The 230686-nt window shown below is 65.4% G+C and carries 193 protein-coding genes, 2 tRNA genes, 4 pseudogenes and 3 riboswitches (2 of these 202 cut by a window edge); of the genes and pseudogenes, 110 read left to right on the top strand and 89 right to left on the bottom strand.

Going from position 1 to position 230686, the window contains the following annotated elements; translation table 11 throughout:
- The 3 genes in view from ACP7BL_RS08030 to ACP7BL_RS08020 are tightly spaced (each overlapping or abutting the next) and all read right to left on the bottom strand, a layout consistent with a single transcriptional unit that may run on beyond the window.
- Positions 1-1316 carry the 5' portion of a xanthine dehydrogenase family protein molybdopterin-binding subunit gene (locus ACP7BL_RS08030; RefSeq protein ID WP_426258049.1) on the bottom strand. It extends 892 nt beyond the left edge of the window, so the window shows 1316 of its 2208 coding nt (coding positions 1-1316); the start codon lies at positions 1314-1316; the stop codon falls past the left edge of the window.
- Positions 1313-2287, bottom strand: a complete 975-nt coding sequence (locus ACP7BL_RS08025; protein ID WP_426258048.1) for an FAD binding domain-containing protein — start codon at positions 2285-2287, stop codon at positions 1313-1315. Before ACP7BL_RS08025 ends, ACP7BL_RS08030 begins: the two co-directional genes overlap by 4 nt.
- Entirely contained in the window at positions 2284-2784 is a 501-nt protein-coding gene (locus tag ACP7BL_RS08020) for a 2Fe-2S iron-sulfur cluster-binding protein (RefSeq protein WP_426258047.1), read from the bottom strand. The genes ACP7BL_RS08025 and ACP7BL_RS08020 overlap by 4 nt, the downstream gene beginning before the upstream one ends.
- A 111-nt stretch (positions 2785-2895) precedes the next feature.
- Here ACP7BL_RS08020 and ACP7BL_RS08015 point away from each other — a divergent pair, with 111 nt between their 5' ends.
- Positions 2896-3945 (top strand): glycerophosphodiester phosphodiesterase, encoded by a 1050-nt coding sequence (locus ACP7BL_RS08015; protein ID WP_126848143.1) that lies wholly within the window; start codon positions 2896-2898, stop codon positions 3943-3945.
- Positions 3945-4223, top strand: coding sequence for a hypothetical protein (locus ACP7BL_RS08010; protein WP_126848144.1), 279 nt, complete (start codon positions 3945-3947; stop codon positions 4221-4223). Before ACP7BL_RS08015 ends, ACP7BL_RS08010 begins: the two co-directional genes overlap by 1 nt.
- Before the next feature lie 22 nt (positions 4224-4245).
- Here the strand turns inward: ACP7BL_RS08010 and ACP7BL_RS08005 are convergent, their stop codons facing one another.
- Entirely contained in the window at positions 4246-4938 is a 693-nt protein-coding gene (locus ACP7BL_RS08005) for an esterase/lipase family protein (RefSeq protein WP_126848145.1), read from the bottom strand.
- An 87-nt stretch (positions 4939-5025) separates the two neighbouring features.
- On the opposite strand from ACP7BL_RS08005, the gene phhA reads away from it, so the two are divergent.
- The gene (gene phhA, locus ACP7BL_RS08000) at positions 5026-5892 is read left to right on the top strand and encodes a phenylalanine 4-monooxygenase (protein ID WP_426258046.1); all 867 of its coding nucleotides are present in this window, start codon (positions 5026-5028) and stop codon (positions 5890-5892) included.
- Here the strand turns inward: phhA and ACP7BL_RS07995 are convergent.
- Both ACP7BL_RS07995 and ACP7BL_RS07990 read right to left on the bottom strand, forming a co-directional pair.
- Positions 5889-6623, bottom strand: coding sequence for a UTRA domain-containing protein (locus ACP7BL_RS07995; RefSeq protein ID WP_426258045.1), 735 nt, complete (start codon positions 6621-6623; stop codon positions 5889-5891). The two genes, phhA and ACP7BL_RS07995, sit on opposite strands and share 4 nt — an antisense overlap.
- A gap of 28 nt (positions 6624-6651) precedes the next feature.
- Entirely contained in the window at positions 6652-7209 is a 558-nt protein-coding gene (locus ACP7BL_RS07990) for an HD domain-containing protein (protein ID WP_426258044.1), read from the bottom strand.
- 123 nt (positions 7210-7332) lie between these two features.
- Between ACP7BL_RS07990 and ACP7BL_RS07985 the strand changes: the two genes are divergently transcribed.
- Together ACP7BL_RS07985 and ACP7BL_RS07980 are read left to right on the top strand one after the other, a co-directional pair.
- The gene (locus ACP7BL_RS07985) at positions 7333-9471 is read left to right on the top strand and encodes a phosphocholine-specific phospholipase C (RefSeq protein WP_426258043.1); all 2139 of its coding nucleotides are present in this window, start codon (positions 7333-7335) and stop codon (positions 9469-9471) included.
- Positions 9464-10219, top strand: a complete 756-nt coding sequence (locus ACP7BL_RS07980; RefSeq protein ID WP_426258042.1) for an acid phosphatase — start codon at positions 9464-9466, stop codon at positions 10217-10219. The genes ACP7BL_RS07985 and ACP7BL_RS07980 overlap by 8 nt, the downstream gene beginning before the upstream one ends.
- 13 nt (positions 10220-10232) lie before the next feature.
- Here the strand turns inward: ACP7BL_RS07980 and ACP7BL_RS07975 are convergent, their stop codons facing one another.
- Together ACP7BL_RS07975 and ACP7BL_RS07970 are read right to left on the bottom strand one after the other, a co-directional pair.
- On the bottom strand, positions 10233-12347 hold the full coding sequence (locus ACP7BL_RS07975; protein WP_426258041.1) for a phosphocholine-specific phospholipase C: 2115 nt from the start codon (positions 12345-12347) through the stop codon (positions 10233-10235).
- Positions 12348-12413: 66 nt separating this feature from the next.
- A complete protein-coding gene (locus ACP7BL_RS07970; protein WP_426258040.1) occupies positions 12414-15125 on the bottom strand; it encodes a TonB-dependent receptor in 2712 nt (903 codons plus the stop codon).
- 166 nt (positions 15126-15291) lie between these two features.
- On the opposite strand from ACP7BL_RS07970, the gene ACP7BL_RS07965 reads away from it, so the two are divergent.
- On the top strand, positions 15292-16128 hold the full coding sequence (locus ACP7BL_RS07965; RefSeq protein ID WP_033966232.1) for a DeoR/GlpR family DNA-binding transcription regulator: 837 nt from the start codon (positions 15292-15294) through the stop codon (positions 16126-16128).
- 10 nt (positions 16129-16138) lie between these two features.
- Here ACP7BL_RS07965 and ACP7BL_RS07960 read toward each other — a convergent pair whose 3' ends face one another.
- Entirely contained in the window at positions 16139-16564 is a 426-nt protein-coding gene (locus ACP7BL_RS07960) for a flagellar basal body protein (protein WP_033966233.1), read from the bottom strand.
- 3 nt (positions 16565-16567) lie between these two features.
- Positions 16568-19432, bottom strand: coding sequence for a hypothetical protein (locus ACP7BL_RS07955; RefSeq protein ID WP_426258039.1), 2865 nt, complete (start codon positions 19430-19432; stop codon positions 16568-16570).
- 84 nt (positions 19433-19516) lie between these two features.
- Between ACP7BL_RS07955 and ACP7BL_RS07950 the strand changes: the two genes are divergently transcribed.
- The 8 genes from ACP7BL_RS07950 to ACP7BL_RS07915 all read left to right on the top strand — a co-directional run bounded on the left by ACP7BL_RS07950 (position 19517) and on the right by ACP7BL_RS07915 (position 30310).
- Positions 19517-20545 (top strand): flagellar motor switch protein FliG, encoded by a 1029-nt coding sequence (locus tag ACP7BL_RS07950; RefSeq protein ID WP_033966234.1) that lies wholly within the window; start codon positions 19517-19519, stop codon positions 20543-20545.
- A gap of 13 nt (positions 20546-20558) precedes the next feature.
- The gene (locus ACP7BL_RS07945; RefSeq protein WP_126848163.1) at positions 20559-21218 is read left to right on the top strand and encodes a FliH/SctL family protein; all 660 of its coding nucleotides are present in this window, start codon (positions 20559-20561) and stop codon (positions 21216-21218) included.
- 159 nt (positions 21219-21377) lie between these two features.
- Positions 21378-22931: a flagellar basal-body MS-ring/collar protein FliF gene (gene fliF / locus ACP7BL_RS07940; RefSeq protein WP_426258038.1), complete on the top strand. Its 1554-nt coding sequence runs from the start codon at positions 21378-21380 to the stop codon at positions 22929-22931.
- Positions 22932-22944: 13 nt separating this feature from the next.
- Entirely contained in the window at positions 22945-23298 is a 354-nt protein-coding gene (gene fliN, locus ACP7BL_RS07935; RefSeq protein WP_033966249.1) for a flagellar motor switch protein FliN, read from the top strand.
- Positions 23295-24638, top strand: coding sequence for a sigma-54-dependent transcriptional regulator (locus ACP7BL_RS07930; protein ID WP_426258037.1), 1344 nt, complete (start codon positions 23295-23297; stop codon positions 24636-24638). The genes fliN and ACP7BL_RS07930 overlap by 4 nt, the downstream gene beginning before the upstream one ends.
- Positions 24639-24643: 5 nt before the next feature.
- The gene (gene flhA / locus ACP7BL_RS07925; RefSeq protein ID WP_426258238.1) at positions 24644-26728 is read left to right on the top strand and encodes a flagellar biosynthesis protein FlhA; all 2085 of its coding nucleotides are present in this window, start codon (positions 24644-24646) and stop codon (positions 26726-26728) included.
- A gap of 60 nt (positions 26729-26788) precedes the next feature.
- Positions 26789-29620 (top strand): flagellar hook-length control protein FliK, encoded by a 2832-nt coding sequence (locus ACP7BL_RS07920; RefSeq protein WP_426258036.1) that lies wholly within the window; start codon positions 26789-26791, stop codon positions 29618-29620.
- 12 nt (positions 29621-29632) lie between these two features.
- Positions 29633-30310, top strand: coding sequence for a flagellar hook assembly protein FlgD (locus ACP7BL_RS07915; protein WP_426258035.1), 678 nt, complete (start codon positions 29633-29635; stop codon positions 30308-30310).
- A gap of 183 nt (positions 30311-30493) precedes the next feature.
- Here the strand turns inward: ACP7BL_RS07915 and ACP7BL_RS07910 are convergent, their stop codons facing one another.
- Complete coding sequence (locus tag ACP7BL_RS07910) at positions 30494-30835, bottom strand: hypothetical protein (protein WP_052192563.1); 342 nt, start codon at positions 30833-30835, stop codon at positions 30494-30496.
- Between the two features lie 220 nt (positions 30836-31055).
- Positions 31056-32381, bottom strand: coding sequence for an MFS transporter (locus ACP7BL_RS07905; protein WP_341203913.1), 1326 nt, complete (start codon positions 32379-32381; stop codon positions 31056-31058).
- Positions 32382-32499: 118 nt separating this feature from the next.
- Between ACP7BL_RS07905 and cyoA the strand changes: the two genes are divergently transcribed.
- The 7 genes from cyoA to ACP7BL_RS07870 are packed head-to-tail and all read left to right on the top strand — an operon-like array spanning position 32500 to position 39155.
- Complete coding sequence (gene cyoA, locus ACP7BL_RS07900) at positions 32500-33585, top strand: ubiquinol oxidase subunit II (RefSeq protein ID WP_426258034.1); 1086 nt, start codon at positions 32500-32502, stop codon at positions 33583-33585.
- A gap of 1 nt (position 33586) precedes the next feature.
- Positions 33587-35611, top strand: a complete 2025-nt coding sequence (gene cyoB / locus ACP7BL_RS07895) for a cytochrome o ubiquinol oxidase subunit I (protein ID WP_426258033.1) — start codon at positions 33587-33589, stop codon at positions 35609-35611.
- Positions 35608-36249, top strand: coding sequence for a cytochrome o ubiquinol oxidase subunit III (gene cyoC / locus ACP7BL_RS07890; protein WP_126848177.1), 642 nt, complete (start codon positions 35608-35610; stop codon positions 36247-36249). Before cyoB ends, cyoC begins: the two co-directional genes overlap by 4 nt.
- Positions 36246-36653: a cytochrome o ubiquinol oxidase subunit IV gene (cyoD, locus tag ACP7BL_RS07885; protein WP_033967352.1), complete on the top strand. Its 408-nt coding sequence runs from the start codon at positions 36246-36248 to the stop codon at positions 36651-36653. Before cyoC ends, cyoD begins: the two co-directional genes overlap by 4 nt.
- Positions 36650-37342: an SURF1 family protein gene (locus ACP7BL_RS07880; protein ID WP_137902833.1), complete on the top strand. Its 693-nt coding sequence runs from the start codon at positions 36650-36652 to the stop codon at positions 37340-37342. Before cyoD ends, ACP7BL_RS07880 begins: the two co-directional genes overlap by 4 nt.
- On the top strand, positions 37339-38619 hold the full coding sequence (locus tag ACP7BL_RS07875) for an ATP-binding protein (RefSeq protein ID WP_426258032.1): 1281 nt from the start codon (positions 37339-37341) through the stop codon (positions 38617-38619). Before ACP7BL_RS07880 ends, ACP7BL_RS07875 begins: the two co-directional genes overlap by 4 nt.
- Positions 38616-39155, top strand: coding sequence for a response regulator transcription factor (locus ACP7BL_RS07870; protein WP_033967350.1), 540 nt, complete (start codon positions 38616-38618; stop codon positions 39153-39155). Before ACP7BL_RS07875 ends, ACP7BL_RS07870 begins: the two co-directional genes overlap by 4 nt.
- 21 nt (positions 39156-39176) lie before the next feature.
- On the opposite strand, the gene ACP7BL_RS07865 is transcribed toward ACP7BL_RS07870, so the two are convergent.
- Positions 39177-39542, bottom strand: a complete 366-nt coding sequence (locus ACP7BL_RS07865) for a YciI family protein (protein ID WP_341203908.1) — start codon at positions 39540-39542, stop codon at positions 39177-39179.
- Between the two features lie 242 nt (positions 39543-39784).
- Here ACP7BL_RS07865 and ACP7BL_RS07860 point away from each other — a divergent pair, with 242 nt between their 5' ends.
- Positions 39785-41299, top strand: a complete 1515-nt coding sequence (locus tag ACP7BL_RS07860) for an acetyl-CoA hydrolase/transferase family protein (protein WP_426258031.1) — start codon at positions 39785-39787, stop codon at positions 41297-41299.
- Between the two features lie 156 nt (positions 41300-41455).
- On the opposite strand, the gene mmsB is transcribed toward ACP7BL_RS07860, so the two are convergent.
- The 7 genes from mmsB to ACP7BL_RS07825 all read right to left on the bottom strand — a co-directional run bounded on the left by mmsB (position 41456) and on the right by ACP7BL_RS07825 (position 48828).
- Positions 41456-42334 carry a 3-hydroxyisobutyrate dehydrogenase gene (gene mmsB, locus ACP7BL_RS07855; RefSeq protein ID WP_426258030.1) on the bottom strand — a complete coding sequence of 293 codons (879 nt, stop codon included), beginning with the start codon at positions 42332-42334 and terminating at the stop codon, positions 41456-41458.
- Positions 42335-42471: 137 nt separating this feature from the next.
- Entirely contained in the window at positions 42472-43245 is a 774-nt protein-coding gene (locus tag ACP7BL_RS07850) for an enoyl-CoA hydratase (RefSeq protein WP_033967346.1), read from the bottom strand.
- 112 nt (positions 43246-43357) lie between these two features.
- Positions 43358-44401: an enoyl-CoA hydratase/isomerase family protein gene (locus ACP7BL_RS07845; protein ID WP_426258029.1), complete on the bottom strand. Its 1044-nt coding sequence runs from the start codon at positions 44399-44401 to the stop codon at positions 43358-43360.
- 107 nt (positions 44402-44508) lie between these two features.
- Positions 44509-45654, bottom strand: coding sequence for an acyl-CoA dehydrogenase family protein (locus ACP7BL_RS07840; protein WP_137902831.1), 1146 nt, complete (start codon positions 45652-45654; stop codon positions 44509-44511).
- On the bottom strand, positions 45651-46742 hold the full coding sequence (locus ACP7BL_RS07835; protein ID WP_426258028.1) for a polysaccharide deacetylase family protein: 1092 nt from the start codon (positions 46740-46742) through the stop codon (positions 45651-45653). Before ACP7BL_RS07835 ends, ACP7BL_RS07840 begins: the two co-directional genes overlap by 4 nt.
- Positions 46743-46855: 113 nt before the next feature.
- Complete coding sequence (locus tag ACP7BL_RS07830; protein WP_426258027.1) at positions 46856-47323, bottom strand: hypothetical protein; 468 nt, start codon at positions 47321-47323, stop codon at positions 46856-46858.
- Positions 47324-47328: 5 nt separating this feature from the next.
- Entirely contained in the window at positions 47329-48828 is a 1500-nt protein-coding gene (locus ACP7BL_RS07825) for a CoA-acylating methylmalonate-semialdehyde dehydrogenase (protein ID WP_426258026.1), read from the bottom strand.
- A 99-nt stretch (positions 48829-48927) separates the two neighbouring features.
- On the opposite strand from ACP7BL_RS07825, the gene ACP7BL_RS07820 reads away from it, so the two are divergent.
- Positions 48928-49800, top strand: coding sequence for a LysR family transcriptional regulator (locus tag ACP7BL_RS07820; RefSeq protein WP_426258025.1), 873 nt, complete (start codon positions 48928-48930; stop codon positions 49798-49800).
- Between the two features lie 221 nt (positions 49801-50021).
- Here the strand turns inward: ACP7BL_RS07820 and ACP7BL_RS07815 are convergent, their stop codons facing one another.
- Positions 50022-50690 (bottom strand): NAD(P)H-dependent oxidoreductase, encoded by a 669-nt coding sequence (locus tag ACP7BL_RS07815; RefSeq protein WP_033967343.1) that lies wholly within the window; start codon positions 50688-50690, stop codon positions 50022-50024.
- A gap of 196 nt (positions 50691-50886) precedes the next feature.
- Complete coding sequence (locus tag ACP7BL_RS07810) at positions 50887-51996, bottom strand: Acg family FMN-binding oxidoreductase (RefSeq protein WP_426258024.1); 1110 nt, start codon at positions 51994-51996, stop codon at positions 50887-50889.
- A gap of 300 nt (positions 51997-52296) precedes the next feature.
- Here ACP7BL_RS07810 and ACP7BL_RS07805 point away from each other — a divergent pair, with 300 nt between their 5' ends.
- The 3 genes from ACP7BL_RS07805 (at position 52297) to ACP7BL_RS07795 (ending at position 56932) form a co-directional block, all read left to right on the top strand.
- Positions 52297-53274, top strand: a complete 978-nt coding sequence (locus ACP7BL_RS07805) for a hypothetical protein (protein ID WP_426258023.1) — start codon at positions 52297-52299, stop codon at positions 53272-53274.
- 245 nt (positions 53275-53519) lie between these two features.
- Positions 53520-55931, top strand: coding sequence for a phosphoketolase family protein (locus tag ACP7BL_RS07800; protein ID WP_426258022.1), 2412 nt, complete (start codon positions 53520-53522; stop codon positions 55929-55931).
- Positions 55919-56932, top strand: coding sequence for an acetate/propionate family kinase (locus ACP7BL_RS07795; RefSeq protein ID WP_426258021.1), 1014 nt, complete (start codon positions 55919-55921; stop codon positions 56930-56932). Before ACP7BL_RS07800 ends, ACP7BL_RS07795 begins: the two co-directional genes overlap by 13 nt.
- A gap of 30 nt (positions 56933-56962) precedes the next feature.
- Here the strand turns inward: ACP7BL_RS07795 and ACP7BL_RS07790 are convergent, their stop codons facing one another.
- The 3 genes from ACP7BL_RS07790 to ACP7BL_RS07780 form a co-directional block, all read right to left on the bottom strand.
- Positions 56963-57601: a response regulator transcription factor gene (locus ACP7BL_RS07790; RefSeq protein WP_341203894.1), complete on the bottom strand. Its 639-nt coding sequence runs from the start codon at positions 57599-57601 to the stop codon at positions 56963-56965.
- A complete protein-coding gene (locus ACP7BL_RS07785) occupies positions 57591-57875 on the bottom strand; it encodes an ATP-binding protein (protein ID WP_409574499.1) in 285 nt (94 codons plus the stop codon). The genes ACP7BL_RS07790 and ACP7BL_RS07785 overlap by 11 nt, the downstream gene beginning before the upstream one ends.
- 193 nt (positions 57876-58068) lie before the next feature.
- Positions 58069-58611, bottom strand: coding sequence for a GNAT family N-acetyltransferase (locus ACP7BL_RS07780; protein ID WP_033967340.1), 543 nt, complete (start codon positions 58609-58611; stop codon positions 58069-58071).
- Positions 58612-58790: 179 nt separating this feature from the next.
- Between ACP7BL_RS07780 and ACP7BL_RS07775 the strand changes: the two genes are divergently transcribed.
- The gene (locus tag ACP7BL_RS07775) at positions 58791-60035 is read left to right on the top strand and encodes an NAD(P)/FAD-dependent oxidoreductase (RefSeq protein WP_426258020.1); all 1245 of its coding nucleotides are present in this window, start codon (positions 58791-58793) and stop codon (positions 60033-60035) included.
- Positions 60036-60164: 129 nt separating this feature from the next.
- Here ACP7BL_RS07775 and hisC read toward each other — a convergent pair whose 3' ends face one another.
- From hisC to ACP7BL_RS07750, 5 genes are all read right to left on the bottom strand, one after another.
- Positions 60165-61259 carry a histidinol-phosphate transaminase gene (hisC, locus tag ACP7BL_RS07770; protein WP_426258019.1) on the bottom strand — a complete coding sequence of 365 codons (1095 nt, stop codon included), beginning with the start codon at positions 61257-61259 and terminating at the stop codon, positions 60165-60167.
- 64 nt (positions 61260-61323) lie between these two features.
- Positions 61324-63042 (bottom strand): DEAD/DEAH box helicase, encoded by a 1719-nt coding sequence (locus tag ACP7BL_RS07765; protein ID WP_126849524.1) that lies wholly within the window; start codon positions 63040-63042, stop codon positions 61324-61326.
- Between the two features lie 301 nt (positions 63043-63343).
- Positions 63344-64519, bottom strand: a complete 1176-nt coding sequence (locus ACP7BL_RS07760; protein ID WP_426258018.1) for an NAD(P)/FAD-dependent oxidoreductase — start codon at positions 64517-64519, stop codon at positions 63344-63346.
- A gap of 262 nt (positions 64520-64781) precedes the next feature.
- Entirely contained in the window at positions 64782-66347 is a 1566-nt protein-coding gene (locus ACP7BL_RS07755) for a HAMP domain-containing sensor histidine kinase (RefSeq protein ID WP_426258017.1), read from the bottom strand.
- Complete coding sequence (locus ACP7BL_RS07750; RefSeq protein ID WP_426258016.1) at positions 66344-67036, bottom strand: response regulator; 693 nt, start codon at positions 67034-67036, stop codon at positions 66344-66346. Before ACP7BL_RS07750 ends, ACP7BL_RS07755 begins: the two co-directional genes overlap by 4 nt.
- Positions 67037-67163: 127 nt before the next feature.
- On the opposite strand from ACP7BL_RS07750, the gene ACP7BL_RS07745 reads away from it, so the two are divergent.
- Positions 67164-68360 (top strand): acetyl-CoA C-acyltransferase, encoded by a 1197-nt coding sequence (locus ACP7BL_RS07745; protein ID WP_426258015.1) that lies wholly within the window; start codon positions 67164-67166, stop codon positions 68358-68360.
- 9 nt (positions 68361-68369) lie between these two features.
- On the opposite strand, the gene ACP7BL_RS07740 is transcribed toward ACP7BL_RS07745, so the two are convergent.
- The 7 genes from ACP7BL_RS07740 to ACP7BL_RS07710 form a co-directional block, all read right to left on the bottom strand.
- Positions 68370-68921 carry an rRNA large subunit pseudouridine synthase E gene (locus ACP7BL_RS07740; protein ID WP_126845526.1) on the bottom strand — a complete coding sequence of 184 codons (552 nt, stop codon included), beginning with the start codon at positions 68919-68921 and terminating at the stop codon, positions 68370-68372.
- A gap of 88 nt (positions 68922-69009) precedes the next feature.
- The gene (locus ACP7BL_RS07735) at positions 69010-70206 is read right to left on the bottom strand and encodes a bifunctional alpha/beta hydrolase/OsmC family protein (RefSeq protein WP_137903359.1); all 1197 of its coding nucleotides are present in this window, start codon (positions 70204-70206) and stop codon (positions 69010-69012) included.
- Positions 70207-70323: 117 nt separating this feature from the next.
- Positions 70324-71004, bottom strand: a complete 681-nt coding sequence (locus ACP7BL_RS07730; protein ID WP_310302040.1) for an EF-hand domain-containing protein — start codon at positions 71002-71004, stop codon at positions 70324-70326.
- 203 nt (positions 71005-71207) lie between these two features.
- A complete protein-coding gene (locus tag ACP7BL_RS07725; RefSeq protein WP_426258014.1) occupies positions 71208-72029 on the bottom strand; it encodes a hypothetical protein in 822 nt (273 codons plus the stop codon).
- Between the two features lie 32 nt (positions 72030-72061).
- Positions 72062-73411, bottom strand: a complete 1350-nt coding sequence (locus ACP7BL_RS07720; protein ID WP_426258013.1) for a dihydrolipoamide acetyltransferase family protein — start codon at positions 73409-73411, stop codon at positions 72062-72064.
- A 97-nt stretch (positions 73412-73508) separates the two neighbouring features.
- A complete protein-coding gene (locus ACP7BL_RS07715; RefSeq protein ID WP_426258237.1) occupies positions 73509-74516 on the bottom strand; it encodes an alpha-ketoacid dehydrogenase subunit beta in 1008 nt (335 codons plus the stop codon).
- Positions 74517-74724: 208 nt separating this feature from the next.
- Positions 74725-76023 carry a 3-methyl-2-oxobutanoate dehydrogenase (2-methylpropanoyl-transferring) subunit alpha gene (locus ACP7BL_RS07710; protein ID WP_126845521.1) on the bottom strand — a complete coding sequence of 433 codons (1299 nt, stop codon included), beginning with the start codon at positions 76021-76023 and terminating at the stop codon, positions 74725-74727.
- Between the two features lie 270 nt (positions 76024-76293).
- On the opposite strand from ACP7BL_RS07710, the gene ACP7BL_RS07705 reads away from it, so the two are divergent.
- Genes ACP7BL_RS07705 through ACP7BL_RS07695 form a run of 3 tightly spaced genes read left to right on the top strand, consistent with a single transcriptional unit; the run spans position 76294 to position 82110 of the window.
- Entirely contained in the window at positions 76294-77013 is a 720-nt protein-coding gene (locus ACP7BL_RS07705; protein ID WP_372889541.1) for an ImuA family protein, read from the top strand.
- A complete protein-coding gene (locus ACP7BL_RS07700; protein WP_426258012.1) occupies positions 76931-78826 on the top strand; it encodes a DNA polymerase Y family protein in 1896 nt (631 codons plus the stop codon). Before ACP7BL_RS07705 ends, ACP7BL_RS07700 begins: the two co-directional genes overlap by 83 nt.
- Positions 78823-82110 carry an error-prone DNA polymerase gene (locus ACP7BL_RS07695; RefSeq protein ID WP_426258011.1) on the top strand — a complete coding sequence of 1096 codons (3288 nt, stop codon included), beginning with the start codon at positions 78823-78825 and terminating at the stop codon, positions 82108-82110. The genes ACP7BL_RS07700 and ACP7BL_RS07695 overlap by 4 nt, the downstream gene beginning before the upstream one ends.
- Positions 82111-82120: 10 nt before the next feature.
- Here ACP7BL_RS07695 and ACP7BL_RS07690 read toward each other — a convergent pair whose 3' ends face one another.
- Positions 82121-83122 carry a fumarylacetoacetate hydrolase family protein gene (locus ACP7BL_RS07690; RefSeq protein ID WP_299106539.1) on the bottom strand — a complete coding sequence of 334 codons (1002 nt, stop codon included), beginning with the start codon at positions 83120-83122 and terminating at the stop codon, positions 82121-82123.
- Between the two features lie 133 nt (positions 83123-83255).
- On the opposite strand from ACP7BL_RS07690, the gene ACP7BL_RS07685 reads away from it, so the two are divergent.
- Together ACP7BL_RS07685 and ACP7BL_RS07680 are read left to right on the top strand one after the other, a co-directional pair.
- Positions 83256-84410 (top strand): acyl-CoA dehydrogenase family protein, encoded by a 1155-nt coding sequence (locus ACP7BL_RS07685; RefSeq protein WP_033967317.1) that lies wholly within the window; start codon positions 83256-83258, stop codon positions 84408-84410.
- A 200-nt stretch (positions 84411-84610) separates the two neighbouring features.
- The gene (locus ACP7BL_RS07680) at positions 84611-86062 is read left to right on the top strand and encodes an SEFIR domain-containing protein (RefSeq protein WP_299106544.1); all 1452 of its coding nucleotides are present in this window, start codon (positions 84611-84613) and stop codon (positions 86060-86062) included.
- 298 nt (positions 86063-86360) lie between these two features.
- Here ACP7BL_RS07680 and ACP7BL_RS07675 read toward each other — a convergent pair whose 3' ends face one another.
- Positions 86361-86585, bottom strand: coding sequence for a hypothetical protein (locus tag ACP7BL_RS07675; protein ID WP_010406861.1), 225 nt, complete (start codon positions 86583-86585; stop codon positions 86361-86363).
- Between the two features lie 246 nt (positions 86586-86831).
- Between ACP7BL_RS07675 and ACP7BL_RS07670 the strand changes: the two genes are divergently transcribed.
- From ACP7BL_RS07670 to ACP7BL_RS07660, 3 genes are all read left to right on the top strand, one after another.
- Positions 86832-88277, top strand: a complete 1446-nt coding sequence (locus ACP7BL_RS07670; RefSeq protein ID WP_299106557.1) for an amidohydrolase — start codon at positions 86832-86834, stop codon at positions 88275-88277.
- Positions 88274-89572, top strand: coding sequence for an amidohydrolase family protein (locus tag ACP7BL_RS07665; RefSeq protein ID WP_299106559.1), 1299 nt, complete (start codon positions 88274-88276; stop codon positions 89570-89572). The genes ACP7BL_RS07670 and ACP7BL_RS07665 overlap by 4 nt, the downstream gene beginning before the upstream one ends.
- A gap of 407 nt (positions 89573-89979) precedes the next feature.
- Positions 89980-91422: a DEAD/DEAH box helicase gene (locus tag ACP7BL_RS07660; protein WP_341203872.1), complete on the top strand. Its 1443-nt coding sequence runs from the start codon at positions 89980-89982 to the stop codon at positions 91420-91422.
- Positions 91423-91571: 149 nt separating this feature from the next.
- On the opposite strand, the gene ACP7BL_RS07655 is transcribed toward ACP7BL_RS07660, so the two are convergent.
- Positions 91572-92237, bottom strand: coding sequence for a nitroreductase (locus ACP7BL_RS07655; RefSeq protein WP_426258010.1), 666 nt, complete (start codon positions 92235-92237; stop codon positions 91572-91574).
- Between the two features lie 101 nt (positions 92238-92338).
- On the opposite strand from ACP7BL_RS07655, the gene ACP7BL_RS07650 reads away from it, so the two are divergent.
- From ACP7BL_RS07650 to ACP7BL_RS07640, 3 genes are all read left to right on the top strand, one after another.
- Positions 92339-93511, top strand: coding sequence for an acetyl-CoA C-acetyltransferase (locus ACP7BL_RS07650; RefSeq protein ID WP_426258009.1), 1173 nt, complete (start codon positions 92339-92341; stop codon positions 93509-93511).
- A 115-nt stretch (positions 93512-93626) separates the two neighbouring features.
- Entirely contained in the window at positions 93627-94409 is a 783-nt protein-coding gene (locus ACP7BL_RS07645) for an SDR family NAD(P)-dependent oxidoreductase (protein ID WP_426258008.1), read from the top strand.
- 114 nt (positions 94410-94523) lie between these two features.
- Positions 94524-94952: an acyl-CoA thioesterase gene (locus ACP7BL_RS07640; protein ID WP_426258007.1), complete on the top strand. Its 429-nt coding sequence runs from the start codon at positions 94524-94526 to the stop codon at positions 94950-94952.
- A gap of 179 nt (positions 94953-95131) precedes the next feature.
- On the opposite strand, the gene ACP7BL_RS07635 is transcribed toward ACP7BL_RS07640, so the two are convergent.
- The 6 genes from ACP7BL_RS07635 to ACP7BL_RS07610 are packed head-to-tail and all read right to left on the bottom strand — an operon-like array spanning position 95132 to position 100096.
- Entirely contained in the window at positions 95132-95920 is a 789-nt protein-coding gene (locus ACP7BL_RS07635; RefSeq protein ID WP_426258006.1) for a crotonase/enoyl-CoA hydratase family protein, read from the bottom strand.
- The gene (locus tag ACP7BL_RS07630; protein WP_426258005.1) at positions 95917-97452 is read right to left on the bottom strand and encodes an acyl-CoA synthetase; all 1536 of its coding nucleotides are present in this window, start codon (positions 97450-97452) and stop codon (positions 95917-95919) included. Before ACP7BL_RS07630 ends, ACP7BL_RS07635 begins: the two co-directional genes overlap by 4 nt.
- 47 nt (positions 97453-97499) lie before the next feature.
- Positions 97500-98093: a winged helix-turn-helix domain-containing protein gene (locus ACP7BL_RS07625; RefSeq protein WP_137902673.1), complete on the bottom strand. Its 594-nt coding sequence runs from the start codon at positions 98091-98093 to the stop codon at positions 97500-97502.
- Positions 98094-98134: 41 nt separating this feature from the next.
- Positions 98135-99037, bottom strand: a complete 903-nt coding sequence (locus ACP7BL_RS07620; RefSeq protein WP_126845504.1) for a transposase — start codon at positions 99035-99037, stop codon at positions 98135-98137.
- Positions 99037-99945, bottom strand: coding sequence for a hypothetical protein (locus ACP7BL_RS07615; RefSeq protein ID WP_126845503.1), 909 nt, complete (start codon positions 99943-99945; stop codon positions 99037-99039). Before ACP7BL_RS07615 ends, ACP7BL_RS07620 begins: the two co-directional genes overlap by 1 nt.
- Positions 99938-100096: a hypothetical protein gene (locus tag ACP7BL_RS07610; RefSeq protein ID WP_156142986.1), complete on the bottom strand. Its 159-nt coding sequence runs from the start codon at positions 100094-100096 to the stop codon at positions 99938-99940. The genes ACP7BL_RS07615 and ACP7BL_RS07610 overlap by 8 nt, the downstream gene beginning before the upstream one ends.
- A 184-nt stretch (positions 100097-100280) precedes the next feature.
- Here ACP7BL_RS07610 and ACP7BL_RS07605 point away from each other — a divergent pair, with 184 nt between their 5' ends.
- Both ACP7BL_RS07605 and ACP7BL_RS07600 read left to right on the top strand, forming a co-directional pair.
- Positions 100281-100730, top strand: a complete 450-nt coding sequence (locus tag ACP7BL_RS07605) for a PaaI family thioesterase (protein ID WP_126845502.1) — start codon at positions 100281-100283, stop codon at positions 100728-100730.
- A complete protein-coding gene (locus ACP7BL_RS07600) occupies positions 100730-101107 on the top strand; it encodes a PaaI family thioesterase (RefSeq protein WP_033964441.1) in 378 nt (125 codons plus the stop codon). Before ACP7BL_RS07605 ends, ACP7BL_RS07600 begins: the two co-directional genes overlap by 1 nt.
- A 17-nt stretch (positions 101108-101124) precedes the next feature.
- Here the strand turns inward: ACP7BL_RS07600 and ACP7BL_RS07595 are convergent, their stop codons facing one another.
- The gene (locus ACP7BL_RS07595) at positions 101125-102366 is read right to left on the bottom strand and encodes a PQQ-dependent sugar dehydrogenase (RefSeq protein WP_137902676.1); all 1242 of its coding nucleotides are present in this window, start codon (positions 102364-102366) and stop codon (positions 101125-101127) included.
- Between the two features lie 180 nt (positions 102367-102546).
- Between ACP7BL_RS07595 and rimP the strand changes: the two genes are divergently transcribed.
- The 17 genes from rimP (at position 102547) to ACP7BL_RS07510 (ending at position 119553) form a co-directional block, all read left to right on the top strand.
- Complete coding sequence (rimP, locus tag ACP7BL_RS07590) at positions 102547-103131, top strand: ribosome maturation protein RimP (protein WP_405052971.1); 585 nt, start codon at positions 102547-102549, stop codon at positions 103129-103131.
- A complete protein-coding gene (gene nusA, locus ACP7BL_RS07585) occupies positions 103131-104741 on the top strand; it encodes a transcription termination factor NusA (protein WP_033964442.1) in 1611 nt (536 codons plus the stop codon). Before rimP ends, nusA begins: the two co-directional genes overlap by 1 nt.
- On the top strand, positions 104741-104971 hold the full coding sequence (locus ACP7BL_RS07580; RefSeq protein ID WP_033964443.1) for a tautomerase family protein: 231 nt from the start codon (positions 104741-104743) through the stop codon (positions 104969-104971). Before nusA ends, ACP7BL_RS07580 begins: the two co-directional genes overlap by 1 nt.
- 69 nt (positions 104972-105040) lie before the next feature.
- Complete coding sequence (locus tag ACP7BL_RS07575; RefSeq protein ID WP_033964444.1) at positions 105041-105793, top strand: DUF448 domain-containing protein; 753 nt, start codon at positions 105041-105043, stop codon at positions 105791-105793.
- The gene (infB, locus tag ACP7BL_RS07570) at positions 105790-108573 is read left to right on the top strand and encodes a translation initiation factor IF-2 (RefSeq protein WP_137902677.1); all 2784 of its coding nucleotides are present in this window, start codon (positions 105790-105792) and stop codon (positions 108571-108573) included. Before ACP7BL_RS07575 ends, infB begins: the two co-directional genes overlap by 4 nt.
- Before the next feature lie 133 nt (positions 108574-108706).
- Positions 108707-109102, top strand: a complete 396-nt coding sequence (rbfA, locus tag ACP7BL_RS07565; protein ID WP_426258004.1) for a 30S ribosome-binding factor RbfA — start codon at positions 108707-108709, stop codon at positions 109100-109102.
- Positions 109103-109133: 31 nt separating this feature from the next.
- Positions 109134-109415: an AbrB/MazE/SpoVT family DNA-binding domain-containing protein gene (locus ACP7BL_RS07560; RefSeq protein WP_426258003.1), complete on the top strand. Its 282-nt coding sequence runs from the start codon at positions 109134-109136 to the stop codon at positions 109413-109415.
- Complete coding sequence (locus tag ACP7BL_RS07555) at positions 109397-109801, top strand: type II toxin-antitoxin system VapC family toxin (protein WP_426258236.1); 405 nt, start codon at positions 109397-109399, stop codon at positions 109799-109801. Before ACP7BL_RS07560 ends, ACP7BL_RS07555 begins: the two co-directional genes overlap by 19 nt.
- Positions 109801-110379, top strand: coding sequence for a thymidine kinase (locus ACP7BL_RS07550; RefSeq protein ID WP_033966353.1), 579 nt, complete (start codon positions 109801-109803; stop codon positions 110377-110379). The genes ACP7BL_RS07555 and ACP7BL_RS07550 overlap by 1 nt, the downstream gene beginning before the upstream one ends.
- Positions 110380-110395: 16 nt before the next feature.
- Positions 110396-111100 carry a site-2 protease family protein gene (locus ACP7BL_RS07545; RefSeq protein WP_033966351.1) on the top strand — a complete coding sequence of 235 codons (705 nt, stop codon included), beginning with the start codon at positions 110396-110398 and terminating at the stop codon, positions 111098-111100.
- Complete coding sequence (gene truB / locus ACP7BL_RS07540; RefSeq protein ID WP_426258002.1) at positions 111097-112080, top strand: tRNA pseudouridine(55) synthase TruB; 984 nt, start codon at positions 111097-111099, stop codon at positions 112078-112080. Before ACP7BL_RS07545 ends, truB begins: the two co-directional genes overlap by 4 nt.
- A 19-nt stretch (positions 112081-112099) precedes the next feature.
- Entirely contained in the window at positions 112100-112369 is a 270-nt protein-coding gene (rpsO, locus tag ACP7BL_RS07535; RefSeq protein WP_010406799.1) for a 30S ribosomal protein S15, read from the top strand.
- A 175-nt stretch (positions 112370-112544) separates the two neighbouring features.
- Positions 112545-114908 (top strand): polyribonucleotide nucleotidyltransferase, encoded by a 2364-nt coding sequence (pnp, locus tag ACP7BL_RS07530; RefSeq protein WP_426258001.1) that lies wholly within the window; start codon positions 112545-112547, stop codon positions 114906-114908.
- A gap of 139 nt (positions 114909-115047) precedes the next feature.
- Positions 115048-115267, top strand: a riboswitch (cobalamin riboswitch).
- Between the two features lie 179 nt (positions 115268-115446).
- On the top strand, positions 115447-117390 hold the full coding sequence (locus ACP7BL_RS07525) for a TonB-dependent receptor plug domain-containing protein (RefSeq protein WP_426258000.1): 1944 nt from the start codon (positions 115447-115449) through the stop codon (positions 117388-117390).
- A gap of 92 nt (positions 117391-117482) precedes the next feature.
- Positions 117483-117836 (top strand): ArsR/SmtB family transcription factor, encoded by a 354-nt coding sequence (locus ACP7BL_RS07520; RefSeq protein ID WP_426257999.1) that lies wholly within the window; start codon positions 117483-117485, stop codon positions 117834-117836.
- A complete protein-coding gene (arsC, locus tag ACP7BL_RS07515) occupies positions 117833-118273 on the top strand; it encodes an arsenate reductase (glutaredoxin) (protein ID WP_341203849.1) in 441 nt (146 codons plus the stop codon). Before ACP7BL_RS07520 ends, arsC begins: the two co-directional genes overlap by 4 nt.
- A complete protein-coding gene (locus ACP7BL_RS07510) occupies positions 118273-119553 on the top strand; it encodes an arsenic transporter (protein WP_426257998.1) in 1281 nt (426 codons plus the stop codon). The genes arsC and ACP7BL_RS07510 overlap by 1 nt, the downstream gene beginning before the upstream one ends.
- A 49-nt stretch (positions 119554-119602) precedes the next feature.
- Here ACP7BL_RS07510 and ACP7BL_RS07505 read toward each other — a convergent pair whose 3' ends face one another.
- Entirely contained in the window at positions 119603-122008 is a 2406-nt protein-coding gene (locus ACP7BL_RS07505; protein WP_426257997.1) for a TonB-dependent receptor domain-containing protein, read from the bottom strand.
- Between the two features lie 60 nt (positions 122009-122068).
- Positions 122069-122638 carry a TonB-dependent receptor plug domain-containing protein gene (locus ACP7BL_RS07500; protein WP_426257996.1) on the bottom strand — a complete coding sequence of 190 codons (570 nt, stop codon included), beginning with the start codon at positions 122636-122638 and terminating at the stop codon, positions 122069-122071.
- Positions 122639-122811: 173 nt separating this feature from the next.
- On the opposite strand from ACP7BL_RS07500, the gene ACP7BL_RS07495 reads away from it, so the two are divergent.
- The 6 genes from ACP7BL_RS07495 to nagE are packed head-to-tail and all read left to right on the top strand — an operon-like array spanning position 122812 to position 131106.
- The gene (locus ACP7BL_RS07495; protein ID WP_033966337.1) at positions 122812-123813 is read left to right on the top strand and encodes a N(4)-(beta-N-acetylglucosaminyl)-L-asparaginase; all 1002 of its coding nucleotides are present in this window, start codon (positions 122812-122814) and stop codon (positions 123811-123813) included.
- On the top strand, positions 123810-124568 hold the full coding sequence (locus ACP7BL_RS07490) for a copper homeostasis protein CutC (protein ID WP_426257995.1): 759 nt from the start codon (positions 123810-123812) through the stop codon (positions 124566-124568). Before ACP7BL_RS07495 ends, ACP7BL_RS07490 begins: the two co-directional genes overlap by 4 nt.
- A 50-nt stretch (positions 124569-124618) precedes the next feature.
- Positions 124619-125677 (top strand): SIS domain-containing protein, encoded by a 1059-nt coding sequence (locus tag ACP7BL_RS07485; protein ID WP_426257994.1) that lies wholly within the window; start codon positions 124619-124621, stop codon positions 125675-125677.
- Positions 125674-126831, top strand: coding sequence for an N-acetylglucosamine-6-phosphate deacetylase (gene nagA / locus ACP7BL_RS07480; protein ID WP_426257993.1), 1158 nt, complete (start codon positions 125674-125676; stop codon positions 126829-126831). The genes ACP7BL_RS07485 and nagA overlap by 4 nt, the downstream gene beginning before the upstream one ends.
- A 43-nt stretch (positions 126832-126874) precedes the next feature.
- Positions 126875-129385, top strand: coding sequence for a phosphoenolpyruvate--protein phosphotransferase (ptsP, locus tag ACP7BL_RS07475; protein WP_137902683.1), 2511 nt, complete (start codon positions 126875-126877; stop codon positions 129383-129385).
- Positions 129382-131106, top strand: a complete 1725-nt coding sequence (nagE, locus tag ACP7BL_RS07470) for an N-acetylglucosamine-specific PTS transporter subunit IIBC (protein ID WP_137902684.1) — start codon at positions 129382-129384, stop codon at positions 131104-131106. The genes ptsP and nagE overlap by 4 nt, the downstream gene beginning before the upstream one ends.
- Positions 131107-131217: 111 nt before the next feature.
- Here the strand turns inward: nagE and galA are convergent, their stop codons facing one another.
- Entirely contained in the window at positions 131218-134118 is a 2901-nt protein-coding gene (gene galA, locus ACP7BL_RS07465; RefSeq protein ID WP_426257992.1) for a beta-galactosidase GalA, read from the bottom strand.
- Between the two features lie 40 nt (positions 134119-134158).
- Positions 134159-134896 (bottom strand): GntR family transcriptional regulator, encoded by a 738-nt coding sequence (locus ACP7BL_RS07460; protein ID WP_426257991.1) that lies wholly within the window; start codon positions 134894-134896, stop codon positions 134159-134161.
- Positions 134897-135152: 256 nt separating this feature from the next.
- On the opposite strand from ACP7BL_RS07460, the gene ACP7BL_RS07455 reads away from it, so the two are divergent.
- The 6 genes from ACP7BL_RS07455 to ACP7BL_RS07430 are packed head-to-tail and all read left to right on the top strand — an operon-like array spanning position 135153 to position 148362.
- A complete protein-coding gene (locus tag ACP7BL_RS07455; protein ID WP_426257990.1) occupies positions 135153-137525 on the top strand; it encodes a beta-N-acetylhexosaminidase in 2373 nt (790 codons plus the stop codon).
- A complete protein-coding gene (locus ACP7BL_RS07450) occupies positions 137525-140128 on the top strand; it encodes a beta-mannosidase (RefSeq protein WP_426257989.1) in 2604 nt (867 codons plus the stop codon). The genes ACP7BL_RS07455 and ACP7BL_RS07450 overlap by 1 nt, the downstream gene beginning before the upstream one ends.
- The gene (locus ACP7BL_RS07445) at positions 140125-142674 is read left to right on the top strand and encodes a glycoside hydrolase family 3 C-terminal domain-containing protein (RefSeq protein ID WP_426257988.1); all 2550 of its coding nucleotides are present in this window, start codon (positions 140125-140127) and stop codon (positions 142672-142674) included. The genes ACP7BL_RS07450 and ACP7BL_RS07445 overlap by 4 nt, the downstream gene beginning before the upstream one ends.
- Positions 142671-144101 carry a glycoside hydrolase family 125 protein gene (locus ACP7BL_RS07440; protein ID WP_137902687.1) on the top strand — a complete coding sequence of 477 codons (1431 nt, stop codon included), beginning with the start codon at positions 142671-142673 and terminating at the stop codon, positions 144099-144101. The genes ACP7BL_RS07445 and ACP7BL_RS07440 overlap by 4 nt, the downstream gene beginning before the upstream one ends.
- Positions 144098-146416, top strand: coding sequence for a GH92 family glycosyl hydrolase (locus tag ACP7BL_RS07435; RefSeq protein ID WP_426257987.1), 2319 nt, complete (start codon positions 144098-144100; stop codon positions 146414-146416). The genes ACP7BL_RS07440 and ACP7BL_RS07435 overlap by 4 nt, the downstream gene beginning before the upstream one ends.
- Positions 146417-146430: 14 nt before the next feature.
- A complete protein-coding gene (locus tag ACP7BL_RS07430; protein ID WP_426257986.1) occupies positions 146431-148362 on the top strand; it encodes an alpha-L-fucosidase in 1932 nt (643 codons plus the stop codon).
- Between the two features lie 3 nt (positions 148363-148365).
- Here ACP7BL_RS07430 and ACP7BL_RS07425 read toward each other — a convergent pair whose 3' ends face one another.
- The 9 genes from ACP7BL_RS07425 to ACP7BL_RS07385 form a co-directional block, all read right to left on the bottom strand.
- Entirely contained in the window at positions 148366-149664 is a 1299-nt protein-coding gene (locus ACP7BL_RS07425) for an Hsp70 family protein (protein WP_426257985.1), read from the bottom strand.
- A gap of 112 nt (positions 149665-149776) precedes the next feature.
- On the bottom strand, positions 149777-150079 hold the full coding sequence (locus ACP7BL_RS07420) for a hypothetical protein (RefSeq protein WP_126845475.1): 303 nt from the start codon (positions 150077-150079) through the stop codon (positions 149777-149779).
- Positions 150080-150187: 108 nt separating this feature from the next.
- The gene (gene aroC / locus ACP7BL_RS07415; protein ID WP_426257984.1) at positions 150188-151255 is read right to left on the bottom strand and encodes a chorismate synthase; all 1068 of its coding nucleotides are present in this window, start codon (positions 151253-151255) and stop codon (positions 150188-150190) included.
- 31 nt (positions 151256-151286) lie between these two features.
- Entirely contained in the window at positions 151287-152078 is a 792-nt protein-coding gene (fabI, locus tag ACP7BL_RS07410; RefSeq protein ID WP_033966815.1) for an enoyl-ACP reductase FabI, read from the bottom strand.
- Positions 152079-152086: 8 nt separating this feature from the next.
- Entirely contained in the window at positions 152087-153052 is a 966-nt protein-coding gene (locus tag ACP7BL_RS07405) for a YihY/virulence factor BrkB family protein (RefSeq protein WP_299104174.1), read from the bottom strand.
- A gap of 22 nt (positions 153053-153074) precedes the next feature.
- On the bottom strand, positions 153075-154010 hold the full coding sequence (locus ACP7BL_RS07400; protein WP_299104172.1) for a J domain-containing protein: 936 nt from the start codon (positions 154008-154010) through the stop codon (positions 153075-153077).
- A 78-nt stretch (positions 154011-154088) separates the two neighbouring features.
- Positions 154089-154967 (bottom strand): transglutaminase family protein, encoded by an 879-nt coding sequence (locus ACP7BL_RS07395; protein WP_299104170.1) that lies wholly within the window; start codon positions 154965-154967, stop codon positions 154089-154091.
- A gap of 127 nt (positions 154968-155094) precedes the next feature.
- Positions 155095-157572 (bottom strand): circularly permuted type 2 ATP-grasp protein, encoded by a 2478-nt coding sequence (locus tag ACP7BL_RS07390; protein ID WP_299104168.1) that lies wholly within the window; start codon positions 157570-157572, stop codon positions 155095-155097.
- Positions 157573-157746: 174 nt separating this feature from the next.
- Positions 157747-158457 (bottom strand): YgfZ/GcvT domain-containing protein, encoded by a 711-nt coding sequence (locus ACP7BL_RS07385; protein ID WP_426257983.1) that lies wholly within the window; start codon positions 158455-158457, stop codon positions 157747-157749.
- A gap of 130 nt (positions 158458-158587) precedes the next feature.
- On the opposite strand from ACP7BL_RS07385, the gene ACP7BL_RS07380 reads away from it, so the two are divergent.
- From ACP7BL_RS07380 to ACP7BL_RS07370, 3 genes are read left to right on the top strand one after another with little or no spacing between them, the layout of a single operon-like run.
- Entirely contained in the window at positions 158588-159910 is a 1323-nt protein-coding gene (locus tag ACP7BL_RS07380) for a dihydroorotase (protein WP_137902693.1), read from the top strand.
- A 58-nt stretch (positions 159911-159968) separates the two neighbouring features.
- Complete coding sequence (locus ACP7BL_RS07375; protein WP_126845467.1) at positions 159969-160973, top strand: hypothetical protein; 1005 nt, start codon at positions 159969-159971, stop codon at positions 160971-160973.
- The gene (locus ACP7BL_RS07370) at positions 160970-161686 is read left to right on the top strand and encodes an ATP-binding cassette domain-containing protein (RefSeq protein WP_033963573.1); all 717 of its coding nucleotides are present in this window, start codon (positions 160970-160972) and stop codon (positions 161684-161686) included. The genes ACP7BL_RS07375 and ACP7BL_RS07370 overlap by 4 nt, the downstream gene beginning before the upstream one ends.
- A gap of 70 nt (positions 161687-161756) precedes the next feature.
- Here ACP7BL_RS07370 and ACP7BL_RS07365 read toward each other — a convergent pair whose 3' ends face one another.
- From ACP7BL_RS07365 to ACP7BL_RS07355, 3 genes are read right to left on the bottom strand one after another with little or no spacing between them, the layout of a single operon-like run.
- Positions 161757-161906 carry a hypothetical protein gene (locus ACP7BL_RS07365; RefSeq protein WP_169313335.1) on the bottom strand — a complete coding sequence of 50 codons (150 nt, stop codon included), beginning with the start codon at positions 161904-161906 and terminating at the stop codon, positions 161757-161759.
- A complete protein-coding gene (locus tag ACP7BL_RS07360; protein ID WP_126845466.1) occupies positions 161903-162346 on the bottom strand; it encodes a DoxX family protein in 444 nt (147 codons plus the stop codon). The genes ACP7BL_RS07365 and ACP7BL_RS07360 overlap by 4 nt, the downstream gene beginning before the upstream one ends.
- Entirely contained in the window at positions 162331-163179 is an 849-nt protein-coding gene (locus ACP7BL_RS07355) for an EipA family protein (protein WP_426257982.1), read from the bottom strand. The genes ACP7BL_RS07360 and ACP7BL_RS07355 overlap by 16 nt, the downstream gene beginning before the upstream one ends.
- 170 nt (positions 163180-163349) lie before the next feature.
- Here ACP7BL_RS07355 and ACP7BL_RS07350 point away from each other — a divergent pair.
- The 10 genes and pseudogenes from ACP7BL_RS07350 to ACP7BL_RS07305 all read left to right on the top strand — a co-directional run bounded on the left by ACP7BL_RS07350 (position 163350) and on the right by ACP7BL_RS07305 (position 173944).
- A tRNA-Ser gene (locus tag ACP7BL_RS07350) sits at positions 163350-163442 on the top strand.
- Positions 163443-163797: 355 nt separating this feature from the next.
- Positions 163798-164166 carry a DUF2946 family protein gene (locus ACP7BL_RS07345; RefSeq protein WP_426257981.1) on the top strand — a complete coding sequence of 123 codons (369 nt, stop codon included), beginning with the start codon at positions 163798-163800 and terminating at the stop codon, positions 164164-164166.
- 138 nt (positions 164167-164304) lie between these two features.
- A complete protein-coding gene (locus ACP7BL_RS07340) occupies positions 164305-166332 on the top strand; it encodes a TonB-dependent receptor family protein (RefSeq protein WP_299104147.1) in 2028 nt (675 codons plus the stop codon).
- Positions 166333-166337: 5 nt separating this feature from the next.
- Positions 166338-167681: a PepSY-associated TM helix domain-containing protein gene (locus tag ACP7BL_RS07335; RefSeq protein ID WP_426257980.1), complete on the top strand. Its 1344-nt coding sequence runs from the start codon at positions 166338-166340 to the stop codon at positions 167679-167681.
- Between the two features lie 62 nt (positions 167682-167743).
- Entirely contained in the window at positions 167744-169873 is a 2130-nt protein-coding gene (locus ACP7BL_RS07330; protein ID WP_299104143.1) for a TonB-dependent siderophore receptor, read from the top strand.
- Positions 169874-169889: 16 nt separating this feature from the next.
- A complete protein-coding gene (locus ACP7BL_RS07325) occupies positions 169890-170816 on the top strand; it encodes an alpha/beta hydrolase (RefSeq protein ID WP_299104141.1) in 927 nt (308 codons plus the stop codon).
- 81 nt (positions 170817-170897) lie between these two features.
- Positions 170898-170970: riboswitch (Fluoride riboswitch) on the top strand.
- A gap of 23 nt (positions 170971-170993) precedes the next feature.
- Positions 170994-172349: pseudogene (locus ACP7BL_RS07320) on the top strand (voltage-gated chloride channel family protein); the annotation flags it as partial.
- Between the two features lie 57 nt (positions 172350-172406).
- Positions 172407-172832, top strand: coding sequence for a DUF190 domain-containing protein (locus ACP7BL_RS07315; RefSeq protein ID WP_426258235.1), 426 nt, complete (start codon positions 172407-172409; stop codon positions 172830-172832).
- 81 nt (positions 172833-172913) lie between these two features.
- Positions 172914-173483 (top strand): fluoride efflux transporter CrcB, encoded by a 570-nt coding sequence (gene crcB, locus ACP7BL_RS07310; protein ID WP_299104137.1) that lies wholly within the window; start codon positions 172914-172916, stop codon positions 173481-173483.
- Positions 173480-173944: a CrcB family protein gene (locus ACP7BL_RS07305; protein ID WP_299104135.1), complete on the top strand. Its 465-nt coding sequence runs from the start codon at positions 173480-173482 to the stop codon at positions 173942-173944. The genes crcB (ACP7BL_RS07310) and ACP7BL_RS07305 overlap by 4 nt, the downstream gene beginning before the upstream one ends.
- Positions 173945-174065: 121 nt before the next feature.
- On the opposite strand, the gene eno is transcribed toward ACP7BL_RS07305, so the two are convergent.
- The 4 genes and pseudogenes from eno to ACP7BL_RS07285 all read right to left on the bottom strand — a co-directional run.
- The gene (gene eno / locus ACP7BL_RS07300) at positions 174066-175352 is read right to left on the bottom strand and encodes a phosphopyruvate hydratase (protein ID WP_299104133.1); all 1287 of its coding nucleotides are present in this window, start codon (positions 175350-175352) and stop codon (positions 174066-174068) included.
- A 64-nt stretch (positions 175353-175416) separates the two neighbouring features.
- The gene (locus ACP7BL_RS07295; protein ID WP_299104131.1) at positions 175417-176232 is read right to left on the bottom strand and encodes a universal stress protein; all 816 of its coding nucleotides are present in this window, start codon (positions 176230-176232) and stop codon (positions 175417-175419) included.
- 4 nt (positions 176233-176236) lie between these two features.
- Positions 176237-176635 (bottom strand): fluoride efflux transporter CrcB, encoded by a 399-nt coding sequence (gene crcB / locus ACP7BL_RS07290; RefSeq protein WP_299104129.1) that lies wholly within the window; start codon positions 176633-176635, stop codon positions 176237-176239.
- 89 nt (positions 176636-176724) lie between these two features.
- A riboswitch (Fluoride riboswitch) is annotated at positions 176725-176787 on the bottom strand.
- A 157-nt stretch (positions 176788-176944) separates the two neighbouring features.
- Positions 176945-177229: pseudogene (locus ACP7BL_RS07285) on the bottom strand (transposase); the annotation flags it as partial.
- A gap of 55 nt (positions 177230-177284) precedes the next feature.
- Between ACP7BL_RS07285 and ACP7BL_RS07280 the strand changes: the two are divergent.
- Positions 177285-177488, top strand: a pseudogene (locus ACP7BL_RS07280) (IS21 family transposase); the annotation flags it as partial.
- Positions 177478-178260, top strand: coding sequence for an IS21-like element helper ATPase IstB (gene istB / locus ACP7BL_RS07275; protein WP_299106032.1), 783 nt, complete (start codon positions 177478-177480; stop codon positions 178258-178260). The pseudogene ACP7BL_RS07280 and the gene istB, both read left to right, overlap by 11 nt.
- A gap of 293 nt (positions 178261-178553) precedes the next feature.
- On the opposite strand, the gene ACP7BL_RS07270 is transcribed toward istB, so the two are convergent.
- Positions 178554-179201 carry an NrsF family protein gene (locus ACP7BL_RS07270; protein ID WP_033963550.1) on the bottom strand — a complete coding sequence of 216 codons (648 nt, stop codon included), beginning with the start codon at positions 179199-179201 and terminating at the stop codon, positions 178554-178556.
- Between the two features lie 288 nt (positions 179202-179489).
- On the opposite strand from ACP7BL_RS07270, the gene ACP7BL_RS07265 reads away from it, so the two are divergent.
- Positions 179490-180176, top strand: a complete 687-nt coding sequence (locus tag ACP7BL_RS07265) for a hypothetical protein (RefSeq protein WP_299105965.1) — start codon at positions 179490-179492, stop codon at positions 180174-180176.
- Positions 180177-180394: 218 nt separating this feature from the next.
- On the opposite strand, the gene ACP7BL_RS07260 is transcribed toward ACP7BL_RS07265, so the two are convergent.
- Genes ACP7BL_RS07260 through ACP7BL_RS07245 form a run of 4 tightly spaced genes read right to left on the bottom strand, consistent with a single transcriptional unit; the run spans position 180395 to position 182706 of the window.
- A complete protein-coding gene (locus ACP7BL_RS07260; RefSeq protein WP_033963549.1) occupies positions 180395-180859 on the bottom strand; it encodes a DoxX family protein in 465 nt (154 codons plus the stop codon).
- A 2-nt stretch (positions 180860-180861) separates the two neighbouring features.
- Positions 180862-181590 carry a DNA-binding domain-containing protein gene (locus tag ACP7BL_RS07255; RefSeq protein WP_033963548.1) on the bottom strand — a complete coding sequence of 243 codons (729 nt, stop codon included), beginning with the start codon at positions 181588-181590 and terminating at the stop codon, positions 180862-180864.
- A complete protein-coding gene (locus ACP7BL_RS07250; RefSeq protein ID WP_126845460.1) occupies positions 181583-182416 on the bottom strand; it encodes a DUF692 domain-containing protein in 834 nt (277 codons plus the stop codon). The genes ACP7BL_RS07255 and ACP7BL_RS07250 overlap by 8 nt, the downstream gene beginning before the upstream one ends.
- Positions 182417-182427: 11 nt before the next feature.
- Positions 182428-182706: a BufA1 family periplasmic bufferin-type metallophore gene (locus ACP7BL_RS07245; RefSeq protein ID WP_033963547.1), complete on the bottom strand. Its 279-nt coding sequence runs from the start codon at positions 182704-182706 to the stop codon at positions 182428-182430.
- Positions 182707-182944: 238 nt separating this feature from the next.
- On the opposite strand from ACP7BL_RS07245, the gene ACP7BL_RS07240 reads away from it, so the two are divergent.
- Positions 182945-183223, top strand: coding sequence for a hypothetical protein (locus ACP7BL_RS07240; RefSeq protein WP_033963545.1), 279 nt, complete (start codon positions 182945-182947; stop codon positions 183221-183223).
- A 78-nt stretch (positions 183224-183301) separates the two neighbouring features.
- On the opposite strand, the gene ACP7BL_RS07235 is transcribed toward ACP7BL_RS07240, so the two are convergent.
- From ACP7BL_RS07235 to ACP7BL_RS07220, 4 genes are all read right to left on the bottom strand, one after another.
- A complete protein-coding gene (locus ACP7BL_RS07235; RefSeq protein ID WP_299105974.1) occupies positions 183302-183943 on the bottom strand; it encodes a DUF1109 domain-containing protein in 642 nt (213 codons plus the stop codon).
- Positions 183933-184469, bottom strand: coding sequence for a sigma-70 family RNA polymerase sigma factor (locus ACP7BL_RS07230; protein WP_033963570.1), 537 nt, complete (start codon positions 184467-184469; stop codon positions 183933-183935). The genes ACP7BL_RS07235 and ACP7BL_RS07230 overlap by 11 nt, the downstream gene beginning before the upstream one ends.
- Positions 184470-184658: 189 nt before the next feature.
- A complete protein-coding gene (locus ACP7BL_RS07225) occupies positions 184659-185609 on the bottom strand; it encodes a helix-turn-helix domain-containing protein (protein ID WP_249340829.1) in 951 nt (316 codons plus the stop codon).
- Positions 185610-185992: 383 nt separating this feature from the next.
- Positions 185993-186541, bottom strand: coding sequence for a rhodanese-like domain-containing protein (locus ACP7BL_RS07220; protein ID WP_299105981.1), 549 nt, complete (start codon positions 186539-186541; stop codon positions 185993-185995).
- A 93-nt stretch (positions 186542-186634) separates the two neighbouring features.
- Between ACP7BL_RS07220 and ACP7BL_RS07215 the strand changes: the two genes are divergently transcribed.
- On the top strand, positions 186635-187432 hold the full coding sequence (locus tag ACP7BL_RS07215) for a quinoprotein dehydrogenase-associated SoxYZ-like carrier (RefSeq protein WP_299105984.1): 798 nt from the start codon (positions 186635-186637) through the stop codon (positions 187430-187432).
- Positions 187433-188380, top strand: coding sequence for a quinoprotein relay system zinc metallohydrolase 1 (locus ACP7BL_RS07210; protein ID WP_299105987.1), 948 nt, complete (start codon positions 187433-187435; stop codon positions 188378-188380).
- A 68-nt stretch (positions 188381-188448) separates the two neighbouring features.
- Here ACP7BL_RS07210 and acs read toward each other — a convergent pair whose 3' ends face one another.
- From acs to ACP7BL_RS07190, 4 genes are all read right to left on the bottom strand, one after another.
- Positions 188449-190401 carry an acetate--CoA ligase gene (gene acs, locus ACP7BL_RS07205; protein WP_366944954.1) on the bottom strand — a complete coding sequence of 651 codons (1953 nt, stop codon included), beginning with the start codon at positions 190399-190401 and terminating at the stop codon, positions 188449-188451.
- Positions 190398-192410, bottom strand: a complete 2013-nt coding sequence (locus ACP7BL_RS07200) for a TonB-dependent receptor plug domain-containing protein (RefSeq protein ID WP_299105993.1) — start codon at positions 192408-192410, stop codon at positions 190398-190400. The genes acs and ACP7BL_RS07200 overlap by 4 nt, the downstream gene beginning before the upstream one ends.
- 80 nt (positions 192411-192490) lie before the next feature.
- Positions 192491-193918: a porin gene (locus ACP7BL_RS07195; protein ID WP_299105996.1), complete on the bottom strand. Its 1428-nt coding sequence runs from the start codon at positions 193916-193918 to the stop codon at positions 192491-192493.
- Positions 193919-194029: 111 nt separating this feature from the next.
- Entirely contained in the window at positions 194030-194995 is a 966-nt protein-coding gene (locus tag ACP7BL_RS07190) for a PQQ-dependent catabolism-associated beta-propeller protein (protein WP_033963533.1), read from the bottom strand.
- 147 nt (positions 194996-195142) lie between these two features.
- Here ACP7BL_RS07190 and pedF point away from each other — a divergent pair, with 147 nt between their 5' ends.
- The 4 genes from pedF to ACP7BL_RS07170 all read left to right on the top strand — a co-directional run bounded on the left by pedF (position 195143) and on the right by ACP7BL_RS07170 (position 199099).
- Positions 195143-195556: a cytochrome c-550 PedF gene (gene pedF / locus ACP7BL_RS07185; protein ID WP_052192066.1), complete on the top strand. Its 414-nt coding sequence runs from the start codon at positions 195143-195145 to the stop codon at positions 195554-195556.
- A 4-nt stretch (positions 195557-195560) separates the two neighbouring features.
- On the top strand, positions 195561-196415 hold the full coding sequence (locus tag ACP7BL_RS07180) for a substrate-binding periplasmic protein (protein ID WP_126845452.1): 855 nt from the start codon (positions 195561-195563) through the stop codon (positions 196413-196415).
- A gap of 123 nt (positions 196416-196538) precedes the next feature.
- The gene (locus tag ACP7BL_RS07175) at positions 196539-198326 is read left to right on the top strand and encodes a methanol/ethanol family PQQ-dependent dehydrogenase (RefSeq protein WP_171010502.1); all 1788 of its coding nucleotides are present in this window, start codon (positions 196539-196541) and stop codon (positions 198324-198326) included.
- A gap of 164 nt (positions 198327-198490) precedes the next feature.
- Positions 198491-199099, top strand: a complete 609-nt coding sequence (locus ACP7BL_RS07170; RefSeq protein WP_231564900.1) for a LuxR C-terminal-related transcriptional regulator — start codon at positions 198491-198493, stop codon at positions 199097-199099.
- Between the two features lie 2 nt (positions 199100-199101).
- On the opposite strand, the gene ACP7BL_RS07165 is transcribed toward ACP7BL_RS07170, so the two are convergent.
- The 4 genes from ACP7BL_RS07165 to adh form a co-directional block, all read right to left on the bottom strand.
- Positions 199102-201357: a hybrid sensor histidine kinase/response regulator gene (locus ACP7BL_RS07165; RefSeq protein ID WP_299106014.1), complete on the bottom strand. Its 2256-nt coding sequence runs from the start codon at positions 201355-201357 to the stop codon at positions 199102-199104.
- Positions 201357-202535 carry an FIST N-terminal domain-containing protein gene (locus ACP7BL_RS07160; protein WP_426257979.1) on the bottom strand — a complete coding sequence of 393 codons (1179 nt, stop codon included), beginning with the start codon at positions 202533-202535 and terminating at the stop codon, positions 201357-201359. The genes ACP7BL_RS07165 and ACP7BL_RS07160 overlap by 1 nt, the downstream gene beginning before the upstream one ends.
- A gap of 34 nt (positions 202536-202569) precedes the next feature.
- Entirely contained in the window at positions 202570-202962 is a 393-nt protein-coding gene (locus ACP7BL_RS07155; RefSeq protein ID WP_033963528.1) for a DUF779 domain-containing protein, read from the bottom strand.
- Between the two features lie 94 nt (positions 202963-203056).
- Positions 203057-204577, bottom strand: coding sequence for an aldehyde dehydrogenase (gene adh, locus ACP7BL_RS07150; RefSeq protein WP_033963527.1), 1521 nt, complete (start codon positions 204575-204577; stop codon positions 203057-203059).
- A gap of 196 nt (positions 204578-204773) precedes the next feature.
- On the opposite strand from adh, the gene ACP7BL_RS07145 reads away from it, so the two are divergent.
- The 3 genes from ACP7BL_RS07145 to ACP7BL_RS07135 are packed head-to-tail and all read left to right on the top strand — an operon-like array spanning position 204774 to position 208049.
- Positions 204774-205241 (top strand): pseudoazurin, encoded by a 468-nt coding sequence (locus ACP7BL_RS07145; protein ID WP_052192054.1) that lies wholly within the window; start codon positions 204774-204776, stop codon positions 205239-205241.
- Between the two features lies 1 nt (position 205242).
- Positions 205243-205542: an EthD family reductase gene (locus tag ACP7BL_RS07140; RefSeq protein WP_033963526.1), complete on the top strand. Its 300-nt coding sequence runs from the start codon at positions 205243-205245 to the stop codon at positions 205540-205542.
- Entirely contained in the window at positions 205542-208049 is a 2508-nt protein-coding gene (locus ACP7BL_RS07135; protein ID WP_426257978.1) for a TonB-dependent receptor, read from the top strand. Before ACP7BL_RS07140 ends, ACP7BL_RS07135 begins: the two co-directional genes overlap by 1 nt.
- Positions 208050-208173: 124 nt before the next feature.
- Here ACP7BL_RS07135 and ACP7BL_RS07130 read toward each other — a convergent pair whose 3' ends face one another.
- Positions 208174-209481: an MFS transporter gene (locus ACP7BL_RS07130; protein WP_426257977.1), complete on the bottom strand. Its 1308-nt coding sequence runs from the start codon at positions 209479-209481 to the stop codon at positions 208174-208176.
- A 73-nt stretch (positions 209482-209554) separates the two neighbouring features.
- On the opposite strand from ACP7BL_RS07130, the gene ACP7BL_RS07125 reads away from it, so the two are divergent.
- From ACP7BL_RS07125 to ACP7BL_RS07115, 3 genes are all read left to right on the top strand, one after another.
- On the top strand, positions 209555-210685 hold the full coding sequence (locus ACP7BL_RS07125; RefSeq protein WP_426257976.1) for an ROK family protein: 1131 nt from the start codon (positions 209555-209557) through the stop codon (positions 210683-210685).
- A gap of 97 nt (positions 210686-210782) precedes the next feature.
- Complete coding sequence (locus ACP7BL_RS07120; protein ID WP_426257975.1) at positions 210783-213293, top strand: TonB-dependent receptor; 2511 nt, start codon at positions 210783-210785, stop codon at positions 213291-213293.
- Between the two features lie 104 nt (positions 213294-213397).
- Positions 213398-214333 (top strand): glycerophosphodiester phosphodiesterase family protein, encoded by a 936-nt coding sequence (locus tag ACP7BL_RS07115; RefSeq protein WP_126845445.1) that lies wholly within the window; start codon positions 213398-213400, stop codon positions 214331-214333.
- A 611-nt stretch (positions 214334-214944) separates the two neighbouring features.
- Here the strand turns inward: ACP7BL_RS07115 and ACP7BL_RS07110 are convergent.
- Positions 214945-215715 carry an enoyl-CoA hydratase/isomerase family protein gene (locus ACP7BL_RS07110; RefSeq protein WP_033963523.1) on the bottom strand — a complete coding sequence of 257 codons (771 nt, stop codon included), beginning with the start codon at positions 215713-215715 and terminating at the stop codon, positions 214945-214947.
- A 99-nt stretch (positions 215716-215814) separates the two neighbouring features.
- Positions 215815-216693, bottom strand: a complete 879-nt coding sequence (locus tag ACP7BL_RS07105; protein ID WP_426257974.1) for a LysR substrate-binding domain-containing protein — start codon at positions 216691-216693, stop codon at positions 215815-215817.
- 88 nt (positions 216694-216781) lie between these two features.
- On the opposite strand from ACP7BL_RS07105, the gene ACP7BL_RS07100 reads away from it, so the two are divergent.
- From ACP7BL_RS07100 to ACP7BL_RS07090, 3 genes are read left to right on the top strand one after another with little or no spacing between them, the layout of a single operon-like run.
- Positions 216782-217465, top strand: coding sequence for a glutathione S-transferase family protein (locus ACP7BL_RS07100; protein WP_426257973.1), 684 nt, complete (start codon positions 216782-216784; stop codon positions 217463-217465).
- A gap of 36 nt (positions 217466-217501) precedes the next feature.
- Positions 217502-218176: a peroxiredoxin-like family protein gene (locus ACP7BL_RS07095; protein ID WP_426257972.1), complete on the top strand. Its 675-nt coding sequence runs from the start codon at positions 217502-217504 to the stop codon at positions 218174-218176.
- A gap of 56 nt (positions 218177-218232) precedes the next feature.
- A complete protein-coding gene (locus ACP7BL_RS07090; protein WP_426257971.1) occupies positions 218233-218949 on the top strand; it encodes an SDR family oxidoreductase in 717 nt (238 codons plus the stop codon).
- A 95-nt stretch (positions 218950-219044) separates the two neighbouring features.
- Here ACP7BL_RS07090 and ACP7BL_RS07085 read toward each other — a convergent pair.
- Positions 219045-220163: pseudogene (locus tag ACP7BL_RS07085) on the bottom strand (IS3 family transposase).
- Positions 220164-220380: 217 nt separating this feature from the next.
- Positions 220381-220467, bottom strand: a tRNA-Leu gene (locus ACP7BL_RS07080).
- 109 nt (positions 220468-220576) lie between these two features.
- Between ACP7BL_RS07080 and ACP7BL_RS07075 the strand changes: the two genes are divergently transcribed.
- From ACP7BL_RS07075 to ACP7BL_RS07040, 8 genes are all read left to right on the top strand, one after another.
- A complete protein-coding gene (locus ACP7BL_RS07075; RefSeq protein WP_426257970.1) occupies positions 220577-221509 on the top strand; it encodes a complex I NDUFA9 subunit family protein in 933 nt (310 codons plus the stop codon).
- Positions 221510-221532: 23 nt separating this feature from the next.
- On the top strand, positions 221533-222342 hold the full coding sequence (locus ACP7BL_RS07070) for an undecaprenyl-diphosphate phosphatase (protein ID WP_426257969.1): 810 nt from the start codon (positions 221533-221535) through the stop codon (positions 222340-222342).
- Between the two features lie 156 nt (positions 222343-222498).
- Complete coding sequence (locus ACP7BL_RS07065) at positions 222499-223941, top strand: NAD(P)-dependent oxidoreductase (protein ID WP_426257968.1); 1443 nt, start codon at positions 222499-222501, stop codon at positions 223939-223941.
- Positions 223938-224705 (top strand): DUF2059 domain-containing protein, encoded by a 768-nt coding sequence (locus ACP7BL_RS07060; protein ID WP_426257967.1) that lies wholly within the window; start codon positions 223938-223940, stop codon positions 224703-224705. Before ACP7BL_RS07065 ends, ACP7BL_RS07060 begins: the two co-directional genes overlap by 4 nt.
- Complete coding sequence (gltB, locus tag ACP7BL_RS07055) at positions 224702-229219, top strand: glutamate synthase large subunit (RefSeq protein WP_426257966.1); 4518 nt, start codon at positions 224702-224704, stop codon at positions 229217-229219. Before ACP7BL_RS07060 ends, gltB begins: the two co-directional genes overlap by 4 nt.
- 72 nt (positions 229220-229291) lie before the next feature.
- A complete protein-coding gene (locus ACP7BL_RS07050) occupies positions 229292-229726 on the top strand; it encodes a hypothetical protein (RefSeq protein WP_126845439.1) in 435 nt (144 codons plus the stop codon).
- 99 nt (positions 229727-229825) lie between these two features.
- A complete protein-coding gene (locus ACP7BL_RS07045; protein ID WP_033963514.1) occupies positions 229826-230497 on the top strand; it encodes a glutathione S-transferase family protein in 672 nt (223 codons plus the stop codon).
- A protein-coding gene (locus tag ACP7BL_RS07040) for a tRNA-binding protein (RefSeq protein ID WP_426257965.1) crosses the window boundary here: on the top strand, positions 230484-230686 show its 5' portion. The gene runs 145 nt beyond the window's last position; only the first 203 of its 348 coding nucleotides appear in the window; the start codon lies at positions 230484-230486; the stop codon falls past the right edge of the window. Before ACP7BL_RS07045 ends, ACP7BL_RS07040 begins: the two co-directional genes overlap by 14 nt.

Genomic DNA, 230686 nt, shown 5'->3' with positions numbered 1-230686 from the left:
ACGCCCATGCCGATCAGCCATTCGCCGTCGCGCACTTGCCCCGGTTGCGCCGAACGCTTGGCCCAGCCAAAGGCCTCCGCCCCGCGATCAAGACAGGCGACCAGCCCGCGCGTCGAAAAGGGCGCACCCGTCATCGGATCGACCTTCGGCTCATTCAGCTTGCGAAAGTCGATCGGATCGCGGCCCAGCGCCTCGGCCATCTCGTCCATCGCGGTTTCGAGCGCGAGCGTACCGACCGCCTCGCCTGGCGCGCGCACCGCACCGGCCATCACCATGTCGAGCGTGACCACCTTGTGGCTGAAATGCCGGACCGGTGCCTCGTAAAGCGAGATCGACCCCAGCGCGACCGGCTCCATGAAGCCGCCATCGGGACCCTGGCTGATGACGCTGTCATGCCCGACCGCCAGCAGCTTGCCCTCCTCGGTCGCGGCAAGGCGAATGCGCTGATGGGTATCGGTGCGCCGATACACGTTGTGGAACAATTGGCGGCGCGCCATCGCGATCTTGACCGGACGCCCCAGCTTCTGCGCGGCGATTGCCGCCAGCACCGCATCCGGCCCCAGCATCTTTCCGCCGAAGCCACCGCCAATATAGGGTGACAGGATTCGCACCTTTTCGTCGGCAACGCCGAGCGACTTAGCCAGCACTTGCCGCGCGACCTTGAGGATCTGCAGACTGGAATGCAGCGTCAGCGAATCGCCATTCCAGATCGCAACCGAAGCGTGCGGCTCCATCGCGGCATGGACGTGGTTGGGCGTGGTATAGATCTGGTCGATCGTCACCGCCGCCTGCGCCATGGCGGCTTCGATATCGCCCTTGGCAATGTCCTGCAGCCGCGAATCCTTGGGCGGGCCGCTCGCTTTGTCGATATCGGCCATCGTGTCGAAATGGCCGGGTTCGATGGCGACATGCACGCGCACCGCCTTCGCCGCCGCGCGCGCCGCCTCGAAACTGGTCGCCACCGCAACGCCGACGACCTGATCCCAATGGTCGATCTCGTCGTTCCCTGTATGAGCCGGGCCGAACGCCGCCGCTTGGCGCGGGATGCGCGGATCATCGACGATGATGTCGAGCACATCGGGTAGCGCGCGCGCGGCATCGGTATCGATGCCCGTCACCTTGCCCTTGGCGGCGGGCGCTGTGATCAGATAGCCGTACGCCACCTCGCCTTCGACCAGATGCTCATAACCATAATGTGCCGCGCCGCTGACCTTGAGCGCGCCTTCGCTGCGGTCAAGCGCGGCACCGAGCACGCCTTGCACGCCGCGATCCATTGCGAGGCCGGGATGATCGGCATCCATCGTAAAGTCGCTCATGCACCTGCTCCTGTCAGCGTGCGCAGCGTCGCGATCAGCGTCCGGCGCGCGAGCGGTATCTTGAAATCGTTCGCGCCGTGGCCCCTGGCGTCGGCCAGCAGCGCATCCGCCGCAGCCGCAAACACGGCGTCACTCGGCGCTTGCCCGACCAGCGCGGCCTCGACCGCCGAGTCGCGCCACGGCATCGGCGCAAGCCCGCCAAACGCCAGCGCGGCGGAGGCGATCTTCCCGTCCACAACCGCAACCACCCCCGCCACCGACACCAAGGCAAAGGCATAAGACGCGCGGTCGCGCACCTTGCGATAGGCCTGCGCACCGGCGGGCGGCGCGGGCAGTTCGACATGGGTGATGAGTTCGCCCGGCCGCAGCACCGTCTCGATTTCGGGCGTGTCACCCGGCAAACGATAGAAATCGCCGATCGCGATCCGGCGCTTGTCGCCGTCAGAGGTGAGCGTGACGATCGTCGCATCCAGCGCGCGCAGCGCCACCGCCATGTCGCTGGGGTTGGTGGCGATGCACTGCTCGCTGGTCCCGAGAATCGCGAGATTGCGGTTGAACCCGTCGATCGCCGAACACCCTGCACCGGGATCCCGCTTGTTGCACGCCATCGCGGTGTCGTAAAAATACGGGCAACGCGTGCGCTGGAGCAGATTGCCCCCGGTGGTCGCCTTGTTGCGCAATTGCCCGGAGGCCCCAGCGAGCAGCGCCCGGCTCAGCACCGGATAATCGGCGATCACCTGAGGATCGGCAGCAAGATTGCTATTGGGCACCAGCGCCCCGATCGTCAGGCCGCCATCGCCGCGCCGCTCGACCCGCGCGAGATCGAGCCGGCTGATGTCGACCAGTTTCTCGGGCGTCTCGATCTGCAGCTTCATCAGGTCGAGCAAATTGGTGCCGCCCGCGATGAAGCGCCCACCGGCGGCGACCGCAGCTTCGGGGCTTTCGGCACGGCTATAGGTGAAGGTCTTCATGCGCGCTCCGCCCCGGCAACTTCGGCAATGGCATCGACGATATTGGGGTAAGCCGAGCAGCGACACAGATTGCCGCTCATCCGCTCCGAAATCTCGTGCCCGTCGAGCGTGACCGTTTCCAGGTCGGCGCTGACATGGCTCGGCCAGCCCTTAGCCACCTCGTCGAGCATCCCGACCGCCGAACAGATCTGCCCAGGCGTGCAATATCCGCACTGATATCCGTCATGCTTGATGAAGGCGGCCTGCAATGGATGGAGCTGATCTGCGCTGCCAAGTCCTTCTATCGTCAGAATGTCATCATCCTGATGCATCACCGCCAATGTGAGGCATGCATTGATCCGTCGGCCGTTGACCAGCACCGTGCACGCACCGCACTGGCCATGGTCGCAGCCCTTCTTCGTTCCCGTCAGCCCGAGATGTTCGCGTAGCACATCGAGCAGTGAGGCACGGATATCGGGCTCGACCGAATGGGTCGCGCCATTGATGGTGAAATGCATTGAGGCTCGCCTCCCGTTGAGCTTGGGGTAACGATTATGAACGCTTTGGTTTCCGTATATCGGCGCGCACCTGTCCTTCTTAAAGGGATCGCGCGCGCTCGAACAGCCGGTATGGCGGCACTATTGCTGGTATCGCCCGGCGCGATGGCGCAGACTGTGCCGGTGAAGCCGCTTTCCTCCCCCATCGTCATCGCGCATCGCGGCGCGAGCGGGCTGCGGCCCGAACACACCATCGCCTCTTATACGCTGGCGATCGAACAGGGGGCCGATTTCATCGAGCCCGATCTGGTGCTGACCAAGGACGACGTGTTCGTCGCACGCCATGAGAATGATATTACCGGCACCACCGATGTGGCCAAGCACCCAGAATTCGCCGCGCGCCGCACCACCAAGGTGATCGACGGCGAAACCCACACCGGCTGGTTTACCGAGGATTTCACGCTCGCCGAGTTGAAGACGCTGCGCGCGATCGAGCGGCTGCCGAAGGTCCGGCCCGACAACGCCAAATATGACGGCCAGTTCGAAGTGCCGACGCTGGCCGAGGTGATCGCGCTGGCCAAGAAGCACTCGGTCGGTGGCCGCATCGTCGGCATCTATCCCGAGACCAAGCATCCGACCTATTTCGCCAGCATCGGCCATCCGATGGAGGCGCGCCTCGTCGCGCAGTTGCAGGCGGCGGGCTGGTCCAAGCCGAGCGACCCGGTGTTCATCCAGTCGTTCGAGGTCAACAACCTCAAGCAACTCCACACCATGACCGGCCTGCGCCTGATCCAGTTGATGGATGCCGCCGGTGCCCCCGCCGACAAGGCCGCGCCGAGCTACGCCGCGATGATCACGCCAGAAGGGCTCAAGGCCGTCGCCGCTTATGCGTACGGGATCGGCCCCAATAAAGACATGATCCAGCGCGGCGATGCTGCACCCTCCACGCTCGTCGCCGACGCGCATGCGGCAGGGCTGCGGCTCCATCCCTGGACCTTCCGCGCGGAAAACATGTTCCTGCCGCCATCGCTGCGTATCGGCACCGACCCCGCCGTGCACGGCAAGCTGGCCGAGGAAATCACGCGCTTCCTCAATCTCGGCATCGATGGCTTCTTTACCGATTTCGCCTATATTGGCGTCGACGCGCGCAACGCCCAGCGTGCCAAGGCGAAAGGCCAATAATGCGCAAATCCGTGATCGCCGTCGTCGCCTTGCTTCCGCTGCTTGTCGGCGGTTGCCTTGCCAAGACGGTGGTCAACGTCGCCACCCTGCCCGTGCGCGCGACCAGCAAGGCGGTCGACTGGACCACGACGAGTCAGTCCGAGGCCGACCGCAATTACGGCCGCAAGATGCGCAAGCAGGAAGCCCGCGAGGGGCGGGAGTTGAAACGGCAATATAAGGATTGTCGCGCGCAAAATCGCGACGATTGCGATCAATACCGGCCCCACGCCCAACGCTAAACCCGCGAAGGGCGGCGGTGCGTCAGGCCGCGTCGCCGCCCAGCACGCGTGCCACCGCCAGCAGCACCGCCGGGCGCACCTGCACCCCGACATGGCTGCTGCGCACCTCGATCGCGCGGCTGGCAGCGTCATGACAAATCATGCCGTTGACCAGCCCGTCGCTGCGGCTCCAGATCGCGGTGCTCGGCACGGGCAGCGGCTCCGCCACCAGTGCGCTTTGCGCGCGGACATGCGGGGCATCGACGCGCTCCCCGGTCAACAGCTCGAACGCGCGCCACACATTGGTCGCGCGCGGGTCCCCGGCGAAAGGCGAACTTATCGTCACCACCTCGCGCACCATGCCGGGCAGACGGTGTGTCGCGAAGCGCGCCATGATCCCGCCCAGGCTGACCCCGATCAGCGTCACCGGTGCGCCCGTTTCGTCATACAGCGCACGGATCCGTGCCAGCAGCCGCTCGCCCTCCGGCCCGATCGTGCGCGCGCCGAGATTGCGCCCGAGCCCCCAGCCTTCGGCCCGATAGCCAAGCCTATGCAGATAGCGTCGCAGGAACACCCCCGAAGCATCGCTGTTGAACAGCCCCGGCAGCAACATCACCGCTCGCCCGTCACCACGCGGAGCCTGCGCCAGCATCGTGCGCGCGCCCGCAAGCGAGGCAAGGCCCCAGGCACCCCGCGGCACCTCCAGCGCCCATAACAGCTTCGATGGTGGCTTCATCGCCGATTCCGGTCGCACAGCGCGCTGAAAAGTCGTTTCATCTGCAACCCGTTTCCTGCCCTGCTATGGCTGTGCTACCCTGAAGTCATGACCGAAGAAACGCATGTTCTCGACCGCCCGCCCGCCAATGCGGCGGACGATTGGACGATTCCGCAGGACTGGGCACACTTCACCCAGGAAGAGCACCGTGTGTGGGACACGCTGTTCGCCCGCCAGGCGAAGCTGCTGCCCGGCCGTGCCTCCGACGCTTATTTGCGCGGGCTGGATGTACTGAAGCTGTCCAAGCCCGGCATCCCGGATTTCGAGGAACTGTCGGAACGGCTGATGAAGCTCACCGGCTGGCAAGTCGTGGCGGTGCCGGGGCTGGTGCCCGACGACGTGTTCTTCGACCATATGGCCAATCGCCGCTTCGTCGCGGGCAATTTCATCCGCCGTCCCGACCAGCTCGATTATCTGCAGGAACCCGACGTGTTCCACGACGTGTTCGGCCATGTGCCGATGCTCGCCGACCCGGTCTTCGCCGATTATCTCGCAGCTTATGGTCGCGGCGGGCAGCGTGCGCAGGGGCTGGATGCGCTCAAATATCTCGGGCGGCTCTATTGGTACACGGTCGAATTCGGGTTGATCGCCGATCCCGAGGGCTTGCGCATCTATGGTGCCGGGATCGTCTCCAGCTTCGCCGAAAGCCGCTTCGCGCTCGACGATGCCAGCCCCAACCGCATCGCCTTCGACCTCAAGCGCGTGATGCGCACCGACTACCGGATTGACGATTTCCAGCAGAATTATTTCGTGATCCCGAGCTTCGACGAACTGCTGCGCGTGACGGTCGAGACCGATTTCGCGCCGCTTTACGAGGCGCTGGCCGGTACACCGGACATACCCGTGGCCACGCTTTTGCCGGAGGATCGCGTCCTCACCCACGGAACCCAGGCCTATGCGCTCGCCAAGCGCTAATCGCGCGTGCGCACCTCGACCAGGACGCGGATTGCGTCGTGCCGCCAATATTCGTGGTCATATTCCACGATGCGATCCGCCGCATCGTAACTGCGGCGCACCACCAGCAGCCCCGGCGTGCCCGACGCGACGCCCAGCGCCTGCGCGATGTCCTTGATCAGCGCACACGGTCGCATCTCGACATGGTTGCGCACCACCCGCACGCCATACCGCCCGGTCAGCACCGCCGTTAGCGACCCATCCAGATCGTGATCGATCAGGCCGGGCGCGATCGCAGGATCGACCAGGATCCGCTCGATCAGTACCGGCCGCCCGTCGATCGCGCGGCGGCGGGCGAGCGCGTACAGCGGCGCGCCAACCGCGCAGCCGAACACCGCCGCATCCACCGCCGCTGCCGCCACCGTATGCTTGTGCAGCGTTTCGGTCGTCGGCACGCGGCCTTGCTCGGCGACATAGGTCATGAAGCCCGCCCAGCGCGTCGGGTCATAGACCACAGGCGGCGGCGAGACATACCAGCCGCTGCGGTCGCGACGATAGATCAGCCCCTCCGCCTCCAGTTGGAACAGCGCTTCACGCACGGTGCCGCGCGCCGCGCCCGACCCAAGCTGAAGCCGCCGCTCGGACGGCAACCGCGCGCCCGCTCCCAGCGCGCCGCAGGCGATCTCCTCGACCAGACGATCGCGTAGCGCGAGATAATGCGGACCTGACCCCGCTTCTGCTGCCTTCTGCATAGGCCCGATCATGGCCGAAGCCGGAGGATCACGCCAGCGGACGCACCGCAAGCCGTTCGAGCAGCGGACGATAGCTGGCGAGATCGGGCACCTGCCAATCGGGCTGCTTGCCGATATCGTCATAGCGGCGCAGCGCCACCGCATCGGCGAAATACGGTTCCTGTTCAAACGCCGCGATGCCCGCCGCATCGAACGCCCCGCCCTGCAAGCGCAGACTGAGTGCGGAGGCGGCACTCAAGCCCGCCTCATAGCTGGGCTCGACCGCGCAGAGATAGCGCTTGGCGGCGACGTGCAGGCGCACCGGCTCATACACTGCGGGCGGAAAGGCCGTGGCGAGCAGCGCCGCACCCAACTCCTCGTGCCGCGCGTCCGCGCCGTGCAGATCGGCAGCGAGCCCGGCCCCGTCAACGAACTGACCAATGTCATGGAGCAGCGCCGCCGCGATCAGCGTGTCCGACGCCCCATCCTCGCGCGCCGCCTGCGCCGCTTGCAGCACGTGCTGCAGCTGATCGACCTCCTCGCCATAGCGATCGTCGCCATGCTCGGCGAACAGCGCGTAGATCCTGTCGATAAGGGCGGAGGGCATGGGCATTTTCCTTTGCAGAAGCGGCGATCCGAAGCGCGACTGTCGCACGATTGTCGTTTAACTGGACTATACCAGATTTATGACCTGGTGGCGACATTCGCCCCGGATCGACGGAGGATACCTGTGAGCGATGCGACCAGACGGCGGTTTCTGCAGATGGCGGCGGGGGCCGGTGCGGGCGCAGCCGGGATGCTGCCGGGCCTGATCGAGCGCGCCGCCGCGATCGCCGCCAACAGCCCGACCGGCACGATCCGCGATGTCGAGCATGTCGTGATCTTCATGCAGGAAAACCGCTCGTTCGATCATTATTTCGGCAGCTATAATGGCGTGCGCGGGCTGGGCGATCCGCGTCCGCTGCGCCTGCCCGGCGGGCGCAGCGTGTGGGCGCAACCAAGCGCGCAGCATCCCGATGGCTTCGTGCTGCCCTTCCACGGTGATTCGACCACAACGCAGTCCTTCCGCGTCGATGGCTCCGAACAGGGCCATCAGCACAATCTCACCATCTTCAACCGGGGTCGGTGTGATCGCTGGGGCGCGACGCGGCAATTGCACCAGCGGATGCTGCATTATGGCGCGGGCGACCTGCCTTTTTACTATGCGCTCGCCAACGCTTTCACGATTTGCGACGCCTATCACGCCTCGACGCTGACGCAGACCTATCCCAACCGGCTGCATTTGTTCACCGGCTGCAATGGCGGCGGCACCGTCGGTGGCGATCCCGAAATGGACAATTATGGCGAGGACGAAACGCCCAGCGCCGACATGGCGACCGACCAGCCGCTACGCCCCGATGCCTATCGCTGGACCACTTATGCCGAGCGGCTGGAACAAGCGGGCGTAAGCTGGAAGGTCTATCAGGAATATGACAATTTCGGCGACAACACGCTGTCGGTCTTTCCCGCCTTCCGTCCCTGCGCGCGCGATTCCGCTTTGTACCGGCGCGGTCGATCGTGGGTGAGCGAGCATAAGACCGGTGCCGACCGCACCCGCTCGGACGGGGAGCAACTGGTCGAGGGCTTCCGGCGCGATCTGGCGGCGGGGACCTTGCCGCAAGTGTCGTGGATCGTCACCGCCGCCGACCTGTCCGAACATCCGACCGCCGTGCCCGCGCGCGGCGAACATCTTTGCGCCGAGCTGATCGCCGCCTTGGTCGACCATCCCGAGGTCTTTGCCAAAACGGTGTTCATCGTCAATTATGACGAGAGCGGCGGCTTTTACGACCATATGCCCTCGCCCGTGCTGCCGGTGGGGGACGTGCCGGGCCACAGCACCGTCTCGATCGCCGGGGAAGCGAAGCATTATGCCAGCGGCGACAATCCGGGCGCACAACCGATCGGCCTGGGCATTCGCGTGCCCGCACTCCTCGTCTCGCCGTGGAGCCGCGGCGGCTTTGTCTGCTCCGAACTGTTCGACCATACATCGGTGCTGCGCTTTCTCGAGGCGCGCTTCGGCGTGGCAGAACCCAATATCGGGCCGTGGCGGCGCGCGGTGTGTGGCGACCTCATCTCCGCCTTCGATTTCGCGCAGCCCAATCGCGACTGGGCGAGCTTGACCTTGCCCGGCACCGCCGATTTCGAACAGCGCATCGCGCGCTCCCAGGCCGGACGCGCCACCGCGATTCCGGCGGTGCAACGTGCATCCCGGCAAATGTCCGGGCAACGCCCTGCCCGCGCCCTGCCCTATCGGCTCGACATCCTCGGCCGGATCGACGCGGATCGGCGCTTCCGGATCGACCTGATCAATCGCGGCACGACCGGCGCGGTGTTGACCGTCCACGACAATCTCGATCACGGCGGCCCATGGCACTATACGATCGGCGCGGGCGACCACTATGCCAGCACGCAATGGCATGACGACGGCACCGTCACCGACCGCTACGACCTGAGCGTGATCGGCCCTGACGGGCTGCTGCGCCGCTATGCCGGAACGCTGGCGGACACGGCAGAGGTCGGCGTGGTCGCGCTGCCCAGCCAGGATGCGGTCGAGCTCCTGCTCGCCAATCCCGGCACCGCGCCGCGCCGCTACACGATCACGCTCGATCCGGCCTATCCGACGGCGGCCGCGCGAACGCGCGACCTCACGGTGCCCGCCGGTGCAACGCTGCGCGACCGCTGGGATCTGGCCGCCAGCGACCGCTGGTATGATCTGACGATCCGTTCGCCCGACGACCCCACCTTTTTGCGTCGCTTCGCGGGCAAGGTCGAAAACGGGCGACCGGGCCGGACCGACCCCGCCATCGGGGAGATGCGTCTCAATGTCTAAGCGGCTTTTCCTCGCAGGCCTCGTCGCGGTTGCAGCAATGGGCAGCGCCGTCGCCGCGATCGGCGATCCGTGGATGCCGCCCGTGGATGGGGCGCACATCCTGTCCGCCCCGCCCGCCGCCGGATCGCCGCGCGATATTGCCGATCGCGCGATCTTTCAGGCCACGCGCGCGCTGGAGGGCAGCCCGCGCTGGCGGATCGCGCAGCGCGATGTCGAGAATGGCCCATTGTCGCGCTATGCCTGCGCGCTCGGCGTGACGTTGAAGGCCAGCGACGTGCCGACCCTCGCCAGCCTGTTCGACCGGGCTGGCGCGGGTTTCCTCGTCGAGCCCGTCAAAACCCATTACGCGCGGGCCCGCCCCTATGCCGACAATGATGCGCCCATGTGTCAGGCGCGCACCGCCGCGCTCGCCCGCAGCGGCGATTATCCCTCGGGCCATGCTGCCAATGGGTGGCTGGAGGCGTTGTTGCTCGCCGAACTCGCGCCCGACCGGGCGAGCGAGCTGCTCGCACGCGGCCGCCAGGCGGGCGAAAGCCGCGTGATTTGCGGCGCGCATTCGGCCAGCGCGGTTGAGGGCGGCTGGCAAGCGGGGGCCGCCGCCTCAGCGGTACTGCACGGCTCCGCATCGTTCCGCCAGCAGCTCGACCTGGCACGCGTCGAACTCGCCCGCGCCCGCATCACCGCCCCCAAGGTCGATCCCGCCGCCTGCGCGATCGAGGCGGAGGTGCTGGCGCGCGCTTATTATTGAAGCCCCGGTCGCGTCAAGCGACCGGGTTGGGCGACGCCATCACCAGCGGAGCCGCGCCATGCGCTACCGGATCGGTGAAGGATTCGCCGCCGCTCTCCTGATGCCCGGCAAGCCGCACTTGCTCGGTCGCGCTGGTGACGAGCAGATCGTACCAACCGTGGCTGCCCGACAGGTCGACCGGCACGACGCTTTCTGCGCGCGCTGCAATCTCCAACGTGCGCGGCGGCTGGCCATAAGCGAGATCGCGCACCGTCAGCTTCAGTGCGGTGTCACCATGGTTGCGTACCCGCACTCCCTCCGCCTCGAGCACCGGCGCAAAGCCCGCGCTGCGACCGGTGAAGCGCCGGTGAAACCCGGCGGGCCCGAGCAGGAACGCATCATACACCCCGTCCGCGCCCACCGGCAGTTCGGCGGAAAGCGATTGCCCTGCGCCTACGGTGTAGCGGCGCGGCCCGCCCGCAAGATCGGTCAACGGATAGAGGTGGAACACCGCCGCCCGCTCGCGCCCGGTGTTGGACAGCAGCAGCCCCGGCGCTTGCCCCGCCGCAACCACCAGCGTCGCATCGAGCCGATAGGGCGTCGCGCGGCGGCGGCGAATGCCCGCTTCCTGCACCGGCGCGGTCAGCGCGGCGGGTGGCAGCGGGCGCGTCTCCTTGAGCGTCGCCGCACGTTCGGACAGCGCCCGCGTTGGCGGCAAGGCTTCGGCAAACGCCCGGTCATCGGCGCGCGAGAAATCGAAGCAGGACGTCAGATCGCCGCACACCGCGCGCCGCCAGGCGCTGATATTGGGTTCGGCCACGCCGAAGCGCGTTTCGAGGAAGCGAATGACGCTGGTGTGATCGAACACTTCGGACGCGACATAGCCGCCGCGGCTCCACGGCGAGACGACATACATCGGCACGCGCGGCCCGAGCCCATAAGGGCGACCGAGATACGCCGCATCGGCCTCGCCTTGCGAATGGCGGTGATATTCGTCCTCGGCGGCAACCGTCGTGCCGCCCAGCAAGCGCGCCGGATCGCGCGGATCGTGCGCGGGCGGTGCGGGCGGCGGGACATGGTCGAACAGCCCGTCATTCTCGTCGAAATTGAGCAGCAGCACCGTCTTGGCCCACACCTCGGGATTGGCGGTCAGCGCATTGAGTAGCTGCGCGGTATAATCCGCACCCTGCAGCGGCGTGGAAACGCTTGGATGTTCCGATGCCGCCGTCGGCGCGATGATCCACGAGACCTGGGGAAGTTTGTCGGCCAGCACGTCGGCCTTGAGCAGATCGAGCCCACGCGTCGTCAGCGTGCGCCGGATCAAATCGGCGTCCGGCCCCGACGTCGCGGTGCGCGCATCGCGATAGCGGCGGAAACCGATCAGCGGGTTGTCGCTGAAATTGTCCTCCATCTGCTGATAGATTTGGAAGCCGATCCCCGCCGCCTGCAACCGCTCGGGATACGTCGTCCAGGCATAGCCGCCATGACCGCGCGGATCTTCCAACCCGTCATAGCCATTGTCGATCGCCGGGCCGTGCCCGCGCGCCTGCGGATCGTGCGTGCCGGTCCACACATAGAGCCGGTTGGGATTGGTGCTGAGGTGCAGCGCGCAATGATAGGCGTCGCACAGCGTGAAGGACTCGGCCAGCGCATATTGGAACGGAATATCCTCGCGCGTGAAATAGACCATCGCATGGTCGTGCTTGGCCTTGGGCCAGCCGCCCATCCGGCCATTGTCCCACGCCGCCTGGCTGTCGGGAAAACCGTGCGGCGTGCCGAGCGGCCGCATCAGCCGGAAATCGCGCTTGGTGTCGAGGTGGAAGGGCGCGATCCAGTCGGGCGGGCCGACGTGTTCGCTCGGCTGCACGAACACCGTCGCCCCGCGCCGTTCGCCCAGATCGGGCACCGGAATGGCAAAGCGATCGCCAAAACCGCGCACCCCCGGCATCGCGCCGAAATAATGGTCGAAGGCGCGGTTTTCCTGCGTGAGGATCACGACATGTTCGACATCCATCACCGTCCCCGTCCGGCGATTGGCGGGGATCGACAATGCGCGCGCGATCGACGGGAACATGCCGCCCGCCGCCGCGCCGCCGCCGGCCATCAGGGTCTTCAGGAAAGCGCGACGATCGGCGGGAGGCAGCGACATGGGCGTTCGTCCATTCACAAAAAGACGGCGCGCCGACAAGCCCGACGCGCCGCCCGGAGGGGGTCGTCAGAACTTCAGCGTGAAACCGGCAAAGACGGTACGGCCACTCTGAGTCTCGTTATGCAAGCGGTGATAGATGCTGTTATACTGCACCTCGGCGGTGTTGGCGATGTTGATTGCGTCCACCGTCAGCCGCAGCGTGCTGGTAAGGTTCACGAACGCCGCTGCGTCGACATAGACCGTGCCGTCGAACCCGTCCTCGCTCGCCGGGTTGGAGCCGTCATAGGCGCTGCGCAGATAGGACGACCGATAGTTGGCCGATCCGCGAATGCCCCAGCGCTTGGTTTCGTAATAGAGCGTGCCATTGGCGTTGGTCTTGGACAGGCCTGGGATCGGGGTCTTCACACCCTTCACCGGCGCGTTCGAATCGATCACCGTCACGTTCGCCGACATACCGAACTTGTCGAACGGGGCCGGAAGGAAAGTGAAGTTGGTTTGCGCCGCCGCTTCGAAGCCGGTGATATAGGCCTTGCTCAGGTTCACCGGCCGCGAAAATTCCGCGACGATGGTGGTCGGCGTTACGCCGGGTAGCGTCGAGACCGGCAGGCCCGTCGCGCTGAACGGCACATTGAACAGCGTTTCGCTCGAGATCAGGTTGCTGATATCCTTGTGGAACACGCCCACCGAAATCAGGCCGATCTTGCCGAAATACCATTCGGCCGACAGGTCGTAGGCATTGTCCTTATATGGTTTCAGGTTCGGGTTGCCGACGCTTGCCGTGATCTGGCCGCTATCGGCATTGGCACTGCCCGCCGCCGCCAGCGAACCGAGCGAGGGACGGTTGATGTTCTTGGCCGCAGCCACGCGGATCAGGAAGCTCGGCGTCACTTCCAAAATGGCGTTGAGTGCCGGGAGCACGCCCGAATAGCTCGATTTGGTAACGTTGCTGCCAATCGGCGTGTCATCGCTGTTGGTGATCAGGCCGTTGCTGTTGACGTCGGTAAAATACGCGCGAACGCCGAGATTGCCGCGCAGCCGCATCCCGCCGACATGGCCGTCCCAGTCGAGCTGGCCATAGGTCGCCTTGGTCGTTTCGGTGACGGTGTAGGTGTTTTCGATGTCGGTTGCGCCGGCGGTGGTGTGCGAGGCGTTATATTTGGCAAATGCTGCCGCATAATTGCCGGTGATCCAGCTTGCCGCCTCGTTCTGCGTGAAGACGTCGGCATAGGATGTCACGGGGCTGCCGGTGAATTGGTGGAACTGCCCGTCATTGTAGATTTCGGAGCCCGACGTGCTGTAGCGGCGATAGCTCGCCCCCGCGCGCAGCGTGAATATGTCACTCAGCTTTAGATGCCCGTTGCCGGTCGCTTCGCGCAGGCTGGTCTTGTTCCAGAATTCGCGGAAGTAGAATTCCTTGAACTCATATTTCGACGCATCGGTGGTGTTCCAACGATAGACGTTGGTCGCCGAGGTGCCGTCCGCCGCATAGGTCGTGGTCATGCCGCCATAAGCGCGCAGGTACAGCTTGTCATCATACGGGGTAGTGTATTTCGAATCCTCATAGCCGACATGGCCGTCGAAGCCGAGGCTGTCATTCACATCCCATTTTCCGGTCAGCGCGAGCTGGTTGAAGCGGTTCTTGTTGAGCGAACGGCGGTGTTCGCTGGCATAGGTGACGTTGTCGACGCTGATCGCATCGACAAAGTTGCTGCTGTCCCAATGGATCGAATTGATCTTCGAGGTCGTATCGAAGATCACCGAGCCCGACGTGTTGTTGGGCCGCGTCGCGAGGTGATATTCGTCGCGGTGCGTGGTGAATTCGCCATGCAGCGCATCGAGCGTCAACAGCACATTGTCCGCCGGACGCCACTGCGTGGCGAGCGTCAGGCCAAGCCGCTCCTGCTGCGCATCCCACACCGACAGGCGGTTGCCCGAGGCGAACACCAGATCGCCCGACTTGAACTTGGTCTGCTGGTCGGCCGAGAGCCCTGAGATATCGAGGCCCTTGCCGAGGTAGCTGGAGATCTGGCTCGCGCTCAACTGGGTCGGCGAATAGGTGTTGTAGCCCTGCTCCTCGGTCTTGCGCTTCGAATACGCTACCGAGACCAGCACGCCGAAGGTATCGCCCCAATTCTGGCCGATCATCGCGGCGATGCGCGGCTGCGCGTCCTTGGTGTAGCTGTTGGTGCCGAGCTTGGCCGAGATCGCGCCGGTAATGCCCTGCTTATATTCCAGCGGCTTGGCGGTGAACAGGCCGACCGTACCGGCCATGCCCCCTTCATTCTGCGCCGCCTGATAGGTCTTTTCGACCTCGATGCGCGAGAACAGTTCGGAGGCGAAAATATTGAAGTCGAACGCGCGGTCGCGCGACCGCTGGCCGCGGCTGTCCATCGCCGAATCGACGTTGCCGAGCACTTCCATGCCGTTGAGCTGGACGCGGGTATAGTCTGGCCCAAGGCCGCGCAGCGTGATGCGGCGGCCTTCGCCTGCCTCGCGGTTGATCGCCACGCCCGGCAGGCGCTGGATCGATTCGGCCAGGTTGAGTTCGGGGAACTTCGCCATGTCTTCCGCGACGATCACGTCTTTGACGATGGTGGCATCGCGCTTCAACGCGCGCGCTTTGGCAAGCGACTGGATATAGCCGTTGACGACAATATCGGCTGGGGCCGCGTCCGTGGCGGCGGCAGGGTCGGTCACGGTTTGCGCCATCGCGCTGGTTGCAAAGACGCCGCTCGTCGCGGTTGCGATCGCCAGAATCGCCGTACTCATTTTACGCATTTGTGGTGCCCTCCCTGCGCGGCTGGGAAAAGCCCCAAGTCGCGCTGCCCGACCCGGCGGGTAGAGCGCGGACATGACGAGTATGTGACATTTTGTGGTTTTGTGGCGGTTTTTATGTGGATAAATGTGAGTTTTCATTGTGTGACAGCCGCGATATGATCGCGCCATGCAGACACCGTTCTCACCACTCGACGATGCTCCGGGGCTGCGCGTCATCCAGAGTTCGCGGATCGCAGCGATCCTAAAATTGCTCGAGGCGCGCTCCAGCCTGTCGATCGCCGAGCTGGCCGCGCGCTTTGACTGTTCGGAAGAAACGATCCGCCGCGATATCCGCCAGTTGGAGCAAACCGGTCGCGTGCTGAAGGTGCATGGCGGCGTGCGCACACCGGATGCCGATTTCGAAGCGCCCTATCGCTTGCGCTTTCGCGAACAAGCCGAAGCCAAACAGCAGATCGGGCAGGCTGCGGCAGAACTGGTCGAACCCGGCATGACCCTCCTGGTCGATTCGGGCACTACCTGCTTCTGGCTGGTTCGCGCCCTGGCGCGGGTGCCGGACCTCACCATCATCACCAACAGTATCGACGTTGCGAGCGAAGTGCTCGGCCGTCCGAAACAGCGCCTGTTCGTCGCGGGCGGCGTCATCAATCACGATTATCGCGCCGCATTCGGGCCGGAGGCGATCGCTTATTGTGGCGGCTTCGTTCCCGATCTGACGATTTTTTCCATGGGCGCGATTGATGCGGAGCGCGGCTTCCTCGACTTCGAACCCGACGAGGCCACCTTCAAGCGCGCCTTGCTCGAGCGTGCGCGCCGGATCGTCGTTCTGGCGGATTCGACCAAATTCGGGCGCAAGGGGACGACGCGAGTGGCCGACTTTGCCGATGTTGCCGATCTGGTGACCGAGGCCCAGCCGCCCCACGCCTTTGTTGCAGCGGCCGCTGCCACCGGGATGGCGGTGCATGTGGCCCGCGCGGCTCCGGCTGCGGATTCACCGCCGCTATAAGGCCATCGCCTTACCCGCCATGGCCGATCGCCGTCTTCAGCATGGATAGCTGTTTGCGATAGATGTTGGTCATTGCCGCGAAATCGGCCTGGATCTGCCCCATCTTCAGCAATTGATCTTCCAGCGTGACGTTGTTGCCGTCGGGCTTGGTCTCGCTCACATCGGTATCGAGGATCGACGATGCGCCCATCGGCGCGCGCGCGCCGAGCGCCGCCATGCTCGGGGTCAATTGCACGGTGGGCACGGCGATACCCGGCGCACCGCCCGCGCCGCCGCCCTGCGCCGCCAGCAGCGCCGAAAAATTGGGTGCCGCGACATCGCGGGCCTTGAAGCCCGGCGTTTCGGAATTGGCGATATTTTGCGAAATGACCCGCTGGCGATCGGCCAGATGCTTCATTTCGGCGCGGATGCCCGACAGGATCGCGGGAACGGCCATGGCTTAGCCTCCGAACAGGGATACGAGGGAACCGCTATTGCTCGTGTCCGAAGTCGACGAGCTCAAACGCGCGAGGGCAGATTGGTAACCCGCCAGTTGCGCCTGTTGATAGGCACTCACCGTGCCACCGCCCGCCTTCTTCGTGTTGTCGACGATCGACGCCTTGGTATCGTCCCAATAGAGCGAGCGATACGCGGTTTGCGTCATCGACAATGCCGACTTGATCTTGCCCAATGCCGCCTTGGCGTCTGCGGGGGTCGCCAAGGTCAGCGATGTACTGAGATCCAGTCCATAGGCACCGCCCGGCCGCACGGTCGGCGCATTCGCCGCCACGGGCACCGGCGTCTCGATCCGCTGCGGTGCGATCCCGAGCTTGGACAGGGCATCGCGATCCCCGGTGCCAGGAATGAGTTCGATCGAATGACCGGCGGCGGCATCGATGCGCAGGCTCTTCATGCCGCTGATCCGCGGGGTGCTGGTGCTGCCCTTGCTGCCGGTCAGCTTGCCGATCCGGTCCGACAGCGTCTGCATCGTGTCGTCGGCGGTGATGGTGATCTTCTTGGCCGTGCCGCCATCGATACTGATCGAAAAACTGTCGCCCACGCGCAGCGCGGTCTGGGTCACCAATTTGGCCGAGACTTCGGGGTTGATCGTCCCCGTGCCGAAGCCGATCGCCCCCAGGCTATTGTCCCCGGTCGCCGCCACCGCCAGCCGCACCGGCTGCGTCGTCTGCCCGCTTTGACCGAATTGGGTGGTGCTGGCGATCGCACCCGTCGCGCCATCGATCCGGCTGACAAAACCATCAACCGTGCCCGAGCGCGCTGCGCCGATCGTGCCTGACGTCCGCCCGCCGGCATAAATCGCACCATCGAGAAAGGCGACACTGTCGATCTGATCGTCCTGCGCGCTGCCGACATAGGTGACCGCCGCACCGCCGAGGGCACCGTCGATGCGAGCGACAAAACCATCGCGTCCGCCCGATGTCGCATTGACCTGAGTGCCGGAAAGCGCGGCGCTCGCGGAACCGCCGACCGCGACCGTGCCGTCGCTTCCCACCGCCAGCGCGCGCGCATCCGCCGTGCCCAGATCAAGCGTCGCCAGATCGTTGGACAAGGCACCAGCGTCGAGTTTGCGCACTTGTGCGGTGCCATTGTTGTTCATCAGCGCCAGCACATTGCCGTCGCTGCCGATCGCCAGCGCCGTGATCGATTCGCTTCCACCCGAATCGATCGCGCGACGATCGGCAACGTGGCCCGTCGAGTCGATCCGCGCGACAAAGGCGTCGCCGCCCCCCGTCGCGCTCTTGCCCCCGACGAAGACCGAACCATCATTCCCGATGGCAAGCGCTTTGGCGACATCATTGCCAGTGCCCGCCACGACCGTCGTAAACGCTTCATCGCCCAGCGTGCTGTAGCGCGCGACGAACATGTCGCCATCATGCTTCACCCCGTCGAGGCTGCCCGTGACGGTGCCCGCCACCACGACATCGCCATTGGCAGCAACGCTGACCGCCGCCCCGGTGGAGGCCCCGGCCGCGCCAAGCCCCCGTTCCCACACGACCTTGCCCGCGCCGTCGAGCTTGGTCAGGAACAGCGTGTCCGAACCGTTGGAGCGTTCCGACCCCAGATCGCCCCGCGTCGTGCCGACCACATAGGTATTGCCCTGCGCATCGGTCGCCATCGCTGCGGCATCGGTATTGGCCTGTACGGCGGTGTTCTTGGTGGTGGTCGCCACCGCCTTGCCATTGTAATCGGTCTTGAAGGTTGTCGTCGAACTGGTCGTCTTGCCGGCGATCTTTGCTTGTTCGGTGGCAACACGGTCGAGCGCGCTCAGCGTCGCCACCGACTTTTGCGCCATCGCACCGGCAGGATCGGCGAAGCGGAAGATCTGCGTCGCGGTCGGTGTGGTGGCGGTCGGCTGACCGGCAACCGCCGTCTGCCCGGCGGCGAGCGGGACCGGCCCGCTCTCACCGGTCGCGACGAGCAGCGCGGGCTTGGCGTTGATCTGGTCGATCGTCACCCGGTCGGCCCCGTTGGGCGCGTTGAGCGTCAGGCCCCATTTTTCGGTCCCGCGTTCGGGCGTGAAGTGCGCCACCCACTTTTGCTGCTGCATCCCCTTGTCGTCCAGCTGCAGACTGCCATCGGAATTGAGGCGCGGCAGCGCGGAAATCGCGGCGTTGAGCGCATCCGAGACCGAATCCAGCGTCGGCGGTTGCGGCCCCTGCGACAAATCCACCGTCAGCGTGTCGCTCGCCCCCGGCTTGGACAGCGTGATCTTGAGTTGCTCCTGCCCGGTCATTCCCGGCAACGCGTCCGACCGGCTTGCCGCCACCTCCGGCCCCTTCACCGTGTACGCATCGGGGGACGGAATTCCGACGCTCGTCGCGCTGCGCGCAGGCTGAGCGAGCGAGAGGTCCAGGATCCCGTTGGGGGCGTGCGCCAAAAAGCTCTGCAAATCCGTCAGGCCTTTGGCGAAGGTCGTCTGCAACGTCGCGCGCTGCGCGGCGTTGCTGGTGGTCGCGGCCGCAGTTTCGGCGAGCAGACGCAAGCGATCGAGCGCCTTATAGGTCGTAAAGCTGGTTTGCACGTCGCTCGGCAGCGCAGACGGGCCCGTCGCGGGCTTGTCGATGATCGTCGTCATCGCCTTGATCGCGGACACTTGCGCCGACACCGGTAGCGTCGTCGGCGTTTCCTTCCACGGCGGCGTCGTTGGCGCAGTCGTAAACTGCGCCTTGGCGACGCGCACGGCTTTGGATTCGATCGTGGGGGCGCTGCTGTTGGAGGCGCTGAAATCCGCGAACGAATTGCTGCCCGTCATAAGGCTCAGCCCGATCAAGCTCCCCGATAAATCCGCCGACATCTCCGTCATCCCTATAAGACTCTTCCTATAATAGCAGGGAGAGACGCTCGAAGGCCGTGCTTTCGGCGAATTTTCTGGGGAAAATTGGTGAACATGATGGCGCAGATGGGCGAACCGCCTGAAATGAAGCGATTCACCGGTCAGCAGCGAGCTGCGGCCTTGATGCTCGCGCTCGGGAAAGAACACGGTGCGCCGATCTGGGAACAGCTTTCGGTCGACGAAATCAAGGAACTGTCGGCGACGATCGCGGGCCTCGGCCGCATCCCCGCCGTCGTGGTCGAATATCTGCTCGTGCATTTCAGCGGCGAGGTCGCCAGCATGGCCTCGCTGCACGGCTCCTACGAATCGACCGAGCGGCTGCTCTCGGGCATCCTGCCCGGCGAGCGCGTCAAGGACATCATGGAGGATATTCGCGGGCCCTCTGGCCGGACGATGTGGGACAAGCTGTCGAATGTCAGCGAAACCGTGCTCGCCCAGGGGCTACGACACGAATATCCGCAGACGGTCGCGGTGATCCTGTCGAAGCTGCGTTCCGAACATGCCGCGCGCGTGCTGTCCGAATTGCCCAGTGAATTCGCCGTCGATGTCATCATGCGCATGTTGCGGATGGAGACGGTGCAGAAGGAAGTCATCCTCGAAATCGAGCAGACGCTGCGCACCGAATTCATGGCCAATCTGTCGCGCTCCAACAAGCGCGATCCGCATGAGGCAATGGCCGACATGTTCAACGCGCTCGACCGCGCGACCGAAGAAAAGATGCTGGCGGCGCTCGACGAGCGCGTGCCCGAATCCGCCATCCGCATTCGCGCCCTGATGTTCACGTTCGAGGATCTGGGCAATCTGTTGCCCGCCGCGATCGGCGTGGTCGTGCGCAATGCCGACAAGCGCGAAATGGCACTGGCGCTGAAGGGTGCCCCGGAGGAAATGAAGAAGCTGTTCTTCAGCACCATGACCGAACGCGCCGCCAAGTTGCTGCGCGAGGACATGGCCGGCATGGGCCCGGTCCGCGCCCGCGATTGCGAGGAAGCCCAGTCGTCGCTCGTGCGGCTCGCAAAGACCCTGGCCGATGCCGGCGAAATCACGCTCGTCGATCCCAAGAGCGACGATATGATGATCGTGTGACGGAGACAGGCAAATGAGTTTTCAAACCGTCCAGCGCTTCGCCTTCGACCGCGTCTTTACCGAGATGGGCCCGACGCCGTTCGACATGCCCGATTCGATGCTCGATCAGGCGGCGCTGCGTGCCGAACTGGACGCGCGCAACGCCGATCACGAAAGCGCCTTGTCGATCGCGCGCGCGGATGCCTTCGAGGCGGGGCTTGCCCAGGCGCGCACCGAACGCGACGCTGCGTTGCTGTGCGCCATCGACGCGATGCACGGCGCGCTCGACGCGCTCGACGCGCGCTTTGCCGATACCACGCGCCGCATCGTTGCCGACGCGACCGAAGTTGCGCTGGCGGCTGCGGAGGCGATTGCGGGCCGCGCGCTCGCCTGCGATCCTGCGGGGCTGATCGACGAGGGAATCGGGCGCGTGCTGCAACAAGTCGCGCGCGGCACCGAGTTGCAGGTCCGCGTCCACCCCGATCTGGTCGAGGCGGTCGAGCAGCGCATCGCCCAGCGTCAGGCCGCCGACCGGCGCAAACTCCACGTCGGCGTCGTACCGGATGCCACGCTGGCACCCGGCGACGCCTTGATCGATTGGGAGCAAGGCGGCTTGCTGCTCGAAAAGGCCGCGCGACGGGCGGCCGTGGAGAGCGAACTCGCCCCGCTGCTGCCCCCACTACCCAGCGCCTGATCTCGCCACACGGCAATTTTTTCCGCCCGGCAGAAATTGCCGCCCGTCTCCATCCTATAAGATAGTCATGGGGGCTCGCCCCGACGGTCAGGATCGGGACACACTTTGGACGCAGCGCGCACTCTCTTTTCGCAATTGGGCGTAAGACGGCTTGCCGTAATGGCCGGTGTGGCGCTCGCGGTATTGGCGGCGCTCGCGTTCGTGGCGACACGAGGCGGGTCGACCTCCTCGATGGGCTTTTTGTTCACCGATCTCGATCCTGCCGCCGCGCAATCGATCACCGAGAAGCTGAAGGCAAAGGGCGTCGACTATCGGCTGTCTGCCGACGGCACCTCGATCCTCGCGCCGCAGGACAAGCTGGCGGAATTGCGCATGGCGATGGCGGGCGACCATCTTGGCGGCAAGATCGGCTATGACGTGCTCGACAACGAACAGAGCTTCGGCGTGTCCGCCTCGCGCGCAAAACTGAACGAGACACGCGCGATCGAAGGCGAATTGGGCAAGTCGATCGAAAGCCTCGACGGCGTGTCCAAGGCGCGCGTCCACATCGTCATGCCCGAGCGTGCGATGTTCGCGACCGAAACCCGCAAATCGACCGCCGCCGTCACGGTCAAGACCAAGGGACGCCTGTCCTCCGAAGCGGTCGCCTCGATCCGCTATCTGGTCGCCTCCTCGGTGCCCGAGCTCGCGCCCGAAGCGGTGTCGGTGGTCGACCAGACGGGAGCCCTGCTGGCCCGCGCCGGTGACGCCGGGTCGGCGGGCGGAGCCGAAGCCGATGAGCGCCAGACCGCCACCGAAGCGAAATTGCGCGACGAAATCGAATCGCTGCTCGCCCCGATCGTCGGCATGGGCAAGGTCCGCGCCGAGGTTTCCGCGCTGATCGACCGCGACCAGACGCGCGAGGAGACCACCGCCTTCGACCCCGACAAGCAGGTCATCGGCCATCAGACCACGGTCGAATCCGGCGACCAGAATGCCGAGAACAACGCAACGACGCCGCAAGCTTCGGTTGCGGGGCAATTGCCCGATGCGCAGGCCAGCCCGGCTACGGGAAGCGGCACCTCGCGCAAGACGGCCAGCACGCAAAATTCCGAAGACACCACCTATGAAAATAGCAGCACGCACACGGTGACGGTGCGCGTCCCCGGCCAGATCAAGCGCTTGTCGATCGCGGTCATGGTCGATGGCGGCCCCAAGGGCCTGCCCGCCGCGCAGATTCAGCGGCTGACCCGCATCGTCGAGAATGCGGCGGGAATCGACACCAAGCGCGGTGACAGCGTCGTCGTCGAGAGCATGCCCTTCACCGCCGGCGACGCACTGGCCGAAAACAAGAGCGGGTTGCTGTCGCTGCTGCCGATGGACAAGGTCTTCTCGCTGATCGAACTGCTGGTGATCGCGGTGGTCGGCATCATCGTCCTGCGCATGCTGCTCCCCAAACCGACACCTGAACCCGTCGCAATGGCCGAGCAGACGCCGCAACTCGGCAGCGATCCCGAGCGCCTGGCGCTCGCCGCGCGCGCCGCCGATGGCGACCCCGACGCGATGCAGCAAATCGCCGCGCTCGGCGGCGAGCAGCATCTGCTCGACCAGGAAATCGCGCTCGCCCAGGTCGATGGCCGCATCAAACTTTCGGCACTCAAGCGCATCGGCACGACGATCGCCGAAAGCCCGCCCGAATCCGCCTCCGTAATCCGGCAATGGATGAACTCATAAGATGGAACAGCCCATGGATTCCGAACCCTCGCTGGTTGCGATCGACTCGCCGGCGCAGACCGAACAACCTTTCATCGCCGATTTCGCCGACGAGCCCATTCGCCCTGCGGCTGGCGGCAGCCCCGCCGAAGGGCTGGAAGCGGTCTATGACGTTCCGGTCAAGGTGCAGGCCGTCCTCGGCCGGTCGCGCATGCCGGTGGGCAAATTGCTGCAACTCGTCGTCGGCACGGTGGTCGAACTGGACCGTCGCGTCGGGGAGCCGGTCGACATCTTCGTCAACAACCGTCTGATCGCGCGTGGCGAAGTCGTGCTGATCGACGGTTCGCTCGGCGTGACGCTGACCGAAATCGTGCGGGGCGAACGATGAAGGGTATGACACCGGCGGTACGATTGCTGCTCGTCGGGGCCCCCGGCTCGGAATTTCGCCTCGCCGCCGATCTGGCACGCGCGGCGGGGGCGGACGTGACGATGGCGGACGATGCCCCCCAGGCGATCGCGCTGTTGCGGATGAACGGCGGCGACCTGGTGATGATCGACGTCGATGCCGACGTTCGCGGTTTCTTGCAGCACCTGCGCGACGAACGCTTCGCCGTCCCCGTCATCGCGTGCGGCATTAATGCCTCGGCGCAGCAAGCGGTGGCGGCCATTCGCGCAGGCGCGCGCGACTATCTGCCTTTGCCGCCCGAACGCGCGCTGATCGCCGCGGCCATCGCCTCGGTCGTCACACGGGGGTCGATCGAAATCCTCGGCGACGCACCCGATCTTGCGCGGGCGCGCAACCTTGCGCTGGCGGTGGCGCGAAGCGCGTCGCCCGTACTGCTGGTCGGCGAAACCGGCACGGGCAAGGGCTTGATGGCCCGCGCCATCCATGAGGCATCGGGGCGGCTCGGCCCGATCCTGGTAGTGGAATGTGCAGGCGTCGCGCCCGAAATCGTCGATTCGGAACTGTTCGGGCATGAGGAAGGTGCCTTTGCCGGAGCGCTCGGGCTGCGCATCGGCCGCTTCGAAAAGGCCGGCAGCGGCACGATCCTGCTGCGCGAGGTTGGTGCCCTGTCGCCGGGAACGCAGGCGCGCTTGCTGTCGGCGCTGCAGGAACATCACATCCGGCGCGTCGGTGGCAACCACGCGGTGGCGGTGCAGGCGCGCGTTCTCGCGACCTCCACGATCGACCTGCAGCAACGCGTCGCGGCGGGGGCATTCCGCGCCGACCTGCTCGCGCGGCTCGGCCTCGCCCGGATCGAAATGCCGCCGCTGCGGGCGCGGCGTGGCGATATCGCGCTGCTCGCACGGCATTTTGCCCACCGCCTCGCGGACGCCGACGGCCTGTCCCCGCGCCCGCTCAGCGAAGCGGCGGAAGGGGTATTGCAGGCCTATGGCTGGCCCGGCAATGTCAGCGAACTCGAAGACGCCATCCACCGCGCCGTGCTGATCGCGCGCGGGCCCCGGATCGAGGCGCGCGACATCGTCCTGGTCGATGGGTCGCAGCTCGCGCAGGACCATGCCGCCAGCGAAGGCCGCCTCGAAATCGAAGGATTGGTCGGCCGCACGGTCGAAGAGGTCGAGCGCGAACTGATCCTGCAAACGCTGCAGCGCTGCCACGGCAACCGCACCTCGGCCTCGGGCATCCTCGGCATTTCGGTGCGGACGATGCGCAACAAGCTGAAGACCTTCATTGAGGCCGGTATCGCCGTGTCGCCCGCTCCGTGAACGCTGTGCTGCCCCTGCCCATTACCCGCCTGCTCGAACGGATCGGTGCCGGGCGCGATCTCGCGCTGGCATTCGGCGTCATCGCGATCATCGGCATGCTCATCCTGCCGATCCCGGCATGGCTGCTCGACATCGGTCTCGCTTTGTCGATCACCTTGTCGGTGATGATCCTGATGACTTCGCTGTTCATCGAAAAGCCGCTGCAACTCTCGGCTTTCCCGACGATCCTGCTGATCGCGACGATGCTGCGGCTCGGCCTCAACCTCGCCTCGACCCGATTGATCCTGGGGCACGGACATGAAGGGCCGCAGGCGGCGGGTGGCGTGATCGGCGCGTTCGGCGAATTCCTGATGGGCGGCGAAACGATCATCGGCCTGACCATCTTCGCGATCCTGATCGTCATCAATTTCGTCGTCATCACCAAGGGTGCGGGCCGCATCGCCGAAGTGGCGGCGCGCTTCAGCCTGGACGCCATGCCCGGCAAGCAGATGGCGATCGACGCCGATCTGTCGGCGGGCATGATTTCGGAAGAGCAAGCCAAGGAACGCCGCGCCGAAGTCGAAGCCGAAAGCGGCTTTTACGGCTCGATGGACGGTGCCTCGAAATTCGTGAAGGGCGATGCCGTCGCCAGCCTGCTGATCACCGGAATCAACATCATCGTCGGGCTCGGCATTGGCGTGTTCTCACACGGCGTGCCCGTTGCAGAGGCGTTCCGCACCTATACCGTGCTGACTGCGGGCGATGGCCTCGTCAGCCAGATTCCGGCGCTGATCGTGTCGGTTGCGGCGGGCATGCTGGTGTCCAAGGGCAGCGCGCGCGGCAAGACCGGCAATGCGCTGGGCGAACAGCTCGGCCGCTTCCCCAAGGCGTTTGGCATGGTCGCGTTCCTGATGGGCGCGCTGGCGCTGATGCCGGGCCTGCCCTTCGTGCCGTTCGCCGGTTTTGCCGGTCTGTCGGGCTGGCTTGCCTGGAGCATGAGCCGCAAGGCAATCGCCACCGCCAATGCCGAGCGACTGGCCGAAGCGACCGAGGCCGCGACGGTCAAGATCGTTGAGGAGCCGATCGCGCAGACGCTGGCGATCGATTCGCTGCGCATCGAAATCGGCTATGCATTGCTGCCGATCATCAACGATGCGACGCGCGAACCCCGCCTCGACGATCAGGTCCGCGCGCTGCGCCGTCAGATGGCGACCGATTACGGCTTTGTGCTGCCCGCCGTGCGCATCATCGACAATATGGCGCTCGGGGCGAGCGAATATGTCATCTACATCAAGGAGAGCGAAGCCGCGCGTGGCGAGGTACGGCTCGACAAATTGCTGCTGATCAACCCCGGCGGCGGCGCTCCCGGCCTGCCCGGCGAGCCAACGCGCGAGCCAGTGTTCAACCTGCCCGCTTTGTGGATCGACCGCGAGTTGCGCGAGGAAGCGGGCTTCCGCGGCCTGACCGTGGTTGATTGCGGCACGATCATCACCACGCACCTGACCGAGCTGGTGAAGGACAATATCGCCGACCTGCTGTCTTATACCGAAACGCAGAAGCTGCTGGGCGACATCCACAAGGACGCGGCCAAGCTGGTCGCCGACATCGTGCCGTCCAAGGTCTCGGTGTCGAGCGTGCAGCGCATCCTGCAGAATTTGCTGTCGGAAGGGATTTCGATCCGCGACATCCCGACCATTCTGGAAGGCATTGCCGAGGCATCCCCTTCGACCAGCAACCTGACGATGCTGACGGAACATGTCCGCTCGCGTCTCGCCCGCCAGATTTCGGTGGCGCAAACCCGCGACAACGCCATTCCGGTGGTGACCTTGTCGCCCGAATGGGACACCGCCTTTGCCGACAGCATCGTCGGCACCGGCGACGACCGCCAGCTCGCTATGGCCCCCTCAACGCTGCAGGGTTTCGTATCGGCCGTGCGCGAAACCTATGATCGCCTGGCCGAGAGCGGCGAGATTCCGTGTCTGCTCACCAACCCGAGCGTGCGCCCCTTCGTCCGCTCGATCATCGAGCGGGTGCGACCCTCCACTGTGGTGCTGTCGCAGAACGAAATTCATGCCCGCGCCCGTATTCGTGCGCTTGGCACGGTCAGTTGAGCACGGTCCGGCTGCGACCCGCCTATAATGGTAGGACGGGCTCGCCGTGAAAGGGACTGCATGCAGATCGTTGGAAGCGGAATGGCCGGGTTACCCGGCGCGATCGGTCGCCCCAACGTCGTAGCGCAGGGTTTTGCCGCAACGCTGGGCGATGTCATTTCGCTCGCCACGCCACCTGTCGCATCCGCCGTCCCAGCACTGCCGCTGGTCTCCACGACCGGCGATACCAACGCAATGGCGTTCGCTACGCTGGCCATGCTCGGTCGTGCTCCCGCAACGATACTGACCACTGGCGAGCCCACCGCAACTCAGGCGACTTCCGCGCTGTCGCTAACCGGCACGATCGGCAGCGCGCCAGCGCTAACCGCAGACGGTGCGCCAACCCCGGGCACCATCACCACCACCGCTCCGATCCTGCCGGTAGCAAAGGGGGAAGCGACCGTACCCCCCGCTCCTGCCGCGCTGGCTATCGGCGTGCCCACGCCCGACGCGGCACCGCCGGTGACGGCCGGTGTGTCTACAGCGCCCGCAGCGCCACCCTTCGGTGCGTCGGCATCCGATATTCTTGTCGCCGGGCCCGGACCCGACGCTTTGCCCGCTGTCCGGACAGGGACGACGGCCGCCCTTCCCTCTTCGCCGGGGAGCGCTGCCGATGGCGTCGTGGCCACCGCGCCGCTACCAGAACCGCCCCTGTCCATCCCGGACGCGCCAGACATCACCGCGGCGGTGCCGGCAAACACATCCAGTAATACGATCGCAGCGAATCCCGCTCCCTCGAACGTTGCGGCTGCCCCCGCCGCGACGAGCGTCGCCACATCCGCCGCGCCGGAAGTCAATCCGCCCGTCGTCACCGCTGCCGCCGGTCTTTCGGCCCCCGCAGCGGCTTCGCGCACGCTGCGCACCGCCCCGCCCGCACCGGCACCTGCCGTATCCAGCGGGGAAGTCCGTCTTCCCGACGCAACACCATCGTCGCCACCTGGGCCAACAATGGCCGAAGCGAGCCCCGCAATCGACCTCGCGCGCACCGCTACCCCCATGCCCTCAGCCGCCCCGAGCATGGTTGCGCAGGCGACACTCGCATTACAACCGGCACCGACAACAGCGCCGGGCGACGCGCGGACACCTTCCCCACCAGCGACCAACGCAACCGCTGCGCCCCCACGGGCAAGCAAAGCCAAGGGCAGCGTGGCGGACGATGCGGCGCTGGACCGGGAGATGGCAACGGCTCCCGCACCGGTGCCCCCAGCAGCGACAATCGTGCCTGCCATGCCCGCTTCACCCGACCCAATGCCGGTGCCAGCGGCCACCGTCGCAGGTGTGGAGGCATCCGCCGTACCGGTGGCACCCGTTGATGTGGCCGCGCAAGGCTCAATCCCGGCCGCCACCGCACCGGCGATGCTTGCATCGTCGACGGCTGCCAGTGCCGCACCGACCGTAACTGCCCCTCCCGCCGCCTCGGCCGCGTCCAGCGGGCAGACCGACGGAGCGCAGCGCCGGTTCACGCAGGACACGGACCTGAAATCGGCCATCGCTGCATCAGCGACATTGCCGAAAACGCAGGACACCGCACCGCCGTCAGCGCAACGTCCGATTGCCCCCGTTCCGGTCGAGGCGTCGCCAGCAGCGCCCGCAGCGCCACCATCCGGGCCCGTTGCCGAGACATCGCCACAGCCTGTCGCTGCGGTCGAGCCGCCCGCAGGACCTGCCGCGACACCAGCGGACGGCCCGCCGGTGCACGCGCGACGCGATCCCGCCGACGTCAACGCGGAGACGCTGCCTGCACGCGACGGCACCCTACTGTCCCCGGTACATCCACAAGCGATGGCGGCGGATAGTCTCAGCGGGATTGCGCCCCCGACAGCGCCGCAAGCCACTGTACAAGCCACCGCAGTCCCCGCTCCGGCAGCTACCGCCACCGCGCAGGACGGGAGTAATTCCGCGATCGTTCAGCCGCAGGCAATCGCTGCGACCGGGCTACCCGCAAGACGCCCCGTCGCACCAGCGGACCGCCCGACGGTGCACGCGCGACGTGATCCTGCCGACGCCGACGGGGAGACGCCGCCTGCGCGCGACGGCACCCTACTGTCCTCGGTCCATCCGCAAGCGATGGCGGCGGATAGTCTCAGCGGGCTTGCGCCCCCGGCAGCGCCGCAAGCCACCGTGCAAAACGCCACCGGGCCCGCTCCAACAGGGGTCGCCGCCGCCGCCGCGCCGGACGGGAACATTTCCGCGATCGTCCAGCCAAACGATGCCGGGCTCGGCGCGCCACAAAGCCCGGCGACCGCCAGCGCCCCGACCCCGACGCAGCCGACACCTCCGGCGCTCGCCCCCGATGCGCCGCAAACCGTGCGCAACGGCGACGCTCCGCAAGGCATGGCCCCCAGCGCGGCTGCGGCGGCGATGGTCACCGCTGCGCCCGGAGCCGCCCGCAACCCAATCGCCGCCCCCGGCCCCCGCACCCTGATATCCGCCCAACCGGGCCGGATCGGTCGCGAGACCGGCGTCGCAATCGCGCATCGCATCGGCGCGGGTGGGGACGAGATGACGCTGCACCTCAGCCCCGCCAGCCTCGGCCGGATCGAGGTCAAGATCGCGTTTGAGGACGGCAGCCTGCGCGCCACGCTGCGCGCCGACAATCCCGCCGCGCTCGACCTGCTCCGCCGGGACAGCACCGATCTGTCGCGCGCGCTCGATCAGGCGGGGGTCCGCTCGGACTCGGGCAGCCTTACCTTTCAGGGGCGCGGGGCCGATGGCCAACCGGCGGGGTCGCGCCAACAATCGCCCTTCGCCGCGTTCGCCCAGCGCGGACAACCGACCGATTCCCCGACCACTCCGATCCCCGATTCCTATCAGCCGCTGCGCACCAGCGGACGTGTCGACTTTCTAGCATAAGGCACCACAGCGATGACCACGACGACCGCCACTGGCACCACCACCCCGAGCGCCGCTACGACCGCGAGCACCGCCGCGCCGACGACGGGAATCAAAGCCGACTTCAACATGTTCCTGAAGCTGCTCACCACGCAGATGCAGAATCAGGACCCGCTGAGCCCGATGGACACCTCGCAATATACCCAGCAGCTCGTGCAATATTCGCAGGTCGAGCAATCGGTGCAGCAGAACACGACGCTGAACTCGATTCTCAGCAACCTGAGCAACCAGGGCCTGACCCAGGCATCCGGCATGATCGGACGCAGTGTGACCCTCAATTCGGATGTCGCCGGCCTGGCCGCCGGAACGCCCGCGGCGTGGAGCTATTCTGCGGCCCGTCCCGTTTCCACGCTGACGTCTTCGATCACCGATGCGTCGGGAAAGGTCGTCATGACCAGTACGATGACGCCCAACGCGCAAGGCACAATGGCGTGGGATGGCACCCTTCCCGATGGATCGACCGCCCCCGCAGGCAGCTACACCCTGGCGCTCACGGCAAGCGACGCGGCGGGCAATTCCGTGCCGGTTACCATTCATGCGCAAGGCACTGTACAGGAAGTTAGCTCAGCAAACGGCGCGTTGACGCTCAAGGTAAACGGCGCGGCCTACACCACGGATAAATTGATCGGCGTTGCGGCGACAACCAATTGAGTAAAATAAGCTGTAAATTATATTTGAAGAAGGTTGAATATATACTATATTAAAAGAGAGATCTGCCCGGTCAGCTCCCCAATGACTCCGGCAGATCTCACCCGTTCGGTACAGTTATCTGAAAAATTTTGTTGAAAATGAACAACGCGCTTATTCCTGAGCGCGTTTTTTGCTGTGTGAGATCTAGCGGGCTGCGGACAGCCCTGTCCAAGGAAGCGATGATTCGATCACGCCGCGCGGCAAGGCAGGATCGATCGCGAAATCTTCGACCGAGCAGCCCTTCAAATCGGCCGGCAAGGCGAGCATCGCCAGACAATCGGCGATCGCGGGATCGTCACAGGGGCCAATCGTATCGACCACGTCTTCGAACGTCGCGCCCGGAGCCATCAAGCCCCGGCTCAAGGCCGCGTTCCACAAAGCCCGGGCATTGATCACATCGACGGCAATGCTGATGCGGTATCGATGCCCCTGGCTGACACCGGCATTGCTATAGGTTGACATGGCTTGATGGTCGCTCAGATCCACGCGTACTTCTCCCCCCGAACGCGATCGCCACGAACCCGCAGCGAACGATCACGATCTAGCAAGGGCGAGCGATCGACCGAATTGAGGGCAACCCCTTAGGTTGGAAACCCGGTATTTCCCTCGAAGCGATTCTGTTCTATTATAGGACGGTTCGCGTTCCGGGTAACGGAAGTGGCGCTTAAGAATGTCGGGGTGCTCCGGGCGATGCCCGGACCGGAGCTCAGGCCCGACCCGCCAGTTCCTTGTTCAACCACAAGGCCGCCAGCGTCGCGAGTGCGCCCGACAGCAGATAGCCACCGGCTGCTGCCAGCCCGAAGTGCGACGACAGGAACAGGCCGACCAGCGGCGCAAAACCGGCACCGACCAGCCACGCCAGATCCGACGTCAACGCTGCGCCAGTGTACCTGAAATCGCCCGAGAAATTGGCTGCCACTGCGCCCGACGATTGGCCAAACGACACGCCGAGCAAGACAAAGCCGAGCGCCATGAACAGCACTTCGCCAATCTCGCCCGCGCCCAGCAATTGCGGCGCGAACCCGGAGAACACCGCGATCGCCACCGCCGATGCCCCAAGCAGCGAGCGCCGCCCGAACCGATCCGCCAGATAGCCTGAGGCGACGATCGCAAGCACGCCGATCACGCCGCCCAGCACTTCGATCACCAGGAAGCGCTCGGGGCCGCCGCTGGTGTAGAGAAACACCCAGGACAACGGGAATACCGAGACCATGTGGAACAGCGCGAAGCTCGCCAGCGGCGCGAACGCGCCGATCACGATCGTGCGCCCCTGCCCGCGCACCGTTTCCAGCACCGGAGCCGGTTGCAGCGCGCGGCTTTCGAACATTTCCTGATAGGCAGCGGTGCTGACGATACGCAGCCGCGCGAACAGCGCCACGACGTTGATCGCGAACGCGACGAAGAACGGATAACGCCAGCCCCAGTCGAGGAAGTCCGCCGCCGACAGGCTGCTTGTCAGATAGGCAAACAGCGCCGCCGCCACCATAAGGCCCAGCGGCGCGCCAAGCTGCGGGATCATCGCATACCAGCCACGCCGATTCTCTGGCACGTTGAGCGCCAGCAGCGAGGGCAAACCGTCCCACGCGCCGCCGAGCGCAACGCCCTGGCCGATGCGGAACAGGCCGAGCAGGATCGCAGCATAAACGCCGACCTGCGCGTAGCCGGGCAGGAAGCCGATCGCCACGGTCGACCCGCCGAGCAGGAACAAGGCGATGGTCAGCTTCGTGCCGCGCCCAAAGGCGCGGTCGATCGCGAGGAACAGGAACGACCCGATCGGGCGTGCCACAAAGGCGAGCGCGAACAGCGCGAAGGAATAGAGCGTCCCCGTCAGACGGTCGACATAGGGGAAGACCAGCGTCGGAAACACCAGCACCGAGGCGATCGCATAGACGAAGAAGTCGAAAAACTCCGACGTGCGGCCAATGACGACGCCAATCGCAATCTCGCCCGAGGTGATTTCGCCGTGCTCGGCATTGATTCGGCCGGCATCGGCTTCGATCGCGCGCGAGGTTGGCGTGGTGGCTGCAGTCATCGGTGTTCGAACTCCCGGCATGATCGCCGAACGCCCCCTCTAAGCGTGCTGCACTGCAGCGGGGATTGGACAAAGTGTCCAATGGGAGGCCCCCTGTCCCCCGCGTATCTGCGCCCGCATGACCCGAACCCCCTTACTCCGCCCCTTGGCGCTGCTCGCGCCTGCCTTGCTCGGTGGGTGCAGCGCCGTCGTGCTGGACCCGGCGGGCGATCTTGCAGTGCAGCAAGGCAACCTCGTGATTTTCTCGACGGTGCTGATGTTGCTCATCATCGTTCCGGTGATGGCGCTGATCGCGTTGTTCGCCTGGCGCTATCGCGCAACCAATAAGGACGCGCCCTATTCGCCGGAATGGCACCATTCCACCGCGCTGGAACTGGTGATCTGGGCGGCCCCGCTGCTGATCATCATCTGCCTGGGCGCGGTGACCTGGACCAGCACGCATCTGCTCGATCCCTATCGTCCGATCGGTCGCCTCGATGCGGGTCGCGCCGTCGCTGCCACGGCCAAGCCGGTGCGGGTTCAGGTTGTCGCGCTCGATTGGAAGTGGCTGTTCATCTACCCCGATTACGGCATCGCCACCGTCAACGAGCTGGCCGCACCGGTCGATCGGCCGCTCCAGTTCGATCTCACCGCCTCCAACGTGATGAACGCCTTCTATATTCCGGCGCTGGTCGGCCAGATCTACGCGATGCCCGGCATGACGACCAAGCTGAACGCGGTCATCAACCATCCCGGCAATTATACGGGCTTCTCGTCCAATTTCAGCGGCGACGGCTTTTCGGGCATGCATTTCCGCTTCCATGCGGTGTCGGAAGGTGCGTTTGACCAATGGGTCGCGCGCGTCCGTGCAGGCGGCGGCAAGCTCGACCGACAGGGGTATCTCGGTCTGGCCAAGCCCAGCGCCAATACGCCGGTCATGCGCTTCGCCAGCGTCACCCCGGGCCTGTTCGACGCCGCCGCCAATCGCTGCGTCGCGCCGGGCGAGACCTGCATGAGCGCGATGATGCAGGCCGATGCCGTTGAACATCACGCCCATGTCGCCGCTGGCCGCCCCACCCAGACGATGGCGATGCCAATGGCGGCATCGGCTCCGATCCCCGCCACCACGCAACCTGGCGCACGCCTGACCGGTGCAGGGCTGCCAATGCCCGGCACACGCGCAACAGACGTCCCGGCGACCGCCGGCGACCGAAGGACTTTCTGACATGACGTCCCCCCTTCCCCTTTCGTCGCCGTCGATCAGCCCGATCTTCGGCCGCCTGACGCTCGATGCGTTGCCGCTGCATGAAATCCCCGTGCTCGTCGCCTTTGCCGGCACCGCCGTTGGTGGCCTCGCGCTGCTCGCGGTCATCACCTATTACAAGGCATGGGGCATGTTGTGGCGCGACTGGTTCACCAGCGTCGACCACAAGAAGATCGGCATCATGTACATCATCCTCGGATTGGTGATGTTCGTGCGTGGCTTCTCCGATGCGCTGATGATGCGCGCGCAGCAGGCGATGGCCTTTAACGGCAACCCCGGCTACCTGCCGCCCGACCATTACAACCAGATCTTCACCGCGCACGGCGTGATCATGATCTTCTTCGTGGCGATGCCGCTGGTGGCGGGCCTGATGAACTTCGTCGTGCCGCTGCAGATCGGCGCGCGCGACGTGTCCTTCCCCTATCTCAACAATTTCAGCTTCTGGATGACGACGGCGGGCGCGGTGATCACCATGATCTCGCTGTTCGTCGGCAACTATGCGCGCACTGGCTGGCTCGCCATGCCGCCGCTGTCGGGCATCGCCGCCAGCCCGGACGTGGGGGTCGATTACTATATCTGGGGCTTGCAGATTGCCGGTGTCGGCACGCTGCTGTCGGGCGTCAACCTGATCGCGACCATCGTCAAGATGCGCGCGCCGGGCATGACGCTGATGAAGATGCCGGTGTTCGTGTGGACGTCGCTGTGCACCAACACCCTGATCGTCGCCGCTTTCCCGGTGCTGACCGCCGTGCTCGCACTGCTGTCGCTCGACCGCTATGTCGGCATGCAGTTCTTCACGAACGGCCTCGGCGGCAACCCGATGATGTACGTCAACCTCATCTGGATCTGGGGCCACCCGGAAGTGTACATCCTCATCCTGCCCGCTTTCGGCGTGTTCTCGGAAGTGGTCGCCACCTTCGCCAGCAAGCGCCTGTTCGGCTATACCTCGATGGTCTATGCGACGATCGTCATCACGATCCTCGCCTATCTCGTCTGGCTGCACCACTTCTTCACCATGGGTTCGGGCGCGAGCGTCAACTCATTCTTCGCGATCACCACGATGATCATCTCGATCCCGACGGGCGCGAAGATCTTCAACTGGCTGTTCACCATGTATCACGGCCGCATCCGCTATGAGCTGCCGATGATGTGGACGGTCGCGTTCATGCTCACCTTCGTCATCGGCGGCATGACCGGCGTTCTGCTCGCCGTGCCCCCGGCCGATTTCGTGCTGCACAACTCGCTGTTCCTCGTCGCCCACTTCCACAACGTCATCATCGGTGGCGTGGTGTTCGGGATGTTCGCAGGCATCAATTACTGGTGGCCCAAGGCGTTCGGTTTCAAGCTCGACCGCGTCTGGGGCAAGCGCCAGTTCTGGCTGTGGGTACTGGGCTTCTGGTTCGCCTTCGCGCCAGTCTATGCGCTCGGCCTGATGGGCGTGACGCGTCGCCTCAGCCAGTTCGACGATGCCTCGCTGCAGCCTTACTTCCTGGTCGCGGGCTTCGGCGCGCTGCTGATCCTGGCTGGCACGGGCGCGATGTTCGTCCAGTTCTACGTCAGCTTCCGCAACCGCGAGGCGCTGCGCGACGTGACCGGCGATCCCTGGGATGGCCGCACGCTCGAATGGTCGACCTCGTCGCCGCCGCCGGACTACAACTTCGCCTTCACGCCCGTCGTCTATGACAATGACGCGTGGTGGGACATGAAGCGGCGCGGCTATGTCCGCCCGACCACCGGCTTCCGCAAGATCCACATGCCCAAGAACACCGGCGCCGGCGTTATCCTGGCGGGTCTCAGCGTCGCCCTCGGCTTCGGCATGATCTGGTACATGTGGTGGCTTGCGGCCCTCTCGCTGGTCGGCATCTTCGCCGTCGCGATCGGCCACTCGTTCAACTACAAGCGCGACTTCTACATCCCGGTCGAGGATGTGGTCCGCACCGAGGATGAACGCACCCGCCTTCTCGCCGGCGAAGGAGTTTCGGCATGAGCGCGCAGACCTTCGAAGCGACCGCGAATGGCGAAACCCCGCTGTTCTACGAAGTCGAAGAGCATCATCATCCCGAGGGTGCCAGCACGATGCTGGGCTTCTGGATGTACCTGATGAGCGACTGCCTCATCTTCGCCATCCTGTTCGCCTGCTATGCCGTACTCGGCCATAGCTATGGCGGCGGCGAAGGCCCCAAGCAGCTGTTCGAGCTGCCGCTGGTCGCGCTCAACACCGCGATGCTGCTCTTCTCCTCGCTGACCTATGGCTTTGCCATGCTGACGATGGAGCGCCCCGGCGCCAGCGTCCGCGCGGTGCAGGGCTGGCTGATCGTTACCGGGCTGTTCGGCCTCGCCTTCCTGTGCATCGAGCTCTACGAATTCTCGAACCTGATCCATGAAGGTGCGGGTCCGTGGCGCAGCGCGTTCCTGTCGTCCTTCTTCACGCTGGTCGGCACGCACGGTCTGCACGTCACCGTCGGCCTGATCTGGCTGGTGACGCTGGTCGCGCAGATCGGCATGCACGGCCTCGGCCAGGCCAATCGCCGTCGCCTGATGTGCCTCAGCATGTTCTGGCACTTTCTCGACGTCATCTGGATCGGCGTCTTCACCATCGTCTATCTCATGGGAGTGCTCGGATGAGCGCCGATACGCTGCACAATTCGGCCCATGGCCACGATCATGGCCATGACGATCACGCACACGGCGAGGCCCCGCACGGTTCGCTGCGCGGCTATATGATCGGCTTCATCCTGTCGGTAATCCTGACCGCGATTCCCTTCGCGCTCGTCATGACCGGCACGCTCGATACCACCACCACGGCGGTCATCGTGCTGGCGATGGCGGCGATCCAGGTCGTCGTGCACATGGTGTTCTTCCTGCACATGACCACGACGGCAGAGGGCGGCTGGTCGTTCCTCGCCTTGCTGTTCACCGTCATCGTGATCGTCATCACGCTCGCCGGATCGATCTGGGTGATGTACCATATGAACGCCAACATGATGCCGGCCCCAGCCGCTGTTACCGAGACCATGAGCCAGCAATGAGACGTTCCCCTGCGACGATCGCGTTTCTGCTGATCGTCGCGGGGGCGCTCTGCGCTGCCCTGATCGCGCTCGGCATCTGGCAAATCGAGCGCCGCAGCTGGAAACTGGCGCTGATCGCGCGCGTCGAACAGCGCATCCATGCCCCCGCCGTCCCCGCCCCCGGCCCCAACCGCTGGCCCGGCATAACCGATGCGAGCGACGGCTACCGTCACGTCACCGTCACCGGCCGCTTCCGCGACGATCGCGCGACACTGGTGCAGGCCGTCACCGAACGCGGCCCCGGCTTCTGGGTGATGACCCCGCTCGTCACCGAGCGCGGCTTTACCGTTCTCGTCAATCGCGGCTTCGTGCCCTCGCGCGACCCGGTCCCGCCCGGCGGTGCCACCACCGTCACCGGGCTTTTGCGGCTGACGGAACCGAAGGGCGCGTTCCTGCGCTATAATGATGCTGCGACGAACCGCTGGTATTCGCGCGACGTCTCGGCCATTTCTGCGGCGCGCGGGCTCGACCATGTCGCGCCCTATTTCATCGATGCCGATGCCGGGCCGGCCGCCACAGCCCCGGTGGGAGGCCTGACGGTCGTGCATTTCACCAACAACCATCTGGTCTATGCGCTGACATGGTTCGCGCTCGCTGCGATGGTGGCGGGTGCGGCGGCGCTGCTGCTCCGTCCCGTCCGCCGCGGATGAGTATTCCCGCCCCTGTCGATACCACCGAACGCGACAATATGCGGCAGCTTGTCAACCTGCGCTGGCTCGCGGTGTGCGGGCAATGCGCCACGATCCTGATCGTGCGCTTTGGCATGGGCGTTCCGCTCCCGCTGCTGCCGATGCTGTCGGTGGTCGCGGCGCTGGTCGTGCTCAATCTCGTCAGCCTCGCGCAATTGTCGCGCCGCGTGACCAATTCCAACAGCGCGCTGTTCGCCAGCCTGCTGCTCGATGTCGCGGCCTTGACCGCGCTGCTGTACCAGAGCGGGGGTGCGACCAACCCGTTCATCTCGCTCTATCTACTGCAGGTGGTGATGGGCGCGGTGCTGCTGGAGGCCTGGTCGAGCTGGGTACTGGTGGCGATCACCAGCGCCGCCTTTGTCCTGCTGGCCGAAGTGCATGTCCCGCTGGCGCTGCCGCCGCGCTTCATAACCGACTGGGGCGATCTGTATATGATCGGCACGCTGATCTGCTTCGGGCTGGTCGCGGTGCTGCTGGTCGCCTTCGTCACGCGCATCAACAGCAATTTGCGCGCGCGCGACGCCCGCCTCGCGACGATGCGCCAGCAAGCGGCGGAGGAGGACCATATCGTGCGCATGGGCCTGCTCGCGACCGGTGCCGCGCATGAACTCGGAACTCCGCTCGCCTCGCTGTCGGTGATCGTCAACGACTGGCGTCACGCCCCGGCACTGATGGCGCAGGAAAGCTTCGCCGAGGAAATCGGCGAGATGCAGGTTGCGCTGGCGCGGTGCAAGGCGATCGTCACCGGCATCCTGCTGGCGGCGGGCGAAGCGCGCGGCGAGAACCCGACCATCACCAGCGTGAAGCGCTTTTTCGACGAAGTGGTCGCCGAATGGCGCGTGCAGCATTCGCCGGAAGCGATCGTCTATGACAATCGCTTCGGCGCGGACATGGCGATCGTCGCCGATACTGCGGTGAAACAGGTGATCTGGAACGTGCTCGACAATGCCGCCGAAGCGTCGGGCCAGCCCATCGCGCTCGACGTAAGCCGCGATGGAGCTTCGCTGGTGCTTTCGGTGCGCGATACCGGCCCTGGTTTCACCCCCGAAATGCTCGCCAATCTCGGCAAACCCTATCATTCCACGCGCGAACGGCTCGGCAGTGGACTCGGCCTGTTTCTCGTGGTCAACGCCATGCGCAAGCTCGGCGGCACGGTCGACGCCCGCAATCGGGCGGAGGGCGGTGCCACGGTGACGATCACGCTGCCGCTGTCGGCGCTGGAATGGGGCGAGCGATGACCGAGAAGCACCTGTTGATCGTCGAGGATGACGCGGCGCTCGCCAAGACGCTGGGGCGCTCGTTCGAACGGCGTGGCTACACCGTTGAATTGGCCTCCGATCAGGCCGGTGTCGAAGCGGTGCTCGCCAAGCGCACCCCCGATTATGCGGTGGTGGATCTGAAACTCGGTGCCACGTCGGGTCTGGTCTGCGTTCAGGCGATCCACGCGCAGGATGCACGCACCCGGATCGTGGTGCTGACCGGCTATGCCAGCATCGCCACCGCAGTGGAGGCGATCAAGCTCGGGGCCAGCAATTACCTGCCCAAGCCGTCCGACACCGACGACATCGAAGCCGCCTTCGCCAAGGCCGAGGGCGGTGGCGGTGACGTTGCCACGCCGCTCGGCAACCGCCCGACCTCGATCAAGACGCTCGAATGGGAGCGGATCAACCAGACGCTGGCGGAGAACAACTTCAACATTTCCGAAACCGCACGGCAATTGGGGATGCACCGCCGCACGCTGGCGCGGAAACTGGAAAAACAGCCGATCAAATAGTGGGGACGGCGCAATCGCGCGTTACACGAAATCCTCTTCCTCATAGAGCGGGCGAATTTCGATCTCGCTTGGCCCCGGCATCGGATTGGGGCAGCGCTTTACCCACGCCACCGCCTCCGCCATGTCCTTGACGGTCCACAGCCAGAAACCGGCGACCAGTTCCTCCGGCTGCGCAAATGGCCCGTCAATGACCGTGCGGCTGGCCCCATCGAAGGCGATGCGCTTTCCCTGCGCCGACGGCTTCAGGCCATAGCCACCGCCCGGCTGCAGGATTCCGGCCTCGACCAGAGCCTGGTTGAACCTGTCCATGTCCTCCATCGCCGCCCTGGTCGGCAGGAGGCCGGATTCGCTGTCTTCGGTCGCCTTGACCAACACCATCACGCGCATCGTCTCTCTCTCTCCTTGCCCGAGCCCCGCGCCCGGCTGCCCGGTGCAAGTGTCGCGCAACCGGGCGAACCGTTAAAGCCCCGGCGCGCGGACCGCTGTTCCATCGGCTGAAGCACGCGATGGCGCGGCCCTGATCGACAATTGCAAAAATTGCATGTGGGAGCCAATGCGAGGCGCTTGCGCTACCCCGACTTTACGCGTGTAGCCGACGGCGTAACAACAATCGTTGAAATGGGGATGGAATGACGACCAGCCGCATCGCCTGCGACTCGCTCCGCTCGCGCCTGATGAGCGCCGATCAGGCCGCCACCTTCATCACCTCCGGCAGCACTGTCGGGATGAGTGGCTTTACCGGCTCGGGCTATCCCAAGGCGGTCCCACTGGCACTCGCCGCGCGGATCGAGGCGGAACATGCAGCCGGCAACCCGTTCCGCGTGCGCATCTGGACGGGCGCCTCGACCGGCCCCGAACTCGACGGCGCACTGGCCAAGGCCGACGGCATCGAATTCCGCCTGCCCTATAATTCCGATCCGATCGCGCGCGAAAAGATCAACCGCGGCGAGATGGAATATTTCGACATGCATTTGAGCCAGGTCGCGCCGATGGCGTGGCAGGGTTTTCTGGGGCCACTCGATACCGCCGTGGTCGAAGTGTCGGGCATCCGCGCCGATGGATCGCTGATCCCCTCCTCCTCGATCGGCAACAACAAAACCTGGCTCGACCGCGCGAGCAAGGTGATCCTCGAGGTCAATAGCTGGCAGAACCCCGCTTTGGAGGGGATGCACGACATCTATTACGGCACCGCGCTACCCCCGCACCGCGTGCCGATCCCGCTGGTCCGCGCCGACGATCGCATTGGCGAGCCCTATTTCCGCTGCGACCCCGACAAGATCGTCGCGATCGTCGAGACCGAAGCGCCCGACCGCAATTTGCCCTTCGCCGCGCCCGATGCGGCGGCACATGCGATTGCCGGGCATCTGATCGAATTCTTCACCCATGAAGTGGCGCGCGGACGCTTGCCCGCGTCGCTGCTGCCGCTGCAATCGGGCGTCGGCAACATCGCCAATGCGGTGCTGACCGGCCTGGTCAACGGCCCGTTCGAGGACATGACCTCCTATACTGAGGTGATCCAGGACGGGATGCTCGACCTGCTTGATTCGGGCAAATTGCGCATGGCCTCGGCCACCGCTTTCTCGCTCAGCCCGGAGGCGGCGGCCCGGCTCAATGCCGATATGGGCCGCTATCGCGACAAGATGATCCTGCGTCCGCAGGAGATCAGCAACCACCCCGAATTGATCCGCCGGCTCGGCTGCCTCGCCATGAACGGGCTGATCGAGGCGGACATTTACGGCAACGTCAATTCCACCCACGTGATGGGCTCGCGCATCCAGAACGGCATTGGCGGATCGGGCGATTTCGCGCGCAACGCCTATGTCTCGATCTTCATGACGCCCTCAACCGCCAAGGGCGGCAAGATCTCGGCAATCGTGCCGCAAGCGAGCCATGTCGACCATATCAGCCAGGACGTGCAGGTGATCGTCACCGAACAGGGCCTCGCCGATCTGCGGGGCCTCAGCCCCAAGCAGCGCGCCGCGTTGATCATCGAGAAATGCGCGCATCCCGATTATCGGGCGATGCTGGCGGACTATTATGCGCGGGCGCGGGTGGGTTCTTACGGCCAGCAATCGCCGTCGCTGCCCGGCGAAGCGCTGTCCTGGCACCAGCGCTTCATGGACACGGGATCGATGCGGCTCTGAGCCTGGGGTGACTCTCTTTTCCGTTCGTTTCGAGCGAAGTCGAGAAACAGCCGCAAGCGCTGTGCCTGGTTTCTCGACTTCGCTCGAAACGAACGGGAGGGGGGATTTCAGGAGAGATCGCCCGGCTCTGGCAAACCTCTCCTGCGCGTCCTCAGCTCACCCCCGCAACGCGGTGATGATCGCCGAGAAATCGAGCCCGCCATGCCCGGCCTCGGCAAAGCGCTGGTAGAGTTCCGCCGCTTTCGCCCCCATCGGCGTGTCGGCACCCGTGTCGCTGGCGGCGGCAGCGGCGAGCTTCAAATCCTTCAGCATCAGCGCGGTCGCAAAACCGCCCTGATAGCCATGATCGGCGGGCGTATCCGGTCCGACCCCCGGCACCGGGCAGTAACTCGTCATCGACCAGCTCTGCCCTGACGACACGCTCGAAATATCGAAGAAGGTCTGGGGCGCGAGCCCCAATCTCTCCGCCAGCAGGAACGCCTCGCACGTCGCCACCATCGTCGCGCCGAGCAGCATGTTGTTGGCGATCTTGGCGGCCTGCCCCGTGCCATTCGCCCCGGCATGGATCACCGCCTTGCCCATCGCCGCCAAGATCGGCTGCGCGCGCGCGAACGCATCGTCGCTGCCGCCGACCATGAAGGTCAGCGTGCCGGCATTGGCCGCGCCGATCCCGCCCGACACCGGCGCATCGACCGCGGTGATGCCCTTGGCGCGCGCCGCCTCGGCCACGCGCTTGGCGGTGGCGACGTCGATCGTCGAGCAATCGATCAGGATCGCGGCAGGCGACAGGCTGGCGGCGAACAGATCGCCATAGACCGCCTCGACATGCGTGCCTGCCGGCAGCATCGTCACCACCGCCTCTGCCCCATCAGCCGCTTCCGCGACGCTCGCCATCGGCAGGCACCCAGCCGCCTTGGCGCGATCGAGCGCATCTGCCGACAGATCGAACGCGCGGACATCATGCCCCGCTTTGGCGAGGTTCGCAGCCATCCCGCCGCCCATATTGCCAAGCCCGATAAAGGCGATCCGAGTCATCTCTCTCTCCTATTTTTTCTCACTCCCCTCCCGCACAGCGGGAGGGGCTGGGGGAGGGCAGTCACGCCGCTAGCCGAGTGCTTATCACCCGGACCCCCCTCCCCTAACCCCTCCCGTAAACGGGAGGGGAATTGGTGCTACTTCCCCGTCCACACCCCCTGCCGCTTCTCGACAAAGGCGGTCATCCCCTCGCTCTGGTCGTCAGTGCCGAACAGCGCGTGGAACAGCCGCCGCTCGAATTGCACGCCCATCGCCAGCGTGGTGTCGAACGCGGCATTGACCATTTCCTTGTTCGCCTTGACCGCAAGCGGCGCCATCGATGCTATCGTCGCGGCGGTCTTGACCGCTTCCTCGACCAGATCGGCGGCCGGCACCACGCGGCTGACAAGCCCGGCACGCTCGGCCTCAGCCGCATCCATCATGCGGCCAGTCAGGCACATTTCCATCGCCTTGGCCTTGCCGACCGCGCGCGTCAGCCGCTGCGATCCACCCATGCCGGGCGACACCGCCAGCTTGATTTCGGGCTGGCCGAACTTGGCAGTGTCGGCGGCGAGGATGAAGTCGCACATCATCGCCAATTCGCACCCGCCGCCCAGCGCATAGCCCGCTACCGCCGCGATGATCGGCTTGCGCGTGCGCGTGAAGCGATCCCAGCCGGCGAAGAAATCATGCGCATACATGTCGGCAAAGCCCTGCGCCTGCATCTCCTTGATGTCGGCACCCGCCGCGAACGCCTTCTCGCTGCCGGTGATGACCGCGCAGCCCTGCGACGGATCGGCATCGAACGCCGCCATCGCCGCTAGCATATCGGCAAGGATCTGGCTGTTGAGCGCGTTCAGCGCCTGCGGGCGGTTGAGCGTAACGAGCGTAACGCCGCCGCGCTGTTCGACGAGGATGGTTTCGTAGGTCATAGGCACCTTCTTTCAATCGTCACCCCGGCCCTGTGCCGGGGTCCACCGTGCCGCAAACCGCCGGCCCGGTGGAGGGGTGGACCCCGGCACAGGGCCGGGGTGACGGAAAACTCTAGGCGGGCGTCCACGCCTCCGCATCGGGCAGCGGCGCGAAAATCTGGTCGAGCACGTGATCCGTCACGCCCGCGGGCGTCGCCGGGTCCCAGCGCGGCGCATTGTCCTTGTCGACGATCACCGCGCGCACGCCTTCCAGAAAATCATGCCGCTGCACCACGCGCGCGCCGACCGCATATTCCTGGCGCATTTCGTCCTCGAAGGTCGGCATCGTCGCGCCTTCGTGGAGCAGGCGCAGCGATACCTTCATCGTCTGCGGCGATTTGGTGTTGAGCGTGGCGAGCGTCTGCATGGCCCACTCCCCGCCATCGGCGGCGAGCGCGGCGAAAATGTCTTCCAGCACGTCCGACGCGAACAAACGGTCGATCGCCTCGCGCTGATCGAGCAACCGCGCGACCGGCGCTTCGACCGACCGATCCGCCAGAATCTCGGCAATCGCCTGCGGGTCCGCCGTGATCCGCGCCTTCGCTTCTTCCAGCGCGGCGCTCGGCAGATAATGCGTCGCCAGCCCCAAAGCATGGCATTCCGCACCATCGAGCCGGTGCCCGGTCAGCGCCAGATATTGCCCGATCCGCCCCGGCAGCCGCGACAGATACCAGCCGCCGCCAACATCGGGGAACAGGCCGATCCCGGTCTCGGGCATGGCGAATTTGGTGTTCTCGGTCGCGATACGGAAATCGCAGGGGCAGGCCAGGCCCACCCCGCCGCCCATCGTGATGCCGTCCATGAACGCGACCGTCGGCTTGGCATAGGCGAACAGCCGGTGGTTGAGCCGATATTCGGTGTGGAAAAACGCCCGCGCCTCGACCCCGTCCTTCGCCCCGCTTTCGGCGAGCATCCGAATGTCGCCGCCCGCGCAAAACCCACGGCCTTCGGCGTGGTCAATCAAGACCGCTTCAACAGCCGGATCGGTCCGCCACGCATCGAGCGCCGCCAGCATGGCGACGCACATATCGGTGGTCAGCGCATGCAGCGCCTTGGGCCGGTTCAGCCGAATCCGGCCGACAGGCCCTTCCCTCTCAATCACAACATCACTGGTCATGCGCACACGTCTTTCATGGTCGTCTTCGTGCCTTCGCGGCTTCGCGTGAAAACGGATTCACGCGAAGCCGCGAAGACACGAAGCAAAGGATAGTCCGCTGCGCGGGGTCATTGCCGCGTCAGCTCCCGGCCGATGATCATCCGCATCACCTGGTTGGTCCCCTCCAGGATCGAATGGACGCGCAAGTCACGCCAGAAGCGTTCGATCGGGTAATCCATCAGATAGCCGTAGCCGCCATGCAGTTGCAGCGCGCGGTCGGCCACGGCGGAACCCGTGTCGGTTGCCAGCCGCTTGGCCATTGCGGCGAATTTGGTCTTGTCGGGCGCGTTCGCCGTCACCTTGGCCGCCGCCATGTACAGCAGCGCGCGCGCCGCCTCGAGGTCGGTCGCCATATCGGCCAGCATGAACTGGGTGTTCTGGAAATCGGCGATGGCGGTGCCGAACTGCTTGCGGTCGCGCGTATAGCCGATCGCTTCGTCGAGGCAGCGCTGCGCGCCCCCCAGCGAACACGCCCCGATGTTCAGCCGCCCGCCATCCAGCCCCATCATCGCGATGCGGAAGCCCTCGCCCTCGCCGCCCACAAGGTTATCCACAGGGATACGCACATCCTCGAAGATCACTTGGCGCGTCGGCTGCGAATGCCAACCGAGCTTTCGCTCGTTCGCGCCGAAGCTGACGCCGGGCATATCCTTTTCGATCACCAGGCACGAAATGCCCTTGGGCCCCTCCGCCCCGGTGCGCACCATGGTGACATAGACCTCATTCTCGCCGCCGCCCGAGATGAACTGCTTGGTGCCGTTGACGATATAGTGATCGCCATCCCGCACCGCGCGCGTCTTCAGCGCCGCGGCATCCGAGCCCGAGCCCGGTTCGGTCAGGCAATAGCTGGCGATGCGGTCCATCGTGACGAGCGAGGGGAGATATCTGTCCTTCACCGCCTGCCCGCCGAAGCGATCGATCATCCAACTCGCCATATTGTGAATCGAGATGAACGCGCTGGTCGAGGGGCAGCCATAGGCCATCGCCTCCATGATCAGCGCCGCCTCGAGCCGCCCGAGGTTGATGCCGCCCGATTCCTCGCTGACATAGATCGACGCAAAGCCAAGCTCGGCCGCCGCCTTGATCGTGTCGCGCGGGAAGATGTGCTTCTCGTCCCATTCCGCCGCGAACGGCGTGATGCGGTCGGCGGTGAAGCGCCGCGCGAGCTCCTGAATCTCGCGCTGGTCGTCGGTAAGGTCGAACTGGTCGGTCATGCGGCAATCCCTAGGGGTAAAGGTCGGCGCGGCGCAAAGGCCGCCTGGGAACAGACGCGCCGCCACGGATGGCGTTTCACCTGGCAGCGCAGCGCGGCAACGGGCGTGCGGTGCAACACCCGCTCGGCGAACAAACGGTCGGCAACCGGCTTGTCGTTGCGCGCATAATAAAGCGGGCCGGGCAGGCGCTGCTGCCAGGCGATCGCCTCGGGCAAGGTGCCGTTGGCGCTGTCGAAATCGCCACTCTGGCGATAGACCGGGTCGGCATAGGCCGCATCCGCCGTCACGATCGTCCAGCCATCACGGCGCAAAGCCGCGACCAGATCGCCGATATAGCGCGCCGCGACATCGGTTTCGTGCAGCAACAGCATCTGCGGCGGGCTGCGTCCGGTCACGCGGCGCAACAGCGCATCGGAGAAATCGGCCGATTGCACCATCGTCTCGACATAGAGATCGCGCAAAGCGGCCTCATCGATCGCCTGACCCGCCCTGCGCGCAGCGATCGTCTGCCCCTCGATATTCCAGTCCGAGCCATCCGCCGTCACCCACGCGACGCTCAAACCCCGCGCGGCAAGGCCGTCGACCACCGCGCGCCGTTTGGCATGATCGCGTCCGCCCTGGTTGAGGCCCGGAAAGCGGAACCACGGGCGATAGCCGGGCTTGCCTTTCAACCAAACCTCGGCGCGGTCGACATCCGCCAGAAACGCCTGCGCCGAAACCGCGCGCAAATCGCGGTGCGCAAAGCTGTGGTCGCCCACCACATGCCCCGCCGCCGCATACGCCGCCAGCCGCGCAGCGCCATCATTGGACGCGCCGATCCGCCCGGGATTTGCAAAGAACGCCGCCTGCTCCACCCCGCTCGCTCGCAGCGCGGCGATCAGCCGCGCGGTGCGCTCGGACGGGGTGTAGAAAGCGCCGGGCCCGCGCGGGACATCATCGAAACTCAAGGCAATGCGCTTGCCAACCGGTGCCACAACCGGCTGCGCCACCGCCCCCGGCACCGTGCCCCGTGGCAAAAACGCCCAGGCCAGCGGCAACGCGACCAGCACGATCCCGCCCACCAACATGGCCTGGCGCAAGAGGTTCATCGGGCAGCGCTCATTGTGCGGCCGTACTACACCAATTGCTGACGCACGTCCGCATTCCACGAGGTACGCCAAGCGGCGCGCAGGAATTCCGGTGCAAGGTCATTCCCCCGCTTTCACTCCCAGGAAAACACGGTCCGAAGGTTGCATTTGCCAGGATCTTCTCCTTCCTGGAAAAGCGCAACGCGGTCGATTGCCGCCATTTGCACCGCCGTAAAGGGCGTTGGCGAAGAGAAATAGGCAGCGCCCTGCCTGCCGTTCCAGATCGCCGCCTGATAGAGCCCGTCAACTAGGCGCGGACGAAAAACCGTCGCCCCCGTACGAGAAGGATGGCGTAGCCTCGGCCCCTTGGGGCGAGCGGCCCATCCAATTCCACGCACTTCAAGCGTCCCGAAGCTGCCCTCCCAGCGAAAGCTGCCGCCGTGAATGCCGCCTTGCAGAGGCGTGATTCGCTCACCCTTTTCAAGGTCGATGATCGGAGAATAGCCGCAGAAGCGGCCCGGCCCCACCAATTCACTCGCGGATGCAGCACCCACGCCGTAGCACAGGGCGATCGACAGGAAGGGCAAGGCCGCAAGCCGCACCCGCCTCACCCCATCGTCGGAATGACGAAGGCGTTCGCCCCATCGCCAACGCCGCCATCGGGCCAGCGCTGCGTCACGGTCTTGACCTTGGTCCAGAACTTCACGCCTTCCATGCCGTGCTGGTTGGTATCGCCGAACGCCGAGCGCTTCCACCCGCCAAAGGTGTGATAGGCGACCGGCACCGGGATCGGCACGTTGATGCCGACCATGCCGACATTCACCCGCGCGGCGAATTCGCGTGCGGCGTGGCCGTTGCGGGTGAAGATCGCGACGCCATTGCCGTACTGATGCTCGCTCGGCAGCCGCAGCGCATGTTCGAAATCGTCGGCGCGGACGATTTGCAGCACGGGGCCGAAAATCTCTTCCTTATAGGCCGACATGTCGGGCGTGACATGGTCGAACAGCGACGGGCCAATGAAGAAGCCCTTTTCATGCCCCTGCAGCTCGAACCCGCGCCCGTCGACGACCAGCTCCGCGCCCTCGTCCACACCGGTCTGGATCCAGTTTTCGATGCGCGTGCGGTGCGCGGCGTTCACCACCGGGCCGTAATGCGCCTCGGCATCGGTCGACACGCCGACGCGCAAGGCGGCGATCGCCGGGATCAGCTTTTCGCGGAGCGCAACCGCGGTCTTCTCACCCACCGGCACCACCACCGGCAGCGCCATGCAGCGCTCGCCCGCCGAACCGAATGCCGCGCCCGACAGATCGGCGACGACCTGGTCGAGATCGGCATCGGGCATGACGATGCCGTGATTCTTGGCACCGCCCATCGCCTGCACGCGCTTGCCCGCCGCGACACCGCGCCGATACACATAATGCGCGATGTCGGATGATCCGACGAAGCTGACCGCGCTGATCGCGGGATGATCGAGGATCGCGTCGACCATGTCCTTGTCGCCGTGGACGACTTGCAAGATGCCCTCGGGCAGCCCCGCCTCGCGGAACAATTCGGCCAGCCGCACCGGCACCGACGGGTCGCGCTCGCTGGGCTTCAGGATGAAGGCATTGCCCGTGGCGATGGCGACGCCGCTCATCCACAAGGGGATCATCGCCGGGAAATTGAAGGGGGTGATACCCGCTCCAATGCCGAGCGGCTGGCGCATCGAATAGACATCGATCCCCGGCCCGGCGCCCTGGGTAAACTCACCCTTCAGCACATGCGGAATGCCGCAGCAAAATTCGATCACTTCCAGCCCGCGCTGAATGTCGCCCTTCGAATCGGCGATCACCTTGCCATGTTCGGACGACAGCAAGTGCGCGAGTTCATCCATATGCGCTTCGACTAGCGCCTTGAAATTGAACATCACCCGCGCGCGGCGCTGGGGGTTGGTTGCGGCCCAACCCGGCTGCGCCTTTTGCGCAGCGGCGACGGCGGCGTCGAGATCGGCCTGCGTGCCGAACTTGACCTGGGCCTGCACCGCACCGGTGTTGGGATCGAACACCTCGCCCGTCCGCGCGGCAGTGCCGCTCGCTAGACCCATGATATGGTGGTCGATGATCCGCATGGCGCTCTCCTAAAGCTTATACCCCCCTATCCCACCCAGCATTTTTGCATTCAACCCTCCATCTTTGCTGCTAGGCAGTGCATTTTTGCAGGGGCGACCGTGGAAAACTGGGATGATCTGCGTATTTTCCTCGCCGTCGCGCGCGCACAGCGCATGGCGGGCGCGGCGCGCGCGCTGGGGGTGGATGTCACCACCGTCGGCCGTCGCCTCGCCCGGCTGGAGCAGCGGCTCGGCACCGCGATCTTCGAGACGATCGGCGGCGAACGCCGCCTGACCGAGACCGGCCAGGCGCTGCTGGTCCATAGCGAAACGATCGAAGCCGCCGTGCTCGCCGCGACCGAGGTCGATCCCACCAGCGCCGCGCTCGCAGGCCAGGTGCGACTCAGCATCGCCGAGGGCCTTGCCACGCATGTCGTCGCGCCCGCTCTGCCCGCCTTCCGCCGCGACCAACCCAATTTGCGGATCGACCTGATCACCGCCTCGGGCTTCCTCAACCCCTCCAGGCGCGAGGCCGATATGGCGGTGATGCTGGCGCGCCCGCGCAACCGGCAATTGCGCGCGACCAAACTCTCCGATTACCGGCTGCGGCTCTATGCAACGCCCGGCTTCCTCGCCGATCACGCGCAGGTCGCCAGCGCCGCCGACCTGCACGGCCACGCGCTGATCAGCTATGTCCCCGAACACGTCCACGCGCCCGAGCTCAATTATCTGTCGGAAATCCACGACGGCCTCGTCGCGCGGGCGCGCAGCACCAGCATCACCGTGCAGCACGCCATGATCCGCGCAGGCGCGGGCATCGGCGTGCTGCCCGATTTCATCGCCGCGCGCGATGCAGCGCTGGTTCCCGTGCTCGGCGACAGCGTCCATCTCACGCGCACCTTCTGGCTGGTCACGCATCAGGACACCCATGCCACCCCGCGCATCCAGGCGGTCGGCGATTGGCTGCGCGGTTTGGCCGAAACGCTCGCTTAGAGTCCTGATGACGTTTGACGGACTCCCCCTCCCCTTCAGGGGAGGGGCTGGGGGTGGGGCGTATCCGTCTCACCGAGACCGACGCACGCGGGGAGAGGCCCCACCCCAACCCAGCATCAGGTCGGTCAGGCCCTCGGCCTGACCTAAACCGCGCGGGGCGCGGTTTGCCTGATGCTCCTAAAGGGGTGGGCTTGCCAGATCAACGTAACGTGATCCCGCTCTTAGTCGCCGGTGAACGCCGCGACCGCCTCATGCGCGTGCGCTGCATGGCGCGCCGCCGCCACCGCGCTGCAGATCTTGCGCGCCTGCGTTTCCACCTCGAGCAGGCATTCGGCGACGAAGCGCGGCTCCATATGCTCGACAATCGCGCCAAAATGGACGTGGCCCGCATCGCGCAACCCGAAAATGCCCATCAGATAGCGGTCGAACGCCTGGCGAATCGATTCCATCTGGCCCTGTTCGTCCAGCCAGATCCGCGTCGTCGCCGAGCTGGAAAAGGTCGCGAAGGATTTGCCGACCAGCACCGAATCCGGGCGATGGTCGCGGATCGAGGACGGCGTCTGCGCCACGCCCAGCACCCGGTCGACATAGCCCTTGATGATCGCGGGCGGCATCCCGAACCAGATCGGATAGACGAACACGATCACCTGCGCCTGCCGCAACAGGCCCAGCTCATGCGCGACATCGGCGGACATGCCGCTGGCATGGCCGGGCAGGCGGTCGGCGCGCAGGCACGGGTCGAAATCGAGCGCATAGAGATCGCGCACCACCGCTTCCTGCCCGTTTTCGTGGACCGTCGTGCAGTAACGCTGGACGACTTCGTGGTTGAAGCTGCCGGGCGACGGATGCCCGAGCACGACGACATGGCGGATCGGTTGGTTCGCAGGCATGATCGTTCTCCGGCTGACGATTTGGACACAAGGATACCATCCGTCGCCCGACCCCGGCAGAATCGGGAATTACCTACAAGCCACCGCTATCAACCACGCGCTCCCTCGCGAAAGCGGAGGCCCAGGGTTGCAGGCGCGCGCTGTGTCGCGCTGGGCTCCTGCTTCCGCAGGAGAAGCGGGGGCACATGCGGCCACCTCAGGCCAGCACCGCCTCCACCGGCCGCCGCGCCGAAAAGGGCAGCCCCGCGCCATAGCCAAAGCGCATCGCCAGATCGGGCCGCACGCCGGGCGTGCCGATCAGCCGTGCCAGTTCGGGCCGCAACCGCGCCACTTCGACCGGCTGGTTGATCATCGCATGGCGCAACCCCAGCGCCGTCGCCTGCAGCGCAAAACGCTGGCACGCCCGCCCGACGCGCACCCAATGCTCGGGATCGGCGCGGTCCCCGACAAACACCGCAACCCCCGCCGTCGATGCCATCTGCCGCGCATATTTGGCGTTTTCGGATTGGGCGGTGAAGAAACGGTCGAACAGCAAGGGGGCGATCCATTCGGGCAGCACCGGCGCGCCCGATGTCGCGCTGAACAGCCCGTCGCCGGTCGCCAGCGCCTGATGCGGGGTAAAGCGCATCCACTGCTTCAATTCGCGCACGAACGCGGCATCGGCCAGTTGCGCGCTGTTGCCCGCCACCACCAGATCGCGCATTTGGTTGAGGCGCGGGCGATCGGTCAGCAGCACCAGCGACACCCCCGGCTCCGCCGCCGCCTCAGCCAATTGCCGCAGCACCTCCGGCGCGACGCCACGCCCATCATACACCGCACGCGTCGATTGGCGGTGCGGGATCGCGGCGAACAGCGGCGACGCGACCGCCGCGCCGCGCTGCTGCCGCACCGACACCGCACCGCTCGCGGCATCGAAACCGATCGCGCACGGCAACCCCGCCGCCGCCGAAGCCAGCGCCAGATTTTCCGCCGCACAGCCAAGGCTCACGAACAGATGATGGTCGTCGGGGTCCACCACCGGCGTCCGGCGCGATCGATCGGGCAGGATGTCGATGCGGTTCTCGCCGATGCGGAACAGCCACGGCTGGGTGTTATGCCCATTGGCGGCGAGCGTCGCAAACCGCACCAAATCGCGCGCCGCAGGCTGCGCCGCCAGCGCAGCGCGGCTCTCCGCCACGGCGGCATCATAGCCCTCCAGCGACGCCAGTTCGCGATAGCCAAGCCCGGCCGCCCCCACCCCGGCGAGCACCACCGCCCCGCCCCCGATCAAGGTGGCCCGACGACTGAAGCGGCGTTCGACGGTCATCGGCTTGGCTCCCCGGTCTGCGCTTGCGGGAGATGCGACGGCACGGCGGCGGGGTCGAGGGGCGGGAAGTACGTAGGGGGTGTGGATTCCCCCACCCGACAACGTACCGCAGAACCTGATGCGCGGCAGATCGCATTTAAACAAACGATGTCGAATCAATTCGAATCAAATAGATCTAAGCGAATGATAAAAAATTTTATCCTCCAGGTAACATCTGCCTAGCCTTATCGCTTGCTCTTTGCAAAATAACGTTTTGAGCGATTTTCTTCTAAATCAAAACCGCAGGGGGAATGTAAAATCATGGATGACAACACAGAAAAATTTGACCAGCCGCCCAAGCGAGATGCTGCGGTTTTGCTGAATAAAATGGAACGTGCTTACTTGTCGGTGCTGCGTGCCGGTGCCCTCATCATCGCCTCTTTGCTGTTGCTATATGCCGCCTGGCTCTGTGTAAGCGGACTCTATCAGGTCTCGCGTGACGTAAAATCCGTCAAAGAGGCCCCCGCCATCGTGACCACAGACGAAGTCACTGCCGTGGATTTGAAGTCATCCGGAACAAATACAGACAAAGAAACTACGGATCCCTTTAAACGAGAACGGGCCTATTATCAACAATTCTCCAAAAGGTACTTCGCACTCTACAAAGCGAAATTTGATCCTTATCGCCAAGCAGATGACGCAAAAATCAGCGCCAACGATTTCAACGCGCAGTTTGTCCACCTCGATGACCGCTTGAAATCCATTAAAGACGGCGACTTAAACTTCGAAACAGATAGAGCAGATTTAGAATCACTCTTCAACGGAATGACGGACGTTTCGACAAACAGATTAACAAAAGATCGGCTTAATTCTTATAAAAATTCTAAGAAAATTCAAATTTCTCGAACAATTACAGAAATGAAACCTGAACGATATTGCAGTTATTATGGTTACTATATTGCTCAATGCATTACATGGGAAACACGCGAGGTTCCGGTCCAAAGGACCATTACGGAGACGAAACTCCCTGATGGTGTAGCAACCCCCGAAAATCTTTTTAACGCCTATCACAACAAATATATCTCGACTCTTATTGAGCACCGCACGACGAATGCGGCAAATGCTGAGAAGGAACGAGCCAAAATTGTCGAACAAAATGCGAATGGAGCGGAAAGTTTATGGACAGCAATCCGCGTGATCGGCTCTTTTGTTATTGTTATGTTTCTATTTCTGCTAATTGCTCTGGAACGTCATCAGCGGAAAATCGCGCAAGCACAGGATCTGTCCTTTAGACCGTAATCGATACCGGCGTGGCCCGGGTCAAGGGCCACGCCTATTTGCGTTGCAGTGGGCCTACTTGTCCGAACGGGCAATGCCTCGACCGAACTACGAGCCTCCCCTCAGAGGTAGGGCTCGAAAGGGCCCACGTTCTTGCCTAACCTCCGGGCCTCTCCGCCCCCCCACCCCCGTACTTCCCGAAGCTGCCGCCGCACGCCGCCCGCAGGCATAACCGTAGCCAGACCGCGCGCAGCACAGGAATTCCCATGACCGACCCGCTCCCCGCCACGCCCGGCCCCGGCGCGCCCGCTGGCGCTCCGCCCGTAACGGGCCCGCTCTCGCCCGATCTGCTGCGGCGGATGCATGGCTATTGGCGCGCCGCCAATTATCTGTCGGTCGGGCAAATCTATCTGCGCGCCAACCCGCTGCTCGATCGCCCGCTCGCGCTGGCCGACGTCAAGACACGGCTGCTCGGCCATTGGGGCACCACGCCGGGGCTCAACCTGCTCTATGTCCATCTCAACCGGCTGATCGTGGAGCAGGATCTCAACATGATCGCGGTGATCGGGCCGGGGCATGGCGGGCCGGGGCTGGTCGCCAACACCTATCTCGAAGGCTCCTATACCGAGCGCTATCCCGCGATCGAGCGCAGCCGTGGCGGCATGGACCGGCTGTTCCGCCAATTCTCCTGGCCGGGCGGCATCCCGAGCCATGTCGCGCCGGAGACGCCGGGGTCGATCCATGAAGGCGGCGAGCTCGGTTATTCGCTCGCCCATGCTTACGGCGCGGTGTTCGACAATCCCGATCTGATCGTCGCTTGCGTCGTCGGCGATGGCGAGGCCGAGACCGGCGCGCTGGCGACGAGCTGGCATTCCAACAAGTTCCTCAACCCCGCGCGCGATGGCGCGGTGCTGCCGATCCTGCACCTCAACGGCTTCAAGATCGCCAACCCGACGGTGCTGGCGCGGATCGGCCGCGCGGAGCTGACCGAGCTGCTGCGCGGCTATGGCTATGATCCGCATTTTGTGGTGGGCGACGATCCCGAGGCGGTTCACCAAGCGCTCGCCGCGACGCTCGACGCGGTGCTCGCGCAAATCCAGGATATTCAGGCGCAGGCGCGGTACGGTTCGCCGGGTGGCGAGCGCCCGCGCTGGCCGATGGTGGTGCTGCAAACGCCAAAAGGCTGGACCGGCCCCAAGACGGTGGACGGCAAACCGGTCGAAGGCACCTGGCGCGCGCACCAGGTGCCGATCGCCGATTTCAAGGACCCCGAGCACCTCCGCCAGCTCGAGGAATGGCTGCTGAGCTACCGCCCCGCCGAATTGTTCGACGAGACCGGCAAGTTTCTTGAGGACTATGCCTCGCTTGCGCCGACCGGGCACCGCCGCATGGGGGCCAACCCGCACGCGAATGGCGGGGAATTGCTCGTGCCGCTGATCCTCCCCGATTTCCGCGAACACGCCATCGCGCAAAGCGGGCATGGCACGGTCAAGGCGGCGGCGACTGCGGTGCTCGGCGGCTTCCTGCGCGATGTCATGGCGCTTAATTTGGACGCCGCCAATTTCCGCCTGTTCGGCCCGGACGAGACCGCCTCCAACCGGTTGCAGGCGGTGTATGACGTTACCGGCAAGGCATGGATGGGCGAGGTCGAGCCGGTCGACGAGCACCTCGCGCGCGACGGGCGCGTGATGGAAGTGCTGAGCGAGCATCTCTGCGAGGGCTGGCTCGAAGGCTATCTGCTCACCGGGCGGCACGGGCTGTTCTCATGCTACGAAGCCTTCATCCACATCGTGGATTCGATGTTCAACCAGCATGCCAAATGGCTGAAGGTCACGCGCGGCATCCCGTGGCGGCGGCCGATCGCCTCGCTCAATTACCTGCTGACCTCGCATGTCTGGCGGCAGGACCATAATGGCCTGTCGCATCAGGACCCCGGCTTCCTCGATCATGTCGCCAACAAACGCGCCGAGGTGGTGCGCATCTATCTGCCCGCCGATGCCAATTGCCTGTTGTCGGTCGCCGATCACTGCCTGCGCAGCCGCAATTATGTGAACGTCATCGTCGCGGGCAAGCAGCCCGAATGGCAATGGCTCGGCATAGAGGATGCCGTGCGCCACTGCACCACCGGTGCGGGCGTGTGGGAATGGGCGAGCGATTCCGGCGAGCCGGATGTGGTGATGGCCTGCGCCGGCGACGTACCGACGCTGGAGACGATGGCGGCGGTGCAGTTGCTGCGCCAGTTCGTGCCCGACATCCGCATCCGCGTCGTCAACGTCGTCGATCTGATGGTGCTGCAACCGCAATCGGAGCATCCCCACGGTCTCGACGAACGCGCCTTCGATGCGCTGTTCACCACCGACAAGCCGGTGATCTTCGCCTTTCACGGCTATCCGTCGCTGATCCACAAGCTCGCCTACCGCCGCACCAACCACCGCAATTTTCATGTGCGCGGCTATAAGGATGAAGGCACCACCACCACGCCGTTCGACATGGTCGTGCTCAACGATCTCGACCGCTATCGCCTGGCGCTCGACGCAATCGAACGCATCCCGCGCCTGCGGGAGCGCGTGCCGGCCGAGACCGAACGCTATTGGACGATGATCGAGCGCCACAAGCTCTACATCGCCGAACAGGGCGAGGATCTGCCCGAAGTGCGCGACTGGCAATGGGCGCGGTGAGCGGCAAGCGCGTCCTCACGCTCAACGGCGGCTCGTCCTCGGTCAAATACGGCCTTTATGCCGTCGGCGATGCGGTGGTCGAACTATCGGCGGGCGAGGTCGAACATGCCGATGTCGATGCCACCGTGTTCGCCGAGATCGGCGGCGGACAACCCGATGCGATCGGCCACCGCATCGTGCATGGCGGCATCGATCTGTTTGCGCCGGTGCGGATCGATGCGGGCGTGCTCGCGCGGTTGCAGGCGGCAACCGCCTTCGCGCCGCTGCACGGCCCGGCCTCGCTCCGCATGATCGCGCTGGCGCAGGCGCGCTATCCCGGCGTGCCGCAAATCGCGTGTTTCGACACCGGCTTTCACGCCCGCTTGCCCGCCATCGCCGCCACGCTGCCCATCCCCAAGGCGCTGCGCGACGCAGGCGTGCGGCGCTACGGTTTCCACGGCCTGTCGTGCGAATCGATCCTCGCGCAACTGGGCGATGCCGTGCCCAATCGCCTCATCATCGCGCATCTCGGCAATGGCGCGAGCGTGACGGCAGTGCTGGGCGGGCAATCGGTCGATACCAGCATGGGGCTCACCCCCTCGGGCGGCGTGGTAATGGGCACGCGCGCCGGCGATATCGATCCCGGCCTGTTGCTCTATCTGATGCGCGAGCGCGGCCTGGATGCGGCGGAAATCGAAACGCTGATCGACCGCCAGTCCGGCCTGCTCGGCCTGTCGGGGCGCTCGAGCGATCTGCGCGTGCTGCACGCAGCGGGCGATGCCGCCGCAACCCTCGCCCTCGCTATCTTCTGCCGCTCGGTCGCCAAGCAGATTGCGGGGATGCTGGTGGTGCTGGGCGGTGCCGACCTGATCATCTTCACCGGCGGCATTGGCGAACATGATGCCGCGGTGCGCGCCGCCATCTCCGCCGATCTCGCTTTTGCCGGGCCGATCGCGCAGCGCGTGCTGCCCTCGCAGGAAAATGCGCAGATCGCGCGGCATGTCGGCCGGCTTCTGGGCTGACGTGCGCGGCGGTCGCAGGAACGTCGGCTTTCATTCGCCCGATGATGTGTGGAGCCGTGCGGCAAAGGCCAGCCGCAGCACGTCGGACATCGAGCGCACGCCGAGCTTATGCGTCAGGTTGGCGCGGTGAGCCTCCACGGTACGCGTCGAAATGCCAAGCTTGTAAGCAGTGATCTTATTGGGTTGCCCGTTGACCAGGCCATCCAGCACATCGCGCTCACGCGGCGTCAGCGCGGCGAGGCGGACGCTCGCCTCGATCGCGCTCAATTGCTCGGCCTGCGTACTCGCCAGGCGATCAAAAGCTTCGTCGATCGCGTGCAGCAACGCAGTCTTCTCGAACGGCTTTTCCAGAAAATCGACCGCACCCGCCTTGATCGCCCGCACTGCCAGCGAAATATCGCCATGCCCGGTCAGCACAATCACCGGAAAAGCGATCCCGCGCTCGTTGAGCAGGCGCTGGACCTCAAGCCCGTCTACCCCCGGCATACGCACGTCCAGCAACACGCACCCCGGCAGGGCATGGCCTACCGCGGCGAGGAAAGCTGTGCCCGTCTCATAGGTTTGCACCTCGAATCCGGCTGTTCGCAGCAAAAACCCGGTGGAGCGCCGAATCGCGTCGTCATCGTCGACGAGGTGAATGATGCGCTTGTCCGGGAGCCTATCGGGCATGGGACACGCTCCGCATGAAGGTGGAATGAAACGCCGTACCGCCCCCCGCTAATGGATCCGTCTCACCAGGTTCGCCATGCGCCCCAACGATCGTCTGACAGATCGACCGACCCCGCCTCATACCATCCTGCTTGATCGAGGCGAAAGCCTTGAAGAGCCGACACATCCTTTCTGGGGAAAGCTCTACACCCGTATCGGCGACGGTCACTTCACGCAAATCATTCAAGGCCATCGCCGTCATGATGGCCGTTATGCGGGGCAGTAAATCTGCCATTGCCTGAAATGTATTGCTGACATCGTTGCCCACCCGCGCTGGATCCCGACGCACCCGCCAACCGTAGTCCGGGCACGGCCTGCCGGGGATCGCATGGTTCAGGCACGTCAAGGCGATTGCGGCTATGCCGTCGCGCCAAACCGTCACGCCTGCAGCGGCAGAGCACGGGACCCTTTGCGCCCTCGCCCATCCCTTACATCGGGCGGTTGGGCATCCCCGCCCGTGGCACGTCGTGCGCGAGCTTGCGGCTGACGAGCAACAGGCTCGAATCCCCGGGATAGGATTCGACGGTGAAGCCCATTTCGCGCTCCAGCTCGATCGCCGCGTGATTTTCGCGGCTTTCGATCGCCTCGAGCACTTTCACGCCCTTGGTCTCGGCAAACCGCGCGACATAAGCGAGCAATTCCCAGCCCACGCCCTTGTTCTTGAAGTCCTTGCGGATCGCGATCGCGACCTCGCCACGCTCGAAGGTCGCGTCGCACGCGAGCATCGCGGTCGCGATCATCATCGACCCGTCCTTGGTGAAGGCGAGAAAATTCTCCGACCAGCGATGGTCGATATGCGTCAACGCAGCGATCTGGTCGGGGCGCACTTCATTGAGACCGGTCAGGAACCGAAAGCGCAAATCCTCATGGGTTACGTGCGTGAAAAATTCCGCAACCGTGCCGTCATCCTCGGGCCGCGCGGGGCGAACGTGAAATTCAAAGCCCGTCCGGGTTGTGAGATGCTCAATCATCGGGCCACCTTTCGCAACAGCGGCGGTTGATCGACGCCGCATTTCGCTGGCTGGAAATAGGATTGCGAAGCCCGCCCGGGTAGCTGCGGAAACTACCTATTGGCGCGCGGGGGTTGATCCGCGCCAGTCGCGCTTTCATTAGGGCGCAAAGAACACTGCCCTGCCGGAGAGGATCTGCAATGACCGACACCAACCCGACGCCCTTCGATGTCCTGATCGTTGGGGCCGGGCATGGCGGCGCGCAGGCGGCGATTGCGCTGCGCCAGCGCAAGTTCGAGGGCACGATCGCCTTGCTCGGCGACGAACCCGAACTGCCCTATGAACGCCCGCCGCTGTCAAAGGAATATCTGGCCGGGGACAAGCCGTTCGAGCGCCTGCTGATCCGTCCGGCAGCTTTCTGGGTCGATCGCGACATCACACTCCTCCCCGGGCGGCTTGTCGTATCGGTCAATGCAGCCGCGCATCAGGTCACCACCGAGGATGGCAGCACGATCGGCTATCGCACGCTGATCTGGGCGACTGGTGGCGCGCCGCGCCGCCTGACCTGTGCGGGCCATGATCTGAGCGGCGTCCACGGCGTGCGCACCCGCGCCGATGTCGACCGGATGATCGCCGAACTGCCCGCCGTCACGCACGCGATCGTCATCGGTGGTGGCTATATCGGGCTGGAAGCCGCCGCCGTGCTGACCAAGCTCGGCAAACCCGTCACCGTGCTGGAGGCGGCCCCGCGCGTGCTGGCGCGCGTCGCGGGCGAACCGCTCTCGCATTTCTATGAGGCCGAGCACCGCGCGCACGGCGTCGATCTGCGCACCGGCGTGACCGTCGAGTCGATCGTCGGCGAGAACGGGGCTGCCAGCGGCGTGCGCCTGGCCGATGGGACGGTGCTGCCCGGCAACCTCGTCATCGTCGGCATCGGCATCATCCCCGCCGTCGCCCCGCTGCTCGCCGCGGGCGCGGACGGCGGCAATGGCGTGAGCGTCGATGCGCTGTGCCGCACCAGCCTGCCCGATATCTTCGCGATCGGCGACTGCGCCGCGCACCCCAACCCTTATGCCGATGGCGCGGTGATCCGGCTCGAATCGGTGCAGAACGCAAACGATCAGGCGACCACTGTCGCCAAGCTGCTGACCGGCGAGGAAACGCCGTATGACGCGGTGCCGTGGTTCTGGTCCAACCAATATGATTTGAAGCTGCAGACCGTCGGCCTGTCGATTGGTTATGATGCGGTGGTGCTGCGCGGCGATGTGGCCGCGCGCAGCTTCTCGGTCATCTACCTCAAGCAGGGCAAGGTCATCGCGCTCGACTGCGTCAACGCCACGCGCGATTATGTGCAGGGCCGCGCGCTGGTGGTGGCACGCGCGGTGGTAGACCCCGCGCGCCTGGCCGATGCAGCGGTGCCGCTGAAGGAGCTGCTGCCCGCTTGAGCGAGGGCGGCATCTCGCCCCCAAACCCGTTCGTTTCGAGCGTAGTCGAGAAACCTGGCACAGCGCGCGTGGCCGTTTCTCGACTGCGCTCGAAACGAACGGGGGTGAGGACTCGGGCGTGGCTCGCCCTTACGCGCCCACGATCTCGCGCAGCGCCGCCGCCAGCCCGCGCGTTTCCGCCTCGGTGCCGATCGTCATGCGCAGACCGTTCGCCAGCCCCTGCCCCGGCAGCCAGCGCACGATATAGCCGCGCTCGAGCAGCGCCTTATACGCCGTCTCGGCGGTGACTGCGCCTTCGAACAGGACGAGCAGGAAATTGGCCTCGCTCGGCACCGCGCGCAGGCCCACATTGCCGAGCTTGGCGATCTCGTCCTTGAACCAGGCGCGCCACACGCGGTTATGCTCGCGCGAGGCAGCGATGAAGTCGGCCGCGCCCAAAGCCGCAATCGCCGCTTCCTGGCCCGCCGTGGTGCAGCAGAACGGCGCGCGGATGCGGTGCATCGCGGCAATCGCCTCGGCCGAGCCATAGCCCCAGCCAATGCGTTCGGCGGCAAGCCCGTGGATCTTGGAGAAGGTGCGCGTGACGATCACATTGGGCGCAGTACGGGCGAGCTCCAGCCCGCCATCGTCATCCTCGGGCGTCAGATATTCGGCATAGGCCTGGTCGAGCACCAGCATCACCTGCGCTGGCAAGCCGGCGTGCAAACGGGCGATCTCGTCCCGCCGCGTAAAGGTCCCGGTCGGGTTGTTGGGGTTGGCGACGAACACCACCTTTGTCCGCTCGGTCACCGCCGCCAGGATCGCATCGACATCGGTCGCATAATCGCGGTCGTCGGCCACCACCAGCGTCGCTCCGACGCGGCGGGTGGCGATCTCATAGACCGCAAAACCATAGCGGACCTGCAGCACTTCATCGCCCGGCCCGGCATAGGCCCCGGCGATCAGGTGCAGGATCTCGTCCGAGCCCGTGCCATAGACCACCCGCGCCGGATCAAGGTCGTGATGCGCCGCAATCGCCTCGCGCAGCGCGCCCGCCCCGGCATCGGGATAGCGCGCCAGGTCGCCCGCGTGGCGTGCAAACGCTTCGACCGCCTGCGCGCTGGTGCCAAGCGGATTCTCGTTCGACGACAGCTTGATGACCGGCGTGTCGCCTTCGACCGTCGAGCGACCCGGAACATAAGGAGCGATAGCCATGACCCATGGCTTGGGCTGAGGTGCGTTCATGCCCCGCGCGTTAGCGGGGAACCAGCAGAACATCAAATCCTCCCCAGTACGGGGAGGATGAGAATTACCGCTGCGGGCGCTTGTTCGGGCCACCCGGGCGCAGCGTCGGGCGCGGATTGTGGCGCACCGGTGCCGGGCCGTTCGCGCGGCGCGGACCGCGCTCGGCTTCGACCGGGCCACCCTGCACCGCTTCGAACTGCACGCCGCCCTCGGCCTCTTCGCCCGCGGTGCGCTTCACCGCTGCCATGAACTTTGCCGCGATCGCGCTCGGCACCTGGAACATCGTCTCATTGGCGGCAATGCGGATCGCGCCGACTTCGTTCTTGGTGATGTGCCCGCGACGGCAGATCAGCGGCAGGATCCAGCGCGGATCGGCATTCTGCCGCCGACCGATGTCCATGCGGAACCATTTGACGTCGTCAAAGCCCTCGCGGTGATGCTCCTTGCCGGGTTCGCGCTGGTTCGCCCCGCTTTGTTCGATCATCTCCTCGGGCGCGGGCATCCGCGCGCGATAGCTGCGCACCAGCGCCGCCGCGATATCCTCGGGGCTCTTCTTTTCGAGCAACTGTGCGCCAAGCGCGCGATCGTCCTCGTCGACTTCGACGTCTTCCATCAGCATCGTCATCAGCCGCGACTTGTCGGCCTTGCGGATGTCGTCGACGGTCGGCGCGTTCATCCATTCGACCGCGATCCGCGCGCCGCGCAGCATCATCTCGACGCGGCGCTTGCGCTGATACGGCACGATCAGGATCGCCGTGCCCTTCTTGCCCGCGCGGCCGGTGCGGCCCGAGCGATGCTGCAGCGTCTCGGCATCGCGCGGCAGTTCAACGTGAATGACGAGGCTCAGCGACGGCAAATCGAGCCCGCGCGCCGCAACGTCGGTCGCCACGCACACCCGCGCGCGCTTGTCGCGCAGCGCCTGCATCGCGGCATTGCGCTCATTCTGGCTATGCTCGCCCGAAAGCGCGACGGCAGCAAAGCCGCGCTCGATCAAACCGGCGTGCAGATGCCGCACATTGTCGCGCGTCGCGCAGAACAGGATCGCGGTCTCGGCCTCATGCAGCCGCAGCAAATTGACCACGGCATTCTCGATATCGGCCGGCGCGACGGTCACCGCCTGATAGCTGATATCGCCATGACCGCGATCCTCGCCCACGGTCGAGATGCGCAACGCATCCTTCTGGTAGCGCTTGGCCAGCGCCACGATCGACTTGGGCATCGTTGCCGAGAACAGCAAAGTGCGGCGCTCGGACGGCGAAGCGTCGAGGATCAGCTCGAGATCCTCGCGGAAACCCATGTCGAGCATTTCGTCGGCTTCGTCGAGAATCACCGCCTTGAGGTTGGACAGATCGAGCGCACCGCGCTCGATATGGTCGCGCAGACGGCCCGGCGTGCCGACGACGATGTGCGCGCCGTGGCTGAGCGAACGGCGCTCGCGGCTGGCGTCCATCCCGCCGACACAGGTCGAAATGCGCGCACCGGCCTTGGCGTAGAGCCATTCGAGCTCGCGGCTCACCTGCAGCGCGAGTTCGCGCGTCGGCGCGATAGCCAGCGCCAGCGGCGCACGCGGCGGCGGCAGGCGGCCACCCTCTTCGGTCAAGAGTTGCGGGGCGATGGCAAGGCCGAACGCGACGGTCTTGCCCGAGCCGGTCTGCGCCGAAACGATGAGATCGCGGCCTTCGGCCTCGGGTTCGATAACCGAAGCCTGGACAGGCGTTGGGGCGGCATAGCCACGGGCGGAAAGCGCTTCGGCAAGAAGCGTGGGGAGGTGTGAAAAGGGCATGGTATTCCGGATATGGGGGCGGCGGGGGCGCGCGCCAAAGCGAGCGCTTAGCACAGGCCTGCAGGAAAAGCACGGGGGGGGTGTGCAATTGGTATCATGGGGGTGGGGTTTTGGAGGGCTGAGGTGCCGGGATACGGCGGGCCGACCCACCCCCGCCCCCTCCCTTCCAGGGAGGGGAGCCCCCCTATTCCTCCTCCACTCCCTGGAAAGGCGGGAGCCTACTTCTTCCTCCCCTCCCTGGAAGGGAGGGGCTGGGGGTCGGCCGGCCCACAGCGGAGCGCAAGGCCGATGAAACGCCCCCTTAAACCACCATCCCAGCCGCCCAGCCGCTCGCCCAGGCCCATTGGAAATTATACCCGCCAAGCCAGCCGGTCACATCGACCGCCTCGCCAATCGCATAGAGCCCCGGCACCTTGCGCGCTTCCATCGTCTGGGACGAAAGCTCGGCGGTCGAAATCCCGCCCGCCGTCACCTCAGCCTTGGCAAAGCCCTCGGTGCCATTGGGGGTGAACGCCCAGTCCGCCAAGTGCCGCGCCGCCGCCTCGACCGCTTTGTCGGTCGCCGCGCCCAATTCGCCCTCGATGCCGAGCCGGTCGGCCAGCGTCTCGGCGAGCCGTCCCGGCAAATGGTTGGACAGAGCCGAGGCCAGCGACACGCGCGGCCGCGCATGTTTGGCCGCCACCAGCCAGCCCGGTTTCAGCGCGGGCAGGAAATCGATCGCGACCGGCTCGCCATGCCGCCAGTAAGACGAGACTTGCAGGATCGCCGGGCCGCTCAGCCCCTTGTGGGTGAACAACGCCGCCTCGCGAAAGCGCGTCTTGCCAACGCGCGCGACCACCTCCGCCGCCACCCCCGACAGCGCGCGGAACAGCGTCTCCTCGCCCCCCAGCGTCAGCGGCACCAAAGCCGGGCGCGGTTCGACCACTTTCAGCCCGAAGCGCCGCGCCAGATCATAGGCAAAGCCCGTCGCGCCCATTTGCGGGATGGACGGGCCACCCGTCGCGATTACCAGAGCGGGCGCGCTGGCGGTACAGTTGCCGAAGGTGACGCGATGCTGCCCGTCGGCGTGTGCGACATCGCTGATCGGGGCTCCCAGCGCGATCTCCACGCCACCCCGATCGCATTCGTCCTGCAGCATCGCGACGATCTGCTTGGCCGAGCCGTCGCAGAACAATTGCCCCAGCGTCTTTTCGTGCCAGGCGATGCCGTGCTTATCGACCAGGGCGATGAAGTCGGCAGCGGTGTAGCGTCCCAGCGCCGATTTGGCGAAATGCGGGTTGGCCGAGAGATAGCGATCGGCGGCGGTATGCACGTTGGTGAAATTGCAGCGCCCGCCGCCCGAGATCAGGATCTTTTTGCCGATCGCCTCGGCATGATCGATCAGCAGCACGCGGCGTCCGCGTTGCCCGGCAGTGGCGGCGCACATCAGGCCCGCCGCGCCCGCGCCTAGGATGATGGTATCGTAAGAGGTCGTCATCGGGCGGCTCTACACGCTTTTGCGGAAATATCTCTGGGGAAGGCGAGGAATAGGGTTTCCACGCGAAGACACGAAGAAGAGGTTTTCGCGCAGAGGCGCAGAGGACGCGGAGGGGGTACGCTCGGGGCTGATGTCGGGAGACAAAAGGGGCGGTGAGGGAGCGCTGCGCGCTCGTTTGTGCTCTCTCTTTTCCTCTGCGCCTCTGCGCGAAAACATCTTCTTCGTGGCTTCGTGTCTTCGCGTGAAAACCCCTTGTCTCCAATCACCCCCGCAACAGGCAGATACGGAAGCACGCCCCCGCCGCCACCCGCTCTGCCACAATCGTGCCCCCGCTCGCCGCCAGCAAGGAGCGCGCAATGGCGAGCCCCAGCCCAGCCCCGCCCGCCTCGCGCCGTCCGGTGAAGAACGGCTCGAAAATGCGCTCCAGATCCGCCGCCGCCACCCCGGGGCCATCATCGACGATCGAAATCTCCACGCCGCCCTGCGCCACCACCGCAATCGTCACCCGCGCCGCACCCGCTTGCCGCGCATTTTCGACCACGGTTTCCAGGATCGTCTCGATCGCCGCACTCGTCACCCGCGCCAGCGGCACGGCGTCCGCCGCGATCACCACCGCAAAATGCTCCGAGCGCAGCGAATCCGCCACGCGCCGCGCCGCCGCGACGACATCGGCCTGTGCGCCCGCCTCGATCGTCGTCATGTCGGCACGCGCTAGATCGAGCAGCCGCTGCACCAACCGCGCCAGCCGGTCGGCATCGGCGGTGGCATTGCCAAGAAAGCGCTGCCGCTCCTCCGCGCGCATCGTCCCGCCATGCTCGTCGAGCAGTTCCAGCGCGCCGCGAATCCCAGCAATCGGCGTCTTGAACTCATGCGCCACCGCCGCCGCGACATCGCGCAGATAGCGTTGGCGCCGCTCGATCCGCTCGGCCATTGCGCGGAAATTGTCGTAGAGCTGCGCGATCTCGATCGCGGCGGTCACCGGCGTTTCGGGCACCACCGGCACACCGCGCGCCACCTCCTCGCTGGCGCGCGCCAGCGCCATGATCGGCCGCGCAATGCCGCGCGACAACAGACCCGCCAGCACCAGCAGCGTCAGGAAGATCAGCCCGGCGCCCAGCAGGATCGCGAAACGGTCCTGCCAGATGCCGATGAACAGCCCACGCGGCGAGCGCGTCACCATCACCACGCCGATCACCTTGCCATCGGCAATCACCGGGCGCGCATGGTGGACACGGATCGCGTAAGCGCGGCTGAGCGCGGCACGCCAATCAGCCATTTCGGCGGCGCTGCGTTCGCGCAACACGGTCGCGCTGTGCCCGGCGAGCGCCGCGCGGACTTCGGCCAACCCGGCAAGACTCTGTCCGGCATCGCCGCGCCCCAGCACGACAATGCCGTGCGCATCCAACAGCCGCGTTCCGGTCAGCGTCACCGCCACCGCATCGCCGACCATCGGTCGCAGCCGCGCTGCGACCTGCAGCGCGCGCGGATCGGCCGCGCCGGCCCGCACGCCAGCCGGCGCACGCGGCAGCACCGGCATGGTGCGCAAATCGATCGCGGGCGCTTCGGGCGCGAGCGGGCGGGCCGATGGATCGGGCTGCGGCGCGTGCGCGGCGTCATACCACGCCGCCTTATACGCCGCCGCCAGCACCACGCTTTGCGCGATCAGTTCGGACTCGGTCTGCTGAACAAGCGTATTTTCATAAACGCGCAGCGACAGCGCCGCGACGCCGGGCAGCGACGCCACGAACAGCAAGGTGCCGAACAGGATCGCGCTCAAATGCAGGCGCGGCCAATGCGCCTTGGCCAGCGCCTTCAGCCAGCCGATCACGCACAACGACCGATGCGATAGCCGATCCCGGCGCGCGTCTCGACCAGATCGACGCCGGGGAATTTGCCGCGCAAGTTGCGCACATGGCTGTCGATCGTGCGATCGGTAATGGCAAAGCCCGGCCCGTGCAGCCGGTCGATGATCGCATCGCGCGAGAACACCTTGGCCGGGCTGGTCGCGAACAACAAAAGCAACTGGAATTCGGTCGCGGTCAGCGGCACCGGCGTCTCGTCCCAGCGCGCTTCCCAGCCATCGGTGTCGAGCGTCAGCCGGTTGTGCGTGACCGTCGTCGCCCCCACCGCCGCGCGCGTACCGCGTTTCAAAATCGCGCCGACGCGCGCCACCACTTCGCGCGGCGAGAACGGCTTCACCACGTAATCGTCGCCGCCAATCTCGATCCCGACGATACGGTCGATCTCGTCGTCGCGCGAGGACAGGAACAGGATCGGCAGCGCCGCCGCCGCCCCGCCCTCGGCGCGGAGCGCACGGCACAGATCGAGCCCATTCAGCCGCGGCATGTTGATGTCGAGCACCATCAGATCGGGCATACGCCGCGCGATCGCGGCCTGCGCGTCCTCGCCATCGCTCGCCTCGGCCACGCTCATCCCGGCCTTGCCCAGCGCGAAGGCGAGCAAGTCGCGGATATGCGGGTCGTCATCGACGATCAGGATGTGGCTCATGCGGGTCATTGTGGCTTCCGGGCGGGACGGGTCAACCGTGTACTCCACGCCGCGTCCACGCATGATCCGGCGCTTGTGGAGAAAGCGTGCAGGCTCTACACCCGGATTCCATACCCAAAGCTCGAAAGTGTCTGCCATGCGTGAAGCCGCGATCGTCTCCACCGCCCGTACCCCGATCGGCAAGGCCTATCGCGGCGCGTTCAACGCAACCGAAGCGCCGGTGCTTGCCGCGCATGTGATGAACGCAGCGGTCCAACGCGCGGGGATCGATCCGGTGCGTATCGACGAGATCTTCTGGGGTATCGGCAATCAATGGGGTAGCCAGGGCGGCAATGCCGGGCGCATGGCGACCTTCGCGGCGGGCTTGCCCGAAACCGTCCCCGCTTTCACGCTCGATCGCAAATGCGGCTCGGGGTTGACCGCGATCGCACTCGCTGCCCGCAGCATTATTTGCAACGAGATCGACGTCGCTTTGGCGGGTGGCATGGAGTCGATCAGCCTCACCGTCACCAAGGATGCGCCGCGCTACATCAACCAGTCGGTCATCGCGCGCGAGCCCGCCGCCTATGTGCCGATGATCGAAACCGCCGAGATCGTCGCCGAGCGTTATGGCATCAGTCGCGCTGCACAGGATGCCTATGCCGCGCAAAGCCAGCAGCGCGCGGCGCGCGGGCTCGAAACCGGGGCGTTTCGCGAGGAAATCGCGCCCATCACCGTCGAAAAGGCGCTGTTCGACAAGGAGGGCAACCGCACCGGCAGCGAAACCGTGACGCTCGCACAGGACGAGGGCATTCGCGCGGGCACGACGGCGGAGGCGCTGGCAGGGTTGAAGACGGTGTGGCCCGGCGGCGATTTTTCCGGCCCCGGCCAGCATGTGACGGCGGGCAATGCCAGCCAATTGTCCGACGGTGCCTCCGCGCAGATCGTGATGGACCATGCGACGGCCCTCGCCGAAGGGCGCGAGGTGCTTGGCCTGTATCGCGGTTTCCAGGCGGCCGGCTGCGCGCCCGATGAAATGGGCATCGGCCCGGTCTTCGCCATTCCCAAATTGCTCGCCCGTGCCGGGCTGTCGGTCGACGACATCGGCCTTTGGGAACTCAACGAAGCCTTCGCCTCGCAATGCCTCTATTGCCGCGACATGCTCGGCATCGATCCCGATCGCTACAACGTCAATGGCGGCGCCATCGCGATCGGCCATCCCTTCGGCATGACCGGATCGCGCCTTGTCGGCCACGCGCTGATCGAAGGCCGCAAGCGCGGCGTGCGCTGGGTGGTGGTGTCGATGTGCACCGCAGGCGGCATGGGCGCGGCGGGCCTGTTCGAGATCGTGTAAGCGCCCGGCTTACCCCACCGGCGCTTCGCGCCACGTCCCCGGTGCCAAGCCGTCGAGCGTCCACGCGCCAATGCCCCAGCGCACCAGCCGCAAGGTGGGGAAGCCCACCGCCGCCGTCATCCGCCGCACCTGGCGGTTGCGCCCCTCGCGGATCGTCAGCCGGATCCAGCAATCGGGCACGCTCTTGCGGAACCGCACCGGCGGATCGCGCGGCCACAGTTCGGGCGGGTCGATCCGCTCGACCTCGGCCGGGCGGGTGATGCCATCCTTCAACTCCACCCCCTGCCGCAGGCGATCAAGGCTGGCGGCATCGGGTTCCCCTTCGACCTGGACGAGATAGGTCTTGGGCAGTTTGAAGCGCGGATCGGCGATGCGCGCTTGCAAGCGCCCGTCATCGGTCAGCAGCAACAGCCCCTCGCTATCGCGGTCGAGCCGCCCGGCCGGATAAACCCCCGGCACCGCGATGAAGTCCGACAGCGTCGCGCGCGCCGCGCCGATGCTGCTATCGGTGAATTGCGACAGCACGTCATACGGCTTGTTGAACAGGATCAGCCGCGCCATCGCCTCGTGTCTTTCCACCCCGGAGCCCAGATGCCCGCCCCCCCCGGCTTTGCGCAGCAGCACGCGCGCTGTCCAGCGGCGACGTCCGTCAGACCAGCCGCGTCTCGATCACCGGTGCGCTCTCCAGCGTGCGGTGCACCGGGCATTTGTCGGCGATGACCAGCATCCGCATCCGCTGTGCCTCGGTCAGATCGCCCTGCAAGGTGATGCGCCGCTCGATCACCTCGATCTGCGGTCGCCCACCGGCGGCGGCGGCGCAATCGTCGGCATGGCGGCGGCTGTGATGGAGCACGACCGAGACGCCCGTCAGCGGGATTCCCTCTTTCTCGGCGATCAGCTTGATCGTCATCGCGGTACAGGTGCCGAGCGCCGACAACAGCAGATCATAGGGCGTTGGCCCGTAATCGCTGCCGCCCATCGCCAATGGCTCGTCAGCGATAAAACTGTGGCCCGAGGATTCGACGATCTGGACGAACTTGGCATCGGTCGAACTCACCCGCACATGCCCCTCGGGCACCGCGTCGATCGCCATTGCCGGCCCCAGGAAAGGCTGCACCCAGGCGGCGATGATCTGTGCGACATATTGTGCCTGTTCGGCATCGGTCAGCAAATGGTCCGCCCCGTCGAGCGCGACGAAGCTCTTGGGGTGTTTCGCCGCCTCAAAAATCGCGCGGGCATTTTCGACACCGACGGTCGCGTCGGTGGCCGAATGCAGCACCAGCAGCGCGCGCTTCAATCGCGCCAGCCGCGCCGCCTGATCCTGCCCTTCAACCGACGTGAGGAACTCGCGCCCGATGCGAAACGGTCGCCCGCCGATCGACACATCGCGCGGCGTGTCGGCAATGTCGTGCGCGCCCTGGATCAAATGCAGCACATGGCGTGGATCGAACGGCGCGGCGATCGTCACCACCGCTTTGGCCGAGGGGATGCGTTCGGCGGCGGCGATCACCGCTGCCCCGCCTAGCGAATGGCCGATCAGGATCGCCGGCGCGCCCACATCCCCTGCCAGAAACGCCGCCGCCGCCACCAGATCATCGACATTCGCGCCGAAATGGCTGTCGGCGAACGCGCCCTCGCTTTGGCCGAGCCCGGTAAAATCGAAGCGCAGCGTGGCGATGCCCTGTTCGGCGAGCGCGAGACTGACACGCCGCGCCGCATGGCTTTGCGCGGTGCACGTGAAGCAATGCGCGAACAGCGCCACTGCGCGAATCCGCCCGGGCGGGACTTCCAGCGACCCGGCCAGCTGAACCCCGGCCGCATTGGGAAACCGTACGTCGCGCTTCATCACCCTCTCCTGCCCGGTCCGGCCGACCGGCCAAACCCGCGACGCGCTATAGCATCGCGCGATCGGGGACTGGCAAGCCGAACCTCGGCTGCCATCGCGGGAGCGGGGTTGACGAGATCATTGCTCGGGTGGGGCCTGCTCGATCGGCTCGGGGCCGCCGCCTGCGGTACGGCGCTTGCCGCCATACCAGCCCTGACGGCCGCCACGTCCCGGCGGTGGCGACAATTTGGGCAGCTCCTCACGCGTCAACCGCCCGTCGCCCTTCTTGTCCAGCATCGCGAAGCGCTCTGCCGCCGCCTTGCGGAACTCGGTGATGTCGACCCCGCGGTTCAGATTGGCGTCGGCCGCCGTGATCGGCTCGGGATAGGCAAAGAAACCAAAACGGGCCGCGCCGCGCGCAACGTCGTCATACGCCGGACCGGATTTGCCCGACTCGCCGCCACCCTCGGGCGCGCCGCCACCACGACGACCACCACGGCCCCCGCCGCCGCCGCCACCCGGGGGTGGGCCACCCTCGCCGCCTGGGCGCCCGCCATGGCCGCCGCCGCGACGCCCCCCGCCGCCGCCGCCCGGACCGCCCGGCTCGCCGCCGCCATAGCGGATTTCGGGGACAAGGACGGTTTCATAATAATCGATGTCCTGGGGATCGATCTCGCCATCATGCTCGCGATCGAGCAGCAGAAACACACGGTCGGCATCGGCAATGAATTCGGCCTCGGTCACCACGCCGTCATGATTGGCGTCGGCACCGGCGAACCAGGCACCAATCGGATCTTCGCCACGGAACGGTTCGCCCATCGGGCTGATGAACAAGCGACCGTGCGGGGGGCGGGGACCGCCCGGCGGCGGGGGCGGCGGGGGTCCGTCAGGACCGGGTCCCCCTTGCTGCACACCGGCCATCAGTGCCAGCCCAAGCCAAAAACCCACCATCTTGCCCTCCGGATGCGTCGAACCGGCGTGCTACGCGGGAAATGTCTCTCAAATGTGTCTGGCGACCGGGTTCAGGCGGCAATTCGCAGCCACACGGCGGTGGCGTCGTCCGATCCCTTGAAGCGCGGGAAGCGACCGAAATCGCCATCCTCCTGTTCGATCGCGCGCAATTGCAGCGCGAGCCCGGTCAAGCCGCTGGTGGCGAGTTCCCCGAACAGACCCGCCTCGTCGTGCTGGCCATAAACGTCGATCAGCGCCGCAAAGCCGTCGCTCATCAGCAGCAGTTCGTCCCCCACGCTGCACGGCAGTTCCGCGCCGCCGAGATGTGCCGCTGCCGCCGGATCGACCCCGAGGATATAACGGTCGGGACGTTCACGCGCAGCGCGCAGCACTTCGAGGATCGGCTGCGGTCGCTGCTTCAGGCCAAGCCCATGCTCGGCCAGCGCGGCCGCACTGGCATTTTCGTCGTCCTTGCTGGCGGGCGGCCCGATCCGCTCGACGGTATCGCCGCGCTTGAGCAACCCCGCACAATCGCCCAGCCAGCGGCACGCCAGCCCCTCCTTGCCGACGCGTGCCGCCAGGAAGGACGCGCTGGGCAATTCCCAGGCGGAGATGGGCGCGCGCGTCCGCTGCGCCGCAAACCGCCGCGCAAGCCGGGCGAACACACCCTTGCAGATCGCATCGATCGAGGCGTCGCCCGCTGCGGCAAAGGCAACATCCGCCTCCAGCGCCAGCCATGCCGCGCCACCGCGTGACCCGACCAGCCCCGGCTCGCCCAGATCGGTCGCGCCGTCGATCACCCAGGCGAGCGCATCGCTCGACCCGGCGCGATCGTCATTGGCGACCGCGATATCCCCGGCAAGACTGATCGACTGGAGCAAATCAAAGCGCATACAGGTGCCCTATCAGCCGATCATGACGGATTTCAGTCGGCGAACAACAATACCGGCGTTTCGAGATAGCGCTTGAGCGCCTGCACGAAGCTTGCCGCATCCCAGCCATCGACCACGCGGTGATCGCAACTGATCGACAGGTTCATCAGCTTGGCACGCACGATCTCGTCGCCGACAAAGACAGGCCGCTCGACGATCTTGTTGGGTCCGATGATCGCCACTTCGGGCCGGTTGATCACCGGCGTCGTCGCGATCCCGCCAAGCGGCCCGAGCGAGGTGACCGTCAGCGTGCCGCCGCCCATTTCATCGGGCTTCAGCTTATTGGCGCGCGCCGCCTCGGCCAGGCGCAGGATTTCGGCGGCCAATTGCCAGACATTGCGATCCTGCGCATCGCGGATCACGGGGACGGTCAGCCCGGCATCGGTCTGCGTCGCCATGCCGAGATGCACCGCGCCATGCCGCGTCACCACACCGGCTTCATCGTCATAGCGCGCGTTGATCATCGGGAAGGCGGGTACGGTCTTGCAGATCGCCGCGATCAGCAGCGGGAGCATCGTCAATTTGGGCCGCTGCCCACGCGCGCCATTCAAATCGGCGCGCATGGCCTCCAGTGCGGTGACGTCGATTTCCTCGACATAGGTGAAATGCGGGATCGCGCGCTTCGACGCCGCCATATTCTCGGCGATGCGGCGGCGCATGCCGATCACCTTGATCGCCTCATCGGCGCGGGCGTGGCTGACGTGCGGCGCGTGATAGCCCTGCCCCTGGCCATAGCGCAGGAACGCATCGAGATCGGCATGGCGCACGCGGTCGCCCTCGGTCTTCACTTGGGCGAGGTCGATGCCGAGATCGGCGGCGCGTGCGCGCACGGCGGGAGAGGCGAGGACCCCTTTCTCCCTCTCCCCTTCAGGGGAGAGGGGCGGGGAGAGGGGCTGTGCTGGATCGCTGGGGGCACCGCCCGTTGCGGACGTCCCCTCTCCCCGACCCTCTCCCCGGAGGGGAGAGGGAGAAGGTGTCTCCACCCCCGGGTTCTCCGCCTCATATTGCTCCGCCACCTCGACCTGATCGGTACTCAGCGGTGCAGCCTTCACTTCATCGGTCACCGGCTCCAGCGCAGGCGCTTCCGCTGCCGAGAAATCGCCCTCGGTCTCGATCACCACCAGCGCCGCGCCGATCGACACCTGGTCGCCGACCTCGCCCGCCAGTTCGATCACAATGCCGGACACGGGCGATTCCATCTCGACCGTCGCCTTGTCGGTCATCATGTCGGCGATCTGCTGGTCTTCCTCGATCCGGTCGCCGACCTTCACATGCCAGGCGACGATTTCGGCCTCGGAAATGCCTTCGCCGATATCGGGGAGTTTGAAGGTGAAGCGTGCCATTACACTAGATCCGTTCGTTTCGAGCGAAGTCGAGAAACTTGGTGCCGCGCAGGTGTCTCGACTTCGCTCGACACGAACGGGAGGGACAAAAGCCCCATTATGCGTCTTTCATGATTTTCTTGAGCGCCTCGCCGATACGGACGGGGCCCGGGAAATACGCCCATTCCAGGCTGTGCGGGTATGGCGTGTCGAAGCCGGTGACGCGCTCGATCGGGGCTTCGAGATGGTAGAAGCAGCGCTCCTGCACCAACGCCGACAGCTCCGCGCCAAAGCCGCCAGTGCGCGTCGCTTCGTGCACGATCATGCAGCGTCCGGTCTTCTTCACCGACGCCTCGATCGTCTCGATGTCGAGCGGCACCAGCGTGCGCAGATCGATCACCTCGGCATCGACGCCCGCTTCGACGATTACCGACAGCGCGACGTGGACCATAGTGCCGTAAGCCAGCACCGTCAGCGCTTCGCCCGGCCGCACCACCTTGGCCTTGCCCAGTTCGATCTTGTAATAGCCGGTCGGCACATCCCCCGCCGGATGCTGCGACCAGTTTTGCGTCGGGCGGTCCCAATGGCCGTCGAACGGGCCATTATAGATGCGCTTTGGCTCGAAGAAGAGCGTCGGATCATTATCCTCGATCGCCGCGATCAACAGGCCCTTGGCGTCATAGGGTGTCGAGGGGATCACCGTCTTGATGCCCGAGACATGGGTGAAGATGCCCTCGGGGCTCTGGCTGTGCGTCTGCCCGCCGAAGATGCCGCCGCCGAACGGGGAGCGCACCGTGATCGGCGCGGTGAATTCCCCGGCCGAGCGATAGCGCAAGCGCGCCGCCTCGCTCACCAACTGGTCGAGCGCAGGATAGATATAATCGGCGAACTGGATTTCGGGCACCGGCCGCAAGCCATAGGCCCCCATCCCCACCGCGACGCCGATGATGCCGCATTCGGTGATCGGCGTATCGAATACGCGGGTCTTGCCATATTTGGACTGCAAGCCCGCCGTCGCGCGGAACACGCCGCCGAAATAGCCGACATCCTCGCCCATCACGACGATATCGGGGTCACGGTCCATCATCACGTCCATGGCGGAGTTGATCGCCTGGATCATGTTCATGCGGGTGGAGGTCGGGGTTTCGGAAGCGGTTTCGGTTTCTGGCATGATGTCGCTCATAATCCCTCTCCCATCGGGAGAGGGAGGGAGGCGCGAAGCGCCGGAAGGGTGAGGGTGACCGGGCGCGGGGCATCGCCCTCACCCTTCCCATCGCTGACGCGATGGGCCCCTTCCCTCTCCCAATGGGAGAGGGAGATTTTGCGCGCACCCATCACTTGCGCGCCCATGGGCGGCCGCTGGCGGTTTCTTCGGCGATCATTTGCGCTTGCTGCTCGCGCAAATGCCACGGCATTTCCTCGAACACGCCATCGAACAGACTGTCGAGCGGCTGGTGCAGACCGTGGCCGAGCACGCCGTTGGCCTCGGCTTCCTTTTGCGCGGCCTTCACTTGCTCCGCCAACTCCTTGTCCTGCGCTGCATGGCGTTCCTCGTCCCATTCGCCGATCGCGATGAGATGATCCTTCAACCGCGCGATCGGATCGCCCAGCGGCCAGGCCGTCGGCTCACCCGCCGAGCGATATTGCCCCGGATCGTCCGAAGTCGAATGGCCTTCCGCGCGATAGGTGAAATGCTCGATCAGCGTCGGCCCCTGGTTGGTGCGCGCGCGCTCCGCCGCCCAGGCGGTGGCGGCATAGACCGCCAGCGCGTCATTGCCGTCGACGCGAAGCCCGGCGATCCCATAGCCGACCGCGCGCGCCGCGAAGGTCGTCGATTCCGCGCCCGCAAACCCCGAGAAGCTCGAAATCGCCCATTGATTGTTGACGACGTTGAAGATCACCGGCGCGCGGTAGACGCTGGCAAAGGTGCAGGCCGAATGGAAATCGCCCTCGGCGGTCGATCCCTCGCCGCACCAGGTCGCCGCGATGCGCGTATCGCCCTTGGCCGCGCTCGCCATCGCCCAGCCGACGGCTTGGGGATATTGCGTCGCCAGATTGCCCGAGATCGAGAAAAACCCGGCTTCCTTGACCGAATACATGATCGGCAATTGCTTGCCGTGCAGCCGGTCGGCGGTGTTCGAATAGATCTGGTTCATCATGTCGACCATCGACCAGCCGCGCGCGATCAGCAGGCCCTGTTGGCGATAGGAGGGGAAGCACATGTCCTCATAATCGAGCGCAAAGGCGGCGGCGACCGCGACCGCCTCCTCGCCGGTGCACTTCATGTAGAAGCTGGTCTTTCCCTGGCGCTGCGCGCGGAACATGCGCTCGTCGAACGCGCGCACCAGCGCCATGCTGCGCAACATGCCCCGCAGCATATCGGGCGACAGGCGCGGGTTCCACGGGCCGACCGCCTGGCCGTTCTCATCGAGCACGCGCACCAGTTGATAGGCGAGATCGGTGAAGCTCTCGGCATGGTCGGCAGTGTCGGGCCGCCGCGTTTCGCCTGCGGGTGGAATCGCCACCTGCGTAAAATCGACCGTGTCGCCGGGCCGGAATTTGGGTTCGGGCACATAGAGCGACAAAGGCGGCAAATTGGGCTTCAAATGCGCAGGAACGCGGTCGCTTGCCATGATCTCTCCAAACGGGGCGTGCGCTGTACCAACGCTCGGGCACGCAAAAACGCTCTTTCGAATCGTTGTTATAAAATTTCGTGGGCTTTGGCGAGAGGGGCGAACGCGGGGAAACGCCGGACCGTCCCAATTGCGATAAGAGGCCGCTTGACTCAGGAACGACAAACGGAACAAAATAGGAACGAACCTATTGTGCGAGTCGTGGCCGTGTCCTGTCCTGCCATCCCCTCCTCGGCGATCATAGCCGAGCTTCGCGAAAGCCTGAAGAAGGTGGAACGCGACGGGCTGCGCCGTCGCCCCGTGCTGCCCTTCGGGATCGGCGCGATCGACGAGAAGCTGGCGCCCGGCGGGCTCCGGCTCGATTCGCTGCATGAGATCGCCGCCGCCAGCGCCGCCCCGTCGGACGATGCCGCCGCCACGCTGTTCATGGCCGGAATCGCGGCGCGCGCCTGGGGTCCCGTGCTGTGGGTGGTGCGGCGGCGCGACCTGTTCGCGCCCGGACTCTACCAGGCCGGGCTTGCGCCCGAACGGCTGATCTATGCCGAGGCCGCCGACGATGCCGAACTGCTCGCCTTGATGGAGGAGGGGCTGCGCCACCGTGGCCTTGGCGCGGTGGTCGGCGAAGTGAAACGCGCGGCCATGCCCAATACGCGGCGGCTGCAACTGGCGGCGGAGGGCGGCAAGACCATCGCCTTGCTGCTCAAGCGCCATGCCCGCGCCGCGACCGATAAAGGCGGCGGCAACCCGCTCGCGGTGCCGTCCGCCGCCGTGACGCGCTGGCGTATTGCGGCGGCCCCCTCCGCCCCGCTGCCGGTCGGCGCGGCGGGAGTCGGGCGGGCGCGCTGGCGGGTGGAACTGGTCCGCCAACGCGGCGGCGAACCCGCCGACTGGACGATGGAGGCATGCGATGAAACGGGTCGCCTCGCTCTACCTGCCCGACTGGCCGATCGAACGGCTGGCGCAGGCCGAGCGTATCGCCACGCCGCCTGAGCGCGCGCCGGTCGATACCGTACCGCTGAACGCCATCGCCGCGCAGGAACAGGCCGTCGCCTGTTCGGTGCCGCGCGGTGGTGGCTGGCGTCCCGGCGCGCGCTGGGCGCGGACCGAAGAGCCACCCCGCGGCCGTCGCGCCGGGCGCGTGAGCGAGGCCGCACCGCATCCGTTCAAGGCGATGCCGCCCGATGAGGGCGGCGCGGTGGTGCGGGATCATCGTGTCGGCGGCGACCGTCACCCCGGCCTTGTGCCGGGGTCCACTCCTCTCCTCGAACGACGCAATGTGGTGATGGGTGGACCCCGGCACGGGGCCGGGGTGACGAACAAGGCTGTCATCACCAGCCTCCAATCGGGCAACGCGCTCCTCATCGCCGCCGCTTGCCCCGCCGCGCGTGCGCTCGGGCTCGCGCCCGGCATGGCGGTGACGCAGGCGCGGGCGCTGGTGCCCGGGCTCGACATCCGCCCCGCCGACCCGGAGGGCGACCGCGCCGCCTTGCTGCGCCTCGCCATGCTTGCAGCCAGGCGTTGGTGCCCGGTGGTGATGCCGTCGGGCGAAGACGGGCTGTTCCTCGATATCAGCGGCACCGCGCATCTGTTCGGCGGGGAGGCGCGGATGGCACGGCGGATCGTGGCGTTGCTAAAGCGGCACGGCTTCACCGCGCGCGTCGCCGTGGCGGATACGCCGGGCGCGGCCTGGGCGCTCGCCCGCTACGCCCCGCAAATCTGCCCGCCCGGCGCGCATCCCGACGCCCTCGCCCCGCTGCCAACCGCCGCGCTGCGGCTCGAACCGCGCGCGCGCGACCTGCTCAAGCGGCTGGGGATCGAGACGATCGGCCAGCTCGCCGCCCTGCCCCGCGCCCCGCTCGCGCGCCGTTTCGGCGGCACGCTCATCGCGCGGCTCGATCAGGCGTCGGGGCGGCTGGCGGAACCGCTCAACCCCGTCATCCCGCCCGAAGCGGTCGGCGTCGTGCAGCGCTTCGCCGAGCCGATCGCCACCGCCGAGGCGATCGCGCATTGGCTGGGCGTGCTGATGCCGCGCCTCGTCACCGCCCTGGCCGAAGCGGGGCTGGGTGCGCGGCTGGTCGATCTGGTTGCGGACCGCATCGACGGCGTGCCGCAGCGCCTGCGCATCGGCCTCGCCCGCCCGACGCGCGACGGCGCGCATCTGTTGCGGCTGATCGTGCGCCGGATCGAGGAAATCGCGCCGGGCTATGGCATTGACGCGCTCGCGCTCCACGTCCGCCGCGCCGATCCGCTCGGTGCCGAGCCCTTTGCCGAAACGCTCGAAGACCGCGCGCCCGATCTTGCGCCGCTAATCGACACGCTCGCCAACCGCATTGGCATAAGCGCGCTGTGGCGCAGCGTGCCGGTCGAAAGCGACGTGCCCGAACGCTCGGTCGCCGCCGCCCCGCCGCTCGATCTACCGCCCCGCGCCGCGCCCAAGAGCAAGCCCGACGATGTCCGCCAGCTCGATCGCTCGCGCGCACTCCATCCCTGGGATCCGCGTTGGCCGCGCCCGGTGCGGCTGTTGCGGCGGCCCGAACTGCTCGACCATGTCCTCGCCGAATTGCCCGATCAGCCGCCCAAGCGCTTCACCTGGCGCGGCATGGCGCACCGCGTGGTCCGCGCCGACGGCCCCGAACGCATTCTCGGCGAGTGGTGGAAGCGCGGCACCGAGCGGCACAGCGTGCGCGACTATTTCCAGGTCGAGGATGAGGCCGGACAGCGTTTCTGGCTGTTCCGCCGCGGCGATGGCGAACGCGGCGAGACGGGTGATCTCGCCTGGTTCATGCACGGATCGTTCGGGTGACGTGGTGCGAGCTCCAGGTGACGACGCATTACAGCTTCCTGCGCGGCGCGTCCTCGCCCGAGGATCTGTTTCAGGCCGCCGCCATTGCCGGGATGCCCGCGCTCGGCATCACCGATCGCAATTCGGTTGGCGGGGTGGTGCGTGGGCTAGTCGCCGCCGAACAAATGTCGACGATCCGCCCGATCCGGCTGGTCGCGGGCTGCCGGCTCGATCTGGTCGACGGCACGTCGGTGCTGGTCTGGCCCGAGGATCGCGCCGGCTGGAGCCGCCTCACCCGGCTGCTGACCCTCGGCAAGGGCCGCGCCGATCCGCAAAAGGGCGAGAAGGGCCACTGCTTCCTGCATTGGGAGGATGTCGCGGCGCATGCCGAGGGGCTGGTCGCAGCCCTCGTCCCACGCCTCACCGAAACCTTCGCCGAGAATGACCAGGCGTTGCGCTGGATGGCCGACGTGTTCGGCGCGCGCGGCCATCTCTGCCTGACGCAGCACCGCCGCCCCGGCGATGCGCAGCGGCTCCACACGCTCGACGCGCACGCCCGGCACTTCGGCCTGAGCCCGCTTGCCACTGGCGACGTGCTGTATGACGTGCCCGAGCGGCGGATGCTGCAGGATGTCGTCACCGCGATCCGCCACCGCTGCACGATCGACGCGCTCGGCCATGCCCGCGAACGCAGCGCCGACCGCCATCTCAAAGGCCCCGTGGAAATGGCGCGCCGCTTCAGGCCGCACCCGCGCGCGCTCGCCGCCGCCGCCGCGATCGTCGAGCGCTGCACCTTCAGCTTGCGCGAGTTGAAAGACCAGTATCGCTATCCCGACGAGATCGTGATCAGCCAGCGCACCCCGCAGGAGGCGCTGGCGGCGATGGCACGCACCGCGCTGGCCGATCGCTTCGACGGCACGCCCCCGCCCGCTTATACCAGCTTGCTCGAACACGAACTCGGCCTGGTCGCGCATATGGGCTATGCGCCCTATTTCCTGACGGTGAATTCGATCGTGCGCTATGCCCGCAGCCAGGGCATTTTGTGCCAGGGGCGCGGATCGGCGGCGAATTCGGTGATTTGCTTCGTGCTCGGCATCACCTCGATCGATCCGGTCAAGCACAAGCTGCTGTTCGAACGCTTCATCTCCACCGAACGCCACGAACCGCCCGACATCGACGTCGATTTCGAACACGAACGGCGCGAGGAAGTGATCCAGTGGATCTACGACACCTATGGGCAGAACCACGCCGCGCTCACCGCCGTCGTCAGCCGCTATCGCTCGCGCGGCGCAGTGCGCGAAGTCGGCAAGGCGCTGGGCCTGCCCGAGGACATGACCGCCGCGCTCGCCTCGCAAATCTGGGGCTGGTCGAATGACGGCGTGCCCGAGGAGCATGTCGCCGCGCTCAACCTCGATGCCAGCGAGCCGCGCCTCGCGCTGACGCTCGACCTCGCCACGCAATTGATCGGCACGCCGCGCCATTTGTCGCAGCATCCCGGCGGCTTCGTGCTCGCGCATGACCGGCTCGACGATCTGGTGCCGGTCGAACCCGCCGCGATGGTCGATCGCCGCGTGGTCGAATGGGAAAAGCTCGATGTCGAGGAAATCGGGCTGATGAAGGTCGATATTCTCGGGCTCGGCATGCTCGGCTGCCTGCGCCGCTGTTTCGATCTGCTGCGCAATCATAAAGGCATCGACCTGCGGCTCGACAGTGCCGAGTTGCAGGAGGACGACCCCGCCACTTTTGCGATGATTCAAGAGGCCGACACGCTGGGCACCTTCCAGATCGAAAGCCGCGCGCAAATGTCGATGCTGCCGCGGATGCGCCCCGAAAATTTCTACGACATCGCGATCCAGGTGGCGATCGTTCGTCCGGGGCCGATCCAGGGCGACATGGTCCACCCCTATCTCAAACGCCGCGAACAACGCCGCATCGGCAAGGTGGAGATCGACTATCCCAGCCCCAAATTGCGCGAGGTGCTGGAAAAGACGCTGGGCGTGCCGCTGTTCCAGGAACAGGCGATGCAGGTCGCCATCCTCGGCGCCGGGTTCAGCGCGGGCGAGGCCGACCGGCTGCGCCGCGCGATGGCAACCTTCAAGATGACCGGCGGCGTCGGCAAATTCCGCGATCCGCTGATCGAAGGGATGCGCGCCAACGGCATCAGCCAGGATTTCGCCGAGCGGCTGGTCAAGCAGATCGAGGGCTTTGGCAGCTATGGCTTCCCCGAAAGCCACGCGGCGAGCTTCGCAAAGATAGCCTACGCCTCGGCCTGGCTGAAATGCCACCACCCCGACATCTTCTGCGCGGCGCTGCTCAACGCCCAGCCCATGGGCTTTTACGCCCCCGCCCAAATCGTCCGCGACGCGCGCGAACATGGCGTGCGGGTGGTGCCGGTGTGCGTCAACCGGAGCGACTGGGACACAACCCTACTCCCTCTCCCCGCAAGCGGGGAGAGGGCCGGGGAGAGGGGCACTCAAGATCTCCTTCCCCTCCGCCTGGGCTTGCGCATCGTGCTCGGCCTGTCGGGCGAGGATGCCGGCCGCATCCTCATCGCCCGCGCAACGCGCCCGTTCAGCTCGATCGAGGATGTCTGGCGGCGCGCGGGCGTCTCGCTGCTGACGCTCGAAAAGCTCGCCCAGGCCGATGCGTTCCACGGCTTCGGCATCGACCGGCGCCAGGCCTTATGGGCGGTGAAGGCGTTGGGGCAAAAGCCGCTGCCTTTGTTCGCCGCGATCGAATCCCCCAGCGAACCGAGCGTCACGCTCGCCGCACTCACCGCCGGGCGGGAGGTGGTCGAGGATTACCGCGCGACGCAATTGTCGCTGCGCGCGCATCCGGTCAGCTTCCTGCGCGGCACCCTCGACCGCCGCCGCATCACCCGCTGCGGCGATCTCAAGCGGTTGAAGGACGGCACCCGCGTCGAAGTGGCGGGGCTCATTCTGGTGCGGCAACGCCCCGGCAGCGCCAAGGGCGTGGTGTTCGTCACGCTGGAAGACGAGACCGGCATCGCCAACGCGATCCTGTGGCCCGACCGCTTCGAGGCGCAGCGCCGCACGGTGATGGCGGCGGCGATGCTCAGCGTCAGCGGTCGCGTGCAAAGCGAAAGCGGCACGATCCACATCATCGCCGACCGCATCACCGATCTCACCGGGCTGCTGCGCCAGATCGGCGAGATCGACCTGCCGCGCCTGACCATGCCCGGCGACGGTGCCACGCATGGCGGCACGATCGACCCGCGCGAACGGCGCATGGTGGGGCGCGACCTCGAACCGGTCATCCCGATCCGCAGCCACGATTTCCACTGAGCCTATTTGTTCACCCCACCGTCTGTTCGATCACCCCGAAGATCGGGTGGTGCTTGTCGTCCTCCACCCAGATCCGCACGGTATCGCCCGCTTTCAGGAACGGCGTCTCCGCCGCGCCGCGCAGGATCGTCTCGACCGTGCGCACTTCGGCGAGGCACGCATAGCCGACGCCGCCCTCGGCGATCGGCTTGCCCGGGCCGCCATCCGCATCGCGGTTGGAAACGGTGCCCGACCCGACGATCGTCCCCGCGCCCAGCGCGCGCGTCTTGGCGGCATGGGCGATCAGCGTGCCGAAATCGAAGGTCATGTCGACCCCGCACGCGACCCGCCCGAACGGCTTGCCGTTGAGATCGACCATCAGCGTGCGGTGCAATTTGCCGTCCTGCCACCACTCGCCGAGCGTATCGGGCGTGACGAACACCGGCGAGAAAGCACTGGCGGGCTTGGACTGGAAGAAGCCGAAGCCCTTGGCGAGTTCGCCCGGAATCAGGTTGCGCAAGCTCACATCGTTGGTCAGCCCGACCAGCCGCACCGCCGCCAGCGCCGCTTCGCGACTCGCGCCCTGCGGCACGTCGCCGGTCACCACCACCACTTCGCCCTCGAAATCGCAGCCCCAGCTTTCGTCCGCCAACGGGATCGGCGCGCGTGGGCCGAGGAACCCGTCCGAACCACCCTGGTACATCAGCGGATCGTGCCAGAAGCTGTCGGGCAGCTCCCCCGCGCGCGCCTGCCGCACCAAAGCGACATGGTTCACATAAGCCGATCCGTCCGCCCATTGATACGCGCGCGGCAGCGGCGACGCCGCCTGATGCTCGTGAAAGCGCCGCATCGGGATCATTTCATGTTCCAGATCGGTGCTGAGATTCTGCAAATCGGGCAGCAGCCGGTCCCAATCGTCGAGGGCGGCCTGCAGCGTCGGCGCGATATGCGCGGCATCGGCATACCAGGCGAGATCGTTGGAAACCACGACGAGCTTGCCGTCGCGACCCGATGTGAGGCTGGCCAGTTTCATACACTCTCCTGTTTCGCCCAATCATAGCCCTCCCATAGGGCGTGTCGAGCGCAACCCGCTTGACGAAAGCGTCACCTCACCGCACACCTGCGAAAAGAGTTGCAGACGACAACTGTTATTGGAGAGACCTGACATGACGCTCGATTCCGTCGCCGGCCGCTTTGCCTATACCGAGGATCATGAGGCCTTCCGCCAGACCGTGCGCCAATTCCTGCAAAAGGAAGGCGTGCCGCACGTCGCCAAATGGGAGGAAGACAAGCTCGTCCCCAAGGATTTCTGGATCAAGGCCGGGGCGATCGGCATGCTCTGCCCGACCGCGCCCGAGGCTTACGGCGGGCTCGGCCTCGATTTCGGCTATAACGCGATCGTCGATGAGGAGATGGCCTATAACGGCGTGCCCGCCGGCTTCTCGCTCCAGTCGGATATCGTCGCGGGCTATATCGAAACCTATGGCTCGGAAGAGCAGAAGAAACAGTGGCTGCCCAAGATGGTGTCGGGCGAGGTCATCACCGCCATCGCCATGACCGAACCCGGCACCGGCAGCGACCTGCAGGCGATCCGCACCACGGCCAGGAAGGATGGCAATCACTATGTCATCAACGGTTCCAAAACCTATATTACCAACGGCCAGAATACCGATCTGACGCTGGTCGTCGCCAAGACCGATCCCGATGCCAAGCCCGCCTGGAAGGGCATGTCGATCATCCTGGTCGAGAGCGAGCGCGAAGGCTTCCAGAAAGGCCGCAAGCTCGACAAGATCGGGCAGGACGCCGCCGATACGTCGGAATTGTTCTTCAACGACGTGCGCGTGCCGATGACCAATTGCCTGGGCGAGGAAGGCAAGGGCTTCATTTACCTGATGAGCCAATTGCCGCAGGAACGCCTTTCGATCGCGGTCTCGGTCCAGGCCTCGGCGCAAAAGGCGTTCGACGAAACGGTCGAGTTCACCAAGACGCGCAAGGCCTTTGCCGGAATGGTGTTCGATTTCCAGAACACCCGCTTCGTCCTCGCTGACCTCAAGGCCAAATTGCAAGTCGGCTGGGCACATCTCGACTGGGCAATCGCCCGGCATTTGAAGGGCGAGCTGACCAACGAAGAAGGCGCCGCCGCCAAATTGTGGCACACCGATCTGCAATGGGAAGTGATGGACGCCTGCCTGCAACTCCATGGCGGGGCCGGCTATATGAACGAATACCCCATCGCCCGCGCCTGGCGCGCCGCCCGCGTAACGCGCATTTTCGGGGGGACGAACGAGATCATGAAGGAGCTGATCGGGCGGTCGCTGTAGGGGGGGTGCCCCCAGACCGTCACCCCGGCCTTGTGCCGGGGTCCACCGCGCGGCTGGGTGCCACTCTTGGAAGCAGGGAGAGAGCTACATCGTTGGCCAATCTCGGGAAAAGAATACTCGAGTAAAGCGTTACAACTTTTTTACTAAAGGATGTAATTCGGGCCGTTGCCAAGCGCTATCCACCATTGCACATATAAAATATGTCACAGCAAAATGCGACCAGCCCGCGCACCTTTATATCATACTCTTGGTCATCGCCGACGCATGAAGCATGGGTGCTCTCGCTGGCGTCGCGCCTGCGCGAGGACGGCGTAGATGTTATCCTCGACAAGTGGGACCTGAAACCCGGCCACGACTCGATTAAGTTCATGGAGGGTATGGTCACCGATCAGACGGTGACGAAAGTCATCATGGTTTGCGACCGAGTCTATGCCGAGAAGGCGGACGCGAGGGCCGGCGGGGTCGGTACCGAAAGCCAGATCATCTCACCTGAGATTTACGCCAGTAGCACGCAAGATAAATTCGCCGCAGTCCTCACCGAGGCCGACCAGAGCGGCAACGCTTACCTGCCCGCCTACTATCGGGGAAGAATCTACTTCGATTTCCGTTCAGGTGATGCCTTTGAGGACTCCTACGAGCAGTTACTGCGCTGGCTCGTTAACCGTCCCCAACACCTCAAGCCGAAGCTGGGCGCGATCCCGGAGGGAATTCTCTCCGCGACACCCACCGCCACCGGCACGCAGTCGAGGGCGAGGAGAGCCGAGGAGGCAATTCGCCAAGGCGCAGCTAACGCCGCAGCCTACGTCCGCGAGCATGCCGACGCCATGCTACCTGAGCTGAAAAATCTGGCACCAACGCTCACGAGCGGTGAACCCGCCGACGATAAGGTACTTCTAGCTGTCGAAGCGATGCGTCCATACGCCCGTCAGTTTGTCGAACTTGCGGCCGTCACGGCACGCTATAGTCAGGACGTCCGGGTTTGGGGTGCGATCTTGGCCGAGCTTGAGCGGGTCGGTCGGCTCATGTGGCGCGATCCGGAACTAGGGAGTTGGCACTCACACCAGTTCGATGCTTTCAAAATAGTCGCGCACGATCTCTTCGTCTCAACCGTCGCGGTTGCGTTAGACGAGGAGCGCTTCGATCTGGCATCAGCCACGTTGGCGCGACCATGGCTGGTCCGCGACAACGACGGCGCAAACCGCCAGTCAACATCAGACTTCACCGTCTTCAACCAAAACGTCGAGTCACTTGAGCACCGCAATCGGCGACTAAAGCTCAACCGCATCAGCCTTCACGCAGACATTGTACACGAGGCACACCGGACGGGCGCAGTGCCGAGCTTCGAGAATGTAATGCAGGCCGAATTCGTGATCTTCCTGCGCTCGGTCGGGGAGTCCACGCAGAGGCGCTGGTATCCATTCCCGCTCGTCTACGCAATCGATCGCTTCTCACCCTTTCCGGTTTTCGCCCGGTCGGAGTCTGCGGCCTACTTCGCGCGGCTAGTTTCGGTACTTGGCGTTCCCGATCTCGCCGAGTTTAAACGTCGGCTGGTAGATACGGACTTGAGCCGACGGACGTCGCAGATGTTTGACCACCAAGGCCTCCCGGTAAAGTTTCTAGCCAACGCCGACTTTTTGGGCAGTCGGGCTTAGGTTCCGGATTCGGCCTAGTTCCTTCCCAAACCGACGAGGCACACCCTGCTATGTCCTACACCCCGCCCCCACGCTATAATCCCGCCCGCTCTTTCTCACGGTCGGATCTTCGCACGTTGCGCTTTTACGATATGCGCGAACTTGGTGAAATTTGACGGCCCACACGCCGCGTCTCGCCTAACCTATCACACCCCCACCGCCCAAAAACAAAAAGCCCGGCGGTGGTGCCGCCGGGCCTGAGGTTGCGCCTAGGGAGCAAACCTGGCGTGTCTGAATCCACTATAGGACGAAAATCAGGTCAGAGCGCGTTGCCCGTCGCGGCAGCGGCATTGGTATCGGCTGCGTTGGTGTCGATCACCGTGTCATTGCCGATGGTGTCGTTGCCGAACGCGTCATTGCCGAGCGTGTCGTTGAGCGAGAGATCCTCGTTCGCCACCGCGCTGGTGTTGCTGCCACCGCCGCCGCACGCCGCCAGCGAAAGCGCCATCGCGGCCGTCAGCGTCAGGGCCAAAACCTTCTTCATCGTCGAATCTCCTTGAAATCTCGGCCCAGCCAGCGGCATCCGCACCACTGCCCCCCAGGCACCGCATCAATCTCTACTAAAACGATGTGCATTCAATTGCGTTGATCTTTAGTGCCCCCAAGTTTTTCTTTCAGCGTTTTCGCGTTTCTCCCCGAGCGGCACCCCGCGCCGCGCGCGGTTGACAGCCCCTGCCAATCCCGGAATGTTGCGCAAAACCAAGCCGATCGCGGCGCAAGGGGGACTTTCATGGCGGATCGAATTCTGCCCGCACGGCTGCGGGCGCTGCTGGGTGCCGCGGCCATCACGGCGCTGCTCGCGGGCTGCGTCAGCGACGGCGGGGCGAAGCCTGCGACCGCCTCGACTCCCGCCAAAGCCGGGCCCGGCGCGGGGAAGGGTTTTGCGCATGATCCCTACCCGTCGACCTACAAGCCCTATCCCGGCGTGCCGACGCTCGTCACCCATGTCACCATCTTCGACGGCGAGGGCGGGCGGATCGACGATGGCGCGGTGCTGTTCGCCGATGGCAAGATCGTGGCGCTTGGCCAGAGCGTCGCGGCCCCGGCGGGCGCGACCGTCATCGATGGCACCGGCAAGACGCTTACCCCCGGCATCATCGATATTCACAGCCATTTGGGCGATTACCCCTCGCCCGGCGTCCAGGCCAATTCGGACGGCAATGAAGCGACCGGCCCCGTCACCGCCGATGTCTGGGCCGAACATAGCGTGTGGCCGCAGGACCCGGGGTTCAGCCGCGCGCTGGTCAATGGCGGGGTTACCACGCTGCAGATCCTGCCTGGCTCCGCCAATTTGATGGGCGGCCGCTCGGTCGTGATCAAGAATGTCTATGCCCGCACCGAACAGGGCATGAAGTTCCCCGGCGCGCCTTATGGCCTCAAAATGGCGTGCGGCGAGAATCCCAAGCGCGTTTATGGCTCCAAGGGTCGCGAACCCTCGACCCGCATGGGCAATATCGCGGTCGACCGCCAGACCTGGGCGCGCGCGGCCGAATATAAGCGCAAATGGGATAAGTATGAAAAGGACGGCGGAGAAATCCCCGGCCGCGACATCGCCATGGACACGCTGGCGGGGGTGCTGTCGGGTGAAATCCTCGTCCAGAACCATTGCTACCGCGCCGATGAAATGGCCATCGTCATGGATATGGCCAAGGAGTTCGGCTACCACGTCGCCGCCTTCCACCACGCGGTGGAGGCCTATAAGATTGCCGATCTGCTGAAGCAGAATGGCACTTGCGCCGCGGTCTGGGCCGATTGGTGGGGCTTCAAGATGGAGTCCTATGACGCGATCGGCGAGAACCTCGCTTTGCTGCAAAAGAACGGCGCCTGCGCGATGATCCACTCGGACGACGCCAACGGCATCCAGCGCCTCAACCAGGAAGTGGCCAAGGCGCTCGCCTCGGGCCGCCATGCCGGGATCGACATTTCGGACGCGGTCGCCTGGGAATGGCTGACCTACAGCCCGGCCAAGGCGCTGGGAATCGCCGACAAGACCGGCAGCTTGAAGCCCGGCAAGATGGCCGATGTCGTGCTGTGGAACGGCAATCCGTTCAGCGTCTATACCCGGCCCGAAAAGGTGTGGATCGACGGAGCGCTGCTGTACGACGCCAACGATCCGAAGCGACGGCCCGTCTCCGATTTCGAACTCGGCCAGCCCGGTGCGGGAGATACCAAGTGAAGCGCCTCCTGCTGCTCAGCGCCGCCTTCCTCGCCACCCCCGCCGCCGCCCAATCGGTCGCGATCACCAACGCCAAGCTCGTCATCGGGGACGGCTCCGCCCCGATCGAGGGCGGCACCGTCGTCGTCCGTGACGGCCGCGTCGTTGCCGCGGGCAGGGCGGTCGCGATGCCCGCCGGGATCGCCACGGTCGATGCCGGTGGCCGCTGGGTCACCCCCGGCATCGTCGCGGGCTTCACGCGGATGGGCATCGTCGAAGTCGACGGCGTCGATGAAACCAACGATGCCGGTGCGCGCACCAGCCCGTTCCACGCCGCGATCGACATTGCGCCAGCGGTCAACCCGGCCACCTCCTCGATCCCGCTCAACCGCGCCGAGGGCGTGACCCGCGCGATCGTCGCGCCCGACAATGCCGGGTCGATCTTTGCCGGACAGGGCGCGGTGATCGACCTCGGGGCCGACCGCAGCCCCATCACCCGGGCGCGCGCCTTCCAGTTCATGGAATATGGCGAAGGCGGTGCCCGCGCCGCCGGGGGCAGCCGCCCTGCCGCGCTCATCGCCTTCCGCAACGCCATCGCCCAGGCGCGCGATTATGCCCGCGATCCGGCCCATTATGCCGATCAGGGCAAGGACGCGCTGCTGACGCGTGCCGATGCCGAGGCGCTGGTGCCGGTGGTGAATGGCCGCATGCCCCTGCTCGTCCATGTCGAGCGCGCGGCGGACATGCTCGCGCTGATCGAGCTCAAGCGCGATTTCCCGGCATTGAAGCTGGTGTTCGTCGGCGCTGGCGAAGGCTGGATGGTCGCCCGCGAACTCGCCGCCGCGCATGTGCCCGTCATCGCCTCGGCGCTCGCCGATCTGCCCGAATCGTTCGACCAGCTCGGCGCAACCCAGTCCAATGTCGGGCGGATGAAGGCGGCGGGCGTGCTGGTCGGCATCGGCACGATCAACGACGACGAAGCCCGCCAGGCGCGGCGCGAGAAGCAATATGCCGGCAATCTGGTCGCGCTGACCAAGCTGCCCGGCGCGACCGGCCTCGACTGGAACGCCGCCTTCGCCGCGATCACCTCGGTGCCGGCCGAAGCGATCGGCCTGGGCGACGAGATCGGCTCGCTCAAAACCGGGCGGCGCGGCGACGTGGTGATCTGGGACGGCGACCCGCTCGAACTCGGCACGGCGGTGGCGGCGGTCTATATCGACGGCATCAAGCAACCGCTGCGCTCCCGCCAGGATGCATTGCGCGAGCGCTATATGGTCCCGCAGGAAGGCGCGTTGCCCAAGGCGTATGAGCGGTGAGGCGCGGCTGACGCTCTGCCTTGACGCGGCACCACAACGCCCGCCGTCACCCCGGCCTGGTGCCGGGGTCCACTTCGCAGCGACCGGGCCCTGCATTTGAAGGCGATATCGGCCGCGGCTGGGTGGACCCCGGCACCAGGCCGGGGTGACGGCGGTAGGGCGATTACCACTCCCGCACCTCCGCCTTGCGCCTCCCCCTCCACCATCTTGACTTTCCGCACCGCAGCAGGCATATGCGCCCTATCGAGGCGTCATGCAGCGTGATTAGGTATGCCGTTAACCGGTAGCCCAAGCTCCGCCTCGGTCGTTATCCAACGGACTTCCCTTTTCACGCGGGGTGTCATTTTCCCCCGCCATCCGCGCGTCCAGAACGCGCGTCCATGGCACATGCAATGGACTGAACCATTATGACTTTCGCACAACTCGGCCTCGCCGAGCCGCTCGTCCGCGCGCTCGAAGCCAAGGGCTACACCACCCCCACCCCGATCCAGAAGCAGTCGATCCCGATCCTGCTCGAAGGCGGCGATCTGCTCGGCATCGCGCAGACCGGCACCGGCAAGACGGCGGCCTTCGTGCTCCCGTCGATCCAGCAGCTCGTCAACAACGAAAAGCGCGTGCTGCCGACGCATTGCCGCATGCTCGTGCTCGCGCCGACGCGCGAACTGGCCAGCCAGATCGCCGAGAGCGCCCGCGAATACGGTAAGTTCTCCAAGATGTCGGTCGCAACCGTGTTCGGCGGCACCAGCATCAACAAGAACCGCCAGGACATGGCGCGCGGCGTCGATATCCTCGTCGCCACGCCCGGCCGCTTGCTTGATCTGATCGAGCAGCGCTTTGTCAGCCTCGCCATGCTCGAGATCCTCGTGCTCGACGAAGCCGACCAGATGCTCGACCTCGGCTTCATTCACGCGCTGCGCAAGATCGTGCGGATGCTGCCCAAGCAGCGCCAGACGCTCTTCTTCTCGGCGACGATGCCCAACGCGATCCGCGAACTGGCCAACCAGTTCCTCAACGATCCCAAGACGGTGAAGGTCGCGCCGACGTCGAGCACCGCCGAGCGCGTCGACCAGTTCGTCACCTTCCTCAACCAGGGCGAAAAGCAGGCGCTGCTGACGATCCTGCTGCGCGACGAGAAGGTCGAGCGCGCGCTCGTCTTCACCCGCACCAAGCATGGTGCCGACCGCGTCGTGAAGCTGCTTGGCGCGAACGGCATCGTGTCGAACGCGATCCATGGCAATAAGAGCCAGCCGCAGCGCGAACGCGCGCTCGCCGAGTTCAAGTCGGGCAAGGCCAAGGTGCTCGTCGCAACCGACATCGCCGCGCGCGGCATCGACGTGTCGGGCGTCAGCCACGTCTTCAACTTCGAGCTGCCCAACGTGCCCGAGCAATATGTCCACCGCATCGGCCGCACCGCGCGGGCCGGCGCATCGGGCACCGCGATCAGCTTCGTGGCGGATGATGAGCGGACGTACCTGCGCGACATCGAGAAGCTGACGCGCGTCAAGCCCGAGATGATGCAGCTTCCCGAAGGCTTCACCGCCGAAGCCGCCCGCATCAAGGCGGCACGCCCGGCAGGTTCCGACACGTTCGAACGTCGCGATGACTCGGGCCGTCACCGCGCCCCGCCCAAGGCGACGCATGCGGCACGCCCGACCGGTGATCGCTCGGCCGGTGCCGGCCGTCCGGCTGGTGCGCGCCCCGAAGGCGCAGGCCGTCCGGCAGGCGGCGGTCGTCCCGGTGGCCAGGGTCGCCCCGGCGGCGGCTATGGCCGTCCCGCAGGCGGTCGCCCCGGCGGCCAAGGCCGTCCGGCCGGCGGCGGCGGTGGCCGTCGCTCGCCAGCAGCAGGCTGATCTTTCAATCCTCCCCGGAACGGGGAGGGGGACCGCTCGGCTTCTTCAGGCTGGTAGTGGAGGGGGCTCTCAACAGGCGTTACGCTCGCGGCACGCCCCCTCCACCCTTCGCTGAATGCTCAGGGTCCCCCTCCCCGTGCCGGGGAGGATTATCTATGAATCCGCAACCACTCCTCTTCCGGAGCCCGTGCACTGCGCAAGCGGTTCGCGGGCTCTTCTGTGTCCTCGAACCCGATCGCCATGCCGCAGAACAGCATCCGCTCAGGCGGAATGCCAATCGCATCGCCCACCGTCTCCGGGTACATCCCCCAGCATTCCTGCGCGCAGGTCGCCAGCCCGGCCTCGACCGCGAGCAACATGACATTCTGCAGATACATGCCAAGATCGGCCCATTGCGGCGGCCCCATCCGCCGGTCGACCGTGCAGAACAACGCGGCAGGCGCGCCGAAGAACTGGAAGTTGCGCGCAAACCATAAGCGCCGCGCGGCCTTGTCCTCACGCGGGATGCCGATCTCGCCATACATAGCCTCGCCCACGGCAAAACGCCGGTCGCGATATGGCGCGACCAGCTCCTTGGGATAGATGTCATAAGCGGGGGTCTCCGGCTGGCCCCATTGGAGCTTGTGCAGCACCGCCGCCTTGAGCCGCGCGAGCGGATCGCCGGTCAGCACGTCGATATGCCAGGGCTGTAAATTACCCCCCGTCGCGGCGCGCGCGGCCTTGGTGACGATGCCGTGCAGCACCACCGGATCGACCGGATCGGCGCGGAACCCGCGCACCGATCGCCGCGCCGCAATCGCTTCGCTGACCTCCATCACCCTATCCTTTCGATCATTCGGTATGCGAACCACCTTGCCGAGCGCGGAGGATCACGGCAAGAGAGGTTGCAAATAACAACGGATATGGAGAGTCGAGCATGGCCGAAGCCTATATCGTGGACGCAGTCCGCACCGCCGGTGGCAAGCGCGGGGGCAAACTCGCCGGTTGGCACCCGGTCGACATGGCAGCGGCAGTGCTGGATGCGATCGTCGCGCGCACCGGGATCGATGGCGCCGCGGTCGATGATGTCATCATGGGCTGTGTGATGCAGGGCGGGCAGCAGGCCGGGCAAGTCGGCCGCAATGCCGTGCTCGCCGCCCGAAACCTGCCCGACAGCGTCCCCGCCGTATCGATCGACCGGCAATGCGGCTCCTCGCAGCAGGCAATGCAGTTCGCCGCGCAGGCGGTGATGTCGGGCACGCAGGATATCGTGATCGCGGCAGGCGTCGAGAGCATGACGCGCGTGCCGATGGGCTCGACCGCCACGCTGTTCATGAAAGAGGGGCTGGGCAATTACAAATCGCCGCGGCTGGAGGAGAAATATCCCGGCATCCTGTTCAGCCAGTTCATGGGCGCCGAAATGATCGTCAAGAAGCACGGCTTCGACCGCGCCCAGCTCGACGCCTTCGCGCTCGAAAGCCACCGCCGCGCCGCCGCCGCGACCCAGCGCGGGGCCTTTGCCGATGAGATCATCGCGCTCGACATCGAGACGCCCGAAGGCGTCGTCGCCCACGCCACCGATGAAGGCATCCGCTTCGATGCGACGCTGGAGAGCATCGGTTCGGTCAAGCTGCTGCAGGAAGGCGGCAGCATCTCCGCCGCCAATGCCAGCCAGATTTGCGATGGTGCCAGCGCGGTGATGATCGTCAGCGAAGCAGCGCTTAAAGCCCACAACCTCACCCCGATCGCACGGATCGTGAACTTGACGGTGACGGGCGGCGACCCGGTGATCATGCTGGAGGAACCGCTGTTCGCGACCGACCGCGCCTTGCAGCGGGCCGGCATGAAGATCGACGACATCGACTTGTACGAAGTCAACGAAGCCTTCGCGCCGGTGCCGCTCGCCTGGCTGAAGCATGTCGGCGCAGACCATGCCAAGTTGAACGTCAATGGCGGCGCGATCGCGCTGGGCCATCCGCTCGGGGCCTCAGGCACCAAATTGATGGCGACCTTGGTGCATGCGCTCAAGCACTCGGGCGGGCGGTACGGTCTGCAGACGATGTGCGAGGGCGGCGGCATCGCCAATGTGACGATCATCGAGCGGGTTTGACCACGGCGTCGCCCCGGCGAAGGCCGGGGCCGCCACGTTGCGAAGCGCAACACCGGCACTGCACACACCAAAGCGGCCCCGGCCTCCGCCGGGGCGACGAACTAGGGGAGACCTCATGAATCTCGATTCCACCAAAGCCGCCGTCGTCACCGGCGGGGCCTCCGGCCTCGGTGCCGCCACCGCCCGCGCGCTTGCCGCCAAGGGGGTGAAGGTCGCGATCTTCGATCTGCAGACCGAAAAAGGCGAAGCTGTCGCCGCCGAAATCGGCGGGGTGTTCTGCGAAGTGAACGTGACCTCGGAGGAATCGGTCGACGCCGGTTTCGCCAAAGCGCGCGCGGCGCATGGGCAGGAAGCGGTGCTGGTCTGCTGCGCGGGCACCGGCAATGCGATGAAGACCGCCAGCCGATCGAAGGAAGACGGCAGCATCAAGCATTTCAGCCTGGCCGCGTTCGACTGGCTCATCCAGATCAACCTGGTCGGCACCTTCCGCTGCGTCGCCAAATCGGCCGCGGGGATGCTGACGCTGGAGCCGGGCGAAGATGGCGAGCGCGGTGCGATCGTGATGACCGCCAGCGTCGCCGCCGAGGACGGACAGATCGGCCAAGCCGCCTATTCCGCATCCAAGGGCGGTGTCGTCGGCATGACATTGCCGATCGCGCGCGACCTGATGGGTGAAGGGATTCGCGTCAACACGATCCTGCCGGGCATTTTCGAAACGCCGCTGATGCAGGGGGCGCCGCAAGCCGTGAAGGACAATCTCGCCGCCTCGGTCCCCTTCCCCAAGCGGCTCGGCAAGCCCGAGGAATATGCCAAGCTCGCGCTCGCCATGGTCGAGAACAGCTATTTCAACGGCGAGGATGTCCGCCTCGACGGCGCGATCCGCATGGCGCCGCGGTAACATCTCCCCTCCCGCGTGCGGGAGGGGCTGGGGGAGGGAAAATGATTCCCTCGCACCTGCCCCACGCCCCTCCCCTAACCCCTCCCGCAAGCGGGAGGGGAATAAGGAACCTTCATGCCCCGCCCTGCCCCCCATCGCCTCGACCCCGCCAGCTATCCGCACCGCGAGACGATCCAGACGCGCTTCCAGGATCTCGACGTGCTGGGCCATATCAACAATGTCGCGATGGCCGGTCTGTTCGAAAGCGGCCGCGTGCGCTTCAACCGTGCGATGAACTTGACCGGATGGTCGGGCCATCGCTGGCTCGTCGCCAAGCTCGAGATCAATTATCTGGGCGAGGGTTTCTTCCCCGACGATGTCGAGATCGCCAGCGGCATTGGCGAGATCGGCAACCGCAGCTGGAGCATCCTCGCCGCCGCCTTCCAGAAAGGCGAATGCATCGCCACCGCCGACGTGGTGCTGGTGATGAGCGCCAGTGGCGGCCTGACCGAACTGCCCCCGGAATTCCGCACCGGGCTGGAGGCGCACCGCATTCGCGCTTGAGGGGTGGTGCACACGGCATCCCCCTTCCGTAGAGGGGAAAGCCGCCCCCTTCCCCGTTCGCCCTGAGCCTGTCGAAGGGCACCTCTCCCCCCGCGATCGCTGCGGCCTGAGGAGAGCGGGGCTTCGACAAGCTCAGCCCGAACGGAATTTGAGGGGGGCCTACCTAAAGGAAATCGCCCCTAATCCGCGTCGTGGAACACCGCCGGGCGCTTCTGGATGTTGGCGGCGACTTGCTCCATCATCGGCGGCTGACCGATTACCGCGATCTGCTCGGCGGTTTCGGCCTCCAGCATCGCCAGCGGATCGGCATCGAACGCCATGTTGCACAAGCGCTTTGCCCCGCGGATCGCATTGGGGCTCTTGGCGGCAATGTCGTGTGCCAGCGCCATTGCGGCCACGTGCGGATCCTCGGCGATGCGGGTGATGAAGCCGTGGTGCAGCGCTTCCTCGGCATCGAATTCGCGCGCGGTGTAGATCAGTTCGCGCAGCACGTCGTCACGCACCAGCCCGCGCCAGATCGGGAAACCTGCCATGTCGGGCACCAGCCCCCAATAGAGTTCGCGGATCGAAAAGCGCGTGCCCGGTGCCGCGATGCGGATGTCCGCGCCCGACATGATCTGGAAGCCCCCGCCAAAGGCGACACCATGCACCGCCGCAATCACCGGCACCGGCAGGTTACGCCAGCCCCAGGTCACATGCTGCGGCAAAATTGCGCCCTGCGCGTTGCGGTCGACGCGCGACAGGCCCGAGCCGCCACCCGCCATGCTGGTCATGTCGAGCCCGGCGCAGAACGCCTTGCCCTCGCCCGACAGCACCACCGCGCGCACATCCTTGCGGGGGCCAAGCGCATCGATCGCCGCGCCAATCCCCTCGAACATCGCAGGGTCGATCGCGTTCATCTTGTCGGCGCGGGTGAGCCGCACATCGGCGATGTGGTGCGTGATGGTGGTCGTGACGCGGTCGTTCATACGATCTTACTCCCGGTTTCGCCCCAATAACGGTCGCGAAGCAGCCTTTTGTACAATTTTCCGGTGGCATGGCGCGGCAATTCCGCGGCGAAATCGATCTGGCGCGGGGTTTTCACGCCCGACAGTTCGGCGCGGCACCAGGCGGTCAGTTCCGCCGCCAGCGCCTCGCCCGCCTCGGCCATGTCGACCGGCTGCACCACCGCCACGACACGCTCGCCCATTTCGGGGCACGGCCCGCCGATCACCGCGACATCGGCGACGCGCGGATGCGTGATCAGCCGGTTTTCAATTTCCTGCGGATAGATGTTCACCCCGCCCGAGATGATCATGAAGCTCTTGCGGTCGGTCAGGTAGAGATACCCCTCATCATCGATCCGCCCAATATCGCCGAGCGTCGACCAGCCGCGCGCATTGCGCGCCTCGGCGGTCTTGGCGGGATCATTATGATATTCGAACGCACCGCCGCCTTCGAAATAGACCAGCCCTTCAGCACCGGGCGGCAAATCTTCGCCGTGTTCATCACAGATGTGCAGCACGCCGTACGCCGCCTTGCCGACCGAACCCTTGTGCGTCAGCCATTCGGGCGAGGCGATCGTGGTCAAGCCATTGCCCTCCGATCCGGCATAATATTCGTACAACACCGGCCCCCACCAGGCGATCATCGCTTCCTTCACCGGCACCGGGCACGGCGCGGCGGCATGGATCGCGACCTTGAGGCTCGACAGGTCATAGCGCGCGCGAGTCGCTTCATCGAGCTTCAGCATGCGCACGAAATGCGTCGGCACCCATTGGCTGGCGTTGACATGATAGCGCTCGATCGCGGCAAGCGCGCGTTCGGGGTCGAAATGCTCCATCATCACCACCGTACCGCCCAGACGCTGCACCGTCATCGACCAACGCAAAGGGGCGGCATGATAGAGCGGCGCGGGGCTGAGATAGATGCTGTCAGGGCCAAGGCCATACAGCCCGCGCGCGAGCATTTCGAGCACGGTCGCGCCGGCAATATCGGGGTCTTCGGGCAACGCGACCCGCACGCCCTTGGGGCGTCCTGTGGTGCCGGAGGAATAGAGCATGTCGATCCCCGCACGCTCGTCGGCGATCGGCGTATCGGGCATCGCAGCTACAGCACTCTCCCACGCTTCCCAGCCCTCAATGGAACCCCCGACCGAAAAACGTTCGACATCGCCGGGCAGCCCCGCCGCCACGTTCGGCAGACTGGCAGACAGCACGATCAGCGCCGCCCCCGAATCGCGCAGGATATAGTCAACTTCCGGAGCGGTGAGCTTGGTCGAGATGCACACGAAAAACAGTCCGGCGCGCTGCGCACCCCAGGCGATGTCGTAAAATTCGGGCGTGTTCTCCAGGCACAAGGCGATCGTGTCGCCAACCTTCAACCCGCGCGCACGGAACACATGCGCCGCGCGATTGGACCGTGCGTCGAGCGCGCCGAAGCTGATCGTCTCGCCCGTCTCAGCGACGATCAGCGCGGGTTTCGCGGGATCGGTCCGCGCGTGAACGCTCGGGTGCGACATATCAGGGCCCTCTCACCGGCTATTTCGTTTCGTTTTGAAACGCGAAGCTATACCGCGTTTTCCGGCACGGCAAGGCGGTAGCCCACGCCCTTTTCGGTGTGCAGCAACGGTGCCGCGAATCCCCGATCCAGCTTGGCCCGCAACCGTGACACATGCACCGCAACGACATTGGTGCCGGGATGAAAATCCAGCCCCCACACCGCCCGCCGCAATTCGTCGTGAAGCACCACTTGCCCAGCATGTTCGGCCAGATGCAGCAGCAGGCGATATTCGCGCGGCAATAAATCGAGCGTATGTCCCGAGCGCAAAACGCGACGCTCGACTCGATCGATTTCCAACGCGCCAAGCCGAAGCCGCCCCGGCGCACGCCGCACCAGCGCCGCCAACCGCGCGGCGATCAGCGCATCGCTGGCCGACGATGCAACCGCATCATCGGCACCCGCGTCGATCGCGGCCGCCACCGCTGCGTCGTCCCCTGCAACCACCACGAGCATGGGGATATCGGCTACCCAGCCCGTCCCGCGGAGGAACTGCACCCCGGCGCGCGCGGACGATCCATCCGCCACGAAATGAAGGCCGCGCTTCGCTGCCTCCACACCAAGTCCGGGACGGTGCGGGCCCAAGGCCAGAACGGGTTCCACCGCTCCTGTTTAGCAGCCGCCAAATGCGCAAATGCTGTGCTTTAAATCCGTTTTGGACCCAAAAGGGCTTGCCGAGCATAGCCCGCGACATAGCCATCGGGATCGCCCAGACCGCGTGCGAGCACTGCGCGCCGCTCCGCCTCCCCGGCGTGGCGCGAAGCCAGCGCCCGCAGCGCCGTCACGCGCATGCGGGGAGCCGGGTGACGCGTCGCCAATTCATCAGCGAGCGCCACCCCATGCTCGCCCGCAAAATGCACCGCGAGCGCGACCAATGCCTCGGAAGGGGCCGTGGTCAGCCCCTCGGCAATCGTGCCTCCCGTCACGTCGAAGCGGAATTGGTCGCACCATGGTTGAGCGCGGTCGTAAGCAAGGATATTGAGCGACACCGACAAGCTGTCGGGCGGCAATTGCCGGTGTACGTCGCGCCGCGCGCGATACAGCAACACCTTGCCCGGTTCGAGCCGCGATCGCTCGACAAATCGCAGGCCCGCGACTTCGCCGGGCAAGCCGGTCACGGCATCGACGTCATAATCGTAATAATCGCTCCAATAGCCCGGCCCCTGATAGCCGACGGTCAGGAACGAGAAATTATGGTCGTGCGGCAGATCGTAGAAGAACGGCGCGGTGCCGCTCGCGCGCACAACCGCATCGTTGCGGGCCGGCCAGAAATTGGCACGCAACACATAACGGCCATTGGCCGGCCGCAACAGGAACACCTGCGCGCCATAGGAATTGCCGTTCGACTGCCCCGAACAGCGGTCCTCCAGTTCCGCAATCACGAGATCGGCCAGGAAGTCGCGGTTGCGCCCGAGCCGCGCCAAAAGCGGCCCCAGAGCTGCAAGCGAATCCTCGTCGCGGGCATCGAACGGTGTCTCATCGAGCGTCGCGACCAGATCGTCGAGGCCGATCGCGTCGCCGTCACCGGGATCGAGCAAGCGCGGCATCAGGCAGCGATTCGCTCTTCAACCAGCGCCAATGTCGCGGTCGCCGCCGCGCGCACCTCGGCATTGGGGTCCGCCTCCGCCATTTCCCGCAGGCGTGGCAACGCCGCGCGCGTGTCGATCGCCAGCCACTCGCGCATCGCGCCCCACCGCAGGAAGAAGGCGGGGTCGCGTGTCGCGGCGGCGAAGCGCTCTTGCGCTCCAGGGCGTTGCGCCAGGCGGAGATAGGCGAGCAACATCTGCGTGCGCGCGGCCCGATCGTCATTGGTCGCTACGCGCACCAAGGCACCCGTCTCGATCGCATATTCGCGTGCGTAAGGGGCCGTTTCAGTCCGGATCGTTGCGTTGAGCGTCACCACATCGCTCCGCGCGCCGTCGATCAAATGGCCGCGCGTGCGTCCGTCCAGACGCACCACCGCGCCATCGCGCAGCACAAGATCTGGGGCGGCGCTGCACGGTCGCGCCGTCGCCGCCGAGAAATCCGGGCCCATCGGCTCGGCATCCCACAACCGCAACCGTGCCTCTCCGGCACGGACATACCGCATCAAGGTCAGGCGTCCCGGCACCACCACCGTTTGCGGCGGAGGCAAAACCGCCAACGCGTCCGCCGACAGCACCGTCGCTGCAATGGAGACGACCGGGTTTTCGTACACCACGGTCCCGATCCGCAGGCCATCGCGCGCGACGCGAAAGGGAGGCTCGAACCATGGATCGTCGCTCAAAGCAGCGACAAGCGGCGCGATCAGCGCACCGACCCAGCCCGTATCGGCCAGCACCGCGACCACCGCATCCTCCACCGCCGGGACAGAGAATGCGGCCTCCAGCGCACGATACGGCTCGCTCGCCCGAAAACGGGCGGCGGCGGCAAAAGACCGTGCCGCCGCCGCATCGAGCGCGCTGCGCTCAACCATTCGGGTAAATTTCATAGATCAGGATCGCGACACCTATGATGTAGTCAAACACATCATCGCCAACCAATTCGAGGGTGCGGATCGCTCCGCTGGTGCCGATCTGCGTTCCAAGATCTACGATCTGGTTGATGTCGAGGTTAAAGATATCCATCGCGCGCCTCCCTTTTGTCCATCAACAATGCGCCGGATCGACCGGCCATCCGATGCTAAGCGCGCAGAGGCACAGTCGAGGAGTTAATTCGGTGTAATATCGCGGGGTGACCGCCCCCACACTCTTTCGGCGCGTCCACCAACGCGCTTGCGCCGGTGCTGCATTGCAGTACATCGCGAGCACAATGACGCCCGAGACCTTGCCGCCTTTCGATCCTCAGCGCTTCATCCGCCATGGCGTGGGCGGGCATGGCGGCTTGCTGAAGCTCAGCTATCACGCGCACGGCCCCGATTGGGTAGAGTTGAAGCTCCCCTATCAAGCTGCGCTGATCGGCGACCCCGACCGCGGCGTGCTCGCCTCCGGCCCGATCCTGACGATGATGGACATGGCGACCAGCCTGGCGGTGTGGACCCGGCTCGGGCGCTTCCGGCCGCATGCGACGCTCGATCTGCGGATCGATTATCTGCGCCCCGCGACACCGGGCAAAGCGGTGGTCGGGCATGGCGAATGCTACCGCATCACCCGCTCGATCTCATTCGTGCGCGGGCAGGCGCATGATGGCGATCCGACCGATCCGCTGGCCCATGTCGCTGGCACCTTCATGTTCACCGACGCCCCGGCGGAGCGCGCGTGATGTTGCCGCCCTATGCCGAACTGCTCGGTATCACGCTTGCCGATGCAGCGGATCCGACCCTGTTGCTGATGCCCAGCGCCGACACGCTGCTTGGGCGGCCGGGCTATTTGCACGGCGGTGCAATTGGCGGATTGCTCGAGATGGCAGCGATCGTCGCCTTGCGGTGTGCGTTGGCGGAGGATGGCGGCGGCCAGATCAAGCCGATCAACGTGACCGTCGATTATATGCGCGGCGGCCGCGAAAAGCCGACCTTCGCCCGTGGATCCGTCACCCGACTCGGCGGGCGCGTCGCCAATGTCGAAGCGACCGCCTGGCAGGACGACGCGGACAAACCGATCGCCGCCGCGCGCATGAACTATCTGATCGTACGCGCCTAAACGACCTCGACGCGGGGTCACCCTTTCGGCGTCAGCCGCACCAAGGCCCCGTCATCCTCCAACAGCCAGATCGCGCCATCGGGGGCCTGGGCGACGTCACGGATGCGCGCGCCCATCGCCCATTGCTCCTCGGCCTTGGCGGTGTCGCCAGACACCGAGACGCGGATCAGCGCCTCACCCGACAACGCCCCGATCAGCAGATTGCCGCGATAGTGCGGAAACATCGCGCCCGAATAGACGATCATCCCGCCCGGCGAGATTGACGGATTCCACCACAATTTGGGTGCCTCGAGATCGGGTCGGCTGGGATGATCGGGGATCATCTTGCCGCTATAATTGTCGCCGTTCGAAACGATCGGCCAACCATAATTGCGCCCCGGCAGGATCAAATTGAGCTCGTCTCCGCCCTTCGGCCCCATCTCCTCTTCCCACAAATGCCCGTCGGCGGTGAACACCATGCCGTAAGGGTTGCGGTGGCCGGTGCTCCACGTTTCGGCGCGTGCGCCGCCCGCTTTGTAATCCGGATTGCCCGGCCACGCCTTGCCATCGAGCGTCAGGCGGAGAATTTTGCCAAGCCGCTGCTCGGGGTCCTGAGCGGGGGTAAAGCGCTGACGCTCGCCCGACGACAAATAGAGCGACTGGCCGTCGGGCGCGAACAGAATATTGGCACCGAACTGCCCGCCGACCCCGTCCGAACCCGCGCGCCACAGCACCTGCACATTGACCAAGGCGGTCCCGCTGAACTGTCCGCGTGCCAGCGCCAGGCTGCTCCCGCCGGTGCGCGGTTCGGAATAGCTGATATAGACCAGCTTGCTCGTCGCGAAATCGGGCGCGAGCGCGATATCGAGCAGCCCGCCCTGCCCCTCGTTCAGCACCTTCGGCACGCCGCCGATGTCGGCGACCGTGCCGTCCGGGTGCCGCCATTTGATCTTGCCGGCCTTCTCGGTCACCAGCGCCGATCCGTCGGGCAGGATCGCAATCGCGAACGGGTCGGCGAACTGGCCGATCTTCTGTATCGCGAAGGGCGGCGTAGTCGCGGCGAGATTGGCGCGGCCGGTGGTCGCCGGAACGTTGGGAACCGTCGCATCGGGCGCATTGTCAGGAAGCGTGGTCACCGGCGGCGCGCTGGGCGAGGGCGTTGGGGTTGCCGGATCGCCCGGTGACGCCACCGGCGGCGTGGTGCTGCTCTGCTGCGGCTGGGCCGAACAGGCAGTCGTGGCGACGAAGGCGATAACGAGCGGCAGACGCGACGACAGCATGAACACTCTCCGGTTTTTCAAAAGCACTACCGTCGTCCCCCCTGAGTTGTTCCGCCACGCAACGGCGTGACATGCAGGATGGCTTGCCAGCGCCGCTCTACGCGCTTATACGACGCATATTCTCTACATCGCCAGGTGAAGAGGCTGGAGCCACCCGGTTCCGGCAGCGAAGACCTTTGCATGGGACATATCTTGGCCGACAAGCCCGACCTGACTGCGCTGATCGCCCCCGAAGCCGCTGCGCTCGGCTTCGATCTTGTGCGCGTGAAGCTGTTCGGCGGCAAGGGCGACCTGACCCTGCAAGTGATGGCCGAACGCCCCGATACGCGCCAGCTCACGATCGAGGATTGTGCCGATTTGTCGCGCCGTATCTCGGACGTGCTCGACGCGCTGGAGGCCGAGGGTCGCGATCCGATCACCGAGGAATATCGCCTCGAAGTGTCGTCGCCCGGCATCGACCGCCCGCTCACCCGGCTGAAGGATTTCGCCGACTGGACCGGGCATGAGGCGCGGATCGTGCTGGCTGCTCCTATTGAGGGGCGCAAGGTGCTGACCGGGCTGCTCAAGGGCGTCACCGACGACCGCATCACCATTTACGTGCAGAAGCATGGCGAGATGGAGATTACCTTCGCGCAGGTCGGCACCGCCAAATTGTTGCTGACCGACGCGCTGATCGCCGCCACCCGGCCGCTGTCGCTCGACGGCGCAGACGAGATTGAAGACGAACTGGTGCCCGAAGGCACTGAAGACGAAGGACTGAACTGATGGCCACCGCCGTTACCGCCAACCGCGCCGAGCTGATCGCCATTGCGAATGCCGTCGCGACCGAGAAGATGATCGACAAGGGCATCGTCATCGAGGCGATGGAAGACGCGATCCAGCGCGCCGCCCGCGCGCGCTACGGTGCCGAGAACGACATTCGTGCAAAGCTCGACCCCGTCACCGGCGACCTGCGCTTGTGGCGCGTCGTCGAAGTGGTCGAGGCGGTCGACGATTACTTCAAGCAGGTGAACCTGAAGGAAGCGCAGAAGCTCCAGAAGGGTGCCGTCGTCGGCGATTATATCGTCGACCCGCTGCCTCCGATCGAATTCGGCCGCATCGCCGCGCAGGCCGCCAAGCAGGTGATCTTCCAAAAGGTCCGCGACGCGGAGCGCGAGCGCCAGTTCGAAGAATTCAAGGACCGCATGGGTGAGATCATCACCGGCGTGGTCAAGCGCGTCGAGTTCGGCCATGTCGTCGTCGATCTGGGCCGCGCGGAAGGCGTCATCCGCCGCGACCAGCAAATTCCGCGCGAAGTGGTGCGCGTCAACGACCGCATCCGCTCGCTGATCCTCAACGTCCGTCGGGAAAACCGGGGCCCGCAGATTTTCCTCAGCCGCGCCCATCCCGACTTCATGAAGAAGCTGTTCGCGCAGGAAGTGCCCGAAATTTACGACGGCATCATCGAGATCAAGGCTGCGGCCCGCGATCCGGGTTCGCGCGCGAAGATCGGCGTGATCAGCCATGATTCGTCGATCGATCCGGTCGGCGCGTGCGTCGGCATGAAGGGTAGCCGCGTGCAGGCGGTGGTGCAGGAAATGCAAGGCGAGAAGATCGACATCATCCCGTGGTCGCCCGACACCGCGACCTTCGTCGTCAATGCGCTGCAGCCGGCATCGGTCAGCCGCGTGGTGATCGACGAGGAAGAGGACCGCATCGAAGTCGTCGTCCCCGACGATCAGCTCAGCCTCGCCATCGGTCGTCGCGGCCAGAACGTGCGCCTCGCCTCGCAGCTGACCGGCAAGGCGATCGACATCCTGACCGAGGCCGATGCCAGCGAGAAGCGCCAGAAGGAATTCGCCGAGCGCACCGAGATGTTCCAGACCGAGCTCGACGTTGACGAGACGCTGGCACAGCTGCTGGTAGCCGAGGGCTTTGGCGCGCTGGAAGAAGTCGCTTATGTCGAAGTCGACGAAATCGCCTCGATCGAAGGCTTTGACGACGATCTCGCCGCCGAATTGCAGAGCCGCGCGTCCGAAGCGCTCGAACGCCGCGAAGCCGCCAATCGCGAAGAGCGCCGCGCGCTCGGCGTCGAGGACGATCTTGCCGCACTGCCGCACCTCAACGAAGCGATGCTGGTCACGCTCGGCAAGGCCGGGATCAAGACGCTCGACGATCTCGCCGATCTGGCGACCGACGAGCTGATCCAGAAGAAGCGCCAGGAACAGCGCCGCCGCGCCGAGGATGCGCCCAAGCGCGCCGAGGACAAAGGCGGGGTGCTCGGCGAATATGGCCTGAGCGAAGCGCAGGGTAATGAGATCATCATGGCCGCGCGCGCGCACTGGTTCACCGATGAGGAAACCACCGACGCAAGCACGGAGGCGAGCGAAGCCTGATGCCGTTCGTCAGCATCCGCCTTGCCGGCACGGCGACCAAGGACCAGAAGTCCGCCATCGTCGCCGATGTCACCCAGTCGCTGGTACAGCGGCTGGGGAAGAACCCGGCTGCGGTGCAGATCGTGATCGAGGAAGTGAGCCCGGAAAATTACGGGGCGGGCGGGCAATTGATCGCCGACCGTGATGCGCCCAAACCGCAGGAGGACGCTCATGCGGAATCCTCGCAATGACACGCTAGCGGTTCAGACACCGACGTTCGAACTTCACGTTCTCTCCTGCCTGAAAGGGAGGGGAGTGCAATGACCGAAGTCGCGACCACTGACGATCCCACCGGGGCCATCCGCCGCTGCATCCTGCTCGGTGAGCGTGCACCGCGCGAGGCGCTGGTGCGGCTCGCATTGTCGCCCGACGGGCATGTGTTGCCCGACGTGCGTGCCAAGGCACCCGGACGCGGCGCATGGATCGGCGTGACGCGGGCCGAGTTGGAAACCGCGATCACCAAGGGCAAGCTGAAGGCCGCACTCGCGCGAGCATTCAAGACCGGCCCGGTGCTGATCCCCGACGATTTGCCCGCGATGATCGCCACCGCGCTCGAGCGCGCGACGCTCGACCGGCTTGGCCTCGAGGCGCGCACCGGAAATTTGGTGACGGGTGCGGAAAAGATCGAAACCGCAGCGCGTTCGGGCAAGTTGCATCTGCTGCTGCACGCCAGCGACGCCGGTGCCGATGGCAACCGCAAACTCGACCAGGCCTGGCGCATCGGCAACGATGAAGAGGGCAGTTCGCTCAGGGGCTTGGCACTACCGGTCAGCCGCACCATATTGGCCGTGGCCCTGGGGCGGCAGAATGTGGTACATATCGGCCTAACGGAGCGCGATGCGGCGCAGCGGGTGAGCGAAACGCTCGACCGCTGGCTGCATTTTATCGGACCCCACCCCGCCCTCGTGCCTTGCGAAACACCGTCGCAGGGCGCATCGGCGCTTATATCCAACCCAGCGGGAAGTGGCGCTCCCGTTGCGGCTGACGAAGACACATGCGAGGAATTTGAGTGAGCGATACCGACAACGAAAAGCCGAAACTCGGAATGCGTCAGCCCTTGGGGCTCAAGCGCACGGTCGAGACCGGCAAGGTCAAGCAGAGCTTCAGCCACGGGCGGTCGAACACCGTTGTGGTCGAGGTGAAGCGCCGTCGCGTGCTCGGCCCCGGCGGTGCGCCGGTCGAGGCCGCCGTTGTCGAGGATGCGGCTCCGGTCGTAGCCGCTCCGCCTGCCCCGCCCGCGCCGCCGCCGCGCCCGGCCCCCGCGCCGGTCTCGCCGGGCAATTCCTTGCTGTCGCGCCAGGAACTGCAGGCCAAGCTGCTGCGCGAAGCCGACGAAGCGCGCATGAACGCGCTGGAAGAAACGCGTCGCCGCGAAGAGCGCGACCGGCTTGAGGCGCAAGCCGAAGAGCGCCGCCGTGCCGAGGAAAACCGCCGCGCAGGCGATGCGCCCGATAGCCCGGCTGCGCCCGATCCCACGCCGCAGCCCGCGCCCGAGCCGGTCGCTCCCGTGGCGGAAGCCTCGGCTCCGGTCGAGGCAGCGCCAGCGCCAGCCGCGCCGACACCTGCGCCCGTGGCAGCAGCGCCCGCTCCAGCTCCGGTCGCAGCAACGCCCGCTCCTGTCGCCGCGCCAGCACCGGCCCCCGCGCCAGCCGCTCCCCCGCGTCCGCTCGGCTTGCTGCTCGATCCCTCGCTGCCGGCACCACGCCTGTTCACGCCAGTGCCGCGCCCCGAGCGTCCGCGTCCGGCACCGCCGCCCCCGCCCGCCCCGGCAGCCGAGGCCGCGCCAGCGCCCACGAGCGGCACGGCCGGTGCGCCCAAGCGCCCCGCCGTCGGCGTTGCGGCTCCCGCCAGCGAAGCGCCTTCGCGTCCCGGCCAGCGCGACCGCAAGGGCGACGAGCGTCGCGGCGGCAAGCTGACCGTCAACCGTGCGCTCAACGATGGCGATGGCGCGCGCGCGCGTTCGCTCGCCGCGCTCAAGCGTGCCCGCGAAAAGGAAAACCGCCGGATGGGCGGCCCACGCGAAGCGCAGGCAAAGCAGATTCGCGACGTCGTGGTGCCAGAAGCGATCACCGTCCAGGAACTCGCCAACCGCATGGCGGAAAAGGGCGCAGATCTGGTCAAGACGCTGTTCAAGATGGGCATGCCCGTCACGATGACGCAGACGATCGACCAGGACACGGCCGAACTGCTGGTGACCGAATTCGGCCACAACATCGTCCGCGTCAGCGATTCGGACATCGATATCGCCGTCGAAACCGATACCGATGCCGAGGACACGCTGCGTCCGCGTCCGCCGGTCGTCACGATCATGGGCCATGTCGACCACGGCAAGACCTCGCTGCTCGACGCTTTGCGCGGCACCGATGTCGTGAAGGGCGAGGCTGGCGGCATCACCCAGCATATCGGTGCCTATCAGGTCACGCTGAAGGACAAGTCGAAGGTCACCTTCCTCGACACGCCGGGCCACGAAGCCTTTACCGAAATGCGCCAGCGCGGTGCCAATGTGACCGACATCGTCGTGCTCGTGGTGGCGGCCGATGACAGCATCAAGCCGCAGACCGTCGAGGCGATCAACCACACCAAAGCGGCCGGCGTGCCGATGATCGTGGCGATCAACAAGGTCGACAAGCACGACGCCAATCCGCAGAAGGTGCGCGAAGCCCTGCTGCAGTATGAAGTCGTGGTCGAGGAAATGTCGGGCGACGTCCAGGATGTCGAAGTCTCGGCGCTCAAGAAGACCGGCCTCGACGAGTTGATCGAGAAGATCCAGCTCCAGGCCGAATTGCTCGAACTGAAGGCGAACCCCGATCGCGCGGCCGAAGGCACCGTGATCGAGGCCAAGCTCGACAAGGGCCGTGGTCCGGTCGCGACTATCCTGGTCAACCGCGGCACGCTCAAGGTCGGCGACATCTTCGTCGTCGGTGCCGAGAGCGGCAAGGTCCGCGCGATGACCAACGACAAGGGCATGCAGATCAAGGAAGCGGGCCCGTCCATGCCGGTCGAAGTGCTCGGCCTGTCGGGCGTGCCGCGTGCGGGTGATCCGCTGTCGGTGGTCGAAAACGAAGCGCGTGCGCGCGAAGTTGCCGAATATCGCCAGGGCGTGATGACCAGCAAGCGCACCGGGGGTGGCCCGGCCAGCCTCGAATCGATGTTCAGCGCGCTCAAGGAAAAGCAGGCGATCGAATATCCTTTGGTGGTCAAGGCCGATACGCAAGGGTCGGTCGAGGCAATCGTGTCGTCGATCAACAAGATCTCGACCGATCTCATCAAGGCGCGCGTGCTGCATTCAGGCGTCGGTGGCATCACCGAGAGCGACGTGACACTGGCGGGTGCCAGCGGTGCGCCGATCATCGGCTTCAACGTCCGCGCCAATGCCAAGGCACGCGAAATCGCCGAACGCCAGAAGGTCGCGCTGAAATATTACGACGTGATCTACGACCTGATCGACGAGATCCGCGCCGGCATGGCGGGCGAGCTTGGCCCGGAGGCGTTCGAAACGGTCGTCGGCCGCGCCGAAATCCGCGACGTCTTCTCGGCGGGCAAGCACGGCAAGGCCGCCGGTCTGCTCGTCACAGAAGGCATTATCCGCAAGGCGCTCAAGGCGCGTATCACCCGGGCCGATGTCATCATCTACCAGGGCGAAATCGCCTCGCTGCGTCGCTTCAAGGACGACGTCGCCGAAGTGCGCGCTGGTCTGGAGTGCGGCGTGACCTTCACGTCGAACTTCGTCGACATCAAGCCGGGCGACTTCCTGGAGACGTTCGAAGTCGAACTGCGCGAACGGACGCTGTGATCTTCTCCCTCTCCCCTCCTGCGGGGAGAGGGCCGGGGAGAGGGGCAGTCACGCGGGCTGTCGCTCGGTTACTGCCCCTCTCCCGCGCGTCGCTTCGCTCGCTTGCCCTCTCCCCGGAGGGGAGAGGGATAGAATGAAACCTACCGAAACGCCCGAAACCCGTTCCGTCCGCCTGCTGCGCGTGGGCGAACAAATGCGCCATACGCTCAGCGACATTCTCGCGCGCGGCGATGTGCATGACGAAACTCTGGCCAAGCATCCAGTGACGATCACCGAAGTGCGCATGTCACCCGACCTGCGCCACGCAACGGTGTTCATGAAGCCGCTGCTGGGCAAGGATGAGGAAGCGGTGCTGAAAGCGCTGCGCACCAACACCGCCTATCTCCAGCGCGAGGTCGCTGCCGGCGTGCAGATGAAATATGCCGCCAAGCTCAAATTCCTCGCCGACGAGAGCTTCGACGAAGGCAGCCACATCGACAAATTGCTACGCGACCCGAAGGTGGCGCGGGATCTGGGCGGCGAGGATTGACAGCCCCGCCGGTAAGACGCATCTTACCGCTATGAACACGCAAACGACACTTTCGGGAAAAGGCCAAGTCGTCATCCCGAAGGACGTACGGGATGCGCTCGGGCTCGTTCCTGGGCAAAAACTTGACGTGGTGAGGGCAGGCAACGGCGTATTGCTTCGCCCGGTATTGCAGAAAAGCGGCCGCACGACGGAAGAGATTTTCGCGCATCTCCGCGAAATTGCGCCGAAATGGGAAGGGCCGCCGGTCTCGATCGAGGAGATGGACCGCGCCATCGATGCGATGTTCGCGGCACGATCCAAGGACGACATCTGACTGTCGCGGTCGATACGAACATCGTCGTGCGTATTCTCGTCGATGACGATGCACGTCAGGTCGCGATGGCAAAGGCCGTGCTATCGCGAGATTTCGCGTTATTGCCGAGCGTATTGCTCGAAACCGAATGGGTGCTGCGGTCGAGTTACAAATGGCCGCGCGCTCGAATCGGAGAGGCGCTGGCGATGCTTATCGACCTGCCGACGTTGCGCGAGGCACCACCGGGTATCGGTTGGGCGATCGAGCGCTTCGCCAGCGGCGCAGACTTCGCCGATATGCTGCATCTCGCAGCCGCAGGTGCCGCCGAAGGCTTCGTCACATTCGACCGTCGACTTGCCAAGGCTGCTGGCCAAGACACCCCCGTTCCCATCGAGACGCTCTCCTAATGGCCAAGCTCTATTTCTACTACGCCTCGATGAACGCGGGCAAATCGACCAACCTGTTGCAGGCCGATTTCAACTATCGCGAACGCGGCATGCGCACCGTGCTGCTGACCGCCGCGATCGATGATCGCTTTGCCGCGGGGACGATCACCTCGCGCATCGGCTTGGCCGCCGATGCGATCGCGTTTGAGCGCGATACCGATCTGGTCGCCGTGGTCACGCGCGAAGGCGAGGCGCCACCCGCCTGCGTATTGGTGGATGAAGCGCAATTTCTCACCGCCGCCCAGGTCGACCAGCTCGCCACGCTGGCGGATTTCCACGGCATTCCCGTGCTCGCTTATGGCCTGCGCACCGATTTCCTCGGCAATTTGTTCGAAGGTTCGGCGCGCCTGCTGGCGATTGCGGATTCGCTGATCGAGATCAAATCGGTCTGTGCGTGCGGGCGCAAGGCGACGATGAACTTGCGCGTCGGGGCCGATGGTCGCGCGGTCGCGGCGGGCGCGCAGACCGAGATTGGCGGCAACGACCTGTACATTGCGCTGTGCCGTCGCCATTTCAGCGAAGCGCTCGCCGCCGCCTGATTTCGAACGGACCCCCATGACCGACCCCAATCTGCCCTACACCATCGCGGTGTGGCTCATTCCCCTCGTCATCGCGATCGTGTTTCACGAAGTCGCGCACGGCTATGTCGCGCGCATTTTCGGCGACCACACCGCCGAGCGACTCGGCCGCCTGACGCTCAACCCGCTGCGCCATGTCGATCCGATCGGCACCGTGCTGCTGCCGATGGTGCTGGCGATCGCACACGTACCGATCTTCGGCTGGGCCAAGCCGGTGCCGGTCGATGCACGACGGATGCGCAACCCACGCCGCGACATGATGCTGGTGGCGCTGGCAGGCCCGGCGACCAATTTCGTGCTGGCGACGCTGACGGCCTTCGTGCTGGCGGGTCTGTTGCTCGTGCTGCACGGCGTTCCAGCCCCGGTGCCCCCCTTCACCCTGGCGCGCTTCGCGGTCGATAATCTCGGGAATTTCCTGCAGATCAACGTGTTTCTCGGTATCTTCAACCTGATCCCGTTGCCGCCGTTCGATGGCGGGCATGTCGTGCAGGGCCTGCTGCCGCGCGCCGCCGCGATCCACTATGCGAAGCTCGCCCGCTACGGCTTTCCGCTGCTGCTCGTGCTGCTGTTCGTCCTGCCGATGATCAGCCCGCAGACTGATATCGTGCACCGCTTCGTCGCTCCCATTGCGGGTGCCGCCACCGACTTTTTCTTCGGCATCGCCAATCTGGGCGCGGCATGACCGGGCTGCATGGCTGGCTGATCCTCGACAAGCCTTTGGGCCTTGGGTCGACCCAGGGCGTCTCGGCGGTAAAGCGCGCGCTGCGTGCCGCCGGTTATGATGCAAGCAAACGCGGCATCAAGGTCGGGCATGGCGGCACGCTGGATCCGCTGGCGACCGGCGTCCTGCCGATCGCGCTCGGCGAAGCGACCAAGCTCGCCGGGCGGATGCTCGACAGCGACAAAGTGTATGACTTCACGATCGGGTTCGGCGTGGAGACCGACACGCTCGACCTCGAGGGCAAAGTCATTGCCGAGAGCGCGGTGCGCCCCACCCTCGCCCAGATCGAAGCGGTGCTACCGCGTTTCACCGGGCCGATCGAGCAGGTGCCACCCGCTTATTCCGCGCTCAAGATCGATGGTGAGCGCGCTTACGATCTGGCGCGCGCGGGGGCGGACGTGGTGCTGGCGGGACGGTCGATCATAATTCACAACCTCTTTGTCCGTCACCCCGGACGTGTTCCGGGGTCCACCCCGCAACACGTAGCGACCTTGCAGGCTGAAGAGTGGACCCCGGAACACGTCCGGGGTGACGAAGTCGAGTCCATCACCCTCACCGCCCACGTCTCCAAAGGCACCTATATCCGCAGCCTCGCGCGGGACATCGCGCGGGCGCTCGGCACGGTTGGCCATGTCACCATGCTCCGCCGCATCAAGGCCGGGCCGTTCACGCTCGACCATGCAATATCGCTGGACAAACTGGCCGATTTCGGTAATGCGCGCACCCTTGAACACAATCTCCTGCCGTTGAGGGCGGGGCTGGACGACATCCCGGCTCTATCCCTCTCCCCCGATCAGGCAGGGCTGCTCCGACAGGGGCGGGTGTTGATCGGGATCGCCGCAGATGATGGCCAATACTTCGCGATGCTGGACGAAAGTCCGGTGGCCTTGGTGGAGGTTCAGGACCGCGAGGTCCGCGTCATTCGCGGTTTCAACCTGTGACGATGTCGAAGGAAAGAATATGACGATCACTGCAGAGCGCAAGAACGCGCTCGTCAAGGAACATGGCCGCGTCGAAGGCGACACCGGCAGCCCCGAAGTCCAGATCGCGATCCTCACCGAGCGTATTCGCAACCTGACCGAGCACTTCAAGGGCCACAAGAAGGACAATCACTCGCGGCGCGGCCTGCTGATGATGGTCAACAAGCGGCGCTCGCTGCTCGACTATCTCCGCCACAAGGACGGCGCGCGATATACCGACCTCATCGCCAAACTCGGGTTGCGCAAGTAACTCGACCAGTACGGAAACGGCGCCCTCGCGGCGCCGTTTTCATATGTCCCTCTTTCGCCATTCCGCACTCCGGCGGCATGGCAGGGGAGCCACGAAAGGCTCCAAACCGCGCGGGTCGGCTTAACCCGCACAGTGGCCCCGTCGGCATCCGGCCGGCGGTGTTGAAGGAAAAAAGATGTTCGATACCAAGACCGTGACCACCCAATGGGGTGGCAAGACGCTGACGCTGGAAACCGGCCGCGTCGCGCGCCAGGCCAATGGCGCCGTTATGGCAACCCTCGGCGAAACCGTGGTGCTCTGCGCCGTGACCGCCGCCAAGTCGGTGAAGGAAGGCCAGGATTTCTTCCCGCTGACCGTTCACTATCAGGAAAAATATTCGGCTGCCGGTCGCATCCCCGGTGGCTTCTTCAAGCGTGAGCGCGGCGCGACCGAAAAGGAAACGCTGGTCAGCCGCCTGATCGACCGCCCGATCCGCCCGTTGTTCCCCGAAGGGTTCTACAACGAGATCAACGTGATCTGTCAGGTGCTCAGCTATGATGGCGAAAACGAGCCCGATATCCTCGCAATGGTCGCCGCCTCGGCTGCGCTGACCATTTCGGGCGTGCCCTTCATGGGCCCGATCGGCGCAGCGCGCGTCGGCTATGTCGATGGCGAATATGTGCTCAACCCGACGCTCGACCAAGTCAAGGAAGGCGATCTCGATCTCGTCGTCGCCGCGACCGGCGAAGCCGTGATGATGGTCGAATCCGAAGCCAAGGAGCTTTCGGAAGAGGTCATGCTCGGTGCCGTGCAGTTCGCGCACAAGGCGTGCCGCGAAGCCGTCAACCTCATCATCGATCTGGCCGAACAGGCCGCCAAGGATCCGTGGGAAATGGCCGCCCAGGCCGATCTCTCGGCTGCCAAGGACAAGCTCAAGAAGCTGATCGGCAAGGACATCGCCGCCGCCTATAAGGTGACCGACAAGTCCGAGCGTTCGAACCTGCTCAACGCCGCGCGCGCCAAGGCCAAGGAAGCCTTTGCCGATGCCGCCCCGCAGGACCAGATGGCCGCGCAGAAGCTCGTCAAGAAGCTCGAAGCCGAAATCGTTCGTGGCGCGATCCTGAAGGACGGCCAGCGCATCGATGGCCGCACCACCACGCAGATCCGTCCGATCGAGGCGATCGTCCACTTCCTGCCGCGCGCACACGGCTCGGCGCTGTTCACCCGTGGTGAGACGCAGTCGATCTGCACCACCACGCTCGGCACCAAGGACGCCGAGCAGATGATCGACGGCCTGACCGGCCTGTCCTACGAAAACTTCATGCTGCACTATAACTTCCCGCCTTACTCGGTCGGTGAAGTTGGCCGCTTCGGCGCGCCTGGCCGTCGTGAAGTCGGCCACGGCAAGCTCGCCTGGCGCGCGCTGCACCCGGTGCTGCCGTCGAAGGACGAATTCCCCTATACGATCCGCGTTCTGTCGGACATCACCGAGTCGAACGGCTCGTCGTCGATGGCGACGGTGTGCGGCGGTTCGCTGAGCATGATGGATGCTGGTGTGCCGCTGAAGCGGCCGGTTTCGGGCATCGCCATGGGCCTGATCCTGGAAGGCAAGAAGTTCGCGGTTCTCTCGGACATTCTCGGCGACGAGGATCATCTGGGCGACATGGACTTCAAGGTCGCAGGCACCGAAGCTGGCATCACCACGATGCAGATGGACATCAAGATCGCCGGCATCACCGAAGAGATCATGCGCAAGGCTTTGGAGCAGGCCAAGGAAGGCCGTGCGCATATCCTGGGTGAGATGAACAAGGCGCTCGCCTCGACCCGCACCGAGCTCTCGGCCCATGCCCCGCGCATCGAGACGCTGCAGATCGACAAGAGCAAGATCCGTGAAGTGATCGGCACCGGCGGCAAGGTGATCCGCGAGATCGTCGCGCAGACCGGCGCCAAGGTCGACATTGACGATGAGGGCCTGATCAAGATCAGCTCGTCCGACACCGCGCAGATCGAAGCCGCGATCAAGTGGATCAAGGGCATCGTCGAGGAAGCCGAAGTCGGCAAGGTCTATGACGGCAAGGTCGTCAACCTGGTGGACTTCGGTGCGTTCGTGAACTTCATGGGTGGCAAGGACGGCCTCGTCCACGTGTCCGAAATCAAGAACGAGCGCGTCGAGAAGGTCGCGGACGTCCTCAAGGAAGGCCAGGAAGTCAAGGTCAAGGTCCTCGAGATCGATCCGCGCGGCAAGGTTCGCTTGTCGATGCGCGTCGTCGACCAGGAAACCGGTGCCGAGATCGAAGACACCCGCCCGGCACGTGAGCCGCGCGAAGGTGGCGATCGTGGCCCACGTGGTCCACGTCGTGATGGTGACGGCGGCCGTGGCCCGCGTGGCGATGGCGGTGGTCGTGGTGATCGCGGTCCGCGCCGTGATGGCGACGGTGGCCGTGGCCCGCGTCGCGATGGCGGCGGCGAGCGCGCACCCCGGGCAGAGCGTTCGGGCGGCAATGACGACGGCCCCGCGCCCGAGTTCGCGCCGGCCTTCCTGACCGGTGACCGCGACTAAAATCTTCGGCACTTACGGAGAAAGAAGGGGCTCGGAGCAATCCGGGCCCCTTTTTCGTGGATTGGCAGCCTGCAAAAGGCGGTTGGTTTATGACGCACGCTGCCCTATCCCCGAACCGCGCGATGCGGCCTTTTCGGGTCCATCGCGCATTCGCGCCGGTAACGGGAATGCAGTGCGCACGCTCCGTGCAAATCTGCAGCTGTCCCTGCAACTGTAAGCGGCGAGCACGACGCGCAGGCGGAACCGGCAACGGCTCCGCAGCCACTGGGGAAGCCCGCCACATTGGCGGACCACCTGGGAAGGCGCGCATCGTGCGATGACCCGTGAGCCAGGAGACCGACCGGCGCGGGTCGCTCTTGCCCGGCTCATGGGATTGGCCAGGCGCGAAACGATTTTCGTCTGAGCGACGAACGTGCGGCTGGGGCCGCATCGGGGGGCGGTGCCGGGCGCTTACGCGTCCGTCCGGTGGCGTGTCCCGACCGTTCGCAGCGGACGCCCCGGCCCTTGTCGCTCGACGCCCAAGGGACTCGTTTACGCCATGAAGACTCTGCTTTCCTCGGCCGCGCTTGCCGCGCTGCTGCTCCCTGTCGCCGCCTTCGCTCAGGTCGCCCCCGATCCGGTGCCCGCACAAGCGACCGATGACGATTCCGCCATCGTGGTCACCGGGATCCGCTCCACCGTCACGCCGTTGCGCGCGGACCAGATCGGCGGCTCGGTCACTGTGCTCGATGCCGACACGCTCGAACAACGCCAGACGCGCGTCGTGTCCGATATCCTGCGCGATGTGCCCGGCATAGCGGTCAGCCGCATCCCTGGTCAGACGCAAGTCCGCCTGCGCGGAGCCGAGGCCAACCACACGCTCGTATTGATCGACGGGATCGAAGTGTCCGACCCCTATGCCGGTGAATTCGATTTCGGCACGCTGATCGCCGACGAGGTCGCGCGCGTGGAAGTCCTGCGCGGCCAGCAAAGCGCGATATACGGTTCCGATGCGATCGGCGGGGTAATCCAATATATCACGCTGACCGGCCGCGAAGCGCCAGGCATCAGTGGGCGGATCGAGGGGGGCTCCTTCGGAGCGGTCAACACCGCCGCGCGCATCGCGGGCGTCTCTGGCACGTTCGACTATGCCCTGTCGGGAACGCTCAACACCACCGACGGCACCCCTAACGCGCGCGGGGGAACGCGCGATCTGGGCAATGATTCAGGTGCCGTGTCGTTCAAATCAACGTGGTCGCCCGCCCCCAATGCACGCCTTACCGCCGTCGCGCGCTATGCCCGCACCCAGGCCGATTTCAACGACAGCGACAGCAACCCCGCCAGCAAGACATTTGGCTATACGATCGACACGCCGGGCGCGCATTTCATCAACGAAGCCATTTACGGCCTGCTGCGCGGCGAGCTCGATTTGCTCGACGGCAAATGGACGCAGGCGCTGACCGGACAAATCGCCGACACCAAACGCAATGGCTATGGCGCGGCCGCGCGCACCTATGGCGACACCGGCCAGCGGCTGAAGGGCTCGTATGAATCGACGCTCAAGCTCAATCAGGGCGCGCTGCATCACCAATTGACCGTCGCGGTCGATGTCGAGCGCGAGCGCTATCGCAACACCGATCCAGCGGGCTTTGCCTTCACCGGGCGGCGGCAAGTCGACAATGTCGGTATCGTTGGGCAATATGACCTGACGCTGGGCGAGCATGCCGCGTTCGGCGCGTCGCTGCGGCAGGACCTCAACAACCGCTTTCAGGACACCACCACCTATCGCGTGCAAGGCAGCTATCGCTTCGACAGCGGTACGCGCATCCGTGCCGCTGCCGGATCCGGCGTAAAAAATCCGGGGTTTTATGAACTCTATGGCTATAGCGACGGCCGCTTCATCGGCAATCCCGGCCTGAAACCGGAACGCTCCGAGGGCTGGGAAGCCGGGATCGAGCAGAGTTTCGTCGACGGCCATGTGCTGATTGGCGCGACCTATTTCGACAGCCGTTTGTCGGATGAGATCTACACCACCTATCCGGCACCCAATTTCGTCGCCACACCCGCCAACCGCACCACCAAATCACGCCAACACGGCGTCGAGGCATTCCTCAACGCCCGTATCGGCACCGCGTGGCGGATCGACGCCGCCTATACCTATCTCCACGCACGCGAAAACGGCGTCGAGGAAGTCCGCCGCCCGAGCCATATCGCCAGCGTCGCGCTCGGGTGGCGCGCGCCGCACGATCGCTTCGGCTTTACCGCCGTCGCGCGCTACAATGGCGATACCAGCGACGTGGCGTTCACCGATCCATCCTATGTTCCGGTCACGGTACGTCTGCACGATTATGTGCTGCTCAACCTCAATGGCGACGTGAAGCTGACCAAGCACTTCGCGCTGTTCGGCCGGATCGAGAACCTCAACAACGCGCATTATGAGGACGTGTTCAGCTTCACCAATCCGGGCCGTGCCGTTTACGGCGGCGTCCGCGCACGCTTCTGAACGCCAGCTCCGTAATCCGGGGCACAGCCCCGGATTACGAAACGCCGTCCTATGATCCTTGCACCGATTAACATTTCCATTATAGTGGAATAATGGAAATAGATACCGCCGTCTCCGCTTTGTCTGCGCTCGCCCATGGCGGACGGCTCGGCGTGTTCCGCATGCTGGTCCAGGCCGGACCCGACGGTCTGGCGGCGGGCGAGATTGCGCGTCGGCTGGACGTTCCTGCCAATAGCTTGTCGACCAATCTCCACATCCTGTCGCACGCGCAATTGGTATCGAGTCGCCGCGATGGGCGTTCGATCATCTATTCCGCGCGGCACGACCGCATGGCGCGCTTGCTCGAATATCTCATGGAGGATTGCTGCGACGGCAATCCTGAGATTTGCGGGCAGCTCGCCGACACCGTGCTGCGCAGCCGCTGTACTAAGGAAGGACACGCATGACCGACCCGATCGCCACCGATATCATCGTCTATCACAATCCGGCCTGCGGGACGTCGCGCAACACGCTGGCGATGATCCGCAACGCAGGGATCGAGCCGCACGTCGTCGAATATCTCAAGACGCCGCCATCGCGCGCGCTGCTCGAGCAATTGATCGCGCGCGCCGGAATGCGCCCGCGCGATCTGCTGCGCGAAAAGGGCACGCCCTATGCCGAGCTTGGCCTGGACGATGAGAGTCTGAGTGACGCCGCGCTGCTCGATGCGATGATCGCGCATCCGATCCTGATCAACCGCCCGCTGGTGGTGTCGCCGCTCGGCGTGAAGCTCTGCCGCCCGTCCGAGTTGGTACTCGATTTGCTGCCTGCGCCGCAACAAGGGGCATTCGCCAAGGAAGATGGCGAGCAAGTGATCGACGCGCATGGCCAGCGCGTCGGCTGATGCTCACCGCCGTTCTGATCTTTCTCGCGACGATTACGCTCGTCATCTGGCAACCGCGCGGGCTTGGCATTGGCTGGAGCGCGATGGGCGGTGCCATCGTCGCGTTGCTGGCAGGCGCGATCACCCTCGCCGACATTCCGGTGGTATGGAATATCGTGTGGAATGCGACGGGCGCGTTCGTCGCGATCATCCTGATCAGCTTGATCCTCGATGCGGCCGGTTTCTTCGAATGGGCGGCGTTGCACGTCGCGCGCTGGGGCGGCAGCAACGGCAAAAGGCTGTTCGCGCTGGTGGTGCTGCTGGGTGCGGCGGTATCTTCGCTCTTTGCCAACGATGGCGCGGCGCTGATCCTGACGCCGATCGTGCTCGCGATGCTGCGCGCATTGGGTTACGGGACAAAGGCGACGCTGGCGTTCGTCATGGCGGCGGGCTTCATCGCCGATACCGCCAGTCTGCCGCTGGTCGTTTCCAACCTCGTCAACATCGTTTCGGCCGACTTCTTCAAGCTCGGCTTTGCGGACTATGCGCTGGTGATGGTGCCGGTCGATCTCGCCGCGATCGCCGCGACGCTCGGGGCGCTGCTGCTGTTCTTCCGTCGCGATATTCCGGCGGACTATGATGTCACCCAATTGCGCAAACCCGCAGATGCGATCCGCGACGCGGCGACCTTTCGCGCCGGGTGGGTGGTGCTGGCGATGCTGCTCGTCGGCTTCTTTCTGCTCGACCCGATCGGTGTCCCGATCAGCGCCACCGCCGCGCTCGCCGCGCTGGTGCTGATCGTCATCGCGGGGCGCGGCCATGTGATCCAAACCGGCGCGGTCATCCGCGGCGCACCGTGGCAAGTCGTGGTGTTTTCGCTCGGTATGTATCTGGTCGTGTTCGGCCTGAAGAATGCCGGACTGACCGGCTATATCGCCACCGCGCTTGATTACGCCGCGCAAGGCGGGGTGTGGGGTGCCACCTTCGGCACCGGGTTGCTCGCCGCAATCTTGTCCTCGGTTATGAACAACATGCCAACCGTATTGGTGGGGGCGTTGTCGATCGACGCCACGCACGCGACCGGCGCGGTCCGGCAGGCGATGATCTACGCCAACGTTATCGGCTGCGATCTGGGGCCCAAGATTACCCCGATCGGTTCGCTCGCCACCTTGTTGTGGCTGCACGTGCTTGGGCAAAAGGATGTGCGGATCGGCTGGGGCTATTATTTTCGGGTGGGTGTCACGCTCACCATCCCGATCCTACTCGTGACGCTTGCGGCGCTGGCGCTGCGGTTGGGGTGATCGATCGAAAGAGCGGAGGGAGCACCACAGGGCTCCCTCCGAGGATCGTTCAGAAGTTCGCCGTGAAGCCAACCGCGAGGTTGCGACCCAGGCTGTCATAGCGCGCCGGGATCGTGTTGTTGCGCGCCAGGCTGATATTGTACGAATTCGCCAAGATCGGCGGGGCCTTGTCGAGCAGGTTGTTCGCGATCAGGCGCAGGCTGTAGCGCTTGGCAATGTTGAACGTCAGCGCGAGATCGAAGTAGCTGACCGGGGCGATATAGCCGAAGGTCTTCTGCACCCGATCAGGCGTGCCGCCGATCGCCGGATCGCCCGAATTGTTGGCGCTGGTGAGCGACCCGACATAGCGCCAGTTGAACGAGGCATTGAAGCCATCATCCGGCGTGACATAGGTAGCACGCAGGGCGTGGCTCCACTTCGGCAGCAATTGGCCACAGCCATTGCCGTAATAGCCCGCGCAATTGCGCTCGGGCTGCAGCGGCGAATCCTGGCCACCGGCGAAGGTGGTCAACGAGCCGTTGAAGCTCAGATCCATCCGGCCAACCTTGCCCAGACCCAGCGCATATTGCGACTGGAAGTCCCAACCGCGCGCGATCGAGAAATAATAATTGGTCGTGCCGGCGCGGATGAAGCCGCTGGTCGGGTTGGTGCCGGCCGCAGCATAGAGCGTGCCGTTGGCGGCGCGCACGATGCCCGAGCAGAAGAACGGATCCCCGTTCGAACGCAGGCAGCCATCGGTGTAATAGCTATCGTCATTATAGCCGAGCGAGTTGTTGATCTTGATCCGATAGCGATCGACCGAGAACACCAAGCCTTTGACGAAGCGCGGCTTCAAGATGATGCCATAGGTCTGGGTATAGGCCGTTTCGGGCGCTGCGGTGAAGCCACCCGAACGGACCGTGCATTGGTCGTTCGGGCACAGCAGCGTTGCGCTTCCATACAGCGAATCGGACAGGCCAGTCGCACGGCACACCTCCCGCGAAGCGAGCGGCGCGGTGGTGGTGATGGTCTTGCCCGGATTGGCCGGGTCAGCAATCTGACGCGGCACGGGTGCGCAGAAATCGTTCTGCGACCCACCCTGACGCGAATAGCTGATGTTGCTGGCCTGATACGCTTCCACCACGGTCGGCGCGCGCTGCGCCTTGTTGAAGGAGGCGCGGAACACGATGTCGCGAACCGGCGCGTACAACCCTTCCAGCTTCCACGTCGTGAATTTGTCGGGGTTGGAGCTGTATTTGGACAGACGCCCGGCGGCATTCACCTGAAGCTCTTCGATGAAGGGCTTGTGCTGAACCAAGGGTGCCTGAAGCTCGATATTGCCTTCCCAGACATGTTGGCGGAGGTCGGAATCCGATCCGCCATTGTCGGCCCGGAATGCCGCATTCGCGGTCGAGAACTGACGATCCTCGCGATATTCCACACCCGCCGCAAAGGCGAGACCCTGATCGGCGAAGGGGGACTTGATGCCATATTTGCCGAGGTCGCCGGTCACGTTGGCCTGCACATCGTACAGAATGCCAACGGTGGTCTGCTTCTCGGTCGCGAGACCGCTATACAGATAATTGACCAGCGCCTGGTTGCTGTTCCCCGCCTTGAACGCATCGAACGGTACGCAATTCTTGTCGGTCCCATCGACGACCGAGGCGCAGGTCGGCGTGCCATTGACGTTGACCACGTTGAGCGAGCGGTTGACGTTGGCAAATTGCGGCAGCGAGGCGGGCATGTAATCCTGCTGGTTGCGCGCGTAGACGCCGCCAACGTCATAGGTCCACGCATCGCCGATCTTGCCGCGAACACCGCCCGTCGCGCGAATGGCGCTATTGATATAGGTGTCGGTCAGATACGGCACATTGAAGCGATAGCGCACATCGATCGGCGCGAGCGTCGCGGTTCCGGCCGCAGCCCCGCAAATCGCGGATGCCTGCGACGCCGACAGGAACGGGTTGTTGCAGTTCACCTGATACGGGTCCGACCCGTAATTGGCGGCAGCAAACACGCGGGTCGGGAAGCGGTTGGTCGACTTATCGCGGAACCAGATGCCCGACCCGTAAATTTCCGCCGCGGGCGAGAGCTTCAGCGTCGCGAATCCACCGGCGTTCACCCGGGTGAAGGCGCGCTGGTACGAATAGCCATCATAGGGGTTGGCCGCATTGCCCGCACCCGCGCCATAGGGAACGAAGGTGCGCGTGCCGTCCGGATTGTTGACATAAGCCGTCCCGTTATTGGCCCCCGAGCGCGGCGAGATGTAACCGCTGACCGAATAGGACGACAACGAGCAGCTGAGCGGGCCATCGGTGCCGGTCTGCACCAATTGGCAGGCCGAGGTCGATCGCGCGTCGTACGGCACCAGATCCTGATGCTTATAATTGACGAAACCGGACACTTTCAGTTTGTCGCCAAACAGCGAAGTACCGGCGGTCAACGTCACATCGGCGCGGCCACCGTCATTGACCATCCCGGTATTGGTCGGGAAGCTCGACGCCTGCGCTTGCTGCGTGACGATGTTCGCGCGGTTCTAGTGGTTGTAGAAATTGTAATTGCCGTCGATCCGGATGCCCTTGAAATCGGGCTTGAGAACGAAGTTCACCACGCCTGCAACCGCGTCCGAGCCATAGACCGACGAGGCACCGCCGGTCAGCACATCGACGCGATCGATCAGCGAGACCGGGATAATCCCCGCATCCTCACCATTCTGCGTACCCAAACGCTTGCCGTCGATCAGCACCAGCGTGCGCTCAAAGCCGAGGCTGCGCAGCTTGATGCGCTGGCGACCGTCTGAATCCTGGTAATTTTGCTGGCTGTCAGGCGCGATCTGCGGGAGGCGGTTCAGCACCTCTTCGATATTGGTTGGCGACTGCGCCTTGATGTCCTGCGCGGTCACCGTGGTGATCGGCGCGGCCGATGCGATGTTCGGACGCAAAATGCGCGTCCCGGTTACCAGAATATCGCCGTCTGCGGGCGTCGTATCGGCTGCATCCGGTTTCGAGACGTGATCGTCGGCGGTGGCCTGTTGCGCCATCGCAGGCGCGGCGAAAGCCAGCGCCGCGCCCAGCGCAGCAAAGGATACGGAGTGACCGAGCATCATGAAAAATTTCCCCTAATTACACATGCCGCCCGCGTTTTGCGTTACGGCACCGTGACAAGAGGTTCTATTCAAATTGGCAAACCGTCAATACCTAATTGATACCACACCAAACCTATTTTGACATTTTATGCGCCCATGTCATGATCGTACATAAAGAATGAACCGGGGTGACCATGACCAGTAGAAGATCCTTGCTCGCCATGATGGGCGTTGCCGCCGGCGCATTGCCCGCCGCCAAAGCTTTGGCCGACATAACGTCCGGCCCTGCCGCGCAAATTGTCTCCACTTGGGACTTTGGCGCGGCCGCAAACGACGCTGCTTTTGCGAAGCTGGCCAGCGGCGGATCGTTGCTCGACGCGGTGGAAGCCGGGGCGATGGTGCCTGAAGCGGACCCAAACAACCATTCGGTCGGCTATAGCGGCTATCCGGATCGTGACGGGCACGTCACGCTCGACGCGGTCATCATGGACGATACGGGCCGGGTCGGCGCGGTCGCCGCGCTCGAAGATACCATGCATGCGATTTCGGTCGCGCGCCGCGTGATGGAAAAGACCCCGCACACGCTTTTGGTCGGCGAAGGCGCGACCCGCTTCGCCAAGGATCAGGGCTTTCCTTATTGTAAATTGCTGACCCCCGAATCGGAAAAGGCGTGGCGCGAATGGCTCAAGACCGCGCATTACCAACCCGAGGCGAATAGCGAGAACCGTACCACCCGCACGCCCGGCGGCGCACTCGACCATGACACGATCGGGCTGCTCGCGCGCGACGCCAGCGGGCGGCTCGCCGGTGCCTGCACAACCTCCGGCATGGCGTTCAAGATGCGCGGCCGCGTCGGCGATTCGCCGCAGGTCGGCAGCGGCCTGTTCGTCGAAGCGGGCGTTGGCGGCGCGACGTCGACCGGATTGGGCGAGGAGGTGACGCGCATTGCGGGCACGGCGCGCGTGATCGCGTCGATGCGCGCTGGACGCTCCCCGCAGGAGGCGTGCGAGGAGGTGGTGAAGCATATTGCCAAGCTTCGCGGCGACGCCATTCGCGGCGTACAGGTCGGGTTCCTTGCGCTCGATCCGCACGGCAATGTCGGCGCGTTCTGCCTGTTGCCGGGCTTCACCTATGCCGTCACCGACATGGCAGGGCGTACGGTGGTACATAAAGGAGCGTCGCTATTCCAGGCGTGACCACAACCGGCAGAATGCTCGAAGTCTGCGTCGAAACGATTGCGGGACTGGAGGCGGCGGTTCGCGGCGGAGCCGACCGGATCGAGATGTGCGCGGCGCTGTCGGTCGGCGGGCTGACCCCGCCGGGTTCGCTGATCCGCGCGGCAGCTGCAGTGCCTCTGCCCGTGCATCTGCTGGCGCGGCCCCGCGCGGGCGGCTTTATCCATGATGCCGCCGAGCAAGCGCTGATTGCCGACGACATTCGCGCCGCCGCCGAGGCCGGGCTTGCCGGTGTCGTGATCGGCGCGAGCGCCGCCGACCGGCAGCTCGATACCGCTGCGCTCGCGCGCTGGATCGAGCATGCCCGAACGCTCGGGCAGCAACGCGGTGCGCCGCTATCGCTCACCTTGCACCGCGCGTTCGATCTGGTGCCCGATCCGCTCGCCGCGCTCGAGCAGGCGGTGGCCTTGGGGTTCGATCGCATCCTGACCTCGGGCGGGCAGCCGCGCGCGATCGACGGTGTGGCAACGCTCGCCGCCTTGCACAGGCAGGCGGCGGGGCGGATCATCATCCTCGCGGGCAGCGGCGTGACGGTCGAGACCGCGCCCGCCTTGTTGGCGACCGGCATTGCCGAACTCCACGCATCCTGCCGCGCCACGCGCGAGATCGCGCCGGATGTTCCGGAACGCCGCTTCGGCTTCATCGCGGCGCAGGACGGTGATACCGATGCCGATCGCGTCGCGGCGCTCGCGCAACTGGTGCATTTTGCAGCTTGAGTAATACCAATATAAAACCTATCCCGGTTGAGATAGCAATCGGACCAGCCATGCACGATACCATATCCACGACCGTTTCGCCTGTTTCGGGCCCGACGTTGATGTTCCAGGAAGCGGCCGAGGCCGGTGCCGCCGTCGCCCGCATGCTCGCCGCGAATGGGTCAGCCTTTGCCGCGCTCGGCGCGAAGCTGCGCGCCGCCCCGCCCGCCGTTATCGTGACCTGCGCACGCGGATCGTCCGATCATGCCGCCACCTATGGCAAATATCTGATCGAGACGCGCACGGGCATTCCGGTGGCGTCGGCCGCACCGTCGGTCGCCTCCGTCTATGCCGCGCCCGCCGTGCAGGGCCATGCGCTGTGCATCGCTATCTCGCAAAGCGGGCGCAGCCCTGACTTGCTTGCCACTGTGGCGGCGCAAAAGGCGGCGGGCGCGCATGTCGTCGCCCTGGTCAACGACGCCACCTCCCCGCTCGCCGAAACCGCCGATACGGTGATCGCGCTGTCAGCCGGGGTCGAGCGGTCGGTCGCTGCGACCAAATCCTACATCGCGTCGTTAGCCGCGCTTGCCGCCTTGGTGGCGGAGTGGACCGAGGACGACACGCTGCGCCGCGCCGTAGCGGGCTTGCCCGATGCGCTCGCACGGTCCTGGGCGCTGGACTGGAGCGGCGTCGGCGCGAGCCTGCAGGAGGCGACCAACCTGTTCGTCATTGGGCGCGGGCTTGGCCTCGCGGTCGCGCAGGAAGCGGCGTTGAAGCTAAAGGAAACCTGCGGGCTTCATGCTGAAGCCTTCAGCTCGGCCGAGGTGCGCCACGGCCCGATGGCAATTGTCGGTAGCGGCTTTCCGATCGTCGCCTTCGCCACCTCCGATGTCATCGGCGATGACGTCCGCGCGGTTGCGGCGGACTTTGCCGCGCGCGGTGCGCGTGTCAGCCTGGCCGACGCACGTGTCGATGGGGCGGGTGACCCGCCCGCGCTCACCGCCGACCCCGCAATCGAGCCGATCCTGATGATCCAGAGCTTCTATCGCATGGCCGATGCGCTTTCTCTCGCGCGCGGGTACAATCCCGATGCGCCGAGCCATCTCAGCAAGGTTACCCGCACGCTATGACGTCTTATGCTTTCGTAAACGGCAATATCGTCACGCCGCGCGGGATCCTGTCCGCTGCGACGATCGACGTCGAGGGCGGCGTCATCGTCGCGATCATGGAGCGCGCCAGCGCCGGGGCGATCGATCTTGATGGTGGATGGCTGATGCCCGGCTTCATCGACACCCAGGTCAATGGCGGCGGCGGCGTGCTGTTCAACGACGAACCGACCGTCGACGGGATTGCCGCGATCGGTGCGGCGCATCGGCCTTATGGCACCACTGCCTTCCTGCCGACGCTGATCAGCGATTCGGCATTGGTCATCGGCGAGGCGCTGGAAGCGACCGACGCCGCGATCGCGGCGGGCGTACCGGGCGTCGTCGGCGTCCATATCGAAGGCCCGGTGATCAACGTCGCGCGCAAAGGCATTCACGATGCCGCGCGCTTCGTAACGCTCGACGATACGCTGATGGCGTTGCTGATGCGGCCACGTCGCGGTCGCGTGATGGTCACGATTGCGCCCGAACTGGTGCCCGCCGACCGTATCGCGGCGTTGGCACGCGCCGACGTGCTCGTCAGCCTCGGTCATAGCAACGCGACCTATGCCGAAGCGACGGCGGGGTTCGCCGCCGGCGTGACCGGGGTCACCCATTTGTTCAACGCCATGTCGCCGCTCATTCAGCGCGCGCCCGGCGCGGTTGGCGCGGCACTGGACAACCAGTCGGTCTATTGCGGGCTGATCGTCGATGGCTTCCATGTCGACGATGCCGCACTGCGCATCGCGCTGCGCGCGCGCCCGGCGGATCGTATGATGCTGGTCACCGACGCGATGCCGTGCGTCAACACCGCCGAGACCACCTTCCTGCTGCAAGGCCGCCCGATCCATGTCGAGGGTGGCCGGTGCATCGGGGCCGACGGCACGCTGGCCGGGTCGGATCTCGACATGGCACGCGCGGTGCGCAACACCATTACCCGGCTCGGCATCGCGCCCGAGCGCGCAGCGGCGATGGCGGCGACCCATCCGGCCGCCTTCCTCGGCCTGTCGCGGGATCGCGGGGTGATCGCACCAGGCAAGCGCGCCGACTGGGTACAGCTCGACGCCGCCTTCCACCCGACCGCTACCATTGTTGGCGGAGACCTTGCGGCGACGGCGCGGTCCGAGCCCGTTCCTGCCTGACCTCGCGCGCCCTGCGCGTCCCTGCCCCGTTTGAGGAGAAACCATGGCGTCGATCGTGCTGTCCGCACCGTTACAAGGCTGGGTCACTGCGCTGGACGATGTCCCCGATGCGGTGTTTGCCGGGCGGATGCTGGGCGACGGGCTGGCGATCGATCCGACGGGCGACTGCCTCTATGCGCCTTGCGCCGGGCGCATCGTCAGCGTGCAGTCGACCGGCCATGCGCTGACGATCGAAGCTGAAAACGGCGCGCAAATCCTGATCCACCTCGGCATCGATACCGTCGGGCTGGGCGGGCGCGGCTTCACCCCGCATGTGCGCGCCGGGGACCGAGTCGCTACGGGCGACGCACTGATCGACTTCGATCTCGATCTGCTGGTGCGTGAAGCCCCTGCCGTGATCACGCCGATCTTGCTCGTCGAGAGCGAGGGCTATCAGATTACCAACCGTGCGAGCGTTGGCCCGATCCTCGTCGGTGCACCGCTGATGATGGTGCACGAAGTCGCTTCGGCTGAGGGCACGACGGGCGAATCCGCCGACATCGATGCGGCCACCGAAAGCCGCATACTGCGCATCGACCTGCCCCACGGCATCCACGCCCGCCCGGCCGCCCGCATTGCCGCCTGCGCCCGCGCCTTCGGTGCCTCGATTACGATCGGCAAGGACGCGCGCACTGCATCGGCGCTCAGCCCGACCGGGCTACTTGCACTCGGCATTGGGCATGGCGACACGATCACGCTGGCCGCGCAGGGCAGCGACGGCACCGCTGCGCTCGATGCGCTGGTCGCGCTGATCTCCGGCGGCATGGACGAAGCGCCCGCGCCTGCCGCGCCGCCACCGATCGCGCCGCGTAATGCCGATGTGCCCGAAGGCGCACTTGTCGGCGTGACGGCGGCCCCCGGTCTTGCGATCGGCCCAGTGCGGCATCACCGCGCGATCGACCCCGAAGTGTTGCCGATGGGCAGCGGCGTGGCGCAAGAACAAGCCGCCTTCACCGCCGCTCATGCCGCGCTTGCGGCCGAGATGACACGTCAGGCCGCCACGGCACACGGCCCGACGCGTGCTATTTTGGAGGCCCACGCCGCGTTGCTGGACGACCCGGCCCTGATCGACGCGACTCGCGCCGGAATTGCGCGCGGCGAGAGCGCTGGCTTTGCCTGGCGCGCGGCAATCCGCCCGCAAGCCGATGCGCTGCGCGCCGGGGGCGACACGCATCTCGCCGAACGCGCCGACGATCTGCGCGATCTCGAACGCCAGTTGCTCGCGCACCTTTTGGGAGTAGCGACGAGCACGCAGCTTTACCCAGCAGGCACGATCCTGATTGCCGAAGACCTGATGCCGTCCGATCTGATCGGCTCGGCCGAGGGCCTGGCCGGCCTGTGCATCGCCAAGGGTGGTCCGACCTCGCATGTCGCGATCCTCGCTGCCTCCATGGGCTTACCTGCGCTGGTCGCGATCGGCCCCGACGTGCTGGATATCGCCGACGACACCCGCGTCATTCTCGATGCGAGCAACGGCCTGCTCCACACCGCCCCCTCCGCCACCCAGCTGGCGGAAGCCGAGGCGGCGCAAGCCAAGGCCGCCGCACGCCGCGCGAGCGCGCTCGCGCGGGCGGGCACCCCCTGCCACACCGCCGACGGCACGCGCATCGAAGTCGTCGCCAATCTCGGTTCCGCTGCCGAAGCCGCCCCTGCCGTAGCCAATGGTGCCGAGGGCTGCGGCTTGCTGCGTACCGAATTCCTGTTCCTCGAACGCGACACCGCGCCATCGGTCGCCGAACAGGCCGCCGAATATCAGGCAATCGCCGATGCGCTGGAAGGTCGCCCGCTGATCGTGCGCCTACTCGACATTGGCGGCGACAAACCCGCCCCCTATCTGCCGATCGCGGGCGAGGAAAATCCGGCACTGGGCCTGCGCGGCATCCGCGTCGGCCTGGCCCACCCCGCCTTGCTCGAAGAGCAACTGCGCGCGATCCTCAGCGTACAGCCCACCGGCCAATGCAAGATCATGCTGCCGATGGTCGCCCAGATCGAGGAATTGCGCCGGGTGCGCGCGCTGCTCGACCGGCTGTGCGCAGAGCTCGGCATAACCACGGCGGTGCAGCTCGGCATCATGGTCGAAACCCCCGCCGCCGCCGTCACCGCCGATCTGCTGGCGCGCGAGGCCGATTTCCTGTCGGTCGGCACCAATGACCTGACGCAATATACGCTGGCGATGGACCGCGCCAATCCGGCAGTCGCAAGCGCGCTCGACGGCCTCCACCCCGCCGTGCTGCGGCTGATCGGTGAGACCTGTCGCGGCGGTGCCGCGCACGGTCGCTGGACCGGCGTGTGCGGCGGTCTCGCCTCCGATCCGCTCGCCGTGCCGATCCTGCTCGGGCTCGGCGTCACCGAATTGTCGACTGCGCCGGTGATGGTGCCGACGATCAAGGCGCTGGTGTCGGACGTCACGCTCGCGGCCTGCCGGGATCATGCCGCCGCCGCGCTCGCCTGCACCTCCGCCGCCGAGGTGCGCGCCCTCGCCCGAAGCTTCGCGACCAAGGAGATGTCGGCATGAAATCGATCCTGGGGGCGCTCCAGCCGCTCGGCCGCGCGCTGATGCTGCCGATCGCGGTACTGCCGATCGCAGGGCTGCTGATGCGGCTCGGCCAGCCCGATCTCATCCCCGGCGGCCTGCCCTTTATCGGCGCGGCGGGGCAAGCGATCTTCGACCATCTCGGCTTGCTGTTCGCGATCGGTGTCGCCACCGGCTTCGCGCGCGATGGCAATGGCGCGGCGTGCCTCGCCGGTGTCACCTGCTTCCTGGTCACGACCGAAGCCGGCAAGACGCTGCTGACCGTCCCCCCCGAAGCGATCGCAGGCTTTACCGGCCCCTCGGTCGACCTGGCGACAGCGGCGTGGAAAGCCAAGGTCATGGCGCGGCTCGACGTGCCGATCGGCATTCTGTCGGGGCTGGTCGGCGGCCTGTTCTACAATCGCTTCTCGGCGATCAAGCTGCCCGAATATCTCGCTTTCTTCGGCGGTCGCCGCTTCGTGCCGATCGTCAGCGGTCTGGCCGGCCTCGCGCTCGCGCTCGTCGTCGGGCTTGGCTTCCAGTCGATCAGCAATGGCATCGATGCACTGAGCACCGCGGCGACCAGCGCAGGCGCGCCGGGGCTGTTCGTGTTCGGCCTGCTCAACCGGCTGCTGCTGGTGACCGGGCTGCACCACATCCTCAACAACGTCGCCTGGTTCGTCGTCGGCGACTGGCACGGCACCACCGGCGATCTGCGCCGTTTCTTCGCGGGGGATCCCAGCGCCGGAAGCTTCATGGCCGGGTTCTTCCCGGTGATGATGTTCGGCCTGCCCGCCGCTTGCCTCGCCATGTACCACGCCGCCGCACCCGATCGGCGCAAGGCGGTCGGCGGGATGCTGTTCAGCCTCGCGCTCACGTCCGCGCTCACCGGCGTCACCGAGCCGATCGAATTCAGCTTCATGTTCCTGGCACCGGTGCTGTTCGGCATCCATGCCGCGCTCACCGGCCTGTCGATGGCGCTGATGGACCTGCTCGGCGTCAAGCTCGGCTTCGGCTTTTCCGCCGGTTTGTTCGATTACGTGCTGAACTACGGCAAGGCGACGCGCCCGCTGCTGCTGCTGCCGGTCGGCGCGGTCTATTTCCTGCTCTATTACGGCATCTTCCGTTTCTTCATCAAACGGATGGACTTGCCGACCCCCGGCCGTGAGCCGCTCAGCGACACCCCTGCGACATCCTCCCCAGTCGTCGCAGGCGGGCGTGGTGCGGCCTTTGCGCAGGCGCTTGGCGGCGGGGGCAATCTCACCACCGTCGGTGCCTGCACGACGCGGCTGCGGCTGGTGGTGCGCGATCAGGCGCTGGTCGATGACGCCGCGCTCAAGGCACTCGGCGCGCGCGGCATCATCCGCCCCTCGGCGACCGCGCTGCAAGTCGTGCTGGGGCCGATCGCCGATGTCGTCTCGGTCGAGATCCGCGATGCGCTGGCGCTGGGCGGCGGTGCTGTCACCGCACCGGTCGCCGCCACGCCGACCGCTGAGCCCACGCTAACCCTCGCCGCGCCCCTGCTCGCGGCGCTGGGCGGCGCGGACAATATTGCAGACAGCGCGCGCTATTTCGGGCGGCTGCGGATCACGCTGCGCGACGTGGCCAAGGCTGACCAAGCGGCGCTCGACGCGCTCAACCTGCACGCGGTCGCACGCCCCGCACCGGGCCTGCTGCATCTGCTCGGCGACGAAACCACGCTCGGCCGGCTGATCACCGCCTGAGCCACCGGCCCGACGCGCGCTACCCGTTCGTTTCGAGCGTAGTCGAGAAACAGCCACAAGCGCTGTGCCAGGTTTCTCGACTTCGCTCGAAACGAACGGGGGAAGGTAATCCTACCCCGCCGCCAGCGTAACCGGCCCCAAAATCCCCGACTCCGCGCCGGCATCCGCCTCGATCAACAGCGCGATCCGGCGCGCGCCCGCCCCGGCGGGCACGCGCGCGGTCAACGGCCCCGCTGCGCCATCGGCCTTGTCCGCGAGGCGCTGCCCATCGACCCACAGTTCCGCACGCCCGCCGATCGCGGCAAAGCGGAGCATCCCGCCCCCCGCCGCCACCGCGCGCCACGGCGTGATCGCCGCGCGATAGACGCGCCAGCGCCCACCCGTTTCGACCGGCGTCGGCGTCCCGCTGCGCACGAACGCCCAGCTATTGTTATCGCCGTCGCTCGGCGCAAGATCGGGCGAGGGCCGCGCGTCGAACGCCGCCGAGCGCCGCCACTGCGCGATGCGCTGCTGCGGCGAGATCGCTGGAACCTGGCCGGGCGGATCGATCGCCAGCCGGTCGATCGTCAGCCGCGCCGGGGCCAGGCCGTCCGCCTGCGCCGTCATCACGATCCGCCCACGCCCGGTCTCCGCGCGCACGATAACTTGCGCCAGGCCATTGAACAACGAGCGCGCGCCATGGTCGGGCGGCGATTGCTCAGGCTCATGGCTGTTGGGGTCGCCATTGCCGAGCCCGATGATCGCCGCGCCCGCGACCGTGAAGCGCACCGGCAGATTGGCGGTCGGCACGTGCCGCCCCTTTGCATCGACCGCATCGACCGTCACCGGCTGCACATCCTCGCCATCGCCCGCCATCACGCTGCGCGCAGGCGTCAGGCGCAGCGCAACCGGTCGCCCCGCCGTCTCCTGCACCGCGCGCGCGACGATCCGCCCGCCGCGCCGCGCGACGGCCTCGATCCGGCCCGGCGCATAGGGCACTTTCCAACTGTTCCCCAGGAACCGATCGACCGCTTGCGTGCCCAACTCGCGCCCGTTCAGGCTGAGCGTCACCTGTTCGGCATTGCTCATCACCACGACATCGATGCCGTGCCCCTCACGCCCCGGCCACGTCCAATGCGGCGCGAGGCTCAGGACCGGCGCATCGTCGATCCATTGCGCGCTGCGCAGGCCGAAGGCGGTCTTCGGGAAACCGCACAGGTCCAGAATGCCGAAGAAGCTCGAGATCGTCGGCCATTCATACGGCGTCGGCTCGCCATGATAATCGAAGCCGGTCCATACGAACCCGCCAGCCACGAACGGCCGGTCGGCGATCATCTTCCAGCTCGGCCCGTGCGGTGCCCCCCAGCCCGCTGCTTCGCGGTCATAGGACGTCGCGATATGCGCCTTGGGGTCGCTCTCGAATGCGCCGCGCGTCTGATACGCGCTGGTGTCCTCGGTGCTGATGATCGGCTTGGTCGGAACCAGCCGATGATAGACGTCATATTGGTCCTGATAATAATTGAACCCGGTGACATCGACTTCGGTCGAGGTGTTGACCGGATCGTTGAACGCGCCGTTCATCGCGACCGTCACTGGCCGCGCGTCATCGAGCCGCTTCAGCACCGCCACCATCCGCCGCGTCATTTCGACGCCTTGCGGTGTCGATTTCAGCGGTTCCTCGTTCCACAGCGTCCAGATGATCACGCTGGGGTGGTTGCGGTCGCGCCGCACCAGCCATTCGAGCTGGGCCATATAGTCGGGCGATGGGTTGAAATGGCGGTTCTCGTCCATCACCAGCAACCCCATCCGGTCGCAATAGTCGAGCAGTTCGGCGGTCGGCGCGTTGGACGACATGCGCACCGCGTTGCAGCCCATCGCCTTCAGCCGCTGCAGCCGCCAATAGAGCAAGGCATCGGGCATGGCGGTGCCGACCCCGGCGTGATCCTGATGGATACACACCCCTTTGATCTTCACCGGCCGCTCATTGAGGAAAAAGCCGCGCTCGGCATCGAAGCGGATCGTGCGGAAGCCGATCGGGATCTGCCGCACATCCACCACGCCCCCGTCGCGCAGCACCTGCACGCGCAGCGTGTAGAGCGTCGGCGTTTCCACCGACCACAACCGCGCATCGCCAATGTCGAGCGTCAGCCTGGCGTCGGCCTGCTCCAGCACCGGCACCGTCGCCGCAACGCTCGCGCGCTCGACCGCATGGCCCTCGGGGTCGAACAGCGTCGCTTCGACCGTCACCGTCGCTGCGGCGCGCTCGCTATTGGCCAGCGTCGCGACGACGGGCACCTGCCAGCGGCCCGCGACATCGCGACGCGGATCGCAATAGACGCCATCGCTGATGATCGCGACCGGCGCGCGCCGCACCAGCCAGGCGTGGCGATACAGCCCCGCCCCTTCATACCACCAGCCTTCCCAGGCACTGGCATCGACCCGGATCGCGATGACATTGGGTTCGTCGCCAAAGGTCGCAAACGGCGTGATGTCGGCATAGACGCTGGCATAACCCGACCAGCTATGCGCGACGACGCTGCCATTCACCCAGATCGTCGCATTGGTGGCGATGCCGTCGAAATGCAGCTCGATCGTCTTGCCGCGATCGGCGGGATCGAGCAGCAGCGTGCGGCGATACCAGCCGATCCCGCGCGGTCGATAGCCTTGCGAGATGTTCGCGCTCTCGACGAAGGGCTGCGCCGCCGCCCAATCATGCGGCACGCGCACTGCCGCCCAGTCGCTATCGTCATACAGCACCGCCGCCGCACCGATCGCATTCCCGGCCATCGCGGAAAGATAGGTCTCGGCATGGCCCGCCGGTGCGGGTGCTGCGATATCGCCTTCATGAAAGCGCCAGCCAAGCTCGAGCAGCGTCCGCGCCGGGTCCTGGCGGACGGGCCGCGGCGGCAGGCTGTTTTCGGGGCGCGGCATCGGAAACCCATCGGCGGTTTGCGGCGCGGTGGCGGCGACGGCCGGAACGGCGCGCAAGGCACCCGCGCCCGCGCTGGCGAGCAGAAGCTGGCGACGGTTCATAACAACACTCCGGGGAGGAAAGGTCTGCGCGCGAACGCGGCTACAGGTCGGACAGTTCGGCGACGAAGTCGTAAGCGTCGCCGCGATAATAAGAGCGGGTGAATTCCGCCGCGCGGCCATCCTTCAGGAAGCCGCGCCGCTCGATCAGCAAGCCCGGATGCCCGGCGCTGACCCCCAGCATCTTGGCGTGTTCGGGCCCGAACGGCACCGCGCGCAGCCGCTGCAGCGCGCGCACCGGGCGGCTGCCGGCCTTGTCGAGCGCGGTGTAGAGCGAGTCTTCGACCGCGCCGACACCCGGCAGGCAATAACCCGCGATGGTCGAGAATTCGAGCGCCATCGGCTGATCGTCGGCATAGCGAATGCGGTGAAAGCGATAGACCGGCGTCCCCGGCGACAGCCCCAGTGACATCGCCTCGTCAGGGTCGACGGTGCCCGCCGCGCGGCTGATCCAACTGCTCGACGCGGTCTTGCCGCGCGCCGCCATGTCTTCGGAAAAGGACGACAGCTTGGAAAAGCTCTTTTCCACGCGCCCGGTGACGAAGGTGCCCGCCCCGCGCCGCCGCGTCAGCAGGCCTTCCTCGACCAATCCGCCAATCGCCTTGCGCACGGTGATGCGGGAGATGTCATATTCGATCGCGAGATCCCGCTCCGCCGGAATGGCATCGTCTTGCGCCAGCACATCGTGCGCGATAGCCTCGCGGATGAGGTGCTGAAGCTGCAGGTAGAGCGGTGCCGGATTGCCTTCGCGAAACTGTCCGATCTGTTGCGAAAACGCCAATGCCCATCCCTTTCGCCGCGACGTGATACGCCCCGTCTCGTGCGTGCGTCGCTGTGTGAGCAGCCAGCCTAATCAAAGCGTGGCAGGTGAGCAATCGGGATTGTTGCGATTTCATATTGGTATGCTTCGCACGAATGCCGCACCGGTCGATCCCGCAGTTTTATATCAAAAACCGTTATCCGGTCCGCTTGCAAGTGGACTTATATTGGTTACACTTCGAGCCAAAGATACGCCAGAGCGGCGGCAGGGAGATTTTATGATGCAAAGCAAGCAGCGCGGCACCGCGGAGCGCAATTTTCGGCGGTGCGGTGCTACGCTCGGAATGCTGTCCTCGCTGCTGATCACCGCATCGGCGACGGCGCAAACCACGCCATCTACGCTCCCATTACTCCCGCTTCCCGCCAAGATCACGCGCACGGCCGACAGCATCACCATCGCCAATGGCGCGGGCGTCGCCGTGCCCAGCGGCGACGCCCAAGCCGAAGCCGCCGCGCGCCTGCTGATCGCGCAAGTGGCCACCACGCGCGGGTTAAGGCTGCGCACCGCCAGCACCGGAGCGGTGGTCCGCTTCGTGCGCGATCCCGCGATTGTCGGCGCGGAAGCGTATCGCCTGACCGCCGATGCCAGCGGAATCCGGATCGCGGCTTCGGCGCGCGGCGGTTTCGTCTATGGCGCGATGACGCTGGCGCAATTGCTCAGCCCCGATCAGGCGTTCGGCAAACCCGTCACCGTCCCCGGCGTCGATATCAGCGACGCGCCGCGCTTCGCCTGGCGCGGCGTGATGGTCGATGTCGCGCGGCATTTTCAGCCGTTGCCCTCGCTTTACCAGATCGTCGATCAAATGACGGCGGTGAAGTTGAACGTACTCCATCTCCACCTGACCGACGACCAGGGCTGGCGCTTCGAGGTGAAACGCTATCCCAAGCTCACCGAAATCGGCGCGTTCCGCGCGCCGCCAAGCACCGGCGGCCCCGCCCCGACCACGCGCGTTGGCGGTTTCTACACCCAGGCCGAACTGCGCGATCTGGTCCGCTATGCCGCCGAACGCGGCATCACGATCGTCCCCGAAATCGATCTGCCCGGCCATGCGCAGGCGCTGGTCGCGGCCTATCCTGAGATCGGCGTGTTCGGGGATCGTCCGGTCGTATCGCACGATTGGGGGGTCAATCCCTATCTGCTCAACCCCGGCCCCAAGGGCGTCGCCTTTGTCGAGAACGTGCTCGATGAACTGATGGCGGTGTTCCCCGGCAGCTTCATCCATCTCGGCGGTGACGAAGCGGTCAAGGATCAGTGGGAACGCTCGCCCGAAGTCCAGGCGCAGATGGCCAAGCTCGGGCTCAAGACCGAAAATGCGCTGCAAAGCTGGCTGATCGACGAATTCGGCCGCTATCTCGCCAGCAAGGGGCGGCGGCTGATCGGCTGGGACGAAATCCTCGAAGGCGGACTGCCGCCTTCGGCCTCGGTGATGTCGTGGCGCGGCGAAAAGGGCGCGGTCGATGCCGCCAATGCCGGACACGATGTCGTGCTGACCCCGGCACCGACGCTGTACGTCGACAGCCTGCAAAGCGACCAGCGCGACGAACCACCCGGCCGTTTGTCGATCCAGACGCTGGCCGATGTCTACGCTTATGATCCGCTACCCAAGGGCATCGATGCCGACCGCGCGAAGCATGTGCTCGGCGCGCAGGTGAATGCGTGGAGCGAATATCTCGTCACGCCGTATCAAGTCCAGCACGCGATCTTCCCGCGTGCGGCGGCGCTGGCCGAAAACACCTGGTCGAACGCGCCGCGCGATTTCACGAGCTTCGCCACACGCCTTGCCCCGCAGGCGGCGCGCTGGCGGCGCGGTGGGATCGAGGTGGCCGACAGCGCCTTTGCTGTAACCTACGCCCTGCAAGGCGCGCGCGGCGATGCGCTGCGGGCAAATAAAGTGACGGTTGCGCTCGCTACGCAAGTCCCGGTCGGCACGATCCGCTATACGCTGGACGGCACCGCGCCGACGGCACGCTCGCCCGTTTATGCAGCACTGCTCAGCCTTGTCCCAGGCGCGACGATCAAGGCCGCCGCTTTTGACACAGACGGCATCGCCACCGCGCGCATCCGCGATTTCGCGACGAGCCGCAGCGCCTTGCTCTACCGCAACGCCTCCGACCTGGTGTCGTGCCCGCGCGGCGCGCTGGGGCTGCGCGTGCCGCTGACCGCTGATGCCGAAAGCAACGGTCCTGCTTTCAACATCAACCTGTTCGACACGTGCAGCGCCTATCCGGCGGCCCCGCTGGACGTGGCCGGCGGTTTCACGATCGAAGTCGCGCGGCTGGCGCGCCATTACGGCCTGGCGCACGAAGCTTCGGCGGTGCGCGAGCCCTATAACGTAACCGCGCATGGCGAATTGGTCGTGCTCGCCGGGTGCCAAGGAGGCCGCAAGGGCGCGCCCGACAAGGACGCCCCAAAGCCCGTCGTAGTTGCGACCTTCCCGCTCCCTGATCCCGCAGCATCTCCTACCAAGATGACGTTCAAGGGAGCCTTGCCGCAGATGAGCGGGGACCGCGACCTGTGCTTCCAGTTCACCTCGCCGACCTCCGATCCTTATTACGCCGTAGCATCGGTCCAACTGACCGAGCGCCGCTGATGCACACCTCGTTGCGCGCCGCAATCGTCGCTGCATTGCTGACGGGAGCGGCCACGCCGATCGCCGCCGCACCGCGCACCGCCACCGCGCTCGACGATGGCTGGCAAGCGCGCATCGCTCCGTCGGACAGCGCTGCCGCCACCGCGCACAAGGAACAGACGCGCTGGTTCCCGGCGCACGTGCCCGGCAGCATCCAGCAGGATCTGATCGCACGCCGCCGCGTGCCCGATCCGTTCCTCGCCACCAACGAAGCCGCGATCCAGTGGGTCGGGCGCACCGACTGGCTGTACCGCCGCACGCTGCAAGTGACGCCCGCAATGCTCGCGCGCGATCATCTCGATCTGGTGTTCGACGGGCTCGACACCTTCGCCACCGTGACGATCAACGGCCGCCGAGCAATCGTCGCCGACAATGCCCATCGTCGTTGGCGGACCGATATCAAGCCGCTGCTCAACGTCGGCGCCAACGAGATCCTCATCACCTTCGCCGCGCCGATCAAGACACTGCAACCGATGGTGCTGGCGCAAAAGGCCTCGCTGCCCGGCGAATATGATTCCGCGTTCGGCGATGAGCCTAAGGGCCGTCAGACCTCGCCTTATATCCGCAAGCCCAAATACCATTATGGCTGGGATTGGGGCCCGCGCATCCTCAATGTCGGCCTATGGCGTCCGGTGCGACTGGAAACCTGGGACAATGCGCGGATCGATACGCTGCGCGTCGACCAGGATGACCTGAACGATAGCGAAGCGCGCCTGTCGGCCAAGGCCGTCATCCAGGCCGATCGCGAGACTGTCGCCAACGTCCGCGTCACGCTGACCGCGCCCGACGGATCGCAGCAGCAGGTCGTGCAGCAAGTGACGCTGGCAGCCGGCACCAACGCCGTGTCGGTGCCGATCACCGTCGCCAACCCGCAGCGCTGGCAACCGGTCGGTTATGGCGCGCAACCGCTCTACCGCGTCACCGCGACGCTCAACCAGAATGGCGAGGCCACCGACACTGCCGAGCGCCGCATCGGCTTGCGCTCGGTCGAGCTGATCCGTGGCGGCGGCGCAATGGGCTTTCGCGTCAACGGCATCCCGATCTTCGCCAAGGGCGCGAACGTCATCCCATTCGACAGCTTCCCGGCCCGCGTCACCCCAGCCTCGATGCGCCCGCTGCTCACCGCCGCGCGCGACGCCAATATGAACATGCTGCGCATCTGGGGCGGCGGCTATTATCTCGACGATGCCTTTTACGACATGGCCGACGAAATGGGCCTGATGGTGTGGCAGGATTTCATGTTCGGCGGTGCCGTCACCCCGCCTGATGCCGCCTATCGCGAGAATGTCCGCATCGAGGCGGAGCAACAGGTCGAGCGGCTCGGCAACCATCCCTCGATCGTTCTGTGGTCGGGCGGCAATGAAGTGCTGTCGGGCTGGGAGAATTGGGGCGACCGCAAGGCCTTCAAAAAGGCGGTTGGCGCCGACGAGCAGGAACGCATCGGCGCTGGCATGGCGGTGCTGTTCGATCGTGTGCTGCGCGATGCGGTGCTGACGCGCTCGCCCGGCACGCCTTATTGGCCGGGTTCGCCCTCGACCGATTATGAAGGTCCGGTCGATACCGATGCCTCGGGCGACCGCCATTTCTGGGATGTGTGGTCGGGCTCCAAGCCGGTCGAGCGCTATCTCGACGCGTGCCCGCGCTTCATGTCCGAATATGGCTTCCAGGCGATGCCCGACATGGCGACGGTGCGCGCCTTTGCCGGCAACGGCCCGCTAACCCCGGACAGTCCGGTGCTGAAGGCGCATCAGAAGTTCCTCGCCGGGGAAGGCAATGAACGGCTGTTGATGTACATTCGCGACCGGCTCGGCGAGCCCAAGGACATTGCCGACTTCGTCTATCTCAGCCAGGTCAACCAGGCCGAGGCGATCGCACTCGCCGCCCTCCACCACCGTTCGTGTCGCCCGGTGACGATGGGGTCGCTTTATTGGCAGTTGAACGACGTGTGGCCGTCCATCTCCTGGTCGAGCATCGATTATGACGGGCGCTGGAAGCTGCTCCATTATGCCGCGCGCCGCTTCTTCGCGCCGCAGGTGATCGTCGCCGAACATAAGGACGCGGCCACGCGCATTGCGCTCGTGTCCGATGCGACCACGCCGATTGCGGCCCGCTGGCGCGTCCGCGCGTTCGACATGGCGGGCAAGCCGCTTGGCGAACAAAGCGCGGCGGCAAACATGCCCGCTTTGTCCGCCACCGATGTCGCCAAGCTCGACGATGCGACACTGTTCACCGGGGCCGATGCCGCCAACAGCTATGCCGTCGCCGAATTGCTGGTCGGTGACGCCGTGGTCAGCCGCGCGTTGATCGAGCGCGGCGTGCCCAAGACGATGCACTATCCCGACCCCGGCCTGACCGCGACGTGGACCGGCAAGAGCGTCACCATCCACAGCACGGCGCTCGCCCGCGCGGTGATGCTCGACTTCGGCCAGATCGGCGCGCATCCCTCCGATGACGGCTTCGATCTGTTGCCGGGCGAAAGCCGCACCATCACCGTGACGTCCACGGCGTCGCCCGCAGCGCTTGCCGCCGCCCTCACCCTCCGTTCGCTGGGATCCCGTCGATGATCTGGATGTTGCTCGCCGCCGAGGCCGCGCAAATCGCCCCCACCCCCGAAGCCCTGACTACCGAACAAAAGGCCGCCCAGCTGCAAAGCAGCGCGCCTGCCGATCCCGCCGCCGGTCTGCCGGCGTATGACTGGTGGAATGAAGGCCTGCACGGTCTCGCGCGCGATGGGTATGCCACGGTGTTCCCGCAGGCGATCGCCATGGCGGCGACGTGGGACGCGCCGTTGCTCAACCGCATCGGCGATGTCGTCGCCACCGAAGCGCGCGCCAAGTTCAACGCGCAACCGGTCTCGGCCGATCGCAAGATCTATCAGGGGCTGACGATCTGGTCGCCCAACATCAACATCTTCCGTGATCCACGCTGGGGCCGTGGGCAAGAGACCTATGGCGAAGACCCGTATCTCACCGGCCATCTCGGTGTCGCCTTCATCACCGGGCTGCAGGGGCCGGACCCGGCGCACCCCAAGGTGATCGCCACGCCCAAGCATCTCGCCGTCCATAGCGGTCCCGAGGCCGGGCGCGACGGTTTCGATGTCGACCCGTCGCCGCAGGATCTGGAAGCGACCTACCTCCCCGCCTTCCGCCTCGCGGTGACCGAGGGCAAGGCGCAGTCTCTGATGTGCGCCTATAACGCCATCCACGGTGTCCCCGCCTGCGCCAATGCGCCGCTGATGGTCGATCGGCTGCGCCACGACTGGGGCTTTACCGGCTTCACCGTCTCCGATTGCGATGCCGTCGCCAATGTCCATCTGTTCCACCATTACCGGCTCGACGCAGCGGGTGCGGCAGCGGCGTCGCTCAAGGGCGGGACCGATCTCAATTGCGGCAACACCTATGCGGCGCTACCCGAAGCGCTCCAGCGCGGCCTGGTTACCAGTCAGGAGATCGACACCGCGTTCGACCGCGCGATGGCCGCACGCCGCGCGCTCGGCATCGCTTATGGTGCAACCAGCCCATGGTCGCGCATTTCGCCCAGCGACATCGGCACGCCCGAACACCACGCCGTCGCGCTGGAGGCGGCGCGGAAGGGCATCGTGCTGCTCAAGAATGATGGCAACCGGCTTCCGCTCAAGGCCGGAACCCGCGTCGCGCTGATCGGGGCGGATGCCGATGACATTGGCGTGCTGCAGGGCAATTACCACGGCACAGCTCGCACCCCGATCACCCCGCTCGAAGGCCTTCGCCAGCAATTTGGCACGGATAATGTCCGCTACGCGCAAGGCTCGGTGCTCGCCGATGGCGCGCCCGTGCTCGTCCCCGAAACCGCCTTGCGCTGGAATGGCGCGCCGGGGCTGCAAGCCGAATATTTTGCGGTCCCCGGCACCAGCGGCACGCCCGTCGTCACGCGCGTCGAGCGCCATATCGATCACGACATCAACCGCGCGGTCCCGGCCCCTGGTCTCGGGGCGCAGTGGAGCGCGCGCTGGACCGGCGAACTCGCGCCTCCTGGCCCCGGTGGCTATCGCCTCGTCCTTGATGTCCCCGCCTGCTGGAAATATTGCAAATCGCACGATGCCGCGCGGCTGTGGATCGACGGCAAGCAAGTCGCGACCGGCGAAATCCAGAAGGGCCGCATCGAAGTCGCGTTCGACAGCGATGGCCGTGCCGTACCGTTCAAGCTCGAACTCGACCATGTCAGCGATGACGATGGCGTCCGGCTGTTGTGGCTGCCCCCCGCCGAGCCGCTGATCGCGCAAGCTGTCGCCGCCGCCAAGGCCGCCGACGTGGTGGTCGTCTCGGTCGGCCTCTCGCCCGATCTGGAAGGCGAGGCGCTTTCGGTCAGCGTGCCCGGTTTCGTCGGCGGCGACCGCACCGACATCGGCTTGCCGCACGCCCAGCAACGCCTGATCGCCGCGCTCAAGGCGACCGGCAAGCCGCTGGTGCTGGTGCTGACCAGCGGCAGCGCCGTCGCGCTCGATCCCACCGATGCCGACGCGATCCTCGCCGCCTGGTATCCGGGAGAGTCTGGCGGCACCGCAATCGCTGAGACGCTCGCCGGGCGCAACAATCCCTCGGGACGCTTGCCCGTCACCTTCTACGCCCACACCACCGACCTGCCCGCCTTTGTCGATTACGGCATGAAGGAGCGCACCTATCGCTACTTCACCGGCACGCCGCTGTGGGGCTTCGGGTACGGCCTCAGCTACACCCGCTTCGCGTATACCGCCCCGACCAATGCGATCACCGTCGCCGCCGGGCAAAGCGCGACGGTGCACGTGCGCGTCGCCAATGTCGGCGCGCGCGACGGTGAAGAGGTCGTGCAGGCCTATCTCGTCCCGCCGGCCACCAAGGGGGCTGGCTTCACCACGCCGGTGCTCCAGCGCCAGTTGGTCGGCTTCAAACGGCTGGCGATCGCGCGCGGCAAGGCGGGCGACGCCAGCTTCACGCTCGATCCGCGCAGCCTCAGCCTGGTCGCGCGTGACGGCACGCGCGCGATCGAGCCCGGCGCTTACCGCCTGTTCGTCGGCGGCGGCCAGCCAGGCAGCGCGCCCGGCAGCTGGATCGACCTGACGATCACCGGCACGCGGCAGGAGTTGCCCAAATGATCCTGACCAGGCGTGAGGCCATCGTCGGCAGTGCGGCGGGGGCCGCGCTCGCCGCCTCGCCCGCGCTCGCCGCAGCGCCACTCCCCAGCAAGCGCCCGCCGGTCAAGGAACGGCTGTTCACCAGCCGCGCGGTCGAGCGCGAGATCGCGCGCGTCTCGGCCAAGATCGGCGACCCCAAGCTGCGCTGGATGTTCGCCAATTGCTATCCCAACACGCTCGACACCACGGTGCGGATGAGCACGGTCGACGGCGCGCCAGATGCGTTCGTCATCACCGGCGACATCCCCTGCCTGTGGCTGCGCGATTCCTCGGCGCAGCTCGCGCCCTATCTCCATCTCGTCCGCGACGATCCCGCTTTGCGCACGCTGTTTCACGGGCTGATCGCGCGACAGGCGCGCTCGATCCTGATCGACCCTTATGCCAATGCCTTCATGGAAGATCCGTCGGCCAAGACCAATCTCGGCTGGGCACAGCACGACAAGACCGAGATGAAGCCCGGCGTCGCCGAGCGCAAATGGGAGATCGATTCGCTCTGCTATCCGATGCGGCTCGCGCACGGCTATTGGCAGGCGACGAAAGATCCCGCGCCGTTCGACGCGCGCTGGGCGGCGGCGGCGCGGCTCAGCATCGCCACCTTCCGCGAACAGCAGCGCAAGCATGGCCCCGGCCCCTACCGCTTCCTACGCGAATCCGATCGCAATACCGAAACCCAGCCGCTCGACGGCTATGGCAATCCCTCGCGCCCGGTCGGGCTGATCCATTGCGGCTTCCGCCCGTCGGACGATGCGTGTCTCTACCCGTACCTCATCCCCGCCAATTTGTTCGCGGTCGGCGCTTTGCGCGAGCTGGCGGTGGTGGCGCAGGGCGCGCGCGGCGATACCGCGCTCGCGCAGGACGCCACCGCGCTCGCTGCCGAGGTCGAGCGCGCGCTTGCCCAATATGGCCGGATGCGGCTGCGCGACGGGCGCGAAGTATGGGCTTATGAGGTTGACGGCTTCGGCAATGCGATCTTCATGGACGATGCCAACGTCCCCTCGCTCTCCGGCCTCGCCTATCTCGGCTGCGTCGCCCAGAGCGATCCGCTGTGGCAGCGCACCCAGGCCGCTGCCTGGGGCCCGGACAACCCTTATTTCTTCAAGGGGCAAGCCGGCGAAGGCATTGGCGGCCCGCATGCCGGATTGCGCCAGATCTGGCCGATGTCGCTGATCGTGCGCGCGCTGTCGAGCGACGACCCCGCAGTGATCCGCGCCTGCCTCAAGACGGTGCGCGAGACCGATGCCGATACCGGCTTCATCCACGAAACCTTCGATCAGGACGACGCTCGCAAATTCACCCGAGCGTGGTTCGCCTGGGCCAATGGCCTGTTCGGGGAATTGATCGTGCGCCTCGCCAATACCCGCCCTGCCTTGCTGGAAGACACGCTGTGACCATTGATCGCCGTACCCTGCTCAGCAGCTCTACCCTTGCCTTGTTCGCCAGCGCGGTGCCGTGGCGGCTCGACGCACGCCCGACCGCGACCGCTCCCAATCTGTTCGTCGGCACCGGCGGCGACGGCCATACCTATCCCGGCCCGACCTTGCCCTTCGGCATGGTCCAGCTCGGCCCCGATACCGATGTCGAGCGCTGGGCAACCTGTTCGGGCTATCACCATGGCGACAGCTCGATCATGGGCTTCAGCCACACGCATTTGTCGGGCACCGGGATCGGCGACATGCTCGACGTGCTGGTCGTGCCGAGCACCGGGCCGGTCAAGCTCATAGCCGGACCGCTCGACAACCCCGATGCGGGCTATCGCCAGCGCTATTCCAACGAAATCGCCGAGCCCGGCTCCTATCGCGTCACGCTCGAATCGGGCGTGCACGCCGAACTGACCACGACCGATCGCACCGGCTGGCACCGCTATACCTATCCTAAGGGGCCGGGGCATGTGCTGATCGATCTGTCGCACCTCATCCTCGACACCTCGGACCATGCGCCCTTGGTCGATGAGGCGAGCCTGTCGATCGACGCGGACGGCACCATCACCGGCAGCCGCCGCGTGTTCCGCTGGGCCAAGGGGCGGCGCATCCACTTTGCGCTGCAATGCGCGCGGCGGCCCGACCGCGTCACCTTCTACGGCGATGGCGATGCCGAGCAACCTGCGGGCACCACGCAGGTCTCCGGCAAGCGTCTGAAAATGGCGCTGCACTGGAACGACGCCGGGGCGGCTCCAATCCTGCTGCGCTGTGGCATCTCGGGCGTCGATGTCGCGGGCGCGCGCGCCAACCTCGCCGCCGAAGCACCGCATTGGGACTTTGACCGCACGCTCGGTGCCGCTCGTCAGCGTTGGGCGGAGGCGCTCGGCGTGGTGCAGGTCGAGGGCGGCAGCACCGACCAGCGTACCATCATGGCCTCGGCGCTCTATCACGCGCAGCTTGCCCCCACGCTCTTCTCGGATGTCGATGGACGCCATGTCGGCCTCGACGGGCAAATCCACAGCGTGCCGCCGGGCGGTGCCGCCCACAGCACCTGGTCGCTGTGGGACACGTATCGCGCGCTGCACCCGCTGCTGACGCTGGTCGCGCCTGACCGGACCAAGAGCCTGATCGACGACCTCATTCGCCAGACCCAGCAATCGCCCTACGGCCCGTTGGTGTGGCCGTTGCAGGGCAAGGAAACCGGCACGATGATCGGCTGGCACGGCGTCGTCCCGCTGGCCGAGGCGCAAGCCAAGGGCATCCCCGCCGATTATGCCGCCGCCTGGCCCGCCATCGCCAGGCGCAGCTTCGATTTCAAGGCACCCGAGCAGGACAACAGCCTGGGCCGCGAAGCCTATGACAAGATGGGCTATGTCCCGGCCGACCAGGTGTTCGAAAGCGTCAGCCGCACGCAGGAATATGCCTATGACGATTGGGCCTCGTCGCACATCGCCCGCGCGGCCGGGGCCAGCGCCGATGCCGACCGGCTGCTCAAGCGGTCGGGCAATTGGCGCAATGTCATCGACCGCGACACCGGTTTCGCCCGCCCGCGCTTCGCCGATGGCACATGGTGGACGCCCTATGACCCGGTCCAGCTCGGCCATATGCCAAAGCCGTGGTGGCGCGATTATACGGAGGCCAATGGCTGGCAGGCCACCTTCCTCAACCAGCACGACCTCTATGGCCGGATCGCGCATGTCGGCGGCGATGCCGCGTTCGCGGCCAAGCTCGACGCCTTCTTCTCCGCCCCCTCGACGCTGCCCGACAATGCCCCGCCCGACATTTCCGGGCTGGTCGGCCAATATGCGCATGGCAACGAACCCGACCAGCACGCCGCCTATCTCTATGCCTATGTCGGCCAGCCGTGGAAGACGCAGGCGATGGTGCGACGTTTGTGCACCGAAATGTACCGCAACGCGCCCGACGGCATCATCGGCAACGACGATTGCGGCCAGATGAGCGCGTGGTTCGTCTTCTCGGCGCTCGGTTTCTATCCGGTCGACCCGGTCGAGGCGGCGTATGTGTTCGGCTCGCCCTTGTTCGAACGCGCGACGGTGCGCGTCGGCACGGGCCGTACCCTCACAATCGAAGCACCCGGCAACCGCGCCGACACGCCCTATGTCGCGGCCGTCACGTGGAACGGCAAGCCGTGGAGCAAGAGCTGGATCGACCACCGCACGCTGAGCGGCGGCGGCACGCTGCGCTTCACCATGTCGGCCACGCCCAACCCCAGCTTCGGTGCCGCGCGCGCCGATCGTCCCCCATCCTTCGGCCATTCGGCCTGATCCCGGAGCCCCAGATGACCCATCCCTCGCGCCGCGGCGTGATCGCCTCCGGCCTTGCCGCCACCGCTCTGCCCACGCTTGCCACGCCCACTTTGGCCAAGACCGCGCCCAGCGGTGCGCCAAAGCCGTGGGGCGCGACCCCCTCGCCGCGCCAGCTCGCCTGGCACAAGCGCCAGCAATATGCCTTCGTCCATTTCTCCATCAACACCTTCACCGACAAGGAATGGGGCTATGGCGATGAGGACCCGGCGCTGTTCAACCCGACCGATTTCTCCGCCGACCAGATCGTAGGCGCGGCGAAGGCTGCGGGGATGACCGGCATCATCCTCACCGCCAAGCATCATGACGGCTTCTGCTTGTGGCCGACGCTGCTGACCGAACGCTGCATCCGCAACACGCCGTACAAGAACGGCAAGGGCGACATCGTCGGCGAGATGGCAGCGGCCACCCGCCGCGCCGGCCTCGCCTTCGGCCTCTATCTCTCGCCATGGGACCGGCATCATCCAGACTATGGCCGCCCGGCCTATGTCGATTATTTCCGCAAGCAGATCGTCGAGCTGTGCACGCGCTATGGCGAATTGTTCGAATTCTGGTTCGACGGGGCCAATGGCGGCGACGGCTATTATGGCGGCGCGCGCGAGACGCGAAAGATCGATGCCCCGGCTTATTACGACTGGCCGACCACGATCGCTTTGGTCCACAAATATCAGCCCATGGCCTGCACCTTCGATCCGCTCGGTGCCGAAATCCGCTGGGTCGGCAATGAGGATGGCGTGGCGGGCGATCCGTGCTGGCCGACCATGCCCAACCACCCTTATGTCCAGTCCGAGGGCAATAGCGGCGTGCGCGGCGCTGCCCTGTGGTGGCCCGCCGAAACCGACGTGTCGATCCGCCCCGGCTGGTTCTACCACGCCGATGAGGACGCCAAGGTCAAGACGCCCGAGCGCTTGCTCAAGCTGTTCGACGAATCGGTCGGGCGCGGCACCAATCTCAACCTCAACCTGCCGCCCGACCGGCGCGGTCGCCTCGCCGATACCGATGTCGCGGTGCTGCGCTCCTTTGGCGCGGCACAGGCGGCAACCTATGCGCGCGATTTGGCCAAGGGGGCTGTCACTTATGCCAGCGCGGAGCGCTCCGCCGCGTTCAGTGCCGCGCGCGTACTCGACGGTCGGCCCGACACCTATTGGTCGACGCCCGATGCCGACCACACCCCGACGCTGACGCTCGATCTACCGCCCGCGCGCAGCTTCGATCTGATCCGTATCCGCGAATATCTGCCGCTCGGCGTTCGCGTCACGCGTTTCGCGGTCGATGCCGAGGTGGACGGCGTATGGAAAACGTTCGCCGAGCATGAATGCATCGGCGCACAACGCATCATCCGCTTGCCCGCAGCCATCACCGCGCGGCGGCTGCGGCTGCGTATCCTGGAAGCGCCCGCTTGCCCGGCAATCAGCGAGATCGCGTTGTTCCGCCAGGTTCAACCCGTCGCCGTCGCCCCGGCGCGGTCGAGCGACCCGACGATCCTGTCGACCAAGGATTGGCACATCGTCGCTGCCACCGCGCCGGGTGCAGAAGCGCTGCTCGACGACGATGCCGCGACGCGCTGGACCACCCCGGCCCCGACGCCGGGCACCCCCGTCAGCGTCACGATCGACATGGGGCAAGTGGTTGCGCTGGCCGGGGTCAGTATCTCGCCCTCGCGCACCATCGCCAAGGATGTGTCCCCGCCGCGCGACTATCGTTGCGAAACCAGTGTCGATGGCACGCAGTGGGAAGCGGCGGGCAGCGGCGAACTCGCCAATATCGCTTATGCGCTCGCCACGCAGCGGCTGGCCTTCGCCCACCCGCGCCAGGCGCGTTTCCTGCGCCTGTCGTTCGACGCGCCCGCGCTGCCGACGGCATCGATAGCGCTGGCCGGGATCGGAGCGTTTACCGTCAAGCGCTGACGGTCACGCCGCCCAGGCGGCGATATCCTCCTGCTGGCCGATCAGCGCCAGGCCATGCGCGATCGAGGTCAGTTCGCCACCGGCGGCGATGCGCTCTTCCCCAAAACGTTCGACGAACAGCCGTCGCACGCGCGGGGTGAGCGAGGTGCCGCCGGTCAGGAACACACGGTCGATCGCGCTGGCGTCGGTTTCGGCGCGGGCCAGCGCCTGGTCGACCGCTTGCTCCATCTGCGCGATGTCGGGGGCGATCCACGTCTCGAACGCATCGCGCCGCACCTCCGCCGCGATCGAGAGGCCCGCGCCCGCAAAGCGGAACTCGGCCACGTCGCTCTGCGACAACGCACGCTTCAGCGCACCGACCGCATCGTACAGTTGATAGCCCAATTCCTGATCGATGATCGCGATCATCCGCCCGATCGCCTCGGGATCGAGCGCGACACGGCGTAGCTTGTCGAGTTCGGCCATCGTGCGGCGGTTGCGCATCAGCGCCAGCCGTGACCAGTCGGCGAAATCGGTGAAATAGCCGCCGGGAATATCCAGCACCTTGTCGAACGACCGATACGACCCGCCCTTGCCCAGCAGCGGCATGACGAGATGATCGACAATGCGAAAATCGAACCGGTCACCCGCAACACCGACACCGGCATGGCCGAGCGGGGTACAACGGCGTACCGCTCCGGGGGCCTCGATCCGCACGACCGAGAAATCGCTGGTGCCGCCGCCGAAATCCGCCACCAGAATCGTTGCCGGGTCGGCGATGCGCGATGCATAGCTGAACGCTGCGCCGATCGGCTCGTAGACATAATGGATTTCCTCGGCGAGGGGACCGAACATCGCATCATAGCGCGTCCGCGCCAACGCCTCGTCAGGGCGACTGCCCGCAAATTCGACCGGACGCCCCACCACCAGCCGCGACGTCTTGCCGTTCAGCGCGCCGCGCGCGCGCGCCGCCATCTTACCGAGGAACAGACGCCCCAGATCCTCAAAGCGAAACCGCCGCTCGAACACGCTGGCATATTCGAAGCTCGCATTGGCGGCGACCGACTTGAACGATTGCAGGAAGCGGCTGCCCTGCGGAAAGGCGAGATACTCCTCGATCGCCCATGGCCCCGCTTCGCTCGCCAGGCCCTGCGGCTCGCCCTCTTCCTCCCACAGGCACAGGGCCGAGCGGAACACCGCGCCGGGCGCAGTTGGCCCGTCAAACAGCAGCATGTCGGCCGCGCCCGGCTGCTGGGCGAGGGCAACCACCGAATTGGTGGTCCCAAAGTCGAGTCCGATCGCGGACGGCAAGGAAATGGTCATGGTCGGCGCGCCGTGTACGGGGAAAGCCGCGTTCACGCAAAAGCATCGGGCACAAAAAATCCCGGCCTCGCTCGCGCAAGGCCGGGATCCGAAACCGCAGTAAAGCGATTGATTACATCGGGCGCTTTTTCGACTTTTTCGTGGTCGGCGTCGCCGGATCGGTTGGCGTCTGCGTCGTCATCGTCGAATCCGGACTGGTAGAGGTCGGGCTGGCCATCGGGTCCGCCGGAGTGGTGGCGGGATCCGCAGCCGGGGTTGCCGGTGTGGTCGTGGTCGGCGCGGGGGTAACGGGCGTCGTCGACGGCGTCGCGGGAACCGTGCTGGTCGGCGCGCCCGGTGCGGGCGTCGTGGTTTGCGCAAACGCCGCAGTCGAAAGGGTCAAAGCAGCAATACCGGTCAAAGTTGCAATACGCATTGGTTCTGGTCCTTTAAATCAGTGACCACCAAATGGGTCGGACCTAACAACGCGTCGCCGTACGATCGGTCGCTCCTTTTATCGCGTAGAGACCACGACTGGCCTGCTTTAGCCGCATTGACCCCGATGCAGCAGCTTATGGTCCGCCAATACTAACGCGACCATCGCCTCCACCACCGGCACACCGCGAATACCAACGCAGGGGTCATGCCGTCCTTTGGTCATGATCTCGGTGGCGGTACCATTGCGGTCGATCGTCTGGACCGGCGTCAGGATCGAACTGGTCGGCTTGAACGCGACGCGCAGCGTGATCGGCTGGCCCGTCGCAATCCCCCCGGCGATACCCCCGGCATGGTTGGCGAGGAACTGCGGGCCATCGGTGCCGGGGCGCATCGCATCGGCATTGTCCTCGCCGCGCAAGGTCGCCGCGGCAAAACCATCGCCAATCTCGACGCCCTTCACCGCATTGATGCCCATGCACGCCGCCGCCAGTTCGGCATCGAGCTTGGCATAAAGCGGCGCGCCCCAGCCCGCCGGCACGCCGGTCGCCGCGCACGCCACCACCGCGCCGAGCGAGGAGCCCGCCTTGCGCGCGGTATCGACCAGCCCTTCCCAGCGCGCAGCGGCGTGTCGGTCGGGGCAGAAGAACGGGTTGCGGCCAATCTCGGCGGCATCGAAATTGGCGGGGTCGATCGAATCGCCGCCAATCGCCTCGACCCAGGCGATGATGCGCACCTCGGGGATCACCAGCCGCGCCACCGCGCCCGCCGCCACGCGCGACGCAGTCTCGCGCGCCGAGGACCGCCCGCCGCCGCGATAATCGCGGAAACCATATTTGGCGTCATAGGCATAATCGGCATGGCCGGGACGATAGGCCTTGGCGACTACCGAATAATCCTTCGATCGTTGATCGACATTCTCGATCATCAGGCTGATCGGCGTGCCCGTCGTGCGCCCCTCGAACACCCCCGACAGGATGCGGACCTGGTCGGGCTCCTGCCGCTGCGTGGTGAAGCGCGAAGTGCCGGGGCGACGCTGGTCGAGCCACGGCTGCACATCGGCCTCGGACAAAGCGATGCCCGGCGGGCACCCATCGACCACCGCACCGATCGCGGGACCGTGCGATTCCCCCCAGGTGGTGAAGCGAAAGAGATGGCCGAAAGTGTTGAAGCTCACTTTCCATCTCCTTTTGGGAGAGGGAGCTTGCTCACGCCAGCGCGATGTCCGGCGCGTCTTCGGCCTTCATGCCGATCACGTGATAGCCCGCATCGACATGGTGCGTCTCGCCGGTCACACCGCTCGCTAAGTCGCTCAACAGGTACAGCGCCGAGCCGCCAACATCCTCGATCGTCACGTTGCGCTTGAGCGGCGCATTGAGCTCGTTCCACTTCAGGATCAGGTTGAAATCCCCGATGCCCTTGGCGGCCAGCGTCGTGATCGGCCCGGCCGAGATCGCATTGACGCGGATCTTGTCGCGACCGAGATCGACCGCGAGATATTTGACGCTCGTTTCCAACGCCGATTTGGCCACGCCCATCACGTTGTAATGCGGCACCACCTTTTCGGCACCGTAATAGGTGAGCGTCAGCATCGATCCGCCATTGGGCATCATCGCCGCCGCGCGCTGCGCGACTGCGGTGAAGCTGTAGACGCTGATGTTCATCGTCATCAGGAAATTGTCGAGCGTCGTGTCGCAATAGCGCCCGCGCAGCTGCGTCTTGTCCGAAAAGCCGATCGCGTGGACGACGAAGTCGATCGTCGGCCATTCCTTCGCCAGTTCGGCAAAGGTCGCGTCCAGCGCCGCCATGTCCGACACGTCGCAATCGAACAATCGCGCCACGCCAAGCTGCTCGGCCAGCGGCCGCACGCGCTTCTCCATCGCCTCGCCTTGGTAGCTGAAGGCAAGCTCGGCCCCCGCTTCGCTGAGCTTCTTGGCAATGCCCCAGGCGAGCGAGCGATCGTTGGCGAGGCCCATGATCAGCCCGCGTTTGCCTGCCATCAATTCCATCACGCCGGTATAGACTCCTTGATTCCGTGAGCGCTCTCTACTCCCGGTTCGGGGGGTTCCGCCAGTGCCGCGTTCAAATGCGCCCCGACGACAATGCCAAGCCCCACCAGAAAGAAGAACAACAGCGCCACGATCACCCCCGCCAGACTGCCATAGGTCAGGCTGTAGCTGCTGAGGCGCGACAGGATCACCGGCAGCAACGCAGTGATCGTCACCCACCACGCGCTGGTGAACAGCGCGCCCGGCCATTTCGGGCATTTGCTCAGGCGATATTTGGCCGGCGTGACCGAAAAGAACAGCATGTAGAGCGCGATGAACATCACCACCCCCGGCACCGCGCGCGACACGCCGACCCAGCCCGCGACATCGCGCGCAACCGGCAGCACGTCGTAAATGAAGCGCTCGGCCGCCGTCAGCACGCCCTGCACCAGGAAAGACAGCAACGCCACGACCACCGACACGACGATAACCAGCATCGAACTCAGCCGGTAATGCCAGAACGGACGGCTCATCTTCACGCCATAGGCGCGGCGGAAAATGTCGCGGATCGTCTCGACGAAACTGCCGACCGACCACAGCCCGACAATCGCGCCCAGCCACAGAAGCGAGCCCGTCCGCGCCACCAGCACATCGGCGATCGGCTTGGCGAGCAATTCGCTGACATTGGGCGGCAGCACGTGGAGGAAGGAGGCGACCGCGCGCTGCGTCTCCGCGCTCTGCCCGATCAGCGATGCGATCGCCGCCGCCAGGATGAAGAACGGGAACACCGTCAGCAGCGCGAGATAGGCCAGATTGCCGGCGTGAATGAAGCCGTCGGAAAACACCCCGATCAGCACCCGCTGCAACACTTGCCAAGCCCGCCTGACCACCCGCTCAAGGTGCGTCCGGCCGACCGGCACACCACTGCCCCCCGCCGCTCGGTGCGCTTCGCGCTCTTCGGGGGATACGGGGGAAATGTGGCTCACGCGGTCGGTCTCCTGGAGCGGGTCAGACGCCCATTCCGCCGCGCGGGTTCCGTAAGTCCTTGTCTTTCCAGCCCTGAACGAACTCGATCAGCGCATCGTCATCGACCGGCAGATCGACCATCAGCGTCACGAGCTGATCGCCGCGCGTGCCGTCCTTACGGTGAAACCCGCGTCCGCGCAGCCGCAGCACCTTGCCCGAATTCGATCCCTTGGGGATGGTCAGCATCACCGCCCCCTCAGCGGTCGGCACGCGTACGCTTGCACCCAGCACCGCTTCCGACAGGCTGATCGGGAGATCGAGCCGGACATCGTCGCCGACGCGTTCGAAGAAGCGATGCGGCAGCACATTAATGGTGACGATCCCGTCGCCATTGCCGCCAGGGCCCACTTGCCCCTTGCCCGCCAGCCGCATTTGCGCGCCGCTTTCCAGGCCCGCCGGCAATTTCAGGTCGATCGTCTTATTGTCGGCGAGCGTAATGCGCTGCGGCTTGGCCGCCACCGCATCGACGAACGGCACGTCGAGCTTGTACAGCACGTTTGCGCCCTTGGGCTGTTCGCGCCGCCCAAAACCGCCAAAGCCCCCGGCAAAGCCGCCGCGCCCGCTGCTGCCCGCGAACATGTTCTCGAAAATGTCGCTCAGATCGGGCCCATCGGCCTGGAACCCCGCACCACCCGGACCGGGGCGGAACCCGCCGGTGTTGCCGCCGCCCGCACCAAAGCCAAAGGGCGAGGCCGGATTGCCGTCGCCGTCAATCTCCCCGCGATCGAAGCGCGCGCGCTTGTCCTTGTCGAGCAACAGATCATAGGCCTGCGTCACCTGGCCGAAGCGATCGGTTGCCTTCGGGTTGTCCTTGTTGCGATCAGGATGCAGCTCCTTGGCGAGCTTGCGATATGCTTTCTTGATCTCCGCATCGGTCGCGGTGCGCGCGACGCCCAGCGTTGCATATGGATCGGCCACGAATGTCCCCGGTGTGCTGATATGGTCTTAAGTGCTGTCTATTTGGGGTATCGCGGGAGCGAGTGCAAACGCCGTGGCCTAGATAAGCGGGGCCACATCGACGCTGACGTCCATTTTCTGCGCGCTGGAGCCGAGTACGACCCCGTCGATCGGCGCGATCTCGCCATAATCGCGGCCGATCGCCATTACGATATGGTCACCTGCCATCCAGATGCCATTGGTCGGATCGACGCCGACCCAGCCCAGCTCGGCCCCGCACCACAACAAGACCCAGGCGTGCGTCGCATCGGCCCCCACCAGCCGCGCCTGCCCCGGCGGCGGGATCGTGCGGATATAGCCTGAGGCATAGGCAGCGGGCAGCCCGGCGGCGCGCAGGCCGGTAATCATGATCTGCGCGAAATCCTGGCAGACGCCGCCGCGCTTCATGAAAGCCTCATGCGGCGACGTATCGACCAGGGTCGCCTGCGGATCGAACGCAAAATCCTGCTGAATGCGCTGCGCCAGCCCGATCGCGGCATCGAGCGCGGGGCGATCGGGATGGAGATCCTGCGCGCACCAATCGGCAATGTCGCGATCGAGCGGAATCAGCGGCGAGGGGAAAATATAATTGGCCGGGCCGGCGGGCGACGGGTCACGGCTGGCGCGCGCGGCGGCGGCGATTTCGCGCAAGGGTGGCGATCCGTTGGACGGCATCGGCACCGGGCGATCCACCTTGATCCGCGACACGCTTTCGATCGTCAGATGCCGCACCGGCGCATCCACCACCATCCGCATCACATTGGCGAGCCCCGCCTCGGCGCGCGCGGGCGACACCCGGCCTGAAGGCGAAATGGTCAGTCGATAGTCGAGCAGATCCTGCCCCGACCAATGGATCGGCTTCAACCGTAAATTGCAGCGCGCGAATTTCACGTTCGCGCCGTAGTCGAAGCGCGTGATGTGGCGGATGTCGTAGATCATCGAACCCAAACCTGCGTCACCCCGGGCTTGTCCCGGGGTCCACCGAGCAGCACGTTCCACACGGCTTGGGATAGCCGCACGGTGGACCCCGGGACCAGCCCGGGGTGACGGTTATGCAGCATGCCAATCACGCCAGCACCATCCCCGCCGCGCGCAGCGGCTCGGCCCCTTGCAGGAAGTACCGCCGCGCAATCGCCTCGGACAATTGGAACAGCCGCCGCTCGACATCGCCCAGCACCTCGGCATCGAGCCCAGCGGCGGTCGCGGTGGAGACGATCGCGGTCAGCACCGTGCCCTGCGTCTGCTGCGGCTCTTCCATGCCGTCATCCTCAAGCACCGGCAGCGCCGCCAGATGCTCGCAGATCCGGCAGATCTGGAAGGCGAGCGAGCGCGGATTGCCGGGGTCGAGCGCGACCAGATCGACCACCGGCACACGCGCAATGCCCGTCAGATAGCGCTGGCGATAGCTGATCTGGCTGTCGGCAAGGTCGAGCAGGCTCGACAGATCGTCGGCGCTCGCTTGCGCCATGCCGAACACGCGCAGCGCGCGCGTCACCGTCAGCGCGCGTTCCAGCCTGCGCCCGAGATCGTGGAAGCGCCACGCGGCGGTACGCCCCATATGTTCGGCCGACAGCCCCGACAAAGCGGCATAGCGGCGCTGCAGCGTGCCCGCACGATCGAGCATCCCGCCCTTGGTCGGATAGGGCGCGTCGAGCAGCCGCACGACATCCGCCGCCAGCCGGTCGCGCGATCCCTGGCCGATGCCGCGCGCCAGCCGGTTGATCGACCGCACGCTGTGCCAGTCGCCATCCTCCATCGCCGTACGCGCAAAGGCTGCGAGATCCGCCCGGCGCAAACTCGGCGGGTGCGGTGCCGCGCCGACATTGACCGCCAGCCCGACCAGCCGCCCGACCGTCTCGGGCGCGAGCGCCGCCCCGGCATCGGCATCGATCGAATTGCCCAGCATCACGCGAATGATCGCCAGCAGCGCCTCGCCGCGCTCCAGATAGCGCCCGAGCCAGAAGAAATTGTCGGCGACGCGGCTCGGCAAGGTGCCGGGGTTGCGCCGCACATGGATGGTGTCGGCGGGCGGCAAGAGCGATACCGGGGCCACCGCCTCGCCGCCATGAATCGCGACATCGGCGGACCAGCAGCCCTCCCCCATCACCGACGCGCGCGGATCGGGATGTTCGGCGATGCGCGCGAAACCGCCCGGCAGCACGGTCCACCCGCCATCGGCCCCGCGCGCCGCGAAGACGCGCAGCGTGAAAGGGCGCGCGGCAAGTCCCGCATCGGTCACCACCGGCATGGTCGAGAGCCGCACAATCTCCTGCCCAACATAATCCTGCGGTCGCCGCGCCATGTCTTCGAGCAGCGCGACGCGCGCATCGCCGACAATCTCCACCCCCGGCACCGCGACCGCGCTGCCTAGCCCCAGCGGGGCCACGCCAAAGGCGGGTCCGATCAGCATCTGGTCGAGATCCTCGATCACCGCTGCCCGCGCGTCATCCTGTCCGCACCACCAGGTCGCGATATTGGGCAGGATCAGGTCCGCGCCGAACAGCCGCGTCGCCAGGCGCGGCAGGAACGCACCGAACGCCGCCGATTCGAGCACGCCCGCGCCTGGCGCATTGGCGATAACGACATTGCCCGCCGCCGCCGCATCGATCAGGCCGGCAACGCCGATGCGCGAATGCGAATCGAACGCCAGCGGATCGAGCAAACGCGGATCGACACGGTGCCACAGCGCATCGACGCGCTTCAGCCCGCCGATCGTGCGGACATATAATTTGTCCTCCAGCGCAGCGAGATCGGCCCCCTCGACCAGCAGAAAACCCAGATAGCGCGCCAGATGCGCCTGCTCGGCATAGCTCGCGCTGTAGCGCCCGGGCGTCAGCAGCCCGATGCGCGGCTCGGCCCGGCGGCACGCCGCCGCCAGCCCGTCGCGAAACGCCGCGAAGAAGGGCGCGTGGCGCTGCACGTTCAGCCGCGCCTGCAAGCCGCCCAGCGTCCGCGCGATCGCCAGACGGTTCTCCAGCGCATAGCCCGCCCCGGCAGGCGCGCGCAGATGATCGGCCAGTACGCGCCACTCGCCGGTCGGCCCGCGTCCGAGATCGACCGCGATGAACTGCAGATGATGCCCGCCCGACGGCACCAGCCCCGCCATCGGTCGCAGGAAGAAGGGCGATCCCCCGACCAACGCCGCCGGAATCAGCCCGCGCGCCACCAGCGAAGCATCGCCGTACAGATCGGCGATCACGGTTTCGAGCAGATCGGCGCGCTGCACGATCCCCGCCTCGATCGTGCGCCATTCCTCGGCGGCGATCAGCAGCGGCACCGGCGACAGCGGCCACGGCCGCTCCTCGCTTTCGCCAATGATGCGGAAGCCGGTGCCGATATCCTCGGCATGGCGCTGCACGCGCTCGCGCGCGAGGCCGAGATCGTCCCCTGCTGCAGCCGCCAGTTCCTCGAACATCGCCGCCCACGCCGGATCGGGATCGGCCGTGAGCACGTCGCCGCTGACCGCCCGCGCGCGATACTCGGCGATCCAGCGCGCCGCGTGGATGCCGGGGTCGAGCAACGACGGGGCGGGCGCGCTCGCCATCAGCGGCGGCACATGCCGGGCCGCACGTGCATCCCCGTCCGGGGCCAGCCCGCCGCCCGTGCGGACGCGTGGCAGATCGATGACGCGCTGTGGATCACTCGGGGCCCCTTATCTCCCGTCCGACATGGCCACAATCCGCTCGCACACGCAACACGCGAGTGCGAACACTCGTGTCTACGCCAGCGCCGCCGCCATCCAGTCGGGCACCAGCGCATCCCCCAGCGCCTCCACCCGGCGCAATTCCACCATCAGGCCCAATTCAGGATACGTCACCCGCGTGCGGTCCCCCGCTTCGCCGAGCGGCGCCACCACCAGCCGCCGGTTGACCTTGCTGCGATGGTGCATCCGCGCGGTATTTTCCTGGCCGACATAACAGCCCTTGGTGAAGCTCACCCCGTTCAGCTCGCGCGCATTGCATTCCAGCCACAGCGTCTGGTCGCTGCCCAGTTCGGCTTGCCCCTCGGTCACGCCCAGCGACAGCCGGTGCGCCAGCCAGCCCTCGGCCGCCGCCCCCGCATCGCCGATCCAGCGCCGCCCGAGCGCGGGCAGGCGCGGATCGGGCACGCCCTGCTCGCCCTCACGCGCCCAATGCACCGCGCCGCCCGTGCGCTCGATCGTGATCGCGCGCCGCAACCGGTACATCGACAAGCGCCGCACCAACGCCTCGGCCGCGCTCGCTTCACAATCGACCAGGATCGCCTCGCCCTCGGCCCACAGCATGAAATCGAACAGCGCCTTGCCCTGTGGCGTCAGCAGCCCACCCCATTGCGGCGCGCCCGGCACCACGCTCGCCATGTCGTGCGTAACAAGCCCCTGCAGGAAGCCGCGCGGGTCATCGCCCGCGATACGAAGGAGCGCTCGGTCGGTCAGGGTGGTTTCTGGCATGGCTAACAGGTAGGAAGCCCGCGACTCTTTGTCACCCATCGCCGCGCGCGTGCCGCCCGGCTGCCTATCCCCGACGGGCGGGGATCAAGGTCAGGGCTTCGACAGATTCCGCCCGAACGGAGTGCGTGCAGTGACTTTCGATCTCCTCCTGAAGAACGGCACCGTCCATTTGCCCGCGGGTCCGGTGCAGACCAGCGTCGGCGTGATCGCAGGGAAAATCGCCGCGATCGGCGCGGCCGGCGATGCGGGCGAGACGATCGACTGCACCGGGCTCGACATCCTGCCCGGCGTCATCGACACGCAAGTCCATTTCCGCGAACCCGGCCTCGTCCACAAGGAAGACCTGGAATCCGGCGCGCGCGCGGCGGTACTCGGCGGGGTGACGGCCGTGTTCGAAATGCCCAACACCAAGCCCAATACCGATTCGGCCGAAGCGATCGCCGACAAGCTCGCCCGCGCGCATCATCGCATGTGGTGCGACCATGCTTTCTATGTCGGCGCGACCAACCACAATGCCGCCGATCTCGCCGAGCTGGAGCGGATGCCCGGGACTGCGGGCGTGAAAATCTTCATGGGCGCCTCGACCGGCGATCTGCTGGTGTCGGAAGACGCCTCGCTCGCCGCCGTGCTCGCCTCGGGCCATCGCCGCGTCGCCATCCATGCCGAGGATGAGGACCGCATGAACGCCCGCGCCGACGAGCGCGTCCCCGGCGACCCGTCCTCGCATCCGGTGTGGCGCGACGATGAAAGCGCGCTGCTCGCCACCAAGCGCATCGTCGCGCTCGCCCGCGCAGCGCGGCGGCGCATCCATGTGCTGCACATCACCACCCCCGCCGAGCTGGAATTCCTCAGCGCGCACAAGGACATCGTGACCTGCGAGGTGACCCCGCAGCACCTCACGCTGGCGGGCGAGGAAGCCTATCCCCGGCTCGGCACGCTGGCGCAGATGAACCCGCCAATCCGCTCGGGCGCGCATCGCGACGGGCTGTGGCATTGGGTCGATCAGGGCGTTGCCGACATCCTCGGCTCCGACCATGCGCCGCATACGCTGGAGGAAAAGGCCAAGCCCTATCCCGGCTCGCCCAGCGGCATGCCCGGCGTGCAGACGCTGCTGCCACTGATGCTCAACCATGTGGCAGAGGGGCGCACCACGCTGGCGCGCGTGATCGACCTCACCAGCGCCGGGCCGCAACGCGTCTTCGGCATCGTCGGCAAGGGCCGCATCGCGGTCGGCTATGACGCCGATTTCTCCGTGGTCGACTTGAAGGCACGCTGGACGATCACCGAAGACTGGCTCGCCTCGCGCTGCGGCTGGTCGCCCTTCACCGGCATGGAGCTGACCGGCCGCCCGATCGGCACCATCGTCCGCGGCCACCGCGTGATGTGGGACGGCGCGCTGGCTGGCGCAGCGGTTGGGGAGCCGATCCGGTTCGAGGCGGTGGAGTTTGGGTGAGGGGGCTTGGTTGGACGATCCCAATTGCAGATATGGGCTGACAGGCTAGTCTGCCGCCATGATCTCCCCCGACAGCGACCGTAACCGGCTGTTCCGCCATGACGGGCGCATTGCGATCAACACGATACGCGCCGCGTTTGCAGGATGGAACGACCGCCTTGTCGCTGTGGCCGTGCTGATCATCACATTAGCGATGATCAAATCGTGGCTGGCGGAGCGGCCTTGGACGATCGCGGCGTGGTCGGCAGTCGGTGCCGGTCTCCTCCTCGGCACCAGCGCTGAACGTCTTGTCGCGAAACGTCTGGCGTTCCACGGCTTTGACGGGTTGCTCGCAGTCGACGCGCTGCGCCCAGCAACCCGCAGACGGTATATCGCCGCTTGGCATGGCATCGCGCTCGCCCTGCTGGCCACAGTCCTGCTGGTCGTCGCACCCTCGCTGCTGATCGTCGGCTGTGCGAGCTATTTGGCTGGAACGCTCTTGGCCGCGCTCATGAGCGGCGTCACCGTGCCAAAGAGGTTGGCCGACAGAGTCGGGTCGGCACGGGTAATCCGGGCATGGTTGCGCCATGGGCAAGCGGGTGCCCTTGTCGCCTCGACGCTGCTCGTGGTGCTCCTATTGGAGCGATCGCTTACGCCGAATACGCTGATCGCGATCCTCGGCATCGAGACCACGCTGCTCACACTAGCACTCACCAGCGTCGATTCCGACGTCGTTCGCTTCATGGCGACCACCGGCTATGGGCCATGGCGCATCGTCGGCTATCATGGGAAGAGCATGGCGTACTTCCTCGCGCTCGCGGTGCCGGGATGCTGGCTGATCGCGGGGTCGGTTGCCGCAGCCGTCGTCACGGCGGTCTCGGGCGCGGTGCTGCTGCTTTTGGCACTGCGCGTCCTCGCTTATTGCCTGCACGGGAAGCGGTTCGCCGATCTCATCGTCTCCATCTTCGCGGGGCTGCTCCTGTTTCTAGCCTATTTCCTGCCGATCGCTTTGCCGTTTCTCGCCGTCGCGATCCTGTGGCAGTTGCAACACCGGGCCCGCACGAAGACGTGGCTGCTGGCATGAGCCCCGCGATCCACCTTGCCGGGGCGGCGGTTGAGCGGAGCGGGCAGCGCGTCGTGCAGGACGTCGATCTGAGGGTCGCGCGCGGATCGTGGTTCGGCCTCATCGGTGCCAACGGATCGGGCAAGACCAGCTTGCTACGCGCGCTTGCGGGCAGGCTGCCGTTCGCGGCCGGATCGTGTCTGGTCGATGGCCAGGACCTAGCCTCGGATCGCGCCGGACGCGCGCTGCGCTTCGGCTTTTGTCCGCCCGCCCATACGCTGCCGGATAGCGTGCGTGTCCGCGACGTTCTCGAACTGGTCGGCGGCAGCTACGATGATGTCCGCCCCCGTTTGGGGCGGTTGTCCCTCGCCTTGGCGCTCGCCCCACTGCTGGACCGTTGGATCGGCGATTGCTCGGCCGGGATGCGGCAGCGGGTCGCGATCGCCTGCGCCTTTGCGGGCGGTCACCCGCGCGTCATTCTGGATGAGCCGTTCAACTGGCTCGACCCCGTGGCGATCTTTGATGTGCGGGAGGTCTTGCGCAGCATGGTTGATGATGGGCTGACGCTGATCACGGCCCTCCACGATCTCGGCACGCTCGCCGCAGCCTGCGATGCCGGGCTCGTCCTTGCGAACGGCGAAGTTGCTTTGGCGCTGGACGAACACGCGCTTCACACGGCGGCGCAAGACCCGCAGGCTTTCGAGCGACAGACGATTGACCTCCTGCGCTCCTGAACGTGTCTAGGCGCCGGTCCGGCCGCTATTGCTATCCGTCCCCTAACCTTACCCGCCGCAGCGCGAACGCTCACTTCTCGGTGAAGCGCTTCACTTTCACCGGCAAATCCTTGCCCTTGGTGCGGCGCGAGGGGATCTGCACCGGGTTCTTCTTCTTCCACGCGGCCCAGGTCATCGGGCCGTCGGGGGTGTCGATGATGGTGTCGTCGATATCGCTCATCGGAAGCTGCTCCGCCGGTGAAAAGGCCAGTCGATCACGCCGCCGGCGAACAGCGCCCACCACACGATCACCGGCTGAAACAGCAAACGCGGGACATGGTACCACAGGCTCAATCCGCCCGTGCCGTGTTCGATATAATCCACCGCATGTTTCACATTGGCGGGATAGACGCACACCGCATACAGCGCCAGCATCACCCCCGCCCACCACCGCCAGCGCGGCAGATACAGCCCCACCGCCCCGGCGATCTCGCACAGCCCGGTGACGAGGATCACCGCCTTGGGAAAGGGCACGAAGCCGGGGGTTATCGACAGAAACGGCCCCGGCACCGCGACGTGCAATACCCCCGCCGCGAGATAGGCCGCAGCCAGCACCGCGCGGAGCACCGCTCGAGTGCGCGGCGCGGCGCTGGCGGGTCGCTGGCTCAGAAGGGGAACCACTTCGATGTATGGCTGAACTTCATATAGCCAAGGTTCACGCCCTGCCGCCAACCGACGCCCAGCCGGATCGGGATCAACACGATATTGCCGCGCCGCAAATAGGTCGCGGCGAAGCCACCGACGAAATAGACGCGCCCCTCGCCCGCCGGGAAGCGCTTGTACAGGTCTTCCGAATCGTAGAGGTTGTAGACCAATACGAACACCTTATTGGCATCGCCGCCGAGATCGAAGCCGACCGACGGCCCGGTCCAATAAACCGGCTGCTGCCCCTCGACCTTGTGGAACATCGTGCCCTTGCCATAGCGCAGGCCGACCACCACCGCGCCCGACGCTTCGCGCCCGGCGATATAGGCATTGGGCTGCCCCTGTTCCTTCAGCGTGCGTTCCAGGATCCCGGCGAGGCCGGCCGCACCCTTGCCGAAGGTGCCCTCGGCGGCGTTGAGCAACTCCTGCTTCTGGAAGGTCTGGCTCGCGGCAGATTCGGCATCGGCCCCGTCGCGCGCGGCCGCCTGCGCCCGCTCATCGCGCACGGTGCCATTTTGTCCGCCTGGGGGCGCTGCCGTCGGGGTCGGGCCCGAGAGCGGCACGCTCGACTGCGGGGCGTCCGGATAGCGCGGGGCATCGGGGTAGCGTTGGCTATCGGGTGTGGTCGGCGTGGCGGCGGGATATTGCGGCTGTGCGGGCGCGGGAGCGTTCTGGCCGCGCAGATCGGAATCGATCGCCCGATTGGGGTCGATCGTGCGCACCTGCCCCGCCACCGGGGCGGAGGCGGTAGCAAGCGCCAACACCAAAGCGGCCCCGCTTCTCGGGACGCTGTGCCATCCTGTTCGCATCGTTCTTCTCCCCACGCCTCAATCCGCCCCCGTAACGCCATCGTGCCTGTCGCGACAATGAACCGCGCGGTTGAGCGCGACCAACCGAGTCGATTTTAGGCCAGGTAACATGCGAACGCGCTGTTGATCCGCAGCGCATGCGCGGCTATAGCCCGCCTTCGCCGTGATCCGGAGACGTGGGTGAGTGGCTGAAACCAGCGGTTTGCTAAACCGCCGTACCGGGTTTACTGGTACCGAGGGTTCGAATCCCTCCGTCTCCGCCAAAACCTGTTGAAATCATTGGATTTTTTCTGGTTTTGGGTTTTGCGTCCGGGTCTCCGTCCGGGTTTCTGAAGCGGATTTTTGCGAACCGCTGCGACCAGCCGTGAACGGACTACGACGAAATGTTGTCGCAAAACGATGAACGGTTGAAGATCCTTTGCGGCGGGCAGTCGTCAGGCGGGCGAACAAACGGCTCCGCATGACCGCGCGTCGCTGGCGGACAGCGAGCGTTCTGCCCTGTGTCCGCCGTATTCAAAGCGCAAGTGACCGTCACCGCAGATCTCGCATGACAATGTGTCGCCTGCCACTTACACGCGGCGCGTGCATCTTCTTCGTCGCCTAGCCTTGAACAACCGCGTGCTTGCCAGCGCGCTGCTTGCGCTGGCGATGATGATGAAGGTTCTCGTGCCTTCCGGCTTCATGCCGACCTTGGACCATGGCCAGATCGTCATCAGCATCTGCTCGGGCACCGGCCCTATGACGATGGTGATGACTGTTCCCGGTCTTGAGCATGGCAAGCCCGGCGAAAGCCAGCACGGCAAATCCGAACAGCCATGTGCTTTTTCCGGCTTGTCTGCGCCCTCACTGGCTGCGGCCGATCCCGTTTTGCTCGCGCTCGCGATCCTGTTCGTCATGGCGCTCGCGTTGCGCCCGATGGTGCCGACTGCCGTTCGAAAGCGACCTCATCTTAGACCGCCGCTCAGGGGCCCTCCCGCCACTCTCTGACATAATCCGTCGCATGACCGGCCGCTGGCAGTCCGCGCTCTTGCGCGGGCGTCGGCGCTTCGTGTGCATGCGCTTGTCTTGAGACCGCGCGGCGCGACTTCGGCGCCGACGCACGGCCCCTGAAAGATGCAATCTCCGATGAAGACTTCGTTTCTAGCGCTGGCAGCGAGCCTGCTCGCCGCGCCCGCATTTGCGCAAGATCGCACTCCCGCCGAGGGAGATCCGTCGCGCTCGAGCGACATCATCGTCACCGCGACGCCCGACACGCAGCAAGCCGTCACTGCAATCGATCGGACGGCGGGCGCGGTCGAGGTGGTTCCCGACACCGTGTTCAAGAACACGCCGGTCCAGAACATCAAGGACATCCTGCAATATGTCCCGGGCGTGATCGTTCAGCCTCGCATGGGCGACGATGCGCGCGTCTCGATCCGTGGGTCCGGCCTCTCGCGCGCCTATGGCAATCGCGGCCTCACCATGCTGATCGACGGCATTCCGCTCAACACTTCGGACGGCCTGCTCGACTTCTTCGAGATCGATCCCAGCGCCTATCGCTATGTGGAGGTGTATAAGGGCGCCAACGCCCTGCGGTACGGATCGAACGCCCTTGGAGGCGCGATCAACCTTGTGACTCCAACGGGCCGTGATGCTTCTCCGCTCGACGCGCGGATCGATGCGGGCAGCTTCGGCTATGTCAAAGGCCAGGCGAGCACCGGCGGGGTCTCGGGAGACCTCGATTATTTCGCGACCTTTTCGGCCCAGCGGATCGATGGATATCGCGACCACAGCAATGGTGATGCGATCCGCGGCAATCTCAACATCGGCTATCGCATCTCACCGGACGTCGAGACGCGCTTCTACGTCTATGGCGCGACCACCAACCAGCACATCCCTGGCGAGGTCACCAAGGCGCAGGCGTTGGGATCGCCGCGCTCGGCTAATCCGGTCTGGGTCGCGCAGGACCAGCAGCGCAACGTCGACTCGATCCGGGTCGCGAACAAGACGACGATCCGGCTCGGCGACACCACCGTGGACGTGGGCGTCTTCTACAACCATCGCCATGTCGATCACCCGATCTACCAGTATCTCGACTTCACGGTCGACGATTACGGTGGGTTCGTGCGCGCCGTCGATGACCGTTCGCTGGGTGGCCTCCGCAATCGGCTGATCATCGGCGCCAACATCCAGAACGGCACGATCGACACCCGTCAGTATGTCAATATCGCAGCGACCAAGGGTGCGCCGACTGCGTCGATGGTCGACACCCCGAAGAATGTCTCGGCTTACGGTGAGGACTCGCTCTACGTCGCTCCGAATGTCTCGCTGATCGCCGGGCTGTCTTACCTCCACGCGAGCCGTGACCGGAGCGACCGTTTCCTCACTGACGGCGACCAGTCCGACCGTAGAGTCTATGATCTCTGGAGTCCTCGCTTCGGCGTGCTGTGGGATGTCACGCCGGGCGCCCAACTCTACGCCAATGTTTCGCGCAGCGCCGAGGCGCCGAGTTATGATGCCAATGTCATCACCACACCCAACTTGCGCGCGCAGCGCGCGACCACTTACGAGCTCGGCACGCGAGGCAAAAGCGGTGCGATCGGCTGGGACGTCTCACTCTATCGCTCGGAAATCCGCGACGAGTTGCAGTGCCTGACGACGGGGCCGTACAGTTCGTGCAGCATCATCAACGCCGGCCGCACGGTTCACCAAGGGATCGAAGCCGGCCTCAATGCCACACTGCCCGTCTCGGCCCTCACGGCGGGCGATAGCCTCGTCCTGACCGCCGCTTATACTTATAGCGATTTCTTCTTCGACGGCGATCCGACCTACGGGCACAACGAGCTGCCTGGCGTGCCCAAGCATTTCCTGCGCGCCGAACTGCTCTACAAGCATCCGGGCGGCTTCTATGCCGGCCCCAACGTCGAATGGGCGCCAGGACATTATTTCGCGGACAATGCCAACACGCTGAGCGTCGATCCCTATGCGCTACTGAACCTCAAGGCGGGTTTCGACATCGGCGATCACTGGTCGCTCTATGTCGAGGGGCGCAACCTCACCGACAAGGTCTATATCTCGACGGTGGCGGTCGCCGGCACCGCGACCGCATCATCCGAGTTGTTCAATCCGGGGACCGGACGCGCCGTCTATGGCGGCATCCGGTTCAAATGGTGATGGGCATGGCCGATCCCGAAGGCGCAGCCCTCTACCGCACGATCTGGCGATGGCATTTCTACGCCGGCCTGTTCGTGCTGCCGTTCGTCCTGATCCTGTCGGTCACCGGCTCGATCTATCTGTTCAAGCCGCAGATTGACCGCTGGGAGGAGCGCGCCTGGCGCGGGCTCGGAACCGAAGGCGCGGTGTCGCCCGACGCCCAGCTCGCGGCCGTGCTCAAGACCAACCCTGGCCTTCGTTTCAACAGCTATCGGCTTCCAGAGGATTCGGGCGATGCCGCAGCGGTAGAGTTGCTGCTGCCCAATGGCACCAAGCGCGATGTGTTCGTGTCGCCGCAGGGTAAGGTGATCGGGACGCTCGATCCCGAGGCGCGAATCTCCGCGACGGTCTCGCGCATTCACGGCTCGCTCCTGATCGGGGCATGGGGCGACCGGCTTGTCGAGTTGGCGGCGAGTTGGACGATCGTGATGATCCTGACTGGCCTATTCCTGTGGTGGCCGCGCCCGTTTCGGCTCGCGGGCACCTTGTGGCCGCGCCTTTCGCTGCGGGGGCGCCCGCTGCTCAGGGACATTCACCGCGTCACCGGCTTCTGGATCGCCGGGCTGCTCCTTGTCATGCTGGCCAGTGGCCTGCCCTGGGCCGGCGCCTGGGGCGGCGCATTCAAATGGGCGCGGACCGAACTCGGCCTCGTCAAAGGACCGCAAGATTGGAAGATCGGCGCCGACGGCGGCCATGCCGGCCATGCTCATGGCGCGATGGCGATGCCCATGGCGGCGCCGGCGCCACTTGGCGGACTGCGCTTGTCGACGTTCGTCCGGAAGGCGGAAGCGGAGCGCCTTGCGTTTCCAGCCTCGGTGCTGCCGCCTCATGCGGTTCAGCGGTTCGGTCCACCGACCGGCAATGTCTGGACGGCAAAGTCCGAGGCGCAGAACCGCTGGCTCGACCGGCAAGTCACTTACGATCCCGTCAGCGGCGCCGAAACGGGCCGACGCGGCTTCGGCGATCAGCATATCGTCGATCGCATCGTGAACACCGGGGTGGCCTGGCACGAGGGTCAGCTGTTCGGCTGGGTCAACCAGCTCATCGGCGTCCTTACCGCGCTCGCGCTGATCACCGTCAGCATCCTTGGCATCCTGATGTGGCTGAAACGGCGGCCACAAGGGCGGCTTGGCGCGCCTCCGGCGATCGCCGGGGCACGCAAGGGCTGGCTGATCGCGATCCTTGTCGTCCTTGCAGTGCTACTGCCGCTGTTCGGCGCCTCGCTCATCGCATTGCTGGTCGTCGACGGCCTTGTCCGTCGGTTCGCCGCCACGCCCCGCACCTCCTGCGCGCAGGGCAGTCGTTCGTGATGCCTGCGCTGACCCATTCCAGCGTCGCCGTTGACGCCGCTACTCCATCGAACAGGATTATCATGAAAACCAATCGTCTCTTGGGCGCGGCGCCGCTCGCCCTGATTACAGCGCTATGCATCCCCGCCGCCGCGCATGCGCAGACAGCGGGGAGCGAGACCAAACCTAGCTGGTCCAACGATATCGTCGTGACCGGCAAGCGCGAAGGATATGCCGCTCCAGATTCCGGCGCGGCGACCCGAACCGACACGCCGCTGATTCAAGTCCCTCAGTCCGTGCAGGTGCTGACGCGCACGCTGATTCAGGAGCAGGATCGTCGCACACTCGGCGATGCGCTGGTGAACGTCTCCGGCGTGGTGCCGACGCGGTCGGAAGAGCAGTTGCTCATCCCGCCGCTAGTGCGGGGCTTTCCCGCCGAGGTCTATCTGGACGGCCTGCAGATTTACGCCGGCAATCAGCAGGCGTTCGATCCTACCAGTCTCGTAGGTGTCGAGCGGATCGACGTGCTCAAGGGACCAAGCGCCACGCTCTATGGAGGCGGGCTCGGCACGCCGCTCGGCGGCATCATCAATATCGAATCCGAACGGCCGAACGACAAGCTCGGCGGATATCTCGCGATGCGCGGCGGCAGCTTCTCGACCTGGAACCCCTATGGCGACATCAATGTGCCGTTGGCATCTGGTGTGGCAGCAAGGATCGCAGCCGAATATCAGAGCAACCATAGCTGGATCGATCAGATCCACGGCAGCCGCTGGTCGGTGCAGCCGAGCCTCTCGTTCCAGATCGACCCACGAACCGACCTGCTCCTCCAGGGGCAATTCAACCACCGCGCCCAGCTCGAATATTCAGGCCTGCCGGCGCAGCAGGCGCTGTCCGGTCAGATCGATCGCAACGCCTTTCCTGGCTCTCCGACCGGCCAACCGCTCACCACGAACGACAACCGGATGGGTCAGGCGACGTTGCGCCATCGTTTCACCGATGACCTGAAGCTGACTGTCAGCGGGCGCTACTATGACAGCTCGATCCGCGAATATGGCAGCTTCGTCGATCCGGATTTCTTCGCGCCGGATCCGGCGACGCCGACCGTTTATCCGATCATCCCGATCACGATGATCACTGACACGACGGAGGCCACGCTCGACGCCAATTTGATGGCCAAGGTCGACATGCTGGGTGGAACGCACACACTGCTGGCGGGGATCGACTATGACTGGACGAGGTTCTCCAGCAATATGGGACTGTTCGTGAGCAACACGCCCGGCGGGACGATCGATCTTGCCAATCCGGTCTATGACGCAATCTACACGCCGCAGATTCCGGTCAATTACCTCCAGACCGATCATTACCGGACGCTGGCTTTCTACGTGCAGGATCAGGCGACTTATGGCCGGCTGCACCTCACCGGGGGCCTGCGCTACACGATCCTCAAGTTCCGCGAGGACAGCAACATCGGCGTGGCCAACAACGACACCTACCACCATGTATCGCCCCGGATCGGCGCGACCTTTGATCTCGCGCCCGGCGTTGCGATCTTCGCAGGCTATGCGACCGCGTTTCGTGCCGCGTTCGGCTTCGTCGGCGTGGCCGTTCCCAAACCCGAGACATCGCGCAACGTCGAGGGCGGGCTGAAGCTGGCGATGCCCAAGGCTCACCTGTCGGGAACGATCTCGGTCTTCGACCAAATCCGCGACAATGTGGCGACGGCAGATCCGAACAATCTCGGGTTCAACATCCAGACCGGCCGGCAACGGGCGCGCGGGGTAGAAGCGGACATCGTCTGGGAGCCGTCACCGGCCTTCTCGCTGCTGGCCACCTACGCCCATACCGCTACCAAGGTGACGGCGGACAATACGATCCCGGTCGGCAGTGAGCTGACGCGCGTGCCCAAGAATAGTGGTCGCATCGCCGCGCGCTACCGGGTGCTGAACGGTCCGGCCAAAGGCCTGTCCTTCGGCGCGGGCGTCACCGCGCTCAGCGCGCGGCAACTCACGCTGCCCAATACGATCAGCGTGCCGGGCTATGCGGTGATCGACGCGCAGGCCGCCTATGACCTTGGTCGATTCTCGATTCAGGTCTCGGCAGTCAATCTCGGCGGCCGCCGGGCATTCGATAGCTATCAGTATTTCGGAAATCCGCTCGTGATGCCCATCCAGCCACGCTCCGCCTTCGTCACCCTCAAAGCCAAAATTTGAACGCGGGGAAATTCTCATGAGGCACTTAGCCAGAATTGCGATCCTGGGCGTTGCCGTTGCCCTCTTTTCTGCGACAACGACCGGGCAGACGTCCGCGGGCGGTGGGCTGATCATTCCGCTCTATGCTGGGGGTACGATCGCGTCGCTCGGCGTCCCGGAAATCCGGGAGAAGAACAAAGCGGGTGACACCATGATCCGTAATGTCAGCGAGCCCACGCTGGAACTGTTCCGGCCCGCGCCCGGACGGGCGAACGGCACGGCCGTGATCGTCGCGCCCGGAGGCGGCTTCGTCGGTTTGGGGTATGACGCGGGGGGAACCGCGGTCGCGCGCCTGTTGGCACAACATGGCGTTACCGCGTTGGTGCTGAAATATCGCACGATCCGAAGCGCGGCCGATCCGATGCAGATGCCCGAAGTCCATATGAGAGAGATGGACAGCCTCATGACCCGAGCAAAGAATGGCACTCCCTCCAAGGTGCCGCCTTTTGCGGGTGAAAGGCATGCAGTGGAGGACGGCGCGCGTGCCGTGACGATCGTGCGTCAGCGCGCATCCGAATGGGGCGTCGATCCCCACCGGGTCGGCTTCCTCGGCTTCTCTGCGGGAGCGTTCCTCGCCACCGACCTCGCGATCGGAGACAAGGCGTCGCGACCCGACTTCGTCGGCCTTATTTACGGCGGGCTGCGCACGCCGGTTCCCGCCGACGCCTCTCCCGCGTTCATCGCCGGCGCGGCGGATGACGAGTATCTGCCGAATGATCCCGTGCTACTCTACGCCGCATGGCGGCAGGCAGGGGTGGCGGCCGAGCTTCACATCTATGAACGTGGCGGGCACGGATTCGACCTCACGCCGAAAGGCAAAACGAGCGACCACTGGTTCGACGAGTTCGTCTGGTGGATGCGATCTCGAGGTCTGATGGGGGCGACAACGAGCTATCCGAGCTAGCTGGGCGCTTGAGACGGGGAACTGCAACCCAGCACCATTCAGATGCTGATACTTGACGAATCGACCTCCAATTCGCATACGCAGCATAACGGCAATGGATTTCTGCCGGGCTTTCGCGCCGAACCGCCGCAAGGCTGATGATTCCTACCTGTCGCCCTCGGGCAACAAGGAGGGATCGTGCGCGCTACTTTTCGGAACCTGTTTTACACATTCAACGTCGCGGCGTTCGCGCGCGCGCGGCATGACCATGCCATTTCAGTTGCCCGCTGGACGGTGATGCTCGTGCCGATGGCGATCGCCGTCGGCTCGCTCTGCGCCGCCTTCCTGTGGAGCCTCGATGTCGCGACGCGCACCCGTTTCGCGCATCCTTGGCTGTTGTTCCTCCTGCCGCTGGGCGGCTTTGTGATCGGGCTGCTCTACCATCGGATGGGAAAGAGCGTCGAAGGTGGCAATAACCTGATCGTCGAGCAGATCCATGAGCCAGGCGGCGGCGTCCCGCTGCGGATGGCACCGCTCATCTTCATCGGTACTGTTGCTACCCATTTGTTCGGTGGGTCGGCGGGCCGCGAAGGGACTGCCGTCCAACTCGGCGGCAGCCTAGCCAGCGCAGTGGCACGCCTCTTCCGCCTCGACAACGCTGGAGTGCGTGTCCTCTTGATGGCGGGCATAGCCGCCGGGTTCGGAGCGGTCTTCGGCACCCCTCTCGCCGGAGCTGTATTCGCGCTCGAGGTGCTGGCGGTCGGTCGGGTAGAATATGCCGCACTGGTGCCCTGCCTGGTTGCAGGGATTGTTGGCGACTGGACATGCCACCTTTGGGGTATCCACCACGGAGCCTATCATATCGACTATCTGGCGGGGACGACTGGGGCTTTGCTGGTCGATCCGCTCCTGCTGGGCAAGGCTGCGCTCGCCGGAGTCGTCTTCGGGCTGGCGGGCCTCGCCTTTGCCGAAGCCAACCACAGCCTTGGAAGCCTGTTCAAGCGCCTGATCCCCTATGGCCCGCTGCGTCCAGTGGTCGGCGGGATCATGGTGATCATCCTTGTCTATGCGCTTGGCACGCGAGACTATCTGGGTCTGGGGGTGTGGTCGGCCGATCCGAACGCGCCGACAATCGCCGGATTCTTCGGACCGCAGGTGGATCACTGGAGCTGGCTGCTCAAGGCGCTGTTCACCGTCGTTACGCTGAGCGCCGGGTTCAAGGGTGGCGAAGTCACCCCGCTGTTCTTCATCGGCGCCGCGCTTGGTAACGCGCTTGGCGGTCTGCTCGGCGCGCCGATCGATTTGTTCGCGGGGCTGGGCTTCGTCGCGGTGTTCGCGGGTGCTGCCAATACCCCGCTTGCCTGCACGATCATGGGCATCGAACTGTTCGGCGCGGCCCATGCGGTGCCGATCGCGGTGGCGTGCTTCGTCGCCTATGTCTGCTCAGGCCATAACGGCATCTATCTGTCGCAGCGCATCGCGGTTCCCAAGACCGCGAACGACCTCCTGCCGCCCGATGCGACGCTGCGTGAAGCGCGTTCGAACCGGCCGCCGCGCACTCTAGGCGACCTTTTGCCCATTCCGCAGACCCCCGTCCTTGAAAGCGAAGCCATGTCATATCCGCACCACGTTACGCCCACCGAGATCGGTATGATCCGGATCTACATGAAGCCCAGCGAGAAGGCGGCGAAGGGCACCGCGCGCACCTTATGGTCCGCAAAGCCGCTCTATCGCGCGCTGGTGGCGCAAGCCAAGGCTGACGGCATCATGAACGCCGTCGCCCACCATACCCATTACGGCTTCTCCAATCATGGCCCAGTGCGCGAGAATGGCGCGGAAATCGCCGACCCGCATCTGACGATGTGCGTCGAACTGATCGGCCAGCGTGAGCAGCTGGAAACCTTCTGCCGCCAGCATGGCGACATGCTTGCGAGCAAGGTCATCGTCTACAAGCATCTCGAACATTGGAGCATCGGCCCGGCGGGCGTGGACCGCGAGGACGCAACGCCTACGGAACTGCTGGCAGGGTCTGACTGAGCGCACCCCAGGACACTGCTGCCATGGCTGCTTCCTCATCCCTGGCGCGTATGGGCGCTCCTGCCGGCGCTGTTTGCGGCGATGGCCGCAAACAGCGGTGAAGGGGGCCGGATTGCAGGTTCCCTTGCCCTCGGCGCGCCTACACGAAAGCATGATAGCGAAGCGCAGATCGCACACTCTAAGGTCGGCCAGCTACCACAAGCACTGGCGCCAATGCCGGACGAAGTCGGTAGCGACAAAATGGCAGAGTGGTGCGGTATGGGCGTTGATGCATATTTGTTGGTGGGAACCGGCGGCGCGATAGGCGGCGCAGCCCGTTTCATCGTGTCCGATGCAGTCGGTCGGCGATGGGGGACGGCATTTCCTTATGGCACCCTCGCCGTGAACGTGACGGGAGCCCTGCTCATCGGCATCGTCGCGGGATTGGCGCGCGCCTCCATCGGTACCTTCGACAACAGACTCACGCAGGATCTGTTCATCACTGGAATATTGGGCGGCTACACGACCGTTTCGTCGTTTTCCATGCAGACACTAAATCTCGTGCTGGCCAATGAACGGCGACTGGCGTTCCTCAATGTGGGGGGATCGACGGTTCTATGCCTTCTGGCCGTAGCTTTTGGTTATCTGACGATCGTGCGGGCGTTCACATGACGGCCGCGGCAAAATCCAGCGCGGTATCCGCTATCACGCTCTGCACCGCAGTTGCGCTCGGAAGCGCGGTCGGAGCGCTCCTCCGCTTTCAGTCTGGTGCGATCATCATGGCGCATTGGGGCGGCGGAGACCTTCTCGCGACGGCGGTCGTCAATGTCGTCGGATCCTTCGTGATCATGCTCTTCGCTACGCTGACCACCCCGGAGGGGCGTTACCCGATGGGGGAGATCACGCGTCAGTTCGTCATGGGCGGAATCTGCGGAGGGTACACAACCCGCTCGCTCATGGGCTTGAATACGCTCATGCTCATCCTCGATCGTCACTGGCTCCTCGGTGGTGCCTATGTGGCCGGTGTGGTGCTGTCGTCCCTGGCGGCGGCGGCGGCGGGCTATTGGATCGCGCTGAAGGTAAACCGGCCATTCCGTCGCAGCGTCATCGCCGAATGCCGCGCTTTATCATGATCCGGGAAGCGGCGACCGAGCCTGACGAAAAGTATCTCCAGGCCAGCAGCCCTCCATCGCCGATCCCACGTCAATAATAGCAAAAACGCTATGGAGAACGCCGCCCAAGAGCCGTCCGCATTCAGCCGACCGCGAACGGATTCCGGAATCGCGCCCGGCTGCCGAGTTCGACCTCTATTTCAATCAGGCGATTATATTTGGCCAGCCGCTCGCCGCGGCATGGTGCGCCGGACTTGATCTGCCCAGCGCTTGTGGCGACCGCGAAGTCGGCAATGAAGGCATCGACCGTTTCGCCGGAGCGGTGCGACACCATCGTCTTCCAGCCGGCGGCGTGGCACAGCCTGACCGCCTCGATGGTTTCGGTCACGGTACCAATCTGGTTGAGCTTTATGAGCGCGGCGTTTGCCGCCTTGCGCTCGATGCCACGCCGGATGAACTCGGGGTTGGTGACGAGCAGGTCATCCCCGACGATCTGGATGCGCGCACCCTGAGCGGCCGTCTGGTCGATGAAGCCTTGCCAGTCTTCCTCATCGAACCCGTCCTCGATCGACATGATTGGCCAGGCCTCAATCCAGCGGCCATAGAGTGCCAGGAGTCCGGCACGATCGAGCCGCCCGGCACCGGACCGCGTGAGTTCGTAACCGCCGTCCCCGGCGAAGGATGAGGCTGCCGGATCGAGCGCGATCGCCAGATCGATGCCGGGACGATAGCCCGCCGCCTCGATCGCCTCGACAATGAGTTCGCACGCCGCCTCGTTGCTTGCGAGGTCGGGCGCAAAGCCACCCTCGTCGCCGACTGCGGTCTTGAGACCGCGTTGGCGCAGCAGGCCACGCAAGGCGGCGTAGGTTTCGGCGCCATAGCGCATTGCCTCGGCAAATGTCGGCGCCCCCACCGGGACCAGCATGAACTCCTGGAAGTCGAGGCTGCTGTCGGCATGTTTGCCGCCATTGAGCACGTTCATGCACGGCATCGGCAGGAGCGTGGCACCCCCGCCGCCCAGCGAGGCATAAAGCGGCCTCCCCGACGCGACGGCTGCCGCGCGCGCGACCGCCATCGAGATCCCCAATATGGCGTTGCCACCCAACCGCCCCTTATTGGGCGTGCCGTCGAGCGCGATCATGGCCCCATCGATCCCGAGTTGATCGCGAGCATCCATGCCGATCACCGTTCGCGCGATCTCGCCATCGACATGGGCGATCGCCTTTCGTACGCCCTTGCCCCCATAACGCGCGGCGTCATCGTCCCGCAGCTCGACAGCCTCATGCGCGCCCGTAGACGCGCCAGACGGCACCGAAGCCTGTGCCACTGCTCCACCGGCAAGGGTCACCGCGACCGTCAGCGTCGGATTTCCGCGGGAATCCAGAATCTCGTGGGCTCGGATCGCCTTGATTACGGTGGACTCGGTCATGAGGATATCCTGTCAGTTGAGAATGGTGCGTTGGATGACAGCGGTGGCGTCTCGGCCTTCACGCTCAATGCGCCATCAGGAGCGGCAGATCCGCCGCCGCCAGCAAATGGCGTGTCGTGCCGCCGAGCAGCCACTCGACCATCTCGTTGTGGCGATACGCGCCGGTAACCAGCAGGTCTGCGCCGAGCGCCCTGGCCTCGGCCACGAGTTGCGCGCCCAGATTATCATGGGTCCGGGGAACGACGTGAAGTTCCGGATGGATACCGATCTCCTCCAGCATCGCCTCGAGAGAAACGGCGGGGTCGCTTTGTTCGCCGATCCGCAACGCGGTCACGCGCTCTGCCGCTCGCAGCCAGGGTTCTGCACCTGTGATGGCATGTCGGGCAGCGTCGCTGTCGCTGAGGCACACGACCATGTGCGCAAACCCGGTTCGCGGCCCCGTCCGCCATTGCGCCGGTACGATCAGGACCGGCTTGCCGGTCGCGAACAGCGCCGCGTGGAGCGCGTCGCCGCTGTCCATCGTGCGTTCCCGGCCAATGATGATCAGGGCATCGGCATGGACTGCTTGCTGCGCCACCACCTCCTCTTCGGTACCAACGATCGAACGCCAGTCGACCTTGGTTGTATCGTCGCTCGCGCCGGCGTTCCAGGCGACGAACGCAGCCTGGGCGGCGTCGGCGCGTTGCTGGGCCGTTCCTTCGTCATGTTCGCGCAGGCGCTGGAAATCGATTTCCTCGCTGGCAGCGATGATGTGCTCCGGATCGACGACGACATTGAGCGCCTCGACCGAAGCGTCGCCAAGCGCGCGTGCGGCCAGCGTCGCAGCATCCAGGCAAGCAGCGGCGCTTTCGGCACCGACGATGACGGCAAGAAGCTTCATGGCATCAACTCCTGAAATGGCGCGCGAGCGTGTTCGGCGCGGCGAAGCCGATCCAAACCGCGACGAGACAACAAAGGACTGAGAGGAGAACGTTCGCGATGGCGCGGCCCGGCTCGCCGGCCTGGAACAGCGCAAGCGTCTGCAGGCTGAACGACGAGAAGGTTGTGAAACCTCCGCACAGGCCGACAAGAACGAATAGTCTCATGTCGGTAGAGACCGGCAACCGCCCGCCCGTTTCGGAAAGCGCGGCGAACAGCCCGATTGCGAACGAGCCAGTGGCGTTGATGACGATCGTTCCCCATGGCAACGTCTCGCCAAGCCGGGTCGTGAGGGCCAGGTTGAGCGAAAAGCGGAGCAATGTGCCGATCGCGCCGCCGATAGCGATCCATATGTAGGTCAGCATGGAAGGCTTCGAAACGGACTATTGTGGTCCGGCATATTCTTCCTCCCTTCGCGGGAGAAACGGACAGCCGCCTACCCGCGTTGATTCAACGCACGGTAGGAGTCATCAGCCACACTGGCGGTTATCGCGGGCACTCCATCCCCATCACACGTAACAACAGAGAGATTAGGCTAAAGTTTCCAGGCCCACAACGCGGAAACGGCCCAATGGGTGGCCCGGCGGGTTTATATTGCTTCTCGGAGGCAGCGCGTTAGTCTGACCAGGCGCTACGAGGGTAGCGTCGAGGCTTGAGAACCTCGCTTATCGACTTCCCTCCCGGGCGAAAAAAGCGGTCGCCCGCTTCAGTATGTCGCGTTCTTGTCGAAGGATCTCATTCTCCCGGCGGAGCCGCTTCAACTCGGCTGCCAAATCTGCCTGCGGTGTTTCGCCCGGCATCTCCGTCAACCGATCACGACGACGACCGATCCACCGAACCAGCGTCGACAAACCGACCCCCAGATCTTCCGCAACCTCACGCTGCGTGCGCCCACTGGTCGCCACCAGCCGGACCGCCTCGTCCTCGAATTCCTTTGTAAACCGTCGTTGCTTCGTCATCGAGTTTGCCTTTCACCTCAGGAAAACTCTCCACTTTTCTGAAGCAAGTCCAGTCATCCTGATGGCGGTCACGATGGCGCTGGAAGCAGGCGTGCCCACCAAGACGCATATCCTCAACCTGCTGCACCGGCTGATCGACGGTAAGCCGCTGACGACACCGCCGATCACGGCACCACAGGCATTGAGACTGGTCAGCGAACCGATGGCCAATGTCGAGCGCTACGATGCCCTGCGTGGGGAGAACCGCCATGCGTCATGACCCCGCCAGCGGCGCCATCATCGTCATGCTCCGCAGCCTCAAGATGCATGGCATGGCTCAGGCCGTCACCGACCTCATGGAGCAGGGAGCGCCGGCGTTCGATGCGGCCGTCCCGATCCTGTCCCAACTCCTGAAGGCAGAGACGGCCGAACGGGAAGTGCGATCGGTATCCTACCAGCTCAAGATCGCGCGGTTCCCGGCCTATCGCGATCTGGCGGGCTTCGACTTCGCCAGTAGCGAGATTAATGAGGCGCTGGTCCGTCAGCTCCACCGCTGCGAGTTCATGGACGTGGCCGACAATATCGTGTTGGTCGGCGGCCCCGGCACCGGCAAGACCCACATCGCCACCGCGCTGGGCGTCCAGGCTATCGAGCATCATCGAAAGCGGGTACGCTTCTTCTCCACGGTCGAACTGGTCAACGCCCTTGAACAGGAGAAGGCTCAGGGCAAGGCAGGCCAGATTGCCGGAAGACTCGCATACGCCGATCTCGTGATCCTCGACGAGCTCGGTTATCTGCCGTTCAGCGCTTCAGGCGGCGCGCTCCTGTTCCATCTGCTGAGCAAGCTTTACGAGCGCACCAGCGTCATCATCACCACCAACCTGAGCTTCAGCGAATGGGCCACCGTGTTCGGCGACGCCAAGATGACCACTGCGCTCCTCGATCGGCTCACCCATCACTGCCACATCCTCGAGACCGGCAACGACAGCTTCCGGTTTAAGATCAGCTCCGCTCAGCGCCCCAAAACCAGGAAGGAGAAAACCCCGTCTTGACCCACCAATGACATCCGAAACATAATCGCAAGGTGGGTCACTTCTCGATGAAAACCCCGGGTCACTTCTCAGCGGCAATCAACACAGCCCAAGCCCGAACCCCTGAAATGGCGCGATCTCGACGTGCGGCACTGCTGACCTCCCAATGTTGTGCCGGGGCTCGATCCCGGGGGAGACCCACCCGGCACAAAGGGAAGTTCGGTAGCTGGACCTTGAAGGTTACACGGGCGAGGGAAAAATGCGCCTCGTCCGGCTCGGCCGGGGTGCCAGCGACAAGGCTGGAGCCGCCGATCTCACCATCGCAGGAGGCGGGGACCCGCAACCGCGCCAAGCAACGTCGCAGCGGCAAGGCCAAGCGAGTACCAGAGCAGGACAAACCCCGGCGAGCTTTCGCTGCAGTGCAGCGCGTAGATCGTCGCACCGGTGCCGCCCGAGACGAGGCCCACCGCCGCGCCTGCCGCCCGCAGCCGTGTCGGTGCCAGCCGCGACATCGCCCACATCAACCCGACGAACACAGGCAGCGCGAGCGCGGCGACGTAAGCGGGGCACTGCCACCAGCTCGTCCCCATCCAGAACGCCTTGGAATCGCCGGCTGGGGCCGCGGCCCAGCGCATCGCGGCGATTGCCGCCAACGCCGCGACCGGGGGCCAAAGCAGCCGCGACCAGTGAAGCTTCGCCGCGTCGGGCCTGCTCAGCCGGTCAAGCGCCACGAAACCCAGGGACGCAATCGACGCTGTGTAAAGCAGCTTGATCCAGAACGACGGGGTGATGACAGCTGTCGCGATGTCGGGCCGCGGCCCAAGGCTGGGCCAGAAGAGCACCGCGACCCCGGCGACCACTGCGCCGGTGATGAGCCCCTTACGGAGAAGGATTTTCGTCGCCCCGCGCGGCACCGGCTGCAAGCCGCTGGATAGTTCAGCAATCAACGCTTCGGTGTTCATGAAATGCTCCGTCGATCACTCGGCCGACGGGCCTCCACGCCGCGAGTCTTCCCTACATTCGGTGCACAGGAGCAATCGGTTACGCCGAACGAAGATTGAACGGAACAGCCCCGCCCCGGCCGCCGGATCGGGAGAGGCGAGCGTCTGATCCAGGAAACCGCTCCGCCAGCCCGTGCGATCGTCTTGTCGTTCGACGAGAAGAGCCAAATTCAGGCCCTCGACCGATCCCAGCCCGGCTTGCCGCTCAAGAAGGGGGCGTGTAAATCGGCGTCGGGGAGCGATTGAGGCGTGACCGTAGGTCTCACATTCACGAAGAGCGCCCGTCGGGTCGGGATCGTGGCGGCTAGCGGGACTGCTTTCCTTGGTGCCGTATACGTCGCGACGCTGATCGCTGGCCTTTTGTCGCTCCGGTCGCTGCAGCAACCGATTCCGGACCCGCTATTCTCTTTTCTGGAGATCGAGATCCTCTTGCTGATGCCGCTATTCGTCGCGCTTATGGTTTCGGTACATGCATGGGCCGGCGCGGGTGCCAAGGTGTTCAGCCTTATGGCTCTTGTCTTCGCGGGCGTCTTGGCGGGCCTGACATCCGCCTTACACTTCGTCATACTTATTGTCGGCCACCAAGCAGCGTTCTCCAAACTGTCGCCCCTGTTGCTGTCGTTCAAATGGCCCTCGATAGCCTATGCGATCGACATTCTTGGGTGGGACATTTTCTTCGCGCTCTCCGTGCTGTCGGCGGCTCCAGTCTTCAGCGGCGGTCGGCTCGCCACGACGATACGCGTGCTACTGGCAACCAGCGGGACGCTGGCGCTTGCCGGGCTGAGTGGCGTCGTCCTTGGCGACATGCGGTTCCGCAACATCGGAATCGTTGGTTACGCAGGTGTTTTTCCAAGCACGGCGGTGCTGCTCGCGATCCTATTTCAACAGTCGCCGCCTCAAAACGCCTGCCAGGCGGAACGCCCGGTAGTTTCGTAGCCCACTCACGATTGCGCCAGCGGATCACTTCCCGCTGACGTTCACCGCTACGCGCAGTGTGGTCGCAGGCGGCGAGCTGGCAAAAATGCCGCAGCGCAAGGCCGTGCTGCCCCGCGCCAAGGTGCCAGATGTCCGCCGCCACCTTGCTGTGCAAGATTCCCCACGCAGCATAGCAAAGCGCGCCGCGCCGCGAGAGCAGCGGCGCGCTTTGCCGGTGGTCAGTCTGCGGCATAATCCCGTGCCTTGCGCTCGCGCTTCGGATCCAGGCCCAGCAGATAGTCGAGCGAGAATTTGCCGCCGCCACGGAAGATGATTGGGAGCAGGAGGCCTGCCCAGCTCAAATGGGTCGGCCATGCGTCCGGGTAGACGAACACCTCGATGACCGTGGTCATGCCGAGCAGACCCAGGGCGGCGACCCGGTTGAACAGGCCAAGGACCAGCAGGATCGGAAACAGATGCTCCTGGTAAGTCGCCAGATGCGCAGCGACATGCGGCGGGATCAGCGGGATCTTATAGTCGGTCTCGAACAACGAGTACGTGCTGTCGGTGATGTGCAGAATACCATCGACCTTGGTCCGGCCCGACATGAAGAAGACCGCAGCGACTCCGAAGCGTGCGACCAGCAGCAGGATCGAGCCGGGAAACCGATCGAGCAGCGAGCAGAAGCGGGCGTAGTAGTTCATTCTCATTCTCCCCTTGGAATATCTTCGGCGAAGGCACCGGCGGACAGCAGCAATGCGAATGTCGAGGCGACGTCTCCGCCTTCGCTCGACGCGTTGGCAGCGGCCTCGGCGAGCGTCTTGCCCGCGAGAAAAGCTCTGGTCGGCCCGTCGATGACGCGGACCTCGACCGCATCGCTTGGGCGCGTGACGAGGATGATCTCCCGATCCCAGGCGATCGCATCGAGCGCGTCGGGTGGGGCGTCGGGCTGGTGCGCAAGCCATAGGCTCGCCGCCGGCATCAGCGCCTTCGCGATCCGCGTTGCGGGGTGCCAGTGCAGGGGCGCCTCGGGATCGATGCCTCGGGAAAGGGCCGCCGCATCCAGCGGCGGGCGGTCCGCGGCAAACAGCGCCTCGGTCACATTGCGTTCGAGCATCGCGACGGGCCCAAGATACGGTGCTTCCGCAAAGGGGGTCCAAGCGTCGACGAAGGGCCCGAACCTGTCGCCATAGAGGCACAGACGCGCCTCGCGTGGCGGTACCGCCTCGATATAGGAGGTTGCGCACGCGGCGAACGCTTCCTCTCCAACCATGGCCGCCGTCACCGGGTAGTTGGCGAACAGCGCGTCGCGTGCCGCCTTGCTTGCGGTATTGCGATGGACCGCGAGCGCGCGCCGCATCGCGGGGTCGTTCGACGGATCCGGGGAGGCGAGCATCGTGCCGAAGGCGTGCTGGAAATCGGCGGCATCAAGCATCGATCGACATCCTCTGCTCGAGCAGGCGGTGGGCGCGGTCGCGCTCCAGCATCAGATCCTGGAAGGGCGGCATTTCGTCGTCGCGTTCGATCAGGGTCGGACGCGGCCCGACGCGGTCGATCAGGCGTTGGTAGAGCAGCCAGACGGGGTCGGAGACCGGGGCATCGTGGCTATCGATCAGCAACCCGCTATCAGGGTCGGGATCGGGGCGATGCCCGGCGAGATGGACTTCGCCGATGATCGACGCCGGGATCGCGTCGAGCCGAACCTCGGGCGAGAACCGTAGGTTGGCGGCGCTGACGAAGATGTTGTTCACATCGACCAGCAAACCGCATCCGGTGCGCTGGGCCAGCTCCGACAGGAAGGTCGCTTCGTCGAGTTCGTGTCCGGGCAGGTCGATATAGAGGGAGGGGTTCTCGACCATGATCGAACGGCCGAGCGCGTCCTGCACGCGCGCCACGTTATCCGCCGTGATGTCGAGTGCCTGGCGTGTGCGCGGGAATGGCAGGAAGTCCGAATGATGAACACCGTCCCATTTTTGCCATGCGAGATGGTCGGAGATGGCGGCCGGGCGGATCAGGTCAGCGAGGGCCCGCAGCCTGCGGAGGTGATCCTCCGCAGGCGGTTCCACCGACGCCAGCGAGAGGCCGACGCCGTGGAGCGAGATCGCGAAGCGCTCCGCCAGCGCGACGAGCGCTCGCAGGCGCGGTCCGCCATCGACCATGTAGTTTTCGGCGTGGACCTCGAACCACAGGCCCGGGTTACGCGCTGTCAGCGCTTCATCGAGATGCTCGAGCTTGAAACCCAGGCCTGCGGTCATGATCATCGGTCGACTCCTCAGGCGCCCGGCGTGAGCGAGCCGAAGCCCTTGGGAGTCTTGATCTTGGCGCAGGTGCCGGCCGGCACGAGCTTCCACGCGTCCTTCTGATAGTTGACCTTGGAAGTGCCCGCGCAGGTGGTGCCGGCACCGGCCTTGCAGTCGTTCTTGCCGGCCTTGGCGACGCCGTAGCATTTCTCCATCGGCTTGCTCGCCTGGGCGTGGGCGGCCGTGGTGGCACCGGCTGCGAGGGACGCGAGCAGCAGGGCGCTGAGCGCGGTGGTGGTACGACTTGTCATCTTACGGTCTCCAATTCAGCCTCACGTGCGGCGGTCCGTCGGGAAGGGAGGGAGCGCCGCACGGTGGTCCGGGAGGCTGACAGGGTCGGACCACGACGATGAGTCCGCTGGGACGCGCGCCCCGGTTACAGGTCGCCCCCGCAGTTAGATTTTAAAATGCGTCTGTAACCGCCCGTCATCGCGCGGCGAAAACATGGCTGCCACTCGGCAAGTCAACGTCTCAATTCAGGAGTTTGCTATGAAGACCTTCAAGACCGGCGCTGCCATCGCCTCCGCCGCCGCCATGCTCGCCTTCGCAGGTGTCGCATCCGTGAGCCCGGCGCAGGCTGCTGGCGCACACGCATCGGGCAAGGTGCAGCCCTGTTACGGCGTCAATTCGTGCAAGGGCCAGTCGGACTGCAAGTCGGGCACGCATGACTGCAAGGGCCAGAACGACTGCAAGGGCCAGGGTTTCAAGGACCTCTCCGCCAAGTCGTGCGCCAAGATGGGCGGCAGCCTCACCCCGAAGGCGGGCTGAACAGCCGTTGGGCTCGGTTGAACGGCCGGCCCGACTTACGCGGAATATCGTCCGGCGGCGTAAAGCTGTCGGGCGGTATTACCAGCGTGAGGTCAAGGGGAGGATGGCACGCGCGACCAGCGTGATGGCCGCGCAACCGAGTGCGTACCAGAACACGATGTAGAAGGGATCGTCGCTCGGGCAGTGAAAGGCGAAGATAAATGCGCCCCACGCGGCTGCGGCTACGCCGACGGCCGATGCGCTCGCCTCAAGATCGGTCGGCGCACCTCGGCGCATCATATATCCAAGGGCGATCACGGGCGGAACCGAAAGGACCGTCATGACGGCCAGGCACTCGACGCCCATTCGCCACATCAATCGGGCAGCGAGCCCATCCAGGCCTTGACCGGCAACGTCGATACCCACGCCGACCAAGACGATCGCCGTGAGGGCAAGCCCCCAGCGGCGAAGCCCCTTTCGTGGCATGGACACCGGGCTGAAGGACTGCAAAGCGACATTCACGCCAATAAGTGCGAGGACTCCGAGCCCCGCCATCTTCCACCAGAAGGCCGCACGGCCGAGCGCCGCGCCGAGATCGGGCCGGATCGTGCCAAGCGCCAGGAAGCCGACGAGTTCGACGACGGCTAGTATGAGGAGGGTGACAAATTGGGGGCCGAGCCTCGGCCGGGGCACCGGACGAAGATCCCCTACCAGTTTATCGATCAGCGCATCATTCGACATCGGCTTGCTTCTGAACAATCATGGCTAACCGCGCCAGCCCCCGGTGGATATTCACCTTGATAAGGGATCCGGACTGGCCGGTCCTTTCGGAGGCTTCCTCAACCGAAAAACCCTCGATTTTCACGAGCCGAATCGCTTCGGCCTGTGCGGGTTTCAACTCGGTCATCAACCGCGCCAAAATCACCGAGCTGGTCACGTTGCGCTCATGGTCCTCAACAGCGATCTCTTCAGGGAGTTCCTCGGTCCGGGAGCGGCTCATCGACCGCAGGCGATCGATCCATTTGTACCGGGCGACCGCCATCAGCCACGGCTTGAACGGCCTTTCCGGGTCGTAGGTGTGCCGCTTTTCGTGGATTGCAATCAGCGTGTCCTGAACGGCATCGTCCACCATAGCGGGGGGAAGGCGGCGTGCGTAAAAACCCTTCAGCCAATGCCTGATCTCGTCCAGCAGCCGCCGATAGGCGGCGGCATGCCCCTCTTGGGCCGCAGCCATCAATTGACCCCATTGGTCCGCGGTCTCGCTCATCGACGAGCTCCCCGGCACCAGGACCGCAGCGCTGGCCGATCGTTGAACCGCAAGACGAAGGTGGGGTTGCACGTCCCGTCATTCGGCGGAACCGGCTGGACGGTTACAGTCTCGCCCAAAATAAAAACGCGTGGGGTCTTTTTGCACGCCACCGATATGCGTCGTGCTCTCACTGCCGAAAACTTTCGCTCATTGCGCATCCTGGGCATCCCCGTTCAGGCCGTTCCGGCGCATGCGCGTCGGATCGATGCCGAATGCGTTGCGAAAGCTGCGACTGAAATGGCTGCGGCTGGCGAAGCCCGCATGATTGGCGATGTCGGAGATCGAAAGGTCCGTCGACAAGACGAGCTGCCGCGCTTTGTCGAGACGTGCGCGGTTCACGAACTCCATCGGCGGCGACCCAACCGTCTCCGCAAAGACTTTCGCGAATTTGGACCTGCTCATGCCGGCCGCGCGGGCAAGATCGGCCAGACTATGATGTGAGGCCGGATCCTCGACGACCCGCGCCACCGCCCGCGCCAGGGACGGCCGCTCGAACAGGCCGGGGAGGACTTCCCGCGAGCCACGGTCCTGAGCGGATCGGCGCAATGCCAGGATCAGGCACGCCTTCATCAGCGATCCGATGAGTGCTTTGCTCCCCAGTGCCGCGACGCCTGTTTCACGAAGGATCGTCGAGAAGGCGACGCCAACGACCGGTTCATCGGCGACATACGAACAGATCGGCTCTTTCAGCCCCTCGAACGGCCCGAACGATCCACCGATGTCGGCCTTGATCTGGCCGCAGGCGACAACGACGCTGCCCGGGCTTCCCATCGTAGCGTCGTAGTGCATCAAGCCGTCGCGCCGCCTGCTGCATGTCTCCTGCGAAGTGAGGATCTTGGAGGGCGTGGCCGAACCGCCGATCACCTGATCGATATATGCCGGTACCAGGACCACGCTGCCCACCGGTGCCTCGATGCACGCGCCGTCGGCGAGGCCGAGATAGAGCGTACCCGCGAGAATGAAGTGGACCTCGATCTTGTCGAGCTGCTTGATTTCAATCGCCGAGGTCGCGGTGAACTCGCAGACTGCGAACTCCTTCACGTTCACCGCGAGCGCAGCAAGAATCTGGTCGATCGCGGCGTCGTTCATAACCGGCATAGTGTGCCGTTTTGTCGCAATGATTCCAGACGATTCGCAACGAAGACAAAAATACGGATGATGCGGCACGTCGGTGGATGATCTGGCACGGGCGCATGCGTACAGGCTCGATTATCGATACGGCTCGCGTTGGGGGTTCCAAAGAACGGCAGCGACGCCGCTGCAGCCATCAGCATGAAGTCCAGGGCCGCCCTTTGGTACGCTCGTTCGCATTCGCTGGTCATCGTACTCAATGGGCGGCGGCGCTGCCTGCTCAGCGTCATCGAAGACTACAGCCGGGAATGCCCGGTGCCAGGACACCGGCGTCGAGTGGCACGACTGGCGTCTCTCTTGCGCGCCTGACGAACCATCGCAGGTCCAAGCGACACTCCATAAAATTCGGTTCATCCCGCTGGAACCGTCAGCGTCACGGCAAAGCCCGCCTCCTTCCAACCGTCGAGCCCGTCGGCGAACCAGCGTATGTCGGGCAGCCCTGCGCGATGCAGGCGCAGTGCGGCGTTCCAGCTCATCCAGCAATCGGCCTGGCAGAACACGACAAGCGGGCGATGGGGGTGCCGGGCAGCCAGACGGCGCACGCGGAGCAGCATGGCTTGCTCGATCCCGGGGTCGAGTTCGCCGCGCCCGCTCTCGGCGAACCAATGCGCGCCTGGGATCGAGGCATGCGGCTCGGCAAGACTCCATCGTCCGGTCTCGACGTCGCGGAGCGCACCGGGTGCAGGATTGACGTCGATAAAAATGGCACCCGCCCGCCACAAGGCATGTGCCTGCGCGACGTCGACGCGCCTGACACCTTCGGGGATTGAAGGGATAACGCCGCGATAATGGCTCATTCGATAACCTGTGATCGGATCGAACAGTGGGGCTTCGGCTGGGGGGCGGGAGTCGGCCTGTACCACGCCCCCGGTCGAGGCTAGCACTGCCACCGCAAGCATGATTGCCCTTCGCATCCGCAACGCTCCGCTTGGCCCAAAGTCGCATAGTAGCAGGCGTCGCCGCGCTGCTAAGCTGTGCTTTGGGAGAAGATTATGGTCGTATCGTCGCTACCCTGGATCGGGGGGCTATTGCTGGCGCTGGCACCGCTACCGGCGCACGCGACCCTGCCCGCCGATCCGCTCGGATCGCCGATGTGGCAGCGATTGGGCGACACACTGTTCGGCAACGACCCCGTCCGCTTCGACGATCGCGTTCATGTGATCTTTCCCGAAATCGCCGAAAACCAGACCAGCTTTCCCGTGACGGTCGACGCGCGCGGCATTGAGGGGGTGAAGCGTATCCTGCTGTTCGCCGACCTTAACCCAATTCCGCTTGCGATCGATTATACGCTCGCCGGTGCCCGGGCGTTTCTTGCGACGCGAATCAAGCTCGACCAGCGCACCCCGGTGCGCGGTGCGGTGCAGCTCGCCGATGGCAGCTGGCTCGTCGGCGGCGGCTGGATCGATGCAGCGGGCGGGGGCTGCTCGACCCCGCCGACAAGTCGTGTCAGGGGCGATTGGGCAGACCATCTCGGCGAAGTCCGCGGCGTCGCGGTGCGCGGGGCCGACGGCACACACATCCGGGTGGCCTTCCGCCACCCGATGGATACCGGCTTCGTCGCGAACATCCCGACGTACAATCTCGACACGCTCACCCTGAGCGGGACGGGCAAGGCATACGGAACGATGCGGATCGAGGCGTCGGTCGCCGAGGATCCGACGATCTCCATCATCGCCGACACGGCAGCGGGCGAGACGGTGGCCGTGCGCGCCAGCGACACCAACGGGATCCGCTATGACGGGTCGCTCGCGGTGCGCGAGGCGACACCCGCGCTGGCCGCGGTCCGCTAGATGATCGATCGCCGGATCGCATTGGCGGGTCTGCTTGGCGCGATCGCGCTGCCGGCCCGCGCCCAGCCGCTCGCCTATCGGATCATTCCCGAGAAGGTTGCCGATGGGCTGTGGGTCGTGCGAGGCGTCGATGCGCCGATCGCGATGGCCAATGGTGGCGCGATCGCCAATATCACGATTCTCGCAACCGAGGGCGGGACCGTGCTCGTCGATTGCGGCCCGTCGCTGCGCTATGGCGTCGCGCTCAAGCAGGCGGCCCAAGCGCTGACCGGCCAGCCGGTGGTTCGCGTCTATCTGACCCATTTCCACCCCGACCATATTTATGGTGCCGCCGCTTTCGCGCCCGGGATCGTCGCGGCCACGCCACAATTGGCGAACCTCTTGAAGAGCGAGGGTGCCGGCTTTTCTGATGGGATGTACCGGCTGCTCGGCGATTGGATGCGCGGGACCGAATTCACGCCGCCGGGCGCGATCCTGACGGCCGATCGCGAGACATTCGGGACACGGCGGTTTCGACTGCTCCCGCTGGCGGGGCACAGCCCGGCCGACCTCGCGATCCTCGACGAAGCGAGCGGAACGCTGATCGCAGGCGACCTCGTGTTCCATGATCGCGCGCCCTCCACCCCACATGCCGACCTGGCGAAATGGCACGATTCGCTGAAGACGCTCGAAGCGTTGGGTCACAAGCGCGTCGTGCCGGGACATGGCCCGGTCGATCCCACCCCCGCCACTGCGATCGTCCAGACGCGCGACTGGCTCGACTGGCTCGCCGCCACACTGCGCGCGTCGGTCATCGCCGGCGACGACAATGTCGCGGCGGGCAACGTCATGATCCCGGCGCGTTTCGCGACGCTGCAGGCCGCGCGCTACGAACTGCAGCGCTCCGTCGCTCATCTCTATCCGGGGCTTGAGGCCGAGCTCCTGCCCCGGATCGACGCAGGGCGCTGACGCTCCGCATAGGCTCCTGCGCACACGGAGCGCTCTCTTTCGCGCAGAAACACGGCGAGACGCGTGTGTTATCCGACGCGGTTGGCGATCAAATCGTCGACCACCGCCGGGTCGGCCAGCGTGCTGGTATCGCCGAGCGTGGCGATGTCCCCCTCGGCGATCTTGCGCAGGATCCGGCGCATGATCTTGCCTGACCGCGTCTTGGGCAGGCCGGGGGTGAACTGGATCGCGTCGGGCGTTGCGATCGGGCCGATTTCGGTGCGGACCCACGCCACCAGATCCTTGCGCAACGCTGCGCTCGGCACCTCGCCGGTATTGAGCGTGACATAGGCGTAAATCCCCTGCCCCTTGATGTCGTGTGGGAAGCCAACCACCGCCGCCTCGACGACGGCGCGGTGCAGCACGAGCGCCGATTCCACCTCGGCAGTTCCCATGCGATGCCCCGAAACATTGATGACGTCATCGACGCGGCCAGTGATCCACCAATACCCGTCGGCGTCCCGTCGTGCGCCGTCACCGGTGAAATAGACGCCGGGATAGGCCGAGAAATAGGTCTCGAAAAAGCGCGCATGGTCGCCCCAGACGGTCCGCATCTGCCCCGGCCAGCTCCGCGTGAGGACGAGATTGCCCTCGATCGCTCCCTCGAGCACCGCGCCCGCCGCATCGACCAGCGCCGGCTCGACCCCGAAGAACGGGACACTCGCGGCACCGGGCTTGAGCGGCGTCGCACCGGGCAGCGGCGTAATCATGTGCCCGCCGGTCTCGGTTTGCCACCATGTATCGACGATCGGGCAGCGCCCCTCACCGACGATCTCATGATACCAGCGCCACGCCTCGGGATTGATCGGCTCGCCGACCGAACCGAGCAGGCGGAGCGAGGCGCGACTGGTCTGCGTGACGAAGCCGTCGCCCTCGCGCATCAGCGCACGTAGCGCGGTCGGCGCGGTATAGAGTTGCGTCACCTGATGGCGATCGACCACTTGCCAGATCCGCGCCGGGGTCGGCCAGTTGGGCACGCCCTCGTACATCAGCGTAGTAACGCCGTTGGCGAGCGGGCCATAGACGATATAGCTGTGCCCGGTGACCCACCCGATGTCGGCGGCGCACCAATAGGTGTCGCCGTCGCGGCAATCGAACACGCAGGCATGGGTATAGGCCGCCCAGAGCAGATAGCCGCCGGTGGTGTGAAGCACGCCCTTGGGCTTGCCCGTCGATCCCGACGTGTAGAGCAGGAACAGCGGATCTTCCGCGTTCATCCATTCGGGCGGGCACTCGGCATCCACCTGCGCCGCGGCCTCGTGATACCAGACGTCGCGTCCGTCCTGCATCGCGACGGGGCCGCCGGTCGCGCGCAGCACGATCACCGTGTCGAGGCAGGTGGTGAGTTTGGCGGCGGCATCGACATTGGCCTTGAGCGGGACGCATTTGCCGCCGCGACAGCCCTCGTCGGCGGTGATGACGATATGGCTGTCGCAATCGGTGATCCGCCCGGCCAGCGCCTCGGGCGAAAAGCCGCCGAAGACGATGGAATGGATCGCGCCGATTCGCGCGCACGCCAGCATCGCGAACGCCGCCTCGGGGATCATCGGCAGATATAGCGTTACGCGGTCACCCTTACGCACGCCCTGCGCCTTCAGCACGTTGGCGAAGCGGCACACTTCGGCATGGAGTTCGGTAAAGGTGATGTGGCGCGCAGGGCGATCGGGAGCGTCGGGCTCCCACACGATCGCGACCTGATCGCCGCGCGTCGCGAGATGCCGGTCGATGCAATTGACCGAGACGTTGAGCACCCCATCGGCGAACCAGCGCACGCCGAAATCGGCTTCGTGGAAACTGCTTTGATTGGCCACGCTCGGCGGGGTGAACCAGTCGAGCCGTTCTGCCTGTTCGAGCCAAAACCGATCGGCGTCGTCGAGCGAGCGGGCATAGTCCGTCGCATAGCGTTCCGCGGTGATCGTCGCCTCGGTCGCCCAGTTGGTCGGAACGGGATAGATATCTGGCGTCACGTCTGTCTTCCTCATCGCAAGCGCACGCCGATCCACAGCGTGCGCGGGGTGCCGACGTCGATCGATCCCGCCGCGTTGCGGGTGATCACCGTTTCGTCGGAAAGATTTTCGCCGCGCAGGACGACCGCCACACGCCTGGCGACGGGCAGTGTGAGCACCCCGTCGAGCGTCGTCGCGGACGGGAGCACGTCGGTCTGCAGATCGTCCTCATATTGCTTGCCGACATAGCGCGCGGTGAGCGAGGCGGCGAAACCACGCGGCGATGCCCAGGCGAGCGTCGCGCTGCCGCTGTGCCGCGGGCTCTGCGCCGGGATGAAGCCATCAAGCTGTCGCGATGCACCCGATGCGTGGACCCGGCTGTCGCTGAACGCATAGGAGCCATCGACCGAAAAGCGCCCGCGCGCGGCCCGCGCGGTGAACTCGATCCCCTTGGCGACGATCGCATCGACGTTGCGGCGTTGGCGCAGATTGGGCCCGATCGTGACGTTGGCGATCGCGCCGTCGAGGCGGTTGTAGAAGCCGGTGATCCCGAGGGTGACGCCAGCGACCGGCGTGAGGTCGAGCCCGGCCTCGGCTCCGCGCAGCCGTTCGAGCCCGAGCGCCGCATTAGCTTGCGTGGTAATCGGGAAAACCACAAACGGGCGATAGAGTTCGTTGAGCGTCGGCAAGCGGAAGCCGGTATAACCCGCCGCGCGCAGCGCGAGTGCGTCGCTCGCGTGGAACAGCGCGCCCGCGCGCCCGGTGCCCTCAAACCCATGACGGTCGTGATAGCGCGTGTCGGTGGTCGTCGCGCCTGTCGCGCTGGCCTCGTGGAAGAAGCCCTGGGTGATCGTCCAGCGATCGCCACGAACACCGGCGGTCAGCACCAGTCGCCCGAGCGTCCAGTCATCCTCGACGAACAGACCGGTCGTGCTGGTATGGCCCCCGGCATTGCGCCGCGCGGTGACCGCGCCGCTCGCGGCATAGGCGTCTTCGTACAATTCGCCGTCGCCGAGCCGGACATCGGCACCGATGCGCAGAACATGGTCGGCCCCGACCGGCGGGCGCAGCTCGATCTTGCCGCCAACCCCCGTCGCCGGCGTGTTGCGCTGGTCGAGCGTGAGCTTGAAGCTGGTCGCGCTGATTACGCGGTTGGAAAAATTGCGCGCCTGGACATATGCCAGCGCATCGATCGCCCAATCCCCGCGATGGATTAGCCGGACGCTGGCATCCTCCCCCTCGCTGCTGCTGTTCGCGCCCACAAAGCGGAGCGTCCGCTCGTCGCGATACAGCAGACCGCGCACCTGGAGTTCGGTCTGCGCATCGATCGGCACGACCGCGCGAATGGTGCCCGATCCATCCCGGTAGCGCGCGCGGACGGTCGCGGCGGTGAACTGGGATGGCGGCGTGGTGTAAAAACCGTCGCCGCGCTCGAACTTGCCCGACACGCTGACGAACCCGCCGCCAATATCGGGCGAGACACTTGCCGACACTTCCTGCGCGTTGTTGCTGCCGTAGAAGGCCTCCGCCGCAATCGTCGGCAGGTCGTGGCGGGTCGCACTCGCCAGCTCGATTGTCCCCGCGACGGCACCGGCACCGAACGCACCCGCGCCGCCGCCGCGCGTCACGCGCACGCCAGCGAGCCGATCCGCCGAGATCGCATTGAAGGGAATGTACCCGAAGAACGGATCGGCCAGCGGGACACCGTCGAGCAGCACAAGCGCGCGGCTCGACGCATTGCCGCCGAGCGCGCGCAACGTCACACCCTGCGCCGAAGGGTTGGCCGAGCGACTGTCCGATCGGCGGAATTGCTGGAACCCCGCAACGTCGAGCAGCACGTCCTCGACCCGCCCAGTCGCATCGCTGGTCAAGCGCGAACGGCCGATCGTTACCGAGCCATAGGCCGGCATCCCCGGCGGAAGCGGAAGCGGCTGGCCGAGCACCACGATATCGGCGGGATCGGCAGACGGTGCGGGGCTTTGCTGCGCGAGCGCAGACGATGGAACCACCAACGCCAGCAACGGAAGGAATGACGAGCGACGCATGACGGGCCGGCGCTTTCAAAATAGGACGGGTGGCGAGATGGGTTCAATCGAACCGCCCCCGCCACCGCATAGTTGCACAATTAGAAGAACAGGATCGACCCGACCGATACGGTATTGGACTTGGCCTCGTTCGGGCCCTGCGCCTCCGCCTTGGTATGGATATATTCGGCGAGCAGCGTAACCCAGCTCGTCAGGCCGTAGCGTAGCTGTCCAACCCAGCTGCTATTCTTGTCGAGCAACGTCGGGTTGACCTCGCCACGCGCGAGATCGAGCTTGCTCTGCCCATAGCTCCCCGCGACCGTGAACTTGTCGAAGGTCAGGCTGGCCTGACCGTAAAAGCCGCTGCTGTCACGCTTGCGCCCGAGCGCATCGGTCGAGAAGACGAACAGCGCCGTCGTCCCCAGCCCCGACCCGCCATAATAATAACCGAGCACATTCAGCGGACCATAGCCGAGCTTGCCACCGACATCGAAGCCGCTGCCGGTATAGCTCGGCGCGCCGGCAAAGCCGTCATGCTTCTGCGTAATGCCCGACGCCCACAGGTGACCCGTGAATGTGTCGGCCTTGAAGTCATAGGTGACCTTACCCTGAAAACCGGGCGTGCCGTTGACCTCGGCCCCGCCCGTCAGCGTCGACAACGGCTGGAAGATTCCGGCCGACGCCTGAAAGCCGCCGAACACGGGCGTGGTGTAGGTGATCTGCGGCTGGAAGTCGGTGTAGATATAGCCGATCCCGATCCGCCCGAGCGAGGTGTTCGACGGGCCCGCATTGCTGCCCGGCGTGCCGACCGACAGCAGGGTGATATCGTTCAGAATCGCATCGGACCCGAACAGGCCGATGTCACGCCCGAGCTTGAAGGTGCCGAGATGCGGCTTGCCGATCGTCATATAGGTCTGCCGGGCATCGATCCCTGCGGTCGCCAGCGCGACTGGCGCACCGGCGGCGTTGGCACCATTGCCGCCGTACGAATTGCTGTTGATGCCGGGATAGAAGCCGAAGTGCGCGGCAATGTCCCAGCCGCCCTGGTTGGTCGACACGTCGAGCCCGAAGATGCCCGGCAGCAGCCCGTTGCGGATCGCCGAACTGTTCTGCGGGCCGGTATTGGCGAGACCGCCGACGACCGTCGTGCCGGCAAGGCGCTTATCGGGCGAATCATGCGTATAGAAGGCGTTGACCGAGCCCGAGAACTTCACCGTCACGCCGCCGACTTCCATGCCGATCCCGCTGCTCGTCATCCGCACCAGCCGTTTGTCGTCGAGCTGCGCGGCAGCTGCGGTCTGCGGCTCGGCGGTCGGGTTGGTCGCGACTGCAGCGGGTTGTGGGGCGGGTGGCGCGGCGGGTGGCTTGCGCGCGATCAGATCGTCATATTCCGCCTGCGTCAGGATGCCCTTCTCCTTCAGCCGCAGCAGCAGGGCGCTGGTCGTGTCGTCTTGCGCGAATGCGGGCGTCGCGCCCGCCAGCAATGCGGCCGCGCAGACCGCCTGCAGCAATGTTGTGGTGCCCCTCACGGATATCCTCCCCCTGATAGCGGCCCGCCTTTCGCGGTGCCTGTGCGCCAACGCTGCGCCCGCGGCGGCGATCGGGGAATTGGACTTTGGTGCGTGGTGCGCGGCGTCCGATCAGGGCGCGACGACGACGCCCCAGGGCGCGCGGCCCACAGCAATCGTCGCGATCACGGCCTTGGTCGCGAGATCGACCACCGAGACATTGTCCGAAAGTCCATTGGCCGAAAAGACGCGGCTCCCTGCGGCATCGATCGCGGAGTGCCACACGCGCCGCCCGACCGGGATGTATCCGGTCACCGTCGCGCTCGCGACGTCGACGATTGCAAGCGTATCGGCGCGCCCCAACGCGACGACGGCCTGCTTGCGGTCGGGCGTGAAGCGGATACCGACCGGCATGATCTTGTCCTTGAACACCCCCGGGGGCGCGAAGGCGATCGTTTTGGTCACCGCGTGGCTGGTCGTGTCGAGAATCTGCACTTCGCCACCGATTTCCGAACTGACCCACAGCGCCTTGCCGTCGGCGGTGAATTCGGCGTGGCGCGGGCGCATCCCGACCGCAGTCTGCGCAAAGTCCTTGTGGCTGGCGAGATCGATCCAATGCACCGAGTCATCGGTCTCCGAGGTCGAGACAACCGTCTTGCCGTCGGGGCTGACCGCCATCCCTTCGGGTTCGACCCCGACATCGACTTGCCAAGCGACGACATGCTTGGCGACATCGATCGCGGTCACCGCAGCGTCGCGTTCATTCGCCGCGAACAGCATGGTACCGTCGGGCGATAGCGCGAACTGCTCGGGGTCCTCGCCCGACGGCAAGTCAGCGACGACCTTGCCCGTCGCGCGGTCGATGACTTGCACGGCATTGTCGTCGCTCGCGCAGACATAGAGAAACTTGCCGTCGCGCGAGAGGACGATGCCGCGCGGGCGCTTGCCGATCGGCCAGGTCGCCACGACCTTGAGCGACGTCGCGTCGATCACGGTGATACTGTTTCCCTTTTCATTGGAGACGTAGACCGTCTCGGCGCGCGCACTCCCCCCGAAAGCGAGAGCGCAAAGCAAGGGCAGGGTAAGACAAATCCGCATGAGACGGGTCTAGTCCAATCGCGCGCGGGCGCATGCTGTACCTAAGTGCAATAGGGTCGCAGGCCTGCACCCGCCTACATCCCCGACTCAATCGCGAAGACCGCGAAAGCCGTGGAGAGGAAGCCGATGAAGATCCCCAGCCTGTCGATGCTCGCTTTGCTTGTGGCGACGGGACTTGCCACCGCGCTGATCGGCAATGCGGTCTTCGCGCATGGCAATGTGCTGCCGCAACCGGTCGACACGAGCGCCCTGCCCGACATTGGCGAGGCATGGCTCGTCAAAAATCCGTATCGCGGCAATGCGACCGCGATCAAGATCGGCGAATCGGCATATGGCCAGAATTGCGCCCGCTGCCATGGCCTTGAAGCGATGTCGGGCGGCATTGCGCCCGATCTGCGCTATCTCGATGTCGGCGAAGCGGGCGACGAGTGGTTCATCAATCGCTACCAGCATGGCTCGGCGCGCGACGGCAAGGTCTATATGCCGCCGCTCGGCGATGTTCTCGGGCAGAAAGCCGGCTGGGCGATCCGCTCCTGGCTCGACACCAAGCACCAGGATTAGTGCCATGAACCCGGGCTTTACCCGACGTGGCGTGATTGCCGGGATCGGCGCGGCTGCGGCGCTCCCCGCATTCCCGGCGCGCGCGGCGTCGCTCGAAAAGATCCGGAGCGCTGGCATACTGCGCATCGCGGTCTATCGCGATTTCGCGCCTTGGGCGTGGTTGGAAGGCGCAACGCTGCGCGGGATCGACGTCGATCTCGGTACTGCAATCGCGCACAAGCTGGGCGTCAGGCCCGAGTTTCGGGACTTCCTTGCCGGCGACGATGTCGACGACGACTTGCGCAACATGGTGTGGAAAGGCCCCGCCACCGGCGGCACGCTGTCGGACATCATGATGCACGCGCCGTTCGACCGCGCCTTTGCGTTGCGCAACGATCGCGTCGTGATCGTCGCACCCTATTATCGCGAGAGCTTCGCGATCGGCTGCGGCCGCGCGGTCGATTGCGAGGATCCGCCGGCCCGGTTCAAGGGCCACAAAATTGCGGTCGAGCTCAACAGCATTCCCGATTTTTACATGAGCGGCCAATTCGGCGGCGCGCTGCGCAGCGACGTCGTGCACATGACCAGCGGCATGGTCGCGTTGGACTCGGTCCGCGAAGGCAAGACCGATCTCGCAATGGCGACGCGCGCGCAAGTCGAGCACGCGCTGTCGAAGGGCGGCGACGCGATCGTTGCGCGCAAGGGGCCGATCCCGGCGCTGACCAGCCCGGGTTGGGACATCGGCCTGGCGGTGAAGGACGACAGCCGCGATCTCGGCGACCGGCTCGACACTCTGCTTCCCGAACTGATTGCCGACAAAACCGTTCCGGCGATCTTCGACCGGTACGGCGTGACGCTGCGCGCGCCGCTCGCATCGTGACCGCCGCCTAGGCCCAAGGTCCAATTGGCGGGCGCGCGTACCGTGATAGCGTGAAGCGATCGTACTGCAGCAGCAGCCGACCTCGCCGGAAATGGCGGGCGTAAAGAACAACCAGGGGAGAAGATGATGAAGCGCATTGTGCGACAGACGTCGATTTTCGCAATCGGAAGCGCGCTGCTCGCGGCACCGCTCGTGGCGGCACCCGATGCCGCACCGGGGGAGGCCGCTGCGCCGGGGGCGGCGGTCGGCCCGACCGATGCAGACTTGATGAACGACGCCAACACCCCGGGCGACGTGCTCACCTACGGCATGGGGCCGCGCGCACAGCGTTTTAGTGCGATCTCCACGATCAACGCCGACAACGTCGCCAAGCTCGTTCCCGCTTTTGCCGCCTCGCTTGGTGGGGAGAAGCAGCGTGGGCAGGAATCGCAGCCGCTCGTCTATGACGGCACGATTTACGTCACCGGCTCCTATTCCCGCGTCTTCGCCTTCGATGCGAAAACCGGCGAGGAGAAATGGGAATATGACGCGCGTCTGCCCGATGCGATCGTGCCGTGCTGCGACGTGGTCAATCGCGGGGCAGCGATCTACGGCGACAAGATCATCTTCGGCACGCTCGACGCCCGGCTCGTTGCGCTCAACCGCAACACCGGCAAGGTCATCTGGAACAAGCAGATCGCCGACTACAAGGCCGGCTACAGCTTCACCGCCGCGCCGATGATCGTCCACGGCAAGATCATCGTCGGCAATTCGGGTGGCGAATTCGGCGTGATCGGCGAGATCCAGGCGCGCGACGTCAACACCGGCGAGCTGATCTGGACGCGTCCGACGATCGAGGGGAACATGGGCACCCTGGGCGGCAAGGAAAACGGAATGACCGGCAAGCTCAATGCGAGCTGGCAGGGCGACCAGTACAAGCAGGGTGGCGGCGCGACGTGGTTGGGGGGCACCTACGATCCCGATACCAACCTGATCTACATGGGCACGGGCAATCCTGCGCCCTGGAACAGCCATTTGCGCCCCGGCGACAATCTCTACACCGCCTCTACGCTCGCGATCGATCCCGACACCGGCCAGATCAAATGGCACTATCAGACCACACCGCACGACGGCTGGGATTTCGACGGAGTCAACGAATTGATCCCGTTCGACGCGATGCGCGGCGGAAAGATGATGAAGCTCGGTGCCAAGGCCGACCGCAACGGCTATTTCTTCATTCTCGACCGCACCAACGGCAAGTTGCTGCAGGCCACCCCGTTCGTCTCAAAAACAACTTGGGCGACAGGCTATAACTTGAAGACCGGCAGGCCCAATTATGTCGAGGCCAACCGACCCGGCCCGCCCACCGCGGAAAAGGGAACGACCGTGTTCGCGGCCCCCGCCTTCCTTGGTGCCAAGAACTGGATGCCGATGTCGTACAGCCAGCAGACCGGTCTGTTCTACGTGCCCAGCAACGAATGGGGCATGGATATCTGGAATGAGCCGATCGCCTACAAGAAGGGTGCGGCGTTCCTCGGTGCCGGCTTCACGATCAAGCCGCTCTATGAGGATCATATCGGTGTGCTCCGCGCGATCGATCCGGCGACGGGAAAAATCGCGTGGGAATATAACAACAAGGCACCGCTATGGGGCGGCGTGCTGAGCACGGCAGGCAACCTCGTGTTCACAGGCACGCCCGAGGGATATCTCAAGGCGTTCGACGCCAAGAGCGGCAAGGAATTGTGGAAGTTCAACACGGGATCGGGCGTGGTCGGCACGCCGATCACCTGGGAAACCGATGGCGAGCAATATGTCGCGGTGATGTCGGGCTGGGGCGGCGCGGTGCCTTTGTGGGGCGGCGAAGTCGCCAAGGCGGTGCAGCACATCAATCAGGGTGGTGCGCTGTGGGTGTTTAAGCTGCCGAAATCGTGAGCGGCACGGCTCTATCCGGCGTCGAGCGGAGCCGTGCGGCGGGGGTGGCGAATGCCGCCCCCGTTTCGCTTTCCCGCGCAATCGGACTACGCTCGGCAAGCGGAACGGCGCAACAGGGGGATCTGGATTACGTGGAACGCGTGCTCATCGCCGACGACCATCCGATGGTGCGCGATGGTTTGCGCACCGTCATCGCGGTGGCGTTCGATCAATGCGAGCTGTTCGAGGCCTCCTCGCTCGACGAAGCCAGCGCGGTGATCGCGCGCGAGGGCGATTTCGACTTGGTGCTGCTCGATCTCAACATGCCCGGCGCGGTCGGCTTTTCCGGGCTGATCGCGCTACGCGAGCGCTTCCCCTCGGTACCCGTGGTCATCGTCTCGGCGGCGCAGGAGCGCGGTCTTGCACGCGGTGCGCTGGCGGCGGGGGCGGCCGGGTTCATCCCCAAATCGCTGCGGCGCAGTGCGATCGTCGATGCGCTCAAGACCGTACTCGCGGGGGATTTCTATGCCCCGGAGATGGACGAGATCGAGGCCGCCGAGACGCTCGAGGATGCCGACATCCAGCGCCGCATCGACAGCCTGACGCCGCAGCAAAAGGTCGTGCTGCGGCTCGTCGTCGCGGGCAAGCTCAACAAGCAGATCGCCTATGAGCTCGATGTCTCGATGACGACGGTCAAGGCGCACGTCTCGGCGATCCTCGCCAAGCTCAAGGTGTTCAGCCGCACGCAGGCCGTCATCCTCGTCAACAAGGTGAAATTCGGGACCGACGCCTGACATTACTGCGTGAGCCGCGTGATCAGCGCGCGGAGCTGCGCGGGCTTGACCGGTTTCTGCAGGACGTGGAAGCCCGCCGCAGCGAGATGATCGCGCAATTCGGGGGTACGATCGGCTGTGATGATAATCGCGGGGATTGCGGCACCCTCCGCAGCCCGCAAGCCCTCAATCGCGCCGACCCCGGTCTGGCCGCCGTCGAGGTGATAGTCGGCAATGAGGAGATTGGGCCGCGAGATGTTGGCTTGCGCTATCCCGGTCGCCATGTCGCGTGCGTTCAGCACGGTGCAGCCCCACCCCTCGAGCAGAGCCGACATGCCTTCGAGGATCAATGTCTCATTGTCGATCACGAGCACGACCCGATCGTTGAGCGGCCCGCTGCGCGATGGCGCGACGGTATGCGACACGTGCGCGCTGGGCGTGCCGAGCGGAACCTCCACCCCGAAGCGCGAGCCCTCGCCGAGCGCGGAGCGGACGGTCAGCGCATGGCCGAGCATCCGCGCCGCACGCTGAACGATCGCCAGCCCCAGCCCCATCCCGCGATCACGCCCATGCGCGCCGATTCGCCGGAATTCCTCGAAGATCTCGACATGATGCTCGGGCGCGATCCCCGGGCCGGTGTCGACCACCTCGACCTGCAGCATTTCACCCTCGACGCGAACCGAGACATCGACCGACCCGGCCTGGGTATAGCGTAACGCATTGCCGATGAGGTTCTGCAGAATCCGCCGCAACAGGCGCGGATCGGAGCGCACCCAGAACACACCGTCATCGATCCGCAGCGTCAACCGACGCTCGCGCGCGACGGGTGCGAATTCGGCTTTCATGCTGCGCAGCATTTCGTCGAGCGCGAAGTCGATCGGTTCGGCGACGATCGCACCGGCATCGAGCCGGGATATCTCGAGCAGCGATTCGAGCAGATCCTCGACCGAATCGAGCGCCGACCCCGCCTGGCGCACCAGCGCGCGCGTCGGCAAGGCGAGCCGCCGGTCACTCAAGGCGGCGACAAACAGCCGCGCAGCGTTAAGCGGCTGCAACAGATCGTGGCTCGCCGCAGCGAGGAAACGCGTCTTGGAGATATTGGCTTGTTCGGCTGCAGTCTTGGCGTCGCGCAGTGCCGCCTCGACCGCGAGGCGCTCGGCATTTTCGCGGCTGAGCTCGCGATTGACCGCGTTGATGTCGGCGGTACGTTCCTCGACACGGCGTTCGAGCGTCTCGTTGGTCTCGCGCAGCCGCTCGGCGGCGCGCAGGCTTTCGGTGATATCGCCAAAGCTCATCACCATCCCGCCATCGGGCATGCGTGCACGGTGAACCTCTACGACCTTGCCGCTTCGGTAACGTCGGAGCGAGACGGCATCGCGCACGCCGTCTTCGAGCCAAGCGAGCGGCAGGTCTGGCTCCATCGGTCCGTTCAACGCCACACATCCCGCGACCAACCCGTCATGCGTCGCGACGATCGCGATCCCATCGGCGGGCAGACCGATTACTGCGAGCAGGGGATCGTTCCACGCGACCAGCCGGCGCTCGGCATCGTAGACGCACACGCCCTGCGGGATCGTATCGAGCGTCGCCTGGAGGATCGCGCTCTTCTCGGCGAGTTCACGCGCGCGCAGCCGCGCATCCTCGGCCTTCACTTCCGTGATGTCGGTATAGACGCCGACGATCCCGCCCTCGCTGGTGCGCAATTCGTTGATCTGGATCCAGCGGCCGTCGGCAAGCGCGTGGACATGCCCGCCGCTCGCGACCATGCGCTGCGCCATCCGCTCGGACACCCAGCGGTCGTGTGCGACCATCGCCCCAAGCGTGGTGCCGTCCTTGCCGATCATGTCAGTGATTTCGGAAAAGGAGATTCCGGGGACGATCCGGTCGGCGATCTTGGGCCACAGGCCGAGATAGGTCTGGTTGCACAGCACAAGCCGATCATCGGCATCGAAAATCGCAAAGCCTTCGTTGATGCTCTCGATCGCATCGCGCAAGCGGCGTTGCGCATCGTCGGCCGTCTCCTTGGCGATCCCGAGCGCCGCGTTGCTGCGCGCCAGCGCGTCGAGCGCCTGTTCCAGATCGGCGGTACGCTCGCGCACCTTGCCCTCCAGCGAGATCGCGGTCTCGAACAGCGAGAAGGCATTGCCCTGAAGATCGGTTGAGCGTTCGACGCGGTCGATCAGAGCGGTGTTGATGCGCTTGAGTTTGACGATCTCAGCCTCGAGCGCCGCGATCCGTGCGGCATCGTGGCTTTGGGGCACGGCGATCCGCGTTGCCATCAGTCCCCCCAGCCGATCGCCAGGCCGCTGAAGGTCTGGTTGACGTGGAGCGCGTGGAACTGCTCGCCATAGGTGTTGAAGCCAGTGACGCGCCGTTCGACGAACATGCGAGAGACTTTGCGGGTCAATTGCCGCTGTTCGGCCTCGATCTTGTTGAGCACACAGTCGAACCCGACGATCCGGTCGATCCCACCGACACTGCGATCGAGATCGTCGAACAAAGTGCCGAGCCCGTCGAGAATGTTGCGTGCCTCGCCCAGCGTCAGCACAACACCTTCGTCGATCGCGCAATAGAAGGTCAGACTGCCGTCGGGATTGGCCGACTGGATCGATCGGACATAATATTCGCCGCCGGCGCGCACCATCGGCGGGTGCGAGGCAAAGACTGCGGGGCTGAGCTGGTTGACGGTCGTCCCGGTCAGCCGGGCATATTCCTCCGCCGCCGGTTCGGCGTTGATCTCGGTAACGACGCGCCCCACCGGATCGGCCCCGGTGATCACCATCTTGACCTGTCCCGGCGCATAATGCTGCGAGCGAAACACCTGCATCGGTCGCGCCGAGGACAGGATCGCGACGAGCGCGGCATCGCGGCGGAAGGCACCGTCCTGAAAGATGAAGGTCTCCTTGAAGTCGAGCCCGTCGCCGGAAGATCCGCCGATCAGGGGGATTTCGCCGAGCGCATCCTGCACGGTGACGGTGAGCATCTCCTCGCGGTGCGACAGCCCGTCGACCAGGAAGATCGCGGCGCGCGTCACCTCGGGACCAAGCGCGTCCGAGGCGGCGGTCGATTCGGCGACCAGCGCGCGCACGACGCTTTGCGCACGGCTGGCATCGAACGAATCGAGATGATCGAAGCGGACAGCGTTGAGCGTGAAATCACTCGCCGGGAAACCGATCGCAGCGATCGTGCCCTCGGCGATGCCTTCCGGAGTAATTTCACCCGAAGAGGTGCATCCCACCACACACAGCCCTTCGCTACGCCGGTTGATCGCCTCGGCCAGCCCATCGAGCGCGTAGCGACTGGAGCTGAAGATCAGCACGCCGGCAAGCGTCATCGGGTCGAGGGCAGCAAACAGCGCCTGCGCTGCGGCATCGGGATCCGCAAGCCGCGTCGCAGCGGTACGGACCGGGGAACGCAACCGCGCGGGCGGGGGGGCATCGAGCATGAGCGGCATCATGTCATGCCTGCACGGGTGCGTCGATTGCCATGGATCATCCGGCACCGCAGACCGGCACGCCCGCCGCGTCGAGCGCATCGACCTCGGCGTCGCTGAAGACGCGGCTGCGGATGATGAAGCGCAGTCCCTCGGGCCCCTCGAGCGAAAACCCCGCGCCGCGCCCGGGCACGACATCGATCGTCACCTGCGTATGCCGCCAATAGGCGAATTGCGCGGCACCGATCCACACCGGCACGTCGTCGGCGATACGCCCCAGCAAAATGTCCTGCCCACCGACCCGAAACTCGTCCGCAGGGTAGCACATCGGTGCCGATCCGTCGCAGCATCCCCCGGACTGGTGGAACATCACCCGCCCGTGGATCGCGCTCAGCCGATCGATCAAGGCGATCGCGGCGTCGGTTGCGAGAATACGGGCAGGTGGCGTCACGCTCGGCTCCTGAAACGCGGGAAAAAGCGGCGGGTCCGAAGACCCGCCGCAGCCGACGGCCAAGGGAACAGACCGCCGGGCTTCGGTCGATACGCTAGAAAAACCCCATCGGCTTCGGACTGTAGCTGACGAGCAAATTCTTGGTCTGCTGATAGTGATCGAGCATCATGCGATGGTTCTCGCGCCCGATCCCCGATTGCTTGTACCCGCCGAACGCAGCGTGCGCCGGGTAAAGATGGTAGCAATTGGTCCACACCCGTCCGGCCTGGATCCCGCGACCCATGCGATAGGCGCGCGTTCCGTCGCGGGTCCAAACCCCCGCGCCGAGCCCATAGAGCGTGTCATTGGCGATCGCGAGCGCGTCGGCATCGTCCTTGAACGGCGTCACCGCCACCACCGGGCCGAAGATTTCCTCCTGGAAGACGCGCATCTTGTTGTTGCCCGAGATGATCGTCGGCTTGACGTAATAGCCGCCGCCCAGATCGTCGCCATGCTGCGCGCGCTCGCCGCCCGTGAGGATCTTCGCTCCTTCGTCGCGCGCGATATCGAAATAGGACAGGATCTTTTCGAGCTGGTCGTTCGACGCCTGCGCGCCGATCATGGTCGAAGGATCCAGCGGGCTGCCCATCACGATCTTCTCGACGCGGGCGACCGCCTTTTCCATGAAGCGGTCGTAGATGCTTTCATGCACCAGCGCGCGGCTCGGGCACGTGCACACCTCGCCCTGGTTGAGCGCGAACATCGCGAACCCTTCGAGCGCCTTGTCGAGGAAATCGTCGTCCTGATCCATCACATCGGCAAAGAAGATGTTGGGCGACTTGCCCCCGAGCTCGAGCGTGACCGGGATCAGATTTTCGGTCGCATATTGCATGATTAGGCGGCCAGTCGTGGTCTCGCCGGTAAAGGCGATCTTGGCGATGCGCGGGCTCTGCGCCAACGGCTTGCCCGCCTCGACGCCGAAACCGTTGACGACGTTGAGCACACCCGGCGGGAGCAGATCGCCGATAATCTCCATCAAGACCATGATCGACATCGGCGTCTGCTCGGCTGGCTTGAGCACGATGCAATTGCCGGCGGCGAGCGCGGGCGCGAGCTTCCACACCGCCATCAGGATCGGGAAATTCCACGGGATGATCTGGCCGACCACGCCCAGCGGCTCGTGATAATGATACGCGACCGTGTCATGGTCGATCTCGGAAATGCCCCCTTCCTGCGCGCGGATGCAGCCCGCGAAATAGCGGAAATGGTCGATCGCGAGCGGAATGTCGGCGGCGGTCGTCTCGCGGATCGGCTTGCCGTTGTCGATTGTCTCGACCATCGCGATCAGCGGCAGATTTGCCTCGATCCGGTCGGCGATCTTGTTGAGGATCACCGCGCGTTCGGCATAAGAGGTGCGGCCCCACGCGTCCTTCGCCTTGTGCGCGGCGTCGAGTGCGAGATCGATGTCTTCCTTGGTACCACGCGCCACCTGGCACACCGTCTGGCCGGTCACCGGCGAGGGATTGTCGAAATAGCGCCCCTGCACCGGCGCGACCCATTGGCCGCCAATGTAATTGTCATAAGTCGAGCGAATCGCGACCTTGCCTTTCAAACCTTCGAGCGCCTGGTGCAGCATAGTTTCTCTCCTGGATATGAGCCCGGTGGCTGACACCAATGCGGGCTATCTGCCTCTATTGTGCCCAAAACCCTCGACCGCGCTATTGCACCAAAGGGCAATTTGCGGACCGTCAGTCTGCCTCCATGCTCGCTCGCGATAACCAAGCGTCCGCTGCCAAGGCCGAGCGCCCGCGCGAGACGATCGTGAGGAGAAGATGATGTCGAGACTGATCGCCGCCGCATTGTGTCTGACTGCCGCGCTGGGAGCGACCGGCGTAAGTGCGAAGGCACCCAAGACCGTGCCCGCCAAGACGATCGTCGTCGAGATGAGGGATAGCGGCCCCGAAGGCGCGATGGTGTTCGTCCCCGCCTTCGTGAAGGCCAATCCGGGCGACACAGTACGCTTCGTGCCGACCAGCCCGGTGCACAATGCCGAGCTGATCCCCACGATGCTGCCCGCCGGCGTCACGCCGAGCAAAGGTGCGATGGGCAAGTCTTTCGATCTCGTTGTCACCACGCCCGGCATCTACGGCATCAAATGCGCACCGCATTATTCAATGGGGATGGTCGCGGTCGTGCAGGCCGGCGACGGCCCGTCCGCCAATCTCGCCGCCGCGCGCGCGGCCAATCTCCCGCCCTTCGCTAAGAAGCGGATGGTCGGCTATCTCGCAAAGGCGCGCTGACATGACCACCTTGCTCGTCACCTATCCCCGAACCGACGGCGCGACGTTCGACCTGGATGCCTATCTGGACCGGCATCTGCCGCTCGTACGCGATAGTTGGACGCGGTATGGGCTGACCCGCGCCTCCGCGTTTATTCCAGAGGAACCCGCTCCGGCCTATGCGGCGGTCGCGGTGCTCGAGTTCAGCGATGGCGCGGCGCTCGACGCCGCGCTGGCATCGCCCGAGGCGGCCACGGTGTTTGGCGACGTCGCCACCTTCACCGACATTGCCCCCGTGCCGCTGCGCTGTACGGCCCGGTGATGGACGGGAGCGCGAAGTCGGAGTGCCCGATCGCGGTGCGGCTGTTCTCGCGCGTCGGCATTGCGGGGGCAGCGCTCGTCTTCCCGCTCGCCGCCTTTGCGCAAGACCAGACCGGCCCCGATATCGTCGTCACCGCCACGCCCCTGTTTGATGTCGGCGAGGGCGCGCTGCGCTTTCCAGCGCAGACCATCAGCGACGAGCAGCTCCAGCGCGCGCATGCCAATGACCTCACAGACTATCTCAAGCGGCTGAGCGGTGGCGTGTTCGTCAATGAAATGCAGGGCAACCCGCTTCAGCCCGACATCAACTATCGTGGCTTCACCGCTTCCCCGCTGCTCGGCACGCCGGAGGGGTTGTCGGTCTTCCTGGACGGCGTTCGGCTCAACCAGCCGTTCGGCGATATCGTCAGCTGGGACCTGATCCCCAAATCAGCAATCCGCTCGGTTAGCCTCGTGCCGGGCTCGAACCCGTTGTTCGGGCGCAACTCGCTGGGGGGTGCGGTATCGATCCGCACCAAGGACGGCAACTCGGACCCCGGCTACCTGCTCGATGTCGGCGTCGGATCGTTCGCACGCCGCACGCTCGAGGCGCAGGCCGGGGGCGCGATCCGCGGCGGGTTCGACTGGTTCGTCAGCGGCAACGCCTTTCACGAGCGCGGCTGGCGCGCCTTTTCGACCTCCAGCGCCTATCAGGGATTCGCCAAGTTCGGCTGGTCGAATGCGACGACGCATCTGCAGCTTTCAACGAGCTACGCGGACACCGACCTCAACGGCAACGGACTGCAAGAACAGCGCCTGCTCGCCGCCGATCGCCGCAGCGTCTACACCCAGCCCGACGTCACGCGGAACCGCTCGGGGCTGGTCAATCTGACCGCAAAGCACACCGTATCGGACGCACTGTCGCTGTCGGGAAACGTTTATTGGCGGCGGATCAAGACCCGCACCTTCAATGGCGACGTCAACGACAATGCGCTCGGCGAAAATCTTTACCAGCCCAACGCCGCCGAGCGCGCCGCCTTGGCTGCGGCCAACATTAGCGGCTTTCCGCTAAGTGGCGAAACGCAGGGCAACACGCCCTTCCCGCGCTATCGCTGTATCGCCGAGGCGCTGCTCGACACCGAGCCCAACGAAAAATGCAACGGCCTGATCAACCGTTCGGCGACCGACCAGCGCGAATGGGGCGCGAGCATGGAGGCAACACTTACCGCGACATTCGCCGGGCTGCACCAGACGCTGACGTTCGGCGCGAGCTATTCGGATAGCCAGGCCGACTTCGCGCAATCCGCCCAATTCGCCTATTTGACTGCCGAGCGCGGCGTGGTCGGCGTCACTGGCCCGGGTGCGTTTGCCGACGGGACGCAGCAATCCGAAACCGCATTCGACGCGCGCGTCGACCTGCACGGTCGGACCACCAATCTCGGCCTCTACGGCACCGATTCGCTGATGCTGACCGGCACGCTGCGAGTCGATCTGTCGGCACGCTACGATCGCACGAGCGTCGGCAATCGCGACCGGATCACGCCGGTTGCCGGAACCGGTTCGCTGACGGGCGATCATCGCTTCTCCGCCTTCAACCCCGCTATCGCCGTCGCCTGGATGCCGTTCAAGCAGCTCGGCTTCGATGCCGCGATCGCGCAGACCAGCCGCGCGCCCTCGGCGATCGAGCTCGGCTGCTCCGATCCGGCAAGCCCGTGTCGGCTGCCCAATGCGTTGGCAGGGGATCCACCGCTCAACCAGGTGACCGCGACGACGCTTGAGGTCGGCGTACATGGCAGCACGCATGGCCCCCTCACCTGGCGCATCGGTGCCTTTCGCACCGACAGCCGCAACGACATTCTGTTCGTGGCGAACGACGCCGCAGGCTTTGGCTATTTCCGGAACTTTGGCCGCACGCGGCGGCAAGGCGTCGATCTGGATGCGACCGCCACGTTCGGTGCAGTTCGGCTTTCGGGCCATTATACCTGGCTCGACGCCACGTACCGCAGCAGCGAGCACGTCGGTGCCTCGGGCAACAGCAGCAATGACGGCGTCGCCCCCGGGTTTGACGGCACGATCGCCATCGGCAGGGGAAATCGCATTCCGCTAATCCCGCGTTCGATCGCCAAGGCGGCGGTCGGCTGGGATCCGATCAAGCGCCTGTCGCTCGATGTTGACGTTATCGCTGTTTCGGGCGTCTTTGCGCGCGGCAACGAGAACAACGCGCATGTGCCCGACGGCGTTTATTACCTTGGTGCCGGGAGCACGCGACCGTATGCGGTCGTCAATTGCGGTGCCGAACTGCACGTTACCAGGGCCGTCACGCTGACGCTCCAGGTGAACAACCTGCTCGACAAGCAATATGCCACCGCCGCGCAGCTCGCGGCGACTGCATTCGACGGCACTGGCCGTTTCGTAGCGCGCCCCTTCGCCACCCAGGTGATCGGCGGCGAGCGCCCGCTATTATCCTCGACCTTCTACGCACCCGGCGCGCCGCGTTCGGTGCAGGTCAGCGCTCGCATTCGACTTTGAGCGGAGAGAAGACAGGTAAGGCGTCATCGCCAGAAGACAGGCGAAATGCGCTTAAATTTCATAGACTAAGCCACGTGCCGGCAAAGAAGCGTCAGCCTCAGATTTCGGTCATGAACCGAGGCATTCATCGGCGTCTGGAGGAGGCAAACTGCAAGTACAAGACGCAGATCGCACCCAGGACAGGAATACCAAGCGCGCCCGACAGGACAAATGAAGGCGAAATCGGCGGACATAATGGGCAAACCGGGAGGAGCTTGGCGACGAGGACGGCAAGCAACGCGGTGCCCAACCCGGACGCGGCCTTCAACGTCGCGACGAACAGCCCGATCGGAAAGGCTTCGCCGACAATCCCGTTGCCGCGTTCCGATTGCACGCTCATCGCCAGAAGCGCCCAGATGGCGGTGTTCATGCCCGCCTGGCTTCCGCCAAGCAATGCGAGAAAGATCATGCCAGCGGTCGAGGTCAGGCTGAACGCGAAGCAGCCAATCGATAGGATGAGGCCAATATGAGATACGGCCAAGACAGTGCGCGTCGGAATGTGCCGCGCGACGATCATCCAGAGAGGTAGCGCAACGCCCTGGCCAAACGTCATACTGGCGAGCGCCCAACCCGCCCAGGCCGCATCCCGCATCACGGCGTGGCCGAAGAACGGAAGCGCGCGCGAGAAAAAGGGGATCAACATGCTCTGGATGGCGACGACACACAGCGCGAAGCGATAGGCAGGATTGGCAAGCAAACGTCGCAGCATCGTTATGGCCGGGACTTTAAGCGGCTTTCTTTCGCCATCCGCGAGCCGCGCGGTCGCGATTTGCGCGAAGATCAAGGTCGATGCGTAGAGGGCACCGCCGACGACGCCGAAGATGACAAAGGCATGGCTGCGCCCCGCCTGATCGCCAATTGCCAGAACCTTGGCCAGCGCCAAACCGACTCCGCTCCCGCCAAGCGCGCTGAAGATAAGACGCAGCGCGGAGACGTCTCCGCTATCCCGCTCGGTTCGAACGACTCGCAAGAGCAGGGTGTTATGCCCGACATCGCCCAGCGTGTAGCCGATCCTGCTTCCGACGACGGCGGCCACGGTTAGGGCGGTGCCGCCAAATCCTGGTGCTGCGAAAATGAGCGCGAAACCGGCACCGCACAATGGCGCCGCGACCCGGATCAGGCGTGCTTGCGCATCGCGCCGTCCGGTCCAGTCGGATCGATAGGAAATCGCCAGATCGGCCAGGCCGTCCCACACCATCAGCGACGCGAGCAGTGCACCGGCATATGCTGCAGACAGGCCCGCATTGAACACGAGAAAATAGAGCAGGACGCTCTCGAAGGCGTTCCAGAGGAAACTCTTGCCCAGATTGCCCGAACTGTAAGCGAGCTTGGTCGAGAGCGGAATCGGCTCGGTTGGCAGGGATACGCCCGAAGGCTCGGAGAAGCGGGACATGGCCCGATCGCCATAAAGGGCTCACCCTTCATTTTTTTGACGCACTGCAATTATATAATCGGGCGTTATGCGCATGTCTTCGCCCACCAGGCTCATTCTCAGCGAAGCGCAACGGCGCGTCGTGCAGCATTTGCGCATCCATGGCCCGACCGCGCGCGTGCACCTCGCCCAAACGCTCGGCATCAACCCCGCCACCTTGACGCGGATTACGCAGCAGCTCGCCGACATGCAGCTTGTCGAGGATATTCCGACGAATTCCGAGACGGGTCGCGGACGCCCGACGATTCCCGTCGCGATCGCCGGCGATGGCGGATGGTCGGTCGGCGCGACCGTACACCCGGGATGGCTTGAGCTTGTCGCAATCGATTTTCGGGGCGAGATTCTGTTCGAGGATACGCTGCCTTTTACGCAAAATGATCCGAGGGTTTTCGCAAGGACGGTCGAGGCGCGACTGCGCACTCTGGTCGCGCAGCGCAGTTTCATGCGGGGCCGCTTCCTGGGCCTGGGCGTAGCGGTCGCGGGGTACGCGATCGATGGCGATCGTAACCGTCGCGCGGTCGTCGATTGGATCGCGCCGTGGGACAATATTCCGTTGCGGGAGGTTCTAGGCGATGTGCTGGGCATGCCCGTGTGGATCGAGAATGATGCGGCTGCGGCGGCGCTGGCTGAATTCTATCGCCCGGAAATCATCCGCCAGCACCGTTCGATCCTCGTCTTCTTTCTCGGCCACGGTGTCGGCGGCGGCCTGATCGCGGAGCGCGACCTGTTCTCCGGCGAGTTCCACAATGCGGGCGAGGTCGGACGGCTCTTTCCGGGCAGCGAACCAAGGCCGTCCGGGGTCGATCTTCTGGAAACCCTGCGCCGGGCAGGTGCCGATGTCGCATCTCTCGCTGACCTGCACGGCCTTTTGGACCCGTATCGCGCGGTTTTCGACACATGGATCGCACGTGCTGCAAAGCAACTGACCGCAGCCACGCATAGCGGCGTCGCGTGGCTGGACCCCGGCGCGGTGGTCATTTCAGGCGCGCTGCCTCAATCGGTCCTGGATAGGCTGGCGGCGCAGGTGACCGAGCATTGCAATCGCCTTTTCAGCGGGCTCCGTGCGCCAACGCCACATATCTACGCATCCCGCCTTGGGAGTAAGGCCGTCGTGCTGGGTGCCGCGCTCGCTCCGCTACACGACGTGCTTGAAAGTAGGCGCTGACCGTATTTGGAATTCTCTTATTTAATTTCATGAAATCAATTAAAACTGTCACCGAACCCATCGAAAGCGCCCCTCGAACAAATTCAAGGGGATTATCATGCGAATCAAGACAAGCCTCCTCACCAATGCCGCCATCATGGCGCTCTTTGCCGGTGGCCCGGCGCTGGCCGAGACCGCGCCCGGCGACCAGGCGAACGCCGCGGCTTCCGCTAAGGCCGAAGCCGAACAGCCGGTCGATATCGTCGTCACCGGATCTGCTCGCGCGCAACGGCGCTTCGACGTTTCCTACGCGGTCAATTCGCTTTCTTCGGACGATATCAAGAAGCTCGCGCCCCAGAGCATGGCGCAGCTGCTGAGCGTCGTCCCGGGCATCCAAGTCGAGTCAACCGGCGGCGAAGTGCAGAACATCACCCGCGTGCGCGGCATTCCGACCGACCGCGGCTATCTCTATTTCCAGCAGGACGGCCTGCCGCTGTTCCACGATCTCGACGGGTATTTCTTCAACGCGGGCGACGGGATGAACCGTCCCGACCTGATGACCCAGCGGGTCGAGGTCGTGCGGGGCGGCCCGGCACCGATTTATGCGAGCGGTGCGGCCGCGATCGCGAACGTGATCACCCGCACCGGCAGCGATAAACCGCAGGGCGAGGCGCAGGTGACGGTCGGGACCACCGGCCTCTACCGGCTCGATGCCTATCAATCGGGACCGCTGGGTCACGATACCTATTACGCGGTCGGCGGCTTCCTGCGACAGAATGACGGCTACCGCGATGCCGGCTTCCCGTCCGATCGCGGCGGGCAGATCCGCGCGAACTTGAAGCATGATTTTGCGAACGGCTTCGTCAAGCTCTCGGGCCAGTACACCAACGACAGCAACATCTTCTATCTCTCGCTGCCGACTGCCGATCCCCGCAATCCCTCCGTCAGCCTCAATCCCTACCTCAATTCGCTGACGGGTACGCTCGACACCCCGGCGCTGCGCTCGGTGAACATCGCGTATCGCAACGGCGCGGGCGTTGTGCAGAATCAGAGCGGGGATCTCGCCAATGGCCGACATATGCGCTTCGGCAACGCCCAACTGGATTATGAGGGTGACTTCGGCGGGTGGCACGTCTCCGCCAAGGCCGGTTATACCGAGGGGCGCTCGCACTTCGATGCGCTGTACACGACCTCCAATCCGCTGGTCGCCACCACCTTTGCAAACAGCAATCTGGCGGCGGCGCAGGCGGCGTTCGGCAATGTCGCGTATCTGGGCTATGCCTTTGCGGGCACCAACGGTGCCTCGCTTTATGATCCCGCCAGCCAGTCCGGCCTCGTGCTTTCGGCGCAATATCGTTCGACCGACGCGAAATTCTATTCCGGCCAAGGCGACGTGAGCGTCACGCGCAAGTTCGACACCCCCTTGGGCAGCCACGATATTCGCGTCGGCGTCTATGGCGCGGACTGGGGCAGCAGCGTCTTCGCCGTCTATCAAAACTACCTGCTCCAGGTCACTTCGCAGCCGAAGACCTTGGACCTCGTCGCTTACGGGGCCGATGGATCGGTCAAGGGCTATGTCACCGACAATGGCGCGCTGAACGACGCGGCGTCGCTGGTCGGCGGCAAATATGATGCGCAGATGGTCGCGGTGTACGGGACCGACACATGGGACATCACCGACCGCCTGCGGATCGACCTCGGCCTTCGGCAGGAATGGTACAGCTATAATGGCTTTTCCCAGACCACGGGCTCGTACAATCTCGGCAATGCGGCGACGCTCGCCGACAATGCGACGCGAGGCTTCACCGGCGCGATCGTCACCACGAAATTCAAGCCCAAGGCGACGAACTGGACGGCGGGCGTGAACTACGATCTCAGCAGCCGCTTCGGCATTTACGCGCGCGCATCGCAACTCGAAGTGCCCGCTTATGCGTCCGCCGTCGCGATCACCGGTTCCTCGTTCACCGCATCGAAGGCAAAGCTCTACGAGGCAGGGGTGAAGGCACTGGTCGGGCATTCCTACCTGTATCTCACCGGTTTCTATACCAAATTCGATCCATTGAGCGCCAGCTTCACCACCTTCAACCCTTCCACCGGGCGCAGCGACCAGATCGTCGCCTTCGTCGGATCGGCCGAAGACAAGGGCATCGAGGCGGACGGGCTTTTGCGGGTCGCGGGTCCGTTGTCGGTATCGGGCGCGGTTACGGTGCAGGACCCCAAATACATCAACTTCACCAGCACCACAGGGGCCAGCGCCGGCGCAGTGGCCGGCAAGCAGATCGTGCGGCAGCCCAAAATCTACGGCAACATCCGTCCGAGCCTCGATTTCAAGTTCCATGGTGGTGACCGACTGAGCGTCTACGGTCGCTACGATTACGTCGGAAAGCGCTATGTCGATGTGACGAACACCACCGCGCTGCCGGCCTATGGCTATTTCAGCGCAGGCATGACGTTCGATCATGGACCCTGGAACTTCCAGATCGTCGGCGACAATGTCACCAACGCGCATGGCCTGACCGAGGGCAATACCGCAGGCGACACTCTGTCCGGTCAGGGCACGCCCGACGCGATCTTCGGCCGTCCCCTGTGGGGCCGCAATGTCCGCTTCGTGGTCGGCCTGAAATGGTGATCCTTCCACGCTGACCTGTCGGCCCGGACGGGATCGTCCGGGCCTTTTCCTGGCGCGCGAACCTTCGCCCGAAGGCGCGCTTCTCCCATTTGGGCTCTCTCTCTATGAAAATTCTCCCCTTCACCGCCGCCCTAGCGCTGTTCGCGAGCAGCGCAGCGGGCGCGGCGACACCGCGCGACATCATGGCCAACGTTCGCAATCCGCAGGGCGGGCTGGTCGTCGTCGCGCATCGCGGCTGCCATGCGCCCGCCCCGCATCATGGGTATGGGCCCGCGCCGGAAAACTCGGCGCTCGCCTTGCAGCGCTGCGCGGCGATGGGCGTAGACATGATGGAAACAGACGTGCGCGAAACGCGCGACGGCTATCTCGTCATCATGCACGACGACAGTGTCGACCGTACCACCGACGGCAGCGGCAAGGTCGCCGATCTCACTTTGGCCCAGATCAAGCTATTGCACCTGCGTCAGGGCGAAGGCGGCCCGGCGGCGGCAATGACTGATCAGGCCGTGCTGACGCTCGACGAGATGCTGGAACTCGCGAAGGATCGGATCGTCCTCAACCTCGACGTGAAGGACGCCGTCTATCCGCAAGTCATCGCCGCCGCGCGCAAAGCCGGTGCGCAAGATCGCGTGACGCTCAAGACGCGGGTCGGTGCCGGATCGCTGCCGCTTGCAGCAATGGCACCGTATGACGAAGTGGCGTTCCTGGTGATCCCGCAGGATGTCGATGATCGCGACCTCGCCATCGCCGATATCATCTCCGCGCAGATGGCGGGCAGCGTGAAGCCTGTTGGCATCGAATTGCCGTATCGCCTGCCATTGTCGATGCTCGCGACGGTTTCGGCACGCGCGCGATCGCTGGGTGTGCGGCTTTGGGTGAACATGCTGGACGGCAATTTCGTGGTCGGCGCGGGCAGCGACCGCGACGCTCTGCGGGCCCCGGATGCGGTGTGGGGTGCGCTCGTCCGCGCCGGTGCCTCCATGTTGCTGACCGACGAACCCGAAGCAATGCTTGCGATGCGCAATGCCAAACGACGCTGAATGGGCTTCCACGGATGCCGCCTGTTGCCAGACGCCGGACTGAGAGCATGTGGCACTTCCGGGAACGGCATCGGGGCGTGAAATACTGCTCTGCAAACCAATGGCAGCTCTGGACTTTAGCAGTCGCTTGCGCCCGTCCGTCGAACCGCGAAAACAGGTGCCGCCAGCTTCGTGGCGGCGGTGACCCACGAGCGGCCACTCCCGAGACTTTTTCGCCTTCCCAACTTCCGACATCCATTCGTCGGTGCACGCTCAAACTACAGCCCAGCTGGAATGGCGAAACCTGGGACAAAGCCGTCATTCGCAGGTCCGATGGAGAGGGGCGGTTTTCGGAGGAAGCGGACATTCGCCGGGCTTCCGGTATTCGGCTTGCGAACGAGCAGACTTCGCTGATTGCCGACCGGCAGGTTTTGCAAAGCCGCAAGCCATAACAGCCGGTTCAAATATATGCTTGGTGGTTACGTCGATGGCTCAGCGAACGCTGGTCACGACCAATATACCCCATCCGGCCCGCAATGAGTAAAGGTCCGCTTCTGAGCGAAGCGGACCTTCAAGAATTCCCGGTCAGGGGGACGCCACCGACCGCGCGTTGCCGAGCGGCGGCGCAAATGTCAGGCTTGGGCCGCCATCGTGCGGGCGACGTCCGCAGCGCTGATGCCTTCCAGCGCAAGGCCATAGCCGCCATCCGCCTCAATCAATCGACGCAGTCCCTGGGTGAGTGCGATCCGCGTATAGCGGCCGGTGAGCGGCGGCAGCGCTGCGATGCCGTCGGCGATCTCGTGCGCGCGGGCGAGCAGGCGGTCGGCCGCCACGATCTCATTGACCACGCCCCAGTCCTTCGCTGTCCCGGCGTCCAAAACTTGCCGGGTGAGCAGGAAATAGCGCCCGCGGATCGATCCGATCACGTGCGGCCACAGGACATGCACGCCATCGCCCGGAACGATGCCGAACTCGAAATGCGGCTTGTCCTGGAACACCGTCTCTGGCGTGGCGAGGACGATATCAGTGAGCAGCGCATATTCGCTGTGCAGCAGCACTGGCCCGTTGAGCGCGGCGATCATCGGCACTTCGATATCGAGGATGTTCGACAGCACCTTGCGGCCTTCGCGCAGGATCTTGTCATAGCCCCGAGGGGTGAAGAAATCGAAGCCCTCGGGATCGATCGCATCCATGAAGGCATCGCCGGAACCCGTCAGGATTACGACGCGATTGTCGCGATCTTCGCCGATCGCATGGAACAGGTCGACGAACTGCTCGTGGGTATGGCCGTTGAAGACGAGCTTGCCGCCGTCGGTGTGCAGGGCGACTTCGAGCACGCCATTGTCCTTGCGGGTCAAGCGGGCGTTGGGAAAGGCGTCGCGATAGGTGTCGAACTTGGCCATGACGGCTGATCCTTCTGTCTGTGCCGGCCCCGTCGGTCGGCGTGCGGATCAGCTAGGCCATTCCGGATGGACGCGGATGACAGCCTGAAGTGATAATCTTTATGCCTGCACGGAATGACCGTCTGCCATCACCGTTTCCACGAAGTTTGCGAACTCGCGGGCCTTGGCGCTCGCCATTCGGCCCGCAGGGAACACGGCCCACAGGTCGAGCGACGGAAGCGACCAGTCGGTCAGGACGCGCCGCACCGCGCCGCTCGCCAGTTCAGGCGCAAACATCCAATCCGAGGCGATGGTGACGCCCATGTCGGCGAGCACGGCGGCGCGGAGCCCTTCGGCCGCGCTTACGCGCACGCGACCGCGCACCGCCACCGAAGACTCGGTGCCGCCGGAGCTGAACGACCAGACGCTGACCGTCTGGCCGTAGACTACGGCTTCATGGTCGGCGAGGTCGGCAGGGTTCTTCGGTTCCCCGGCGCGCGCGAAATAAGCCGGTGTGGCCAGCACCGATCTGCCGCCGGTTGCGAGTTTGCGCGCGGTCGCCGTGGAATCCGCCAGCGTGCCCATGCGCAATGACAAGTCGACCCCCTCGGCGACAAGGTCGATGACGCGGTCATCGAGGATCACGTCGATCTCCAGTTCGGGATGCTGTTCCAGAAAGCGCGGCAGTAGCGGCACGATGTGCAGCCGCGCGAAAGTCGTCGCCGCCGAGACGCGCAGGCACCCGGACAATCCGGCGCCCGCGCCGCGCGCTGCAAGTTCGGCCTCGTCGGCTTCCCGGATGGCGGCGCGCGCGCGCTCGAAGAAGCGCTGCCCTGCTTCGGTGGGGGTCAGGCCGTGGGTCGAGCGAATCAGCAGGCGGACCTGAAGCCGGTCTTCCAGTTGTGCGATCGTTTTGGAGACGGCCGGCTGACCGACGTTCAGATGTCGGGCGGCGGCAGAGAAGGAGCCCGTTTCCACCACGCGGACGAAAGTCGCCATTGCTTGATATCGGTCCACGTCATTCCTCCTGGGAATGAGCATTATTGCTTCAAGGCCGCTGCCCTGTCGAGCGACGAAGAGGCATCTCATGGCAGCGCTCCCGGATGGTCCGGAGCGCGCCGGGATGATGACGATGCTAGAAGTCTATGCTTTTGCGACGCCCAACAGCGTCAAAGTGCCGATCGCACTGGAGGAGCTGGGGCTCGACTATGCGCTGCGTTCCGTGAATGTCCGCCAGGGCGAGCAGAAAGCACTCGATTTCCTGGCGCTCAACCCCAATGGCAAGGTGCCGGTACTGATCGATCCCGATGGTCCCGACGCGCGGCTGGTGTTGACCGAGTCCGCCGCGATCCTGATCTATCTCGCCGAAAAGACCGGAATGCTCATGCCATCGGCCGGCGAAGGGCGCGCGCGGGTATTCGAGCAGCTGTTCTTCCATGCCTCGGGGCTGGGGCCGGCGTTCGGCCAGTCGGGATTCTTCCAGCGCTTCGCTGCCGAGCCGCAGCCGATCGCCATCGAGCGTTTCTCGACAGAAGCGAAGCGGACCGTTTCGGTTCTGGACCGCGTGCTGGCGGAGCGCCGCTTCGTCGCGGGCGATGCGTTCACAATAGCGGACATCGCCCATTTCGGTTGGCTGTGGCGGCGCGCGTTTGCCGGCGTCGCGCTCGACGACACGCCCAACGTCGCGCGCTGGTATGCCGAGGTCGAGGCTCGCCCCGGCGTCCAGCGTGCGATCGAACGCGTCAGCGCGCTCGTTCCGCAAGACCATTAATTCCGCTTCCCGGCATTCGCTCCAAGGAGACTTCTCATGACTCTTCAAGCCAGGCTTGATGCCTTCAAAGCCGATTTCCGCGCCGGAAAGCCACCCTATGCCGTGCCGCCCGAGGTAATCGACACGATGGACCGCGCGACCACCGAACTGATCGCCAGCGGCGCTGCTGCGCGGGCACTCAAGGCCGGCGAGGCGGCACCAGCCTTCACGCTCAACGATCCAGACGGCACGCCAGTCGCCTCCGCCGATCTGCTGGCGAAGGGGCCGCTGGTGGTCAGCTTCTACCGCGGTGTTTGGTGCCCCTATTGCAACATGGAGTTGCAGGCGCTCCAGGCGGCGCTGCCCGAGTTCAAGAAACTTGGTGCCAGCCTCGTCGCCATATCGCCGCAGACCGCCGTCAACAGCCGCAAATCCGTGCGCCAGAACGAACTCGGTTTCCCGATCCTTTCGGACCCGCGCAACGATGTGGCGGCGGCGTTCGGCCTGCGTTTCGCGATGCCCGACTATCTGGTCGACCTGTACAAGACGCTGAAGAACGATCTGCCGACGTTCAACGGCGATCCGAGCTGGACGCTGCCGATGCCGGGGCGCTTCGTCATCGGCCAGGATGGCACGATTCTCTATGCCGAGGTGAACCCGGACTATACGCGCCGCCCGGAACCCGAAGACATGCTCCCCACACTGCGCCGCGTTGCCAACGTCGCTGCCTGAAGCCCGTAGCGCTTCGGGTGCGAAAGCACCGAGAGCACGTCTGTCCGGAGAAGACCATGACCCGAACCTTCCTCATCACCGGTGCCAGCAAGGGCATTGGCCTCGCGCTCGCCCATCGCCTCGCCGCTGACGGCCAGGAGGTCGTCGGCATTGCCCGACAGGCGACCGCCGATTTCCCCGGCGCGCTTGTACCCGTCGATCTTGCCGACGCGGCCGCCACCGATGCAGCACTCGCCGATCTTACCCGCCGCTTCGCGTTTGATGGCGTGATCAACAATGTCGGGCTCGTCCGTCCGCAGCGGCTCGGCGAAGTCGAGCTAGCTGCGCTGGAGGAAGTAATGCGGGTGAACCTGCACCCGGCGCTCCAGGCCGCGCAGGCGATCCTGCCGGGCATGAAGGATCGCGGCTGGGGCCGGATCGTCAACATTTCCAGCCTGACCATCCTGGGCAGCCTCGAACGGACCGCCTATGCCGCGGCGAAGGCGGCGCTCGTCAGCTTCACCCGCAGCTGGGCGCTGGAACTCGCGACCACCGGCGTTACGGTCAATGCAGTTGCGCCCGGGCCGACCGAAACCGAGCTGTTCCGCGCCAACAATCAGCCGGGCAGTGAAGGCGAGCGGCGCTACCTCGCGGGCGTTCCCATGCAGCGGCTCGGAAAGCCTGATGAAATCGCCGCGGCCATCGCCTTTTTGCTCTCGGGCGATGCTGCCTTCATGACCGGCCAGACACTCCACGTCGACGGCGGAGCCTCGATCGGCAAGGCGACGCTGTGATCTCGTCGGGCCTCGCTATCGAGGTGGCGGCTTCGGACAATTGCGGTCATCTCTTGGTCCGATGCCCATGGCCCCTTTTGACGTGCTCCACATTTTCAGGCCGCTGATAACTTAGCTTCGGTGTTCATATGCCGCTGGCGGGGGCGGTTCGTAAACTCGGCGGGTGCCAACCCGCCAAGGCTGCTGTGCGGACGCACGGTGTTATAGATCGTCCGCCATGCCTCAATGATCCGTCTCCGCAGCCAGCGATGGGAACAGGTGCTCGTTCAGGCACTCGTCGCGCAAGCGACCATTAAAGCTTTCGACGAAGCCGTTCTGCTGCGGCTTGCCCGGCGCGATGTAATGCCACTCGACCCCGGTCTCCTGGCACCAGGCGAGAACGGCGTGACTGGTGAGCTCGGTGCCATTGTCGCTGACCACCATGCACGGCAGTCCGCGACGTTCGGCGATGGCGCTCAGCTCGCGGACGACGCGCCGACCTGACAGCGAGGTATCGACGATGCACGCCAGGCATTCCCGGCTGTAATCGTCGATCACGTTGAGCATACGGAACCGCCGGCCGCAGGCCAACGAGTCAGATACGAAGTCGAGCGACCAGCGCTGGTTGGGTTCCTGCGGGATCGCCATCGGCGCCCGCGTGCCGAGCGCCCGCTTGCGGCCGCCACGCTTGCGCACCGTCAGCCGCTCCTCGCGATACAGCCGATACACCTTCTTCAAGTTCATGCCTTCCCCCTCGCGCCTGAGCAGGATCGCCAGCCGACGATAGCCGAACCGACGGCGCTCGTTGGCGATCTCGCGCATCCGTTCGCGCACAGCATCGTCCTTCCCGCGAAGCGGCTCATATTGCCACGCCGACCGATTGACCCCGACCAGCCTGCAGGCACGACGCTCGGAGAAGCCGTGATCGGCCATCAGCTTCTCCACCGCAGCGTAGCGCTCCGCAGACCGGGTCAGTTTTTTCCCAGCAGATCCTTCAGCGCCGACACGTCCAGCATCGATTCCGCCAGCAGCCTCTTCAGCCGTCGGTTCTCATCTTCCAGCGCTCGCAATCGTGCCGCGTCGGACACCGTCAGTCCGCCGTACTTCGACTTCCAGGTGTAAAAGGTTGCATCGCTGATCCCGTGCTTCCGGCACAGATCGGCCGTCTTCGCGCCAGCTTCATGCTCGCGCAGTACCCCAATGATCTGATCCTCGGTAAATCGGCTTCGCCGCATCACTCGTCTCCAACTGACGAGCTAATTACCAATGGCATGAATTCTGGGGAGCACGTCACCAGCAGACACAAAATGAGACCTCTTTTGTGTCTCTTTTGCTGAATTCCGCTGGATCAACCCGGACGGTTGCCAGCGATCGTCAATGAATTTGTGCTTTGAAGCCAGCCGCTTGCCTGGCGTCCCTGGACGCTCCCAGATGGAACGAACAGAAAACAAATGGTGCCCGGAAGAGGACTCGAACCTCCACGCCCTTGCGAGCGCCAGCACCTGAAGCTGGTGCGTCTACCAATTCCGCCATCCGGGCACTGGGTAGGGAGCGGCCCTTAGGGGAGCGGAGTCGGCCTTGTCAACACGGGCGTTGCTGGGGCAAGGGACAAATTACCGGTTCAGACGGCATTTACGAGGCGCACCACATGAAAGACACACTGGTTACGCTGATTGGCGGCGGGGGTTTTCTCGGCCGCTATGTCGCGCAAGCCTTGCTCGCACGGGGCGCGCGCGTGCGAATCGCGCAGCGCGATCCGCGCCAAGCCTTCTTTCTGAAGCCGCAGGGCGGGCTCGGCCAGACGCAATTCGTCGCCGCTGACCTCGCCAAGCCCGAATCGATTGCGCGCGCGGTCGCCGGGTCGGATGCGGTGGTGAATCTGGTCGGCATCCTGGGCGGGGATTTCCAACGGGTGCATGTCGAGGGCGCGCGCATCGTCGCCGAGGCCGCGAAAGCCGCAGGCGTTGCCCAGCTGGTGCAGATTTCGGCGATCGGGGCCGATCCCGCATCGCCCTCGGCCTATGGCCGTTCCAAGGGCGAGGGCGAGGCGGCGGTGCGCGCGGCCTTCCCCAGCGCTACGATCCTGCGCCCGTCGATCGTGTTCGGCCGCGAGGACCAATTCATCAATCGCTTCGCCAAGATGATTGCCAGCGCGCCGGTCGTGCCGGTGCTGCGCGCAGGAACCAAATTCCAGCCAGTGTACGTTGGCGACGTCGCCGACGCGGTGGTCGCCGCGATCGAAAATCCGGCGCTGTCGGCGGGCAAGACGCTGGAGCTGGGCGGCCCCGACATTCTGTCGATGGGTGCGCTGGTGCGCTGGATCGCCAAGGCGGTCCGCCGCACGCCGCATATCGTCGAATTGCCCGACGCCATTGGCGGGGCGATCGCAGCGTTCGGCTTCCTGCCCGGCGCGCCGATCACGTCCGATCAATGGAAGATGTTGGCAAACGATAATGTCGTGTCGGGCGAGAACGGACTATCCGTGCTCGGAATCACACCAACGCCGCTCGACGCCGTCGCGCCGGGCTGGCTGGTGCAGTATCGCAAGGGTGGTCGGTTCGCGGTGCCGGTCGCGGCCTGAACCGCACCGAAGAGGGGGTTTTCGTGAACGAGATTATCAACATCATCCTGCTCGGCATTGTCGAGGGGGTGACCGAGTTCCTGCCCGTCTCCTCGACCGGGCATCTGATCCTGGCGACCAAGCTGCTGGGCTATGATGCGGCGCGCTGGGAGGTGTTCAACATCGTCATCCAGCTCGGTGCGATCCTGGCGATCGTGGTGCTGTACTGGCGCACCTTCTGGGCGGTCGGCATGGGGCTGCTGCGGCGTGATCCGGTGTCGATCCGCTTCGTGCGCAACGTGCTGGTGGCGTTCATCCCCGCCGCCGTCATCGGCCTCGCCATCCACAAGCAGATCGAGGCCCTGCTCGGCAATGCCGAGGTCGTGTCGATCGCGCTGATCGTTGGCGGCTTCGCGATCATCGCGGTCGAACGCTTCGCACCCAAGAGCAACATCGTCGGCGTGGCGGATATTCCGTTGCCCAAGGTGATCGGCATCGGCTTCCTGCAGTGCCTGGCGATGGTGCCGGGGGTCAGCCGGTCGGGCGCGACCATCCTCGGCGCGCTGGCATTGGGGGTCGAACGCCGCACCGCCGCCGAGTTCAGCTTCTTCCTCGCCATCCCGACCATGCTGGGGGCAACCACGCTCGAACTGGTCAAGAACCGGCATGAGCTGGTCAGCGGGCACGGCGTCGGGCTGGCGGCGATCGCGCTCGGCTTCGCGGTCGCCTTCGTCGTCGCGCTGATCGTGGTCAAAGCCTTTGTCGGCATCGTCACCCGATTCGGGTTCGTCCCCTTTGCCTGGTATCGGATTGTTGCGGGAAGCATCGCCCTCGCATGGCTTTTAAGTATTTAGGTCCGTTTCGGTATTATATAAACTGGACACAACCCGGTTTTGACACCCCTCACATCAAACACCGCATTTTATAGGTCACAGATGCTGTCCTAAATGCCGTTTTGGTCGTGACAAACCGCACAACCCACGGTATCTGCGCCCTCGAAAGGGGCGCAGATGGCCGACACGTCGCTACTGAAGTTCGTCGATCGCGAGCAGGCTTACCCAGCCAAGCGCGAACCCGAGATCCGTGCCGAGGATTTCCGCGAAATCGCCGAGCGCTATGCCGCGCCCGAGGCGGAGGACCAGGCCGGGCGCTGCTCGCAATGCGGCGTGCCTTATTGCTCGGTGCATTGCCCGCTGCACAACCACATCCCCGACTGGCTGCGCCTCACCGCCGAGGGCCGCCTGCGCGAAGCCTATGAGCTGAGCAATTCCACCTCGACCATGCCCGAGATTTGCGGCCGCATCTGCCCGCAGGACCGGCTGTGCGAAGGCAATTGCGTGATCGAATTCTCCGGCCACGGCGCGGTGACGATCGGATCGGTCGAAAAGTTCATCACCGATACCGCCTGGGAAGAAGGCTGGGTCGAACCGCTCGTGCCCGGCACCCCGCGCGGCCAATCGGTCGGCGTGATCGGCGCAGGGCCAGCGGGCTTGAGCGCCGCCGAATATCTGCGCGCGGGCGGCTATGACGTGCACGTCTATGATCGGTACGATCGTGCGGGCGGGCTGCTGACCTATGGCATCCCCGGCTTCAAGCTGGAAAAGCCCGTTGTCATGCGCCGGGTCGATCGGCTCAAGGCCGGCGGCATCATCTTCCACGAAAATTTCGAGGTCGGCCGTGATGCCACGCTCGACGAGTTGCGCCAGCGCCATGATGCGGTGCTGATCGCGACCGGCGTCTACCGGGCCCGCGCGATCAAGGCACCGGGCGTCGAGAAGACGGGCGTGGTCGATGCGCTCGCTTTCCTCACCGCCTCCAACCGCAAGAATTTCGGCGATGCCGTGCCCGCCTTCGATGACGGCAGCCTCAATGCAGCGGGCAAGCATGTCGTCGTCATCGGCGGCGGCGATACCGCGATGGATTGCGTGCGCACCGCGATCCGCCAGAATGCGGCGTCGGTAAAATGCCTCTACCGCCGCGACCGCGCCAACATGCCCGGCTCGCAGCGCGAAGTGAACAATGCCGAGGAGGAAGGCGTCGAGTTCGTCTGGCTCTCGGCACCCGAAAGCTTCACCGGCCGTGATGCCGTCAGCGGCGTGAAAGCAAGCGGCATGCGCCTCGGCGCACCCGACGCCTCGGGCCGACGCGCGCCCGAAATCGACCCGCAAGGCGGCTTCGATCTGCCCGCCGATCTCGTCATCAAGGCGCTCGGCTTCGATGCCGAGGATCTGCCGAAACTGTTCGGCGCGCCCGAACTCGGCACGACGCGCTGGGGCACGGTGCTGGTCGACAACAAAACGCTGATGACCTCGCTCGACGGCGTGTTCGCAGCCGGAGACATCGTGCGCGGTGCAAGCCTCGTCGTCTGGGCGATCCGCGACGGCCGCGATGTCGCGACGAGCATGCACAAATATCTGAAGGCGAAGGCGAGCGCGGGGAGGAAGGCGGCGTGATCGCTGCGCTCTCCTTTGCCGTACTTGTCCTGGCAGGCGATACGCAAGCGGCATCGCTTACGGCGGCACCACAAATTGCTACCGCATCCGCCGAACCAGCCCCAGCAGCGCTCGCGAGCGGGGTGGAAATCGCAAAATTGCTTAATCCTGAAAATGAAGTTCTGGAGGGCAGCCGCGCGGCCATCGTTGCAACACTACAAAAGATGTTCGCTGCCGACCCGAATATGGCGGCGATGGAAAAAGAGCATCCCGGGTTCATCGCGGCGGGATCTGAAGCGATTCAGTCGACGACCTTGGCGATCTTGAAGGAACGCTTGCCGATCCTTTGGTCCCGTCTTGGAGCAGCGTACGCCCGCAGCCTGTCCGAAGCGGAATTGGGCCAAACATTACGATTTTACCAGAGCGAAGCCGGAAAGCGGCTCATCCAGGCGACCTTGAAAGGGATCGATCCCTCGGCGCTGATACAAAAACAAATCGCGGCTCCGGATCGCAAGGTCGATGCAGCCGAACTTGGAGCGACAGTTACAGCGTCCGCGACTAAAGCCGCAACAAATGCGACATCGGAAGATCGCACAGCGCTGTACAACTTTGTTTTCACCCCGCTGGGCCTGAAGATCCGCCAACTCAACCCGGAAATGCTCAAGATCGCGGCAGATTGGAGCAACGAGCGGGATGCTCTATCCGAAAAGCGCGTCACTGAAGCAGTCGGTGCGGCGCTTGCCCCCTTCTTAGCAGATACCGCCGCGAAAAAGGCCAAGCCATGACGATGGAATCCGAACGCCTCCGCCTCGCCGAACACGGCATGTACCGCCCCGAATTCGAGGGTGACGCTTGTGGCGTCGGTCTCGTCGCGGCGACCGATGGCACGCCGTCGCGCCGTGTCGTCCAATCCGCGATCGATGCGCTGAAAGCCGTGTGGCATCGCGGCGCGGTCGATGCCGATGGCAAGACTGGCGATGGCGCTGGCCTGCATATCGACCTGCCGCTCAAATTCTTCGACGATGCGATCGCTGCCTCGGGCCACCGCCCGCTGCCCAACCGGTTGGCTGTCGGCATGATCTTCCTGCCGCGTACCGATCTCGGCGCGCAGGAAGCCTGCCGCACGATCGTCGAAAGCGCGATCATCGAGGAAGGCTATACCATTTATGGCTGGCGCCAGGTGCCGGTCGACGTGTCGGTGATCGGGCAGAAGGGCCTCGCCACCCGTCCCGAGATCGAACAGATCATGATCGCGGGGCCCCTGCCCGACGACCAGACCGCCGCCGAGTTCGAGAAGAACCTGTATCTCGTCCGCCGCCGGATCGAGAAGCGCGTGATCGCCGCACAGATCCAGGGCTTTTACGTCTGCTCGCTGTCGTGCCGCTCGATCATCTATAAGGGCCTGTTCCTCGCCGAATCGCTGTCGATCTTCTACCCCGATCTGCGCGATCCGCGGTTCGAGAGCCGCGTCGCGATCTTCCATCAGCGCTATTCGACCAACACCTTCCCGCAATGGTGGCTGGCGCAACCGTTCCGCACGCTGGCGCACAATGGTGAGATCAACACCATTCGCGGCAATAAGAACTGGATGCTCAGCCACGAGATCAAGATGGCGAGCCTGTCGTTCGGCGAGCAATCCGAAGACATCAAGCCGGTGATCCCGGCGGGCGCATCCGACACCGCCGCGCTCGACGCGGTGTTCGAGGCGATTTGCCGGTCTGGCCGCGATGCGCCGACCGCCAAGCTGATGCTGGTGCCCGAAGCCGTGGCGGACAATTCCGACATGCCCGCTGATCACCTTGCGATGTATCAATATCTGGCGAGCGTGATGGAGCCGTGGGACGGCCCCGCCGCGCTGGCGATGACCGATGGCCGCTGGGCGGTGGCGGGCATGGACCGCAACGCGCTGCGCCCGTTGCGCTATGTCCGCACGATCGACGGTCTGGTAATCGTCGGCTCGGAAAGCGGCATGGTCGTCGTGCCCGAATCGACCGTAGTGGAAAAAGGCCGGCTCGGGCCGGGTCAGATGCTCGCGATCGACCTGGACGAAGGCGTGCTGCTGCACGACCGCGCGATCAAGGACCGCATTGCGGGCGAAGCCGATTATGCCGGGATGATCGAGGCGTTCCAGCGGATCGAAGCGCTGCCGCAGCCCGAGCACGACCCGATCACGCGCTTCGAGCGCGCCGAGCTGACGCGCCGCCAGATCGCCGCCGGGCAGACGCTCGAAGATATGGAGCTGATCCTCGCGCCGATGGTCGAAAGCGCCAAGGAAGCGATCGGCTCGATGGGCGATGACACCCCGCTCGCGGTCATTTCCGACAAGCCGCGGCTGATCAGCCAGTTCTTCCGGCAGAATTTCAGCCAGGTCACCAACCCGCCGATCGATCCGCTGCGCGAACGCCATGTGATGTCGCTCAAGACGCGCTTCGGCAACCTCGCCAACATCCTCGACACCGAGGATCGGCGCGATGGCGTGCTGGTGCTGCAATCGCCGGTGCTGGACGGCACCGCCTGGGCGCAGCTCAAGGCGCATTTCGGCGCACAGGCGGCCGAGATCGACTGCACCTTCGAAGCCGGTGGCGGCCCCGAAACGCTGCGCGCCGCGATTGCGCGCATCCGTGCCGAAGCGGTGACGGCGGTGCGTCAAGGCAAGAGCGAATTGTTCCTGAGCGACATGGGCATCGGCCCGGACCGGATCGGCATCGCCGGCGTGCTCGCGGCGGCGGCTGTCCATACGCACCTCGTACGGATGGGGCTGCGCTCTTATGCCAGCATCAACATCCAGACGGCCGAATGCCTCGACACGCATTATTATGCGGTGCTGATCGGTGTCGGCGCGACCACGGTCCACGCCTATCTCGCCGAGGCCGCGATTGCCGACCGCCATGCGCGCGGCCTGTTCGGGGATCTGACTTTGGCGCAGTGCCTCGCGCGGCATCGCACCGCGATCGACGAGGGCCTGCTCAAGATCATGTCCAAGATGGGGATCGCGGTGATCTCCAGCTATCGCGGCGGCTATAATTTCGAGGCGGTCGGCCTCAGCCGTGCGCTGGTCAACGACCTGTTCCCGGGGATGCCCGCGAAGATTTCGGGCGAGGGCTATGCCTCGCTCCACCTCAACGCGCAGTTGCGGCACGACAAGGCGTATGACTCGGCGGTGGCATCGCTGCCGATCGGCGGCTTCTATCGCCAGCGCCACACCGGCGAAACGCACGCTTATTCCGCGCAACTCATGCACTTGCTGCAAACGGCGGTGTCGACCGACAGCTATTCCACCTATCTGCAATTCTCGCGCGGGGTGGAGGGGCTGCCGCCCATCTATCTGCGCGACCTGCTGCAGTTCAACTTCCCGGCCGAGGGCGTGCCGGTCGATCAGGTCGAAGCGATCACCGAAATCCGCAAGCGTTTCGTGACGCCGGGCATGTCCTTGGGCGCACTCAGTCCGGAAGCGCATGAAACGCTCGCCATCGCGATGAACCGCATCGGTGCCAAGGCCGTGTCGGGCGAAGGCGGCGAGGACAGCGCGCGCTATCAGCCCTATCCCAATGGCGACAACGCCAATTCGGGGGTGAAGCAGATCGCCAGCGGCCGCTTCGGCGTGACGGCGGAATATCTCAACGCCTGCGACGAGATCGAAATCAAGGTCGCGCAAGGGGCAAAGCCCGGCGAGGGCGGGCAATTGCCCGGGTTCAAGGTGACCGAGTTCATCGCCAAGCTGCGCCATGCGACGCCGGGCGTGACGCTGATCTCGCCGCCGCCGCATCACGACATCTATTCGATCGAGGATCTGGCGCAGCTCATCTATGATCTGAAGCAGATCAACCCGATCGCGCGCGTGTGCGTGAAGCTCGTTTCCTCGGCCGGGATCGGCACGGTGGCGGCGGGCGTGGCCAAGGCGCATGCCGACGTCATCCTGATCGCCGGGCATGTCGGCGGCACCGGGGCCTCGCCGCAGACCAGCATCAAATATGCCGGAACGCCGTGGGAAATGGGGCTGTCGGAGGTCAACCAGACGCTGACGCTCAACGGCCTGCGCGGGCGGATCAAGCTGCGCACCGATGGTGGCCTCAAGACCGGGCGCGATATCGTCATCGCCGCGATCCTGGGCGCGGAAGAGTTCGGCATCGGCACGCTCAGCCTGGTGGCGATGGGCTGCATCATGGTGCGCCAATGCCATTCCAACACCTGCCCGGTCGGCGTGTGTACGCAGGACGCCGCTTTGCGCGCCAAGTTCGGCGGCACGCCCGAAAAGGTCATCAATTTGATGACCTTCATCGCCGAGGAAGTGCGCGACATCCTCGCCCGGCTCGGCTTCCGCAGCCTCGACGAAGTGATCGGCCGCACCGAATTGCTGCGCCAGGTCAGCCGTGGCGCCGAGCATCTCGACGATCTCGACCTCAACCCGATCCTCGCCAAGGTCGATGCACCCGACGATCAGCGTCGCTTCAGCCTGACCACGCGCCGCAACGAAGTGCCCGACAGCCTCGATGCGCAGATGATAAAGGACGCCGCCGCCGTCTTCACCCGCCGCGAGAAGATGCAGCTGACCTATTCGGTGCGCAACACGCACCGCGCGGTCGGCACGCGGCTGTCGAGCGAGATCACGCGGACCTTCGGCATGTCGGCCCTCGCCGACGGGCATGTCCATGTCCGGCTGCGCGGCTCGGCCGGGCAGAGCCTCGGCGCGTTCCTGTGTAAGGGCATCACGCTCGAAGTGTTTGGCGACGCCAATGACTATGTCGGCAAGGGCCTGTCGGGCGGCAACATCGTCGTTCGCCCGGTGGTCAGTTCGCCGCTCGCCAGCCAGGACAACACCATCATCGGCAACACCGTGCTCTACGGCGCAACCTCGGGCAGCCTCTATGCAGCGGGTCAGGCGGGCGAACGCTTCGCGGTGCGCAATTCGGGCGCGACCGTGGTGGTCGAAGGCTGCGGTGCCAATGGCTGTGAATATATGACCGGCGGCACCGCCGTCGTGCTCGGCCCGGTCGGTGCCAATTTCGGTGCAGGCATGACCGGCGGCATGGCGTTCATCTATGATGCCGACGGCAGCTTCGCGCGGCGCGCCAACCCCGAGAACATCACCTGGAACCGCCTGTCCTCGCTGCATTGGGAAGCGGTGCTGCTCGGCCTGGTGCGCGCGCATCATGCCGCGACCGACAGCAAATGGTCGGGCGCGTTGCTCGACGATTGGGGCCGCGTGGTCGATCGCTTCTGGCAGGTGGTGCCCAAGGAAATGCTGACCCGCCTCGCGCATCCACTCGACGACCGGGTCGAGCAGATCGCCGCCGAATGATCGACCGGGCGCGCGAATCATGCTAACGGTTCGCGCGCTCGGCCCATGTTCCAGGCCAGATTCGAGGTTGTCATGCGTCCTTTTCTGATCGGTGTGTTCGCACTCGGCCTGGCGGGGCCAGCCTTCGCGCAGGACCGCGCACCGCAACCGCCCGCAGTCGATGCGCAGCAACTCGGCTCGGCGCTGTCGACGCCACTTGTCCAGGAAGGCCTTGCGGCAACCGTCGACGAATTCGCGGATGCCCTGCTCCAAACCCATGTCGGCCCGCTGGCGCATTATGCCGATCCGCGCGCGAATGTCCGTCCCGACAACACCCTTGGGGATCTGGCAGCACGCTCCAACCCCAATTACCGCCGCGACCTGCACGAAAGCGCCCGCGGTGCGATCGCCGCAACCGGGCGTGCGATGCAGGATGTCGCCAGCATGAGCGCCGAGCTCAAGCGCACTTCCGACCGCATCCATCATCTGCTCGACCAGACGCGGGCGGAAATGGAGTCGCTACGCTAACGTCCGGATTGGCGCCCGACATCTCGGGACGGGGTCGATCGAACGAATCCCGCGCCAAGCCATCTTCCCCCACCGCCGCGCAGCTTCTACGACGGGCCTATGTGGCAACTCTTTCAATTCCCCCTCTGCCCGTTCTCGCGCAAGGTGCGCCTGCTGCTCGGTGAAAAGGGCGTCGGCTGCGAACTCGTCCGCGAAAACCCGTGGGAACAGCGGGACGAATTTCTTGACCTGAACCCGGCGGGCCAGGTGCCGGTGATGACCGACGCGCTGCGCAGCATCCGCCTGATGGATTCGATGGCGATCTGCGAATATCTTGAGGAAACCGTCGAGAAAAACGCGATGCTCAACGGCACGGCGGTCAACCGCGCCGAAATCCGCCGTCTCGTCGCCTGGTTCGATTCGCAGTTCTTCGCCGACATCGTCGCGCCGCTGCTGCACGAACGCATGGAAAAGCGCCTGGTCACCAAGGAACCGCCCGATGCGCGCCGCCTGCGCGACGCGATGAAGGCGGCGGTGCGCCACCTCGATTATACCGATTATTTGCTCGACCATCATAATTGGATGGCAGGATCGACGATGAGCCTGGCCGACCTCGCCGCCGCGGCGCAAATTTCGGTCGCCGATTATCTCGGCGGGATCGACTGGAAGAATCACGAACAGACCGCGAAATGGTATCGCGGGTTCAAGAGCCGCCCGAGCTTCCGCCCGTTGCTGTCCGAGCGGATGGAAGGCATCGTCCCCCCAAAGCACTATGACGATGTCGATTTCTGAGCGCACCACCTTCGACGATTTCCTGAAGCTCGACATCCGCGTCGGGACGATCGTCGAGGCCTTGCCCTTCCCGGAGGCGCGCAAGCCGGCCTATCGGTTGAAGATCGATTTCGGGCCGGAGATCGGGATCAAGCGGTCCTCGGCGCAAATTACCAAACGCTACACGCTGGAGGAATTGCCCGGTCGCCA

It is taken from the genome of Sphingomonas sp. DC1600-2 (assembly GCF_049897605.1).
In the GTDB taxonomy this organism is placed as follows: Bacteria; Pseudomonadota; Alphaproteobacteria; order Sphingomonadales; family Sphingomonadaceae; genus Sphingomonas.
This window is presented reverse-complemented; position numbering and strand designations above follow the sequence as displayed.

Excerpts from the sequence above, each read along its gene's own strand:
- ACP7BL_RS08025 (WP_426258048.1), bottom strand. The coding sequence starts at position 2,287 with ATGAAGACCTTCACCTATAGCCGTGCCGAAAGCCCCGAAGCTGCGGTC.
- ACP7BL_RS08020 (WP_426258047.1), bottom strand. The coding sequence starts at position 2,784 with ATGCATTTCACCATCAATGGCGCGACCCATTCGGTCGAGCCCGATATC.
- ACP7BL_RS08015 (WP_126848143.1), top strand. The coding sequence starts at position 2,896 with ATGGCGGCACTATTGCTGGTATCGCCCGGCGCGATGGCGCAGACTGTG.
- ACP7BL_RS08010 (WP_126848144.1), top strand. The coding sequence starts at position 3,945 with ATGCGCAAATCCGTGATCGCCGTCGTCGCCTTGCTTCCGCTGCTTGTC.
- ACP7BL_RS08005 (WP_126848145.1), bottom strand. The coding sequence starts at position 4,938 with ATGAAGCCACCATCGAAGCTGTTATGGGCGCTGGAGGTGCCGCGGGGT.
- phhA (WP_426258046.1), top strand. The coding sequence starts at position 5,026 with ATGACCGAAGAAACGCATGTTCTCGACCGCCCGCCCGCCAATGCGGCG.
- ACP7BL_RS07995 (WP_426258045.1), bottom strand. The coding sequence starts at position 6,623 with ATGCAGAAGGCAGCAGAAGCGGGGTCAGGTCCGCATTATCTCGCGCTA.
- ACP7BL_RS07990 (WP_426258044.1), bottom strand. The coding sequence starts at position 7,209 with ATGCCCTCCGCCCTTATCGACAGGATCTACGCGCTGTTCGCCGAGCAT.
- ACP7BL_RS07980 (WP_426258042.1), top strand. The coding sequence starts at position 9,464 with ATGTCTAAGCGGCTTTTCCTCGCAGGCCTCGTCGCGGTTGCAGCAATG.
- ACP7BL_RS07975 (WP_426258041.1), bottom strand. The coding sequence starts at position 12,347 with ATGTCGCTGCCTCCCGCCGATCGTCGCGCTTTCCTGAAGACCCTGATG.
- ACP7BL_RS07970 (WP_426258040.1), bottom strand. The coding sequence starts at position 15,125 with ATGCGTAAAATGAGTACGGCGATTCTGGCGATCGCAACCGCGACGAGC.
- ACP7BL_RS07965 (WP_033966232.1), top strand. The coding sequence starts at position 15,292 with ATGCAGACACCGTTCTCACCACTCGACGATGCTCCGGGGCTGCGCGTC.
- ACP7BL_RS07960 (WP_033966233.1), bottom strand. The coding sequence starts at position 16,564 with ATGGCCGTTCCCGCGATCCTGTCGGGCATCCGCGCCGAAATGAAGCAT.
- ACP7BL_RS07955 (WP_426258039.1), bottom strand. The coding sequence starts at position 19,432 with ATGACGGAGATGTCGGCGGATTTATCGGGGAGCTTGATCGGGCTGAGC.
- ACP7BL_RS07950 (WP_033966234.1), top strand. The coding sequence starts at position 19,517 with ATGATGGCGCAGATGGGCGAACCGCCTGAAATGAAGCGATTCACCGGT.
- ACP7BL_RS07945 (WP_126848163.1), top strand. The coding sequence starts at position 20,559 with ATGAGTTTTCAAACCGTCCAGCGCTTCGCCTTCGACCGCGTCTTTACC.
- fliF (WP_426258038.1), top strand. The coding sequence starts at position 21,378 with ATGGCCGGTGTGGCGCTCGCGGTATTGGCGGCGCTCGCGTTCGTGGCG.
- fliN (WP_033966249.1), top strand. The coding sequence starts at position 22,945 with ATGGATTCCGAACCCTCGCTGGTTGCGATCGACTCGCCGGCGCAGACC.
- ACP7BL_RS07930 (WP_426258037.1), top strand. The coding sequence starts at position 23,295 with ATGAAGGGTATGACACCGGCGGTACGATTGCTGCTCGTCGGGGCCCCC.
- ACP7BL_RS07920 (WP_426258036.1), top strand. The coding sequence starts at position 26,789 with ATGCAGATCGTTGGAAGCGGAATGGCCGGGTTACCCGGCGCGATCGGT.
- ACP7BL_RS07915 (WP_426258035.1), top strand. The coding sequence starts at position 29,633 with ATGACCACGACGACCGCCACTGGCACCACCACCCCGAGCGCCGCTACG.
- ACP7BL_RS07905 (WP_341203913.1), bottom strand. The coding sequence starts at position 32,381 with ATGACTGCAGCCACCACGCCAACCTCGCGCGCGATCGAAGCCGATGCC.
- cyoA (WP_426258034.1), top strand. The coding sequence starts at position 32,500 with ATGACCCGAACCCCCTTACTCCGCCCCTTGGCGCTGCTCGCGCCTGCC.
- cyoB (WP_426258033.1), top strand. The coding sequence starts at position 33,587 with ATGACGTCCCCCCTTCCCCTTTCGTCGCCGTCGATCAGCCCGATCTTC.
- cyoC (WP_126848177.1), top strand. The coding sequence starts at position 35,608 with ATGAGCGCGCAGACCTTCGAAGCGACCGCGAATGGCGAAACCCCGCTG.
- cyoD (WP_033967352.1), top strand. The coding sequence starts at position 36,246 with ATGAGCGCCGATACGCTGCACAATTCGGCCCATGGCCACGATCATGGC.
- ACP7BL_RS07880 (WP_137902833.1), top strand. The coding sequence starts at position 36,650 with ATGAGACGTTCCCCTGCGACGATCGCGTTTCTGCTGATCGTCGCGGGG.
- ACP7BL_RS07875 (WP_426258032.1), top strand. The coding sequence starts at position 37,339 with ATGAGTATTCCCGCCCCTGTCGATACCACCGAACGCGACAATATGCGG.
- ACP7BL_RS07870 (WP_033967350.1), top strand. The coding sequence starts at position 38,616 with ATGACCGAGAAGCACCTGTTGATCGTCGAGGATGACGCGGCGCTCGCC.
- ACP7BL_RS07865 (WP_341203908.1), bottom strand. The coding sequence starts at position 39,542 with ATGCGCGTGATGGTGTTGGTCAAGGCGACCGAAGACAGCGAATCCGGC.
- ACP7BL_RS07860 (WP_426258031.1), top strand. The coding sequence starts at position 39,785 with ATGACGACCAGCCGCATCGCCTGCGACTCGCTCCGCTCGCGCCTGATG.
- mmsB (WP_426258030.1), bottom strand. The coding sequence starts at position 42,334 with ATGACTCGGATCGCCTTTATCGGGCTTGGCAATATGGGCGGCGGGATG.
- ACP7BL_RS07850 (WP_033967346.1), bottom strand. The coding sequence starts at position 43,245 with ATGACCTACGAAACCATCCTCGTCGAACAGCGCGGCGGCGTTACGCTC.
- ACP7BL_RS07845 (WP_426258029.1), bottom strand. The coding sequence starts at position 44,401 with ATGACCAGTGATGTTGTGATTGAGAGGGAAGGGCCTGTCGGCCGGATT.
- ACP7BL_RS07840 (WP_137902831.1), bottom strand. The coding sequence starts at position 45,654 with ATGACCGACCAGTTCGACCTTACCGACGACCAGCGCGAGATTCAGGAG.
- ACP7BL_RS07835 (WP_426258028.1), bottom strand. The coding sequence starts at position 46,742 with ATGAACCTCTTGCGCCAGGCCATGTTGGTGGGCGGGATCGTGCTGGTC.
- ACP7BL_RS07825 (WP_426258026.1), bottom strand. The coding sequence starts at position 48,828 with ATGCGGATCATCGACCACCATATCATGGGTCTAGCGAGCGGCACTGCC.
- ACP7BL_RS07815 (WP_033967343.1), bottom strand. The coding sequence starts at position 50,690 with ATGCCTGCGAACCAACCGATCCGCCATGTCGTCGTGCTCGGGCATCCG.
- ACP7BL_RS07810 (WP_426258024.1), bottom strand. The coding sequence starts at position 51,996 with ATGACCGTCGAACGCCGCTTCAGTCGTCGGGCCACCTTGATCGGGGGC.
- ACP7BL_RS07805 (WP_426258023.1), top strand. The coding sequence starts at position 52,297 with ATGGATGACAACACAGAAAAATTTGACCAGCCGCCCAAGCGAGATGCT.
- ACP7BL_RS07800 (WP_426258022.1), top strand. The coding sequence starts at position 53,520 with ATGACCGACCCGCTCCCCGCCACGCCCGGCCCCGGCGCGCCCGCTGGC.
- ACP7BL_RS07795 (WP_426258021.1), top strand. The coding sequence starts at position 55,919 with ATGGGCGCGGTGAGCGGCAAGCGCGTCCTCACGCTCAACGGCGGCTCG.
- ACP7BL_RS07790 (WP_341203894.1), bottom strand. The coding sequence starts at position 57,601 with ATGCCCGATAGGCTCCCGGACAAGCGCATCATTCACCTCGTCGACGAT.
- ACP7BL_RS07785 (WP_409574499.1), bottom strand. The coding sequence starts at position 57,875 with ATGGCAGATTTACTGCCCCGCATAACGGCCATCATGACGGCGATGGCC.
- ACP7BL_RS07780 (WP_033967340.1), bottom strand. The coding sequence starts at position 58,611 with ATGATTGAGCATCTCACAACCCGGACGGGCTTTGAATTTCACGTTCGC.
- ACP7BL_RS07775 (WP_426258020.1), top strand. The coding sequence starts at position 58,791 with ATGACCGACACCAACCCGACGCCCTTCGATGTCCTGATCGTTGGGGCC.
- hisC (WP_426258019.1), bottom strand. The coding sequence starts at position 61,259 with ATGAACGCACCTCAGCCCAAGCCATGGGTCATGGCTATCGCTCCTTAT.
- ACP7BL_RS07765 (WP_126849524.1), bottom strand. The coding sequence starts at position 63,042 with ATGCCCTTTTCACACCTCCCCACGCTTCTTGCCGAAGCGCTTTCCGCC.
- ACP7BL_RS07760 (WP_426258018.1), bottom strand. The coding sequence starts at position 64,519 with ATGACGACCTCTTACGATACCATCATCCTAGGCGCGGGCGCGGCGGGC.
- ACP7BL_RS07750 (WP_426258016.1), bottom strand. The coding sequence starts at position 67,036 with ATGACCCGCATGAGCCACATCCTGATCGTCGATGACGACCCGCATATC.
- ACP7BL_RS07745 (WP_426258015.1), top strand. The coding sequence starts at position 67,164 with ATGCGTGAAGCCGCGATCGTCTCCACCGCCCGTACCCCGATCGGCAAG.
- ACP7BL_RS07740 (WP_126845526.1), bottom strand. The coding sequence starts at position 68,921 with ATGGCGCGGCTGATCCTGTTCAACAAGCCGTATGACGTGCTGTCGCAA.
- ACP7BL_RS07735 (WP_137903359.1), bottom strand. The coding sequence starts at position 70,206 with ATGAAGCGCGACGTACGGTTTCCCAATGCGGCCGGGGTTCAGCTGGCC.
- ACP7BL_RS07730 (WP_310302040.1), bottom strand. The coding sequence starts at position 71,004 with ATGGGCGAACCGTTCCGTGGCGAAGATCCGATTGGTGCCTGGTTCGCC.
- ACP7BL_RS07725 (WP_426258014.1), bottom strand. The coding sequence starts at position 72,029 with ATGCGCTTTGATTTGCTCCAGTCGATCAGTCTTGCCGGGGATATCGCG.
- ACP7BL_RS07720 (WP_426258013.1), bottom strand. The coding sequence starts at position 73,411 with ATGGCACGCTTCACCTTCAAACTCCCCGATATCGGCGAAGGCATTTCC.
- ACP7BL_RS07715 (WP_426258237.1), bottom strand. The coding sequence starts at position 74,516 with ATGAACATGATCCAGGCGATCAACTCCGCCATGGACGTGATGATGGAC.
- ACP7BL_RS07710 (WP_126845521.1), bottom strand. The coding sequence starts at position 76,023 with ATGGCAAGCGACCGCGTTCCTGCGCATTTGAAGCCCAATTTGCCGCCT.
- ACP7BL_RS07700 (WP_426258012.1), top strand. The coding sequence starts at position 76,931 with ATGAAACGGGTCGCCTCGCTCTACCTGCCCGACTGGCCGATCGAACGG.
- ACP7BL_RS07690 (WP_299106539.1), bottom strand. The coding sequence starts at position 83,122 with ATGAAACTGGCCAGCCTCACATCGGGTCGCGACGGCAAGCTCGTCGTG.
- ACP7BL_RS07685 (WP_033967317.1), top strand. The coding sequence starts at position 83,256 with ATGACGCTCGATTCCGTCGCCGGCCGCTTTGCCTATACCGAGGATCAT.
- ACP7BL_RS07680 (WP_299106544.1), top strand. The coding sequence starts at position 84,611 with ATGTCACAGCAAAATGCGACCAGCCCGCGCACCTTTATATCATACTCT.
- ACP7BL_RS07675 (WP_010406861.1), bottom strand. The coding sequence starts at position 86,585 with ATGAAGAAGGTTTTGGCCCTGACGCTGACGGCCGCGATGGCGCTTTCG.
- ACP7BL_RS07670 (WP_299106557.1), top strand. The coding sequence starts at position 86,832 with ATGGCGGATCGAATTCTGCCCGCACGGCTGCGGGCGCTGCTGGGTGCC.
- ACP7BL_RS07660 (WP_341203872.1), top strand. The coding sequence starts at position 89,980 with ATGACTTTCGCACAACTCGGCCTCGCCGAGCCGCTCGTCCGCGCGCTC.
- ACP7BL_RS07655 (WP_426258010.1), bottom strand. The coding sequence starts at position 92,237 with ATGGAGGTCAGCGAAGCGATTGCGGCGCGGCGATCGGTGCGCGGGTTC.
- ACP7BL_RS07650 (WP_426258009.1), top strand. The coding sequence starts at position 92,339 with ATGGCCGAAGCCTATATCGTGGACGCAGTCCGCACCGCCGGTGGCAAG.
- ACP7BL_RS07645 (WP_426258008.1), top strand. The coding sequence starts at position 93,627 with ATGAATCTCGATTCCACCAAAGCCGCCGTCGTCACCGGCGGGGCCTCC.
- ACP7BL_RS07640 (WP_426258007.1), top strand. The coding sequence starts at position 94,524 with ATGCCCCGCCCTGCCCCCCATCGCCTCGACCCCGCCAGCTATCCGCAC.
- ACP7BL_RS07635 (WP_426258006.1), bottom strand. The coding sequence starts at position 95,920 with ATGAACGACCGCGTCACGACCACCATCACGCACCACATCGCCGATGTG.
- ACP7BL_RS07630 (WP_426258005.1), bottom strand. The coding sequence starts at position 97,452 with ATGTCGCACCCGAGCGTTCACGCGCGGACCGATCCCGCGAAACCCGCG.
- ACP7BL_RS07620 (WP_126845504.1), bottom strand. The coding sequence starts at position 99,037 with ATGCCGCGCTTGCTCGATCCCGGTGACGGCGACGCGATCGGCCTCGAC.
- ACP7BL_RS07615 (WP_126845503.1), bottom strand. The coding sequence starts at position 99,945 with ATGGTTGAGCGCAGCGCGCTCGATGCGGCGGCGGCACGGTCTTTTGCC.
- ACP7BL_RS07610 (WP_156142986.1), bottom strand. The coding sequence starts at position 100,096 with ATGGATATCTTTAACCTCGACATCAACCAGATCGTAGATCTTGGAACG.
- ACP7BL_RS07605 (WP_126845502.1), top strand. The coding sequence starts at position 100,281 with ATGACGCCCGAGACCTTGCCGCCTTTCGATCCTCAGCGCTTCATCCGC.
- ACP7BL_RS07600 (WP_033964441.1), top strand. The coding sequence starts at position 100,730 with ATGTTGCCGCCCTATGCCGAACTGCTCGGTATCACGCTTGCCGATGCA.
- ACP7BL_RS07595 (WP_137902676.1), bottom strand. The coding sequence starts at position 102,366 with ATGCTGTCGTCGCGTCTGCCGCTCGTTATCGCCTTCGTCGCCACGACT.
- rimP (WP_405052971.1), top strand. The coding sequence starts at position 102,547 with ATGGGACATATCTTGGCCGACAAGCCCGACCTGACTGCGCTGATCGCC.
- nusA (WP_033964442.1), top strand. The coding sequence starts at position 103,131 with ATGGCCACCGCCGTTACCGCCAACCGCGCCGAGCTGATCGCCATTGCG.
- ACP7BL_RS07580 (WP_033964443.1), top strand. The coding sequence starts at position 104,741 with ATGCCGTTCGTCAGCATCCGCCTTGCCGGCACGGCGACCAAGGACCAG.
- ACP7BL_RS07575 (WP_033964444.1), top strand. The coding sequence starts at position 105,041 with ATGACCGAAGTCGCGACCACTGACGATCCCACCGGGGCCATCCGCCGC.
- rbfA (WP_426258004.1), top strand. The coding sequence starts at position 108,707 with ATGAAACCTACCGAAACGCCCGAAACCCGTTCCGTCCGCCTGCTGCGC.
- ACP7BL_RS07560 (WP_426258003.1), top strand. The coding sequence starts at position 109,134 with ATGAACACGCAAACGACACTTTCGGGAAAAGGCCAAGTCGTCATCCCG.
- ACP7BL_RS07550 (WP_033966353.1), top strand. The coding sequence starts at position 109,801 with ATGGCCAAGCTCTATTTCTACTACGCCTCGATGAACGCGGGCAAATCG.
- ACP7BL_RS07545 (WP_033966351.1), top strand. The coding sequence starts at position 110,396 with ATGACCGACCCCAATCTGCCCTACACCATCGCGGTGTGGCTCATTCCC.
- truB (WP_426258002.1), top strand. The coding sequence starts at position 111,097 with ATGACCGGGCTGCATGGCTGGCTGATCCTCGACAAGCCTTTGGGCCTT.
- rpsO (WP_010406799.1), top strand. The coding sequence starts at position 112,100 with ATGACGATCACTGCAGAGCGCAAGAACGCGCTCGTCAAGGAACATGGC.
- pnp (WP_426258001.1), top strand. The coding sequence starts at position 112,545 with ATGTTCGATACCAAGACCGTGACCACCCAATGGGGTGGCAAGACGCTG.
- ACP7BL_RS07525 (WP_426258000.1), top strand. The coding sequence starts at position 115,447 with ATGAAGACTCTGCTTTCCTCGGCCGCGCTTGCCGCGCTGCTGCTCCCT.
- ACP7BL_RS07520 (WP_426257999.1), top strand. The coding sequence starts at position 117,483 with ATGGAAATAGATACCGCCGTCTCCGCTTTGTCTGCGCTCGCCCATGGC.
- arsC (WP_341203849.1), top strand. The coding sequence starts at position 117,833 with ATGACCGACCCGATCGCCACCGATATCATCGTCTATCACAATCCGGCC.
- ACP7BL_RS07510 (WP_426257998.1), top strand. The coding sequence starts at position 118,273 with ATGCTCACCGCCGTTCTGATCTTTCTCGCGACGATTACGCTCGTCATC.
- ACP7BL_RS07505 (WP_426257997.1), bottom strand. The coding sequence starts at position 122,008 with ATGGTCAATGACGGTGGCCGCGCCGATGTGACGTTGACCGCCGGTACT.
- ACP7BL_RS07500 (WP_426257996.1), bottom strand. The coding sequence starts at position 122,638 with ATGATGCTCGGTCACTCCGTATCCTTTGCTGCGCTGGGCGCGGCGCTG.
- ACP7BL_RS07495 (WP_033966337.1), top strand. The coding sequence starts at position 122,812 with ATGACCAGTAGAAGATCCTTGCTCGCCATGATGGGCGTTGCCGCCGGC.
- ACP7BL_RS07485 (WP_426257994.1), top strand. The coding sequence starts at position 124,619 with ATGCACGATACCATATCCACGACCGTTTCGCCTGTTTCGGGCCCGACG.
- nagA (WP_426257993.1), top strand. The coding sequence starts at position 125,674 with ATGACGTCTTATGCTTTCGTAAACGGCAATATCGTCACGCCGCGCGGG.
- ptsP (WP_137902683.1), top strand. The coding sequence starts at position 126,875 with ATGGCGTCGATCGTGCTGTCCGCACCGTTACAAGGCTGGGTCACTGCG.
- nagE (WP_137902684.1), top strand. The coding sequence starts at position 129,382 with ATGAAATCGATCCTGGGGGCGCTCCAGCCGCTCGGCCGCGCGCTGATG.
- galA (WP_426257992.1), bottom strand. The coding sequence starts at position 134,118 with ATGAACCGTCGCCAGCTTCTGCTCGCCAGCGCGGGCGCGGGTGCCTTG.
- ACP7BL_RS07455 (WP_426257990.1), top strand. The coding sequence starts at position 135,153 with ATGATGCAAAGCAAGCAGCGCGGCACCGCGGAGCGCAATTTTCGGCGG.
- ACP7BL_RS07450 (WP_426257989.1), top strand. The coding sequence starts at position 137,525 with ATGCACACCTCGTTGCGCGCCGCAATCGTCGCTGCATTGCTGACGGGA.
- ACP7BL_RS07445 (WP_426257988.1), top strand. The coding sequence starts at position 140,125 with ATGATCTGGATGTTGCTCGCCGCCGAGGCCGCGCAAATCGCCCCCACC.
- ACP7BL_RS07440 (WP_137902687.1), top strand. The coding sequence starts at position 142,671 with ATGATCCTGACCAGGCGTGAGGCCATCGTCGGCAGTGCGGCGGGGGCC.
- ACP7BL_RS07430 (WP_426257986.1), top strand. The coding sequence starts at position 146,431 with ATGACCCATCCCTCGCGCCGCGGCGTGATCGCCTCCGGCCTTGCCGCC.
- ACP7BL_RS07425 (WP_426257985.1), bottom strand. The coding sequence starts at position 149,664 with ATGACCATTTCCTTGCCGTCCGCGATCGGACTCGACTTTGGGACCACC.
- ACP7BL_RS07420 (WP_126845475.1), bottom strand. The coding sequence starts at position 150,079 with ATGCGTATTGCAACTTTGACCGGTATTGCTGCTTTGACCCTTTCGACT.
- fabI (WP_033966815.1), bottom strand. The coding sequence starts at position 152,078 with ATGGCAGGCAAACGCGGGCTGATCATGGGCCTCGCCAACGATCGCTCG.
- ACP7BL_RS07395 (WP_299104170.1), bottom strand. The coding sequence starts at position 154,967 with ATGATCTACGACATCCGCCACATCACGCGCTTCGACTACGGCGCGAAC.
- ACP7BL_RS07390 (WP_299104168.1), bottom strand. The coding sequence starts at position 157,572 with ATGGCGAGCGCGCCCGCCCCGTCGTTGCTCGACCCCGGCATCCACGCG.
- ACP7BL_RS07385 (WP_426257983.1), bottom strand. The coding sequence starts at position 158,457 with ATGCCAGAAACCACCCTGACCGACCGAGCGCTCCTTCGTATCGCGGGC.
- ACP7BL_RS07375 (WP_126845467.1), top strand. The coding sequence starts at position 159,969 with ATGATCTCCCCCGACAGCGACCGTAACCGGCTGTTCCGCCATGACGGG.
- ACP7BL_RS07370 (WP_033963573.1), top strand. The coding sequence starts at position 160,970 with ATGAGCCCCGCGATCCACCTTGCCGGGGCGGCGGTTGAGCGGAGCGGG.
- ACP7BL_RS07365 (WP_169313335.1), bottom strand. The coding sequence starts at position 161,906 with ATGAGCGATATCGACGACACCATCATCGACACCCCCGACGGCCCGATG.
- ACP7BL_RS07355 (WP_426257982.1), bottom strand. The coding sequence starts at position 163,179 with ATGCGAACAGGATGGCACAGCGTCCCGAGAAGCGGGGCCGCTTTGGTG.
- ACP7BL_RS07340 (WP_299104147.1), top strand. The coding sequence starts at position 164,305 with ATGAAGACTTCGTTTCTAGCGCTGGCAGCGAGCCTGCTCGCCGCGCCC.
- ACP7BL_RS07335 (WP_426257980.1), top strand. The coding sequence starts at position 166,338 with ATGGCCGATCCCGAAGGCGCAGCCCTCTACCGCACGATCTGGCGATGG.
- ACP7BL_RS07330 (WP_299104143.1), top strand. The coding sequence starts at position 167,744 with ATGAAAACCAATCGTCTCTTGGGCGCGGCGCCGCTCGCCCTGATTACA.
- ACP7BL_RS07325 (WP_299104141.1), top strand. The coding sequence starts at position 169,890 with ATGAGGCACTTAGCCAGAATTGCGATCCTGGGCGTTGCCGTTGCCCTC.
- ACP7BL_RS07315 (WP_426258235.1), top strand. The coding sequence starts at position 172,407 with ATGTCATATCCGCACCACGTTACGCCCACCGAGATCGGTATGATCCGG.
- crcB (WP_299104137.1), top strand. The coding sequence starts at position 172,914 with ATGGCCGCAAACAGCGGTGAAGGGGGCCGGATTGCAGGTTCCCTTGCC.
- ACP7BL_RS07305 (WP_299104135.1), top strand. The coding sequence starts at position 173,480 with ATGACGGCCGCGGCAAAATCCAGCGCGGTATCCGCTATCACGCTCTGC.
- eno (WP_299104133.1), bottom strand. The coding sequence starts at position 175,352 with ATGACCGAGTCCACCGTAATCAAGGCGATCCGAGCCCACGAGATTCTG.
- ACP7BL_RS07295 (WP_299104131.1), bottom strand. The coding sequence starts at position 176,232 with ATGAAGCTTCTTGCCGTCATCGTCGGTGCCGAAAGCGCCGCTGCTTGC.
- crcB (WP_299104129.1), bottom strand. The coding sequence starts at position 176,635 with ATGCTGACCTACATATGGATCGCTATCGGCGGCGCGATCGGCACATTG.
- istB (WP_299106032.1), top strand. The coding sequence starts at position 177,478 with ATGCGTCATGACCCCGCCAGCGGCGCCATCATCGTCATGCTCCGCAGC.
- ACP7BL_RS07270 (WP_033963550.1), bottom strand. The coding sequence starts at position 179,201 with ATGAACACCGAAGCGTTGATTGCTGAACTATCCAGCGGCTTGCAGCCG.
- ACP7BL_RS07260 (WP_033963549.1), bottom strand. The coding sequence starts at position 180,859 with ATGAACTACTACGCCCGCTTCTGCTCGCTGCTCGATCGGTTTCCCGGC.
- ACP7BL_RS07255 (WP_033963548.1), bottom strand. The coding sequence starts at position 181,590 with ATGCTTGATGCCGCCGATTTCCAGCACGCCTTCGGCACGATGCTCGCC.
- ACP7BL_RS07250 (WP_126845460.1), bottom strand. The coding sequence starts at position 182,416 with ATGATCATGACCGCAGGCCTGGGTTTCAAGCTCGAGCATCTCGATGAA.
- ACP7BL_RS07245 (WP_033963547.1), bottom strand. The coding sequence starts at position 182,706 with ATGACAAGTCGTACCACCACCGCGCTCAGCGCCCTGCTGCTCGCGTCC.
- ACP7BL_RS07240 (WP_033963545.1), top strand. The coding sequence starts at position 182,945 with ATGAAGACCTTCAAGACCGGCGCTGCCATCGCCTCCGCCGCCGCCATG.
- ACP7BL_RS07235 (WP_299105974.1), bottom strand. The coding sequence starts at position 183,943 with ATGTCGAATGATGCGCTGATCGATAAACTGGTAGGGGATCTTCGTCCG.
- ACP7BL_RS07230 (WP_033963570.1), bottom strand. The coding sequence starts at position 184,469 with ATGAGCGAGACCGCGGACCAATGGGGTCAATTGATGGCTGCGGCCCAA.
- ACP7BL_RS07225 (WP_249340829.1), bottom strand. The coding sequence starts at position 185,609 with ATGCCGGTTATGAACGACGCCGCGATCGACCAGATTCTTGCTGCGCTC.
- ACP7BL_RS07220 (WP_299105981.1), bottom strand. The coding sequence starts at position 186,541 with ATGCTTGCGGTGGCAGTGCTAGCCTCGACCGGGGGCGTGGTACAGGCC.
- ACP7BL_RS07215 (WP_299105984.1), top strand. The coding sequence starts at position 186,635 with ATGGTCGTATCGTCGCTACCCTGGATCGGGGGGCTATTGCTGGCGCTG.
- ACP7BL_RS07210 (WP_299105987.1), top strand. The coding sequence starts at position 187,433 with ATGATCGATCGCCGGATCGCATTGGCGGGTCTGCTTGGCGCGATCGCG.
- acs (WP_366944954.1), bottom strand. The coding sequence starts at position 190,401 with ATGAGGAAGACAGACGTGACGCCAGATATCTATCCCGTTCCGACCAAC.
- ACP7BL_RS07200 (WP_299105993.1), bottom strand. The coding sequence starts at position 192,410 with ATGCGTCGCTCGTCATTCCTTCCGTTGCTGGCGTTGGTGGTTCCATCG.
- ACP7BL_RS07190 (WP_033963533.1), bottom strand. The coding sequence starts at position 194,995 with ATGCGGATTTGTCTTACCCTGCCCTTGCTTTGCGCTCTCGCTTTCGGG.
- pedF (WP_052192066.1), top strand. The coding sequence starts at position 195,143 with ATGCTCGCTTTGCTTGTGGCGACGGGACTTGCCACCGCGCTGATCGGC.
- ACP7BL_RS07180 (WP_126845452.1), top strand. The coding sequence starts at position 195,561 with ATGAACCCGGGCTTTACCCGACGTGGCGTGATTGCCGGGATCGGCGCG.
- ACP7BL_RS07175 (WP_171010502.1), top strand. The coding sequence starts at position 196,539 with ATGATGAAGCGCATTGTGCGACAGACGTCGATTTTCGCAATCGGAAGC.
- ACP7BL_RS07170 (WP_231564900.1), top strand. The coding sequence starts at position 198,491 with ATGGTGCGCGATGGTTTGCGCACCGTCATCGCGGTGGCGTTCGATCAA.
- ACP7BL_RS07165 (WP_299106014.1), bottom strand. The coding sequence starts at position 201,357 with ATGGCAACGCGGATCGCCGTGCCCCAAAGCCACGATGCCGCACGGATC.
- ACP7BL_RS07160 (WP_426257979.1), bottom strand. The coding sequence starts at position 202,535 with ATGATGCCGCTCATGCTCGATGCCCCCCCGCCCGCGCGGTTGCGTTCC.
- adh (WP_033963527.1), bottom strand. The coding sequence starts at position 204,577 with ATGCTGCACCAGGCGCTCGAAGGTTTGAAAGGCAAGGTCGCGATTCGC.
- ACP7BL_RS07145 (WP_052192054.1), top strand. The coding sequence starts at position 204,774 with ATGATGTCGAGACTGATCGCCGCCGCATTGTGTCTGACTGCCGCGCTG.
- ACP7BL_RS07140 (WP_033963526.1), top strand. The coding sequence starts at position 205,243 with ATGACCACCTTGCTCGTCACCTATCCCCGAACCGACGGCGCGACGTTC.
- ACP7BL_RS07135 (WP_426257978.1), top strand. The coding sequence starts at position 205,542 with ATGGACGGGAGCGCGAAGTCGGAGTGCCCGATCGCGGTGCGGCTGTTC.
- ACP7BL_RS07130 (WP_426257977.1), bottom strand. The coding sequence starts at position 209,481 with ATGTCCCGCTTCTCCGAGCCTTCGGGCGTATCCCTGCCAACCGAGCCG.
- ACP7BL_RS07125 (WP_426257976.1), top strand. The coding sequence starts at position 209,555 with ATGTCTTCGCCCACCAGGCTCATTCTCAGCGAAGCGCAACGGCGCGTC.
- ACP7BL_RS07120 (WP_426257975.1), top strand. The coding sequence starts at position 210,783 with ATGCGAATCAAGACAAGCCTCCTCACCAATGCCGCCATCATGGCGCTC.
- ACP7BL_RS07115 (WP_126845445.1), top strand. The coding sequence starts at position 213,398 with ATGAAAATTCTCCCCTTCACCGCCGCCCTAGCGCTGTTCGCGAGCAGC.
- ACP7BL_RS07110 (WP_033963523.1), bottom strand. The coding sequence starts at position 215,715 with ATGGCCAAGTTCGACACCTATCGCGACGCCTTTCCCAACGCCCGCTTG.
- ACP7BL_RS07105 (WP_426257974.1), bottom strand. The coding sequence starts at position 216,693 with ATGGCGACTTTCGTCCGCGTGGTGGAAACGGGCTCCTTCTCTGCCGCC.
- ACP7BL_RS07100 (WP_426257973.1), top strand. The coding sequence starts at position 216,782 with ATGGCAGCGCTCCCGGATGGTCCGGAGCGCGCCGGGATGATGACGATG.
- ACP7BL_RS07095 (WP_426257972.1), top strand. The coding sequence starts at position 217,502 with ATGACTCTTCAAGCCAGGCTTGATGCCTTCAAAGCCGATTTCCGCGCC.
- ACP7BL_RS07090 (WP_426257971.1), top strand. The coding sequence starts at position 218,233 with ATGACCCGAACCTTCCTCATCACCGGTGCCAGCAAGGGCATTGGCCTC.
- ACP7BL_RS07075 (WP_426257970.1), top strand. The coding sequence starts at position 220,577 with ATGAAAGACACACTGGTTACGCTGATTGGCGGCGGGGGTTTTCTCGGC.
- ACP7BL_RS07065 (WP_426257968.1), top strand. The coding sequence starts at position 222,499 with ATGGCCGACACGTCGCTACTGAAGTTCGTCGATCGCGAGCAGGCTTAC.
- gltB (WP_426257966.1), top strand. The coding sequence starts at position 224,702 with ATGACGATGGAATCCGAACGCCTCCGCCTCGCCGAACACGGCATGTAC.
- ACP7BL_RS07050 (WP_126845439.1), top strand. The coding sequence starts at position 229,292 with ATGCGTCCTTTTCTGATCGGTGTGTTCGCACTCGGCCTGGCGGGGCCA.
- ACP7BL_RS07045 (WP_033963514.1), top strand. The coding sequence starts at position 229,826 with ATGTGGCAACTCTTTCAATTCCCCCTCTGCCCGTTCTCGCGCAAGGTG.